We start from the raw sequence: 176,790 nt of genomic DNA, 5'->3' as shown, positions 1-176,790 counted from the left end.
CCGTGGTCGCGCAGGGTTCGTGCCCTCGGCCTGCTGCGGCCGGTGGTCGCTCCATGCGGGGTGGAGGTCCGGCCCTGGGGCGGTGGCCGCTCGGGGCGGGCCGGGAACGGGGCCCTCGGCTTGGGCCGGTGTCCGTACCGGGCCGAGGGCGGGCCCTTCGGTACGGGCCGGTGTCCGTACCGGGCCGAGGGCGGGCCCTTCGGTACGGGCCGGTGTCCGTACCGGGCCGAGGGCGCGGGCCCCTCGGCTCGGGCCGATGCCCCGTACCGGGCTGTTGTGGCCTTTCGCGGCGCGAAGCTGCCGCTCCGGGGGTGTGGGGGCGTCAGCCCCCACCAAATCCTTCCCCCTCCCAGGGGGACCGGGGGCGTCAGCCCCCGTGGGGTCCGGGGCTTGCCCCGGTTTCGGGAAGGGGCGGGGTGGGGGCTAGCCGCCCGCCAGTACCGCTCCCACCCACGCCCCCACCACCAGCAGGCACCCCATGAGCTCCACCAGCACGCTCGTGCCCGCCGCGCGCATCACCGCGCGGGTCGAGGCCATCGCAGGGCCGTGGCCGCCCAGCCGGAGGCGTTCCGAGCCGTAGATGCCGCCCACGAATCCCGGCACCGCGCCGATGACGGGCAGCAGGAAGAAACCGGCCACTGCCCCCAGGCCCGCGGACGCGGCCATCCGGGGGGTGATGCCCAGGCCGCGTAGTCGGCGGCCCGGCAGCAGCCAGACGATGACCTGGATGATGAGCAGGACCGCCGTGGCGCCGACGAGCAGGAACCACGCCAGACCGGTCTGTACGTGCAGGGACCACCAGAGCATGGCGGCCCACACCAGCCACGGCCCCGGGACACCCGGGACGATCACCCCGAGGAGACCCAGCAGCATCACCCCGCCGACCATGAGGAGCTGCCATACGCCCACATGCCAAGCGTGCAGGATCAGAGGCGGTCATGCAGGTCGCGCGCCACCCAGCCCTTCGCGTAGGCGTGCCAGCCCAGCTGGAGGCGGGTGGTCACGCCCGTGAGTTCCATCAGCCCCTTGACCCGGCGCTGGACGGTCCGCAGCCCCAGGTCCAGCTGCTTGGCGACGCTCGCGTCGGTCATGCCGGCCAGGAGGAGCGAGAGGATCTCCAGGTCCGTGGTGTCCGGGCCGAAGACGTCCTCCTCGATCCCGCGCGCCCCCAGCCGCAGGGGGAGCGCCTCACGCCAGACCGCCTCGAAGAGGCCCATCAACGACTCCAGCAGTCCGCTGGCGTGGACGACGAGCGCGGCGGGCTCCGCGCCGCGGCCGGTCAGGGGCACCATCGCGAGGGTGCGGTCGGCGATGACCAGCTTCGTCGGCACCCGGTCCACCACACGGACCTGTTCGTCACGGCTCAGGGCCGCCGACAGCTCGGTGATGCCGTCGGGCTTCGTCAGCACCTCGCGTTCCACGACGACCCGGTACGCCACGCCCCTGGACGTGGCGTTCTCCTCGGCGTCGTTGTCCATGCCGCTGACGGCGATGGGGTTGCCGGTGACCAGCGCGCAGACCTCCTCCGTCGCGCCGAGCTGAAGCTGCCCGAAGCGGTGCACCACGGCACTCGCACCGGTCACCACCTCGACCAGGTCGTGGACGGCCGGCTCGTCGGACTTTGCCCGGTACTCCTCGGCGAGCAGCGCCGCCGCCAGTTCCGCCTGCTCCAGTTCGTGCCGCTGCTGCGTCAGCAGCGCGCCGAGCGCCACACCGGGCGGCGCCGCCACCCAGCGGCCGGTGCGCGCGGACGACTGCGCGGCCAGCCCCTGCTGCTCCAGCCGGCGCAGGGCCCGTTCCGTGTCCGGCTCCGGCATCGCCAGCCGGTGCGCGAGATCGGAGATCTCCGCGGCCCCGAGCGCCACCAGCGCGCGGTACGCCGACTCCTGTCTTTCGTCGAGCCCTATCGCTCCCAGCACGGAAACCCTCCCCGGACATGCGCCTGTCGGCCGCCGTGGCGGAAATCGGCCACGGCGTGAACCCGCCGCGGCCATCATCCCCGCATCGGCCGCCGCTCTGCCAATGTGGCCGCCACCGCAGCACCAACAGCCTCCGGCAACGGGGCCTTTGAGTCCTTTTGTGGCCGGATTCAGATGGGGAGAGCGATGCGCCCGATATCGCGTACGGCACTGGGGGCGGCAACAGCCGCCGTGCTGGCCGTCACGGTGATCGCACCGTCGGCGGCCGCAGGGCCGCAGGGCGAGGCGACCGAGAAGAGACCGCCGGCCGGCAGCGAAGCCGCGGCACGGCAGGGGGAGCGGCCGGTCACGGTCACGCTCGTGACCGGGGACCGCGTCCTCGTCGGCCGGGACGCCTCAGGCGCGCCGTCCGCCACCGTGCTGCCGCGTCCCGACGGCACAACGGCCACGACGCAGACCCGCCGCTCGGGTCAGGACCTCTACGTCTATCCGGAGGACGCCGTCGCCGCGCTGGCGGCCGGCACCGTCGACGAGCAGCTCTTCAACGTCACCGGGCTGGTCCGCCAGGGCTACGACGACGCGCACACCGCGGCAGTGCCGCTGATCGCCACCTACGGCGGTGACGTGGCCCGCTCCGCCCCGGCCGTCCCGCGCGGCGCGAAGCGCGGACCCGTACTGGAAGCCGTCGGCGGAGTCGCCCTCAAGGCGGACAAGAAGCAGGCGGCCGACTTCTGGGCGGACGTCACGAACACCCGGTCCCGCTCGGCCGCCGGGCTGAAGAAGCTGTGGCTGGACCGCAAGGTCGAGGCCACCCTCGACCGCTCCACGCAGCAGGTCGCGGCCGACCTGGCCTGGGCCGCCGGATACGACGGCAAGGGCACCAAGGTCGCCGTGCTCGACACCGGCGTCGACGCCGAACACCCCGACCTCAAGGGCCGGGTGACCGCCGCGGAGAACTTCACCGACTCCGACACGGCCGGCGACAACCACGGGCACGGCACCCACACGCTCTCCACCGTCGGCGGCTCCGGCGCCGCGAGCGACGGCAGGAACAAGGGCGTCGCCCCCGGCGCCGAACTGCTCAGCGGCAAGGTCCTGAACGACTACGGCAACGGCGCCGAGTCCTGGATCATCGCCGGCATGCAGTGGGCCGTCGACCAGAAGGCCGACGTCGTGTCCATGAGCCTCGGCAGTGCGCAGCCGACCGACTGCACCGACCCGATGAGCACCGCGGCCGAGGAACTCGCCCGCACCGAGGGCACGTTGTTCGTCGTCGCCGCCGGCAACGCGGGCCCGTCGCACAACACCGTCTCGTCGCCCGGCTGCGCGCCCGGCGTCCTCACGGTCGGCGCCGTCGACCGTGACGACAGCACGGCCCAGTTCTCCAGCCGGGGGCCCGCGATCGTCTCCCACACGCTGAAGCCCGAGATCGCCGCGCCCGGGGTCGCCATCTCGGCCGCGGCGGCGGGCGGCCGGGGCCCCTACGCGTACCGGTCGATGTCCGGCACCTCCATGGCCACCCCGCACGTCGCCGGCGCCGCGGCCGTCGTCAAGCAGCGCCATCCCGACTGGACCGCGCAGCAGATCAAGGCCGCGCTGGTGTCCTCCGCCGAGTCGTCCGTCCCCGGCGACGTACGCGAGACCGGCGGTGGCCGGCTCGATGTGAAGGCGGCCGTCGACACGACCGTGACCGGCGCGCCCGCCGTCCAGGGCGGCACCTTCAACCGGCCCCAGGACGACAGCGACCGGACCACCGTCCAGATCCCCTACACCAACAGCGGCGACAAGCCTGTGCGCCTCGACCTGGCCGTGCGGAAAGTGACCGGCAACGACGGCTCGCCCGTCCGCTCCGGAATCGCCAGGCTCGGTGCGCGTACGGTGACCGTCCCCGCCGGTGCGACCGTCAAGGTCCCCTTGACCCTGGACCCGTCGGCGCGGATCGAACGCGCCCAGTACGGGGACGTCACCGGCCGCGTCGTCGCCACCGGTGACGGTGTCAGCGTGTCCACGCCGTTCTCGCTGTACGTGCAGCCGGAAACGGTCAGCCTGCGCGTCAAGCTCGTCGACCGCGAGGGTGAGCCCGCAGCCGGATCGTCATCGCTGGACGTCATCGGAACCGATGACGCGACCGGCGAACGCCGCTTCAACGACGGCGCTGCCGACCAGGTCTACCGGCTCCGCCCCGGCTCGTACCTCCTCTCCTCCTTCGTCACGTCCGGCGACGGCTCCGTCAGTTACCTCGGCCGCCCCGAGATCGAACTGACGAAGGACACGACCGTCGTGCTCGACGCGCGCAAGGCGCACCGGCTGAGCATCGAGACCGACCGCAGCTCCGAGGTCCGCGTGGGAACGCTCGGCTTCGCCCGCAGCTGGGACGACACCTGGCTGCACTCCGGCACGATCAGCGGCGGCCGCGCGGTCACCGGCTTCTACGCCGACGTCCAAGGCCGTGCGAAGGACGGCGACTTCGAGTTCGCCAGCTACTGGCGCGCCTACGCCCCGCTGATCGAGGAACTCACCGTCGAGGGCGGCCCGCGACTGCGTGCCGTCGCCGCGAGCGTCGGATCGGTCAATCTCGACGGCACCGGCACCGCGGACATCGTCGACGCGGGCACCGGCACGCCCGCGGAACTCGAAGCGGCCGGCGTGAAGGGCAAGTTCGCCCTCGTGCACGTCCCCGACGGCGGCACGGGCGCCGCGACCGCTGCACGCAACGCCAAGGCGGCCGGCGCACTCGCCGTCGTCGTGCACCGCGACGCGCCCGGCATCTACCTGCCCTCCACCGGCTTCGGCACCGCCCCGCACCCGGTCATCGGCATCGAGGCCGCGGAGGCGCGACTCCTGCTCGAACGGCTGGCCGACGGCCCGGTCTCCCTGCGCTGGAAGGCCACCGCCAAGAGCCCGTACGTCTACAACCTGAGCTTCCCCGAGCGCGGCCCCGTCGCCTCCGACCGCACCTACCGGGTACGCGACACGAAGCTCGCCAGGAACGACACCACGTACCGCGCGATGGGCGTCGCCGCCGACTACCGGGACGTCGTCGCAGCGCACAGTCCCAGCGGCATCCACGCCTCCGTCTCCGGCGTCGACCTGGTGCCGGCGCCCGGCGAGCGCGCCGAGTTCTACACCCCCGGTGACACGCGGTGGGAGCACCACGTCTCCTCCAGCTTCCCCTGGGGCGAGTACATGTCCGACCCGGCCCGCGCGTACGAGCCCGGCGAACGGCGCGAGGAGAGCTGGTACGGCGGCGTCCTCGCCCCGGCCGCGCCCCTCGACGCGACGGGCGAGCAGGCCCTCGCGGCCGAGCGTCAGGGCAACCTCATCGGTGTGGCCCCCGCGTTCTGGCGCGACAGCGAACACGTGGGCGCGGCCGGGTCGTTCGGCGACATCGGCAACACCCGTCTGGTCCGCGACGGCGAGGAGGTCGGCCGGACCCCGTACCCGTTCGGTGTCTACGAGGTCCCCGCCGGCGACGCCGCCTACGAACTGACCCTGATGACGATGAAGGTCGGCTCGCCGGCCGCGGTCTGGAAGCGGTCCACCCGTCTGGAGACGACCTGGAAGTTCCGTTCGAAGCTCGACGAGAACGTGTACTCCCAGGGCATCCCGCTCCTCTTCCCGGACTACGAACTCCCCGAGGACGGCCTCAAGACCGTCGCCGCGAGCGACGGCCTGCGGATCGGCCTGAGCGCCACGGGGCACGCCGGTTACCGGCCGGGCGCGCTCACCGGCGCGAAGCTGTCGTACTCGTACGACGGCGGGCAGACCTGGACCGAGGCGGCCACCGGACGACAGGGCGACGGCGCCTGGAACGCGACCGTGGACCACGCGGGCGCAGCCGGCAAGCCGGTCACCCTGAGAACCGAACTGACGGACGCCCACGGCAATTCCGTCACCCAGCTCGTGGTCGACGCCTACGCGGTGCGCTGACGCGCAGAAGCGCCGATCACGACCGGTCCGCCGGGCGTCCTTCCCGTGGGGGGTTGGGCCGCCCGGCGGACCTTTGCCGGGTGTCTTTTCGTCAATGCCCGTTTTCTGGCCCTGAGTGCGGTCGACAATAAGGGCATGAGTGAGCAGGGGGAGAGGCCCAACAGGCCTACCACCGAGGACGACTGGTGGAGCCGGCTGTACGACGACTCCGCCCCGGACACCGGCCGTCCGACCGCGTCCGCCGATTCTCTGGACGACCGCTTCGACTCGGCATCGGGCACGGTGTCCGCCCGTCCGCACGCGTGGTGGGACCGCCCGCCGCCACCGCCCGCAGGGCGCGTGGGGGAGCGGGGCGTCCGAGGCGACGACCCCGGGACCGGCGACCTGGCGCGGGCCCCTTCGCTCCCCGCCCGCCCGGCGGGCGCTCCGCCGTCTCCCGCGACGCGCGGACCCGGCGTCGGGGACGAGTCGCAGGGTGCGGCTCCGGCGACGCGCTTACCCGCCGATCGTCCGCCTGACTCGGCACCCGCGCCCTGGGCTGAGGCCACGCGGCTGCCCGGTGACGTGCTCCCCGATGACGGTTCTGTGCGTGACGAGCCGCCAGGCGCGGCTCTCGCACCGCCCGCCCCCGCGACGGGCTCGCCCGGGGGCGCAGCCACGGACGGCGGTTCCATGCCGCCTGTCCCCGACGAGCCGCCCCGCGTGGCAACCGCGCCGCCCGCCCCGGCGACGCGACCACCCGGCCCCGGCGCAGCCGCGGCGTACACCGGATCCGGTGCCGCGCCGGCCGGTGAAGACCCGCGCCGGTCGGCCGCCGCACCGCCGGTCCAACCCCCGCCCGTGAACAGCCCGCCGTCCGGCATGGGAGGCGCCGACGCGCCGCCCCGACCGGACGGGGCGGGGCCGGCACAGTCGGCCGTGGGTGGCCGGCCGCGTGACGGTGTGACTGCGGCCGCTGCCGGGGACCGACCCGCGGGGGGCCCGCCGCCCCACGCGGGAGGCATGGGCGTCGGCGCGCTGCCGCAGCCGGACGGGCCAGGGCAGTCGGCCAGTAGTGGCAGTTCGCCGGCGGCGTCAGGTTCCGCTGCAGGGGACCGCCCCGTGGGGGGCCCGCCGCCGCGGCCGGACGGGCCAGGGCGGGCGCAGTCGGCCGCCGGGAGCGATCCGCGTGAAGGTCCGCCGGGACCGGCCGGTCCCGCGTCCGCTACCCCAGCCCCCGGCAGCCCGCCCTTCCGGGAGGGCGGAGCCCGCGACGGGGCGCCGCCACGCAGCCCGGCCCCCGGCGGGCACGACGCACCCGGGTCCCCGGCGCCGGTGCCGCGGGCGGTCGTACCCGCGCAAGCGCCGCGCGGCGGCGTCGTCGGCGACGGGCCGCCCACCTACGACCCGGAGCCGAGCGCGCTGCCCGCCGCCGAGACGGACGCCCTGGATCAGCTCGTCGCCGACACGGTGCTCGACGGCGCCAGCTACGGCACGTACACGCTGCGGGCCGCCTCCGTACGGGGCGACTCCGCGCGCTTCCGTGGTGAGCCGCGCCGCGACGCCCTGCTCACCGCCCGGTTCGGCTCCGGGCCCGCCGCGCTGGTGCTCGTCGCCGTGGCCGGTGGGATCCGTGGTTCGGACACCGCGCATCTCGCCGCCGCCGACGCCTGCCGGTGGATCGGCCGTGCCGTCGGCCGCAGTCACGCCCGGCTGGCCGAGGACATAAGGGCCGGCCGGCGCGGGGACCTCAAGTCGGGACTGCACCGGCTCACCGACCGCAGCCTCGGCAGGCTCCGCGCCCGCGCCGCCGAGCTCGGTGTGGAGCCGGAGACGTACACGGCGGGGCTGCGGTGTCTGCTGCTCTCCGCCGACCCCGCCTGCCGCACCCGCGTCTTCTTCGGCGTCGGCGGCGGGGGACTGTTCCGGCTGCGTGACGGCGTCTGGCAGGATCTCGAGCCGCCCGTCCCCGACCGGGCCGACGTCACCGGCGCACCCGTCGTCGGGTTCGGGTCCGCCGTGCCGGAGGCCACGCCCGGCGGTGACCGGCTCACCATGGACCTCGGGATCCCCACGGGTCCGGCGCCGTACATCGAGGCCCCGCCGCCCCCGGTGGCCGAGCCGTTCCGCTTCCGTGCGTCCGTGGCCCGCCCGGGTGACACGCTGCTGCTCTGCAGCCCGGGCCTCGCGGCCCCGGTGCGCGGCGAGGCGGCGCTCGCGAAGGAGCTCGCCGAGCGCTGGCACGGCACAAAGCCGCCCGGGATGGCGCAGTTCCTCGCCGATACACAGCTCAGGGTGAAGGGCTACGCCGACGACCGGACGGCCGTCGCGGTGTGGGAGGCATGACCGCGCAGGCGTAACCGCACGGGCGCGACCGGCCCGGCCATGGGTTGATGGAGCGACGGGCCTCGACGTACGGGAGAGGCCCGGGCGGACGTCCCGCGGACGTCCAGGACCTCCACCGAGAAAGGGCGCGCACCCCATGGCCAGGAAGAACGTGGCGGAGCAGTTCGTCGACATCCTCGTCCGCGCCGGAGTCCAGCGGCTCTACGGCGTCGTCGGCGACAGCCTCAACCCCGTCGTCGACGCCGTCCGCCGCACCGCGGGCATCGACTGGGTCCAGGTCAGGCACGAGGAGGTCGCGGCGTTCGCGGCCGGCGCGGAGGCCCAGATCACCGGAAAGCTGGCCGCCTGTGCCGGCTCCTGCGGGCCCGGCAACCTGCACCTCATCAACGGCCTGTACGACGCGCACCGCTCCATGGCGCCCGTCCTCGCTCTCGCCTCGCACATCCCCTCCAGCGAGATCGGCCTCGGCTACTTCCAGGAGACCCATCCCGACCAGCTGTTCCGCGAGTGCAGCCACTACAGCGAGCTGATCTCCAGCCCCCAGCAGATGCCCCGGCTGCTCCAGACGGCGATCCAGCACGCCGTCGGCCGCGGCGGGGTGAGCGTGGTGTCGCTGCCGGGCGACATCGCGGACCGTCCGGCGCCCGAGAAGTCGATCGAGCACGCCCTGGTCACGACCCGCCCCACCGCCCGCCCCGGCGACGCGGAGATCGACAAGCTGGCGCGGATGATCGACGACGCCGAGCGCGTCACGCTCTTCTGCGGCAGCGGCACGGCCGGCGCGCATGCCGAGGTCATGCAGTTCGCGGAGCGCATCAAGTCGCCCGTCGGTCATGCGCTCCGCGGCAAGGAGTGGATCCAGTACGACAATCCCTACGACGTGGGCATGAGCGGCCTGCTCGGCTACGGCGCCGCCTACGAGGCCACCCACGAGTGCGATCTGCTCCTCCTGCTCGGCACGGACTTCCCCTACAACGCCTTCCTCCCGGACGACGTCAAGATCGCACAGGTCGACGTCAGACCGGAGCATCTCGGCCGTCGTTCCAAGCTGGACCTCGCCGTGTGGGGCGACGTGCGCGAGACCCTGCGCTGTCTCACCCCGAAGGTGCGGGCCAAGACGAACCGCCGGTTCCTGGACAAAATGCTGAAGAAGCACGCCGACGCCCTGGAGGGGGTGGTCAAGGCCTACACCCGCAAGGTCGACAAGCACGTCCCCGTCCATCCCGAGTACGTCGCCGCCGTCCTCGACGAACTGGCCGACGACGACGCCGTGTTCACCGTGGACACCGGCATGTGCAACGTATGGGCCGCCCGTTACATCTCACCCAACGGCCGCCGCCGCATCATCGGTTCTTTCAGCCACGGCTCGATGGCGAACGCCTTGCCGCAGGCCATCGGCGCCCAGTTCGTCGACCGTGACCGGCAGGTCGTCTCCATGTCGGGCGACGGCGGGTTCACCATGCTGATGGGCGACTTCCTCACCCTGGTCCAGTACGACCTGCCGGTGAAGATCGTGCTGTTCAACAACTCCTCGCTGTCGATGGTGGAGTTGGAGATGCTGGTCGCGGGCCTGCCCTCCTTCGGCACGGCCTACCGCAACCCGGACTTCGCGGCGGTCTCCCGCGCCGCCGGGGCCTACGGGGTACGGGTGGAGAAGCCCAAGCAGCTCGCGGGTGCGCTCAAGGACGCCTTCAAGCACAAGGGCCCGGCGCTGGTCGACATCGTCACCGACCCCAACGCCCTGTCCATTCCGCCGAAGATCAGCGCCGAGATGGTGACCGGTTTCGCGCTTTCGGCCAGCAAGATCGTGCTGGACGGCGGGGTGGGCCGGATGGTGCAGATGGCCCGCTCGAACCTGCGGAACGTGCCGAGACCCTGACCACGCAAGGCCGCCGATGGCGGGCGAGCCAGGGACAAGCGCCCGTCCAGCGCCGCCGGTCGCCGGGACGAGAACCGGTGGAGCGCGCGTATCCGGCCATCGGCATGTGGTCGTCCGCGGAGGGCCCGGCGGGCGCGCGTCCGTGCCGCTCACCGGGCAGGTGAACGCCTCGGGGCGACCCGCCCGTGCCGCGGTACGCGGCCCCACACCTCGGCGTGCGGCCCGGGAACTGACGAAATCGGCATGAGTGGTGTCCCCAGGGCGGGGCATGCATCCGGTGACGCTACGAAGCCATAGTTCGTTCCGATGTGGGTGGGGGAAGATGACTGGACGTCACGGGGGCGCGGTCCGGGGCCGGCTGCATCGCAGACTCGGCAACGGCGATCTCACGGCCGTGCCCGAAGTGCGGCACGCGTTACGCGACCTGCTGGGCAAGTGGCCGGAGCGGGCGGAGGACGGCACGGCGGACGCGGCAGACGTGGCCGAGCTGCTCGCCAGCGAGCTGGTGACCAACGCATTGATACACACCGACCAGGGAGCGGTGGTGACGGCCACCGTCGAGGACTCGCGACTCCATGTGGAGGTCCAGGACTTCATGGCAGGACTGCCCGTACGGGACGTACCGACCGCCGACCTCGGTACGGGCGGCAGGGGGCTGGTCCTGGTGGAGCGCCTGGCCGACGCGTGGGGCGTGCGCACGGCCCAAGGAGTGGGCAAGGTGATCTGGTTCGAGCTGCACGCGGGGGCGGCCTGACCAGCGGCCCCTGGACCAGAGGCCGCTGACCGGCGGCTTCCCGTTGCAGACCCTGACCGTACGCCTGGCCAGGTCCGGCGCGGCCGCTCCGGCGGCCGGCTCCGCGTCAGCCGAACTGCTGCTCCAGATCCTTGAGTTTGCGTTCCAGGGAGTCGAGACGTGGCAGGGCCTGGGTGTCGTCCTCGGCGGTGAGGTCGACCGTGACCGGTTCCGGTTTGAAGGCCTGGAGCGACGGCCGGGCGCGCACGGGCAGTTGTCCGGGCTCCGCTATGACAGGCTCCACGACGGACGAGGACGAGTTCCCCGGCTGCTGGGAGCCGCCCGTGGCCGGTCCGAGGGCGGGCAGTTGCGTCCCTCGGACCGCACGGCCCAGCCCCCAGCTGCGGTGCTGCCGGTTGAGGGCCCGGATCTGGGCACGCTCCAGCTTCTCCCGGTCGCGTCGGCGCATCCGGTTCTGCTGCTTCTGCCGCCGGTCCTCGCGCACCTCGTCGACCGCCTCGTCCAGGGTCCGTACGCCCTCGAGGAGCATCAGCGACCAGGCCGCGAAGGTCTCCCTGGGCGCCCGCAGCCACCGTACGATCCGGATCTGCGGCAGCGGCCGGGGCACCAGCCCCTGCTCGCGCAGTGCCGCGCGGCGGGTCTGCTTCAACGCCCGGTCGAACAGGACCGCGGCGGACAGCGACATGCCCGCGAAGAACTGCGGTGCGCCCGCGTGGTCGAGTCCCCTGGGCGCGTGCACCCAGTTGAACCAGGCCGCCGCGCCCGCGAACGTCCACACCAGGAGCCGGGAGCCGAGGGCGGCGTCACCATGGCTGGCCTCCCGCACGGCGAGGACGGAGCAGAACATGGCCGCCCCGTCGAGGCCGAACGGCACCAGGTACTCCCAGCCGCCGGTCAGGTTCAGGTTCTGCCGGCCGAAGCCCACCAGGCCGTGGAAGGAGAGTGCCGCCGCGACGGCGGCGCAGCAGAACAGGAGTACGTAGGAGGCGGTTCCGTAGACGGCCTCCTTGCGCCTGCGGCGCTCCTCGCTGCGCTCCCACGAGTCATCGGCCGCGGCCTTGTCACCGGCGCGCTTGCCGCGCGCGAGCACCGCCACCGCCGCCAGGACTCCCAGGATCATCACGGCGCCCGGAAGCAGCCAGTCCAGCGATATGTCGGTCAGTCTCATGTGCGGTGTCCCTTGCATCGCGGTAGGGCGTTTCGGCCGCCATATTGCCGAACGCGGGGGACACCCAGGGGCTTTCCGAGCAAGAGAACGCCAACGGGGCCGTCACGTACGCGAATAGGTGCGATCTGCTCGAACTGGCGCGTGAACAACGGGAGTTGCGTTCGAATTCATGCCACTCGAAAAGGTGGCGTGGAATCACGCGGTCTGTTGAAGGCGGGCGACCCGGTCGGCGTCGCAGGTCCGCGGGCAGGTGACACAGGTGTCCTCCGGCCGCAGCGTGTAGAACAGGCAGCAGCTGGCCCTGTCGCGGGTCGGCAGCGCTTCGCCGTTCGGACCCGTCAGCTCACGGAACCCGGCGGTGCCCACGTACGGCTTGGTCGTGCCCGGCAGCAGCTGCTCGAGCTCCGCCACCGCGCGCTGCTCCTCGCCGAGGAGGTGGGCGACGTACCACAGGCCCTCGACGATCTCGTCGGTCGCCATCCCCCACAGGGCCCGCTTGCCGCGGCGCATCCGGGCTCCGAAGCCGTCGAGGACCGGCCCGATGTGCTCGGCGACGGCCGCGCGGACCTCCTCGCGCAGCGCCTCCTCGTCCGGTACGACGCGGGCGCCGGGCAGCTGTGCGGCGGGGTCGTCCGGCAGGCAGGCGAACTCCCGGATCCGTACCGTCATGTGACCCAGCGCACGCTGGAAGGCGACGTCCTCGACCGGGACCCGCGGCACCCGTCGCACCAGGAACCAGGGGACGGTGACCAGGAGGCAGGCGGGCCAGGCGTAGCGGTGCAGACCGAAGCTGGCGACGACGTCGGGACGGGCCTGCTGTCCGTAGTCCCGGAGCACCTGGGCGTTGTCCCAGGCGAGGAAGGCGTCGAGCGGAGCGCCGCCGGCCGCCAGGTCGGCCGCCCGGACCCAGCCGGCGCCGTCGGGCGCTCGTCCCTCGTCCGTCAGCTCCTTCACGCGCAGCCCGGGAAAGACCTCGGCGAGACGCGCGTAAGCGTCCGTCACGGGGGAGGTGAGGCCGGGCATCAGTGCAGGAACGGTCATGCTGGGGACCACCGAATCGCGATCGTTAGCAGGTAAGCCTTACCTTACCCGATGATCTCGATGTTTGAACTGCGGCCCCGGCCGCCTATCGTGCATTCAGGGCCCCGCATCCGCGAGCCGGGCCGGGCGGACTGCCGGAGGAGGACCCGAGTGGAGCAGGCCAGAGCGCGTGACCTCGCCGTTCCGCAGTCGTACGCCTCCGTCCGCGTGCCCGCGCAGGGCGGCCCGGGGGCCGCCCAGGAGCAGGTCCGCGGCGAGCACACCCACAGCGAGCCCCCGGCTCCCCGTCCCGTGCAGCGTCACTCGGTGCGCGGTCAGATCCTCGACGCCCTGCGTACGGCCCTGGTCGACGGCGACCTCGTCCCCGGCGAGGTCTACTCGGCGCCGGTCCTCGGCGAGCGCTACGGCGTGTCGGCGACTCCGGTCCGCGAGGCGATGCAGCAGCTGGTCATGGAGGGCGCCGTCGAGGTGGTGCCGAACCGCGGCTTCCGCGTCGCCCGGCGCACCGCACGCGAACTGGCCGAGCTGGCGGAGGTCCGCGCGCTGATCGAGGTCCCGGTGATGCTGCGGCTGGCCCGCACGGTCCCGGCCGACCGCTGGATCGCGCTGCGCCCGCTGGCGGAGGCGACGGCCGCCGCGGCCGCGACCGGCGACCGGGCGAGCTACGCGGAGACGGACCGCGCCTTCCACCGGGCGGTCCTCGCGCTCGCGGGCAACGAGCAACTGCTGACGGTGGCGGACGATCTCCACCGGCGTTCCCAGTGGCCGCTCAGCGGCGCGCCCACCACCCGCCGCGCGGACCTGGTCGCGGACGCGGCGGAACACACGGCGTTGCTGGACGCGCTGGCGGCCCAGGACCTCACGGTGGTCCAGGCGCTGGTGCGGGAGCACTTCGCGGGCTCGGACATCTGAGCGCGCCCCGGGACCCGAGGGGACGACGACGTGCGCGGCACGGTGTGGGCGGTGGCGAACCAGCTGGGCGTCGTGGCGGGCACCCCCGCCGAACTGCTGTCCGCGCTGCTGGCGGGTCCGCCCCGCACGGTGCGGCTCGGCGGCGCGGGACACGATCCCGCCGAGGTGGCGGAACTGGCCGACGTGCTGCGGGAGTTCGGTCACGTACGGGTGATCGTGGAAGCTCCTGACGATCAGGCCCCCGTCAGGAAGCCCGGCGACGACGGACCCGTGGACACGGCCGACGCGGCAGCGGTCTGCGCGGCCGACCCCGTACAGGTGACCGCCGCCTACGAGTCGGCCGATGACGAGTGCGGCGGCCTGCGCGGTGCCTGGCTGCGGGCCGGTCAGTCACTGATCCGCGACCAGGACCCGGCCCTGCGCGCCCTGGTGCTGCAGACCGCTCTGCCGGCGGACGCGGAGCCGCGGGTACGGCAGGCACTGGCCCGGTCCGCCGCGGCCGCGCCCTGGCAGGTGGAGTGGGTCCGGCCCTGCAAGGTCGCCGCCCTGGCCGTCCTGCCGGGCGGCGCGCTGGTCGTGGCCGATCCGGGCGGTGGGGTGCGCGTCCTTCCCGACGGTGTCCGACAGCAGTCGACGGCCACCCGGGTCAAGGCCGCCGCCGTGCTGGGGGAGGACACGGTCCTGCTCCTGGACGAACGCGGCCGGCTCCACCGGCACGGCGGCGCCGGGACCGCGCTGACGAAGGCAGTCGCCGCAACCCTCGCCCGTCACCCGGGCACGGCCCTCGCGGCGGCGGCGGACATCGTGCTGGTCGGCGACCGGATGGGCTCGGTGCACGCCTTCGGCTCGGACGGCCTCCACCAGGCGGCCCTGCACTCCGGCCGTGTCACCGCTCTTGCCGCCACCGCGGCACCGTCCCTCGCCGTACGGACCGGGGGCGCGGACGGAGCGGTCCGCGCCTGGTCGCCCGCGGGCGGCGGGCACGGCTCGACCGTGTCACAGCGGCCTTCGCCCGTCGTCGCCCTGCACACGGGACCGACGACCGACGGGCAGGCCCTCGCGGTCGCCTGGGCGGACGGCCTGGCGGAACTGCACCGCCCGGGGAGGCGCGACGTGCTCACCTTCCGCCCGGGTCCGGCGATCCGGGCCGTCGCCGTCACACCCGACGGAGCCCTGTGCGTCGGCACGGAAGAGACCCTGGTCCGTCTCCGGCCCCGCTGACGCGGCCGAACGGGCACCCGCCTCCCCAACAGGGCCCCGGCCGGGCTGCATTAGGGTGTCCGTTCGAGTTGTCCGACAGGTGGGGGCCGACATGACCGCGGAATCTCCGGAGGTGCCGGAGTCGTCCATATCCGACGAGGAGTGGGCGAGATTCCAGCTCGAGAGCGAGGGGCCCGCGCGGCTGGCCGCGCCCAAAGAACCGTCCGCCAGGGCGCGGATGGTCACCGAACGGCTGCGGCGCGCCGACGAAGAGGCCGCCCGGCGACAGGGCCGGCTGCGGCGCTGGGCGCGCCGGGGGAAGCCGGTGGAGGCCAGGCCGGACGGGTGGCGGGAGTGGCCCGGCAGGCCGCAGACGGCGAAGCCGCGCCGCAGGGCGCGCGGATTCGTCTGGGCGGGCGTCGTGGTCGTCCTCGTGCTGCTCGCCATGAATCCGCAGCGGGTCCTCGCCTGGATGACGTGATCAACTCGCGGGCGGTGGCTCCAGTCCGGACAGCAGTGAGGCGATGTCCAGCCCGGTGAGCAGGTACTGCTCGAACGCCGCGTTGTGCAGCGCCCACGGCGAACGCCGCAGCCTGACCCGGTCGATGGCGCCCTCCGCGTCATGCCCCAGTTCGATGAGGGTCTGGGCGGCCACCAGGCCGGCGCGGTTGTAGCCGGAGTAGCAGCGCACCAGCACCCGGCGTCCCGCCCGGACGGCGTCGGCGGCCGTCAGCGCCACCCGGCGCACGCGGTCGATCTCGTCGGCGGTCAGCCAGTCGTCGGGGATGGGGACGACATGATGCTCCACGCCCTCGGCGGGACCGTGGCCCTCGCGGGTGTAGAGGCTGATCACCACATCGAACTCGTCGGCGACCACGACGTCCTGGTGCCGGCCGGCGGTGCCCGCCCAGACGTGACCGCCGACCCACAGGCCGGTCGTGATCTCGTCCCACCGGCTGCGCGGCTCGGGGACGTCGCCTTCCCTGCGGCGGGTCCTCACTGGCCCGCAGGCTCGTGCTCGGCCACGGACGGCTGCGGAGGCACCACGGGCGACAACTGCGCGCCCAGCCACACCGGCACGCCGCCCAGCAGCCGGAACAGCCTGCGCGCCTCGGAACGCAGGCGGCTCGCCTCCGGCTCCGGCTCGCAGTCCGCGAGCCCGGCGAGCGCGGGCGCGGTGCCGATCAGATAACCGAGGTCCTCCCGGATGCGCAGGCACTCGGAGAAGCCGTGTCTCGCCTGCACCAACTCGCCCTCCCGGAGGGCGAGTCCGGCCTGCTGCTGCCAGGTGAACGACAGCAGCAGCGGGTCGTTCTGCGCCTTCGCGCCGGCGTGGGCCCGCTGGTAGGCGGCGAGTGCCGCCTGCGGCGCGTCCGCGATGTGCTCGGACACCAGGCCGCGCCGGAAGTCGAGCAGCGGGCGTCTCGGCGAGGCGGGGGAGAGCAGCGCGGTCGCCCTGCCGAGCGCGGAGCGGGCCTCGTCGGCCCGGTCCCGTACGCCGAGGCGGGTCGCCGCGTAGGCCAGCCGGCCGCGCTCGCTCGCGGCACCGCCGCGTTCCTCGTCGTCGCGGGCGACGGCTTCCGCCGTGCGCAGCGCGTCCTCCGCCTCCGCCCAGCCCTCGCATGTGAACAGGCAGCGCTCGACGAGCAGTCCGGCCCGCTCCAACGCCGCCGCGGGGTCCGCGGCACGGGGCGCGAGCAGCGCCGCCGCATCGGTCCAACAGCCGCGCGAACGCAGCCGCCATACCGCGGTCTGGAGGGGATCGTCACCTGCTGTGGTTCCGGAACCAGACATGGCGGTATGCGCCACTTGCCCTCCCCGAGCACGCCATCGAGCTGTTGAGTCAGACGGCATCTCAGCACGGATCCGCACGCCTGGCCAAGGGTTCAGGTGAATCAATTCACAATCTTTCAGCGGCCGACCGGGTCGCCATGGGCGCCGTCGCCGGGGGAGACCAGGGCGAGATGGCCCCCGTCGTTGAGCGGTGTGGGCACCTTCAGGGTCGTCACCAGGGGGGATGCGCCAGGGGCCGCGTCGGCGTCAACCAAGTGGATCTCTCCATGACCCCCACGGGTGACGGCGACGAGCGATGATCCGGGTGACGCGGCGATCGCACGGCGCTGCACACCGTCCCACGGCGTGCCGCCGGGCCGGGGTGCGCCGTCCATCGTGGGCAGCGGCAGCCGGGCGGCGACGGCGGGGGAGTCCGAGTCCGTCGCGACGAGGACGAGTTCGTCGCCGTCGGGGTGCACCCGGGCGAACGCGGCGCGGCGCGCGGAAACGGCGAGACGGAAGACCAGCCCAGGGCCGAGCGGAAGGCGCCCGGTGGTGCCGTGCTCCAGCGAGTGCCACCAGGCGTCGTTGGTCCACTCCGGCCAGCGGCCCGGGTCGGCGGGTCCGCCCCGTACGCATGACCAGAGCGTCCGGCGCGCCGGATCGAGACGCAGGTAGTAGCCCCGCCCTTCGCCGGCCCAAGGCAGCGGCTCCTCCGCCACCAGGGCGCCGCCGTCGCGGCGGGCGCGCCGGACCCCGGAGCCGGTGGCCGCGAACAGCCGCCCTGAGAGGGGGTCGTGGGCGTCGCCGTGCCCGTCGTCGTCGGCGAGCGGCAGTTCGGCCGCGGGCACGGCGGGCGGGCACGCCGGTGCGGCGCTCATCAGGTCGGCGTGCCGATAGGCGGTGAGTGAGCCCGGCTCGCGGTGGCGCAGGACGACGAGCGCGTCCTTCGCGGCGGTGCCGCCGAGGACGGTGACGCCGGGCTCGCCCGCACGGGTGCGGACCCGCACCGAACGCGGTCCCCCCGGTGCACCGAGGTCCACCGCTGTCAGCAGGTCGCTCCACGCCTCCCAGTTGCGGCCGAGTCCGGTGGTGACGGCGAGCAGCCGCCCGGTCGGATCGGCGGCGATGTGCTCGGCGGGGACGGCCACCGGGACGGTCGCCGCCGTCAGCGGCCTGCCCGCCTCCGGGCCGTACGGGTCGAGGACGACGAGCTCGCCCGCGAGGTCGTCCACGAACGCGGTCCGGCCGCCGGGCAGCGCGAGGAAACCGGCGTGCTCGGCGAGGTGGCGCCCTTCGACACGGCCGGTCTCCCGTCCGTCCGGGAGGCTCAACACGTATATCGCGCCCGCGACCTGGTCGGCGACGAGCAGGCGCGGAGAGGTGGGGGCAGGGCTCACGGACACGGCGGTCTCCAGGGGGCGGCGGTCGCGGAGGGCCGCGGTCGGACGGTGTTGTTGGCAATGATTATCATGTAGAAATGATGCCGAGTCACCCACCCGGCCGACCGAGACGAAAGAGATGCGATGCCGCGCAGAGCGATGAGGACCGTCCGCCGATGGGCAGCCGCCGCTGTCCTGGGAACCCTGCTGGCCGGCTGCGGGGCACCCGTCGGAGAGGCCGGGGACAAGCCGGACAGCACCGGGCCGGCGGTCGACGTACGCGCCGAACCCATCACCCCGGCACGGAAGATCACCGACGCCGCGGGTGTCACCGTCACGACACCCGCCCCGCCCGAGCGGGTCGTCTGCCTCGTGGCCCTCTGCGACGACATGCTCGCCGAGCTCGGCATGCAGCCCGTGGCCACCAACTCACAGCTGCTCGCCCGGAAGGAGTTCCTCGGCGAGAAGAAGGCCGCAGGGATCCCCGTCGTACCCGGCGGATTCATCAGCCCCGAGGCGGAGGCGATCCTGTCGCACGAGCCGGACCTCGTCATCGGTCTCGAGGACACCCACGGCAAACTGGCCCCCGCGCTGAAGGGCGCCACCGTCTTCTGGCCCGTGCAGCCCCGCGCCTGGGAGGACAGCGTCGGGTACCTGCGCGACCTGGCCGCTCTGACCGGGCGTACGGAGCAGGGCGAGAAGGCCGAACTCGCCTTCCGGCAGAAGCTCGCGGACGCGCGGACCGCGAAGAGCGAGCGCACCTCGCTGATCATCTTCGGGAGCGACGAGAACTTCGGCGTCGCCACCCCCGGCACCGACGTCGCCGCCGGACTGTTCCCCGGCATCTCCCACTACCCGTGGAAGAGCCGTGGCATCGAAGGCTCCTACAGCATGGAGGAGATCCTGGCGCGCGACGTCGACGTCCTCTTCGTCGAGACGCTCTCCTTCGGCGGACCGTCAGAGGGCAAGCTGTCCGACCGGCTCGCCAAGAACCCGCTCTGGTCGCAGATCCCCGCCGTCAAGAACGGCGAGGTGTACGAGGTCGATCCCGAGGTGTGGGCCAAGGGGCGCGGCACCCGGTCCCTGAGCATCGTCCTCGACGAGGCCACGGCCAAGCTGCGGTGAAGCGCCGGATCGCCGCCGCCGGCGGACTGCTGACGGCGGCGGTGCTGTGCGCGCTGTCCCTCGGCACGCCGTACGTACCGCCGCTCGAACTGCCCGCCGCCCTCGGCGGCGACGGGCTCGCCGGCCTCGTCGTCACCGAACTGCGGGTGCCCCGGCTCGTCCTGGCGCTCGTCGCCGGAGCCTGCCTGGGCGCTGCCGGCCTGGTCCTCCAGGAGGCGCTGCGCAATCCGCTCGCCGTGCCCGAGATGCTCGGCGTCTCCTCCGGCGCGGCGCTGGGCGTCGCCGCGCCCCTCGTCCTCGCCCTCTCGGTGCCGCTGGCCGTACAGCCGCTGCTCGCCGTCGGCGGAGCCGCGGTCGGGGGCGTACTCACCCTGTTCGCCGCCGGATTCGGGCGCAGCCCCTCGGCCGTCCTGCTCACCGGCGCCGCGGTCGCCGCGGCGCTGCAGGCGGCACTGCTGGTCCTGATGGTGCTGGCCGACCAGCTCGACCTCCAGCTCATCTACCGCTATCTGCTGGGCAGTCTGTCCGCGCGCACCTGGCAGGACGTCACCGGGCTCTGGCCGTGGCTCGCCGCCGCCGTGCCCGCTCTGGTGCTGTGCGCGCCGGTGCTGTCCGTGCTGCGGCTCGGCGACGACGACGCCCTGGCGCTCGGCGTCAGGGTGCGGCGGGCCAGGTTCGCCGCCCTCGCCATCGCCGTCGTGCTGATCGCGCCGGTCGTCGCCGTCTGCGGGCCCGTCGCCTGGGTCGGCTTCCTCGCACCCCACCTGGCCCGGCGGCTCGACCCGCGGGGCGACGCGGTGCGCTGGCTGCCCTGGTCGGCGGTGTGCGGCGCCCTGGTCGTCGCCTGCGCGGACCTCCCCGCACGGCTCGCGCTGGCACCCGTCGAGACACCCGTGGGCGCCTGGACGGCGCTCCTCGGCGTGCCGGCCGGGGTCGCCCTCATGAAGAGAAGGGCGGCCCTGACATGAGCGCACTCGCACCCCTCACCGCACGGCGGTGGCCGCTCGTCCTGGCCTCCCTGCTCGTCGTCGCCGTGGGCTGCGCCGACCTGGTGGCCGGGCGGTCGCTGGACGCCAGGGACGTGTGGCAGGTGCTCGGCGGCGACGGTGACCCGGCGGCACGTCACATCGTGCTCCGGCTCCGGCTGCCCAGGACCCTTGTGGCGCTGGTCGCGGGCGCCAGCCTCGGACTCGCGGGCATGGTCCTGCAGTCCGCCCTGCGCAACCCGCTCGCCGGCCCGGAGGTCACCGGCGTCACCCCCGGCGCGGTGCTCGGCGCCGTGACCGCGACGGGCCTCGGGCTCGCGGGGTGGCGCTCACCGGCGGCCGTGGTCGTCGCGGCCTGCATCGGCGGATTCGCGGGCGCCGGGCTGCTGTGGCTGCTGACCGGCCGCGAGAAGTCCGACCCGGCGCGGACGGCCGTCCACGGAGTCCTCGTCTCGGCGGTCCTCAGCGGGCTCACGGCGATGGTCCTGCTCGTCGCTCCCGGGGAACTCGGCAGCGTCGTCCAGTGGCTGGTGGGCTCCACCGAGGGCCGCGTGTGGGAGCACTGGGTCCTGCTGTGGCCGTGGGCGTCGGCGTGGGCGATCGCCGCCTGGATCATGGCCGGGCCGCTGACACTGCTGCGCTGCGGCGACGAACAGGCCGCCGCGGCGGGCCTGGCCACCGGCCGGGCCCGCGCGACGGCACTCGGCTGCGCCGTCGCACTCACCGCGGGCGCGGTCTCCGCCGTCGGCGCGCTCGGCTTCGTCGGACTCCTCGTCCCCCACCTGGCGTTCGCCGTCTTCGGCGCGGACCTGCGCCGCGCCCTGCCCGGCGCGGCGCTGCTGGGCGCGGCGGTCGTGACGGGAGCCGACGCGGGCGCCCAATGGCTGTCGCGCGCGCTGGCCGGGGCGCTGGACATGGACCGGCTGTCCGTACCGACGGGCGCGCTGACGACATGCGTCGGGGCCGCCCTCCTGCTGGCGGTCGCACGGCGCTCGGCGGGCCCCGAGTGACGCCGCACCCGCGGTCGCCCCGCCGCCCCACCCGCCGCACCGCGCAGGCGGTGCGGCAGCAAGAACCCGGCGGCCCGGGCCGCCCCGTCACGGAGGACCCCATGACCACGGTCACCCGCCAGGACGCCGACGCCGGAGCGCGGCAGGCGGAGCAGCAAGGGACGTTGCACATCGAGGGAGTGCGCTTCGGATACGGCCGGCGGGAGGTGCTGAGCGGCGTCGATCTCGACATCGGGACCGGCGAGAGCGTCGCCCTGGTCGGACTCAACGGCTGTGGCAAGAGCACCCTGCTGCGCCTGTGCGCGGGGCTGCTCACACCCGCGGCCGGCCGGGTGCGGCTCGGCGGCGACGACCTCGCCCGGCTGTCGCGCAGGTCCACGGCGCGCCGGGTCGCCCTGCTGCACCAGTCCGCCCCGGCCGTACCCGGCATGACGGTACGTCAACTCGTCCGTCAGGGCCGCTACGCGGACCGGGGCCCGCTGGGCATGCTCAGGGACGGTGACGACGCCGTCTGCGCACGGGCCATGGCCGACGTGGGGGTCGGCGAGTGGGCGGACCGGCCCGTCGATTCCCTGTCGGGCGGCGAGCGGCAGCGCGTACGGCTCGCGATGGCCCTCGCACAGGACACCCGTGTGCTGCTCCTCGACGAGCCCACGACCTACCTGGACCTGCGCCACCAGCTCGAGGTCATGCAGACGGTCGTCCGGCTCCGGGAGGAGCGCGGACTGACCGTCGTGATGGTGCTGCACGACCTCGGGCACGCGGCGCGGTTCGCCGAGCGGATCGTGGCCCTGCGGGCGGGCGCCGTGGCCGCCGACGGCCCGCCCGCCGAGGTCGTCACGCCCGCTCTGCTCGCCGAAGTCCTCGGTGTGGCAGGGCGCGTGGGGCGCGATCCGGAGGGCGGCTGGCCCGTGTGTTACCCGGATCACCCACTTCCTCTCGGTGAACCCCTTGCAAAATGAAAATCATATTCATTAGTGTCCTGGGTGTCGCCGCCGCACAGCCCGGGCGGCGCAGCCAGGAACCGACGAATGGAGAGCAACTCATGGAGCAGCACAAGGTCTTCAGCCCGATCGCCGAGCAGGGCCAGCTCGCCCACCTGTCCGCCACCCACTCCAACGCCCTCGTCGAGAACCCCTTCGAGGACAGCGCCGCCGTCGAGACCGACAGCGACAAGTAACCCCGCCATCGGGCCCGCCCGGAACACCGTTCCGGGCGGGCCCGACCCGCACCCGCCTCGAACCCCAGGAGAACCCGTGGCCACCGCGCGACTCGCCCCCGGCGTCGCCCTCGTCACCGTCCCCGGCCAGGGCCTCGCCGTCCGGACGCCCGACGGTGAGTTCCTCCGCGTCGACACCGGCACGACGGCACCGGACGCGGTCGTCGCACACCTGACCCGCGGTCACGGCCGCCCAGCCGCCACCGGATCCGACCCCTCGGCCCACGGCCCGGCCGCCACCGGATCCGGTTCCTCGGCCGCCGGCTCTTACGACGGTGAACTCGAGGCCTTGGTCGGCGCGTTCGGCGACGCGGGCTTTCTCGCCCCCGAGGAGGACGGCGTCCGCGGGCCGCTCGCCGGACGCACTGTCGTCGTCCTCGGTGACGACGTGCTGACTGAACCGCTGACCCGGTTCGTACAGGCAGAGGGCGGCGAAGTGCGCCATGCGACGCGGCTCACGGACCAGTCCGAGGAGACGCCACCGGACGCTGTCGTCTGGTGTCTCGACTCGCCCGCGCCGCACGGGCTGTGGGACGACGCGGACCGGCTGCCGGCCCGCGGGGTCGGCTGGCTGCGCTGCCACCGCGAAGGTGCGACGGCCTGGCTCGAACCGCTCGCGGCCGCCCCGGGGGACGTCACCTCGGCCGACGTACGGCTCCGACGGCTCGCCGCGACGCCCGCCCACCGCGAACTCGCCGCCTACTGGGCCGGATCGTGCACCGACGACACCGGGCCGGCCCACACCGCGGCCTCCGCCGCCCTTACGGCCTGCCTGCTGACCGCCGACCTGATCGCGTGGGCGGCGGGCCGGGGCGGCTCCCGCCGACTGCGCCGCGTCGACCTGCGCGACCTCACCGTCGACGAGCACACCGTGCTGCCGGTCCCCGCCGTCGCACCGCTGACGCGATGACGGCCGGATCCACGCACGGAGGCCCGGCCGCCGACGGGTCGCGACCCGCGCCTGCGCGGGAGCACACGGCGGCAGCAGGGTCGTGCCCCGCGCCTGTGCCGGCGCGCACGGTCGCCTCCGGGGCGCGGCCCGCTCCCGTGCCGGAAACGGCTGACGTGCCGGAAACGGTGCCCGTCTCGGGCGGCGCCGCAGCCGGCTCGCGCTCCGAGCCCGTGCCGGCGCACACGGTCGCCTCCGGGGCGCGGCCCGCGCCTGTGCCGGAGCACCCGGCCGCACCAGGGCCACGGCCCACGCTCCTGCGGAAGCGCACGGCAGCTTCCGGGGCGCGGCCCGCTCCCGTGCCGGAAACGGCTGACGTGCCGGAAGCGGTGTGGGTCTCGGGCGGCGCCGCAGCCGGCTCGCGCTCCGCGCCTGTGCCGGCGCGCACGGCAGCTTCCGGGGCGCGGCCCGCTCCCGGGCCGGAAATGGCGTCAGAGCCGGAAACGCTGCCCGTCTCGGGCGGCGCCGCCCCAAGTTCGGGCCGCGCCGTCGCCGCCTCGGACCGCACCGGGTCGGTGCCGAAGCACGAGCCCGTTCCCGTGCACGAACACGTCCTCGTCCGCGTGCGCGTCGACGGGGCGAACCTTGCCACCACCGTGCAACTGCCCGGTGGCGAAGGGCCCTTCCCGGCCGTCGTGCTGCGCACCCCGTACGACCGGCGCAGCCATCGCGACGAGGCGCGCGCCTGGGCCGCCAGGGGCTTCGCGGCCGTGGTCCAGGACGTCCGCGGCCGGTACGCGTCCGACGGGGACTGGCAGCCCTACCGGCACGAGGAGGCCGACAGCGCCGCCACGCTCCGCTGGGTCCGCGGCCGGTCCTGGTCCGACGGACGGGTCGTCGCCGCCGGCTCCTCGTACGCCGCCCACTGCGCCCTCGCGGCCGTCGGCGACGGCGACCCCCGGAGCAGGCCGGACGCCGTGATCGCCGCCGTGCCCGCTCTCGGCCTCGCGGAGACGGCCCGCGAAACCGGCGGCGTCGAGCGGCTGTCGGCCCGCGCGGGCTGGTGGGCGGCGCACGGCGACCGGCCCGACTCGGACACGGCGGCCCTCGACAAGGCTCTCGCGTGCGACCCCCGGCTCCTCGAGCACCTGCCCCTCGTACGTCTCCCTGAGCGGCTCGGGCGCATGCTTCCCTCCTGGCCCGGGCTCTGGGCCGCGCCCCACCGGCCCACGCCGGCGCCCCGCGCGCCGATCCCGCTCCTCGCCGTGGGCGGCAGCCGCGACCCGTTCGCCGACGACACGCTGCGGCTCTGGCTCAACTGGGCCGGCCCCGCCCGGCTGCTCGTCGGACCGTGGGGCCACGGCCTGACCTCCGAGCCGGCCCCGGAGGCCCGCCCCGGACACCGGACGCGGCTCGGCGCACTGTACGCACGGTGGGCACGCGCCGCCCTCGACGGCGCTCTGCGCCACGAACGCCGGGGCGCCGTCGCCCTCGGCGGCAGCGAACACTGGTACCCGGCGCCGCCCGGCACGGGCGAGCGGACCGCCTGGCCGTTCGGCGTGCCGGGCGGACTGCGGCTCCTCCAGGGCGAGACCTTCGTCGCCGACCCCGAACAGCCCGTACGCTCCGACGACTTGAGCGTCGAACGCCGTGACGTCCCCGACCGGGCGCTGCTCGTGACCCCGCCGCTGCCCCGCCCCCTCGACCTGTTCGGCGCCGCCGAGGCGGAGCTGTGCGCGACCGCCGCCACCCCCACCGCCGACTGGGCCGTACGCGTGGTCGCCCTCGACCCGGCCGGTCGTGCCCGGCCGCTCGCCACCGGCATCGTCCGCAGGTCGGACCCGGCCGGCGAGGAGAGCCGGCTGCGGGTGCCGCTCGGCCTCGTCGCCCACCGGCTGCCCGCGGGGACGCGGCTGCGCGTGGAGGTGGCCGGACACCACTTCCCCGCCCACGCCCGCAACCCGCACACCGGCGATGACCCGGTCCACGCCACCCGTCTCACCGCCTCGCGCAGGACCCTGCGACCGGCCGGCAGCAGCCTCCTGCTTCCCGTCGCACGCGGCTGCCGGCCCATCGACCCCGTACAGGAGACATGCAGTTGACCAGCCCCCTGACCCTCGATGCGCTCGTGGACCCTGTCTGCGGACTGATACGCGCCGTGGAGCCCGTACCGCACCCCGCGGGCGCACCTCCCCGCTACACCGCCATGACAGCGGACGTCGGTGACGCACGCCGTTTCGGGGCGTGGCCGGCCGACCGGGTGTCGCTCGGCACCACGTTCGGCGATCCAGAAGGCGCGCGGATCGCCGCGGTCGCCGAGGCCGTGGAGCGCTACTGCGGCAACCGGCTGCCCCCCGCCGGACACCCCGACGCGCCCCGCCGGGCCACGGCCGCCGAGCTCCTGTCGGAGGGCCGTACCCTCTACGGGCCGGGGGACCTGCCCGTCTACGCCGACTGGCAGTACGACCGCCCCCGGTTCGAGTACGGCCGCCTCACCCCCGACACTCCCGCGCTGTGGGCCCGCGCGCAGGAGGGGGGCAAGGAATGCTGGGCGCCCGTCGCACTGACCCATCTCAACTGGCGGCAGGGTGGGTTGAGGGAGCTGCCCCGCACCCACCACCTCAACTACGCGGGCATCGCCACCGGTCAGGGCTTCGACGACGCCGTCGAACGGGGACTCCTCGAGGTCGTCGAGCGCGACGCCCTCGAACTGTGGTGGCACCTCGACGGCCCCACCCGCGGCATCGACCCCGGCTCCGTCCCCGACCTCGCACGCGACCTGGACGGCTGCGGCCTCCAGGTGTTCATCGTGGAGATGCCCTCCGAGTTCGCGCCGTGCATGGCCGCCCTCGTCCACGACCCCGCCCGGGGCATCCACGCGGCCGGGTTCGCCTGCCGCTACGACCCGGCGGAAGCCGCCCGCAAGGCCGTCCTGGAGGCCGTACACACCTGGGTGTTCACCCAGGGCACGACAGACGCGGACGGCTGGGTCTTCCGGGCGATCGAGGCCGGGATGCTGGCACGCGGCCTGTACCTGGACCACCGTGCCGACCGCCGCTACCTCGACGACTGCGGCCCCGACTTCCGTGCCGTCCGCGACCTCGGCGCACACGTCCAGGTGTGGCTGGACCCCCGGACGGCGCCGCTGGCCGACCGCTTCACCCGGCCCGCCCTCGGCGTCGTTCCCGTCGGCGAGGTCGCGCACGGCAGCCGGGCCGCTCTGGAGGAGCACCTCGCGGCCGGTGGGCACCGGGTCGTCACCCTGGACCTGACCACGGAGGACGTCGCCGAGACGCCGCTGCGGGTGGCTCGCGTGCTCGTCTCCGGGCTCGTGCCCAACGCTCCGGCAGCGTTCGGCTACTTCGGCTGTCCGCGGTTCGCGGAGGCGGCAGTCGGACGTGGCTGGCGCGAACACGCGCCCACCGGGCCCGGTGACTTCACACTCACGCCGCCCCCGCACATGTGAGGCGGCGACGGTGTCGGATTCGCCCTTGGTGACCGAAGCGCTGGCCCTGGCCCGTTCCACGGCTGACCCCGGCCCCGACCTCCCCGCGGGACCGGCGACCGTGCCGCTGCGCGGCGAGGCGCTGCCCGTCCCCGCCTGCCTGGACCGCACCCTGCGGCTCTCGCTCGCGGGCGACAGGCTGCGGCCCGCGCCCTCGGCCGGCGCGCTGCACCCGGTGGACACGTATGTGCTGCTCGGAACCGGCTGCGGGCTCCCGCCGGGCGTCTACGCCTACGACCCGGCCCGCCACCGCCTGCACCGGCACGGCCCGGCACCGGATCCGGCACCGGAGGGCGCCTTCGCCGTCCTGGGCGTGACCGCGCGCCGCACCGTGTCGCACTACGGCCACCGGGCCTGGCCCCTGGTGCTGCTCGACGCGGGCCACGCGGCGGCCGCGCTCGCCCTGGCGGGCGCGCACGCGGTGTGCCTGGACGCGGACGGCGGGCTGCTGTCCGAGGCGGCCGGAGGCGTCCCGGTCGCCCTGGCCGCCGTGCAGTTGCTTCCTGGGGATCCCGCGGCGCTCGCGCGCTGGGCCGAGGACCCAAGCAGCGCCGTGTCGCCACCGTGGGCGCAGGAACCGCCGGGCTGCCTGCGCACGGCACTGCGGGTCCTCGGAGAGCTCACCGACTCCGGCGAACGGCTGGGCACGTGGCGTACGGTCGCCGGTCAGGGCCCGGACGACTTCGTGCTGCTGACGCGGCGCAGCGCGGCCCCGGGCTTCCACGGAGTGCCGTCGAACGCCGTGCTGGCGCGGATCCTCGCCGCCGCGGAGACCGCGTCACCGGCGGGCCCCCGCTGGTGCCTGGCGGTGGGCGGGCCACGAGCGGGCCTGCTGACGAGCAGCCCGCCGACCGCGTCGGCCGGGGGAGGGGCAGCACCCGGCGGGCCGGCCGCGCACGAAGACCTCGTCCCGCCCCGCGGGCCGGCCGTCACCCTCCACCGACTCGCCTCCGGCGACGTGCTGCCCACACTCGCCCACTGGGCCGCCCGGCAGGGCTGGATCGCCCGAGCAGGGGCCGTGCTCCTCGCGTACGGCTGCCCGGCGGGAGCCCCCGGTGCCCGGGTCCGGCACGACCACCTCGCCGCCGGATACGGGATCGGCCACGCCCAGGCCGCGGCCACCGCCGCCGGCGTGCCGTCACGGCCCGTCGGCTCCTGGCAGGGCGCGGACCTCGGCGCCGCGCTCGGCGGACCTGCAGGACAGGACTGGGTGGTCCACGGCCTGGCACTCGGCCGCAGCCCCGCCGGCGGCGGTAAGCCACAACCGACGGCCGGCCGTTCGGCAGGACCGGCGACAGGCCGTACCACCGGCCGTTCGGCAGGTCCTCCCACCGGCCGTGCGACAGGCCGTACGAACCAAGGAGACGAACCGTCATGATGCTCCACCCGGAGCTGCTGCGCGCCGCGCGTACCGCGCGCCGCCCCCTGCTCACGGCCACCGCGCTCCTCGCGGCCGTCGCGGTCACCCATCTCGCGCAGGCCGTCCTGCTCGCCGTCGCCCTGGCCCGCATCGCCCGCGGGGACACCGGCGGTCTCCCGCCGCTGCTCGGCGCGGTGCTCGCCGCCGTCCTCGCCCGTGCCGTCCTCGGCCGCGCCCAGCGGCGCGTCGCGGTGAACGCCGGAGCGGCCGTACGCACCGGGCTGCGCGACGAACTGCTCGTACGCCTCGGCAGGAAGGGGCCCCCGCAGCAGGCAGACGCGCGGGCCGGAGCCGTACGGGCCACCCTCGTCGACGGCGTGGAAGGGGTCGACGCGTACGTCTCCCGCTACCTGCCCCAACTGCTCATCACCTGCGCCGTGCCGCCGGTTCTCCTGCTCGCCGTGGCGGTCGTGGAACCGTGGGCCGTCCTCGTGCTCGCCCCCGCCCTCGTGCTCGCGATGTTCGCGCCCCGCTGGTGGGACAAGCTGCTGGAGCGCCGCGGCCAACAGCACTGGGGCGCGTACGAGGCCCTGTCCGCCGACTACCTCGAGGCGCTGCAGGGCATGCCCACCCTGCGGGCGGCCGGCGCGGTCGGCCGCACCAGGGCGCGGCTGGAGGAGCGTTCACGGGAACTGCACCGCGCCACGGTCGCCAAACTCCGCGTCTCGCTCGTCGACACGGGACTCACCGACCTCGCCGTGCAGGGCGGCACCGTCGCCGCCGCGCTCGTCGCGTGCGGCGCCGCCGTGTCGGGGCACGCGCCCTCCACGAGCACGTATCTGGTGCTGATGCTCGCGGCCGAGTGCTTCCGTCCCGTACGGGACCTGTCCAGGGAATGGCACTCCGGGTACCTCGGGGTGTCGGCCGCCGACGGGATCGCCGCTCTGCGCACCGCGGAGGGCGGCGTACCCGACACGGGGAAGACCGTCGCCGCATGGCCCGCCGCCCCCGAAGTCCGCTTCGAGGACGTGGACTTCACCCATCCCGGAGGGGGACGCCCCGCCCTCAAGGGTGTGACCTTCACCGCGCCGGCCGGCCGTGTCACGGCGGTCGTCGGGCCCTCCGGCGCCGGCAAGTCGACACTCCTCGGTCTGCTGCTCCGCCGTGCGGACCCGGACCGGGGCCGGGTCCTCGTCGACGGCCTCGACGCCGGCGCGTACACGCTCGACTCGCTGCGCCGCGGCATCGCGGTCGTCTCCCAGGAGACGTACCTCTTCCACGCCACGATCGCGGACAATCTGCGCCTCGGCGCCCCCGGGGCCAGTGACGCCGCCCTGCACGACGCCGCCCGGGCGGCCGGCATCCACGACGAGATCGTCCGGCTGCCCGACGGCTACGGGACACAGGTCGGCGAACGCGGCGCCACCCTGTCCGGCGGCCAGCGTCAACGCCTCGCCCTGGCAAGGGCGTTGCTCGCCGACGCGCCCGTCCTCGTGCTCGACGAGGCGACCAGCGCCGTGGACGAACGCCGCGAGGCCCGCATCGTCGGCGAACTGCTGTCGGCCGCCCGCGGCCGCACCTGCCTCGTCGTCGCCCACCGACTCGACTCCGTACGGGACGCCGACCGCATCGTCGTCCTCGACGGCGGACGTGTCGACGCCGTCGGTGACCACGCCGCCCTGCTCGCGGGGGACGGCGTCTACGCGCGCCTCGTCGCGGCCGGACGCACCACAGAAGGAAGGGCCGCATGAAGACCGGACAAGAGGCCGGGCCGACGGCCGCTCAAATGGCCGAACAGGGAACCGAACGAGGCGCTCTGCGCGCCCTGTTGCCGGTGCTCGACGCCCATCGCGCCATGACCGTCCGCACGTTCGTCGCGGCCCTCGCCGACCAGGCGGCCCTCGTCGCACTGGTCACGCTCACCGCGCACACCGTCGGCACGGCCGTCGTCGAACGCCAGGCTCCCGGCCCCGTGACGATCACCGCCCTCCTGGTGCTCGTCGCCGCGCGCGCCCTCGCCACCTGGCGCGAGATGGACCTCTCGCACGACCTCGCCTACCGCGTCCTGGCGGAACTGCGCGTCCGGGTCTTCGACGGCCTCGCCCGCAGCGCACCCGCGCGCATCCAAGGACGACGCAGCGGCGACCTGGCCTCCGCCGCGCTCGGCGACGTGGAGGCCCTGGAGTTCTTCTACGCCCACGCCGTGGCGCAACTCCTCGCCTCCGGAGTGGTGTTCGGCGGCGGATCGGTGGCGCTCGCGCTGCTCGAACCGTGGCTGCTGCTGCCCGTGCTGCCCGTCGCGGCGCTGCTCGCCCTCGCGCCGCTGCTGGATTCCCGTGGCCGCGCGGTGCGCGGCGCCCGCACCCGGGCCGCGGCGGCCGACCTGTCGGCGGAGGCCGTGGAGACCGTCGACGGACTCCGGGAACTGCTGGCCTTCGGCGCGCTCGACGCCCGGCGCGAACGGCTCCGGGCCCACGGCCGCGCCCTCGGCGAGGCCCAGCGGTCGGAGCAGGCATGGGAGGCGGACGCGGCCGCCGTGCGCGACCTGCTCGTCGTCGTGGCCGTCGTCGGAGTCGTACTGGCGGCCGCCCACACCGTCGCCGGCGCCTGGGCGCCCGCGGCGATGGCGCTGGCGCTCGGCGTGCTCGCGCCGGTCGCCGACTCTGCCGCCGCGCTCGGCCAGGCGGGCGGGCTGCGGGCCGCGGCGGCGCGGGTGGGCGCGGCCGTACGCGCCCCCGCGGGCGCCCCCGCGCCCGCGGCGCCCCGGCCGCTGCCCGCCGGGCCGCTCGGCGTGCGGCTGCGGGGGGTGCGCTTCGACTACGGCGACCGGGCCGTGCTCGACGGCCTCGACTTGACTGTCCGGCCCGGCGAGACGCTCGCCCTCGTCGGAGTCTCCGGCGCCGGCAAGTCGACGTGCGCGCACCTGCTGGCCCGGTTCTGGGACCCGTCGTCGGGGGCCGTGGAACTCGTCCCTGCGTCGGGGCCCCCCGTCGACCTGCGCGACCTGGCCGAACCCGACCTGCGCCGGACCGTGTCCGTCGTCGGCCAGGACGCGCCGCTGTTCCACGGGACGCTGGCGGAGAACCTGCGCCTCGCCGCACCCGACGCGGACGCGGCGGCCTTCGCGGAGGCGGCGCGGGTGGCCGGGGTCGACCGGATCGCCGCGGAACTGCCCGACGGGTACGGGACGCGCGTCGGTGAGCGCGGCACGACCCTGTCCGGCGGTCAGCGCGCCCGTATCGCCCTCGCCCGCGCCCTGCTGACGCGCCCGCGCGTGCTGGTCCTGGACGAGACGACGGCCAACCTCGACACCGAGGGCGACGCGGCGGTGTCGGCGGCGCTGACGGAGGGCGCGCACCTGCGCACGACCGTGGTCGTGGCCCACCGCCCGTCGACGATCCGCCGCGCGGACCGGGTGGCGGTGCTGGAATCGGGACGGGTCGTGCAGACGGGGACGTGGGCGGAACTGGTGGCGGAGGGCGGCGCGTTCGCGAGGGTGCTGGCGCGACGGGGGTAGACGGGGCGGGGGCCGCTGCGCGGGGCCTGTTCCCCACCCCGCCCCTTCCCGTAACCGGGGGCTCCTCCCCCTGCGCCTGGCGGCGTGGGGGACCCCCACCGGACCCCCCTCGCCTCAAACGCCGGCGAGGCTCAAGTTGCCAGGCAACTCAAGCCCGCCCGGCGTTTGAGGGCATCGCGCGGGGCGCGGTACGGGGCCCGGGGCTTGCCCCGGTTCGGGAAGGGGCGGAGTGGGGAGACGGCCCCGCGCAGCGGCCCGACACGCCCTCAGCTCATCCGCAACGCCAGGAAGAAGTCCAGCTTGTCCTCCAGGCGCGACAGGTCACGCCCCGTCAGCTGCTCGATGCGGCCCACCCGGTACCGCAGCGTGTTCACATGCAGATGCAGGCGTGTCGCGCACCGGGTCCAGGAGCCGTCGCAGTCGAGGAACGCCTCCAGCGTGGGGATGAGCTCCGCGCGGTGGCGGCGGTCGTAGTCCCGCAGCGGATCCAGCAGGCGGGCCGTGAAGGCGCGGCGGACGTCGTCGGGGACGAACGGCAGCAGCAGTACGTGTGAGGCGAGCTCATGGTGCCCCGCGGCGCACACCCGGCCGGGTCGTGCCGCGGCCACGCGGCGGGCGTGGCGGGCCTCCTCGAGGGCGCCGCGCAGGGCCTCCGCCGAGTGCACGGCCGCGCTGACGCCCAGCGTGAGGCGCCCGTCGTCGGCCAGTCCGGCACTCAGCGGGGCGCGTACGGACTCGAGGAGCACGTCGGCGTGCAGGCCGGCGTCGACCGGGGGCGGGTCCTCGTCCTCGAGGCCGCCGAGGGCCACGACCGGCAGCGGCACCAGGGCGATCGCCTCGTCGCCGGTGTGGGCGACGGCGATCCGGTCGGCGGAGTCGGCCCCGGCGGCCGACGGGTCGACGAGGATCTCCTCGAGGAGCGACTGGGCAACCGGCCCGGTCTCGACGGTCGAGTCGGCGCCCCAGTCCACGCGCGCGACGATCACCTGCCAGTGCGGCGCCGCGCCGAGGCCCGGCAGCAGCACGGGCGCGGCGACCCGCAGCCGTGCCGCGATCTCCGCGGGGGCCGCGCCGGTCTGCACGAGTTCCAGGACCTCCTGGGCGAGCCGCCGCCGTACCGTGCGGGCCGCCTCGCGCCGGTCCCGTTCCACGGCGATGAGCTGGGTGACGCCCTGGAGCAGGTCGAGGCGTGCCTCCGGCCAGTCGGCGGCGTCCGCCTCCACGGCCAGCAGCCAGTCGGACAGCACGCCCTCCCGTACGTCCCTGACGGCCGGCGAGGTTCCCCTTCCGGTGTTCCGGATCGGGAAGAGGGAGTAGGCCACTGTGCGTACGACGGTCCGGTGCGGGGCGCGCCGGCCGGTGCGTACGGCGGCGAGGTGTTCGCCGGCGAGCGTGGCGGCGACCTCCGCCGGCAGCCCTTCGCCGACGCCGGCGATCTGCCGTCCGGTGGGGGACAGGACCCAGGCGCGGAGGTCCAGGTCCGAGCCCAGCAGATCCAGTACGGCGTCGGGGCCGCCGCCCGCCGGACCGGACGTCATCAGGCGCCTGTGTCTGTCGACGACTGCCGCGAGGTCTCCGGCGCGTTCGCCGGAGACCTGCCGTACGACGTACTCGGTGATCGTCGCGAACGCGACGGATTCGTTCACTGCGAACAGCGGCAGACGGTGGCGCAAACACGCCTGGACCAGATCGTCGGGGATGTCGCCGAGTTCCGCTTCGCCCGCGGCGAGTCCCGCGACCTGCGCGGCGGCGAGGATCCGGACGAACGGCTCCGAGTCCTCCGCGCTGTGCCGCCAGGCGAGCCCGGTGAGCACCAGCTCGCCGCCGGACAGGTACCGGCTGGGGTCGCGCAGGTCCGTGGTCATCACGCCACGTACGCCGCGGTCGAGCTCGTCCTCGCCGCCGAGCAGCCGCAGCCCCAGCGCGTCGTTGTCCAGCAGTGCGCGCAGCCGCATCTCGTCGCCGCCGATCTGTCTCGTTGTTGCCGGTCATGGCCAAAGATCTGTCGCCGGCGTTTCCATGGGGAAACGGTGAGGTTGCCGATCTCCGCCTTTCGTTCGAATCTACAAGACGAGGGAGGCGACCAGCCAACTCCTTCATGGTTTCGGTGACTGCACCGCCCGGATCCGGCCTTGTGTACTGGACCACACCACGTGAACAGCAGATGAACGACGGCATATGACAAGTCGAGGGCCGGCCGTCCCGGGCCCACTGCGACGAACCACCCCGATTGAGAAGAAGAGAGCCACCCATGGACTTCCTTCGCCCTGCCAGCTGGGAGGAGGCGCTCGCCGCCAAGGCCGAGCACCCCACGGCTGTCCCCATCGCGGGTGGCACCGATGTGATGGTCGAGATCAACTTCGACCACCGCCGGCCGGAGTACCTCCTCGACCTGAACCGCATCGGTGAGCTGACCGAGTGGGAGGTCGGCGGCGAGAGTGTCCGGCTGGGTGCCTCCGTCCCGTACACCGCGATCATGGAGAACCTGCGCGCGGAGCTGCCCGGGCTCGCGCTGGCGTCCCACACGGTCGCGTCCCCGCAGATCCGCAACCGCGGCGGTGTCGGAGGCAACCTCGGCACCGCGTCCCCGGCCGGCGACGCCCACCCGGCGCTGCTCGCCGCCGGTGCCGAGGTCGAGGTGGAGTCCGTACGCGGCTCCCGTCTGATCCCGATCGACGAGTTCTACACCGGCGTCAAGCGCAACGCGCTCGCCCCCGACGAGCTCATCCGCGCCGTCCACATCAAGAAGGCCGACGGCCCGCAGCAGTACTCCAAGGTGGGTACCCGCAACGCCATGGTGATCGCTGTCTGCGCCTTCGGTCTCGCCCTGCACCCCGAGACCCGCACCGTGCGTACCGGTATCGGGTCCGCGGCCCCCACCCCGGTCCGAGCCCGGGCCGCGGAGGACTTCCTGAACGCCGCGCTCGAAGAGGGCGGATTCTGGGAGAGCGGGAACATCATCACCCCGTCGATCGCCAAGCAGTTCGCGGAGCTCGCCTCCGGGGCCTGCAACCCGATCGACGACGTGCGCGGCACGGCGAAGTACCGCCGTCACGCGGTCGGCATCATGGCCCGCCGCACGCTCGGCTGGACCTGGGAGCAGTACCGCGGCACCGCCCGCACGCTTGAAGGAGCTGCATAACGATGCGCGTCAATTTCACCGTCAACGGACGCCGGCAGGAAGCGGACGACGTCTGGGAGGGCGAGAGCCTGCTCTACGTCCTGCGTGAGCGCCTCGGCCTCCCCGGCTCGAAGAACGCCTGTGAGCAGGGAGAGTGCGGTTCCTGCACGGTCAGACTCGACGGCGTTCCCGTCTGCTCCTGCCTGGTCGCCGCCGGCCAGGTCGAGGGCCGCGAGGTCGTCACCGTCGAGGGCCTGGCGGACTACACCAAGCAGCGCGAGCAGGGTGCCTGTGGCACGGGTGCCTGTGGCACCAGCCTCCAGGACGCCCAGCAGTGGAGCGCCAAGGGAACCGACTCGCACACCGGCGAGGGCACCGAGCTCGCCCCGATCCAGCAGGCGTTCATCGACGCCGGCGCCGTGCAGTGCGGCTTCTGCACCCCCGGCCTGCTCGTCGCCGCCGACGAGATGCTGGAGCACAACCCGTCGCCGACCGACGAGGACATCCGCGAAGCCCTCTCCGGCAACCTCTGCCGCTGCACCGGTTACGAGAAGATCCTCGACGCTGTGCGCCTCGCGGCCGCCCGTCAGGGAAACCAGGAAGCGACGGTCTGACGATGGCCACCACCGGCACACCCACGAACCTCACCCAGAAGACCAAGGGCGGCATCGGCGAGTCCACGCTCCGGCCCGACGGCACCCTCAAGGTCACCGGCGAGTTCGCGTACTCCTCCGACATGTGGCACGAGGACATGCTCTGGGGCCAGATCCTGCGCTCCACGGTCGCGCACGCCGAGATCGTCTCCATCGACACCTCGGAGGCGCTCGCCCAGGCCGGCGTCTACGCGGTCCTCACCTACGACGACCTGCCGACCGACGTGAAGAACTACGGTCTGGAGATCCAGGACACCCCGGTCCTCGCCAATGGCGTCGTACGCCACCACGGCGAGCCCGTGGCCATCGTGGCCGCCGACCACCCGGAGACCGCGCGCCGCGCCGCCGCCAAGATCAAGGTCGAGTACAAGGAGCTGCCCGTCGTCACCGACGAGGCCTCCGCGACCGCGCCGGACGCGCCGCTGCTGCACCCCGGCCGCGACGACCACCACGCCGGCCATGTGCCGCACCCGAACATCGTGCACCGCCAGCCGATCGTGCGCGGCGACGCCGACGAGGCAGCCGAGCGCGCCGACGTCATCGTCTCCGGCGAGTACACCTTCGGCATGCAGGACCAGGCGTTCCTCGGACCCGAGTCCGGTCTCGCCGTGCCGGCCGAGGACGGCGGCGTGGACCTGTACGTCGCGACCCAGTGGCTCCACTCCGACCTGCGGCAGATCGCCCCGGTCCTCGGCCTGCCCGAGGACAAGGTCCGGATGACGCTCTCCGGCGTCGGAGGCGCGTTCGGCGGCCGCGAGGACCTGTCGATGCAGATCCACGCCTGCCTGCTGGCCCTGCGCACCGGCAAGCCAGTCAAGATCGTCTACAACCGGTTCGAGTCCTTCTTCGGGCACGTCCACCGCCACCCGGCGAAGCTCTGGTACGAGCACGGCGCCACCCGCGACGGCAAGATCACGCACATGAAGTGCCGGATCGTGCTGGACGGCGGCGCCTACGCCTCCGCCTCGCCGGCCGTCGTCGGCAACGCCTCCTCGCTCTCCGTCGGCCCGTACGTCATCGACGACGTCGACATCGAGGCGATCGCCCTCTACACGAACAACCCACCGTGCGGCGCCATGCGCGGCTTCGGCGCGGTCCAGGCGTGCTTCGCCTACGAGGCGCAGATGGACAAGCTGGCGAAGGCCCTCGACATGGACCCTGTCGAGTTCCGGCAGCTCAACGCCATGGAGCAGGGCACGCTGCTGCCGACCGGCCAGCCGGTCGACTCGCCCGCCCCGGTCGCGGAACTGCTGCGCCGCGTCAAGGCCCGCCCGCTGCCGCCCGAGCGCCAGTGGGAGACCACCGAGGGATCGGACGTCCGCGCGCTCCCCGGCGGCCTGTCCAACACCACGCACGGTGAGGGCGTCGTACGGGGCGTCGGCTACGCGGTCGGCATCAAGAACGTCGGCTTCTCCGAGGGCTTCGACGACTACTCCACCGCCAAGGTGCGCATGGAGGTCATCGCCGGCGAGCCCGTCGCCACCGTGCACACCGCGATGGCGGAGGTCGGCCAGGGCGGTGTCACCGTGCACGCCCAGATCGCCCGCACCGAGCTCGGCGTCTCGCAGGTCACGATCAGCCCCGCCGACACGCAGGTCGGCTCCGCGGGCTCCACGTCCGCCTCCCGCCAGACCTACGTCACCGGCGGCGCCGTGAAGAACTCCTGCGAGCTCGTCCGCGAGAAGGTCCTCGAGATCGGCCGCCGCAAGTTCGGCAGCTACCACCCGGCCTGGGCCACCGCCGAGCTGCTGCTCGAGAGCGGCAAGGTCGTCACCGACGGCGGCGAGGTACTGGCCGACCTGGTGGACCTGCTGGAGGACGAGGCCGTCGAGATCGAGGCCGAGTGGCGCCACCGCCCCACCGAGGCGTTCGACCTGCGCACCGGGCAGGGCAACGGCCACGTCCAGTACTCCTTCGCCGCGCACCGCGCGGTGGTCGAGGTGGACACCGAGCTCGGTCTGGTGAAGGTGATCGAGCTGGCCTGCGCCCAGGACGTCGGCAAGGCCCTCAACCCGCTGTCCGTCATCGGCCAGATCCAGGGTGGCACCACCCAGGGCCTGGGCGTCGCGGTCATGGAGGAGATCATCGTCGACCCGAAGACCGCGAAGGTCAGGAACCCGTCCTTCACGGACTATCTGATCCCCACCATCCTCGACACGCCGACCATCCCGGTCGACGTGCTCGAACTCGCCGACGACAACGCCCCGTACGGGCTGCGTGGTATCGGTGAGGCCCCCACCCTGTCGTCCACCCCGGCCGTCCTCGCGGCGATCCGGAACGCGACGGGCCTGGAACTGGACAGGACGCCGGTGCGCCCCGAGCACCTCACCGGCACCTGATCCTCTCCCCACTTCTCCGGGCGGTGCGGGCCATGCCTCCAAGGAACCAGCCGGTTCCCCGCAGGCCCGCGCCGCCCGGGGAGAACAAGTGCCGCACCGCTCGCGGCCGCAGCAGCACCGCAGTACCCCGAAGAGCGAGTTCGTCTCGGGCCGTCCCCCGGGTCGTGCAGCCAAGCACCATCCCAAATCCCGCCATCACCACTCTCCACGGCGGGTGCCCCTGTGAACCTTGGGAGTAGGCACCATGACCCAGCAGTCCACCGAGCCCCGGACCACGGCGGAGGACGCCGGCGCGGGAACGCGCCAGCCCGCCGGACGGTCCTGGCTCGACCGGTATTTCCACATCACCAAGAGAGGCTCGACCGTCGGCAGGGAGGTGCGTGGCGGCATCACCACCTTCATGGCGATGGCGTACATCATCCTGCTCAACCCGGTGATCCTGTCGGTGCCCGACGCGGCCGGCAACAGGCTCGACGGTGATCAGCTGACCACCGCCACCGCCTTCGCCGCCGCGGCGACCACCATCGTGATGGGCCTCATAGGCAATGTGCCGCTCGCCCTGGCCGCGGGACTCAGCGTCTCCGCCGTCATGGCCTTCCAGGTCGCGCCCGAGATGACCTGGGAAAACGCGATGGGCATGTGCGTCATCTACGGCGCCGTGATCATCCTGCTCGTCGTCACCGGTCTCCGTGAACTGATCATGAACGCGATCCCGCTGGCGCTCAAGCACGCCATCACCATGGGGATCGGCCTGTTCGTCTGTCTCATCGGCCTGGTCCAGGCGGGGTTCGTGACCTCCATGCCCGGCGACGGAGGCATCGCCGGCGCCAAGCCGATCCAGCTCGGTACCAGCGACATGCTGACCGGCTGGCCCGTTCTCTGCTTCGCCGTCACCGTGCTGCTGATCTTCATGCTCCAGGTCCGCAAGGTCCCCGGCGCCATCCTCATCGGCATCATCGGCGGCACGCTGTTCGCCGCCGCCGTCCACCAGTTCGCCGGCCTCGACAAGGCCGACTGGGGCGGCCTCAACGCACCCGAGATCACCGGCTCCATCGTCTCCAGCCCCGACTTCGGGCTGTTCGGCGCCGTCTCCTTCGACGGCATGGGCAGCGTCGGCGGCATCACCGTCGGCGTCATCGTCTTCACCCTGGTGCTGGCCGGCTTCTTCGACGCCATGGGAACCATCATCGGCATCGGCCAGCAGGCCGGCCTCGCCGACGACAAGGGCAAGATGCCGGGCCTCAACCGGGCCCTGGCCATCGACGGCGCGGGCGGCGCGATCGGCGGAGTCGCGGGCGCCTCCGGCCAGACCGTCTTCGTCGAGTCGACCGCCGGCGTCGGCGACGGCGCGCGCACCGGCCTCGCCAGCGTCGTCACCGGTCTCGCGTTCACGCTGTGCCTGTTCTTCACGCCGCTCGCCCAGGTCATCCCCACCCAGGTCGCGGCCGCCGCGCTCGTCGTCATCGGCTCGATGATGATGACCAACGCCAAGCACATCGACTGGAACGACTCCGCGACCTCGATCCCGGTCTTCCTCACCACGGTGCTGATGCCGTTCACGTACTCCATCACCGCGGGCATCGCGGCCGGAGTCATCGCCCATGTGCTGATCAAGGCCGTCCAGGGCCGGGCACGCGAGGTGGGCTGGCTGATGTGGGTCCTGGCCGTCGTCTTCCTCGCCTATTTCGCGCTGCACCCCATCGAGGGCTGGCTCGGAGTCAAGTAACCGCCCGCCACCGCAGAACACCCGAAGGAGACCGACATGCTGGACATCGCCGAAGAGCTGCACCGGTGGGTCGAGCAGGGCCGCAGTTTCGCCGTCGCCACCGTCGTGGCCGTCGGCGGCAGCGCGCCCAGGCAGCCGGGCGCCGCCCTCGCCGTCGACAGCGAGGGCACGGCGATCGGCTCGGTCTCCGGAGGGTGCGTGGAGGGCGCCGTGTACGAGCTGTGCCGGCAGGCCCTCGAGGACGGCGAAAGCGTCCTCGAGCAGTTCGGCTACAGCGACGAGGACGCCTTCGCGGTCGGCCTGACCTGCGGCGGCGTCATCGACATCCTCGTCACTCCGGTCCACGCGGACGCGCCCACCAGGGAGGTGTTCGCGGCCGCGCTGGCCACCGCGGCCCGAGGGGAGGCGGCGGCGGTCGCGCGGATCACGGACGGGCCCGCCGACCTCGCGGGCCGTGCCCTGCTCGTACGGCCCGACGGCACCTACGACGGCACCCTGGGCGGCCATCGTGAACTGGACCGCACGGCGGCCCGCGAGGCCGGGGCGATGCTGGACGCCGGCCGCACCGGCACCGTCGTGATCGGCGAGGACGGCTCCCGCTGCGGCAGGCCGCTGACGCTCCTCGTCGAGTCGAGCGTCCCCGCGCCGAGGATGATCGTCTTCGGTGCCGTCGACTTCGCCGCCGCCCTGGTGCGCGTCGGCAAGTTCCTCGGCTACCACGTCACCGTCTGCGACGCGCGCCCGGTCTTCGCGACCGCGAGCCGCTTCAAGGAGGCGGACGAGGTCGTCGTCGAGTGGCCGCACCGCTACCTGGAGTCGACCGAGGTCGACGGCCGTACGGTGCTGTGCGTACTGACCCACGACGCCAAGTTCGACGTACCGCTGCTCGAGCTCGCCCTGAGGCTGCCGGTCGCCTACGTGGGCGCGATGGGCTCCCGCCGCACCCACGAGGACCGCAACAGGCGGCTGCGCGAGGTCGGCGTCTCGGACCTCGATATCGCCCGGCTGCGCTCACCGATCGGCCTCGACCTCGGAGCCTGTACGCCGGAGGAGACCGCGCTGTCCATCGGCGCGGAGATCGTGGCGAACCGCCGCGGCGGCACCGGTGTCTCCCTGACCGGCGCGCACACCCCCATCCACCACGACGGCCCCGACGCGCCCACCGGGCGGATCGGGTCGGTGGCGTAGGCGCCCGGCGGGCCGCTCACCGAGTCGCGCTTCTCCGTGGCATCGCCCAAGTGGGACGCATCTGCGATGGAGATTCGGCCGAACGGGCTGTACCTGCCAGCTCAGGACGCCTATCGTGGCGCATATGCAGTCCTACACCATCGGGCAGGCGGCGCGGCTGCTCGGCGTCAGCGCCGACACGGCGCGGCGCTGGGCCGACGCCGGACGGGTCGCGACCCATCGCGACGAGAGCGGGCGGCGTCTCATCGACGGCCGGGACCTGGCCGCGTTCTCCGTCGAGGTCGCCCAGGGCGGCGTCGGCGACGAGGAGACCTCCTACACGTCGGCGCGTAACGCGTTCCCCGGCATCGTCACCGCCGTCAAGCTCGGTGACGTCGCCGCGCAGGTGGAGATCCAGGCCGGGCCGCACCGGCTCGTGTCCCTGCTGACCCGCGAAGCCGTCGAGGAACTCGGACTGGAGGTCGGCATGCAGGCCACCGCCCGGGTGAAGTCCACGAACGTGCACATCGACCGCGCCTGAACCGGGCGCCCGTCCGCCGTCGGAGCGACCGCGCGACGCGGCGCACCGCAGCACAGAGGAGTCCCGTCCCGTGTTCCCCACCCCCGGCGGACGCCGCCGCTCTCCCGTTCCTGGCCGACGCCGCGCCGCGGCCGCGATCCTGACGGCCGCGCTGCTCGCCCCGCTCGCCGCCTGCGGCACCGGCGACGCCGGGAGCGGGAAGAGCGCCTCCGGCGAACCGTCCGCCGCCCGCCTGACCGTGCTCGCCGCGTCCTCGCTCACCGACGTCTTCAAGACGGCGGGCGACGCCTACGAGAAGTCGCACCCCGGCACGGAGATCGCCTTCTCCTTCGCCGGCTCGCAGGAACTCGCCGCGCAGGTCAGGCAGGGGGCTCCCGCCGACGCCCTGGTCACCGCCGACAGCAGGACCATGGAAGGCCTCGCCGCCGACACCGGCTCCCCGGTCGTCATCGCCAAGAACCGGCTGGTCATCGCCACCGGCAAGGGCAATCCGCACAAGATCGGTGCGCTCGAGGACCTCGCCGGGACCAAGCTCAAGGTCGTGCTCGCCGCGCCCGAGGTCCCCGTCGGCCGCTACAGCAGGCAGATCCTCCAGGGCCGCGACGTCGACGTGCGTCCGGTGTCCGAGGAGCCGAACGTCCGGGCCGTGCTCAGCAAGGTCGAGATGGGCGAGGCCGACGCGGGCATCGTCTACCGCACGGACGCCGCCGTCGCCGCCGACCGGGTCGACGCCGTCGACATCCCCGACGGCCACAACGCCGTCGCCTCCTACCCGGCCGCGACGCTGAAGTCGTCGCAGAACGCCGACGCGGCAGAGGCGTTCGTGACCTGGCTGACCGGCCCCGAGGCTCAGAAGATCCTCCGGGACGCGGGCTTCCAGCAGCCGTAGCCGCTCTCCCCGTCCCGTCTCCGCTCGATCACCAGGACGCACCATGAAGCGCCTACGCGACACGACCCGGTCCCGCCTCCCCGGCAGGCGGGACCGGCCCGGCGGGGGTCTCGGAGCGCGTACACCCGTGGTCCTGGCGGTGCCCGCGCTGCTCGCCGTCGTGTTCCTGCTGCTGCCCCTGGCCGGCATCCTCGGCCGGACCGCCTGGAGCGACATCGGCGGCCATCTGACCACCCCCGGCGTCACCGAGGCGCTGCGGCTGTCGCTCGTCGTCTCCTTCTGGGCGCTCGGACTGTCCCTGCTGCTCGGTGTACCGCTCGCCTGGGTGCTGGCACGGACCGACTTCCCGGGCAAGACGCTCGTCCGCTCGCTCGTCCTCCTGCCCATGGTGCTGCCGCCCACCGTCGGGGGAGTGGCGCTGCTGCTCGCCTTCGGCCGGCGTGGACTGCTGGGGCCGTGGTTGGAGGACACCTTCGGCATCACACTGCCGTTCCACACCTCCGGCGCAGTCGTCGCCGCGACCTTCGTGGCCATGCCGTTCCTCGTCATCAGCCTCGAGGGCGCCCTGGGCGGTCTGCGTCCGGGCTACGAGGAGACGGCCGCCTCGCTCGGCGCCTCGCCGCTCCGCGTCTTCCTCACCGTCACCCTGCCGATGGTCGCCCCCGGGCTGATCGCCGGAGCGGCACTGACCTGGGCCCGCGCGCTCGGCGAGTTCGGCGCGACGATCACCTTCGCCGGCAATCTGCCGGGCACCACGCAGACGCTTCCCTTGCAGGTGTATCTGCTGCTCCAGGAAGAACCGGACGCGGCGACGTCGCTCTCGCTCCTGCTGCTCGTCATCGCCATGGCCGTGCTGATCGCCCTGCGCGGCCGATGGACGGGCGGGGCTCCGCCTGCCGCGGCCCGCCGAGCACCCGCCGCCGTCGCCGAGCCGGACGAACCAGGCCCTTTCTCCCCGGGAGCCCCGGCGACCCCGCGGGCCGGGTCACCGGCGGCGGACGGACGCTGGCCGCTGCACGCGGAGGTCACCGGCTTCGACGAGCTCACCCTCGACGCCGCACCCGGCACCACCATCGCCGTCGTCGGCCCCAACGGCGCGGGGAAGACGACCCTGTTGCGCGCCCTCCTCGGACTGACCCCGCGCGCCCACGCCGCCCTGCGGCTCGGCGACACCGACGTGTCCGCCCTGCCGCCCCACCGCCGCGGTGTGGCCTGGGTGCCCCAGGACGGCGCGCTGTTCCCGCATTTGAGCGCCCTCGGCAACACCGCGTACGGGCTGCGCTCGCGGGGCATCTCCCGTGCGGAGGCCCGCCGCAGCGCACAGGAGTGGCTCGAGCGGCTCGGCGTCGGCCATCTCGCCGCCCGCAGACCCGCGCAGCTCTCCGGCGGCCAGGCCCAGCGCGTCGCCCTCGCCCGCGCCCTCGCCGCCCGGCCCCGGCTGCTGCTGCTGGACGAACCGCTCGCCGCCCTCGACCAGACGACCCGGGCCCAGGTGCGCCACACCCTGCGCGGCCATCTCGACAGCTTCGGCGGCGTCTGCCTGATCGTCACCCACGACCCGGTGGAGGCCGTGTCGCTGGCCGACCGGGTACTCGTCCTCGACGACGGCCGCGCCGTCCAGGACGCGCCGCCCGCTGAAGTCACCCGCCATCCGCGTTCGCCGTGGGTCGCGCGGATGCTCGGCCGTAACGCCTGGCCCGGCACGGCCGTGGCCGGCGGCATCGAACTCGGCGGCGGCGGACGGCTCGTGGTGGCCGACCCGCTGACCCCGGGCGCGGACGTCCTCGCGATCATCGCCCCGGAGGCGGTGTCCGTGCACCGCGAACGCCCCGGCGGCAGCCCTCGCAACGTCTGGCCCGGCACCGTACGCGAGATCACCACCGTGGGCAGCCGGCTCCGCGTCCTCGTCACCTCGCCGCACGCGCCGGACCTCGTCGCGGAGATCACCCCGCAGGCGGCGGCCGAACTGGGCCTCGCGGAGGGGGAGTCGGTCTGGACGGGCGTCAAGGCCACCGAGGTCACCGTTGTCGGCCTGTAGCTCCCCGCGGCCCCGGCCGAGCGGCCGGTGAGCTGTGACGTTTCCGTGGGCGGCGACGCTGACACTACGGGGGACATGGGCACGGGTGCGCCGTGCCGGCGGGAACGAAGAGGACCGAGTGGGCAAGGGGCGGGGCAGCCGGCGTGCGGAGACGCACGACAAGGAGCTCGGCGATGCGGTGGTACGGGCACAACGGGGTGACGAGGCCGCCTTCTCCGCGGCCTATCGACTCGTCCACCCCCCGCTGCTCGGATATCTGCGCGGCCTCGTGGGCGACGACGCCGAGGACGTCGCGTCCGACGCCTGGCTTGAAATAGCCCGTGACCTCGGGCGCTTCCGCGGCGACGGCGCCGGCTTCAGAGCCTGGACGGCGACCATCGCCCGCCACCGCGCCATGGACCACCTGCGCCGGATCAGGAGCCGCCCGCGCGGGACGGTCCTCGAGAGCGAGCTCACCGGACTCCCTGCCCCGCAGGACACGGCGGCAGAGGCGTTCGAGACCGTCTCGACCCAGGAGGCCCTTGCCCTCATCGCTCAACTGCCCCGGCAGCAGGCGGAGGCGGTGCTCCTCCAGACGGTCATCGGACTCGACGGGCCGGCCGCCGCACGGGTCCTGGGCAAACGCCCGGGAGCCGTGCGCTCCGCCACCCACCGGGGACTGAGACGGCTGGAGAGATACCTGGCGTCGCCGCCGCGCGGCGGTGTGACAGATTCGGACTCCCCTTCGCTGGGAGATGCGAGATGACCGAAAACCGATCCGGAGATGCCGTGGGCCACGCCGCGCCGCCGCAGCGCTCACCGCAGCCGCAGCCGCAGTTGCCCGCACAATCGCGGCAGCCGACGCTCGACGAGTTGCTCGCCGCCGCCGCGCGCCCCGCACCCGTCGCTCCCGATGCCGAGGAGAACGCCTTGGCGGCGTTCCGCGCCGCCCGCGACGAAGGGGCGCTCGCGCTGCCCACCCGCCCCGAGGACGACTGGCGGCCGGCGGAGACGCGGACCCGTGTCCCGTGGATCCGGGCCGGTGTCGGCGCAATCGTCGCCGGCGTCATGCTCGGTGGCGTCGCGATGGCGGCCGGCGCGATCCCGACCCCGTTCGCGGACCCGCCCGCCGAGAAGCCGCGCCCGGTACCCCGCGTCTCCCCCTCCGGCGCGGGGGAGCGGAGCACCGGCGTGACTCCGCCCGCCACGGTGCCCGCCGTCCCGCCCGCCACCGTCCCGGGAGTTCACGAACACCCGTCCACCGCCGAGGACCTGACCGCCCATTGCCGCGCCTATGAGGCGGCAGAGGCGGCAGAGGCGGCAGGCCGGAACCACGGAAAGCCGGGCGGCGGCAACGCGAACGGCAAGGTCGACGGGCGACGGGCCGACGGCGGCGCCAAGGAGAGCGCCGTGCGGGAGCGGCTGGCAGCCGTCGCCGGCGGCCCCGACAAGGTCGAGGCGTACTGCGCACGGCTGCCGGCGGACCGGCCGGCCGGCCCGGCGGGCGAAGGGCACGGCCCGAAGGCCGACGAGAACGCCGGCGCCGACGCACCGTCCCCCTTCGATCCCCAGGCCAAGCCGGACAAGTGGCGTGCCCCGATGCAGAAGCCGTCACGGCACTAGGACCCGCAGGACGTGCAGGACCCCCAGGCCCGCAGGACCCGCAGGACGCCGTAAGAGGGATGCGGCCTTGACGACGCGGTGCGCCCGGCGCCGCCCGCCGCCGCCCGTGCCTAGGGTGCCCCTTGTGGACCTGGACGATGATCTGAACCGGCTGAGCCGCGACGAACTCGTGGCCGAGGTGAGAGAGCTGCGCCGGGGGATCCGAGCGCACCGGGACAGCTCGGGCCACGATCTGTGCTGGCACCATCCGCAGTTGTGGGGACTGCTGCCGGAGCGCCTGGAGCCCGAGGTGGCGGTACCGCCGTGGCCACGGTTCATGCGCGGCTGTGTCCGTTACCGGGAGTCCCTCCAGGCGCAGTTGCCCGACGCGCCCGTCGACGACCGCGAGTACGGCGGCTAGACCGGTCGGCCGGCGACACCCCCTGACACAGCCTGCTCGGAACACGACGTGCCCGAACTCGGCCTGCACGGACACCGCCTGCACGGACACCGCCTGCACGGACACCGCTTACGCGGTCGTCCGCTGACCATGACCGCCGTGCGACGCTCCGGCCCGGCCGAGGGTTGTACGCCGCCCGCTGATTTTCTTGTGAGAACAGCCACCTGCGCCGTCCGTGATGCTCCCGCCCGTGTTTCCGCTGGGTCCGGTGAGGCCATCGTTGTGGAAAGGCGGATGCCGTGGAGGATCACGGGGCAGGACTGCCGGACGCCAGGGGCATGAGGAGCTACACCGCCCGGTTCGTCACGGAGATGAGTGAGCGCAGCAGACTGCCGCTCGACTACAGCGTGACGAGCCTGAGACTGGTCGATGTCGTCGTCGACGGACTCAGACGCAACAGACCCGTCCGTACCGGGGTGGACCGCTTCCTTCACGGGCTCGGCGCCTATACCGGCGAGGTGATGGTCAGACGTGCCGGGGCGTGCTGGGTCGACCTCGACGCGGGACAGCGCGAGATGTTCGGCCAGCCGGTGGGGGTGCGGATGCCGGACGGGCGGGTGTGGAACCCGCTCGGAAAGGTCGTCAAGCGGTTCGAGCACGGTCCTGGCGAGTCGGTCGAGCATTTCTATCTGCTGCTGCACGGCCGGCGTACGCCGCGGACACGCCGGGGTGCGGCACAACAGGCGGCCTGCGGCCGATGACCTGAGCCAGGCGTCACCGGCGACGGCCGCCCCGACCTGATCGCGTGCGGCTCGAACGCCACGTACGTCCAACGGGCCGGGGTCCCGCCGCCGAGGCGGCGGGACCGTTGAACGGCGCCTGACCTCCACCCGTACCTTCTGGCGGCCCGTGTGGATCCGCACGGGCCGCCAAAAGGCAGGGAGGCACGTCTTGGCCGGCAGCAACGGCAGCAATGTCACCGCGCTCTTCCGCGCGTCCACCGCGCACAGTCCGTCGTATTTCACGCTGGACAGGGCGGGCGGCGGCGCGGCCGGCGAGATCGTGGACTTCTGCATCCCCTGCAACCCGTACTTCCCGACCCCCGCCATGTTCGACGAGCTCGGCAGCAGGCTCAGGGAGATCCTGACCTACTACCCGAGCAGCTCCGAGACGATCACCGCCGAGCTCTGCCAGCTGCTCGGCCTCAATCCCCAGACCGTCGCCATGGGCAACGGCTCCACCGAACTGATCACCTGGATCGACCATCTGCTCGTCCGCGAGTCGCTGGCGGTGCCGGTGCCCACCTTCGGCCGCTGGACGGACCAGCCGATGGAGACCGGTAAGCGGGTGGACATGCTGCTGCTGCCCGAGGCGCGCGGATTCGTTCTCGACCCGGCGTCCTTCGTGCAGTTCGTGCGGAGCAGAGGCTCCCGCGTCGCCGTCGTCTGCAACCCCAACAACCCCGACGGCGGCCTCCTCCCCAAGCAGCAGGTGCTGTCCCTGCTCGACCAGCTCCAGGACCTGGACCTGGTCGTCGTCGACGAGTCGTTCCTCGAATTCGCCGACGCCGGGCAGGAGACCAGCGTCGCGGCCGAGGCCGTGCTGCGGACGAACGTGATCGTGCTGCGCAGCCTCGGGAAGAACTTCGGCCTGCACGGCGTGCGTTTCGGCTATCTCGTCGCCAACCCGGGTCTGGCAGGGAAAGTGCGCGCCGCGCTGCCGAAGTGGAACATCAACTCCTTCGCGGAGACCGTGGTGTTCATGCTGGGGCAGCATCGCCAGGAGTACGCGGAGAGCCTCGCGCAGGTGGGCCGCGACCGACAGGACATGATCTGGCGGCTCTCCCAGCTGCCCGGTCTCACCGTCTATCCCTCCCAGGGCAACTTCGTGTACGTGAGACTTCCGGAAGGAGCCGACGGTGCGATCCTGCGCGACCGGCTGCTCGCGGAGCACGGCGTCCTGGTGCGGGAGTGCGGCAACAAGATCGGCAGCTCCAGCCGGTTCGTCCGGCTGGTGGTGCGTCCCGAGCCGGACGTGGCGCGGCTGGTCTCCGCGATGGAACTCGTGCTGTACGGCGAGCACATCCGGTCCGCGCCCGCCCCGCCGCCCGCGCCGGAGCCGCCGCAGCCGATGCTCGCGCAGATACCGGCACGGTCCCAGCCGATGCCCCGGGCCGACGCTCAGGCACAGGCGGTACAGGCGCAGGCCCAGCAGTCGGCCGTGGCGCCCGTGCCGGCCCAGGCGCAAGCGCGGCAGCCGGTCGCCGCCCCGATGCTGGCGCAGGTGCCCGCCCAGGCCCAGCCGCTGCCGCAGCACGCCCCTTCGCTCGCCCTCACCCGGACGCCGGACGCCCAACAGCCGCTCGTCGCCCGGGGCCTGGCACCCGCTCAGGCCGCCGGGCCCGGCGCGGCGGCAGCCGCCGGCTACACGTCGGGCACGGCGGCGGTGGACCGCCTCATCTCCCAGGCGTGAGCGCGTCGCCCTCGCGCGAGCGAGGGCGACCTGGCCCCCTCGGGACACTCCGTATCCGGCATTCGGCACAAACCGGTGGATAGGCGATAGATTCCGCTATCGGTGATGGTCGGCCGTACGGAGCGGGGAGACATGACGACCCAGGGTGAAACCACCGCGGATACCCGGCCGGCCGTCAAGCTGACCTTGATGACGCTCACCGCCATGGTGGTCGGATCCATGGTGGGCGCCGGGGTGTTCTCCCTGCCGCGGCGCTTCGCCGACGAGACCGGTGTCGCCGGCGCGCTCATCGCGTGGACCATCGCCGGCACCGGCATGCTGATGCTCGCGTTCGTCTTCCAGTCGCTGGCCGTGCGCAGGCCCGACCTCGACGCGGGTGTCTACGCCTACGCCAAGGCCGGGTTCGGCGAATACCTCGGCTTCTTCGCAGCCTTCGGCTACTGGGCCAGCGCCTGCGTCGGCAACGTGACGTACTGGGTGCTCATCATGTCGACGATCGGAGCCGTCTGGCCCGCGCTCGGCGACGGCGACACCGTGCTCGCGGCCGTGCTGTCCTCGATCGGGCTGTGGGGGTTCTTCCTCCTCATCCGGCGCGGCGTGAAGGAGGCCGCCGCGATCAACCGGATCGTCACCGTCGCCAAGGTCGTCCCGATCCTGGTCTTCGTCCTGATCGCGCTGTTCTACTTCAAGGCGGACGTCTTCGCCGACAACTTCGGCGGCGCCGACTACGCGGGCTCCCTCTTCGACCAGGTCCGCGGGACCATGCTCGCCACGGTGTTCGTCTTCCTCGGCGTCGAGGGCGCGAGCGTGTACTCCCGGCACGCCAAGCGCCGGGCCGACGTGGGGCGCGCCACCGTGCTCGGCTTCCTCAGCGTCTTCGCGGTCTTCGCCTCCGTCACCATCGTGTCGTACGGGATCATGCCGATGGCCGAGATCGCCGAGCTCCGCCAGCCGTCGATGGCAGGCGTCCTGGAGGAGGCGGTCGGCGCCTGGGGCAAGGTGTTCATCAGCGTCGGCCTGATCGTCTCCGTCCTCGGCGCCTATCTGGCCTGGACGTTGATGGCCGCGGAAGTGCTGTTCGTCGCCGCGAAGGACGACGACATGCCGCGCTTCCTGAAGCGGTCCACCGCCGCCGACGTGCCGGAACCGGCACTGGTGATGACGACGCTTCTCAGCCAGATCGTCCTGATCGTCACGCTCTTCTCCGACGACGCGTTCAACTTCGCGCTCGACCTGACGAGCGCCCTCACCCTCATCCCGTTCCTGCTCGCGGCGGCGTTCGCGCTCAAGATCGGGCTCAGGCCCGACGACAGGACCGCCGGCGGCCGCGGTTCCCGCCGGGAGCTGACGGTCGCCGCCGTCGCCACCCTCTACATGGCGTTCCTGCTCTTCGCGGCCGGGCCGAAATTCGTCCTCGTCTCCTTCATCATCTACGCGCCCGCCACGTTCCTCTTCGTGAAGGCCCGCAGGGAACAGGGCAAAAAGTTGTTCTCGCCCGCCGAGACCGTCATCTGCGCCGTCTCGGTGGCCGGTGCCGTGCTGGGCGTCGTCGCCCTGGCCGCCGGCTGGATCACCCTTTGACCCGGAGACCAGGAAGGCTCTCATGACGACCGACACCACCAGCAGCGCCCGCCCGTCGCACGGCGTCCACTCGGAGGTCGGCAGACTCCGCAAGGTCCTGGTCTGCGCCCCCGGCCTCGCGCACCGCCGGCTCACCCCGACCAACTCGGACGACCTGCTCTTCGACGACGTGATGTGGGTCGACAACGCCCAGCGCGACCACGCCGACTTCGTCGACAAGCTCCGAGAACGGGACGTCGAGGTCGTCGAGTTGCACGACCTGCTCACGCAGACCATGGCCATCGGCGAGGCCCGGTCGTGGCTCCTGGACCGGAAGATCACGGCCAACGAGGTCGGCATCGGTCTCATCGACTCCACCCGCGCCTTCCTCGAGACGCTCGAGCCCCGCAAGCTCGCCGAATACCTGATCGGCGGCCTGGCGACCGCCGACCTGCCCGAGGAGTTCCGCCCCGGGTACGTGGCCCTCGCCCGCGAGTCGACCGGCGTACGCGAGTACCTCATGCCACCGCTGCCCAACACCCTCTACACCCGCGACACGACCTGCTGGCTCTACGGCGGTCTGACCCTCAACCCCCTGTACTGGCCCGCCCGCCACGGCGAGACGCTGCTGATGAAGGCGATCTACGAGTTCCACCCCGACTTCGCCGGCTCGACGGTGTGGTGGGGCGACCCGGAACTCGACTGGGGCCAGGCCACGTTCGAGGGCGGCGACATCATGCCCGTCGGAAGCGGCGTCGTCCTCATGGGCATGAGCGAACGCACCTCCCGCCATGCCATCACCCAGGTCGCCGCCGCGCTCTTCGCGAACGGCGCCGCCCGCCACGTCATCGTCGCCGGAATGCCCAAACTGCGCTCCGCGATGCATCTCGACACCGTCTTCACCTTCGCCGACCGCGACATCGTCACGCTCTACCCGAAGATCATGGACGCGGTGCACACCTTCTCGCTCCGCCCGTCCGACAAGGCACCCGGCGTCGAGATCACCGACGAGGGGTCGGCGGCCTTCACCGACGTGGTCGCCAAGGCCCTCGGCCTGTCCGAGCTGCGGATCATCGAGACCGCGGGCGACGTCTACGCCTCCGAACGCCAGCAGTGGGACAGCGGGAACAACGCCGTCGCCCTCGAGCCGGGCGTGGTGTTCACCTACGACCGCAACACCCAGACCAACGCCCTGCTGCGCAAGGCGGGCGTGGAGGTCATCACCATCGTCGGCGCGGAGCTGGGCCGCGGCCGGGGCGGCGGCCACTGCATGACGTGTCCGATCGTCCGCGATCCGGTCGACTTCTGACCCGCCGGCCCGCGGCGGCCGGGCCGCTCAGGCGCTGGGCCCACCGCCCGGGTGCGCGCCCGGCCCCTCGGCATGCCCGGTGAGCGGGGTCGGGGACAGGGAGGTGTTCTCCTCACCCGGCTCCAGGAGAGTGTCGGCCGCCCCGACGATCAGCGGGTCCGGCCGTCCGATGGCCTCCGGGTCCTTGCTGTCGTAGTCCACGCGCCACAGCAGACTGCGCATGGCCTCCAGGCGACCACGGCGCTTGTCGTTGCTCTTGACCACCGTCCACGGGGCGTGCTCGGTGTCGGTGGCCCGGAACATGTCCACCTTGGCGGCCGTGTACTCGTCCCACAGGTCCAGCGACGCGACGTCCGTGGGGGACAGCTTCCACTGGCGCACCGGATCCACCTGCCGGATCGCGAAGCGGGTGCGCTGTTCCGCACGCGAGACCGAGAACCAGAACTTGACCAGAATGATCCCGTCCTCGACCAGCATCCGCTCGAACTGCGGGCACTGGTGCAGGAACAGGTCGTACTGCGGCTTGGTGCAGAACCCCATCACCCGTTCCACACCGGCCCGGTTGTACCAGGAGCGGTCGAAGAACACGATCTCGCCCGCGGAGGGCAGATGGGCCGCGTAACGCTGGAAATACCACTGCGTCGCCTCGCGTTCCGTCGGCTTCTCCAGCGCCACCACGCGTGCGCCGCGAGGATTCAGCCGCTCGGTGAACCGCTGGATCGTGCCGCCCTTCCCCGCCGCGTCGCGGCCCTCACAGATCACGATGAGCCGCTGACCGGATTCCTTGACCCAGCGCTGCAGCTTCAGCAACTCGATCTGCAGCACACGCTTCTGCTGTTCGTACTCGGCTCTGCGGATCTTGCGTTCGTACGGGTAGTTCTGCCGCCAGGTCTTGATCGGGCGGCCGTCCTCGTCCAGGAGAACCGGGCGCTCCGGCTGGCTCGTGTCCACGGTCATACCGTCGAGCAGCGCCTGCCCGTCCGGGTCCCGCTCCGTCGGGTTGCTCATCGCTGCCACCTGCCCCGTCGGCTGCCGATCACGTCTCCATCATGATCCCATCCGACAGCTCCCGCCATTGCGGACGGACACTGTCCGCAAGCCTCGGTAGCGTGCGGGCATGGCTTCGAAAACCGCGATCCACCCCGTTCTCGGCACCCGCGAGCTCAACCGCGCCACCCTCGCCCGGCAGCTCCTGCTGCGGCGCGCGCCCCGGACCGAGATGCCCGTCGCGGCGGCCGTCGCGCACCTCGTCGGGCTCCAGGCGCAGAACGTGAAGCCGCCCTACTACGCGCTCGACGCCCGACTGGAGGCGTTCGATCCGCAGGAGCTGTCCACGCTGATGGAGGCCCGCGAGGTGGGGCGGCTCGTGACCATGCGGTCCACCATCCACACGCACACCGCCGACGACTGCCTGCGGCTGCGGCCCCTCGTCCAGCCGGCCAGGGACCGCGAGCTGGCGCAGTTCCGCGCCGGGCTCGTCGGCGTCGACCTCGAGCGGCTCGCCGCCCTCGCCCGCGAACTCGTCGAGGCGGAGCCGCGGACCATGAAGGAGCTGCGGGAAGCGCTGCTCGCCCACTGGCCGGACGCCGATCCGTTCGCGCTGTCCGTCGCCGCCCGCTGCTCACTGCCGCTGGTGCAGGTCACCCCGCGGGGACTGTGGGGCAGGAGCGGCCAGGTCCGGCTCACCACCGCGGAGCGGTGGTTCGGCAGGCCGTCGGAGCCCGAGCCGGACGCCGAGGACGCCGTACGGCGCTACCTCGCCGCCTTCGGGCCCGCTTCCGTCAAGGACTTCCAGACCTGGTCCGGGCTGACGCGTACACGAGAGGTCTTCGAACGGCTGCGGCCGGGGCTCGCCGTGTTCCAGGACGAGCACGGCGTGGAGCTCTTCGACCTCCCGGACGCGCCCCGGCCCGACGCCGACACCCCGGCACCGGTCCGTCTGCTGCCCGAGTTCGACAACCTCCTGCTCTCGCACGCGGACCGGCGCCGGGTGGTGTCCGCGGAGCACAAGGCGCTCACCTGGCGGGGCAACCAGGCGTACTGCACCTTCCTCCTCGACGGCTTCCTCGCCGGGATCTGGCGGCTTCAGGAGACCGGCGACACGGCGACGGTGACGCTGCAGCCGTTCGACGCGCCGACGAGGGCGCAGCGGGAGGAACTGGCGGGCGAGGCGGAGCGGATGCTGCGGGGGATGCGGGCGGGGGCGGCGCACGAGGTGCGGTTCGGGCAGGTGGGGGCGGCGTAACGCCTGCGGCGGGCGGCTCCCCTCCCCGCCTGTTCCCGCTGTACCGATGTGCGGCTCCGCCGCGTGGCGGGCAAGCCCCCGGCCCGGGCCCGTACCGCGCTCCGCGCGGTGCCCTCGATCTCCCCCTCCGCCCTGGCGGCCGTGGGAGACGCCCCCAGGCGGGCTCACGTTGCCCGGCAACTCGAGCCCCGCCGGCGATTGAGGCGAGGGGGGTCCGGTGGGGGTCCTCCCCACGCCGCCAGGCGTAGGGGGAGGAGCCCCCGGTTCGAACGGCTCCGCGCAGCGGGCTCGTCACGGAAGGACGCCCGCGCGGCGCGCCGCCACGACCGCCTCCAGCCGCGTCCGCGCCCCCAGCTTCCGCATCGCCGACCGCAGATACGCCTTCACCGTCTCCGGCCGCAGCCCCAACCGCCCCGCAGCCGCCGCGTTCGTCGCGCCGGAGGCGACGCAGCCGAGCACGTCCAGTTCGCGCGGCGTCAGCGACACCTCGCCGGTCGCGGAGGCCGGCGCACGCGGGCCCGGCGCCAGTCGCGCGCAGACCGCGAGCAGTTCCTCGCGCAGGGCCCGGTCCGTGATCCGGGGTGCCAGGGCGCGCAGTTCGCCGTGGACCTCGCGTACCGTCTCCCAGTCACGCGGACCCACGGCGTCGTCCGTGGCCGGCGGGCGGGCCCTCGCGAGCAGCTGTTGCATCTCGTCACGGACGGCCAGCGCCTGCTCGACGTCCCGTGCCGCAGCCACCGCCGCGTCGAGGACCCGGTCGCCGAGCACGAGCGGCCGGCGCAGCGCCCCGTACAGAAGGCCCCGCACCCGGCGGTGCACCACGACGGGGACGGCGACCACCGACCGCAGCCCCTCGGAAGCCACCGCCGCGTCGTACTCGTGGCTGATGTGCCGCGCCGCCGGGTAGTCGGTCACCGCGCACGGCCTGGAGAGGGCCATCGACTTGCCGCCCAGGCCGTTGCCCGCGCAGATGGCGAGCCCCCGCAGCGCGCCGGTCGCGGCGCCGTTCAGCTCGCCGATGCGCAGTTGCTGCTGCCGCCCGTCGGTGAGGAGCCCGCCGAAGGCGACGGGGAGCCCTGTCGTTCGCCGCAGCCGGAGCAGCGCCGCCCGCATCTCGGCCGCTTCGCCGGTTCCTGTCACGCGCGCTTCCTCCCTCCGGTGCCCCCGGGGCGGGGACGACACCCCCGTACGGGGGTAGTGAGACCTGGGTCACCGATTACACGATGTGGACGGCCGGTCCCGCAACGAGGAGGACACATGACGTCTGGCAGCGCGACGGAGAGGTTCCGGGCCGCACGGGACTTCCTGCTGGAGCACCGGGAGGACTACGTACGCGCGTACGAGGGCTTCGAGTGGCCCCGCCTCGAGCACTTCAACTGGGCGCTGGACTGGTTCGACGTCATCGCGGAGGGCAACGACGCTCCCGCCCTGCGGATCGTCGAGGAGGACGGGACGAGCAGCCGGTTCTCGTTCGCCGAGATGTCCGCCCGGTCCGACCGGGCGGCGAACTGGATGCGCGCCCAGGGGGTCGGGGCCGGTGACCGGATCCTCGTCATGCTCGGCAACCAGGTCGAGCTGTGGGAGACCGCGCTCGCCGCGATGAAGCTGCGCGCCGTGATGATCCCGGCGACGCCGCTGCTCGGCCCGGCGGACCTGCGCGACCGGATCGAGCGCGGCCGGGTGCGGCATGTCGTGGTGCGCCCGGAGGACACCGGCAAGTTCGACGACGTCCCCGGCGACTACAGCCGGATCGTGGTCGGCGGCGAGCGCCCCGGCTGGCTGCCCTACAGCGGTGTGTACGACAGCCCGCGGGCCTTCGAGCCCGACGGCCCCACCCGCGCGGACGAGACGCTGATGCTGTACTTCACCTCCGGCACCACCGCGCGGCCGAAGCTCGTCGAGCACACCCATGTGTCCTACCCGGTCGGTCATCTCGCGACCATGTACTGGATCGGTCTGAAGCCCGGCGACGTGCACCTGAACATCTCCTCGCCCGGCTGGGCCAAGCACGCCTGGTCCAATCTGTTCGCGCCGTGGAACGCGGAGGCGACGGTCTTCATCCACAACTACACGCGCTTCGACCCGGGCCGGCTGATGGCCGAGATGGACCGGGAGGGGATCACCAGTTTCTGCGCCCCGCCGACGGTCTGGCGGATGCTCATCCAGGCCGACCTGAGCCGGCTGCGGAAGCCGCCGCGGGAGGTCGTCGCGGCCGGTGAGCCGCTCAACCCCGAGGTCATCGAGACCGTGCGGCGCGAGTGGGGCGTGACCATCCGCGACGGGTTCGGCCAGACCGAGACGGCCGTGCAGGTCTCCAACAGCCCCGGCCAGCTCCTCAAGGCAGGGTCGATGGGCCGGCCCAGCCCCGGCTACAAGGTCGACCTCCTCGACCCGGTCACCGGTGAACCGGGCGCGGCGGAGGGCGAGATCGCCCTGGACCTGTCCGGCCGGCCGGTGGGCCTGATGACCGGGTACCACGGCGACGAGGAACGCACCGCGGAGGCGATGGCCGGCGGACACTACCGCACGGGCGACATCGGCTCCCGCGACGCCGACGGCTACATCACCTATGTGGGCCGGTCGGACGACGTCTTCAAGGCATCCGACTACAAGATCAGCCCCTTCGAGCTGGAGAGCGCGCTGCTGGAGCACGAGGCGGTGGCGGAGGCTGCGGTGGTGCCCGCCCCCGACCCGGTGCGCCTCGCCGTCCCGAAGGCGTACGTCGTCCTCGCGGAGGGCTGGGAGCCCGGGCCCGACACGGCCAAGCTGCTCTTCGAGCACTCGCGCGCGGTGCTCGCCCCGTACAAGCGCATCCGCCGGCTGGAGTTCGCCGAGCTGCCGAAGACCGTGTCCGGGAAGATCCGCCGGATCGAGCTGAGGGAGCGCACGGCCCAGGGCTCCGCCGCCGAGTACACGGAAGGCGACCTGCGATGACACTGTCGTACGCACACGGCGTCAGCAGTACCCCGCTGCTCGGCGAGACGATCGGCGGCAACCTGGCGCGTACCGCCGCCGCGCACCCCGACCGGGAGGCACTGGTCGACGTGGCGGCCGGCGCCCGCTGGACGTACGCCGAACTCGACGCCGCCGTCGACCTGCTGGCGCGCGGACTCCTCGGCTCGGGCATCGGCAAGGGCGACCGGGTCGGGATCTGGGCGGTCAACTGCGCGGAGTGGGTGCTGATCCAGTACGCCACCGCCCGGATCGGCGCCATCATGGTGAACATCAACCCGGCGTACCGGGCGCATGAGCTCGAGTTCGTACTGAACCAGGCCGGGGTCTCGCTGCTGGTCGCCTCGCAGACGCACAAGAGCAGCGACTACCGCGCCATGGTCGACGCGGTGCGTCCCAAGTGTCCCAGGCTGCGCGCCGTCCACTACATCGCCGACAGCTCCTGGCACGTGCTGCTGGAGGCGGCCGCCGACGTCACCGAAGAGCAACTGCGGGCCAGGGAAGCGCAGTTGTCGTGCGACGACCCGGTCAACATCCAGTACACGTCGGGCACGACCGGCTTCCCGAAGGGCGCCACCCTCTCCCACCACAACATCCTCAACAACGGCTACTTCGTCGGCGAGATGATCGCCTACACCGAGCAGGACCGGGTGTGCATCCCTGTTCCTTTCTACCACTGCTTCGGCATGGTCATGGGGAATCTCGCCGCCACCTCCCACGGCGCGTGCATGGTGATCCCGGCGCCCTCCTTCGACCCGGCGGCCACCCTGCGCGCCGTGCAGGAGGAGCGCTGCACCTCGCTGTACGGGGTGCCGACGATGTTCATCGCCGAGCTGAACCTGCCCGGCTTCGCCTCCTACGACCTCTCCACCCTGCGTACCGGCATCATGGCGGGCTCGCCGTGTCCGGTGGAGGTGATGAAGCGGGTCGTCGCCGAGATGAACATGGCCGAGGTGTCGATCTGTTACGGCATGACGGAGACGTCCCCGGTCTCCACGCAGACCCGGCGCGACGACGACCTGGAGCGCCGCACGGGAACCGTCGGCCGCGTCATGCCGCACATCGAGGTCAAGGTCGTCGACCCGGTCAGCGGCGTGACCCTGCCGCGCGGCGAGGCGGGCGAGCTGTGCACCCGCGGCTACAGCGTGATGCTCGGCTACTGGGACGAGCCGGAGAAGACAGCGGAGTCGGTCGACGCAGGCCGCTGGATGCACACCGGCGACCTCGCCGTCATGCGCGAGGACAGCTACGTCCAGATCGTCGGCCGCATAAAGGACATGATCATCAGGGGCGGCGAGAACGTCTACCCCCGGGAGATCGAGGAGTTCCTCTACGCGCACCCGAAGATCGCCGACGTGCAGGTGGTCGGCGTGCCGGACGAGCGCTACGGCGAGGAGATCCTCGCCTGCGTGATCCCGCGCGACCCGGCGGACGCCCCGACGCTGGAGGAGATCGCCGAGTTCTGCCGCGAGCGGCTGGCCCACTACAAGATCCCGCGCCGCCTGGAGGTCCTCACGGACTTCCCCATGACGGTGAGCGGCAAGGTCCGCAAGGTGGAACTGCGTCGCCGCTTCGGGGACGGCTGAGACGGCGCGTGCGCACCGGACCGGGCCGGGTCCGGTGCGCGCACGACCCGGCCGGGGTATGGCGGGGGACCTACGCCATGAGGCCCACCACGTCCGGGCCTTGAGCCCGATCCGGCCGGGCCGGCGGCGCCGTTAGCGTCGCAGCATGCGTATAGGAATCCTTGGCACAGGCAACGTGGCCCGAGCACTGGCGGTCGGCTGGTCCGGGGCGGGACACGAGGTGGTTCTCGGGTCGCGCCGGCCGCAGGACAGGAACGAACCCGGCTTCACCGTCGTGGGTCTCGACGAGGCGGTCGCCGACGCGGAGGTCGTGGTCAACGCCACGCCGGGGACCGTGTCCCTAGAACTGCTCACCGCGATCGGGGCGCCGGCGCTGACCGGTAAGACGCTGATCGACATCGGCGTCGGACTGTCCGACGACTACACGGAACTCTCCCACCCCAACAGCAGCCTCGGCGAGCAGATCCAGGCAGCCTTCCCGGGGACGGCGGTGGTCAAGACGCTGTGCACCATGGACTCCACCGTGATGGTGCACCCCGGCGGCCTGGACGGTCCGAGCACGGTCTTCCTGTCCGGTGAGAGCACCGCCGCCAAGCAGCTCACCGGCCGGCTCCTCGGCGACCTCGGATGGCCGCCCTCCTCCCTGATGGACATCGGCGGCATCACCACCGCACGGGGACAGGAGCACTTCGCGCTGCTCTTCATGGGGATCGCCGCCGGCGTGGGCGGTCACACGTTCAACATCAACGTCGTCACGCCGTCGGCCCGGCAGTGAGGCGCTCCGGTCGCCGACCGGACCGGTAGGAGCAAGCGAGCGGGGGGAGGAGTGGCGCCGGCCGCGACGGCGCGGGGCGTCACACTCCCGTGGAGATCAGCTCGTCGGCAGGGGCGTTGACCGGCTGCGGGCAGCCGGTGAGGTCCATGACGAACAGGGGGACGCCGAGCTGGTCGGCGCGGGCGCGGGCGTCGTGCGCGTAACCCGCGAGGGAGAAGAAGACGCTCGCGGAGGACGAGCTGAGGCCGTTCAGCCACAGGCATTCGACGGCGCGCAGGGTCGCCGGTCTGGTCGTGGGGTCGACCTGGGCGACGATGCCGGGGCCTTTGAGGTCGATGCCGGACACGGGGCGGACCTCCGGCTGGATCACGTCGCGGAAACCCAGCCACTTGAGATAGAGAGCCGCGGCGGTGACCGCGTCGCGCGCGGTGCGGATCGTCACCGGCCGGAAGGAGGGCCGGGAGGCGACGGCCGTGCGCGGCAGCGGTATGTGCCAGGGGCGCCGGAGACGGCTCGGCCCCTCGGCGGGGGCCGGCACCGGCCGTGTGCCGACGGGCCGGACGGGGACCCGCAGGACCGTGCCGCACGGGCAGCCCAGCTCGGGTTGGGGCCACTGGTCCTGGCGGTCGCACTCGGGGCAGCGGACCGTCACCCAGTCGTCCGTCCAGGTGCGGTGCGTTATCGGCTCCGGCCGGGCGGCACGCAGCAGGGGCGCCGCGAGCGGGGCGCCGCACGGGCACGGGTAGACGGGTGCCGCGAAGAGGTGGTCGCGGCGGCAGACCGGGCAGCGCACCGGCACGCTCTCGGTCATCGTGGCCTCTCTCCCTCTCCTCGGTCGCCCCCATCGTCCATCAACCGCGCCCCGTTGGCGAGGCACTTCGCCGACTCGGCGGGCCATCGGCCGTCGTGGTGGGCGTCCCTTGACGTGGCCCGGAGCGCGCCCTACATTGCTTCCGTATAGCAAAACTGAACTTCCACAATACGGAATAGCTGCTCTCAGGTGGCGCGACAGAGCCTGTTCCGACCGTTCCGACCAGATCCGACAGGCCGAAGCAGGAGCACCCCATGCCTCGAATGACCGCCGCCCGTGCGGCAGTTGAGATCCTCAAGCGTGAAGGCGTCACCCACGCGTTCGGTGTGCCGGGCGCAGCGATCAACCCCTTCTACAAGGCCCTCCAGGCCGGCGGCGGCGTCGAGCACACGCTCGCCCGCCACGTCGAGGGCGCGTCCCACATGGCCGAGGGCTACACCCGTACCCGGCCGGGCAACATCGGCGTCTGCATCGGCACTTCCGGCCCCGCCGGCACGGACATGATCACCGGGCTGTACTCGGCGATCGGCGACTCGATCCCGATCCTCTGCATCACCGGCCAGGCCCCTACCTCCGTGATCCACAAGGAGGACTTCCAGGCCGTCGACATCGCCTCGATCGCCAAGCCGGTCACCAAGGCCGCCACGACCGTGCTGGAGGCCGCTCAGGTCCCCGGCGTGTTCCAGCAGGCCTTTCACCTGATGCGCTCCGGCCGCCCCGGCCCGGTCCTGATCGACCTGCCGATCGACGTCCAGCTCACGGAGATCGACTTCGACCCGGAGACGTACGAGCCGCTGCCGGTCTACAAGCCGGCCGCGACCCGGGCCCAGATCGAGAAGGCCATCGGCTTCCTGCTGGAGTCCGAGCGTCCGCTGATCGTCGCCGGCGGCGGCATCATCAACGCCGACGCCTGCGACCTGCTCGTCGAGTTCGCCGAGATCACCGGCACGCCCGTCATCCCCACCCTGATGGGCTGGGGCACCATCCCGGACGACCACGAGCTGAACGCCGGCATGGTCGGCCTCCAGACGTCGCACCGCTACGGCAACGCGAACTTCCTCGAGTCCGACTTCGTCCTCGGCATCGGCAACCGCTGGGCCAACCGTCACACCGGCTACAAGCTCGACGTCTACACCAAGGGCCGCAAGTTCGTCCACGTCGACATCGAGCCCACCCAGATCGGCAAGATCTTCGCACCCGACTACGGCATCGCCTCCGACGCGAAGGCCGCCCTGGAGCTCTTCGTCGAGGTCGCGAAGGAACTGAAGGCCGCCGGCCGGCTGCCCGACCGCAGGGAGTGGGTCGACGCCACCAACGAGCGCAAGGCGACGCTCCAGCGTCGTACGCACTTCGACAACGTGCCGCTCAAGCCGCAGCGCGTGTACGAGGAGATGAACCGCGCGTTCGGGCCGGAGACGCGGTACGTCACCACCATCGGTCTCTCGCAGATCGCGGGCGCCCAGATGCTGCACGTCTACCGGCCGCGCCACTGGATCAACTGCGGGCAGGCCGGCCCGCTCGGCTGGACGATCCCCGCCGCGCTCGGTGTGGCCAAGGCCGACCCCGAGGCCTCCGTCGTCGCCCTGTCCGGCGACTACGACTTCCAGTTCATGCTGGAGGAACTGGCGGTCGGCGCACAGCACCGCATCCCGTACGTCCACGTCCTGGTGAACAACTCCTACCTGGGCCTGATCCGTCAGGCGCAGGCCGGCCTGGACATCAACTTCCAGGTCAACCTGGAGTTCGAGAACATCAACTCCCCGGAGATCGGCGTCTACGGCGTCGACCACGTCAAGGTCGTCGAGGGCCTCGGCTGCAAGGCGATCCGTGTCACCGAGCCGGACCAGATGCTGCCGGCCTTCGAGGAGGCGAAGAAGCTCGCCGCCGAGTACCGGGTCCCGGTCGTGGTCGAGGCGATCCTGGAGCGCGTCACCAACATCGCGATGAGCAAGACCGCGGACATCAGTGACGTCACCGAGTTCGAGGAGATCGCCACCGAGCCGGGCCACGCCCCGACCGCGATCAGGCCGCTGAAGGTCTGACCGCGCCGCAAGCCCCCGAAGGGCCCGGTCCGCAGAACGCGGACCGGGCCCTTCCGCCATGTCCCCCGCGCTAGCGTGAGCGCATGGAAACGCTGGACGGACTGCCGCTGGTCGCCTTCGCCGGCCTGCCGGAGCTCGAGGCATGGCTCGAGGAGCACCACAGGACCGCGCCGGGGCTGTGGGTCGAACTGGCGAAGAAGGGGTCCGGGGTGCCCTCGCCGAGCGCGGCCGACGTCAACGACGCGGCGCTCTGCTACGGCTGGATCACGGGCCTGCGGCGCTCCCGTGACGACGTCCGCTACCTGCAGAAGATCACCCCCCGTCGGCCTCGCAGCACGTGGTCGCAGGTGAACGTCAAACGCGTAGCGGAGCTGACGGCCGCGGGCCGGATGCGCGAGGCGGGGCTCGCGGAGGTCGCCGCCGCCGAGGCGGACGGCCGCTGGGAGGCCGCGTACGCCTCGCAGCGCGACGCCGAGGTGCCACCGGACCTGACCGCCGCCCTGCGGGAGAACCCGCGGGCGCTGGCGGCTTTCGAGAGCCTCGGCAGGACGGAGCGGTACCAGATCGTCCTCGGCCTGCTGAAGGCCCGGACGGAGCACACCCGCAAGGCCCGTCTGGAGCGGACGCTCTCCGCGCTGGCCTCCGGCGGCCAGGTGCGCTGAACGGGAAAACGGACCAGGGCCCGGCCGCTGTGCGATGGCCGGACCCTGATCTCGGGCGCGCGGCACGGGACCGTACCGGACCGTGCACCCTGTCTGTGAAGTTGATGCCGCCCGACGGTGCGAGGCTGGCGCGACAGGACGTTCGCGCCGCCGGGCGGGGTCTTGGTGGGATCGCCGGACGGAGTCCGGCGCAGCCGCCCGAAGCCGCGAAGTCGCGAGGGAGGCGCGAAGAACCGGTCGTTCGCGCCGCGGGGCGGAGCCCAGGAGAGGTGGAAGAGGGGACCGCGGCGGGGCGATCGGCCGACCGGAGCGCGTTCTTCAGGTCAGAACGGGTTCGGGGGCCTTCACCACCGCACTGGCATCGCACGCCGCCGCGGTCCTCGCTTCAGCCCGCTGCACGCACCACCCCTCATCCGGGTTCGTGCCGCGGGCTCACGCCCAGGGGTCGACCTCCCGTCGGTCCCCGGGCGCGGTCTCGCTGTCAGTCCTCGCGCAGGGCGCGGACCGCCTCCTCCACGCGCTTGCCGTACTCGGGGTCGGCGGCGTGGAAGTGGGCCAGGTTCTTCTCGATCACGTCGTCGCGGGTGACCTGCGAAAGACCGCCGGCGATGTTCGCGACGAGACGGCCCTTCTCCTCCTCCGACATGAGCCGGTACAGCTCGCCCGCCTGGAAGAAGTCGTCGTCCTTGACGTGAGCCGGCGCCGCGTGGGTGCCGGTCCAGCCGTGGACCGCGAGCGGGGCGGAGAGCGCGGCGTCCGACTGGGCGGGGCCCGCGTACGAGTTGGGCTCGTAGTTCTTGTCGTGGCGCGAGCCGTTGCGGGTCGCCATCAGGCCGTCGCGGCCGTAGTTGTCCGCGACCGTCGCCTTCGGCGCGTTCACCGGCAGCTGGGTGTGGTTGACGCCGAGGCGGTAGCGGTGGGCGTCGGCGTAGGCGAACAGCCGGCCCTGGAGCATCTTGTCCGGCGAAGGACCGATGCCGGGGACGAAGTTGTTCGGGGAGAACGCGGCCTGCTCGACCTCCGCGAAGACGTTGTCCGGGTTGCGGTCGAGGACCAGGCGGCCGACCCGCTGCAGCGGGTAGTCGGCGTGCGGCCACACCTTGGTGAGGTCGAACGGGTTGAAGCGGTAGTCGGCCGCCTCTGCCGCCGGCATGACCTGCACGTACAGCGTCCAGGACGGGTTCACTCCGCGCTCGATGGCCTGGAGCAGGTCCGTCTGGTGCGAGTTGGCGTCCTTGCCTACCAGTTCCGCGGCCTGCTCGGAGGAGAGCGAGCGCACGCCCTGGTTGGTCTTGAAGTGGTACTTCACGAAGAAGGCCTCGCCCGCCTCGTTGGTCCACTGGTAGGTGTGCGAGCCGTAGCCGTTCATGTGGCGGTACGAGGCGGGGATGCCGCGGTCGCCCATCAGCCAGGTCACCTGGTGCGTCGCCTCGGGGGCGTGTGCCCAGAAGTCCCAGACGTTGTCCGGCTCCTGACGGCCCGTGAACGGGTCACGCTTCTGGGAGTGGATGAAGTCGGGGAACTTGATCGGGTCCTTGATGAAGAACACCGGGGTGTTGTTGCCGACGAGGTCGTAGTTGCCCTCTTCGGTGTAGAACTTCACGGCGAAACCGCGGGGGTCGCGGACCGCGTCCGCGCCGCCGAGGGAGTCGGCGACGGTCGAGAAGCGCAGGAACGTCTCCGTGCGCTTGCCGACCTGGGAGAGGAAGTCCGCCTTCGTGTAGCCGGTGACGTCGTCGGTCACCTCGAAGTACCCGTACGCGCCGGAGCCGCGGGCGTGCACCACGCGCTCCGGGATGCGCTCACGGTTGAAGCGCGCGAGCTTCTCCAGCAGGTGCTGGTCCTGGAGGAGGATGGGGCCACCGACGCCGGCGGTGGCGGAGTTCTGGTTGTCGGCGACGGGGGCGCCGGACTCGGTCGTAAGCACGCGCTTCGACATCGTGACCTTCCGTACGGGAGCTGCACTGGGGACGGTTCGAGGAGCGTAAATACGAGCCGAACGAAACGTCAACAGTTTGTTGAAAACGAAGGGAGGGGTTCCGGTCGGTGCCGACGCCTGGGCGCGACAGGACAGGTGTCAGCGCCGACACCGACCGGGGTATATGGGGCCGTGGTCAGCCTGGGCAGGGGCGGTGGAGGGTTGCTGCCCGGTGGGGGCCGACCATGGGGTGGGCCTCCTGCGGCCCGGGTCGTGGTCGGCCTGGGCAGGGGCCCTGGATGGTTGCTGCCCGGTGGGGGTTGATCACGGGGTGGGCCTCCTGCGGCCCGGGTCGTGGTCGGCCCGGGCAGGGGCTCGGTGGGTGCTGCCCGGCCGAGTACGGGGCGGGCCGCATCCGTGGCCCCGCCCGGGGTCGGCCGGTCAGGGAGCCGGCCACCACCCCGGGCCCGGGGTCAGGCCTGCGAGCCCGAGAGGCGCTCGACCGCGCGCAGCAGGGCCGAGTGGTCCAGGCCGCCGTCGCCCTGGGCGCGCAGGGAGGCCACCAGTTGGGCCACGACCGCGCCCACGGGCAGCGCCGCGCCGACGTTGCGGGCGGCGTCGGTGACGATGCCCATGTCCTTGTGGTGCAGGTCGATCCGGAAGCCCGGCTTGAAGTCCCGGTTCAGGAAGTTGTCCTTCTTGCGGGTCAGGACCGTCGAGCCGGCCAGGCCGCCGCCCAGCACGTCGAGCGCCGCCGAGAGGTTCACGCCGGACTTCTCGAGGAAGACCACGGCCTCCGCGCACGCCTGGATGTTGACGGCGACGATCAGCTGGTTGGCGGCCTTCACCGTCTGGCCGGAGCCGTGCGGACCGCAGAGCACGATGGTCTTGCCGAGCGCTTCCAGGATCGGCCTGGCGGTGTCGAAGTCGGCCTGCTCGCCGCCGACCATGATCGAGAGCACGGCCTCGATCGCGCCGGCCTCGCCGCCGGAGACGGGAGCGTCGAGCACGCGGATGCCCTTGTCGGCCGCGTTCTTCGCCAGGTCCACAGAGGTCTGCGGGGTGATCGAGGACATGTCGATCAGCAGCGCGCCCTGGCGCGCGTTCTCGAGGATGCCGTCGGGGCCGTAGGCGATGGCTTCGACCTGCGGGGAGGCCGGGACCATGGTGATGACGACGTCGGCGTCCTTGACGGCCTCGGCGATCGACCCGGCGGCCGTGCCGCCCGCCGCCGCGAGGCGGTCCAGCTTGTCCTGCTCGAGGGTGTAGCCGGTGACGGAGTAGCCCGCCTTCAGCAGGTTCTCGGACATGGGGGAGCCCATGATGCCGAGGCCGATCCACGCAATCGCCGGGCGGGTGGGTCGGGAGGAATCTGTGCGGGTGCTCATCGGGGGTACCTCTCTGAAAAGCGTGTAAGGGAAGTCAGCGGGCGGCGCGCGCCCCGGCCGGCAGCCAGTCGAAGGACTCGGCGCTCGCTCGGTCGCCGGCCTTGTACTCCAGGCCGACCCAGCCCTCGTAACCGGCCTTCTTGAGGTCGTCGAGGAGCTGCTCGAGCGGGAGCGAGCCGGTGCCGGGGGCGCCGCGGCCCGGGTTGTCGGCGATCTGGACGTGGCCGGTCTTCTCGGCGTACTGCTCGATGACCCGGGCGACGTCCTCGCCGTTCATGGACAGGTGGTAGATGTCCAGGAGGAACTTGGCGTTGCCGAGACCGGTCGCGGCGTTGACCTTGTCGATCACCTCGATCGCCGCAGGTGCGCTGACCAGCGGGTACAGCGGCGACTCGGGCTTGTTGAGCGTCTCGACCAGCAGGATCGCCCCGACGCGGTCGGCGGCGCGGGCGGCGAGCACCAGGTTCTCCAGGGCGAGGGCGTCCTGGACCTGAGCGTCGGCGCCGTCGACGCGGTTGCCGTAGAGGGCGTTGAGGGCCTTGCAGCCCACGGACGCCGCGAAGTCGGCCGCCACCTCGATGTTGGCGCGGAAGCGGTCGGACTCGTCGCCGGGCACGGAGAGCGCGCCGCGGTCGGGGCCGGGCAGTTGCCCGGCGTAGAAGTTCAGTCCCACCAGCTGGGTGCCGGCGTCGTCGAGTGCCTTCTTCAGGGCGTCGAGCTCGGCCTGCGGCGGGGTGGGGGTCTCGATCCACGGCCACCACAGCTCGACCGCGGTGAAGCCGGCCGCGGCGGCGGCCGCCGGGCGCTCCAGCAGCGGGAGTTCCGTGAAGAGGATCGAGAGGTTCACGTCGTAGCGGTGGTCGCTGTATCCCATGGGGTTGTGCGTCCCTTCCGTATTGCGGAAGTCTCTTTCTGTCTGTCGGAATAATCTCCGGGCGGCGTGACGGCTGTCAAGAGCGACCACAAAAAAACGCCTCCCGAGCGGGCCGTCGGAAGGCGGGTCAGGCCTTCTTCCGTCCCTGCTCGGGAGGCGTGCGGGGGGTCGGGGCGTCCCCCCGCGTTCGGGGGTGGTCCTCAGAGCGCGTCGACGGCACTCACCTTCCAGCCGCCGGACGTACGCGTCATCGTCATCCGGACCCGGTTCAGATCGACGCGTGAACCGGTGACCTGCGTACTGGTGGTGACCTGGTTGACGAACAGCAGCACCACGGCCCGGTCGGGGGACACGGACACCACCGAAGCGGCGGGCGCGCCGCCGTCCGGGGGCGCGACCACGCTCGCCTTGACGACCCCGCGGTACTTCTTCGCGGTGGGTCCCACCACCTTGCTCGTGGTTCTGCCGTACTCCTCCTCGAAGGCGCCGGTCAGATGGCCGCGCGCCGCGGCGAAGTCCGCCTCCAGCCTGCGGTGGTCGTACGACAGCACCACCGGCGCCGCCTTCCGCGCCGCCGCGACCGCCTCGGTCCGGGCCGCGTCGGTACGCCGCCCCTCGGCGTACTCCCACCCCAGCACGCCCACCGCGGTCAGGCCCAGGGCCACCAGGACGGACAGCAGGGCGCAGAGCCGCGCGCGCCGCCGCCGGCGGCGCTCCGGCCGCAGCGCCGCGGCCTCCTCCGCCAGGACGACGGGCCCCACATGCTGGTTCTCGTCCCGGCGGGCCTGCGACGCGTCGTCCGGGGCCTCGAGCCGCCGGGGAGCCGGGGCGCGCGGCGTGTCGAGCACGGTGGAACCGCCTGGGCCCGGCCGGACGCGGTCCGACCGCTTGGCGGCCGCACGCGCGGCCGCAGACATGGCGCGACGGCCGGGAGAGGTGGAGCCACGGCCCCGGGTGGTCGGGTTCGCCACGGTCTTGCTCCTCACTGCTGCTGGTACGGGTGTGCGCTCGGGTGTGCCGCCCGCCGGGTCAGCCGACGAACTCGACATCGGACGTCAGCCAGCGGCCCTTCTCGAGCACGAGGTCGAGTTGCAGCCGGTAGGTACGGGACTGCCCTTCCGGCGCGGCCTTGTTCGTCACCTTGCTGTCGGCGACGACCAGCACCCGTGCCGAGCGCTCGTCTGCCCGCGCTATCCCCGCCTCGAGCACCTGCCCCTCCGAGACGGACTCGTTGGCGGCGACCAGCTTCGTCAACTCACCGGTCTGCGCGGCGAACTGCTCCTTGAAGTCGCCGGTCGCGCCCTTCAGCACGTTCGCGCTGTCACGGGCGTAGTGCCGGTAGTCCAGCGACGTGAAGTTCAGCGCGGACTGGCGGGCGGCGGCCAGGATGTCCTGGTGCCGGCGGACCTCCGCCCGCTGCTCGTACACCTGGAGACACAGCCAGCCGCCGAGCGCCGTCACGGCGACGGTCGCCACGGCCAGCGTCACCGCCGTCGCCCTGCCGCGCCCCGCCGCGGTGGCGAGCCTGGCGCCGAGCCGCCGCAGCGGAATCACCGTGCGCGTCAGGACACCGCCCGCGCTCATGCCATCGGTCCCACGAGCAGCCATTGCCACGAGTCCTTTCCGAACGTGCTCTGTTCTCCGCCCGTCGAGCCGATCTCGAGGAGCGTCCCGCCCGGCCCGGCGAGGGTGCCGGTCTCCGGGTCGTACGGGGTGACGTGTGCCGCCTGCCGTGCGCCGCCGGACCTCGAGGGGCCCGGCGCGTTCTGGGCGCCGCGCACGGACGTGCCGCTGCCACGCGGCTCGGTGCAGCGCGCCTCACGGTTGGCGGGCCGCTGCGAGGTGTCCGCCGGGTCACGCCGCTGGGTGCCGTAACCCTGGCGGCACGGCGGCGGGTCGTCGGCGTTCACGACCATGCCGAAGTGGGTGGTGCCGTCGCCGGGGATCACGGTGTAGCTGCCTGCGACGATCACCGGGAACGTCACCAGCGCCTGCTCCACACCGGGCAGGCGCGCCACGGTGACCTGGCCGCCGCTGATCAGGTTGGAGAGCAGCACCGGCAGATGGGTCTCGTTGGACTTCAGCAGCGAGTCGACCTCCTGCGCGGCCGGGGCGGTGTTGCCGACCAACCGCCTCAGATCGCCGTCGCGTGCCTTCAGTTCGGCGGTCAGCGCGGCCAGGTCGCGGGAGAAGGACTTGATCGCCGACCCCTTGTCGCTCTGGGTCTTCAGCACCACCCGCGAGTCCTCGATGAGCGAGGTCGTCTCCGGCAGGTTCTTCGAGGCCGACTCGACCAGCAGGTTCCCGGAGTCCACCAGCCTGCTCAGATGCGGCCCGGTGCCGGCGAACGCCTTGCCGAGCTCGTCGACCGTGACCCGCAGATCATCCTTGCCGACCGAGTTGACCAGCCGGTCCAGGCTGAGGACGAGCGCCGTCGTGGGCAGCGGGACGCGGGTGTCGGCGCGCGGGATCTCGCTGCCCTCGTCCAGGTACGGGCCGCCGGAGCGGCGCGGCTGGAGGTCGACGTACTGCTCGCCGACCGCTGAACGGTTCGCCACCACGGCCAGCGTGTCCGCCGGTATCCGGGTCCCGTCCTCGATGTCCAGCGCCACGGAGACACCGTCCGTGCCGGCGAGCCGCAGCTCCGCGACCCGGCCCACCGGAACGCCCCGGTAGGTGACCTCGGCGCCCTGGAAGATGCCGCCGGAGTCGGCGAAGTCGGCCCGCACGGTGTATCCGCGGTCCAGCAGACTGTCCACCAGGCCGGTGTAGCGGGCGCCGACGTACGAGCATCCCACCGCGGTGACCGCGGCGAAGGCGATCAACTGGGCCTTGACCGTACGTGTGATCACGGCTGCATCCCCTTCAGCATCAGTTCGGCCAGTGCCAGGTCGATTCCCGCGGGCAGCCGGCGTCCGTCGCCGTCCCCGTGGGCGACCTGGCTGCCGGTGCACACCGGCGGACACAGCGGTCCGTCGCCGCCGGGGGGAGGGGGAGCGCCCGGCGTCGGTGCGCCGGGAACCTCCGGGGGCGCGGTCGGCAGAGGCGCTTTCGGCAGGCCGGGCACCCCGGGCAGGTCGGGCGTGCCGGGGACCTCCGGCAGCTCGGGTTCCTCCGGGCCCGGCCCGGGCGGTTCCTCCGCGAGGTTGCCGTAGACACTCGCGAGGTCCAGATCCGCGGTGATCTTGAGGTTGACGTAGTCACCCTTGATGGCGCCCGTCACGTTCCTGGGGAACGGATAGGTCGTCAGGAGCTCCAGCGAGTTGGGGAGATCGCTGCCGGCCTTGTTCAGCTGTTGCAGAATCGGTTGCAGGCTCTTGAGGTTGGCCACCGTGTCCGCACGGGAGGTGTTGATCACCTTGGTGCCCGTCTTACCGAGCTCCGAGAGCGAGGTCAGCATCGCCGTCAGATCGCGGCGCTGGTCGGCCAGGACCTTCAGCGCGCCGGGCACCGTGTCCACGGCCTGCGCGATCGTCGCCTTCTCCGCGGCCAGCCGCTTCGCCAGCCGGTCGATGCCCTTGAGTGCCCGGACGATCTCCTTGCGCTGCTTGTCGAGCCCGCCGATGAACGTGTCCAGCTCGCCGAGCAGGTCCTTGACCCGGTTCTCCCGGCCCTCCAGCGCCTTGTTCAGCTCCACGGTGATCGTCTTGAGCTGCGCCACACCGCCGCCGTTCAGCAGCGCGGAAAGAGCGGAGAGCACCTCCTCGATCTCCGGGTTGCGTCCGGTGCGCGACAGCGGGATGCGCGCGCCGTCGGTGAGCCGCCCACTGGCCTCGATGCCGACCGGCGGGGAAAGGGCCACGTACTTCTCACCGAGCATGCTGGTCTGCCGCAGCTCGGCGACGGCGTTGCCGGGCAACTTCACATCGTCCGCGATGCGCAGGCGTACCCGGGCGTGCCAGCCGACCAGTTCCACCTTCTCGACCGCGCCCACGGTGACGTTGTTGACCTTCACCGCCGACTGCGGGACCAGGTCGAGAACGTCCCTGAAGTCGGCCGTCACGTGGTAGGCGTTGCCGTCGGCGGCCGCGCCGCCGGGCAGGTCCACGTCGTACAGGCCGTTGAAGTCGCAGCCGGTGAGCAGCACGGAGCCCATGGCGGTGGCCAGGGCCACGGCCCGATGCCTGCGGGGTGCGCTCATGCGCGTGCCTCCAGTATTCCGCCGAGCGTCCGGTCGACCTGGCCGGTGCCCGGCACCGCGCCTGCGTGCGGCACCTCGGGCAGCGAGTCGAACAACTTCTCCAGCTCCGCGCAGTCGGGGTTCTTGCCCCCCGCGTCACCGGTGGTCCTCAGCAGCGAACACAGCAGTGCCGCCGGGTCCTGCGGATGGTCGGGGTTGTTGCGGGTGTCGAGGGTGCCGGAGGACGGGTTGTAGGCGTTCTGGAGGTTGGAGAGGCCGGTGGGCGCGACCTCCAGCAGCTCCGCCAGCGCCGCCCGCTGGGTGACCAGCACCTTGGTGACCTTGCTGAGTCCCTCCACGTCCTCGGTCAGCGCCTTCTTGTTGTTCTTCACGAACCTCGAGACGTCGCCGAGCGCCACCCCCAGATGCTTGAGGGCCGCCGCGAGGTCCTTGCGCTCCCCGGCGAGTTGGTCGGCGACCGCGGCGAGACTGTCGTTGAACGACCGCACGCTCTTGTCGTCGGCGGCGAGCGCCGCGGTGAACACCTGAAGATTGCGTACGGTGCCGAACAGGTCGTCCCGGCCGTCGGACAACGTGGTGACCGCGAGGGACAGGTCTTCCACCGTCCGGTGCATCTGTTCGCCCTGGCCGTCGAGATTGGCGGCGCTCACCCCCAGCAGCCGCGCGAGCGATCCGTCCTTGTTGGCGCCCTTCGGACCGAGCGCCTCGGCCGTCGTGTGCAGGCTGTCGAAGACCCGGTCCAGCTCCACCGGCACGGCCGTGCGGCTCTGAGGGATCACCGCGCCGTCGCGCATCACGGGCCCGCCCCGGTACACCGGCAGCATCTGTACGTAACGGTCGCTGACCACGGAGGAGTTGATGATGGCTGCCTGGGCGTCGGCGGGGATCTTGCGCCCGGGCTCGTACTCGAGCTCCACGCGCACCCGGCCGCCCTCCGGGACGATCTCGGTGACCTCGCCGACGCGTACGCCGAGCACCCGCACGTCGGAGCCCGGGTAGATGCCCACGGTGCGCGGGAAGTACGCGGTGACGCGGACCGGTTCCTCGCGCGGCCACAGCACGACCGCGGCGCAGACCAGCAGCGCCGCGACGGCGGCGACGGCCGTCAGCCGGGCCGTACGGCCCTTCGGATCGAAGCGGATGCGGCCCTTCATCGTGAGCCTCCTGTCCGGGGGACCACCGGAGCGGCGACCATGTTCTGGATGTAGCTGTCGAACCAGCGGCCGTTGCCGAGGGTGTTGGTGAAGACCCGCACATAGGGGGCGAGCAGCGCGACGCTGCGGTCGAGGCTCGCCTGGTTGCGCTCCAGCATCCGCACCACCTGGTTCAGCCCTCTCAGTGCCGGGCCGATCTCCTTCTCGTTGTCCTCGACCAGGCCGGAGAGCTGGATGCCGAGTGCGGCCGAGCTCTTGAGCAGCGCGTGGATCGCCGCCCGGCGCCGCGTGATCTCCTTGAACAGCGCGTCGCCGTCCTTGACGAGGGTGGTGAATTCACCGGAGCGCTCGGAGAGGATCTTGGTGACCGAGTTGGCGTGCTTCAGCAGCTCGCGGAGGTCCTCGTCACGCGAGGCCACCGTTTTCGAGATCTTCGACAGGCCCTTGATGGAGGCGCGTACCTCCTCCGGCGAGTCCTCGAAGGTCGTCGAGATGGTGTCCAAGGCCTTGGCCAACTGCTCCGTGTCGACCTTTTCGCTGGTGGTCGTCAGATCGCTGAAGGCCTGGACGACGTCGTACGCCGGGGTGGTGCGCTCCAGCGGGATCTCGCTGCCGGGCCGCAGCTGTCCGGACCCCTTCGGTTGGAGGGCCAGGTACTTCGCGCCCAGGATCGTCTTGATCCGGATGGCCGCGCCGGTCCTCGTGCCGAACTTCGGCTCACCCTTGATCTTGAAGGTGACCTTCACATGGTCGCCGTCGAGGTCGACCTCGTCGACCTTGCCGACCTTGACCCCGGCGATGCGTACCTCGTCGCCCGGCTTGAGCCCGCCGGCCTCCGAGAACGCCGCGCTGTACGTCTCGCCGTTGCCGATCACCGGCAGGCTGTCCGCGTTGAACGCGGCGGTCGTCAGCAGGGCGAGCGTGGTGATGCCGACCGCGCCGATCACGACCGGGTTGCGGTCACGGAAGGGTGTGCGGGGAATCAGACGTATCTTCATCCGCCGCACCTCGCCCGTGCCACGTGCAGCTCAGGAGTGATCACCTCTCGGGTCTTCGGCAGCACGATCCGGCCGTCGAAGTCACAGAGGTAGAAGTTGAACCAGGAACCGTACGAGGCGGTCCCCGTCAGCTTGTCGAGCTTGTTCGGCAGCCGCTTCAGCACGCCCTCCACGGTCTTCTCGTTGTCGTTCAGCGTCTTGGTCAGGTCCCTCAGCTCCGCGATGTCGCCCTTCAGCGGCGGCCGGGCGTCCTCGAGCAGACCGGACGTCGCCTCGGTCAGCGCGCCGATGTTCTCCAGCGAGGAGCCGATCGGCTTACGGTCGGCGGACAGCCCGGAGATCAGCCGCTGGAGCTGTTTGAGCAGTCCGGAGAAGCGGGCGCCGCGCTTGTCGAGGGTCTGCAGCGTGGTGTTGAGGTTGTCGATCACCGACCCGATCAGCTCGTCGCGGTCGGCGAGGGTCGTGGTCAGGGACGCGGTGTGCGCGAGCAGGCTGTTGACCGTGCCGCCCTCGCCCTGCAGCGTCTTGATGATCTCGGTGGCGAGCTGGTTGACGTCCTTCGGGCTGAGGGCGGCGAACAGCGGCTTGAAGCCGCCGAGCAGCGCGTTCAGGTCGAGCGCCGGCTGGGTTCGGGCCAGCGGGATCGTGGCGCCGGGCTTCAGCCTCGTCCCGTCGCCCGCGCCCTCCGTCAGGGCGACGTAACGCTGACCGACGAGGCTCCGGTAGCGGATGACCGCTCCGGTGCTGGTCAGCAGCGGCCGGTCGCGGGTGACGGTGAACGTCACCTCGGCCAGCGTGCGGTCCTTGATACGGATGGCTTCGACCTCGCCGACGCGCACTCCCGCGACGCGGATGTCGTCGCCCTCCTCCAGGCTGGTGACATCGCTGAACACCGCACGGTAGGTGTGCTCCGGGGCGAAGGAGATGTTGACGATCGTCGCCGCGAGCAGTGTCGTCGCCAGGATCGTCACCGCGGCGAAGAGAAGGAACTTCACCAGGGGTGCCGCGGTCGCGGTGGCTCGTGACGCCTTCATGCCACACTCACCGCCGTCCCGCGTGCCATGGGTCCGAACAGCAGCGTCGCCACCGCGGGAACCCGGTCGGCGGGCACCCCGAGGACCGGTGCGACCAGCGAGCCCACGGCCCGCTGCTCGGCCGCCGTCGCGGAGACCGGGCCGGCTCCGGGCGGGCCGCCGGCAACGACATCCTTCGTACCGTCGTCGAGCTTGGTGTGTTCCGCCGGCACGGAAGGGCCGGGGATGCCTCTGCAGTCGGGGCCGGAGCGCTCGGCATAGCGCGGTTCCTCACCGGGTCGGTACGCGGGTCGCGGGTGGACGAATTCGAGGGTGATGCGCATCTCGCCGCCCGCGAACGCCTTCTCGGACTCCCTGCTCTGGCGCTCGAGGCCTTCCAGCAGACACGGGTACTCGGGCGAGTAACGGGCGAACAGGTCGAGGGTCGGGCGGGAGACACGGCCCAGGGTGATCAGCCGCTCGCCGTTGTCGTCGAAGAACTTCTCCGCCGTGCCGGCGACCTTCGCCGTTCCCGTCAGGGCGGCGGCCAGCTGCTCGCGCTTCTCCACGATGGTGCGGCTCGTGGTGACCGAGTTGCGCAGGATGTTCATCAGGTCCGGTGCCGCGTCGCCGTAGACCTCGGCGACATCGGCGAAGCGGGAGATGTCCTCCTGAAGGGAGGGCATATGGGGGTTGAGCTCACGCAGATAGCGCTCCAGCCGTACGAGGTTGTCGCCGATGCGGTCGCCACGTCCCTCCAACGCGGTGGAGAACGCGTGCAGCGTGGCGTTGAGATCGGCGGGCCGCACCGTGCGCAGCAGCGGCAGCAGGTCGTTCATCAGGTGCTGCACCTCGATGCCGGCCCGGGTGCGGTCCTGGGTGATGACGTCCCCGGCCCGGATGTGCCGGCCCGAGGAGCCGCCGGGCACCACCAGGTCGACGAACTTCTCGCCGAACAGCGTCTTCGGCAGCAGCCGGGCGTGCACATCGGCCGGGATGCGCGCCACATGCTCCGGCTTCAGGGCGATGTCGAGTGTCGCCTTCTCCCCGTCGGCCCGCACCTCGCGCACCTCGCCGACGAGCAGTCCGCGCAGCTTGACGTCGGCCCTCGGGTCGAGCTGGTTGCCCAGCGTGTCCGCCTCCAGCGTGACGCGCACGACCGAGGTGAACACCTGCTGGTACGCGGCCACCGACAGCGACAGCAGCAGCGCGATGACGGCGAGGAACACCAGCCCGTACAGCCGCAGCCGGCCGGCGTGTGCCGCGGCGCTTCCCTCTCTGCTCATCGGCCCCTACCCCGCTATCCGTACGGTCGTGTTGGCGCCCCAGATCGCCAGGCTGAGGAAGAAGTCGAGAATGTTGATCGCCACGATCGAGGTGCGCACCGCGCGGCCCACGGCGACCCCGACGCCGGCCGGGCCGCCGCTCGCGTAGTAGCCGTAGTAGCAGTGCACCAGGATGATCACGACGGCGAAGACGATCACCTTGCCGAAGGACCACAGGACGTCGACCGGCGGCAGGTACTGCTGGAAGTAGTGGTCGTAGGTGCCGGCCGACTGCCCGTAGTAGCCGGTGGTGATCGTGCGGGCCGCGAAGTACGAGGACAGCAGCCCCACCACGTACAGCGGGATCACCGCGACGAAACCGGCGATCATCCGCGTCGTCACCAGGAACGGCAGCGACGGGACGCCCATCACCTCCAGCGCGTCGGTCTCCTCGCTGATCCGCATGGCGCCCAGCTGCGCGGTGAACCCGGCGCCGACCGTCGCGGACAGCGCCAGGCCCGCCACCAGGGGAGCGATCTCCCGGGTGTTGAAGTACGCGGAGAGGAACGCCACGAAGTTCGACGTGCCGAGCTGGTTGAGCGCCGCGTAGCCCTGGAGGCCGACCTCGGTACCGGTGAAGAACGACAGGAACGCGATCACCCCGACGGTCCCGCCGACGACGGCGAGCGCGCCGCGCCCGAAGCTCACCTCCGCGAGCAGCCGCAGGATCTCCTTCTTGTAGCGGCGCAGCGTCCGGCCGGTCCAGGCCAGCGAACGGCCGTAGAAGACCAGCTGCCTGCCCAGCTCCTCGAGCTGCGGCGGCAGCAGACGATTCATCAGCGGCATCGCTCAGCCCCTCTGCGGAACGATTTGGAAGTACACGGCGGTCATCACGAAGTTCGTCACGAACAGCAACATGAAGGTGATGACCACCGACTGGTTCACCGCGTCGCCGACCCCCTTCGGGCCGCCCTTCGCGGTCAGCCCCTTGTACGAGGCGACGATCGCCGCGATCGCCCCGAACACCAGGGCTTTCAGCTCGGCCGCCCACAGGTCGGAGAGCTGGGCGAGCGTGGTGAACGAGGCCAGATAGGCGCCCGGGGTGCCGTTCTGCAGCACCACGTTGAAGAAGTAGCCGCCGGCCACCCCGACCACCGAGACGAGGCCGTTGAGCAGCACCGCCACCAGCATCGTGGCCAGCACCCGCGGCACGACCAGCCGGTGGATGGGGTCGATGCCCAGCACCTGCATCGCGTCGATCTCCTCGCGGATCTTCCGCGCTCCGAGATCCGCGCAGATCGCCGTGCCACCCGCGCCCGCGATCAGCAGCGCGGTGACGATCGGCGACGCCTCCCGCAGTACGGCGAGGACGGACGCCGCGCCCGAGAACGACTGCGCGCCCAGCTGCCTCGTCAGAGAGCCGATCTGCAACGCGATCACCGCTCCGAACGGGATCGACACCAGCGCCGTCGGCAGGATCGTCACACTCGCGACGAACCACGCCTGCTGGATGAACTCCCTCATCTGGAAAGGCCGCTTGGGGATCGTGCGCAGCACGTCCAGCCCCATGGCGAACAGGCTGCCCGACTGCCGCAGCGCCCCGACGGGTGACAGGCTCATGCGTCGCCCGCCCTTCCGTGCACCGACGCCCGCAGCCGTCGCAGCGCCTCTCGGTCCGCGATCTCGGCCCAGCGGGGCGGCCGTTCGATGCCCTCGGTCGGCAGCAGCCGCGGCGTCAGCTCGAGGACGCCCGGCACGGCGGCGTCCGCGGCCTCGTCGAGCTGCGCGAGCTCCTGCTCGACCTGGGCGGCGTCCTTCTCCTCCGCCATGCCGATCGGCCCTTGCATCCGCCCGTTGAGGAACTGCCGCACCACGGGTTCTTCGCTGGTCAGCAACTGCTCCCGCGGGCCGAACATCACCAGCTCGCGGCGGAACAGCAGCCCGATGTTGTCCGGGACCTGACGGGCGGAGGCGATGTCGTGGGTGACGATGAGGAACGTGGCGTCGATCTGCGCGTTGAGATCGACGATCAGCTGGTTGAGATACGCCACACGCACCGGATCGAGACCCGAGTCCGGCTCGTCGAACAGGATGATCTCCGGGTCGAGCACCAGGGCCCGCGCCAGTCCGGCCCGCTTGCGCATACCGCCGGATATCTCGCCGGGCAGTTTGTCCTCGGCGCCGATCAGACCGACCATGTCCATCTTCTCGAGCACGATCCGGCGGATCTCGCCCTCCGGTTTGCGGGTGTGCTCACGCAGCGGGAAGGCGATGTTGTCGTAGAGGTTCATCGAACCGAACAGCGCGCCGTCCTGGAACAGCACGCCGAACAGCTTGCGGACCTCGTAGAGCTCGTGCTCGCGCAGCGTGGTGATGTCCTGCCCGGCGATCCGGATCGACCCGCGCTCCGGCCGCAGCAGTCCCACGAGCGTCTTCAGGAACACGGACTTGCCGGTCCCGGAGGGCCCCAGCATGACGGAGACCTCCCCGGCGGGCAGCGTCAGGGAGACGTCCTGCCAGATGACCTGGCGCCCGAAGGACTTGGTGAGCCCTTCTACGCAGATCTCGACACCCATCCCGTACACCCTTCAGCCGTGGAGCGGTCCGACACCTGCTCTACGGGGAGGGGAGGGGCGTCCGTCGCGACGAGGCGAAGTTTTTTTTCGACGGGGTTTCGTGGGGGTGTCGGCGGGAGCGGGTGCGTCTCGCCTGCGGCGGGCTTGTTCCCCTACCCTCCCCCCACGGCCTGGCGGCCGTGGGGGGACCCCCACTTACCGAAACCGGGGAGCGCCCTGGACCACACCGGGCTCCGCCCGGACCCGGCACCGCGCTTCGCGCGGTGTTCCGGGGGCTCCGCCCCTCTACGCCTGGCGGCGTGGTGGGGGCCCACCGGACCCCGCGCCTCGATCTCCCCCTGCGGCCTGGCGGCCGTGGGAGGTGGTTCCAGCCGCGCTGATTTCGCGGAGCGAAATCCATCCCGCCCGGCGCTTGAGGACACCGCGCGGAGCGCGGTACGGGCCCGGGCGGAGCCCGGTTCGGGATGTGGGGGGTCCCTCCACGGCCGCAGGCCGTAGCGGGAGGGGTAGGGGACAAGCCCCGCGCAGGGGGTTACGGATGTGTCGGGAGAGGCGGCACGGTCTGCGGGACCGGCACGGTCGGGACCGACGCCGACGGGACCGGCACGGTCGGGACCGACGCCGACGGGACCGGCACAGTCGGAACCGACGGCGCCACGGTCGGTATCGACGCCGACGGAACCGGTGGCAGCGAAGACACCAGATCCTCCGCCGCCTTTGGCACCGGCAGCCCCGACACCGGCGGCGTCGACAGGGGCAGCGTCGGCAGCGGCACGCCGGGCAGTTCCGGCAGCGGCAGGCCCCGCTCGCCGGACGGGCGGGCCCCGCCCGGCGCGCCCTGGGTGGGGGCGGTCGACGGTGCGGCGTTCCCCGGCGCACCCGTACGGCCGGGTTCCGGTGCCCCGGACCCGGCCGCCTCCGTCACCGCCGGGGGCGCGGGGGTCGGCCGGGGGGTGTCGCCGTCATGGACGTACGGCAGGACCAGGCCCGCGACCGCGAGCGTCACCGCCGTCGAGGCGAGCGCCACCGCCTGGGCGTTGCCCCCGCTGCCCGGCCTGCCCCGGCCGCACAGCCACAGCACCAGCCCGAGCGTCGCCGCCAGCGAGTTGCGCAGGGTGCGGCGAGCGCGTGCCAGCAGGGACTCGACGGTGCGGTAGCTCAGGCCCATCTTCGTGGCGACCTGCCCGACGTCCAGGTCCTCCGCCTTCAGCCAGAGGGCCTCCGCCTGCCGGGCGGGCAGTTCCGAGCTGCGTACCGCGAGCCAGTTCGCCTCCGCCCGGTCGCAGACCGCTTCCTCGACGGGGACCGGGCCCGGGGGGTGCAGTCTCGGGCTGCTGCGTACCTGCGCCTCCCGGTGGACCTGGCGGTGGCGGTCCACGCACAGCCGCATGGTCACCGTCGTCAGCCAGGCGCCCAGCCGCTCGTCGTCGAGGTCCGGGTGCTCCGCGGCACGCAGCATCGCCTCGTGCACGGCGTCCTCGGCGTCCTCGGCGCTCACCGACCGGCGGCGGGCCACCTTGAGCAGGTCCTCGCGGTGGCTCCAGGCACGCTGCCAGCGTTCCTTGGACTCCCGGCCCGGCCCGTCGGGCTGGGCAGGCTGCATGTCTGTAGCCATGAGGGCCCCTTCGCTCACACCGCCGGTCGCGTCCCTGCCCGGCGGGTGGCGACATTACCGCCCGGTATCCGGGATTGTGGAGGGGCCTGCGCCCATCGAGTCCGTTCCGTTGCTGGTCAGTCCGCCGGAGCCGCCCGGCAGCAGGCCGTCGCCGGGCGCCGGCACGTCCGGGAGCGGCAGCAACGGCTCCGCCGGTTCACGGCCGTCGGCCGGCGCGGTGGCGCTCGGGCGCGGGGAGGGCGAGTCGGAGGGCCGGGCGGTCGGCCGGGTCGGGGCCGGTGCCGTTGTGGGCGACGGGGCCGCCGCGGGGCGCGGCCCGCCGGTACGCCGCGGCTCCGGAGCGGCCGGGACGGACCGGGCGGGCCCGGCGGACGGGCCGCCGTTGTCCGGCACCACCCGGTGGCCGCCGAGGTAGTACGCGTACCAGGCCAGCACCGTCCGCAGGTACGCCGCGGAGTGGTTGTAGCCGAGGACGGCGCGCTCCAGGTCCGCCCGCTCCGACAGGTCCCGCCCTCCGGCACACAGGTACCGCCCGGCCGCGAGCGCCGCGTCGAAGATGTTCCCCGGGTCCGTACGGCCGTCGCCGTTGCCGTCGGCGCCCCAGTGCGCCCAGGTGGAGGGGATGAACTGCATGGGCCCCACGGCACGGTCGTACACCGTGTCCCCGTCGTACGCCCCGCCGTCGCTGTCCCTGATCAGCGCGAAGCCGTTGCCGTCCAGCCGCGGGCCGAGGATCGGAGAGAGCGAGGTGCCGTCGGGCAGGACCCGTCCGCCGCGCGCCTGCCCGGACTCGACCTGGCCGATCGCTGCGAGCAGTTGCAGCCGCAGGCCGCAGCCCGGAGCGCTGCGCGCGAGCGAGGCCTCGGCGGCCCGGTAGGCGGCGAACACCGTCGCCGGGAGCGCCCCGGCCGCCGGAGCGGTGAAGACCCCCGGCGCCCGGACGTCCGCCGGCCCGGGCGTCCGCAGCGGCGGCAGCTCGGTGCGGTACACACTGTCGCCCGAGACGGTCCCTCCCGTCGGCAGCGGCTGCCGCTGCCCGGCCGGGACGGCGGTCCCGGGCCCTTGCGAGGCGGTGAGCGCCGCGACCGCCATGGCGGCGGCCGCCGTCGCCTTGACACCTCTGGCTACGCGTCCTGTCATGATGCAGACCCCTCCCTGTGCCACCGGTCCGGACGGAACCGGGACCGGCGTGGCTCTTGTCGTCTGCTCTACGCGGGACCGCCGCCGGTCCGTCGCGCCGCGACGCGCGTTTCGTCCGGCGCCGGTGGAGGGGGAGCGGGTCAAGGCCTACGGGACAGGCCCTAACGTGGAGGCATGGTGCGACTGAGAGTGGAGTTCACGACGGAGCCGTTCGACCTGGACGAGCCACCGCCGCACGCCGTGGCGGTGCGCGAGGTCGTGCAGGGCGCGGATCTGGACGCGGTGGACGTCGGACCGTTCGGCAACACCGCGGAGGGCGGCGCGGAGCAGGTGCTCGGCGCCGTCGACGCGTTGCTGCGCAAGGCGCTGGAGAACGGCGCGACCCGGGTCTCCCTCCAGGTCAACGTGGTGGAGGGCCAGGAATGACGGCGCTCGACCACGCGCTCGCCCAAGCGGTGAAGCCCCTCGTCGACGCCATGGGCGGGGTGTTGATCGAGCCCGGCGAGGCAGCGGAGGACGACGTCGTACTCAGCTGGGAGGGCGAGGAGGTCCTCGCGGTGCGCCTTCCGCAGCTCGCGGACTCGCTGGACCACATCCTCGCGGCACTGGAGCGGCAGCACGGCCGGCCGCTCGCCGAACTGGACCGCAGGACCAAGCAGTCGATCGTCAGGACGCTGGAGGCGCGCGGCGCGTTCTCCGTCCGCCACGGCGTGGAGACGGTGGCCGGCGCGCTCGGCGTCAGCCGCTTCACCGTCTACAACTACCTGAACCGCGAGAAGAGCCCTTCGGACGGCTGACGCCGGTCCGCCGGCCTCGGGGACAGGCCCGCCCGGCACACCACGGCGCCGCCCTCGACCGACCGGCGAGGGCGGCGCCGTGGTGTGCCGGGGTCACTCCGTCAGGAGTCGCCGGCCGTGCCCGCGGCATCGGCGGCCACGGGGAGTTCGTCGGTGGCCGGCGGCTGCGCGGCCGGCAGGTCGGTCGCGGGCAGGTCCGCCGCCGGGACGTCACCGGTCGCGGGCAGTTCCCCGAGCGCGGGCAGGTCCGCGAGCCCCGGGAGGTCGGCCAGGCCGGGGAGAGCGCCGACGGCCGGGAGCTCCCCCGCCGCCGGAGCCTGGACCGCGGGCAGCTCCCCGGCGGCGGGAGCCTCGCCGGCCGCCGGAAGCTCACCGGTGGCGGGCTGGTCTGCCGCCGGGAGGTCGCCGAGCCCCGGCAGGCCGCCGAGGAGGTCGTTCAGGAGTCCGGTCACCGTGTCGAGGGTGCCGCTGACCGTGCCGAGCAGACTCCCGAGGAGGTCGTCGACGGCCGACGTGATCTCGCCGGCGGGGTCGGCCGCCACGGTTCGTGCCGGTACGGTGCCCGCCTGCGCGGGGGTGGCGAGGGCGATCGCGCCCAGGCCGAGGAGGGCGCTTGCTGCCGTACCGGCGGCGAAGCGACGAACGCTTTTCATGTGCATGCTCCTGGCGATTCCGACATCGTTGTCGACGTTACGTGCGACCGGAGGTGGTACTCCGATCGACTGAGGACATTTCCGACATTAGGGTGTGTCGGGCGCGCCTGCCCCGGTGTGCTGCTGCAACGGTGTAAGGCTCGAATGAGGCCCCCGGGCCGGCCGGTGCGGACCGGGCGGGCGTCGGAGCGGGCCCGCCGCCAGGGCGCCGTATTTGTAACCCCAAGTTTTCAACAAAGTGTTGACGTCGCGTTGCCGAAGGGCGTTAGCTATCCGCAGCCCGTCCGACGCACCGCGATGAACAAGCCACGGAGGCTCCCGTGACTTCACTTCCGAACCCGGGCCTTGCCCGGTTCAACGCCTCCGAGGACAGTGCGGCCCTGGCCGCACTGCACGAGGTGTGCGCCAGTTCGGCCTGGGGAAGCAAACTGCTCGCCCAGCGACCGTACGCCACCACCCAGGCTCTCTTCGAGGCCAGCGACGCCGCCATGGCGGAACTGACCGCGGAGGATCTGGCCGAGGCGATGGCCGGCCACCCACCGATCGGCCGGCCCAAGCCAGGGGACCCCACGTCCTCCCGTGAACAGAGCGGGATGGCAGGTGCGTCCGAAGCGCTCAAGGCGGAGATGCTCGAGCTGAACCTGGCCTACCAGGACAAGTTCGGTCATGTCTTCCTGATCTGCGCCACCGGCCGCACCGGTGAGCAGATGCGGGACGCCGTACGGACACGGATCGAGAACTCGCCCGAGCAGGAGCGGGAGATCGTCCGTGCCGAGCTGGGCAAGATCAACCGCATCCGTCTGACCCGTCTCGTAGAGCAGGAAGAAGCATGAGCACGGAAACCACCGCATCGGTGTCCACGCACATCCTGGACACCAGCGTGGGACGCCCCGCAGAGGGCGTCGCCATCTCGCTGTCGTCCCGTAGCGGCGCGGGGGCGCGGTGGGTGGCGCTCGGCGCATCGAAGACCGACGCGGACGGGCGCTGCAAGGACCTGCCGGCGCTGCCGGAAGGAACGACACACGTACGTCTCGACTTCGAGACCGAGGCGTACTTCGAGAACAAGCAAGCCGATGCGCAGCAGGACGCCCCCGCGAATCGGGACAGCGGTGCGGCCGGTGTGTTCTTCCCGGAGGTGGCGATCACGTTCGCCGTCGTGCCGGGCGAGCATTACCACGTACCGCTGCTGCTCAACCCGTTCGGCTACTCCGTTTACCGAGGGAGCTAGCAGACATGCCCACGATTCTCGGCCAGAACCAGTACGGCAAAGCAGAGAACCGAGTCGTCAAGATCACGCGGGACGGCGACACCCACCACATCAAGGACCTGAACGTCTCCGTCGCCCTCTCCGGCGACATGGACGACGTCCACTACTCCGGCTCGAACGCCAACGTGCTGCCGACCGACACCACCAAGAACACGGTGTACGCGTTCGCCAAGGAGTACGGCATCGAGTCGGCGGAGCAGTTCGGCATCCACCTCGCCCGGCACTTCGTGTCGAGCCAGGAGCCGATCCACCGGGCGCGCATCCGCATCGAGGAGTACGCCTGGGAGCGCATCGCGACCTCCGACGGCAACTCGAAGTTCATCGGCGCCGACGAGGTCAAGCACTCCTTCGTCCGCAAGGGCCAGGAGACCCGGACCACCCAGATCACCTACGACGGTGAGCAGTGGGAGGTCGTCTCGGGTCTGAAGGACCTGACCGTGATGAACTCGACCAACTCCGAGTTCTGGGGTTACGTCAAGGACCGGTACACGACCCTCAAAGAGGCGTACGACCGCATCCTGGCCACCCAGGTCGCCGCCCAGTGGCGCTACAACTGGACCTCGGACGAGGACCGGATGCCGGGCTGGGACAAGTCCTACGACCAGGCCAAGAAGCACATGCTCGAGGCCTTCGCGGAGACGTACTCGCTGTCGCTCCAGCAGACCCTGTACCAGATGGGTTCGCGCATCATCAACAGCCGCAGCGAGATAGACGAGATCCGCTTCTCGCTCCCGAACAAGCACCACTTCCTGGTGGACCTCGAGCCGTTCGGCCTCAAGAACGACAACGAGGTCTACTTCGCGGCCGACCGCCCGTACGGCCTGATCGAAGCCACCATCCTGCGGGACGGCGTCGAGCCGAAGATCCCGGTCGACATGACCAACCTCTGACGCGGGACCGACCCGCCCCCGCCCGCCCGCAGCCGGGCGGGGGCCGGCCGGACCGGAGGGAAGAACCATGGCACAGCCTGCAACGGAGCCGGCGCGAGCGGCACAAGGCCCCGGCACCGCACCGCCCGTCCATCCCGTGGACGAGAAGCTCCCCCTCGCGCGGCTCGTTCCCGCCGCGCTCCAGCACATCGCCGCCATGTACGCGGGCGTGGTCACCCCTCCGCTGATCATCGGCCAGGCGGTCGGCCTCGACGCCGCCGGCATGACCCGGCTGATCGCGGCGAGCCTGCTGATCGCGGGTCTCGCCACCCTCCTGCAGACCCTCGGTGTCACGAACTTCGCCGGGAACCGGCTCCCGTTCGTCAACGCCGCGTCCTCCGCCGGCATCGCGCCCATGCTCGCCATCGCGGAGACCAGCGCCCCCGGCCGCCAACTCCCCGCCATCTACGGCGCGGTGATGGTCGCCGGTGTCTTCTGCCTCGCCGTCGGGCCCTTCTTCGGACGGCTGCTGCGCTTCTTCCCGCCGCTCGTCACCGGTGTGGTCATCACCCTCATCGGCGTCACCCTGATGCCCGTGCCCGTCACCTGGGCGCAGGGAGGCGACGCCGGCGCCGCCGACTTCGGCGCCATGAAGCACCTCGCGCTGGCCGGTTCCACCCTCGCCGTCATCCTGATCTTCCAGCGCTTCGGCCGCGGCTTCCTCAAGCAAGTGGCGCTGCTGCTCGGCCTGTTCATCGGCACGCTCGCCGCGATCCCCTTCGGCATGGCCGACCTCTCGGTCCTGCGGGAGGCGCCGGTCGCCGCGCTGCCGAGCCCCTTCGCCTTCGGCGCCCCCGAGTTCCAGCCCGCCGCGATCCTGTCCCTGTGCATCGTGATGCTGGTCCTGATGACCGAGTCCAGCGCCGGAATGCTCGCCCTCGGTGAGATCTGCGACCGCCGCAGCGACGGCAGGACGATCACCCGCGGACTGCGCACCGACGGCATCGCGACGCTCCTCGGGCCCGTCTTCGGCGGCTTCCCCACCTCCGCCTTCGCCCAGAACGTGGGCGTCGTGACCCTCACCCGGGTCCGCAGCCGCTACGTCGTCGCCGTCGCCGGCGGCACCCTGCTGATCCTGGGCGCCTTCCCCGTCCTCGGCGCCGTCGTCTCACTCGTCCCGATGCCCGTCCTCGGCGGTGCGGGAATCGTCCTGTTCGGCTCGATCGCCGTCAGCGGCATCCGCACCCTCTCCGAGGCCGGACTCGACGACAGCTCCAACATCATCCTGGTGGCCGTCGCGCTCGGCGCGGGCATCATCCCGCTCGCCGCGCCCACCTTCTACGCCAACTTCCCGGCCTGGGCACAGACCGTGCTCGGCTCCGGCATCAGCGCCGGAGCGCTCGTCGCGGTCCTGCTCAACCTGTTCTTCCACCATCTCGGCACCCGCAGCCGCCCGGCTGTGGCACTCAAATCCTCCTAGGGTCCTGCCGTGCCCACATCGCCGCCCACAGAAGAAGGAAGCACCATGGCACCTTCGGCAGCCCGGACCGAAACGGTCGAACGCATCGTCATCGAGAACTGTGCGATCGCCACCGTCGACGCCGACGACACCGAGTACGCCTTCGGCCATGTCGTCGTCGCGGGCAACAGGATCGAGTCCGTCGGAGCAGGCAAGGCACCCGAGGGCCTCGCGAACGTGGTACGCCGCATCGACGGCACCGGCCACCTCGTCACCCCGGGCCTGGTCAACACCCATCACCACTTCTACCAGTGGATCACGCGCGGTCTCGCCACCGACCACAACCTCTTCAACTGGCTGGTGGCGCTCTACCCGACCTGGGCGCGCATCGACGAGCCGATGGTCCGCGCCGCGGCGCAGGGCTCGCTCGCGATGATGGCCCGCGGCGGCGTCACCACCGCCATGGACCACCACTACGTCTACCCGCAGGGCTCCGGCGACCTGTCCGGCGCGATCATCGGCTCCGCCCGTGAGATGGGCGTACGGTTCACCCTCGCCCGAGGCTCCATGGACCGCGGAAAGTCGGACGGCGGCCTGCCGCCGGACTTCGCGGTCGAGTCCCTCGAAGGCGCGCTGGCCGGCACCGAGGAGACCATCGACAAGCACCACGACGCCTCGTTCGACGCGATGACGCAGGTCGCCGTCGCACCGTGCTCGCCGTTCTCCGTCACCACCGAACTGCTCAGGCAGGGCGCGGAGCTGGCGCGGCGCAAGGGAGTGCGGCTGCACACCCACGGGTCCGAGACGGTCGAGGAGGAGGAGTTCTGCAAGGAGCTCTTCGGGATGGGCCCCACCGACTACTTCGAGTCGACGGGCTGGCTGGGCTCCGACGTGTGGATGGCGCACTGCGTCCACATGAACGACTCCGACATCGCCGCCTTCGCCCGCACGGGCACCGGCGTCGCGCACTGCCCCTCCTCCAACGCGCGTCTGGCGGCCGGCATCGCCCGCGTCCCCGACATGCTGCGGGCCGGTGTGCCGGTGGGACTCGGTGTGGACGGCACCGCCTCCAACGAGTCCGGTGAACTGCACACCGAGCTGCGCAACGCGCTGCTGATCAACCGGCTCGGCGCCCACCGCGAGGCCGCCCTGAACGCGCGTCAGGCACTGCGGCTCGGCACCTACGGCGGCGCTCAGGTCCTCGGGCGGGCGGACGCGATCGGATCCCTCGAACCGGGCAAGCTCGCCGACCTGGTGATGTGGAAGCTGGACACCTTCGCCCACTCCTCCATCGCCGACCCGGTCGTCGCGCTCGTCTTCGGCGCGGCCGCGCCGGTCACCCTCTCCCTGGTCGACGGCAAGACCGTCGTCGAGGGCAACCACCTCACCACGGTGGACGAAGACGCCATCGCCCGCTCCACGCGGGACGAGGCACAGCGCCTGGCGCGGATCGCCGCACAGGGCTGAACCCGGTAGTCCGGTCGAGGGGGACGGCCCTCGACCGGCGGCCGTGGACCCGAGCGGGGTCCACGGCGGCCGTCGCCGGGAGGCGCGTACGACAAAGGTGCGTGCCTCCCGGTGGTGGCGCCCCCTGCCCTCCGGCACGGGGACGCCGCCCGCACACCGGCTCGGGCGACCCGGTACGTGCACAACCGCACCACCTGCACCACCTCCTTGACACCACACGTCCACCGACGACGTGTAACCCGACCGGAGGCACCGCCGTGGCCGTGCACAACTCGACCGCCGAAGCAGAGGACCGGAAGCATCCGGTCGACGAAACCCTGCCCCCCTTCAAGATGTTCACCAGCGGCCTGCAGCATGTGGCCGCCATGTACGCGGGCGTCGTCGCCCCGCCGATGATCGTGGGGCCCGCCGTGGGTCTCAGCGCCAAGGACACCGCGTTCCTGATGGGCGCGAGCCTGTTCACCGCCGGTATAGCCACCCTGCTCCAGACCCTCGGCTTCTGGCGCATCGGCGCCCGGCTGCCGTTCGTCAACGGCGTCTCCTTCGCCGGTGTGACGCCGATGGTCGCCATCGGCAGGGACCGGGGCTACGACGGCATCGCCGTCATCTTCGGCGCGATCATCGTCGCCAGCGTGCTGGGCTTCGTGCTCACCCCGTACTTCTCCAAACTGGTCCGCTTCTTCCCGCCCGTCGTCACCGGCACGGTCATCACCCTGATCGGTGTGTCGCTGCTGCCCGTCGCCTTCAACTGGTCCCAGGGCGGCAACTCCACGGCGGACGACTACGGCTCCATGAAGAACATCGGCATGGCCGCGCTCACCTTCGTGATCGTCCTGGCGCTGCGCAAACTGCTGCGCGGCTTCATGCAGCAGATCGCCATCCTGCTGGGCCTCGTCGCCGGCACGGTCGTCGCCGTACCGCTGAACATGACCGACCTCGACGCCATCAAGGACGCCGGGATCGTCGGCTTCCCCACCCCGTTCCACTTCGGCGCACCGCAGTTCGAGATCGCCGCGATCGTGTCCATGTGCATCGTGATGCTGGTCTGCATGACCGAGTCCACCGCCGACATGCTCGCGCTGGGCCGGATCGTCGACCGCCCGGCGGACGAGCGGACCATCGAGGGCGGCCTGCGCGCCGACACCCTCGGCTCCGCCATCAGCCCGCTGTTCAACGGCTTCATGTGCAGCGCTTTCGCCCAGAACATCGGCCTGGTCGCCATGACGAAGGTCCGCAGCCGGTTCGTCGTCGCCGCGGGCGGCGGCATCCTGATCCTGCTCGGACTCTGTCCCGTCGCCGCGTCCGTCATCGCGCTCGTCCCGCTGCCCGTCCTCGGCGGCGCCGGCATCGTGCTCTTCGGCTCCGTCGCGGCGAGCGGCATCCAGACGCTGGCCACGGCGGCACTGGAGAAGGGCGAGAACGCGCTGATCGTCGCGGCGGCCGTCGGCATCGGGCTGATCCCGATCGCCGCGCCGGAGTTCTACCACGCCTTCCCCGAGGACGCGCTCGTGGTGCTCGACTCGGGCATCTCCACGGGCTGCATCGTGGCGATCGTGCTGAACCTGGCGTTCAACCACCTCGGCAAGCGGGGGAGCGCGACGGAGGAGGACCCCTCGTCGGTGGAGAAGGGGACCGCGGTCGCGGAGCCGGCCGCCGTGCACTGAGCCACCCACATCGCCGCCGGGTGGAGCCGTACCGTCACGGCTCCACCCGGCGGCGTTCCGCTGTGCCGGGGACGCCTCGGGTCAGGCGGTGTTGTTCGCGAGCGCGATCAGCCGCGTCATCGAGCCGTTGAACTTGTTGCGGTCCACGTCCCCCGCGACACCGCTGACCCGACCGGTCGCGGTGTACTGCCAGAAGGTCCACGTGGGGAAGCCGTTGGGGATGCTCGGGCTGCTGACGCCCCAGTGGGCGACCCACAGGGGCGCCTTGGTGGACATACCGGTCCAGTTGCCGGTGCAGGTGTTCCACCAGCTCGCGGTCGTGTAGATGACGACGTCCCGGGTCGTGCGCGCCTTGTACGTGTTGTAGAAGTCGTTGATCCAGGTGCGCATCTGGGTCGTCGACAGGCCGTAGCACATGGCGCCCGACGGGTTGTGCTCGATGTCGAGGACACCGGGCAGCGTCCTGTTGTCCCGGGACCAGGCGCCGCCGTTGGAGGCGAAGAAGTTCGCCTGGGTCGCCCCGTTCGAGTAGTTCGGCCGGGCGAAGTGGTACGCCCCGCGGACCAGGCCGGCGTTGTAGGAGCCGGTGTAGTTCGCGCCGAAGCGCGAGTCCTTGAAGCTGGTTCCCTCGGTGGCCTTCATGTAGGCGAAGTCGATCCCGGCGCTCTTGACCGAGCCCCAGTTGATCGCGCCCTGCCAGTGGGAGACGTCGATCCCCTGGACACCGCTCGTGTCCATCGGCGTGATCGGGCTGCCCGCCTCGGCGGCGCGCGGCTGCTCGATACGGGTTCCCGAACCCATCCAGGCCTGACCGGGCTTGACGGGCTCGTCCGGCGGCGGCGGGGCGGCGGCGGCCGTACCGGTGGTGGTCATGAGCAAGGCACCGGCCGAGACGAGGGTGCCGATGACGGTGGCGGTCTTCGATCTTCCGCGACGCGCGAATCCAACTCGTGACACAGGCATGACTGCCTCCTGGCAGGGTGGGGGATCGGCGGACGAGCGTCAGGCGCACGACTTCCCGGGGCCCGCGGGAAGTCATGGACACGTCACACGAGTAAGTCACTGTGACGCCCGGGCGTAAAGGGGCGGCGGGAAGTCCCTATGGCCCAGACCTGTGGCGCTTCGGCGGACCTGGGGGAACGCCCGTTCCGGCGCGGCAAGTTTCAGAGGCGGGGCGGTGTCTCCACGGGGACGGTGGCCGGGCGGCTTTCGCTTCACGTTCGGCGGTGGCCTCGCCCGTCCAACCGGCGCCAGTTCCTCGTGATACCCCACACATCGAACCGCCGCAGGTTGGACGACAAGATCAGACCACCTCGTAGAACCCTTCGCCGTCCATGTACCGCGCCGACAGGATGTTGTGCATGACGACGCTCTCGGTCTCGTGCACGAGGTACACGCGCATGGGGTAGGTCCAGTCGTCGATCGAGCGATGGATCTCGTCGCCCGGGTGCACGTTCAGGGTGATGTCGTGGAAGCTCTCCAGCCCGCGGAGTTCTGCCATCTTCGGGTAGCTGACGAGCTTGCCCGCCGCCGGCGAGACCATGTTGACGATCCCGGCGTGCCGGGTCAGTTCATAGCCGGTCTCCCAGCGCTCAAGGAAGCGCTCAGGGTCGACGTACGCGTCCACGGTCCAGTCCAGCTGACTCTCACCGATCGCGCCCTTGGTCGGCACATGCACGTCCGCACCGCAGATCCGGGCGGCACTCTCGACCAGCCGCGGGCCCTGCGGCGTCAGCTTGAGCTCGGTGTGCGCGGGACCGTGGCGCACCCCCAGGGCATCCAGGACCTGGCAATTGTAGTCGACCAGCGCGTCCTGGTCCGCGCCATGACGGGGCATCAGTTGCGCCCCGGCTGCCATGTCGTGCACCCCGTTGGCGGCGAGGTGGTGCATCTTCCAGATGTCCGTGACGTGGTGCTTGCCGTCCAGGCTCACGGTGTTCACGATGTACTCACTGCCGACCAGGTATTCCTGTGCCAGCACCGCGTGGTTGTGCAGCTCCAGCGCGCTCTCGGTGCCGATCAGCGCCTCGAACGCAGCGCGCACCTGGTCCGCGTCGTCACAGAAGTGGACGCCGTCGCTTCCCGCGCTCTTCAACGGCTTCAGCACCACCCGGCCTTCCGCCTCCTGGTACCAGGCGAGCAGCGTGTCGAGGTCGGTGGCCAGGATCTGGCCGACGCCGGGTACCCCGGCCTCCTTGACCGTCTCCATCATGCGGAACTTGTCCCGGCGGGACGGGCTGAGCGCCGTGCCGTTCGTCCGCAGGCCGAGCGCCTCGCTCAACAAGTCCGCGACCTCGACCCCGCTCTCGATGCCTGCCAGCAGACTCGTCGGCGTGTGCGCGGCGAGGGCCGCGACCGTTGCGGCGACATCCCCCGTGTGCACGATGTTGGCGGTGAAGTCCGATGCCCTGAAGCTCTTCTCGTACCCCGCCGGAATCACCGGGGTGCTCTGGACGTGGACGCATTCATAGCCGCGTTCCCGGAAGAGCGGGGCAAGGGATCGTGCGCTCGAATACGCGTCGACGATGACGACCACGCGGGGAGCGGCAGGCTTGACGGTCATTCTTACCTCACTGTTGATTGTGGACTGGTGCGTTCGGCGGCGACGACCGCGACCGCGGCGAACCCCCGCTTGCCCACGTGGCGCCCGCGGGTCCCGATGGTGGGGGTCTCGATCACGTTCGTCTCTCGTACTGGGCGGGGTATCTGTTCACCGGTGTCGAATTCCGCGACGACCGGAGTTCCAAGGACGACCCGGACGACATCCGAGGTGACCGTCCTTGCAGAGCCGGCAGCGGGGCGGGGTGTTCTCCGCGCACCCGCCCGCCGCCGGCTCATGGGTGTCCACGAACAGGTGCCGCGTCCCCAGCTCCTGCGTGATGTGCCGCCCCTGCGGCCTGCTCCAGGCCCGACAGGCTCGCGGAGTCCCCGGTGACTTCCAGGACCCGGCCGGGCCGACCCTGGTGAGGGAGGACCCGGACGGGATACCGGTCACTCGATTCCCAGGGCGGACATCATCGGGCGCAGCTTCGCGCAGGACTCCGCGTACTCCGCCTCGGGATCGGAGTCGGCCACGATGCCGCAGCCGGCGTACAGCGAGGCGGATGGGCCGTCGACCAGGGCGGATCGTATGGTGACCGCGAACTGACCCTGCCCGGAGTGGTCGGCCCAGCCGACCACTCCCGCGTACCAGCTCCGGTCGAGCCCCTCGTTGTCGGAGAGCCAACTCAGCGACTCCTTGCGGGGGTGCCCGCCGAGGGCCGGGGTGGGGTGGAGACGGTCGACGAAGTCCAGGATTCCCGCGGTGGAGTCCGCCGCCAGCTCGCCGCGGACCTTCGTCGACAGATGCTGGACGTTGGCGAGCTTGACCACGCTCGGTTCCGCATCGGAGGCGACATTGACGCACGAGTCCCGCAGGGCGTCGCGGAGCATCTGCACCACGACGTCGTGCTCGTGCTGGATCTTGGCGCTCCCGGCCAGTTCGAGGGCGAGCGCCGCGTCCTGTTCCGGGGTGAGCCCTCGGGGCGCCGTGCCGGCCAGCCCTAGCGCGTGCACCGCCCGCCGGTCGACCCGTACCAGGTACTCGGGGGTCGCGCCGAGGAAGGTGTACTCCTCGTGGTCCACCGCGAAAACGGTGGTGTCGGGATAGGCGCTGCGCAGCCTGTTCACCGCGGTCGGCACGTCGAACGGGCTGGAGGCGGTGACCCGCAGCTCGCGCGCCAGCACCACCTTCTCGAAGGCGCCGTCCCGGATCCGGCCGGTCGCGCGGTGGACCAGCCCCTTCCAGTGGTCGGCGTCCGGCAACTCGGTCCTGGTGTACGTCCGTCCGCTTGCGTACGCGGACTTCGGCGCTTCGGCGGCGGCCTCCGGCGGAAGGCAGAGGTCGGCCAGATGGATCAGGCCGTTGGCCACCAGCTCGGGGTCGCTGTCGTGCAACAGCACCGCGTTGAGGCGTAGTTCGGCCGGGCCGGGACGGTCGGTGGCGGCCTGGTCGGGCACCGTGCCACGGATCTGCAATGCGGGCACCCACATCAGGGCATCGGGAAGGCGTCCCCTCTCCGAGGCGTCCTCGGGGCTGAACGCGAAACCGCCGATGACCAGGGGGCCTTCGCCCGCGGGCAGTTCGGTGTCCGCTGTTCCTCCCGCGACGAGGTCCCGGGTCAGGGCCTGCCAACCGTCGCGGACGGATGCGACACGGTTCTCGCCCCGTCCCCGCAGATCACGCGCCGATCCGATTGCGACGACGGATCCGCGGTCCCATGCCGACTGCCACAGGAAGGAACGCGGCGTACCGCGACGGGCCCGACTCCAGATCGCGACGGGGTCAGCGAGGGAGAGCGGCTTGGCCCAGCTGACGAGAACAGGACGCTGGCTGCGGCGGGCCTGGTCGAGGGCGCGCCGGCAGGTGGCAAGCAGGCTGTCCCGGTCGGTACGTTCGAGCACCGCGACGGGCCGCTCAGGGGTGAGCACGGGTGTGGCAGTGGAGCTCATGCCTAGTACACCCCTTCGACAGCGGTCTGGCCGTCGGCCACGGCGAGGGGCCTGATGTCGGCCAGCCCGTCCTGGGGGTACTTCGCGGTGGGCGCGATGCGCAGCACGGAGTCGCGCTCCAGCGTCCAGGGGAGCAACAGGTCCCGGGAGACGAGGCTGATCTTCGCCTGCCCCCGCTCGCCGTGGGCGACGGAGGTGCTGGTGTTCTCGGGGTCCACCACCTTGACCCGGCTGAACGGGTGGAAGGGGATGAAGACACAGCGTTCGTCGTCCTGTCCGCCCTCACGGGGACGCTGTGGGGCGATGCCCATCATGGTGTTGCCGTACAGGCCGACCACGGCGGCATCGGGGAAGAGCTCGTCCTCGAAGGCCCGGAGTGTCTCGGGGCTCACGCTGGTGCCGGCCCAGATGATGCCGCGCACCTTCCGCTGCACCAGATCCAGCAGCTTGTCGTCGGCGGCCAGTGCTTCGAGCACCGGCGGGGTGGCGAAGAGGACGGAGACGGGCTGGGTGGACAGGATGTCGCGAGCCTGCGCCAGGATGTGCTTCACATAGCGGGCGGCCTCATCGGTCCGCCCCTGCTTCACGCTGTTCTTGACCCAGCGCGGGTCGAAGTCGATGTAGTGGCAGAACGTGCCGCGCATCTGCGCCAGCAGCCCGATGGAACGGCCCACGATGTGTGGCCCCGTGGGCCCGAGATGCAGCCAGTGGCCCTCGCCCTCGCCGGGAACCTTGTGATCGGCGAGAACCTCGCTCACCCAGTGGACACCGTTGCGGCGCGACCGCGATTCCACGATGCGTTTGGGCCGCCCTGTGGTGCCCCCGCTGTCGAAGACCTGGAAGTCCCAGCCCTCCCTGCCGATTCCCGCGGGGACCAGCGCGTCGACCGGCACGTCCTTCCATTCGTCACTGACGTCCGGGAAGAGGTCGAGGTCGTCCCAGGTGTGGACGTCGGTGAGCGGGTTGAAGTCCAGTTCCGCCGCGCGCTTCACCCAGTACGGCGAGCCGGTGGTGGGGGAGAAGTGCCACTGCATCGCGGCGTGGATGAAGTCCTCCGGCGCGAGGTCGGCGGCTAACGGGTCGATGATGTGCTCGGACATGTGGTGACTCCAAGGAATGTGGGATCAGGCGAGGGAGTGGGTGAGGGCCGGCGACAGGGTGCGCCCCACGGCCTCCACGACCGGCTTGAGCCGGTCCATGAGGGTGCTGAACTGCTCACCGTCGAGAGCCTGGGCGCCGTCGCACATCGCGTTCGAGGCGTCCGTGTGGACATCGACGATCAGCCCGTCGGCACCGCACGCGGCCGCCGCCAGGGACATCGGCGCGACGAGGTGGGGCTTGCCGGTGCTGTGGCTCGGGTCGACGATCACCGGCAGATGGGTGAGCCGCTTGGCCTCGGCCACCGCGCTGAGGTCCAGGGTGAACCGGGTGCCGCGCTCGAAGCTGCGGATACCGCGCTCGCACAGGACGACGTCGCTGTTCCCCATGTGCAGCACGTACTCGGCCGCGAGCAGCCACTCCTCGATGGTGGCGGACATTCCGCGCTTGAGGAGGACGGGCCGTCCGGAAGCTCCCGCCTCGCGGAGCAACTCGAAGTTCTGCATGTTCCGCGCACCGATCTGGAGCATGTCGCTCTCCTCGGCGACGCATTCCACGTCTTCCGGGGTCACGACCTCGGTGACGACCGGCAGGCCGGTCCGCTTCCGCTGCTCGGCGAGGAGGGTCAGCCCCGCGAGTCCCAGCCCCTGAAAGCTGTACGGGGAGGTCCGGGGCTTGAACGCGCCGCCGCGCAGCATGACGGCGCCGCTTGCGACGACCGAGTCCACCACGGCGTTCATCTGCGCCGGGCTCTCGACCGCGCAGGGACCGGCGATGACGGCGAATCCGGTGCCGCCGAACACCGCTCCGCCGGCGGAGCGAAGCGTCACTTGGGTGTCCTCGGGACGGAACACACGGCTGGTCAACCGCTGCGATCCGGACACTGTCACCACTCGGTCGACGCCGGGCGCACTTTCCAGAACCGTTGCCAATTCAGGCCCGTCGGTTCCTTCGGTGATTAATGCTGTGACACCCGCCACAGTGCTGGATATCGGAATCAGGCCACGGCTCCGAAGTAATTCACTTGCGGATTCAACCTGTTCGCGGACAGCCTGCGGACTCATTACCACGATCATGGAAAGCCTTCCAAGGGACTGTCGGGATGCTCCGATAGAGCTCAGGGGGGGTGCCGCCCAGTCGTGGTTGTGGCATCGCCATCGCTGAGTCTTGTCCCCCCGGAAAGATCTGCAATCGGACAGTAGTTCAGAAGTGAGGGGATTGCCAAGCGCATTGTTCCTGTGCTGTCATCGCCGTGCCGTCCTCAGGCAGGGCGTCTGCCGTTGGCTGAAAACTGAACGAAATGAACAGCGGGGGTACATCATGAAGATGGTCGATATCAGTCAGGGTTGGTACGAGGGGATGCCTTCCTATAACGCCTCGTGGTATCCGAAGTTTGGTATACGTAAGGCGATGTCCCCGGAAACCGACCCGGCCGGCGTGGGTCGGACCTTCTCCGACCTCCAGATCTTCCCGCATAACGGGACTCATGTGGAATCTGGATTCCACTTCTACGAGAACGGCGCGAAAATCGACGAGGTCCCGCTGGAGACCTTCGTCGGACGGGTGGTCATCGCGGACCTCTCCGACCACCGCGATCTCGACCCCGTCACCGGCGACGAACTGGAGAAGGCGGTCCGCGACGTATGGCAGGCCGGCGACCGCCTGCTGATCCGTACCGACCACCCGAACCGGTACCTGGGCCGGGAGGACTACTGGGACAAACCGCCCTATCTCACCCTGTCCTCGGCGGACTGGATGGTCGAGAACGACGTCGCCCTCGTTGGCATGGACTGCATCACCGAGCGGCCGGACGACCGCAGTGGGCAGGTGCACCGCCGGCTGCTGGCCGCCAACATCCCGATCCTGGAAAACATCCAGAACCTTGACCGGATCACCAGTCGGGTCGCTCATCTGATGGCGCTTCCGGTCAAGATTTCCGGAGTGGAAGCCGCTCCGGCGCGCGCTGTGGTGTTCGATGGATGGCCGGTCTGACCCCCCCCGGCGGAACACTCACGCAAGGGGTCCACGTGGCTGGAAATCTGACAGTCGTTTGTCTTGAAGAGGTCGGGAACCAGACGGCCGCCGTCGTCGGCGAAGAAATGGAAGCGGCACTGCATCGGCTCGGGAATCCATTACGGGACATGGGCAAGGGCGACCGGGTCGTCGTCAGGGCTGATATGTTCCGGCGAGCACCGGGTCTCCGGACGCGCCCGGAACTGCCGGTAGTGCGCGCGTCCGCGCGCGGCTCCGAGGTGTTGATTGCCGGGCGCACTCAGGTGTTAGGGGAAAGACTCGACGCCCTCTACGAGCACCGCGAAGCCGGCGTATATCCGGAGGGTTTCCCTCTGCAGGCGATCCGGACGAGCGGAATCCGCTATTTGATGGGTCATGACGGCCAGGAGCACACCCGGTTCCGGTTCACGATCCGGCTCTCGGATGATTTCCGAACCCTTTCCTGGTCGGCACCAGAGGAGTTGGTCTGACGTGTTGTCCATACCCGTGCTCCGTGACGGGGAGGAGCGGAGTTCCCGCGACACGCGTGTCCTGCATGGCGTGACCGGCGTCCCCCTCGCCACCGTCCACGAAGCGCCCGCCCTGGTGACCAGGCTCACGGTCAAGCGCATGCGCGAAGCACCGCAGATGGCACCGGACGAGCGCCTCGCGGTGCTGGCCGACGCGGGCCGCCGGTTCGCCGAGGCCACCCTGGGCGGACAGACCCCGGAGGAGTACTGCCGCCTCCAGGCACTCGTCTCCGGCGTGCCGATCCGGGTGGCTCGCCAGACCCTCGGTCGCATGCGGGACGACTGCGGGCTGCTCGGCGACGTCGTCGCGAAACAGTGCCCCGTCGGCGCCGGCCGCACGGCCCGCTGGGTGCGCCGCGGTTCGGTCTTCGGTGTCGTGGCCCCCAGCAACCACCCGGCCACCCACGGAGCCTGGCTCCAGGCCGTGGCGCTGGGGTACCGGGTCGTGGTGCGTCCGGGCACCCGTGACCCCGTCACCCCGCTGCGCCTGATACGGGCGCTGCTGGAGGCCGGGCTCGATCCCGGGTGGATCAGTCTGCTGCCCGGGTCCCACGCCGCCGCCGACGCTCTCATGGACGCGGCCGACCTGTCCCTGGTCTACGGCAGCGAGGCCACGGTGGCCCGGCTGCGCGGCAACGACCGGGTACTGGTCCGCGGTCCCGGCCGGAGCAAGATCCTCGTGGACGGACCGGTCGACGAGGCGGGACTGGACCACCTCGTCGCCGAGGTCTCCGCCGACGGTGGAGTGCGGTGCACCAACACCACCGCCGTCTTCACCTCGGGCGACCACCGCGCCCTGGCCGAAGCGCTGGCCGAGAGACTGGCCGCGTTGCCGGGCCTTCCGGTCACCGATGACCGGGCGGTCCTCCCCGTCCGCCCGCGCAAGGAGGCCGAAGGTCTGCGGGCGGCTCTCCACCGGGCCGCCCAGGGTGCCGTCGATCTGACGGAGCGGTACTACGAGGCGGACGGCGGTCCGGTGACCGTCGTCGACGAGGATGCCGCGGCGCTGCGGCCCGCGGTGATGTGCGTGGACCGGTCCGACCACCCGGGGCTGGGCGCGGAACTGCCGTTCCCCTGCGTATGGGTGGCGCCCTGGGAGCCGTCGGAAGGCATCGGCCCGCTGGACGACTCCTTGGCCCTGACCCTGCTCACCGACAACGCCGCGCTCGTCGATGAGTGCCTGGACACCCCCGGCATTCGCACGGTCCTGCACGGCAGGGTCCCGCGCTGGTGGCGGGATCCGTATCTGCCGCACGACGGGTACCTCGGGCAGTTCCTCATGGAGGCGCGTGGTTTCGCCGGATCGTGAAACCAGCGTCGCCCTGACCGACCGCTCCCAGGTCATTCCGAAGACAGTGAGGTGATTGACATGTCTGCTGCCTGTCCCGACATCCCGATCGTCGTCCTTCCCGAGAACAACATGGTGCGCTGCCGCACCCGCCCCGCCGCACCGATCGCTGCCGCTCTCACCGCGGCGACCGACGCGCTGATGCGTCTGCACGGTGAGCTGTTGAACCCGGCGGGAGCCGGCGACGCGGCCCGCAAAGCGATGGACGCGGCGGTGGAGGAGAACGACCGGCTCGCCGTCGAGGCCATGGTCGTCCCGATGGATGCCGTGGCGCTGAAGCCGATCGTTCCCAACCACGAGTACTTCGGGGTCCGCACGGCGCCGGTCGACGACGCCCGCCTGGTCTCTGAAGTGACGACGATCATCGCGCGGTCGCTGCGCGATCTGCGCAACGCGCGGCTGGATCTGAACGACCAGGCCTACGAGGTCCACGCCATGGCCAAGATTCTGGAAGGCCTGGTTCCGAGCGACTGCGCCGCGGCGCAGCCGGACGAGGCCCCCGTGGCAAGGCAGGCCCCCTATGCTCCGGGCGACGACGAGCTGACGCGGTGGGTCATCACCCACCACTTCTACTTCGTGCTCAACCTCGCGGCGGCCGACGCCGTCTCCCGGGCGGCCGCCGCGCTGGCGGACGGGGACCGCGACGCGGCGTTCGACGCCCTCCAGGAGGCCATCGCCTATGTCCGTGGCTTCACCGCGGCCATGATCCATTCCGGGGACATGTCGGCTCCGTGCTACGACGCGAAGGTCCGGCCGACCATGCAGCCGCCGGCCGTGCCGGTGGCACTCACCGGCCGGACGCAGCCTGAGCACAAGGCGTTCAGGAAGGCCATGCGAAATCTCGTCAAGGCCTCCGCGCAGTCCTTCGCGGAAATGGCGGCGACCGACCCCGAGCTGGCGCTCGCCCGCGACGCGCTGCTCGAGGCCGATCTGCAGGACATCGAGCGGCACATCAGTGTGACGGCCGCTCTGGTCGGTGACGACCGCTCGATCGTCCAGGGCGAGGCCTCGGCCGAGAGTGCGATCGGTGTGCTGCGCACCATGCGGCACTCCCGGGCGGAGCTGTACCGCGACTTGATGAGGTTCGGTGACCCGGTCACCCTCATCGGAACCTGAACAACACCGAGCTGACCGGAGGGTCCGGCCGGGGCGTCCTCGCCGTCGGCATCGGCCGGACCCGCCGGCTCCCGTCCCCCTGAAGGGAACAGCGTGACGAAGACCGCACAAGACCGTGGCGAGGCACCTCCGTTCACTCTTGTGGCGACCCTGGCCGCGCTGTCCGCGCTCGGCCCACTGTCGATCGACATGTACCTCCCGGCGCTGCCCGAGCTGGGCAGGGACCTCGGCGGCGGCGCCTCACTGATCCAGCTCACCCTCACCGCCTGCCTGGTCGGGCTCGCGCTCGGCCAGGCGGTGGCGGGCCCCGCCAGCGATCTGCTGGGACGGCGCCGACTGCTGCTCGGCGGCATCATCGGCTACACCACGGCGTCGCTGCTGTGCCTCATCGCGCCGAACGTCTGGCTCCTGATCGTGTTCCGGCTGTTCCAGGGCGCCGCGGGCGGCACCGCGATCGTGATCGCCCGCGCCGTGGTCCGGGACCGGAACGAAGGGGCCGCGGCTGCCCGCTTCTTCGCCAGCCTCGTCCAGGTCAGTGCGCTCGCGCCGATCGTGGCGCCCCTGGCCGGCGGGGCGCTGCTCCAGGTCATGCCGTGGCGCGGGCTGTTCGCTGTCATCACCGGGCTCGGCGCGGTACTGGTCGTCGTCGTGTACCGCGCGATGCCCGAGACGCTGGCCCCCGAGGACCGTCGCGGCGACGGGCCGAAGGCCGTACTCGTGACGTTCGGCAAGCTGGCCGCCGACCGGGCCTTCGCGGGATACATGCTCACCGGCGGGCTGGCCTTCGCCGCGATGTTCACCTACATCTCCGGTTCGCCGTTCGTGATCCAGGAGGTCTACGGCCTTCCCCAGCTGGCGTTCGCCGGCATCTTCGCGGCGAACGGCGTGGGCATCGTCATAGCCGGCCGCGTCGGCGCCCGGCTGCTGGACCGGCACGGCTCCCGCAGGCTTCTCGGCATCGGTCTGTCCATCGCCGCCGTGGGCAGTCTGACCGTGGCGAGTTCGCTGGCAGCCGGGCTCTGGACGCTGCTGCCCGGCCTGTTCCTGGTGGTTGCGCCGATCGGGCTCATCCTGCCGAACTCGATGGCTCTCGCGCTGTCCGGCCGCCCGCCGCGGATGGCGGGCACCGCCTCGGCCCTCATGGGGCTGGCCCAGTTCGCCCTCGGCGGACTCGCCGCCCCGATGGCCGGCCTCGGCGGTTCCGACACTTCGGTCCCGATGGTCCTGGTCATCGTCGGCCTGAGCCTGTCCGCCCTCGCTGCCTTCGGGCTGACCCCGCGCCCGCCGGTGACCGATGAGCCGGACCGGGCGGCACAGTCACGGCGAAACCGCGGCCGGCCGGGCCGGCGGGGAGAGGAACGGGCAGTTCGCCGTAGCCATACGCGCCGCGCTCGGCCTTGACCGAGCAGCAGCGCCGCGGGGCCCCTTCACGAGACCGCCCCGGGGTCCGTCCCCCTTTCCCCCCTTCCCCCGACTCGCACGGAGAACTGGCACCTTGACCCTGGACAACGTCCTCGTCGTCGGCGGCGGACTCGCCGGCTCGCACGTCGCCGCGGCACTCCGCGCCCGCGGCTACCGGAAGGCGCTCACCCTCGTCGGTGCGGAACCCCACCCGCCGTACGACCGCCCGCCGCTCACCAAGTCGGTGCTGGCCGGCGATGAAGGGGACACTTCCTTCCCCACCGACTGGGCGAACCTGGGAATCGACCTGCGCCTCGGTGAACGCGCCGAGGCCCTCGACCTGCATGACCACCTGCCGGGCGGCGTTCTGAAGACGACGGCGGGCGCACTCGCCTTCGGGGGGCTGGTCCTCGCGACCGGCGCGGAGCCTGTCCGGCTGCCCGGCGAGGGGCAGCAGCACGTGGTCCGCACCGTGGACGACGTGCGGGCGCTGCGCCCGCTGCTGCGGCCGGGCACGCACCTCGCGCTCGTCGGCGCAGGTTGGATCGGCGCCGAGGTTGCCACGATCGCGGCCGCGAAGGGATGCCGGGTCACGGTCCTGGAGGCGGACCGGGCTCCGCTCGCCGCCGCGGTCGGCGCCCGGATCGGCGCGTGGACGGCCTCCTGGTACCCGGAGGCCGGGGTCGCCCTGCGCTGTGGAACGGCCGTCACCTCCGTGGACCCCGGCGGACTGTGCCTGGCTGATGGGGAGTTCCTCGCCGCGGACGTGGTGGTGGTGGGTGTCGGCGCCCGCCCCGCGGTCGACTGGCTCAGGGCCTCCGGTCTGGAGATCGCGCGCGGCGTGGTCGTCGACGAGTCCCTGCGTACCGCGCGGCCCGAGGTGGTAGCACTCGGCGACTGCGCCGCCTGGTGGTCACCGCGGTACGGGCGGCACATGGTGGTCGAGCACTGGGACACCGCGCTGAAGGCGAGCGAACTGGCCGCCGCCGCGCTGCTCGGTGAGGACGTGTGCCATGACCCGGTTCCGTACTTCTGGTCGGAGCAGTTCGGCCGGATGGTGCAATACGCGGGCGACCACCAGGGCGCCGACCAGGTGGTGCTGCGCGGCTCGCCGGAGGACCCGGAGTGGGCGGTCCTGTGGCTGGAAGGGGATCGCCTCCTCGCGATCCTCACCGTGAACCGCCCCCGCGACCTGGTGCAGGCACGCCGCGCCCTCACCACCGGCTGTGTGGTCGACCTCCGGGCCGCCACCGACCCCGGCACCGCGCTGCGCGACGCCCTGCGCGCAGCATGAACGACCCGGAAGGGACCTTTCTCATGACCACCCAGGAAGAACTGCCCCGGTTCCGCGCGGCCGTGCGCGGCCTGGTGAGCTACCGGCCTGAGAAGCCGGCGCTCTCCCCGGAGGGCCGCTCCTACGCCCTCGCCGCCAACGAGACGCCGTTCGGCCCACTGCCGAAGGTGGCACGGGCGATCCAGGAGCAGATCGAGGGCATCAACCGCTACCCCGACAACAGCGGCCAGGCCCTCACCGCAGAGCTCGCGGAGCGGTTCGGGGTGGAACCGGACGGCATCGCACTGGGCTGCGGTTCGGTGGGCGTCGCCCAGCAGCTGATCACCGCCGTCGCCGAACCGGGTGACGAAGTCCTCTACGCCTGGCCCTCGTTCGAGGCGTACCCGCTCCTCACCCGGCTCGCCGGAGCGGTCCCCGTCGCGGTGCCGCTGCGTGAGCACGTCCATGACCTCGCGACGATGGCGGAGCACCTCACCGACCGCACCCGGCTGGTTTTCGTCTGCAACCCGAACAACCCGACCGGGACGGTCGTCGGCCGCGCGGAGCTGGAGGAGTTCCTGGGACGCGTGCCTCCCGGCTGCCTCGTCGTCCTGGATGAGGCGTACCACGAGTACGTGCGCGCCGAGGAGGTCCCCGACGGGCTGTCCCTCTTGCCCGGCCGCCCTCACCTCGTCGTCCTGCGCACGTTCTCGAAGGCGTACGGACTGGCAGGGCTGCGCATCGGCTACGCGGCCGGCCACCCCGAAGTGATCGGCACCCTACGCAAGGCCTACCTGCCGTACAGCGCGGGCAGTGTCGCGCAGGCGGCCGCGATCGCGGCGCTGCGCTCGGGGGACGAGGTGGCGAGGAGGACGGACATCATCACGGCAGAACGCACGCGCCTCGCCGCCGCGCTCGAGGCACGGGGATGGCGCGTACCTGCGAGCGAGGCCAATTTCCTGTGGTTGCCGCTCGGCGAGCGCGCCACCGCCTTCGGCGTGCACTGCGCGACCGCTGGGGTTTCCGTACGGGCCGTGGGGGGCGCCGGTGTCCGTGTGACCCTGGGCCTGCCTGCCGACAACGACGCTTTCCTGGCGGCGGCCGCGTCCTTCCCCCCTGCCTGACTCGCACCTACTGGGAGCCGGCGGTGTACGGCTCGAAATGGGGGGACGCATGTCCTTTCTCCGCCCTCGCTTCCCGGGCGAGCGCGCCCTGGTCTCTGGCATCGCCGTGGACGCGGTCGGCTCCGGGATGTACATCCCCTTCAGCCTGGTGTTCTTCCGTCATGTGACCGGATTGCCGCTACCGGTGATCGGTCTGGTGCTCACCGTCACCGGGCTCGTGGGCATCGCCGCCGTCCCCGTGGTGGGCATTGCGGTGGACCGCTTCGGCGCCCGCACCATGCAGATCTCCGTGTACGTGGTGCGGGGCCTGAGCTTCGCCTGCTTCCCGCTCGCCGACGCACTGCCGGTCTTCGCCGTCGTCGCGCTCCTCACCGCGGTGGGAACACGCGCCTTCCCGCCCGCCCAGGAAGCGCGGATCGCCGAACTCGCCGAAGGCACCGAACGGGACCGCTTGCAAGCTCTCAGCCGCAGCCTGGGCAACGCCGGTCTCGGCGCGGGGACTCTGATGGCCTCCGTCGTCATCGCCACCGCGGGTGGTTTCGGTTACACGGTCACGGCGTGGCTCAACGGAGCGAGCTTCCTCGTCGCGGGATTCCTCGCCGCGCGCACCCCGGCCGCGCCGCCCCGCCCCCCGGCGGGCCCGCGCGTACGCGGCGGTGGCTACCGAGTCGTCGCCAAGGACCGGCCCTTCCTCGGCCTGGTCTGCGCCAACCTGCTCGTCGTCCTCGGCTTCTCGGCGCTCACCACGCTCCTCCCGCTGTACGCGACGGGCTGGCTGGACGTGCCCGAAGGACTCGTCGGCAGCGCCTTCCTCCTCAACACTGTGTTGTGCGCGGCCCTGGGTGTCCCCGTCGCCGCCCTCGCTCGGCGCTGCTTCACCACCCGCCCCCGGGCCGCCGCCGTCGGTGCCGCGCTCTTCTCCCTCTCCTTCCTCGCGCAGGCGGCGCTCGGCACCGTCCGGCCGCACGGCGTTCCGCTCCTGCTCGCCGGACTACTGGGTGCGGTTTTCGTCATGACGGTAGGCGAGATGGTGTACACCCCCTCCGCCGGAGCGCTGTCGCAGTTCGCCGCGCCCCAGCGGCTGCGTGGCCGCTACCTCGCCACCTACCAGTTGTCGTGGTCGCTGGCGTACGCCCTGGGCCCGACGGTCTTCACCTCGCTGCTCACCGTCGACGGCCGGCTGCCGTGGCTGCTCGTGGCAACCACGGCGGCGCTCGGCTCGCTCCTGCTGGTGCGCGTCGAGCGCCACCTTCCGGCCGACGCCGTCACCTTCGTCCCCGCCCCCGCTCCCGGGAGCACGACCACGACCGCCGCCAAGTGACCCCGGGCCTCGTACCCCGCACACACAGGGTCGTCACTCGCCGCCCGACCTACCGCACCGCCCCTCGTACCGAAGCGCTTCCGGCACCGTCCCAAGGAGATCACTGTCATGAGAGCCGCTGTATTCCACGGCAGGCGCGACGTCCGGGTCCAGGAGTGGCCCGCCCCTCCGGCTCCCGGGCCCGGGGAGATCCAGCTCGCCGTGGTGCGCGCGGGCATCTGCGGCACCGACGTCGAGGAGTACGCCTCCGGCCCGCACCTCATCCCGCTCGCCAAGCCGCACTTCGCGAGCGGTCACCAGGGCCCGCTGGCCATCGGCCACGAGATGGTCGGCGAGGTCGTCGCGACCGGCCCCGGCGTCGACGCCTTCACTGAAGGTGATCTGGTCGTTCCGGGCTCCGGGGTCTCGTGCGGGAACTGCCGCTGGTGTGCGCAGGGGCGGACCAACATCTGCGGGCGGTACTACACGCTCGGGCTGCATGTGGACGGCGGACTAGCCGAGCGGGTCAACGTCCCGGCGGGGATCAGCCGTTCGGTGGGCGGACTCGCCCCTGACGTCGCCATCATGGCGCAGCCCCTCGCCGTGGCGCTGCGGTCGGTACGCGGCATCACTCCCGAGCCGGGCAGGACCGTCGTGGTGATCGGCCTGGGCAGCATCGGATCGCTCGCGGTGGCCGCCTGCGCGGCCCGAGGAGTCGAGACCATCGGCGTCGACGTCTCGGCCGCCCGGCGGGAGACAGGGCGCCGTGCAGGCGCGGGGCTGCTGATCGACGCCTCGCGTGAGGACGCGGCCACCGCGATCAGAGCGGCGACGGCTGGGGTCGGCGCGGACGTGGTGATCGAGGCCTCGGGAGCGACCGCCGGTCTCGTGACCGCGATGAACGCGGTCTGCCGGGGCGGGCATGTCCGCCTGGTCGGCCTCCACCGCGACCCTTCGCCGCTCGACCTGACCCGGCTGGTCCTGGAGGAGATCACGCTCGACACCTCGAAGGTCCACGTCTGCGATCAGGACCTCCCCGAGGCCCTGGCCCTGCTCACCGCGCACCCGGAGATCGCCACGACCGCGCTCGACCAGGTCATCTCCCTGGACAGGCTCGTCCCCGACGGCCTCGAACGCATCGAGCGAGGGGACGCCACGGGCAAGATCGTCGTCCGCGTCCCGTAGGACTTCACAGGTCACCGCCTCCTCATCGCCCGCGCCTCGACCGCCGAGTGCGGGGGCCGGGCCCCGCTCCGGTTCCGGGGCCGGAGTGAGGCCGACGCCGGGGCGCCCAGGGTGTCACCCCAGGCGCCCCGGCCCCGCGGAGGGAACGTTTCAGCCCCAGATCGCGGTGACCCACTCGGGGTGATCGACGAACGGGTTCCGGTTGTGCTGGAAGTCGTCGTAGATCACCTGGTTGCGCCTCTTCTCGAAGGCATCCGGCGGGTCCTGCTCGTTCCACTGCTTCAGTACGGACAGCCGGCCGTGGTACGGCATGGACCCGTTGTTCACCTGGTCGTTGACCTCCAGGTCGGCGAAGGCGTCGTCGCCCTCGTAGCGCACCGCCATGTAGAAGATCATGCGGGCCACGTCGCCCTTGACCGCGTCGCGGGGCTCGAACGAGTCGCTGTCGGTGTAGTTGCCGGGCGCCTCCCCGACCTGGGAGCCTCCCTCGTCGAAGTCCTTGTTGCCGCGGGTGCTGTTCACCGACACGTCGGTCGGCCGCAGGTGGTGGATGTCCGTACCCGGGCCGGTGGCGGTGCCGAAGTCGCCGTGCGACTTCGCCCAGGTGTGCTCGCGGTTCCACTGGTCGGGGTCGCCGCCGTTGGAGGGCTTGCTCTGGGAGCGGCCGGTGTAGAGCAGGATCACGTTGGCGGAGTTGGCCGGATCCTCGTCGGTGGCCTTGAGTGCGTCCCAGACCTGGGAGTAGGACAGCTTTGTCTGGTTGCTGATGATGGTGTGGAGGGAGTCCTTGAGGTCCTGTCCGGTCCTGCCGATCGCGTCCTGGTAGTAGGTGTCGTCGTACGCCGACGTGGACGCGGCCGCGCCGGCGGTCCCGTCGGCCGCGGGCGCGGTGATCGCCGTCGCCGAGCCGGTCGCGGCGATCGCCAGCGACAAGCCGCCTATGGCCAGGGCGAGATGCTTCCAGCGGGTGACTGGTGTGGGGGGCATGTACGTCCTCTTCTCGGGCCTGCGCCGCCCACGGCAACGCGCGTAGAACACGGGCGGCACGACCGAACCTTCATTCGGTTGCGAAGAGTTTGCCCGTGGCCGGGCAACGAGACATGAAGAAGGCGCAGTGGTTGCGCGAAGAGAGCGTGAAGCTGACTCGCTGTCAGCAAGGCAGTGTGTGACGGTTCTTCAGCCCTTGAGGGCGCCCCTCGGGCGGCCTCTCGGACATCCCCTGCCGCGGCTCAGCCCAGCAGCTCAGCCCAGCAGCTCGGCGCTGCTCCGCGGCTCCACCCGCGGCTGCCCGTTGATGCGGTGACGCTCGACGGAGGAACGGCGGTAGACCTCCTCGCGCACCCGCTGGATCTCGCCGATCGGCCGGTGGTCCTCGCGCACACGCCAGGGGGTGATCGAGGTGCCGTCCGCGGCGGTGAGATTGTCCGCGCCGCCGATGTCCTGGCGTGGAATGTCGATCCTGGCGACGCCGACCCAGGGGGAGAGTTGCTCGGGCCACTCCACCGAGGTGTTGTCGACCGGCATCCGGGTCAGGTCCGTGTTCAGCTGCACCTGGAGCTCGAAGGCGTGGTCACGCTCGGCCGCCTCTGCGACCAGCGTGTTGCGGAAGGCTTCGCCGTCCGCCCGGACATCGACCTGGAGGTGGCCGACCGGCGTGACGGGCACCGTGCGCAGCTTCGCGATGTGGTCGCCGTAACGGAAGGCGCCCATGCTGTTGTAGGTGTACGAGAGCAGGTTCTGCCGCTGCACCCTGGTGAAGGACAACATCGCGAACAGCTCGTCCCACAGCCACTCGTCCGCCGTCCCCAGCGTCCCGCGCCGGGTGAGGAACTCGCCCATCCAGGACTTGCGCCGCGCCGGGTTCACCAGGGCGTCCGGCAGTTCGGAGAACAGCTCCTCGATCACCATGTAGTCGTACGCGGTGTTCGCGAAGAAGACGTTGTTGTTGATCAGGTTGAGGTCGAACGTGGTCGCCTCGGACTCGTCGGTCAGCAGCGACGTGCCGGGCACGCCGAACATCTTGATCCCCATGCCGCACGCCGCGCCCAGCAGTGAGTCGGCCCGCAGGTGCCCGAGCCCGTTGGAGTAGCGGACCACGGCGTCGTACGTCACCGGCTCGGCGAAGATTCCTTGAGCGTACGGACCCTCCAGGTCACTCACCGTGACGGTGGCCTTCACCAGTCCATAGGTCTTGCCGTGCGCCGTCCTGACGGCGCGGCCGACCCGCTGCCGCTCGACGGACCCGCGGGTGCGGTCCGCGACCTGCTGGACGACTTCGTCCAGCTCCTGCTGGTAGGTGGGTCGTTCGACGGGTCGGTACGTCTCGAACCTGACGAATTCCATGGAGATTCTCCTCCTCGCACGAAGCAGTGCGCCGCGCCGCTCGCTGCGTCACTGCCTCGATGCGTTCAATGTAGTGCTCAATTTAGTTGTGCACAACGTAACTGCTTGTGATGGACCCCACGTCCTCTGTCAAAAGGAGCCGGCCCGCCCGGTGACGGGCGGACGCTGTTCAGCCCGCGGGCGGGGCCGCCATCGCGCCGATGTGGTAACTGTCGCCGTAGACCCGCCAGTTCAGCGGCGGCTCGAGGTCGAAGTTCCCCTCCCGCACGAAAACCCGCTGCGCCGTCTCCACCCGGCTCGTGTCGGTGTGCGACGGCTCCTTGCGGATCGCCTCGGCGCGGGCGTCCAGGAAGGCGTTCAGGTACTCCTCCTCGTCGCCGCCCTCTGCGGGCGACTTGGCGCCGGCCAGGGCCTTCTCCCGCAGTGCGCGAAAGCCCGTGGAGCTCTCGGAGGCGTCGGCGCCGTGCATGACGTACGCATCGAAGTAGATCAACTGCCCCAACGCGCCGAGACCGTCGTCCTCGGCCCGACGCACTGCGGGCAGCAGGTACGTCTCGTCCCGCTCGGCGTCCTGGGCCGCCCGGAACGCCGCGTCGGACGTCGCGGCCCGCTCCCATGCCCTGGTGAACGGCTTGCCCAGACCCTTGTGCGAATCGCTGCCCTCGACCGCCCGCAGCGCGGGCAGGAAACGCTCCAGCGCGTTGCCCGGCCTGGCCTTCGCGTAGCGCTCGACCACCGCGAGCATGTCGCCGGTGCCCGAGCAGAAGCCGATGACGCCGGCGGTGTAGCCGCGGCCGTCGCCGATGTCCTCGATGTACTTGTACTGCGCCTTCCAGTCCAGCGTGGAGTTCTCCGCACTGGAGACGATCCGCATCGCGATGTCCTTCTTCGCGGGGTCCTCCAACCCGCCTCCGCCCCCGGAGTCGTCACCGGTGCAGGCGGTGCACGCCCCCGCCGTGATCAGGAACGCGAGCAGCATGCGCAGTACGGACTTCACGGCGGACCCCCTCCCGGGGTCACACCCCCGGCCATACCATCAGATTACTGAACAGCTCCGCCTGCTCGATCGCGTCGTCCAGCGCATGGTGGGTGTGCCGCCGCGCCGACAGCAGCTCACGCGGCATCGCCGACTTCGTCACCGCCCGCAGCGGCAGCCGCGCCTTCACCGCGTACAGCGTCTTCATGTCGAGGCACCCGGAGTGCCCGAACGGGCTCGCCCCGGTGAACCGCAGCAGGTACCAGTACAGGAACGTCCAGTCGTAGGAGGCCGGATAGCCGCACATCACCGGCTGCGCCCCTCCGTACGCCTCGCACACCTCGCCCACCCAGACGCCGAACGCGGCCATGGCCGCCGCCGGCTCGCTGCCCTCGGCCGTCAGCCGCTCCCGGTCCAGGCCGCTCACGGCCAGTGCCTGCGGCACGAAGCCCTCGCTGATGGGCCGCAGTTCACGGTAGAAGGTGTCCTTCTCGGGATCGGCCGGCTCGTACCCGTCGACGTCCTGGCGGCCGGCCACGGCGGCGCCGAGGCTGAGCATCGAGTACGGGCCCGGAATCGGCCCGTCGGCCTCGACGTCGACGGAGAAGTAGAGGCTGGGCTTCACTCGGCGTGTCATGCCAGGAGCATCGCATCAGTGTCCCTCCCGGCTCATCACCTTTCCGGCGGGGGCGGGCGACGCCCCGCCGTGCGCGGCCGGCCCGCCCCGCCTTCGCCGTCAGTCGCCCGGCCGCCAGTCGGGCCGCCGCCCGCTCATGCCGACGGCCCGGTCCAGCAGCGGCGCGTCGTCCGGCACCGCGACCGGCGGGCCGAAGATCGAGTCGCGCAGGGAGTCGTCGTCCGACGGCTGCACCATCTCGTAGGAGACTGCCGCACTCGCCTCACCGGGGTCGTACTCCTGCCCCGTCGCCCGCGCGAGGTCCCAGCCGTGGATCACCAGCTCGTTCAGCGCGACGCGCCCCGCGACCTGCCCCGGCAGGTCCACCCCGCCGGCCTGGGTCATGCCGTCCCACGCCGACGGCTGCCGCCAGGCCTCCGCCAGCTCGTCCAGCCGCTGGGGCAGCACGGTGCGCCACTTCTCGTCGAGCACCGGGAGCGAGCTGCCGGGGTCGGTGCCCGTCGTCGGACCGAAATCCTTGCGTGCCGCGTCGCGGAACGCGAGGGACAGGCCGTCGATGTGGGCCAGCAGCTCGCGCACGGAGTAGTCGGGGCAGGGCGTCGGAGCGCCCAGCTGTTCGTCACCGATCGCGTCGAGCAGTCGGGCCACGGCGCGGGCGGCGGGTGCGAGGTCGGGCACGGGTGTCGTGTCGGAGGTGTTCATGCAGTGGTGACCGGCCGCGCAGCCGGAACTCATCGCCCGGACGCCGCCCCGCGCCCTGCGGAGGTGATCGCTCGCCCGATCGGGCTAACACCCGGCCCGGAAGGATCTCCGGCGCCGCCTGCCCTCATACGCTCCACAAGTGACTCGTACGAACGCCTTGAACACCGGCCGCGACGACTTCCTCACCTGGGTGTCCCGGGAAAGAGGCGCGGCGCTGCCCGTGCGCACCACCGACGCGGTGCTGACGATGCTCGCGCTGCGCGGCGCGGAACGCAGGGCGGGCGTGCCCGAGCCCACGCCGCAGCTGGTCCGGCAGGTCCTGCACGAGGATCTGCCCCAGCTGCTGTACGCGGGCGACGAGGAGCTGGACGCCGTGCCGGTCCTCCTCACCGCCCTGGCCGACCGCGTACGGGCCGCAGGCCGTCTCAACGCCAAACGCCACGCGAAGCTGGTCGCAGCCGTCGAGGAGGCCGTCCCCGAGTTCCGCCGCGCCATGGCAGACCCGCTGAACCTGACCTGGCCCCGTTGGTACGCGTCGCTGATGAGTGCCGACGGCGTGGACCGCGACGACGCCGACGCCGTACGGGCCTGGCTCGCCACGCACGAGAGCACGCCGCACGCGGACCGGCCCGCCCTCCCCGAGCCGCTGCACCGCTCCGACCTCGCCGACCGGACCTTCTCCGTACGCGCCCGGCTCGCCGAAGCGCTGCTCGAGGCCTTCGCCCGCGACACCAGCGCGGCGTCACCGCCCGGCCCGCTGCTGCCGGCGCCACCACTGGACGCCGACCGTCCTGACGACGCGCTCACCGGCGAACTCGACCACATCGCCGCCGAGTTGACCGACCGGTGGACCGCGGCGGGTCTCGAGGGGGCACTGACCGGACGCCACGCCTCCCTCGCCCCCGGCCCGGAGGCCGTGCCCCACGCGTCCCTCGCCGACCACATGCTCGACGAACACCTCGACTACTACGGCGACTCCGCCGTCCCGCTGCCGCCCCCGGCCGCCGTCCCCGCACCGGACGAGATCCAGGGCCTGCTGCACGCCGCGCCCCTGCCCGCCGCCCTGGCGTCCGGAACCTTCGACGACGAGCTGCGGGAGGTCTCGGAGCGTTGCGGACTTCCCGGTCCCGCCTCCGACGTGTGGACGGAGGGCACCCCGCAGGAACTCCTCGAACTGGCCGCCGACCTCCTGGCCGCGCAGGCCGAGCGGCTGCCGCCGGTCACCGGCCCCGACGACGCGTACTCGTTCGACGCCGCGCACATCCTCTACTCGCTCTACGAACGCGGGAGCACCCCGGACTCGGTGGCACGCAAGATCTGCGACGCCAAGGACGACGGCGTGGCCCCCGAACTGGAGGACGCGCCCGCTCCCGTACCGGGCAGCGCCCCGGCCGCGTACGAGACGCCGTCGCCCGAGGAGCTCTCCGCGCTGCTCGGGATGCCCGGCCGCACCGAGGAGGACCGGGCCGAGATCGACGCCCCCGCCAAAGGGTTGGCGGCCGTGGTCGATCAACTGGCCCGAACCGGCTGCGTCTTCAGGACGGGCGACACCTATGGGCTGACCCCCCTCGGCGCGGCCGTCATGCGACACGTGATCACGGTCGGCCATGTGGCCGCCCCCGACCAGGAGACCGTCGCCGGCTGGGACGCGGCACAGACCGTCGCGGCGGTCCGGCACTGGCCCACCCAGCTCGCCGCCTCGGCCCTCGCCGCCTTCGCTGACCGGCACGGGGGCACGGACCAGGCCTGGGGCGAACTTCTCTCCGCGGTCGCCGCGGCCAGGTCCGAGGACGCCAACGCCGCCCGCACGGCCGAGTACTTCGCGCAGCTCGACCGCGCGGGAGTCCCCACCACCGCCCTGCGCGCCGCGCTCGGCGACCCGGTGACCGGCGCCGCCGCCCGGCGACTGCTGCTGTCCCGCGGCGAGAGCGTCCCCGAGGACGCGGTCCCGCTCGGCGCACGCGCCACCGTGCTCGTCGAGGAGCTGGACCAGCGCTGGATCGACGACATGCTCGTCCATGTGAAGCGCCGCGACGACTCCGGCGACAACGGCATCCCGGGACCGGCCGACATCCCGCCCACGACCCTCCTCCCCGCCTTCGACACGGCGGCCGCCGCCTGGCCGGGCGGCGCCACCGCCCTGCTGTCGGCCCTGGCCACCGCCGACCCCGCCACCTCGCTGCGCGTCCTCGACAGCCTGCACACCCACCACCCGGACCGCACGGTGGCGGCCGCGGCGGGCCGTACGAGGAAGTCCGCGCAGCGCACGCTGTCCGGCCGGCGCTGACTCCCGGCCGGGTCCGGACGCTTCGGGCCGGACGGATAGGTTGGCCGCCGGCCCACCGTCCGAGGAGATGCCCGTGCCTGCCCGCCCCCGCCTGCTGTTCGTGACCGACCTCGCCTATCCGGCCAGGGGACGGCGCTACGGCGACGAGGACATCCTTCTCACCTCACGCCTGCGCGAGGAGTTCCGTCTCGCGCTGTGCCATCCGCTGGACGCCGCAGAGCTGATGGACGCCTTCGACGCGGTCGTCGTCCGCAACAGCGGCCCCGTGCTCCACTACCAGAAGGAGTACGACGCGTTCCGTGAGCGGGCCACGGCGACGGGTGTCCGGGTGTACAACCCGCTCGACGGGCGGGGCGACATGGCGGGCAAGCAATATCTGCTGGACCTGACGGTGGCCGGTCACCCGGTCATCCCCACCGTCGACCGGCCGCAGCACCTGGCGCGGCTTCCGGAGACCGCCGAGTACGCGGTGAAGCCGAAGGCGGGCGCCGACTCCATAGGCCTGGACTTCGTCCCGCGCCAGGACCTCGCCAAGCTCGCCGCACGCGGTGACCTGCTCGTCCAGCCCCGGGTGGACTTCCGGTACGAGGTGTCCTTCTACTTCGTCGACGACGCCTTCCAGTACGCGCTGTACGCCCCCGACCCCGGGCAGCGGTGGGTCCTCGAGCCGTACGCGCCCACCGAGGCGGATCTGCGCTTCGCGAAGAGGTTCGTCGACTGGAACACCCTCGACCACGGCATCCAGCGCGTCGACGCCTGCCGCACGAGGACGGGCGAACTGCTCCTGGTCGAGCTGGAGGACCTCAACCCGTACCTGTCCCTCGATCTCCTCCCCGAGGCCACGCGGGACGCCTTCGTCACCGCGATGAAGGCGTCCCTGCACCGCTTCCTGGACCGGCCCGCGCCGCCTGCCCGCGGCTGACGCCGACGCGAGGCCGCCCGGCCGTCGACGACCCGGCCGCCCGGCGGCACGGGCGTGGCCGAACGGTCAGCCGGACGCCAGCGCCGCGGCCTCGCTCCTCGCCCGCCGGAGCCATTCCGCGCGCTCCTGCTCCGTCGAGTCGGTGACCGTACGGAAGACCACCCGCCGTACGTCGTCGACACCGACGTACGGCAGCACGCACGCTGCCCAGACCCGCTGCAACGGGTCCCCGAACTCGCCGTCCTCCCGGTCGGCCGGGGTGTCCGAGGTGTTCAGCACGAGCGCCCGGCCCGCCGTCAGCAGCCCGACGGGCTCGCCGTCGGCGCTGCCGAGCTTGTACGCGACGCCGGGCACCAGCACCCGCTGCACCCAGCCGGTGAGGACGGCCGGCGGCATGCCCCACCAGTTGGGGTGGACGAACACCATGGCGTCGAGCGTGGCCACCTCCGCGCGGTGCAGGGCCACTTGGGGATCGGGCGCCTCGTCCGACGCCCGGACCGTCTCCGTCTCGCCGGCGGTCAGCACAGGCGGGAAGCCCTCGGCGCACAGGTCGTGCGCGAGCACTTCGGCCCCGTGGGCCCGCAGTTCGGCGACGACCGCGTCGAACAGGGCGTGGTTGAAGCTGCCAGGGCGCGGATGTGCGAGGTAGACCCCGATGCGCATGTGCTGCTGATCCCCCCGGGAACGATGTGGGCCGGTGCCTCCCACTCGGCCGCCTGCCATCGGATCGTAGGCCCCCGCCCGGCGTTCGTCGCTGGGTGGACGAGGCAGCCGACGCCGCCACGGGGAAGGGGGCAACGGGACGCGAGACCGACGGTCAGGGCAACACGAGCCCGGGGGTAGGCGGCGAATCGTTCACCCCTTCGCGTGCGACTCCAGAACATCGTGCGTTGCCAGCTTCTCCGCTCCAGCTCCTGCGAGCGTGACCTTGCCGGAGTGAATGGTGTCCAACTGCTCGACCTGCCTGCCGTACCACTCGATGCCGGTCAACGCGAACGACGGCGCGGCTGCTCCGGCGACCTCCGCGGGACCAGAGCGCTCGAACACCATGCCCAGCCGTGCCGTCCCCCCGATGCAGCGGACGACACACACAGCTACATCGTCTGCTTCGCGGGAACCGCCGGGCGTCACGGTCTCTACAGAGACAATTCGCAGGGCTGCGTTCTCCAGCTCGCTGTCCAGCACGTCGGTGAGCCTCCTGGGCGAAGTGATCGATCTGCTCGGCCTGAACAACCGCTGGACGGCCTGCCGTACCACTGGATGCCGGAGGGTGCCTGAACGCACAGGGCGGCGGCAACGTCTCGGCCGTAACTGTGGACGGTGCCCGCGAAAGGCCGTGTGGCTGAGCATGCGCCTTACCTGCCCCGCAGTAGTGGCTGATCCACTCGGGAAGTTGGAGGCGTAGTTCCTGTGGCCAGGGTCACGGCTCCAGCGGCCGGTAGTCGAACTCCCGCCACAGCGACCGGGTGTCGGGCAGCGGGGTGCGGGCCCCGTCGTCGTCCGGGGCCCAGATGCGGGCCGGGCCGGACCCTGTCGCGTCGAGCGGCCGCCACCCGGGACGACCGGTCGACGCGAACTGCGCCCAGGCGGAGAGCATGCGCCGCGACAGGTGGTCGTCCGCCGCGGAGGGCGGGCCGCCGAGGAGGAACTCCACCGCGGCGAGGCGGTGGTTGCCGAACGCCAAGGGCACGTCGGCGCAGTGCCAGGCGCGCACGCCGTCTCCCGCTCCGGGCGACCGCCGGTCGAAGCGGGACATGAACGCCCGCCCGCCTGCCCGTGCGTGGGCCTCGCCGAGCCGGCTGCTGTACTCGGCGAACAGCAGGTCACCGTAGACGGCGAGATGGAGGTCGAGCACCGGTGCCCCGGGCATCAGGTCGCGATAGCCGGAGAGCAGCCCGTCGGGCAGCGCGAAGTCGGCCGCGAAACGCGCCAGTTGTTCGTCCGTCGTGATGTCGGCGCTGCTGCCGACCGCGTCCATCAGCCAGTACTCCTGCGTGGTGTGGCAGACGAGCAGGTCCACCTCCCTCCCGGCCCCCGCCGCCACGGCGGCGAGCGGGTCCGCCGGGAGGACGTCACCGTCGGCGACGGGAGCGTAGATCACCGGGTCGTAGTGGAGGTGTCCCGACGCGGGATCGCGGCGGTAGTCGTCCACGACCGCGTCGGAGGCGGCGACCAGGGCCTCCGGCGATGCCGCGGCCAGGGCCGCGGCCGTCGCCGGAACGCCCGCCGCAGCCGCGACCCGCGCTGTGATCTCCCGCGCCAGCCCGGCCGACCAGCACGGGCCCACGGCACTGTGCGCGATCGCGCGGCGGAACAGTCCCCGGGCCCGGTCCATCACCATCAGAGCGGCCACCGAGGTCGCGCCCGCGGACTGCCCTGCTGCCGTGACGTTGTCCGGGTCGCCACCGAACGCGCCTATGTTCTCCCGCACCCACCGCAGCGCCGCGACCTGGTCGAGCAGCCCCCGGTTGTCCGGGTGACGCGGGCCGTCCTCGTCCGCCGGCACGTGTCCGAAGCCCTCGAAGCCGACCCGGTAGTTGACGGTCACCACGACCAGCCCGCCGTCCCGGGCCAGGGCCGTTCCGTCGAAGTCGGGCTGCGCGGACGACCCGAAGGTGTACGCCCCACCGTGGATCCACACCAGCACGGGCAGCGAGGTGGCGCCCGCCGGGGCCCACACGTTGAGTGTCAGGACGTCCTCGTCACCGGGCGACCACGACGGCGCCCCCGGAAGCTCGGCCGACTGCGGGGCGACGGGCCCGAAACGCGTGCAGTCCCGCACCTCCGTCCAGGGCTCGGCGGGCAGCGGCTCCCTGAACCGTGCCGCCCCGAAGGGAGGAGCGGCGTACGGGATCCCGAGCACGGCCACCACATCGTCCGCGACCCGGCGCCCGCGTACAGGCCCGTCGTTCGTCCGGAACACCACCACGGAAACACAACCCCCATCTCGCCGTATCGAGCCGGCCGTGGTCCCGTCCGGCTCCCGCGGCCAGCATCCCAGCGCACCGGCCGCGGACACCAACACCAAGATCGCCGCGATTGACGCAACTGCGATGTCGATCCGGGAAAGCCGCCGGCGCCGGTCGGGAACAAGCCGGCCCCGCCCGGTAGTTCGGACGATCATGACGACGAAGAACGAAGTCCTGCGCTACACCGCCTTCTCCGGCGACCCTGAGGGCGGTAATCCCGCCGGGGTCGTCCTCGACGCCGCGGGACTGGACGACGCCGGAATGCTCGCCATCGCCACGGAGGTCGGGTACAGCGAGTCCGCGTTCGTGTCCGCGCCGCCCGAAGGGCTCGAGGGGGAGCCGGGGAGGGTGTTCACCATCCGCTACTTCAGCCCCAAGGCGGAGGTGCCGTTCTGCGGGCACGCCACCGTCGCCACCGCCGTCGCCCTCGGCGAGCGGATCGGGACCGGAGACCTCGTCTTCGCGACCCGCGCCGGGACGGTCCCGGTGACCGTGACCGAGGAGGACGGCGCACTGCGGGCGACGCTGACCACGGTCGAGCCGCACAGCGAGGAGATCGCGGACGCGGACGTCGCGGAGGCGCTGGCCGCGCTCGACTGGCCGGCCGCCGACCTCGATCGTGCGCTGCCGCCGCGTATCGCCTTCGCCGGCGCCCGGCACCTGGTGCTCGGAGCGGCGACCCGGGCACGGCTGGCGGACCTGGCGTACGACTTCGACCGCCTCGAGGCCCTGATGCGCCGTCTCGACCTGACCACGGTCCAGCTGGTGTGGCGGGAGTCGGAGACCGTCTTCCACGTACGTGACCCGTTCCCGGTCGGCGGCGTCGTCGAGGACCCGGCGACGGGCGCGGCGGCGGGCGCGTTCGGCGCGTATGCCCGCGAGCTGGGCCTGGTCCCCGAGGCGTCGGTGCTCACTCTCCACCAGGGCGCGGACATGGGCCGCCCCGGTGTGCTGACCGTGGAACTGCGCGCGGGCGACAAGCGGGTACGGGTGTCGGGGGCCGGTACGCGGATCGCCTGACGCGGACGCGGAAGCGGCCCGGCCTGTGGGACGGCCGCCCGGCCCGTCACGTCTCGTGACCCTTGCCCGGCTGGTCCCGCCCTCGCGGGGGGCGCTTCCGGGCGGTCACGCCTCGCGATGACGCTGGCCGCACCCCACCCGGGGTAGAGGTGGGCGTGGGCCACGTTGTCGGTGGACGGGTTGCGCTGCTCGGTCTCGTGGAACCAGTTGTGGTGGATCGTGAGGTCGGCGGTGACGTTCTCCGTCCAGCCGATGCCGAACGTCTTGTTGTTGTCGCTCAGCTTGTTCCAGGACACCGTCACATAGGTGGTGTCCTTGCGGCTGTCGATCAGGCCGTCGGCCATGTGCCGCAGGTCGTTGTGATCGATCCAGACGTGGTGCGCGCCGTCCATCTGGACGGCGTCCCGGTCGTGCTCCTTGTCGTTCCACGTGCCGTGGTACGAGTCCCGGATCGTCAGGTTCCGGATGATCACGTTGTGGACGCCCTGCCCGAGGAAGAAGCCGCCTCCGACGATGTGGCCCGAGGTGCCGGCGCCGACGATCGTCTTGTCGGAGGCGACCTTGATCTCCTTGCCCTTGGGGTTCATGGCGATCGTGCCGGCGACCACGATGACGTAGGGCTCCGCGGCGGTCGCGTACTTCTCCAGGTCCGCCTGCGTCCGTACGGTGACGGTCCTGCCGTCCCGACCGCCGTACGTGCCCTTCTGTCCCAGGGCGTCGACCGACGCGAAACCGTCGGCGACGTCATCGGTCCACGCGGCGGTGCCGGCCGCCGCTGCTTCCTGCCGGGCGTCCTGCCCGAAGACCCCGAAGTCCGTGCCGTACGCCAGACCTACCGCGGCGGTCAGGGCCGGCGGGACACCGACCCGCAGCGCCCTTCTCCCGCGGCGGTCAGGGCCGGCGGGACACCGACCCGCAGCGCCCTTCTCCCGCGGCGGTGCCGCGCCTTGCCGCCTGTCTCACCCATGCGTCGTTCCCGTTCTGCGTGGGGGCTGCCCCTTCTGTTGGTAGGGGCATGCCAAGCAGTTGCCGCCGAGGCCGGAAAGGTTTCCGGCCCGAGGCGGTCAGAACGACGTCTCGCGCACGCTCGCCCGGTCGGAGGGCTCGGTCGTGGCGGTGATCTCCGAGCGGTGGCGGGCGGCCGAGAAGGTCGCCGTCAGCGTCTCCGGCGCGGTCTGCGACGTGCTGACCGTGAAGCCCTCGTTCGGCACGGCCGAGATGAGGCACACACCGCCGCTGCCGTAACGCACGGTCGCCTTGCCGCCCTGGGAGGAGATCGTGTGCACACCGGAGCCGCCCTCCTCGCAGCCCTGGCCGCTGTCCGGCGAGGTGGCGGGCCGCTCCTCGGGCGGGGGCGGCGTCGTGCGGGCCGCCGGAGTCGGCGTCGCCGTACGCGGCTTCTCGGTCGTCGGGGACGGCGACGGTGACCGCGTGCGCACGCTCGGCGTCGGCTCCGGGCTGGGCGAGGGGGAGGGGCGGGCCGCGGGGGAGGACGACCGGGGCGACGCCGCGAAGTCCCTGGGCGCGGACTGCGCGACCGGTGCCGTCGGTCTGGTCGAACCCACCACGAAATGGACCGTGATCATCACGGCCGTGACACTGGCCGCGGTGCACGACAGCCAGATGAGCAGATAACGCGGAAGGCGGGACACGACACCATACTGACGGACCGGCTAACGTGCCTGCTCATGGCCTCCGTACTTGTCGTCGAGGACGACCCTGTCATCCGGGCCGCGCTCATCGAGGTCCTCACCGGACACGGGTACGCGGTGAAGACCGCCCACCAGGGCTTCGAGGCGCTGCGCGAAGTGACCCAGTGCCCGCCCGACATCGTGGTGCTCGACCTCGGGCTGCCCGATCTGGACGGGCTCGACGTCCTGCGGATGATCCGGGGCATATCCCGGGTGCCCGTCCTGGTCGCCACCGCCCGCGACGACGACACGGAGACCATCAGGCTGCTCAACGCGGGGGCCGACGACTACATGGTCAAGCCGTTCTCCGGCGGCCAGTTGGCCGCCCGGCTGGCCGCCGTGCTGCGCCGGTCGGCGCCGGCCGTGGACGCCGTCGACCGGCAGCCCGTCGTGCAGGTCGGGGAGCTGCGGATCGACCCTCGGGCGCGCACCGCCCATCTCGCCGGGCGTGAGCTCGCTCTCACGCGCCGGGAGTTCGATCTTCTCGCGTATCTGGCGGCACACGCGGACCAGGTGATGTCCCGCAAGCGGATCCTCGCCGAGGTGTGGCAGCAGCCGTACCTGGAGGACCAGACCGTGGACGTCCATCTCTCCGCCCTCCGCAGGAAATTGGGCGAAAAGGCATCTGACCCTCGATATCTCCACACAGTGCGAGGAATCGGCATCAAACTGGTCACTTCGCCCTCATGAGGCGCGCACTCGCCGGGATCGCGCTGGCCGTGACGTCGATGGTCGCGCTGTCCTTCCTCATCCCCCTCGCCCTGCTGGTCCGCGAGCAGGCCCGCGACCGTGTGACCACCGCCGCGGAACAGCGGGCGTCCGCCCTTTCCCCGGTCCTCGCCCTCACCACCCGCCGGAGCGACGTCCAGCAGGCCGTCGCGGAGCTGGACTCCCACGACCGGCTGGCCGTACGGCTCCCGGACGGCGGTTTCGTCGGCACCCCGCACGCCCCGCGGGAAGCGCTCGACCGGGCTGTGCGCAGCCGGGGCACGCTGGCCATGGACACCGCGGAGGGATGGGTCTACCTCCAGCCCGTCGTACTGCCGGGGGACCGGGTCGCCGTCGTCGAGGCGTACGTGCCGGCCGCTGACCTGACCCGCGGGGTGTGGGCCTCCTGGGGCGTGATGTCGCTGCTGGCCCTGGGGCTGGTGGGCGGCTCCGTGCTCGTCGCCGACCGGCTGGGCGCCCGGGTCGTCCGGTCCTCGCAGAGCCTGAAGCGCGCCTCACTGGCGCTCGGCTCCGGCGACCTGGACGTGCGGGTGGAACCGGACGGTCCGCCGGAACTCCAGGAAGCCGGCGCGGCGTTCAACACCATGGCCGACCGTGTCGTGGAGCTGCTCGCGATCGAACGGGAGATGGTCGCCGACCTCTCGCACCGTCTTCGCACCCCGCTGACGGCGCTGTACCTCGAGGCGGACCTCATGGGCCCCTCGCCCGGAGCCAGGCGGATCACCGCGGCCGTCTCCCAGCTGGAGAGCGAACTCGACTCGATCATCACCGCCGCGCGTACCCCGCTGGCCGCGGGCCAGGGCAGCGGCCAGGCGCCGGTGCGGCCCTGCGAGGTGACGGAGGTCGTCGCGATGCGACTCGACTTCTGGTCGGTGCTCGCCAAGCAGCAGAACCGGATCTGCGAACGCTCCTTCACGCCACGGCGGACGCCCGTGCGGTTCCTGGAGGACGATCTCGCCGCGGTGGTGGACGCCTTGATCGGCAACGTCTTCCGGCACACCCCTCAGGGCACCGCCTTCGCCGTACGGGTGGAACGCGACGACAGGCACGTGGTGCTGACCGTGGACGACGCCGGCCCCGGCGTCGCCGATCCGCAGGCGGCCCTCACCCGCGGCGTCAGCGTGGGCGGCGCGGGCAGTACCGGGCTCGGCCTGGACATCGTCGCGCGAGCGGCGCAAGCCGCGGACGGACACCTGGAGATCACCCGCGCCCCGATGGGCGGCGCGCGGGTGCGGGTGTCCTTCGGGCTGGTGTGACGGGTCTACGGGCGCGGGCCGGGCCGGCCCGGGTGCGAGGGGGCGTCGCTGTGTCGGGCTAGCGGCCGGCGCCGAAGTTCTGTGTCCACCACGGGCCGCCGTCGCCGAAGTGGACGCCGACGCCGAGCTCCTTGAACGAGCAGTTCAGTATGTTCGCGCGATGGCCGGGGCTGTTCATCCATGAATTCATCACGGAGGCGGCGTCCGCCTGCCCCCTGGCTATGTTCTCGCCCAGCGTCGACCAGACGTATCCGGCGGCCTCGACGCGGCTCGTCATCGTGGAGCCGTCCGGCCCGGTGTGCGACATCACGCCGCTGCGCGCCATGACGTCGCTGTAGTCGTCGGCGGCCTGCGTCAGCTTCGCGTTGGCGGTGAGCGGCGAGCATCCCGCGGAAGCGCGCTCCTTGTTGACGAGCGACAGCACCTGGGCCTCGGGGCCGCTCGGGTCCGAGCCGCCGGAACCGCCCGATGTGCCCGATCCGGACCCGCCGGAGGAAGAGGCCGGCCGGTCGCCGCCCGTGGGGGCGCCGGTCGTCGTCTGCGTCGTCGTCCGTGGCCGGGGCTTCGTCGTGGACGCCGTCGGGCTCGGCGCCCGCTTCGGCGCGGCGGAGGCGGTGACGCTCGGGCTCGGCGAGGCGCTCGCGCTCGCCGAGGGGGAGGGAGAGGCGAGGAGCGACGGGCTCGCCGCGGTCTCCTCACCGCCCGCCTCGGCGGCGTCCCCGGCGGCGTTGGTCTCCACCCGGCTCGCTCCGCCCTCGTCCCCGCCGCCCGTGGCCAGAGTGACCCCGACCCCGGCGGTCACGGTGATCACACCGAGTGCCAGCACGGCGCTGCGTGCCCGCAGGCCGGTCCTGGACCGGGCGTGCGAGCGGGCGTTGGGGCGGGCGGCTCGTCGAGAACCCATGCTTACGACACCTCGGAAGGAAGACGGCTGAGCAATCGTGATCCCGGGGGGCGCCGCTGCGCCCACCGGGATCACGGTGGGGGGTTGCCGAGATCGTAAGCCGGTTCGAACGGTGTCGTACCTTCCCTGAGTGCTTCTTCAAGAAGCCATAAGAAAGGCATCAGGCTCACGCAAGGTACGAAGGCGGCGAGGCAGCCGCGGGCGGCCCCGCGCCCCGGGTGCCTTGTGGGGAACACCGGACTGTGGCATACAGGTCTGGACCAATGCCCGTCGTCCGTCACGCGGAGGCCCGACCGTGCACCGTCCCCCCACCTTCGTCACGCCGCCCCGCTCCGCCGTCCTCCTTCTCACTGCCCTCACCACCCTCGCCGCCCTCGCGACCCTCACGGCCTGCGCCGGCGACGCCGAGGACGACAAGCCGCCGTCGACGCCCTCCGGAGTGACCGCCCAGGCAGCCAGCGCCACGTCCGTGCACGTCATGTGGGACAGGTCCTTTGACAACAAGGCGGTCACCGGGTACGAGGTCTATCGCAAGGGCACCAAGGTCAAGTCCCTGCCTGGCAGCAAGCACATGGTGGATGTCGACGGACTGGCGCCGCGGACCGCGTACAGCTTCACGGTGCGGGCGAGGGACGCGGCCGGGAACCTGTCGGCGCCCAGCGCCCCTATATCCGTGACCACCCCGGCCCCCGCCCCGGACGACCGCCGGGCCCCGAGCCGGCCGGCAAAGGTCAAGGGACGTACGGACGGCAGCACCGCGGTGACACTGACCTGGGAGCGGGCCGCCGACGACACCGGCGTCACCTCGTACGACATCTACCAGGAGGATTCACGCATCCACAGTGTGAGCGGCACGGAGACCGGCGCACGCGTCACCGGCCTGCGGCCCGGCACCGTCTACACCTTCACCGTCCGGGCCCGCGACGCCGCGGACAACTCGTCGCCCGACAGCAACCCCGTCGATCTCACCACCCCTGCCGCGCCGGGCGACAGCGGCGGCAGCACGGCGCCCACCGATCTCGAGGCGAGTGCCCGCAAGGGCGCCGTCGAGCTGCGATGGACCCCGCCGCGGACAGGCGCCCCGGTCAAGGAGCACCAGCTGTATCTGAACGGCAGGTTGGCGACCACCATCGTCTGGGGCGCGGAGCCGCCCGCCGGGACGGCCGTGTACACCATGACCGTCACCGACGAGCCCGGCACCCGCTACAGCATCAAGCTCCGGGCGAAGCTGCCCGACGGCAAGTGGGGCGATTTCTCGGCCCAGCGGACGGTGGTGGTCCGCTGAGGCGGCGCATTGCGTGCGCCACCTGCTGCGGGGACGGTCACCGCTACGCGCCCGTGACGCCGTCGATGCTCTCCCGCAGCAGATCCGCATGGCCGTTGTGGCGCGCGTACTCCTCGATCATGTGGACCAGGATCCAGCGCAGCGACACCCCTTCGCCGCCGAGCACCGCCGCGTTCTCCTTCGAGAGCGTGCCGGAGTCGTCGAGCGAGGCGTCCGCGATCAGCTCCCGGCTCCGGTCGACCTCGGCCTGCCACGAGGCCAGGGCCTCGTCGATCCCGCGGTCCGCGGCGAGGGCGTAGCCGAATCCGCCCTCCTTGCCGTAGAGCAGCGGGACGTCGCGGCCCGCGAACACGCGCTGGAACCAGTTCCGTTCGACCTCGGCCAGGTGCTGGACCAGGCCCAGGATCGTCATCGACGACGGCGACACGGAGGCGCGGCGCACCTGGTCGTCGTCGAGGCCGGCACACTTCAGCGCCAGCGTCGCACGGTGGAAGTCCAACCAGCTTTCCAGCATGGCCCGTTCACCGGCGTGCGGGGGCGGGATCGGGCGTCCGTCGGGTGTCGTGTCCATACGCAGCACCCTCGCACACGCCACCGACAGCCGCCGTGATGTCGCCGCCCCTTGCCGGGCCGGTGGGCAGCAGCGTGAACCTGTTCGGATCGCGTCGGCCACATCACAACAGGCGGGCCCGGTTGCGCCGACCCGGCCCGCGAGGGTCGGGAGCGGGAGTGATGAGGTGCGTCACACCGCCTTCACGGCACGTCCGCCGCTCTGGTAGACGTGGCTGGATCCGGCTCGTAGCACCATCATCCGAAAGCACCCCATGGACCACGGCTCCGCACCCGACCACCTGAATTTCACCATCGACCTCACTCTCGAGGAGGCCCGCCGACGGGCCGAGGTCATGGCGGCGCTGGGTCCCGGCTGGGACCCCGTGGCCGCACTCCGCTCGGAGGAGGCGGCCCATGCGCTCCTCTACTCCGGCCTGGACGCGGAGCAGGAGCAGGTGTATCGCAGGCTCGTGGCTGCGGGCGTGCTGCCAGGACGGGAGCCGGGCGATGCGGCTGCCCATTGATCCGCAGGCGGACCGCGCCCGGCGGGCATGGGTGCCCTGCCCGGAATGCGACGACGCCCGCGGCTGTGTGACCTGCTCAAAGGGGCGCAACTGCTCGGAGCACTGGCGCTATCTCATCTCGAACGAGGGCGCCCGGGTCCATCTGCAATGCCCGGCCTGTGCGCACACATGGACGCTGGACACGCATCGCGCCAGGGGCCGACGGACTGCCTGAGCGTGATCCGCCGGCCGTGACGGCACCAGTGCCCCGCGCCCGCGCGGCCGGTGCGACTTCAGCAGATCCGCGGCAGCTGTTCGCCGACGGGCAGATCGACGACCCGTGTGCCGCCGAGGCCGGTGCGGGCGACCACCATCCCGCGGTGCTCGTCGACCACCTCGCCGATCACGGCGGCCTCCGCGCCCTGGGGATGGGCGCGCATGGCCGCCAAGACGTCCTCGGCGTGCTGACGCGGGACGAAGGCGACCAGCTTGCCCTCGTTCGCCACGTACATCGGATCCAGTCCCAGTACGGCACACGCGTTGGCCACCGGCTGCGGCACCGGCACCGCCCGTTCCCGGACGACGATCCCGGTCCCGGACGCGGCCGCGATCTCGTTGAGCGAGGCGGCCAGTCCCCCGCGTGTCGGATCACGCAGGACGTGAAGGTCGGGGGTGACGGCGAGCATCGCCTCGACGAGGCCTCCGAGCGCCGCGCAGTCGCTCTCGATCTCCACCCCGAACTCCAGGCCTTCCCGCACGCTCATGATCGCCACACCGTGGACACCGATGGCTCCGCTGACGATCACGACGTCGCCGGGCACGACCCGCTGGGGACGCAGATCGATCCCGGGCGGGATCAGACCGATGCCGGAGGTGTTGATGTAGATACCGTCGCCGTGACCGGCCTCTACCACCTTGGTGTCACCCGTCACCACCTCGACCCCGGCGGTGCGTGCAGCCGCTCCGAGGGCTTCGGCGACGCGGCTGACGACGTCGATCCCGACGCCCTCCTCGAGAATGAAGCCGCAGGACAGGTAGGCGGCGCGGGCCCCGCTCATGGCGAGGTCGTTCACCGTCCCGTTGACGGCCAGGTCGCCGATGCTGCCGCCAGGGAAGAACAGGGGACGCACCACGAAGGAGTCGGTGGAGAACGCCAGCCGTGCCCCGCCGAGTTCCAGGGCGGCCGAGTCCGTCAGGGCGGACAGCACCGGGCCGCCGAAGGCCGGTGCGAAGACCTGCTCGACGAGTTCGGCGGACATGGCCCCACCCCCGCCGTGGCCCATCACGATCCGGGGCTGCTCCCTCAGCGGTACCGGACATGTCCAGGAGAGCATGTCCGGCCCAACGTGTTCGCCGCACTCCTCCGCGGCGTTCGGTTCCGCGGGGCGGGGAGCGCTGGTGGTGTCAGACAACGGCGCTGCCCTCCAGGGACGGGGCTCCCGAGGCGGGGGCCTTCAGTTCGAGCCGCCGGTACAGGTAGTACGCGGCGCAGGCACCTTCGCTGGAGACCATCGTTGCCCCCAGCGGTGTACGGGGTGTGCAGGTCGTGCCGAAGGCCTCGCACTCGTGAGGCTTCAGCAGCCCCTGCAGGACCTCCCCGCTGCGGCACTCGGCCGGCTCCCTGGTGTTGATGCCGTCGACCGAGAAGCGGTACTCGGCGTCGTAGTCCCGATAGCGATCGGACAACCGCCAACCGCTGTCGGGGATGACGCCGATACCGCGCCATGGCCGGTCCGTGACCTCGAAGACGTCGGCCAGCATGGCCCGGGCGGCCGGATTGCCCTCGGCCCTGACGGCGCGCGGGTAGGCGTTGTCCACCGCGTGTTCGCCGCGCTCCAGTTGCAGGACGGTGCGCCGCACCCCCTCCAGGATGTCCAACGGCTCGAACCCGGTGACGACGATGGGCACCCGGAAGCGTTGGGCGAGTTCCGGATACTCCTCCGTCCCCATCACGCTGCACACATGTCCGGCAGCGAGGAACGCCTGCACGCGGCACTGCGGCGACTGCATGATCGCCTCGATCGCCGGAGGTACGCGCACATGGGAGACCAGCAGGCTGAAGTTGCGGATTCCGAGCTTGCGCGCCTGATGGACCGTCATAGCGTTGGGCGGCGCGGTGGTCTCGAAGCCGATACCGAAGAAGACGACCTCACGGTCCGGGTTCTGCTCTGCGATCCGCAGTGCGTCGAGCGGCGAGTAGACCACCCTGACGTCACCGCCCGCGCCACGCACCTGGAAGAGGTCACGTCCGGTGCCGGGCACACGCAGCATGTCTCCGAAGGAGCAGAAGATCACCCCGGGGCGTGAGGCGATCTCAAGGGCCTTGTCGATCACTTCGAGCGGTGTCACGCACACCGGACACCCAGGGCCGTGAATCAACTCCACTTCGTCCGGCAGTAGTTGATCGATGCCGTGCCGGATGATGGTGTGGGTCTGGCCGCCGCAGACCTCCATCAGCGCCCAGGGCCGGGTCACCGCTGCGCGGATCTCGTCGAGCAGCCGGGCCGCCAGGTCCGGGTCGTGGAATTCGTCGATGTACTTCACCGCTGTACCTCCCCGGCGACGCCGTCCTGCGTAGGCCGTTCCGCTTCTTCCAGGTGGGCGACCGCTTCCCACGGGTCGCCGAACTCCTCCTGGAGCATGCCGAGGTTCTCGAACAACTCCAGTGTTCTTCGGGCCGATTCCTCGTCCAGTCGCTGGAGGGCGAAGCCGACATGGACGATGGCGTACTCACCGACCCGCAGGTCCGGCAGGTATTCCAGGCACACCTCCTTGACCACTCCGCCGAAGTCGACGGTGGCCATGCGGGTACCGTCCCTTTCCTCGACGCCCAGCACTCTGCCGGGTACCGCAAGGCACATGCGTGTCTCCTTAACGTTGGGCTGGTGGGCCTGTGCCCGTCATCCGGCCTCGGCCGCGGTGTGGGCGGCCACGACGAGCTGACCTACGGCCAGCCCCCCGTCGTTCGGTGGGATCCGCTGATGGCGCAGGACGGTGAAGTCGTCCTCGCGCAGACCGCGGGCACAGAGGGAGGAGAGCAGGACGTTGGCGAACACCCCGCCGGTCAGTGCGACGGTCTCCATCCCGGTCTCCTCGCGCGCCGCGGCACACACCGTGCGGACGAGCCGCGCCACCGCCTGATGGAAGCGCCCCGCGACGGCCGGCGCCGGGGTGCCGTGCCGCAGGTCCTCGACGACTGCGCCGAGCAGTGGCGCGGGGTCGCACGCGATCGGCGACCCGGTCGACCGGACCAGCCGGAACGCGTACCGGGCGTCCTCCTCGGTCTCCCCGCCCACGGCGGCGGCCTCGAGTTCGATCGCGGCCTGCGCCTCGTAACCGGCGCGATGGCAGACTCCGGCCAGCGACGAGACCGCATCGAACAGACGGCCCATGCTCGACGTGGGCACACAGTTCAGGTTTCGTTCCAACTGCTGCTTCAGCAGGCAGAGTTCATCGGCCGGGCAGGTCTTCGCGCACGGCAGGTCACCGCTCCAGGGGATGCCCGCGGCACGCAGGTGCGCCAAGGCCATGCGGTACGGACGCCGTACGGCCCCGTCCCCGCCGGGCATGGGGACGTATGCGAGATGCGCGAACCGGGAGTACCCCGCGTAGTCCGCGATCAGGAACTCGCCGCCCCACACCGCGCCGTCGTCTCCGTGTCCGGTGCCGTCGAAGGCGACTCCGATCACCGGGCGGCTGCCGTCGTGGCCGTGCTCCGCCATGGCGGCCGCGACATGGGCGTGATGGTGCTGGACCCGCACGACCGGGCGCCCTTCGGCGTGCCGGTGCGCCCACTGGGCGGATCGGTATGCCGGGTGCCGGTCGGCGACCACCATGCCGGGCCGTACTCCTGTGATGGACTCCAGTTGCTCCTCGGCGCGTTCGAAGGCCTGCTGCGTCGCGAGGTCGTCCATGTCCCCGATGTGGGCGGAAAGCCAGGCTTTGCGGCCCTCACCGAGACAGAAGGTGTTCTTCAGATCTCCGCCGACGGCAAGGGCGGGGACCACCGGCACGGGCAGGGTGAGGGGTAGGGGGGTGTGCCCACGGGACCGGCGCAGCATCAGCGGTTCGCCGTCGCAGACGCGCACCACCGAGTCGTCGCACGGCACATGGATAGGCCGGTCGTGCAGCAGCCAGGCGTCGGCCAGCGCGGCCAGCCGCGTCCGCGCTTCCGTGTCGTCGGTGACGATGGGTTCGCCGGCGATGTTGCCGCTGGTCATGACCAACAGCCTGGGCGGGTCCTGCTCCGGCGTGCCCGGTCCGAGGAGCAGATGGTGCACCGGCGTGTAGGGGAGCATGACGCCGAGGTCCGGGCTGCCCGGTGCGACGTCTTCGCAGGGGAAGGCGGTGCCGGGCAGCGGCCGTGCGCCGGGGCGGCGTCGCATCAGGACGATGGGCCGTACGCTGCCCGTGAGCAGGTCCCGTTCCAGGGGGCCCAATTGAACAAGGTGCTCGAAATCGGAGACGGCTGCGGCCATCAGGGCGAACGGCTTGTCGCCACGAGCCTTGCGCCGCCGCAGCTCGGCCACCGCCGAAGCGTTCGTCGCGTCGCAGGCCAGATGGTAGCCCCCGAGCCCCTTCACGGCGACGATCGCGCCACCGGCCAGCAGCCTGCGTGCTCCGGCGATCGGATCCCCGCCCGGCGGCACGGCCGAGCGCGTTCCTGCGCCGTCGCTCCCCGCGACGATCAACCGCAGCCGGGGGCCGCAGGCGGGGCAGGCGACCGGCTGCGCGTGGAATCGGCGGTCGGTCGGATCGCCGTACTCCCGTGCACAGTCGGAGCACATCGGAAACCCGGCCATGGTCGTGTGGTCGCGGTCGTAGGGCAGGCCGGTGACGATGGTGAATCGCGGCCCGCAGTGCGTGCACGTGATGAACGGATGGCGGTGCCGCCGGTCCGCCGGATCGGAGAGCTCCGCGAGACAGTCGGCACAGGTGGCAGCGTCCGGCGACACCAAGGTGCGAGCGGGGCCGCCGCCGCGGGACGGGACGATGGTGAATCCGCTCCCCCCGGTGGCGGGCACCTCGGTGGCGTCCACCGAGTCGACGAGCGCGAGGGGCGGGGCTTCGGGGGCGATGCGTGCACAGAACCGCGCGACGGCGGCCGGTTCGCCTTCGATCTCGACGACCACGCCGTCGACAGTGTTGGTCACATGGCCCGAGAGCCTCAGTCCCGTGGCCAGCGTGTACAGGTAGGGCCGAAACCCCACACCCTGCACGACGCCCCGCACGACGACCCTGCTGCGCTGCACGGCCGGCGCCAGGGCCGCACCGGACTGCGGCGTGATCACGCGCGTGCCTGAGCCATCACCGGAGCGTGGACGGCGCTTCCTCCGGCCGCCGACAGTGCCCGGTCGAGGAGGCAGCCCGCACCCTCTCCGCTGCGCACGGACGTCAGGACCACCTCCACCCCCGGATTGACCTGCTGCACGTTGCTGCGGAAGACCGCCTCGTCGAAAGCGGCGGGCTCCGCCATGTCGGTCTTGGTGACGACCACCAGGTGCGCGAGCCCGAATGCGGTCGGATACTTGAGCGGCTTGTCCTCCCCCTCGGTCACAGAGGCGAGGACGACCCGCAGCGACTCGCCGAGGTCGTAGGAGGCGGGGCAGACCAGGTTGCCGACGTTCTCGACGAACAGCAGCCGGGTGTCCTCGGGCAGCCAGTTGTGCAGATGCCCGGCGAGCATGTCCGCTTCCAGGTGACACAGCCCGTCGGTGAGGATCTGCTTGACGGGGACACCGGAGCGGGCCAGGCGTTCCGCGTCGTTCTCGGTGGCAAGGTCCGCGGTCAGTGCGGCGACGAGGACGCCGCGCTCCCGTGCCAGCAGCAGCTCGCGTTCGAGCAGAGCGGTCTTTCCGCTGCCGGGGCTGGAGAGCAGGTTGACGACCGTGGTCCCCCGGGCGGTCAGCTCGGTGCGCAGAATCCGTGCCGCCGCCTCGTTCTTCGCCAGGACGGCCTGCTGGAGGTCGACTACTCGGCACATGCTCGGCTCTCCTCGGGAATCGGTTCGCGGATGCGTGCCTGCGTCGCGTCGGGATCGGCTTCCGCCTCGACGTCGGTCCACCGCACCTCGGCGATCCGCAGTTCACGGCCCGAGATGAGATCGGCGGCGGCATCGCCGCACGCGGGGCAGATCAACTGCGGTGGCATTCCGACGTCCCACACGTCCGCGCACGCGCCGCAGCGTGCGGTACCCGGAACAGACCGGGTGATGAGTTCGGCGCCTTCGAGGACCGTGCCGGCGCAGGCGAGTTCGAAGCAGAAGGCCAGCGCGTCGGGAACGACCCCGGCAAGTTCACCCACCTCGAGGCGGACGCTCTCGACGCGGACGGCCCCACCGGAGCGTGCCGCCCGCTCGACCTGGTCGACGACGGCGAGCGCGACGGACATCTCGTGCATCGGTCTCCGTCCTGTGCCGGGGGTGTCTCCGGCGCCCATTACAGGGCGGAGCCGTGGCGCCCGGGCGTCCGGCGCGCCGGGGTCACACCGTTGCGTACGCCGTTCGGTTCACCCGGGCCGCCCCGCAGGCCCAGGTGAACACTCCGGGCGTCACATCTTGCGGATGCGCAGGTAACGCCTGAGGTCGGGCAGGACGCCCCTGACGATGGCAGCGACCGCCGTGGCGGCCGTGGCGGCGGCAGCGCCGCCGATGATGGTCTTCTTCATGGGATTCTCCGTACTTCTGCTACGACGGCTTGTCATTCGGCGGCCTTTCATACGACGGCTTCCTTCCGGACCAGGTCGGTCACCATCCGCACCGCTCCCGGCACCGCGGCGTCCACCTGCGGGCTGAGCCCGATGACTTCGTCGATGACGGCGGGTTCGCAGCCGACCACGAGCGTGCGGCGCGGAGGTGTGGCGCCGGTCCCTGCGCACAGCGTGTCCAGCAGCGCCAGGACGGCGTCGGGTGACATCCGGTGCCCGTCGAGCGGGACGTCTTCCGCGGGAGACCGGTCGCCGGGCGCTCCCGCCTCGATCAGATACAGCGTTCCCGCTTCGTTCCCGCGCGCGGTCGCGTCGATGATCACCAGTGTGTCGTAGCCGTCGAGGAGCTGATAGGCGAGGTGGACGCCGCGGATCCCGATGTCGGCCACTTCGACATCGGGCGGCAGTTCCTCCTCGGCCAGCCTTCTGGCGACCTCGACGCCGAAGCCGTCGTCGCCGAGGAAGATGTTGCCCACCCCGGCGACCAGGGTGCGGGGACCGGGCGGTACGGGAGTGGTCACACGTCCTCCAGGACTTCGACTTCGTCGGGCTGGAAGTAGAGAAAACGCCCCTGCTCGCGGCGGATGTCCGCGCCCGGATCGTCATCGACGGTGACAGCGATGTGCACCCCGCCGTCGACGTCGTGCAGCACCGCTTCGACGAGTGCGCTGCGGCCGTGCAGAAACAGATCCTGGGCATCGGTGTGGCGCAGGCCCGGCCGCAGTACGACCCTGCTGCCCGCGCGTACCGTCCGGCCGTCGACCATGACATGGTCGCGGTCCGGATCGACGCTCGCGTCGCCGCCCGGGTCCCACCAGGGGGTTTCGGGCCGGAACACGGCCTGCTCGTCGAGTTCCTGCTGCCCGGTCACCTCCCGCAGGCTCCGCACCGCTCCGTGCAGGCGCTCCAGGACCTCCGGCGGCATGGTGTCGGCGAGGTCGATCACGGCCGCCGCGCGGGCGTCCGTTCCCCTGGCTTCGCGCTTCTCCTCGTCGGTGAGTGCCGCGGTGCGCAGGGCCAGGATCTCGTCGATCTCGGTGGCGTCGTACAGGGCCCCTGGGCTCTCCGGCGCGATGGCGGGATGGTCCTCGAGGATGATCGGTGAGGAGAGCACCAGGTCGCCGCTGCCCGGTTCACCGGCGAGCACGGGCCAGGTGTGCAGATTGCGGCAGGCCGCGACAGCGCCTCGCGCCCATTCGGGCGGGTCGGTCATGGAGAGGAACGCGCCGGCGTCCAGACGCAGCAGCACATGGCTGGCGACCAGTGAGTACGGCAGGGCCGCGTCGCGGTCTCCGCCGCCGGCGGGCACCCAGGAACTCGTGTTCTCCACGACCACGCTCAGCCGTTCGACGCGGTACGGGCCGTCCAGCTCGCTCGTCGAGAGTCGTACGGCGCCGCTGATCTCCTCTCGGCGGCGCACGAGCTGTCCGACGACCCGGCCTTGGGCGTCGGTGACCGGTTCGGTGTCCTGTGCCGCCGGACGGGTGAAGGGGAAGACGACGCCGTCGCCTGTCAGCTCCGCGACGGAGACGGTCAGTTCGACCCTCTCCTCCAGGCCTTCGTCCCAGGGCACCAGGATCCGGTCGTCCAGGCGCAGTTCGCGTACCGTCTCGAATGTCCCGTCGGGCCGGGTCTCCTGGACGACGCGCCGCTGGGTGTGCAGGAAGCGGACCTCGAGCGCGAGCGTCGCACCCCGCTTCGGTTCCATGAGGCATTCGGTGCGCTGGAAGTCGTGTTCCTCGCCGGCGGCGCTCCAGGCCGGGGGGACGAGGACGCCGAACTGCCAGCGCAGCTTGTTCTTGGCGGCCGAGGCCCGGTACGGATAGAGCACATAGCCCTCGAAGAGCACCGCGTCGGCGACCTGCCGGGCGATGGCGAGCCGGGTCCGTGTGTCGGGGGTGAACGTGGTGGCGGTGGTCATGCCGTCCTCTCCCGCGCCTCTTCGAGGAGCGTCTCGACGGTCGCCTGCCAGGAGGGCAGCGCGCGCCGCGACCGGTAGGCGAGCAGTGCATCCATGGCGTCACGGGGGAGCCGGATCCAACCGCAGCCGGGGAAGTGCTGCTCGACCATCTCTTGCCAGACCTTCACGGGCATCCGGTGGGCGATCTCCTTGTCCCAGGGCACGGGCTCGACATGGAAGCCGCCGGCACCGGTGAAGGCGGTACCGGAGAACAGCATGAGCAGCGGCACCTCCCCGTCGGTCAGGGCCCGGAAGTAGCGGGATGCCGCGATGTCCGTGTCGTAGGTGCAGGGCACGACCAGGTCCGTCTCGATCTCCCCGGTGAAGCCGGGGACCATCAAGGAGACCTGTGCGAACTGCACCGGGTTGAGGCTGCTGCCCCATCGGGAGCGCTCGCCGAACAGGTCGGTCAGCGCCTCTGCCTCCGCGTTGTCGTATCCACGCCGGGCGGGTTCGATCCGGATCTGGCAGCGCAGCGCGAGCGCGTGGACCCGTACGCCCTCGGAGGCGGTGATCCGCAGCCGGAACACGAGGGTCGGGCCCGCGGCGTACGCGTCGGCGCGCACGCCGCTACAGCTGAAGGAGAACTCGGTCATGACCGGCTCCCCTGCACGTCGCGGGCCGTGCCGCGGACATGGGCGAAGAACGTGTCGAGGTCGGCCCGGGCCTCCGCGCCGCCGTCGAAACCCTGCCAGCGCAGTCGCATACGGCCCACCAGTTCGTAGCAGATGTCGATCGGCACCAGGTAGCACTCGGTGCGACCGCCGTGGCGGCGCAGCAGCAGGGCCTCGACGTCCGGTTCGAGCAGCGAGCCGAGGTCCGTCCCTTCGAGGACGGTCTGCCAGGACGACGGCTCGAGTTCGCTCTCGGTGGCTCCGGCCGGGCTCGGGTAGAGCGCGACGAGACGGTCGAGGGTGGAGTTGCGAAAGAAGAAGGCGACACCGACGGGGATCCTCAGCAGCTCCCAGGCGTTGTCGTCGAGCCGGTGCCCCGGGTCGCTCAGGTAACGGCCGGGGACCGCCCGGAAGCGGCCGTTCGGCCCGCCCGAGCGGTCCAGCAGTTGGGAGCAGGGGCCGCAGGCGCAGGCCAGTGCCCGCTTCTCGGTGTCGACCAGGTGCCGGTGGCGTTCACCACCGACGGGCGCCCCGCACAGTTCGCACTGCTCTTCGCGGGGCCGCCGGGCCGTGGTGAAGCGGCGCAGTCCCTGCGGGCCCGGAGGACGCCACGGCACCCCCGGGCCCGCCTGGGGCGCGCTCACGGCGCCGTGGCCGATGAGCGGCCCCCCGATACGGCGTGCGGCGGGCCGCTGCCGATCTGAAGCAGCGCCGGCTCGCGCGAGGCGGCCGCCGCCTCCATGTCCACGTCCGTCACTTCGGGCGCGAAGCACGCGAGCGCGTCGACAGCCGCCTGCCGGACCGACTCCTGGGTGCTCGGGCAGCCGCAGCCCGTCGAGGCCGTGACGCGCAGGCGCAGCACACCGGTCGACGGATCGAGGCCCGCGTGCTCGACGGGGTGCGGAATGCTGTCCAGGGCACGCGCGATGCGGGTGGGCAGGTCGTCCGGGTGCAACCCGTGCAGATTCAGCAGGCTTGCGACAAGTTCGTCGCCGAGCAGCCTCTCCAGCGGGGGCGCGGGCGGCTGGGCGGTGGGTCGTTGGAGCAGTTCGACTGCCCGGCCGAGCGCCGAGGCGTAGAACTCCATGAGCACCCGCACCAGTTCCTCTGCCGCCGCGCAGACTTCGGCGTCCTGGGTGGCGGCGAGCCGGTCGAGGACCTCCTCGACCTGCCGGCCTGCCTGCTCCGCGGTCAGCGCGCTCATCCGGCGAGGCCGCTCAGCCCGGTGGGCACGTGCATCGACTTCACCGTCTTGCCGGCGCCCACGTACATGTGGACGCCGCAGGGCAGACAGGGGTCGAAGCTGCGCACGGCACGCATGATGTCGATGCCCTTGAAGTTCTCCGGCGGGTTCTCCTCGAAGATCGGTGTGTTCTGCACGGCGTCCTCGTAGGGACCGGGAGTGCCGTACGTGTCACGCGTGGAGGCGTTCCACGGCGTCGGCGGGTACGGGTGGTAGTTGGCGATCTTGCCGTCCCTGATGACCATGTGGTGCGAGAGGACACCGCGCACGGCCTCGGTGAAGCCGACGCCGATGGACTCGTCCGGCACCTCGAACTTCTCCCAGGTCTGGGTGCGTCCGGCGCGGACCTCCTCGAGTCCCTTCTCCGCACAGTGCAGTGCGACGGCCGCGGCGTAGGCCTGGAAGTACGTGCGGGCTCGATTGCGCTCCAGCGCGTTGCTCCACCGGGGGATCTTCCACTCGAAGGTGGTCTCCGGCTTGGTCATGGTGCGGGGCAGGTTGATGACGACACTGTGGCCGGTGGCCTTGACGTACCCGATGTCGACGAGTCCGGACAGGGCGGTGGACCACAGGCGCGCGATCGGGCCTCCGCCGGTGTCCAGCGGCAGGTGCTCCTTGCCGTCGAACCAGCGCGGCGACATGACCCAGCTGTACTTGTCGCTGAAGTCCCGCTTCTGCGGAGCGGGAATGGTGTGCTGATTCCAGGGGTGGCGCGGGTCGACCGGGTTGCCGAGCGGGTCGTGGGTGACGAACTGCTCCTGGCCCTGCCAGTCCTCGTAGTACGAACTGCCCAGGAGGATACGGATGCCGAGGTTGATCTCGGTCAGGTCGTTGGTGACGAGCTTGCCGTCCACGATGACGCCGGGTGTGACGAACATGCGCCGGCCCCAGTCGCTCATGTTGGCGTAGGTGAAGTCGCAGTACTCGGGGTCGTTGAGCGCTCCCCAGCAGCCGAGCAGCACACGCCGGCGGCCCACTTCCTCGTACCCCGGAAGCGCCTCGTAGAAGAAGTCGAAGAGGTCGTCGTGCAGGGGGACGACACGCTTCATGAACTCCACATAGCGCATGAGGCGGGATAGGTAGTCGGTGAAGAGCTGTACGGACCCGATCGTGCCGACGCCGCCCGGGTACAGCGTGGAGGGGTGGACATGACGCCCCTCCATCAGGCAGAACATTTCTCGCGTGTAGCGACTGACCTGGAGGGCCTCGCGGTAGAACTCGCCCTCGAGGGGGTTGAGGGACCGCATGATGTCGGCGATGGTGCGGTAGCCGTGGTCGGCGGCATGCGGCGCCTCCGTGCGTTCGGCGAGTTCGAGGACGCCCGGATTGGTCTCGCGGACCATTTTCTCGCAGTAGTCGACCCCGACCAGGTTCTCCTGGAAGATGTTGTGGTCGAACATGTACTCGGCGGACTCGCCGAGGTTGATGATCCACTCGGCGAGATGAGGCGGCTTCACGCCGTACGCCATGTTCTGGGCGTACACGGAGCAGGTGGCGTGGTTGTCGCCGCAGATGCCGCAGATCCGGCTGGTGATGAAGTGCGCGTCGCGCGGGTCCTTGCCGCGCATGAAGACGCTGTAGCCGCGGAAGACCGACGAGGTGCTGTAGCACTCCGCGACGCGCTTCTGCTTGAAGTCGATCTTTGCGTGGATGCCGAGACTTCCCACGATCCGGGTGATCGGATCCCAGGCCATCTCCACCAGGCCGGTGCCGTCACCGGTCGTCGTCGAGGATGCCATTGTGTGTGCGGTGCCCTTCGTCAGTTCTTCGAGCAGGACAGGGGATCGGCGGCCTGATGGGGGGCGGTCACCACGGCGGCCGGTAGCCCGTGGTGATCTTCTGTCCCGTGTGCCGCCACTTCGGCTCCCGGTCCACCGTCTTGGCCGTGATGGTCCGCAGCCTGCGGATCACGGAGCCGTACACGCCGCTGGCGGTGCTGGAGACCTTGCCGCCGGGCGGTTCGTCCATGAACGGCATGAACTTGTCCGGGAAACCGGGCATGGTGCAGGCGATGCAGATGCCTCCGACGTTCGGACAGCCGCCGATGCCGTTCATCCAGCCCCGCTTGGGGACGTTGCACTTGACGACGGGGCCCCAGCAGCCGAGCTTGACGAGGCACTTGGGGGAGTCGTAGGTCATGGCGAACTGGCCCTGCTCGTAGTAGCCGGCCCGGTCGCATCCCTCGTGGACGGTGGCGCCGAACAGCCACGTCGGCCGGAGCTTGTCGTCCAGGGGGATCATCGGCGCGGACCCTGCGGCCTGGTAGAGCAGGTAGGTCAGGGTCTCGGCGAAGTTGTCGGGCTGGATGGGGCAGCCGGGCACACAGACGATGGGGATGCCCGCCTTGGACTTCCAGTCCCAGCCCAGGTAGTCGGGCACGCCCATCGCGCCGGTCGGATTGCCGGCCATGGCGTGGATGCCGCCGTAGGTGGCACAGGTGCCGATCGCGACCACCGCGAGGGCCTTGGGAGCGAGCCGGTCGATCCATTCGCTGGTGGTGATGGGCTGGCCCGTCTCCGGGTTGTCACCGAAGCCGCACCAGTACCCCTCCTGCTTGATCGCCTCGTTGGGCACGGACCCCTCGATCACCAGCACGAACGGGTCGATCTCGCCGCGCTCCCCCTTGAAGAACCACTCGATGAAGGTGTCCGAGCCGCCGACGGGACCGCACTCGAAGTCGATCAGCGGCCAGTGGACGGCGATCTTGGGCAGGCCCGGCAGACCGGCGAGGGCGATCTCCTCGATGCTGGGCTGCATGGCTGCCGTCAGCGCGACCGAGTCTCCGTCGCAGCTCAGCCCGGCGTTGATCCAGAGGATGTGGATCGGCGACTCGTCACTGCCGGGCGTACCGGACGCGCCGGGCTCTTCGACCGTGGTCGGCGTTCCTGCGTTCATGAGTACGCCTCCTGGGAGGTTCGCGGCAAAGGCCTCATACAGGCCCCCGATCTTGCTAACAGTCAGCCGGGCGCGCCGCCACCGCACCCGGGCTGCCGAAGTCGGTGGGGGCCTCCTGCTTTCGCACGAACGCACGGCGCAGGGCGTGGTACGGCGCCTCCGGGTCCGAGAAGGTACGCCGCATGTGCGCGAGTTCCTCCGCGCGATAGGCGGCCAGCGGCTTCGTGGATGTACGGCGCTCGCTTTCCGCCTTCTTGGTGGCGACGCGCAGCTGAGCAGAGGGGAGGGCCGCCAGTCGTGCCGCCAGTCGGGTGACCTCGGCGGTGAAGTCCTGCGGGGCGCAGTCGACGACCCGGTCGACGAGCCCCATGCTCTGCGCGGTGGCCGCGGATACCGGCCGGGCCTCCTCGGTGAGCCGCTCCGCCATGGGGCCGCCCACTCTGCGGGGCAGGGTGTAGGTCCAGTACTCCGACCCGTAGAGGCCCATGCGCCGGTAGTGCGGGTTGAGCACGGAGCCCGACCGGCACCAGACCTCGTCCGCGGCCAGTGCGAACATGACGCCGCCGGCGGCGGCATTGCCGCCGATCGCGCTGACCACGAGCCGGTCGGTGGTGGTCAGAACGGCCTCCACCAGGTCGTTCATGGCGTTGATGTTGGCCCAGGACTCCGCAGCGGGGTCGGCGGCCGCGTCGATGACGTTCAGGTGGATGCCGTTGGAGAAGAAGTCCCGGCTGCCGCCCAGCACCAGCACGGCGGTGGGGCGGGAGCACGCCGTCCGGTAGGCGTCCAGCAGCCGGCGGCAGTGACCGGTGCTCATGGCCCCGCCGGGGAACGAGAAGGAAAGGAACCCGACCGCCCCCTCCTCCCGGTAGCGGATGTCGCTCCAGGTGCGATGGCCCTCGGTCGGGTACAGAGGTGCGGGAATCTCGGGCAGAGACGGCAGCCGGTCGGCCAGAGCGAGGGTGGCGGGCAGTTTGCAGGCGCGTGGCAGCCCGGGACCGCGGCGGGCCCGCAGCTCGGGGATCCATACCGCGCCGTCGGACGTCGCGCGACAGACGGCACCCGCACGGGTGGCCAGCAGTTCGCCGGGCCGGCCGCGCAGCGCGTCCTCCGCGTGGCCGCCGTGGAGGAACCAGTCGCCGCCGAGCAACTCGTCCAGCACGCCGGGCTGCGAGTCCGCCCCGCGCAGTTTGCGAAGGACCGTCTCTGTGGAGTCGTCGTGCCACGAGATCCGGCGCATCGCCTGACGGAAGTACGGCCGGGTCCGCGCCGCGGCCGTCCGCGGGAGGCCGATCTGCGGCCGGGGAACGTAGGTGCCCGACGCGAAACGGTCGACGGCCAGCAGGACGGCTTCGATTGCGGCGTCGGAAACCTCGTTCCGGTAGAGGTCGCTCTTGGCGACCCGGGGGACGGAAAGGCCGACAGTCGCCCAGACGTCGCCGGCGTCCATCTCCTCGTCGGCCTGGAGCACGGTGACGCCCCACGCGTCGACGTCCTCGTCGATCGCCCAGTCCAGCGAGGACGGTCCGCGGTCACCCACCGGCCCCGGATGCACGATGAGGCAGGTGCAGGCCGTCCACACGTCCCGTGGAACCACGGCCTTCAGCAGTGGCGCCACCACGAGGTCGGGCCGGTGCCGCTGTACCGCGGCCCGCACCGCCGCGCCGTGCGGCGTCACCTCCACGGCCACGGCATGCCTGCGGTCACGCAGTTCGGCGTGGACCCGCTGGGTCAGGCTGTTGTACGCGCTGGCGACGAGCAAGATATGCATGGCGGCCCTCCCGCGACTGATGCGACCCTCTCGGCCGCTCGACACAGCCGACTGCCTGCGATGGTCGAACACATCCGCAGCCAGGTGTGGGCATGAAGCCCCCACATCACTCGTAAGCATCGCGATTCCGGCCACATGGCCGGGAGCGGCATGCCTGTACGCCGGTCTTCGTCCGCATTGACCTATATGCCGGACTCGTTCGCAGGTGGGAGAATCGCAATGCACCTGGCACCACAGGAGTGCCCCCACGACTTCGGACAGGCAGGTCGGCGCATGGCCAAGGAACCCAAGTCATCACAGCCCTCCCACGGCAAAGGCTCGAGCCGTCACCGGGGGACCGAGCACCACGGCTGGTCCCCGGACGTGGACGAGACCAGCCAGCAGGACAACCCCAGCGCCCGGCGTTCCTTCCACGCCGAGGAAGCGGGCAGCCCCGGCAAGGGCCGGAGAGTTTCCAAGGAAGAGAAGGGATCCGTTCCCGGCGACACCGTGAAAAGCGGGACCGCGAGCGGCGAGGAGTACGGCGGCGACTCGGAGAAGGGCATGCGGGACACGGGCCGCAAGGGCCGCTCGCAACGCCCCAGTGGGACGAAGGACGACTCCGCGTTCACCGGCGTCGACCCTGACAAGCCCGGCCAGGGCAAGCGCCGACCGGGCTAGATGCTGATAGGAAGCAAGCGGAGCCCCGGCCGGAAAGGCAGGGCTCCGCTTCGGCGGGGCGGGGCTCCGCCTCACCAGTGCGGGTGCCGTGTCCTTCGATCACCATGAGCGCGGCCCGCGAACCGTGGCGGCTGACGCCGAACCGCCCGACGAGACGACTCGCACTCCTCCTGGAGCGATCAGTAAGCCCCCGGCCCGAGGGCACTTCACCGGGCCGGTCACCGGTCGTAGGCCGCCGTGACACGCTCGCCGCAGCAGCCGTCCTCGTCCACATGACCCCGCCGACTGCGCGGCGCCACCACGGCGCGTGTTTCCGCGTGCCCCGGCCTGCTCGGTCGTCGGAGCGATACGTTGCCCTCCATGTACTCGACGCAGGTGTCCCGGCATGTGAGAGCCCCGCGCGCGGCGGTCTACCGGGCGCTGCTGGACGCCGACGCGGTCGCGAAATGGCGGGTGCCAACGGGCATGAGCAGCCGTGTCCACGAATTCGACGCCCGTGAAGGCGGCAGGTTCCGCGTCTCGCTCATGTACGACGCGCCGGCCGGCACGGGTAAATCGGCCCCGCACACCGACACCTACCACGGCCGTTTCGCCAGGCTGGTCCCGGACGAGGCGGTGGTCGAAGTGCTCGAGTTCGAGACGGCGGACCCGGCGCTCCGCTGGGAGATGACGATGACGACCACGCTCACCGACGCGGCCGGCGGCACCGATGTCGTCATCGTCCATGAAGGCATTCCCGACATCGTCCCGGCCGCCGACAACGAGACCGGCACCCGCATGGCACTCGACAACCTCGCCAGGCTCGTCGAGACGGACGAGCAGCCCGGGTGACCGACGACGGCACACCCGGTGACCGCCGATCCTGACCGGGGGCGCACGACCCGGCGACGCCGGGCGGCACACTCCCGGCCTTCCCGCCTCACCGGCAACGCTTGTGCATCCGGCGGGGCAGGCAGATTCTGAAGAGGATGAACGGGTCTGTACAGGCTGCGGGCACGTGGGACGCGGCAAGCGCCTGGCGGACATGGAGACCGGTGGAGGGCGAGGATCTCCGTGGCCCGCTCGACATCGCTGTCGCCGCCACGGTGGTCCTCGATGCCCGCAACAGGGTCATCGGGTGGAGCCCGGCGGCCGAGGCACTGCTCGGGTACGGGCCCGAGGACATCCTCGGCCGGCCTGTCGACGTGTTCCTGTGCGGAACCGCGCTCGCAGCGGGGTCCCCGGCCGACCTGTCAGAGCCTGCACCGGCCTCCGCCGCTTCCCCGGGTGCCCCTCCCCTCCCGCCCCGGCTCCCGGCCCCTGCGCCGGCCGGGGCACAGGGACTGCCCTTCCACGGCCACGAGCCCCGGCTCGCGCGGCACCGCGACGGTCACGGCGTCCCGGTCGAAGCGGCGGTGTCCGAGTTGGCCGACGGCGGGACGGCCGCGCGGGTCCTGGTCCTCGCGGAGTCCGAGCGGCTGCGGGTGTGGGAGTCGCGCCTGGCGATGCTCGACGGGCTGGCCACCCAGTCACCGATCGGACTGGCGATCTACGACACGGATCTCCGGCTGGCCTGGGCGAACGCCGCTTCCAGCGCGGAGATCGGCCGACCGTTCGCCCAGTACCGGGGCACGCACGCGGACGAGCTCTACCCGGGCGGCACGCTCGTCACCGAGGGTTACCCGCGCACTCTCGACGGCGTCATGCGCCAGGTCCTCGACACCGGCGAGCCCGTGCTCGACGTGCACTTCCTCGGGCAGCTGCCCAGCGATCCCGGCAAGGAACATCTGTGGTCGTGCTCGTACTACCGGCTGGAGGACGCGGAGGGCCGAGTACTGGGCGTGTGCGAGGACGCCTTCGACATCACCGACCGCTACGACGCCCAGAACCGGCTGGCCCTGCTGGTCGAGGCGGGGCGCCGCATCGGCACGACCCTCGACGCGGCGGTCACCGCTCAGGAACTCGCGGATGTGGCGGTGCCCGCCTTCGCCTCCGCGGTCGAGGTCGACATCGCGCCGGGCGTCCTCGAAGGCGGCGATCCCGGAACGGGCGGGCCACCGAGAAGCGGCTTCGTCAGGGTCGCCAGGGCACCGGCGCGGGCGGCCCGCACGGTCCTCGACTACCCGCCCGGTACTCCGCAGCTCCGCAGCCTGTCCTCCGGCGGCAAGGTGCTCGACGAGAACGCGCTCGTCGTACCGTTGCGCGCCGGCTCCGAGACCCTGGGCCTCGTCACCTTCACCCGTGAGGGCCGGCCGGCGGTCTTCGACAACGGAGAGGTCGCCCTGGCCGACGAACTGGTGGCCAGAGCCGCCGTCTGCATCGACAACGCCCGCCGTTTCACCCGCGAACACGCCGCGGCCCTCACCCTCCAGCGCGAGCTTCTCCCGCAGCGCCTTCCCTGGCACTCCGCCGTGGAGGTCGCCCACCGCTACCTGCCGACCGACGGGGCCACCGGGGTCGGCGGCGACTGGTTCGACCTCATCCCGCTCTCCGGCGCACGCGTCGGGCTCGTCGTCGGTGACGTCGTCGGCCACGGACTGCCGGCCGCGGTCACGATGGGACGGCTGCGTACCACCGTGGAGGCCCTCGCCGAGCTGGACATGGCGCCCGACGAACTCCTCGCACGGCTGGACGACCTGGTGGTCCCCGCCACCGACGCGTTCCAGGGGCCGGGGGAGGGGGGCCCGGGAGAGGCGGCGGGAGCGTACGTCGCGGCCGGCCCGCATCCCGACGTGACGACGGGCGCCACCTGTATCTACGCGGTCTACGACCCGGTCTCGGGCCGTTGCACGATGGCACGTGCCGGGCATCTGCCGCCGGTGGTCGTGACCATGGACGGCTCGTACCACTACCCGGAGCTGCCCGCGGGACCGCCGCTGGGACTGGGCGGGCTGCCGTTCGAGTCGATGGAGATCGGCCTGCCCGCAGGCAGCCTTCTGGCACTGTTCACCGACGGCCTGGTCGAGGCCCGTGACCGCGACATCGACGAGCGGCTCGACATGCTGGGCCACGTGCTGGCCGCCCACCGGGACATGCCCTTGGAAGAACTGTGCGACCGGGTGGTCACCGAGCTGTTGCCGGGCGGCACGACCGCCGACGACACCGCCCTCCTCCTGGTCCGTACCCGGGAGTTCGACGCCGGCCAGGTCGCGATGTGGGAGCTGCCGGCGGAGGCGGTGGCGGCCGGCCGCGCGCGGGAACTCATCACGGGGCAGCTGAACACCTGGGGTCTCGAGGAACTGGCGTTCTCGACCGAGCTGGTCGTCAGCGAACTGGTCACCAACGCGGTCCGCTACGCGGAGGGGCCGCTTCAACTCCGCCTGATCCGCGACCGCACACTCCTGTGCGAGGTGGCGGACACCGGACACACCTCACCCCACCTGCGGCACAGCACGGCCGAGGACGAGGGCGGTCGCGGCCTGTTCATCGTCGCCCAGCTCGTCCAGCGCTGGGGCACCCGCTACACCCGCTCCGGCAAGACCATCTGGACGGAACAGGCGTTCCCGGACGGCGTGCCCACGGCATGAGCGGCTGCGAGACTGGGCGTATGACCACGTCACGACGCCCCCGCGCTTCCCTCGACCGCGTGGAAGTGCTCTGTGCGACGCTCAACCGCACGGACCTCGTCGGCCGCGATACCGGGCGGGAGGCGGTGCGTCGCGATGCGGCGGCCGACGAACTCGGCGACCTCTTGGAGGCCGGCAGCCTTGAACAGGCGGACGCCGAGCGGGTGGTGGCCGCTCTCGTCGACGCCGTCACCTCGCAACGTGACCGCGTCGTACAGGAGGCCGGCCTCAACGCCCTGTCGCACGCGGTCGTCCGCTACCGGATCCCGTACGCGCTCCTCGGGCCGATCGCCGACGAGACGGCGGTGCTGCACCCGCTGGAACTGGCCTACGTGCCCTTCATCCTCTCGGCCACCCATGAGTCCGCCGCCAGGGCAGTTGTCGAGCGGCTGCTCCGTCACCCCGACGCGGAGGTACGCGCGGAAGCAGCTCAGGCGATCGACGAGCTCGATGCCGTGGCGGCCGCCGGGTCGGACAACACGGCCAACTCGGCGGCACGCGCGGGCAATTCACGCTGAATCGCGCCCGTAAGCGGCATACTTCGCGACATGTTCCCGAAAAGCTTCGCGCCCACGACGACTCCCCGCAGCCTGCGGGATCCCGTCTTCCTCACCGCGCGGCTCAAGGCAGTACGTACCGGTCCGTCGGTGCGTCCGCTCAACGACTGGGTGGCCGACCTGCGTGAACGGCTGGGTCAGGGCGAGTCCGTTCCGTGGTTCGACCCGGCCTCCGGCGGAGTCGAGGCGCGCAGTCTCTTCCTGCTGGAAGCGCCCGGCCGGACGGCCGTGGGAAGCGAGGCGGGCCTGCGGCGTACGGGCAGCGGAATCATCTCCGTCGACAACAACGACCCGACCGCCCAGAACTGCTGGCTTCTCCGCCGTGAGGCAGGACTGCCCTACGAGCACTCCCTGCACTGGAACATCGTGCCGTGGTACCTGGGCACGGCCGACCGGATCGCCGCGGCGGGACGTACCGAAGTACAGCGCGCCGTGCCCTTCCTCCACGAAGTGATCTCGCTGCTCCCGAAGTTGGAGGTCGTCGTGCCCATGGGCCGGAGCGCCCAGGCAGGCTGGGCCGCGTACGTCGCCCGCTACGCCCCTGCGGTCCGCACCCTGGCGACCTGGCACCCCAGCCCCCGGGGCCTCGCCTCGCGCCCGGCGGCGCGGCCGGAGATCCTGCGCACCATGCGGGAGGTGGCCCGGCTCACGGCGCAGGAGGGCGGCAACCCGCCCTGACACCCTGGGTGGTCACTCGCGCAGGCGCGGGGCTTCGTCGTCCGGCGTGTGCGGGCTCGCGAAGTGGAACGGAACCGACAGATGTGCCGCCGGGGCGCTGCCCGCCCGCTCGGCCGCCACCGCTGACGGATGGCGCCTGCCCAGGTCCTCGTCACCGAGATACCGCGCGGCCGCGTCCCGGTGGATCACGGCCAGCGCGTGGTCCCCCGCGGGGTCGGCGGTGACGGCCAGCAGCTCCACGAACCAGTCGTGGACCGTGTCGCCGTCCCAGACGGCCTCGATCGCCACGACACGTCCCGGCGCGCCGGACGCCAGGGCGGCCAGGGAGTCCAGGTCGAGCGGGCTGTCGGGGGTGCGGGCGATCCGGTCGCCGTGGTGGAGGTAGCGGTCGTGTACGACGAGCTGGGCGTCGGCCAGGCCCAGGCCGCGTGCGCGGCCCGCTTCGAAGACGGTCCGGACGGCTCGCATGCGCGCGTCCTGGAGGACGTACCCGTCGGCCAGTTCGCGGATGCCGGCGGGAAGCAGTTCCCACCACTCGGTCGGGGTGATGCCGGCCATCGAGTTCCTGCCCCCTCGTCGTGCAGCCGTCCCGGCCTCACCGCCGTCCGGCCGTCCGCGCGGTCGTGGCAGGGCCGTGAAGGCACGCTGTTCTCGCACCGGAACCTACCTCGCGGTGCTCACCCGTGCTCCTGTCAGTGGTGTCTTCTACGCTCCTGATCATGAGCACATGGCTGAGCAACCCCGACATCCTGCTGGAGCAGGGTGCGGTCCACCGCGGGTTCGCGGAGCGCGGAGACCTCGCCGGGCTCGCCCGCTCGGTCATGGAGGCCGCGTGCCACAACGGATCCATGACCGGGCCCGGCGCCGAGGCCATGGCGTGGCTGCGGCAGCTGCCACGCCGTGACCGGCTGGAGCTGGCGGGCATCTGGGCCGACTGGCATGCGCGCACGGTGGCGGCGGCGCCGTCCGCCGAGGCGTTCCGCAGGAACACCTCTTACCTCAGGGCCGAGTTGCTGGTGGTGGCGACCGGTGTGGCACGCGGCCTCGATCCGGACCTGATGGCCGCGGAGCGCCAGGCCGTCCTCACGGGTCTGGCCGGCGAGTACGTGGCGTTCGGGCACCGGGAGTGGGAGCTCGCGGAGGCCGAGATCGAAGCCGGACGCATACCCGGCCCGGCGGTTCTGGCGACCTTCCGGCGCACCGTGATCGACTATCACGCCGAGCCGGCCCTGCGTGAGTTGCTGACCCGCTTCCCCGGTCCCGTGCTCAACCCGGGCGAGGCATGGGCGGATCAGGCTCTCGAGGACGCGGCGGCGGGCGGTGAGCCCTGGCAGCGACTGCTCGACCACAGGGCCCCGATCAGCGCGGGTGCGCCGTCGGCCAAGTGGCTGGACGCCGGCCGGGACCTGCTCGACGCGGCAGGGCCGGAGTCGGTCCGTCGCCACGTGCACCAGTGGTTCGAACTCGTCGGCCGGGAGCGCACCGTGCCGCTGCGGGGTTCGCAGGGCCCCGCCGCCTACGACCCGTACAACGTCCAGGCGCTGCGCGCCCTTGCCTGGCTGCTTTCGCTGCTGCCGCCCCGTGACGACACCTGCGACGCGCTCGCCCGCCTGGTCGAGACCTCGCTGAGAGGGCTGCCGCGTTCCGGTGCGTATCCCGTGAGGGTCGCGGAAGCCGGCGTGGTGTCCCTCGCGCGCATCGGCACCGCGGACGCGCGGCTGGAACTGGACGGGCTGCGCGGGCAGGTCACCCACAAGACGGTCCTGCGGCGCATCGACCGCGCTTTGGCCGCCTGACCGGCGTACGGCGCCGCGGACGGAAAATGCCCGGGCCTGCTCCGTCGCGCTCTGCTAGCCTCCCCGCATGACCACGCACTCGTTCCCGATGATGCCCCGCAGACGGGGCTGCTGAGTCGGACGTGTGACGTACCGAGGCCCCGGAAACGGGGCCTCTTTCGCGTATGTGCAGGTGGAAGCCCCGCCCGGGACAGGAGGAGGCTTCCATGACCGCTACGCGTACCTACATCACCACGACCATTCCGTACGTCAACGCCCGGCCGCATCTGGGCTTCGCCCTGGAACTGGTCCAGGCCGACGTGCTCGCCCGGCACAGCCGCCGGTCCGGCGGCCAGGTCCGTTTCCTGACCGGCACGGACGACAACTCCCTCAAGAACGTCCTCGCGGCGGAGGCGGAGGGCATCGGGGTCCAGGAGCTGGTCGACCGCAACGCCGCCGCTTTCGCCGCCCTGCGGGGACCGCTCGCCCTGTCGTCGGACGACTTCATCCGCACCAGCAGCGACCCGCGGCACCGCGCCGGTGTGGAGCGGCTGTGGCAGCGGTGCGCCGACGCGGGCGACCTGTACCGCAGGCATTACGAAGGGCTGTACTGCGTCGGCTGCGAGCAGTTCTGGACCCCCGCCGACCTCGACGAGGGCCGATGTCCCGACCACGGGACGGAGCCCCAGCTCGTGTCCGAGGAGAACTGGTTCTTCCGGCTCTCCCGCTACGCCGACACCCTGCGGGACCTGATCACGGACGGACAGCTGCGGATCGAGCCCGCCTCACGCCGCAACGAGGTCCTCGGCCTGATCGAGGGCGGTCTGCACGACTTCTCCGTCTCCCGCTCCCAGCGCCGCGCCCGTGGCTGGGGCATCCCCGTCCCGGGGGACTCCGACCAGGTCGTCTACGTGTGGTGGGACGCGCTCGGCAACTATGTCACCAGCCTCGGGTACGGCACGGGGGAGGACACGTTCGACGAGTGGTGGCGCGGGAGCGGCAGGCGCGTCCACCTGGCGGGCAAGGGCGTGCTGAGGTTCCACGCCGTGTACTGGCCGGCGATGCTGCTGTCGGCGGGGCTGCCGCTGCCGACCGACATCCTGGTCCACGACTATCTGACCGTCGACGGCCGCAAGATCAGCAAGTCGAGCGGTACGACGGTCGATCCGGCGGAACTGGCCGCCGATGTCGGCACGGACGCGGTCCGCTGGTGGCTGCTGCGAGACGTACCGAGGGTCGGCGACGCGGACTTCACGCGGGACCGTCTCGTGGACCGCGCCAACAGCGACCTCGCCGGCGGGCTGGGCAACCTGGTGAACCGCGTCGTCACCATGGTCCACCGCTACCGTGACGGCCGTCCTCCGGCGTCGCGCCCCCTCGCGCTCACCTCGAAGCCACTGGCAGAGGCGTGTGACGACAGCCCTCGGCTGATCGCGGATGCCCTCGCCGGCTTCGACTTCCGCCGGGCGGCGGCCGCGGTGTGGTCGATCGTGGAGGAGGCCAACCGCTGCATCGACGCCACCCGGCCCTGGGAGTCGGCCAAGGCGGAAAAGGCGGGAGACCCCGAAGCCGCGCGGAGCTTGGACCGGGCTCTCGACGCCCTCCTGCAGGCGTGCCTGGTCCTCGGCGACCGGCTGGACCCGTTCCTGCCGGGTGCCGCGGCCCGTATCAGGGAGCAGTGCACGGCGGTCGGCGGAGTTCTTCCCGCACCCGCTCCGCTGTTCCCGCGGATCGAGGTGTGACGGGCCCGTCATGCCACGGGGCCGTCGGGGAGGCGTTGACCTGCCCCGACGGCCCGTCCCGCCTGTGCCGAGTCCGGTTCAGGACCGGACCGGACCTCGACCGGGCCTGTTCGTGAAGGGACCACGGCCTCGGCGTGGGCGTGTTTCCTTCGAACAGGGTCCGCCTACGCCAGGGCGGCCACGACCACCTCGGCGGCTCGCGCGACGAGCCTGTCGTCGTACTCCGCGTCCTCGGCGGCGCGGCTGGAGAGGACGGCGATGACGACGGGGGCGGCGCCGGGCGGCCAGGCGACGGCGATGTCGTTGCGGGTGCCGTAGCTGCCTCCGCCGCTCCTGTCGCCGACCTCCCACGTGTCCGGGACACCGGCGCGGACGAGGGCGTCGCCGGTGGTGTTGCGCTTGAGCCAGTCGATCAGCAGCGCCTTCCTGCCGGCGTCGAGAGTGTCACCGAGGACGTACTCGCGCAGGTCGCCGGCGAGGGCGCGCGGGGTGCTGGTGTCGCGGATGTCGCCCGGCGTGGCTTCGTTGAGGGCGGTCTCGAGACGGTCGGCGTGCGTGACCGTGTCACCCAGGGCGGCGAGCGTGGCCTGGAACGCCTTGGGGCCGCCGAGCTCGTCGAAGAGGAGGTTCGCGGCGGTGTTGTCGCTGTAGCGGACGGCGGCGTCGCACACGGCGCGCAGCGTCATGCCGCTGTCGACGTGCTTCTCGGTGACCGGTGAGTGGTCGACCAGGTCGTCACGCCTGTAGCGCACGATCTTGTCGAGGCCGGCCAGGGAGGTCTGCTTGAGCACCGCGGCAGCGGTCAGTGCCTTGTGGGTGGAGCAGTAGGCGAATCGCTCGTCGGCCCGGTGGGTGACGGTCCGCCCGCTGCCGGTGTCGACGGCGTACACACCGAGCCGGGCATCGAACTCCCGCTCCAACCGGGCGAAGGCACGGCCCGACGGTGCCGCGGACGCCTTCGGTGCCGGGGACGTCCTAGGTGACGCGGACGCATTCGGCGGCGCGGCGTCGGCACGGGGGGCGGCGCATCCGGTGAGCGGGGCGGCGGCGAGGGCGGCCAGCGCGGTGAGCGAGGCACGACGGGAGATTGCCACGGAGATCCTCTTCGTATGCCTTCAGGCGGACTCGGACCGTGCCCGAGGCTGTCCGCCCAGCGGCATGGAGCCCCGGTCACAGTGTCCGTCGTACCAAAGCGAGTTGAACGGGCGCGGCAGGGGCGGCGGCGTGTCGCGCTGATCCCGCCGGCGTCCTGGCTACGGCCTGGATCCCAAACCCTTGCCCCCCGATCCCGCAGCATGGTTCAGTGGCTCATCCACTCAGCCACTGAGGAGAGTTGTGGAGATACTGCCCCGTGAGACGATCGTCGACGCACTGGAGATGCGCCTGAGGGAGGACATCCTCACCGGCCGCCGTCCCATGGGCAGTTATCTGCCCCCCGAGCGTGAACTCGCCGACGGCTACGGCGTCACCCGCACCACCCTCAAGCACGCATTCGGCCGGCTGGTGCAGGCCGGACTGCTGGAGACCCGGCACGGTGTCGGTACCCGGGTGCGGGACTACGCGCGCCTCGGCGGCGCGGATCTGCTGCCGATGCTGGTGCGGCACAGCCCCGGCTGGCTCGGCGAGATCTTCGAAGTACGGCGCAGCATCGGCGCGTTGATCGCAGGCCGCGCAGCCGAGAAGGCCACGGCGGCGCAACGCGCCGAGCTGCGGGAGCTGCTGACCGACGTGGCGGCCGCCGAGGGCGGGGACCCGGTCCAGCTCGCCGACGTCGAGGTGCACCGTGCGCTGGCGCGCGCCACCGGCAACCGCGTCTACACCCTGCTGACCAACACCCTGTTCAACGCCTACGTGCCGATGCGGGCCCATCTGGTCGGTCCGTTCCTCGACCCCGAGGCCGCCCATGCGCGGTTGGCCCCGGTCGTCGAAGCGGTCTGCGCCGGCGACGGCGCGGCGGCCCGCGCCGCTGCCGACGCGTACATGAGCGCCACCGAGCGGATCATGCTCGACGGGCTGGGGCTCGAGTGACGGCCGCGCGCGGAACGGAGTTCACCGAGACCATGGTCGGTTCGGTGCGGCTGGCCGGCGAGAGCGGGACGCGAGCGATGCGGCTCGATCTGGCCGTCCGGGCCGAGCAGCTGATGCTTATTCACCGGACGACCGTCGGCACCTTGACCGGGCGGGTACGGATCGCGGGACTGGCCGACGACCGTGATGTCCGCGGCGAGCTGGAGATCTCGCCGATCGCCCGGCGCCGGATCCGCTACAGGCTGGACTTCACCGCCGACGGTCGCCGCCATTCGCTCGACGGGTGGAAGTCCGTCTCGGCGCTGCGGCCGGTGAAGTCGATGACGGTTCTGCCGTTCACGCTGCTGACCGACGGCGAGGAGGCCGGGCAGGGCACCCTGCGCTTCCCCTTGGCGACTGCGCTTGTGCCGTTCCTGGGCAGCTTCCGCTTCCCGCGAGCGCAGGACGCCGAGGACCCGGCACGGCATCTGGCACCACGCTGGAACGGCAGCCCCGGCCGCACCGAGGTCTGGTACACCACGCTCACCGACCCCAGGACCCGTACCGGAGTGTGGCTGCACCACGAGCTGACCGCGCCGGCCGACGGCTCCCGCGCCCACGGGCACGGCTGGATCGCCCTCTTTCCGCCCGACGGTCCCGTCGAGCATGCCCGGTTCGGCCCCGAACCGTGGGAGCCGGATCCCGTCGGCTTCAGCGTGGACGGCATCGAAACCGGGCCCGGTCGGCTGCGGGGATCCGCGGGCGCCTTCCGCTGGGAGCTCACCGAACGCCCGCAGGGCGAGCCCCTGTTCACCTTTCCGCGCTGGTCCTGGCGGCGTCCGTTGCTGCCGGCCGCGCAGATCCTTCCCTCCGCGCACGCCACCTACACGGGCACGATCGCGCACCCCGGCGGCGAACTGCACCTCGACGCCGCCCCGGGCGCTTCCGCCCGGATCTACGGACACGGCAACGCCCGCCGCTGGGCCTGGCTCCACGCCGACCTCGGCGATGGGGACGTCCTCGAGATCGTGGCCGCCGTGTCCATGCGTCCCGGACTGAACAAGCTGCCACCACTCACCTTCCTGCGGCTGCGCAGGAACGGCCGCACCTGGCCGCGCCGCTCGGAGCGCAGCGCCGTCGGCTGGGCGGGGCTCGGCCGCTTCCGGACGCGCATCGGCCTGCCCGTATGGACGGTGAGCGGCACGGCGGGGCTCCGCCGCATCAGGGTCGAGGTCACCCAGCCCCTGGAACGCACTCTGGCGCTCGACTACACCGACCCCGACGGCGGGGCCGCCGTGTGCCGCAACAGCGAGAGCGCGGACGCCCGGGTCCTGCTGGAGCGGTGGTGGGGCCGGTGGCGTACGGAAGCCGAGTGGTTCCTCGACGGCACGGCGCATGCGGAGGTGGGAGACCGATGAGCAGCAGGCTCGACGGCCTCGTCGCCGCTCTTCTCGCCGACGACGGCAGAGCACCCTGGCCCGGCGCGGTGCCCGCCCGGCTCGGCAGGATGCTCGAAGCGATGCCCTCGGCCGCCCGCGCCGGGGTGCACGGAGCGGCCGCGGCCATCGACGCCTACGCCGCGGTGCGCATGGGCCGGCAGCTGCGCCATCTCACGCCGGGCGAGCGGGAGAGCGTGCTGGCGTCCCTGGCCGCCCGCCCCGCGTTGGCGCCTGTGCTGGACGCCGTGAAAGTCCTGGTGATGCTGGCCGCGGGCACGGAACGGATGCTCCATGAGGAGCCGGGCCGCGCGCCCTTGGCGCCACCGTTGGAGGATCCGCCGCTGGACTGCGTGCCGTCGGCCGAGTGGCCGGACCGTTCGACGGCCGACGCCGTCGTGATCGGCTCCGGTGCAGGCGGCGCGATCGCCGCGCGCACGCTCGCCCGCACCGGGATGCGCGTCGTGGTCCTGGAGGAGGGACGCCGGCACACCACCGCCGACTTCGGGCGACGGGCCCCCTTGGACCGCTTCACGGAGCTGTACCGCGACGGAGGCGCGACCGTAGCACTCGGCAACCCGCCTGTGGTGCTTCCCGTCGGCCGCGCGGTGGGAGGCACCACCGTCGTCAACTCTGGTACGTGCTACCGCACTCCGGGCCATGTGCTCGCGCGCTGGCGCGAGACGTTCGGAGTGGACCTCGCCGACGCGACCGCCTTCGCGGCACACCTCGACGAGGTCGAGCGCACCCTGCGGGTGGCGACCCAGCCGCTCGACGTCCTGGGCCGCAACGGGCGCACGGCCCTGGTCGGCGCCGAGATACTCGGCTGGAAGGCCGGACCGCTGCGGCGCAACGCGCCGGGCTGCAAGGGCTCGTGCCAGTGCGTCGTCGGCTGTCCTACCGGTGCCAAGCAGAGTGTTCAGCTGTCCGTGCTGCCCGACGCATGCGCGGCCGGGGCGCGGATCGCCACCAGTGCTTACGTGCGCAGGATCCTGACCGACCCGGACCGGCCCGGCGGCCCGCGCGCCTGCGGCGTCAGCGTACGGCGGCCGGACGGAACGGACTTCGAGATCCTCGCACCGCTCGTCGTCGTCGCGGCCGGGGCGCTGCACTCTCCGCCGCTGCTGCGCCGCTCCGGCCTCGGCCGGCACCCCCGCCTCGGGCGCAATCTGGCCGTCCACCCGGCGACGAGCGTCGCCGGGCGCTTCACGGAGCGGATCACCGCGTGGCGCGGAGTGCTGCAGAGCGTCGGCGTCGAGCGGCACCACGACGACGGGATCCTCATCGAGGCCACGGCCGGGCCTCCCGGCATGGGATCGTTCGTACTCCCTGGGGTGGGCCGCGCGCTGCGTACGGAGCTGGAGCAAGCGGGCAACCTCGCCACCCTGGGCGCGATGATCGCCGACCGGCCCTCTGGACGGGTCCTGGGCGCTCGGCGCAGTGTGCTGCGCTACGACCTCGATCCGCGTGACGGCCGACGGCTGCTGCGTGCGGTCGAGGCCATGGGAGAGCTGCTGTTCGCCGCGGGCGCCGAGGAGGTACTGACCGGGATCGCGGCCGCGCCACGGGCCGGCTCCGTGGAGGAACTACGTCAACTGCTGGGCAAGGTGACGGCACGGCAGCTGCATCTGTCGGCGTTCCACCCGACCGGTACGGTCGCCATCGGCGCCGACGCACAGACCGCGCCCGCCGATCCCCATGGCCGGCTGCGCGGCGTGCACGGCGTCCTGGTCGCGGACGGATCGGCGCTGCCGAGTTGTCCGGAGGTGAACCCGCAACTGACCATCATGGCAACGGCCCTGGCGGTGAGCGAGGCCGCTGCCGCCGGCGGCCCGGCCTGATCCGGGAGGCAGACCGTCGACGGCGGGGCACCGGCCCGTGGCCGGGGCGCCGCCGTGTCGGCCCGTTGCGAGCTCCTTGAGCCCGTGCTCCGGACGGCGCACGGCGGAGCAGTCGTCGCCTGGGACCGGTCGGTGCAGCCCGCTACCCCGCCGACGCGGTCCGGCATCGGTCGGCGCGGCCGGTCATCGGCCGGCGGGGGCCGGGACGAGGCCGTCGGCGACCAGTCCGGCGAGGACCGCCTCGCCCAGTGCGTGGACGGCCGACTGCGGCCGGACCATGACGGTGAACTCCTTGATCCGGCCGTCGTCGTCGAAGTGCAGCAGATCGATGCCGTGGATCTCCTTGCCGTTCACGGTCGCCCGGAAGGGCAGGATCGCCGACGGGGCCTCGACGCCGTCCGCACCGGTCTCGGCCGCGCCGTCGTAGTGCCCGATGTAGCGGAAGTCCTCGAAGACGCGCATCAGGACGCCGAAGAGGCCGAGGAGCATCGGCTTCCCCTCGAACGGCGTGTACTTCACAGGGCTGTAGAAGCGGATGTCGTCGGTGAACAGCTCGTCGAGAACCGTCAGGTCACCGGTGTCGACGGCGGTACGGAAGCGCTCTGCTGCGGTAGCCATGGTGTCTCTTTCCTGCCTGGTCGCCGAGATCTTCTTTACTCATGAAAGTGACTAGTCAGATTCATGAGTATCATGGGCGGTGTCCGTGCACGAGCGCAAGAGGAGGCGGGCCCGATGGCCTTGCGGCACGCTGTTCTGGCGGCGCTGCTCGACGAGGAGTTGAGCGGATACCAGCTGGTGAAGGCGTTCGACCTGGGTGTGGCGAACTTCTGGCACGCCCAGCCGCAGCAGCTCTACGCCGAGCTCACCCGCCTGGAGAAGGACGGGCTGATCACCGGCCGTGAGGTCGTCCAGGAGAACCGGCCCAACAAGCGCCTGTTCAAGGTCACCGACGCCGGCCTGGCCGAACTGGACCAGTTCACCGGCACGGCCGCCAAGCCGTCGTTCATGCGCGACGACCTCGTCGTCAAGGTCCAGGCCGCCGACCACGTCGACACGGACACACTGATCGGCCGGCTCGCCGAGCGTGCGGACATGGCCAAGGCCAAGGTCGAGCTGTTCGGCAAACTGCTGCACACCATGCGGGGCGACCGTACGGAGGAGGAGTTCCTCCGCCACGGGGAACGCGTCGGCCCCTACCTGACGTGCCTGCGGGGCCTCGCCTTCGAGCAGGGCAACCACGACTGGTGCGTACGCACCATCGCCGTCCTGCGGGAAAGGGCGGCCGCCGATGTCCGCAAGTGAGGGTGAGGGCCTGCGCTACGTCGCCCTGGGGGACAGCCAGACCGAAGGACTGGGCGACGGCGACGACACACTGGGCCTGCGCGGCTGGGCCGACCGGCTCGCCGAACACCTCGCACGCCACCACCCGGGCACGCGGTACGCCAACCTGGCCGTACGAGGACGCCTGGCCCGCCACGTCCGCACCGAGCAACTCGCCCCTGCCCTCGCGCTGCGGCCCGACCTCGCCACCGTGGTCGCCGGGGTCAACGACCTGCTGCGGCCACGGTTCGACGCCGACGAGGTCGGCGGCCACCTGGAGACGGTGTTCGCCGCGCTCACCGCTCAAGGAGCCCGTGTCGCCACCGTCACCTTCCCCGACGTCACCCGCATCACCCCGCTCGCCAAGCCGCTCGGACCGCGCGTCGCCGCGCTCAACGACCGGATACGCGACGCGGCCCGGCGTCACGGCGTCGTCGTCGCCGAGACCGGCCGCCATGCGGTGGTCACGGACCTCCGGCTGTGGAGCCCTGACCGCCTCCACGCGAGCCCGCTCGGGCACGCCCGGATCGCCGCCGCCGTCGCGCACGCCCTCGCACTGCCCGGCAGCGACGACACCTGGACGCTCCCCCTGCCGCCGGTCGCGACGGCTTCCCCCGCCCCCGGGAGGGCCGCCGCCGAACTGCGCTGGGCCGCGGCCTTCCTCGGCCCGTGGCTCGGCCGCCGACTGCGCGGCCGCTCGTCCGGCGACGGCCGCACGGCCAAACGCCCGGTGCTCCTCCCCGTCCTGACACCGGGTCCGCAGGCCTCGGCGCGTCGTGGCGGAGAGGGACAGCCGCACGGGGAAACTGACCTTCATGAGCGACGCGATGAAGGCCGTCCTGGAGGGCGGCCCGGATGACCTCCCCGAGCGAATCGTTCCCGTGGACGACCCGGGGCAGGAGCTCAAGATCTTGTTCCGCGGAGGATACGAGCACTTCAAGTCCACGACGCGCACGCAGAACACCGACCAGGGTCAACTGCCGGTCTACGAATGGTGGGAGCGCACGGAGCTCCCGGGCTGAGGCGGCAGGGTCCGCTCGTAGTTCGTAGCTCATAGCTCGAGGACCGCAGCTCGGGGCCCGCCGCTCGGGGCCAGAAGCCCTCCGTGCGTCGTCGAACGGACAGCCACCTATGCTGCGCTCATGAATTCAGCGGGCCCGAATGTCACAGCCGCAGGAGTCGGACCGGCCGCACCGCCGCCCCGGCGGGGGCGGGTGGGCGCATCGCTCCTGGCAACCCTCGGGGTGCTGCTCCTCGCCTGGGCGATCGCCGCCGGCAACACCGGCATCGCGTACGTGACCCTCGGCAACGACGTCGTACCGATCGTGACGGGCTGCCTGGCCGTGCTCGTCTTCGTGGTGGTGCTGCGCGTGCTCCACCACGCATGGTGGCTCGCGCTCCTCTCCCTCGTACCGGGCGTGTTCCTCCTCGTCGGCACGGTGCAGTACGCGCCGGAGGCGGCACTCGAGCGCCGCGGTGTCCGGGAGAGCGTCGTCGTCACGGCGGACAGCGCCGAGGGGACGTCGAGCAAGGACCACCGCTTCACACTGGTCGGCCCGGACGGCGAGCTCGAAGAGACGCTGCGCTACCGGGGCAGCAACCCGGGCATCCGCGTCGGCGACAGGCTCGAGGTGATCCGCGACCCCGAGGGCGTCGTGCCGCCGGCGGAGGCCGACGAGGTCGACCCTGAGGGCCGCCTCAGCGGCCTGATCACCGGTGTCACCGGCTGGACGGTCATCACCCTGGCCGCGGGCTGGCGGGGCCACTACCTGCGGCGCAGCAACCGGGAGCCCCTACTGGAACGGTTCGCCTGACAACGAGCGCCGCGACGAAGCCGGTTGCCGGAGGCAGGGCACAGCAGCGGGCGGCCCGGCACCGAAGGAGGCCGCCCGGTGCCGGTGCCTCAGGACGCGGGCGCCCCGTACACGCCCATCTCGTGGATCGAGTAGCCCCAGGTCGTCCTCCGCTCGACGCCCTGCATCCGCACGTAACGCACGGCTTCGTCGTCAGCCGGAAGCCGGACGACGTCGTTGCCGCACTCCTCGGGGCGCTGTGTCGCCACCGTCTTCCAGTCCGTGCCGTTCACGGACGTCCGGATCGTGTACGCGGTGGCGCAGGCGCTCTCCCAGGAGAGCGTCACCGCGGCCACCTTCGAGGGGGCGGCGAATTCGACCTGCACCCACTCGTCGTCGGTGTAGCCGGACGCCCAACGTGTCCCCATCAGACCGTCGTTGACATGACGGGCGGCCAGCCGGTCGAGGTTCTGCTCGACGCTGGACGCCGTCGCCGTGCCCTTCGGCGCGAGGTTCTCCCCGCCGCCGGCGACGTCCCACAGCTGGAGCCGGACCTCGGCCTGCACGAGGAACACGTCGAGCACACCGTCGCCCACCCTGGGCTGCGCGGAGCCCCAGGAGTTGCGCGGTGGGTCCACCCGAACGGCCGTGGCCTGCCGCTGGATCTCGACCGACTCGCCCCGCAACTCGTCGGCCCTGTCCCGGTCCCCGGCCTGCCGTGCCTCGAGCGCGTCGAGCATCCGCACCATCGCCCTGCCCCACAGCTCGGTGGCGTCGAGCCACGGCGCCGCGTCCACGGTGAAACCGCGCTCGACCGAGCCGCTCCGGATGACGGCCGGCGCCTGTTCGACCCTCTTCGCGTAGCCGCGCAGGGACGCGACCGCCTCCGCACGGTCACCGGCGTCCCACGAGGTCCAGAACGCGGCCACCCGGCGCGCGAGTTCCGGCGCCTGCTCCTGCCAGGGAGTGGCACCGAACGTCGGCGCCATGTGCTCGAGATCGCCGAGGACCAGCAGGGCCTCGGTCGCCTCGCGGTCTCCGCCCGCGAGGTACGCCATGGCACGCCGCCAGCTCGCCCGCGCGTCGTACGCCGCGTCGTTCCAGGTGAAGTCGGCCGCGCCGAAGACCGCGACCTTGCTGGCGTACGGCTGGTTCATCGGGTTGGCGACGATGCCGGTGAGATGCGCGGACAGGCCCGCTTCACGCTTGTCGTACGGGGCGAGCAGCAGCCTGCCCCGGGTGTTGCCGAAGTCGTTGACGGGATAGTTGTCCCAGACGAAGACCTTGCGTCCGAACAGTTTCGCCGCGCCTTCCGCCTGCTGATTGGTGATGCTCGGCGGCACGACGTCCGTGCCCGTCCACATCACCTCGACCGCGGGGTCGAGGGTGGCCCGCATCGTCCGCTTGTACGCGGTGTCCGTCAGGTCGCCGTATTCGGTGGGCACCATCTGCAGGGGCTGTACGCCGGGACGGGTGGCGACGAAGGTGCGCTGCACGTCGTTGAGCAGGTCGACCTGTGCCTTGGCGGCGGCCTGCCGGCCGGGTTCCCCGTAGGCCGCCCTGTCGCCTTCGCAGTTCCAGCGGGTGTAGCTGATGTCGTCCAGCGGGACGGAGAACGCCCGGGTGCCCAGGTCGTACATGGCCTGGAGTTTGGCCTTGAGGTCCTTGCGATGCGCCGCGTCGGAGTAGCAGATGGACTCGCCGGGGGAGACGGCGAACGTGAAGCGGACGTGGTTGGCGGTCGCCCGCCGCACCAGCTCACCGAGCTCGGCGAGCTTGTCGGCGGGGTAGGGCTCGCGCCATTTGCCGCGGTGATAAGGGTCGTCCTTGGGCGCGTAGATGTACGTGTTGGCCTTCACATCGCCGTAGAAGTCCATCTGGTCGAGGCGTTCGGCGTGCGTCCAGGGCGTGCCGTAGAAGCCCTCGATGGTGCCGCGCAACGGCATGGACGGGAAGTCACCGACCTCGGCGCCCGCCACCTTCCAGCCGTCGTCACCGCGTACGAACAGCTGACGCAGCGTCTGCACGGCGTAGAACTGGCCCGCGGCGTCCTTGCCCGCGAGGGCGATCCGGTGACCCGTGCCGCCGGATCCCGTGACGCGCACGGCGTAGCCCTCCGCACGGCCGGGAACAGCGGTGTCGCCGAGAGCGGCGGCGATGTCGGGGCGGTCGCCCGGGCCGAGCCGTACGGTCAGCAGCCCGCGCGCGGCCGCCGGTTCGCGCCCCGGGGCGACGACATCGACCCGGCCGGCGCCGTGGCCCTTCAGCTCGGCCACGAGACGGTCGCGGGCAGCGGCGTCGGTGCGGGCGTCGGCGACGACGAGCACCCGGTCGGTGACCACCGCGTCGGCGCCGGCGCGGTCGATCGACCGGGGGGTGGGGGAGACGGGGGGAAGCGGGGCGGGGGACGCCGCCTCGGCCTGCGGGACGGGGGAGAGGACGCCCACCGTCATGGCGGCGGCCGAGGCTGCTGCGGCGAGGGACAGGCGGACCGTTCTTCCGTGCCTTCTCACGAGACCTCCAGAGTGGTCTAGACCGCGAATTGCGGCACACCGTACCGGCGGGGTGCCCGGGGCTGTCCATGGATGCGTCCGCAACGGGCTTGGACTTTTGCGCGACGTCGGGCCGCCCCCGTTCCGGGGCCCAGGCCGGATGCCCGCAGGGACCCAGGTCACCCGCCATCCGTCGCGTACAGGGCGCGGATCGCGCACCGGTCGGCGGTTCTCCTCCCGCTCCGAAGGCTCCTATCCTCCTTCCATGGAGGCATTGGCCGAGCGGCTGTCGCACCTTGATCCGCAAGCCGGGGGCGTGGTCCGGGTGGTGATGTTCTACGACACACTCATGCGCCGACGGGTGGATCTTTCCGCATTGGCCCGCGCCTCGGCGGGCCTGGCCGAGTGCGTGGCCGGGATCCGGCTCCATGGCACGGGGCGGACGATCCGCGTCGCGCCCGACGGCAGGGAGACGTCCGCCCCGCCGTCACCCGCGTCCACCACGGTGCCGATCACACTCGACGAGGAGGAGATCGGCACGGTGTGGCTCGAGCGCCCCGCTCCGCCCGTCCCGCTGGACGAAGTGCTGCTGGAGCGGCTCGCCATCGCCGCCGCGGCGGTCGTCGAAAGGTACGGCCCGGCCCGCACCACCATGGCCGACCCGGCCCTCGTCGAACTGGTGATCAGCTCCGGCAGCGACGACGGGTCCAGAGCAAGGGCGTTACGACTCCTCGGCTTCGCCCCGGACCTGCCCGTCCATGTCGTCGCCGTACGGTCACACCTTCCGCTTGACCGGATCGGCGGCCTCATCTGCCCGGCCCGCCCGGTGAAGGCGGCACCACTCGCGGAAGTGGGCGTCATCCTGGCCACCACCGTCGACCCGGCCCCGTTGCCCGCCGATGTGCGCGCAGGCATCGGCGCCGCAGAAAGCCCCGAGCGGTCGTGGCAGCAAGCCCGCACCGCCCTCCGCTTCACGACGCCACGCCGCCCGGTCGTCCACCACGACAGTCTGGGCGCGCTGGCGCTCCTGGCAGAGACACCCCGTGACGCCCTTCGCGAGAACACCGACGTGGCCGCGATCGCCCGTATCGCCGGCAACCTTGAGCAGTTGGAGACTCTGGACGCCTACTGCGCCACCGGCTCCCAGCGTCGGGCCGCCGACCTGCTGCACCTCCATCACAGCAGCGTCGCCCGCCGGCTCGAACAGATCGGCAAGGATCTGGGCATCGACGTCGTCCAACCGGCCGGGCTGATGCGGGCCACGCTCGCTCTCACCGCATGGCGGCTGCTCGACGACTGAGGGGTCTCGTGCCGATCAACCCTGGGCCGGCGTGACCTGCCATTCCCCCGAGTGGCCGGGCGGGAGCGCCAGGTCACGCCGGACGGCCGTGTAGTACCTTTCGCGCGCGGTGCGCTGGCGCTCGAGCATCGCTGACCATGTGTCCGGGCTGACGGTCCGGTCGCGCAGGAACGCTTCCATCTCCATCACCGCGACGACCCATTCCCGCGCCTTCTCCACCACGTCCGGACTGCCCAGCATCAACAGGGCCTCCCCGGCCGGATCCCGGGCGACAGCGGCCTCGGCCAGGTGAGGCGCCGCCTCCTCGGGCGACAGGGGGTGCGGATGAGGGTCGTTGCCGAGATGCGCGGCGATCCGGTACGCCAGCGTGACAGTCTTCTTCAGTGCCCTGGCGTAGTCGGCGTAGACGGTCAGCCGCCGTTCCTCCCAACGGGCCGCCTGTTCGCGGCGGAAGCGGGCCGCGTCGCCCCGAGTGATCGCCAAGTATGAGCCGAGGGCGCCGACCACCACACCGATCAGGGCAGGTAGCTGCTGTATGAACGCGGACATGGTCACACGGTATAGCTGGGAGGCCGACACCGTGACTGACGGCCGTCGGTCGAACCGCTTCGCACGGAACGTCTGTTGCCCGCGGCCTCACAGGCCCGGGTGACCCCTCACCCCCTGCGATCCGGGAGCCGCTGATCAGAAATGACCGTGTGGACTTCGCTGCCGCCTGCTAGCGTCTCCGACATGAAGCGTGCCGCTATGACGACGACGCCGGAGAGTGTCCCGGCGCGCTGACAGATGTCTTTGTCCGAAGCCCCGGGGCGAGTGCCCCGGGGCTTCGCCGTTCGGTCACTCGCCCGATGTCCGCGAGGAGACCGCCATGCATGACCACCGTAAGCTCGGCCGTGAACTGGGCCTGTTCGACACCGACCCGCTGATCGGTGCGGGCCTGCCGTACTGGCTGCCCGACGGCGCAGCCGTACGGCACACCCTGGAGGAGTACATCCGCACCGCCGAACGGCGAGCAGGGTACCGTCATGTGTACTCACCGGTCCTCGGCAAGCGCGAGCTGTACGAGATCTCCGGGCACTGGGCGCACTACAGCGACGACATGTTCCCCCCGATGGAACTCGGCGGTGAGCAGGTCGTCCTGCGGCCGAGCCTGTGCCCCCATCACGCGGTGATCTACCGCTCCCGGTCCCACAGCTACCGCGAGCTGCCCTTGCGCATGGCCGAGCTGGGAGGCATGTACCGATCCGAACTCTCCGGCGTGCTGGGCGGGTTGACCCGCGTGCGGTCGATCCAGCTCAACGACGCCCACATCTTCTGCACTCTGGACCAGGTCGCCGAGGAGGCGCAGGCCGCGCTGGAGATGATCCGTCGGGCGTACGCGGCGCTCGGCATCACCCCGACCCGCTACCGGCTCTCCCTCCCGGGCCCGGGTGGCAAGTACGTCGCCGCCCCCGAGAAGTGGCAACGCTCCACCGCCTTGCTGACCGACGTCCTCGACCGCTCCGGCCTGCCTTACGAGGCGGCCGAGGGCGAGGCCGCGTTCTACGGCCCCAAGATCGACGTCCAGGTCACCGACGGCGCCGGCCGGGAGTCCACCCTGTCGACCGTCCAGGTCGACTTCCACCAGCCCGAGCAGTTCGACCTGCACTACATCGGTGCGGACGGCGCCAGACATCGCCCGGTCATGGTCCACCGCAGCATCATCGGCAGTGTGGAGCGAGCCGTTGCCCATCTCATCGAACAGCACGGCGGTGCCTTCCCCGCCTGGCTCGCCCCCACTCAACTGGTGATCCTCCCGATCTCCGACACCGAACTGGCGAACGCGGCAGCCCTCGCCCAGCGATGCACCGCCCTCGGACTGCGTGCTGAGATCGCAGGACCGGAACGCGGCACTCTGGGCGCCCGTATCCGAGAGGCCCGCCTGGTTCCCTACCAAGCCGTCATCGGCGCCAAGGAGGCCGCTGACGATCACGTCGCACTGCGTCTGCGTGACGGACGCCGACTCGACCCGCAGCCGGTCAGTGACGTACTCACCCGCATCAGTGCTCTCATCGGCGCCCACAGCACCGACCTGTGGGTCGACTCTGCCGAGTAGCACGCGGTGCAGCGCCTGCTGTCGGGATGGTCAGGGGGACCGGCAGGTCAGCGGGGTCGGTCCGATTCGGTCCGCCCCCGCCGGCGTGCCCGGTGCTGGTTCCCGCTGCCGGGAGGTACTGGGAGCACGCACGCCGACCAGCGGTTTCCAGCTGCCTGCAAGGTTGCTGCACGGTCACTCGCGCACGCTCGTGTCGACGCCGGGTCATGCGACCGCACCACGGCGTCGACACGAGACCAAGGAGCGATCCACCATGCGCAAGATCCTCGCCGCAGCCGCCGTGCTGTCCGGGCTGGCGACCGCCCTCGCGGTCACCCCCGCGCACGCGGCGGTTTCGAAGAACTCGGGTGCCTACTCCAGCTCATTCGTGGACGGCGCCGGCGCCCTCACCGACGACTTCGGTGAGCAGGCCGGTGAACTCGGCAATTCGCTCTGCTACGGCTGTGGAAACTCCTCGAACACCGACATCGTCGTCCTCTGGCAGAGCATCCTCGCCGCCGAGGACTTCCTCACCCTGAGCGAGATCGACGGGCAGTTCGGTCCGGGGACCAGGGACGCCACGAAAGCCTGGCAGCGGCGCTACGGCCTCACCGCCGACGGCATGGTCGGCGACGCCACCTGGAGCAAGGCCGACGACCGGCTGAGATGGCTGTCCAGCTCACGCGTCAGCTATGCCGCCGGCTACCAATCGGGTGCGGTGACCTTCCACCGCGGCGATCCCAACATCGCTCAGGACAGCGGGGCCTACAAGGTCGCCGAGGTCTACCGGTACGACCACGTGAAGTCGATGGGCGGCCAGCGCATCGAGTTCAACTCGCTGACCATTCTCTGACCGACCGACCGGAGGGAAACCACCATGGACAAGAACCGCTGGAAGCTCGGCCTCGGCCTGCTCGCCGCAGGACTGTCGGCGCTGCTGACGGTAACCCCGGCCCACGCCGCCTACCCCGGCAACTCGGGCGCGTACGGAACCACCTTCGTGGACGGGGACGGTGCCCTCACCGACGACTTCGGTGAGCAGTACGGCGAACTCGGCAACTCGCTCTGCTACGGCTGCGGAAACTCGACGAACACGGACATCGTGAAGCTCTGGCAGAGCATTCTGGCGTCGGAACAGCTGCTGAGCATCGATGCGATCGACGGGCAGTTCGGCCCGGCGACGAGGGACGCCACCAAGGCCTGGCAGCAGCGTTACGGTCTCGGCGCGGACGGCATGGTAGGCGACGCCACCTGGGGCAAGGCCGACGACCGGCTGTACTGGGGCTCCGACAACGCGGTGTACTACGACAGTTCCAGGGTCGGCGAGGTGCGGCTGTTCCGCGGGGACAGCTCGAAGTACCGCGACGGTGGGGCCTACCACCTCGGGCGAGTCCGGCAGGGCGACGCCGTCCATGCGTTCGACGTGGGCACCCGCATCTACTTCTCGTCGCTGACCGTCCGATAGGAGCTCCCGCCCATGACCGATCCCATGGTGCTGGAAGCCCAGCGCTGGGTGAACGAGACATACGGCGGCGTCGACGGCTACGTCTCCTGCGACACGGACGGCTCGACCGGGTGGGCCACCGTCCTCAGCCTCACCCAGGCCCTCCAGCACGAACTCGGGCTCTCACCAGTCGTACAGAACTTCGGGGAGAACACCCTCAACGCCGTCTGGGCACACCGCCGGCTCCCCGACTCCGAGACCAACACGAACATCATCCGCATCTACAACTACGCCCTGTGGTGCAAGGGATACACCGGCTCGCCCCGCGCCGACATGTGGGACACCACCTCCCAGAGCTCGCTGGACGACCTGTACGAGGCCATGGGCGTCGCCGGCCACCACAACTGGTGGCTGTGGGCCCGCGTCACCCGGGCGCTGCTGCGGATGGACCAGTTCCGGCTGGTGCCCCGGGGCAGCTCGACGACCCGGGAGATCCAGCAGTATCTGAACAGAACCTACGTCGCCGGATACACCGTTCCCGCGATGGGGCTCGTCCCGTGCGACGGCTATTACGCCCGGGAGACCCAGAAGGGTCTGCTGATGGCCATCCAGTACGAAATAGGGCTGCCCACCTCCACGATCACCGGCTACTTCGGGCGCGGCACCACCACCGCGCTGAAGCAGCAGCAGTACACCATGGAGCGGGGGGACACCGGCCGGCTCGCCTACCTCTTCAAGGCGGCGTGCTGGTTCAACTCGCCCACGTACGACGGGCTGAGCCCGATCGCCTTTCCCTGGGAGGACGGGAAGGCGGAGTTCACCGCCGCGACCGAGGACTGGGTGCGCGCCTTCCAGGACTTCACCCAGAACGCGGTCCACGGCATGGGCACCTTCCAGACCTGGGCGGAGCTGCTCATCTCCAAGGGGGACGAGAGCCGGCCCGGCACCGGAAGCGACACCGCCGAGGTGATCACGGCGGAGAAGGCCGCCGCCATGCGCTCCAAGGGCTTCGCCGCCGTCGGCCGATATCTCGACGAGCACCTGCCGCCGGGGGATCCGTACTACATCGGCAAGAAGCTCAGGGCGGGTGAGGCGCAGACCATCATCGACTCCGGGCTGAAGCTGATCCCGCTGTTCCAGTACAACGGGACCGTGCTGACCAACTTCACCGAGCAGAAGGGCTACGACCAGGGACTCATCGCCCATTCGAAGGCCAAGGAGCACGGCATCCCGCCGGGGGCGTGCATCTACTTCGCGGTGGACTACGACGCCCAGGACCACGAGATCGGCCAGATCATCTCGTACTTCAAGGGGGTCCGCAGAGGTCTGGGCGAGCGTGGTGCGCACTACCAGTTCGGGGTGTACGGCACGCGGAACGTCTGTACGCGCGTCTCCGACGCCACCGGCGCCCGCTGGTCGTTCGTCGCCGGGATGTCCTTCGAGTACTCGGGGAACATGGGATTCCCGCTGCCGGTGAACTGGTCGCTCAACCAGATCTACGAGTACAACCCGGAGGCGGATCCGCCCACCGGTTTCACGGACGGGACCATCGCGCCGATGGGGCTGGACAAGAACGTGTGGCGCCACGGGGCGGACCCGGGGGTCTCCCGGCTCAACCTGGACGAGCGGTATCAGGACATGATCCGGCAGGTGCAGTTCGTCCGGAGAATCGAGGCCGCGTTCGACGAGTACAGGGAGACCCACCTGGGCGTCACGGAGAGCGCCCAGCGTGACCACGTCATGACGTTCTTCCGGCACCTGAAGTACTACGAGGGTCAATGGCCTCATGTGCTGGAGCCGGTCCCCGACCCCTGGATCGACTTCCTCAGCTCCAAGAACCTGTGGCTCGACGTCGATTTCCGCTGGCCGAACGATCCTGTGGCGCACACCTCGGTGGACTTCCAGCATCTGATGGCGTCATGCCAGGGGATGCTGAAGTACTACTCGACCAGCGTCAACACCACACTGGGAGACGGCACCGGATGGCTCGGTGACCTCCTCGCCTTCTTCGCGGAGTGGCGCAACGACTACGAGCATCTGGGCGGGTCCGAATTCTGCGAGCTGTATCTCGCCAACCCCAACAAGCCGAGCGCGCTCGGGGAACAGGACCTGCGGGCCGACGCCGACGCGTTCAATCTCGCGAAGCTGCTGCAAGGGTCGTCCGGCATGAAGGTGTCCGAGGCCCTCGAGTCCTACTACCTGACCGAAAACCTGGACACCAGCGACCTGCGCAAGGCCCATCGCCGGTTCCGGTCCTTCACCGGGGACCGGTTCGGCGGCACCAGGGAAGCCGTCGCATCGGTGATCAACGGCGCTCTCGGCAACGGGGACGAGAACCACTCCAGCATGATGATGACCATCGGCCGGTTCGTCCTGCTGCGCGACCTGGAGCCGTGGGAGAAGCCGTGGAACCTGGGCGACGAGCTCGACGGTTTCGTCGACGGGATCGCCGGAAAGCTGATCGAGCTCGCGAACGCGGAACCGGAGGCATCGTGATCACCCGCAGAGACCTGCTGAGCACTGCCACCGGCCTCGTGGGCGCCGCCGCGCTGACCACCGTGGGCGTCGGCGGCCCCGCCCACGCCGCGCCCCGTCCCGGGTGGCGCGGTGCGGTCTCCGCGAACGGATGGCCCATCGACCCCGGGGCGGTCGCCGTGTTCCCGGTCTCCGGCGCCGCCCGCACCGTGGCGCTGCACCGCGACGCGGCGGCGGTGCTGCTGCACGTCGCCCGGCGCTGGCATTACGAGGTGCAGCCGCTGACCGAGGGCCGGCACACGGTGACCGGCCATACGACGGATCGCCGGGTGGCGGCGGACTGGGAGTCGAACCACCTGTCCGGTACGGCGATCTGTCTGCATCCGCACGCCTGGCCGATCGGCGGCGCGGAAAGCATGGGCCGCCGGGAGAAGCTGATCGTCCGGGACATCCTCGCGGACTGCGCGGGGCTGGTCCGCTGGGGTGCGGACCTCACGCCGGCCAAGCTCTCCCACTTCCAGATCGACGCGGCGCCGGACAGCCGCGCCTTCCAGCGGGTCGCGGCCCAGGTGGGCGGCTGGGAACGGCACCCCGGCCAGGGGCCCGGCAACGGCGCGGATCCGCTGGCTCCCGACCGCCGCGCCAAGGCCCGCCGTCTCGAGCGCGCCCAGGCGTGACCGGGTGCCGCCGGTGAGCATCATCTGTGCTCACCGGCGGCACGTGCGATCACGTCGTCAATCGTGCGCCGCCGGCCCGGCCCGCCGCGTCGCGGCCCGTAGCATCGCGGCCCCGACCGGCGTCAGCGTGTGCAGAACGGCCGGTCCATGACGGACGCTCGTGACGAGTCCCGCGTCGCGCAGCGCGGTCGCGTGCCTGCTGGCGGACGACGCCGAAACCCCCGCCGCGCGAGCGATCTCACCGGTCGTGGCGCCGGCGGCCGTGGCGTACAGGGCAATCGCCCGGGCCCGGCCGAGGAGGGCGGTCAAGGGCTTCCCGGGGTCGTCGCCGCCCGGGGGCGGCTCGTGGAGCATCGAGTACCAGAGTACGGGCGGCAGTTCCGGATCGGCGAAGGCGACCGGTTCGGCCCAGTTGAAGTACGAGGGGACGAGCGTGAGCCCCCGCCCGTGCAGATACAGGTCACGGTCCGCCGCCTGTGTGGGGTAGGTGACCTCCAGGACCGGAGGCCGCCACCGCATCATGGGCCCGAGCCCCGCGAGCATGCCCTCGACTCCCCCGTCGAGGAGGCCACGACAGCGCGCCGCCCGCTCGGCCTCGAGCTTCGTCCGGACCTCTTCCTCGTACGGGACGACGACGGCCTCGTGGTACGCCCGCAGCAATCCGACGAGTTCCCCGCGCGTCGCCGGCTCGACCAGTCGCCCGACCCACGCCGGCGCACCGACGGTCCGGTCGAGGATAGTCACTTCTTCCAGGATCCGCCGCGGCGGGGTGGCCAGGATCGACTCCCCGCCCGCCTCGAAACCGTCCAGGGCACCGGCCGGCGTCAGAAAGTCCGGAAAGTACTCGGCCCGCGGATACAAGCGCAGGAGCACGTCCCGCACGAGTCGCTCCAGCCCTTTCTCCCGTAACTGCTGTCGGGCCATGCGGGTCCACCCCGCGTAGGCCCACGCTCCCTTCCGCGACTGCAGCCGGTGCAGACTCGCGGCGATCTCCCAGAGCGGATCAGGCGCGGTGGCGAGCCTGGTCCGTCCCAGGTCGGCGTCACTGAAATGAATGCGGAGCATCGCGTTCTCCCCCGTTGCGCTCAGCTTTTGCACTCAGCCGCAACAGCATGGCTCAGCTCCGCCGGTGTCGGCAAAGCTTGGCCGGGGCGTGTCGGACGCCGCCATGGGAATGCGAGCACCGGCAGGATGCCGGTCCACGGGGGCGAGGACTTGTGAGCGGGTTCCGGCTGTTCGGCGGCATCGAGGCGGACATCGGCGGAGGGCTCGTACAGCTGGGGCCGCTTCGTCAGCGGACCGTGCTGGCCGCCTTGTTGATGGACGCGGGCCGCACGGTGCCGATCGATGAGCTCGCGGACCGGGTGTGGGGCGACCGGCAACCGCAGCGGGCGAGGGAGACGCTCTACAGCTATGTGTCGCGGCTGCGGCGGGCGTTTCGTGGTGCGGGCCCGGAACGCAGGGGTGGTGGGTACGCCGTCGCCGTCGGCGAACTGGCCGTGGACGTGCGTCTCTTCCGTGATCTGCTGCGGCGGGCCCGGGCCGCGGACGACGAGACGGCGGTGGTGCTGTTCCGGGAGGCGTTCGCGCTGTGGCAGGGGGAGCCGTTCGCAGGGGTGGACACTCCGTGGTTCAACGCGGCTCGGGAGGGACTGGTTCTTGAGCGGGAGGTCGCGGAGTCGGATTGCGTGGAACGGCGGTTGCGGCTGGGTGAGCATGCCGCACTGCTGCCCTTGCTGTCCGAGCGGAGCGCGGCCCGGCCGCTGGACGAACGGATCGCAGGCCAGTACATGCTCGTGCTCCATCGCACCGGCCGGCAGGCCGATGCGCTTGCGCACTACCTTCGGGTCCGGGCCACGCTCGCCGAGGAGCTGGGCATCGATCCGGGGCACGAACTGCGAGGGCTGCACGCGGCGATGCTGACGGGGGAGCCCTTGCTCGCGGCGCCTGTCGGGTCGGACTGGACGGTCCAGCGTCAGCTGCCGATGGGCGTACCCGGCTTTGTCGGCCGTACGGGACTTGTCCGGCGTCTGGCCTCGGAGCTGGCCGTCGGGGCGGACGCGCCGGTTGTGCTGTGGGGGTCGCCGGGTGTCGGGAAGTCGGCGCTCGCGGTGCAGTTGGGGCATCGGGTGCGGGAGGCCTTTCCCGACGGACAATGGTACGTGCGGCTGTCGGGCAACAGCGCCCGGCCGCGTGATCCGGGTGAGGTACTGGCCGCGCTGCTGAGAGCCTCCGGGCAGCGGCCGGGGGACATTCCCGAGCTGTTGGACGACCGGGCGGCGGCCTTCCGGAGTCGTCTCGCCGGTCGCAGGGTGCTTCTCGTACTGGACGAGGCGGCGGACGCGGAGCAGGTGCGGCCACTGCTGCCCGGGACGCAGGGGGTGGCCGTGCTGGTCACCAGCCGGTCGGACCTGCGGGGTCTGGTGGCGAGCCATGCCGCCCGTACGACCTTCCTGGAGGTGTTCGCCCCGGCGGAGGCCCGCCAGCTGCTGGCCGACGCCGTCGGTGCGCGGCAGGTGGAGGACGAGCCGGCGGCGGCCGACCGTGTGGCCGAGCTGTGCGCGTACCTGCCGCTGGCGTTGCGCATCGCCGGCGTCAATCTCGCCGCGCGCCCCGGGCGGTCACTCGGTGACTGTGCCAGGGAACTCGCCGGTGACGGGCGGCTCGCGAAGCTGTCCGTCCCGGGTGATCCGCACGCCGCTGTCCGTACCGCCTTCGACCGCTCCCACGCCACGCTGGCGCCGGACGCGGCCCGGCTGTTCGCCCTGCTCGCGCTGCACCCCGGGCCGGACTTCACCGTCGAGGCGACGGCCGCGCTGCTCGACGCGCCGGTCGGCGTCGCTTCGCGGCTGCTCGACGCGCTGGTGACCGCGGCGCTCGTACAGCGGACCGCCGGGAACCAGTTCCGGTTCCACGACCTGCTGCGGCTGTACGCGGCCGAGCACTGCGATGCCGTCCCGGACCTGGACGCGGCCCGTCGGCGGCTGTGCGGTGCGACTGGTGTCTCGCAGCCGTCGATGCCGCGGCGGCCTTCGACCGCGGCGGGAACGTGCGGCTGCGCCGTGCGCGTCCGGCGCCCTCACGCTTCGACGGCCGGTATCAGCAGCTGAGAGAGGCGGGGGCCCGGCTGTTCGGCCGGGCGACGGTGTCGCGCAGGAAAGAGGTCATGTCCTGCCGACGAATCTCCGACTCAGGACACCAGGGCCTGTCCGGCGGATCACGCCGGACAGGCCCTGGTGCCGATGAGGTTCAGCGCTTGAGCGTGAAGGTGAAGTCGCCGGAGAGCTTGCCGCTCAGCCGGACTGCCGAAAAGAGATTCCCCTCCGTGATCAGTCTCTCGACCTCGGCCCGGGAAAGACCGCAACCTTCAGCGATCAGCCGCACCGGCCGGACAGGGATCCGCGCCGCAAAGCGGACCGAGACGTCGATCACCTCGCGGTCCAGGTGATCCGATCCGCCGGTGTCGAGGCGCCAGGCGTCGTCCCAGTCGAGGGCGATGCGATTACGGCGCCGCACGACCGGATCCTGGAGCAACTCGGCTGTCAGGCCACGGTCGTTGTCATGCAGCAGGTCCAGCAGCTGAGGTCGTACGGAGCGCACATTCACCCGCTCCAGGACCGTGAGCTTCGCAGTTTCCCCGCAAGCGGTACAGAGCACGAGGAGCCAGGCGTCGATGAGCTTGTGGTTCGCGTTGACGCGAAATTTGCCGCTCGGCCGGAAGCGCTCGGACGCGCAGGCGTGGCAACGGCGGCGAACGAGGGGCAGGCAGGTGGGCACGACCACCCAGTTGTTGAGCACAGAGGTACACCGGTTTCAGTGAGAAGTCCGCAGCAAAAAGCAGCGCGGCGCACAGGTGCGACGCGCGACAGATCAGCGCTCGGGAGGTCTCACACGGTGTACAACGGCACGTCCTTGCCCAGACGACTCGGTTCGGCAGCACGGTAGTGGCGCACAGCGGCGCTGCTCCACTGGTTTTCGAACGCCTTACCGCCAGGTTCGCCGGCGGACGGTCAGGCCTCGTACAGGCCGGGGCCCTCACCGGCCGCCGCGCGCACCAGGACGTCGGCCAGTTCCATCGGGGTGGAGAGCATCGGGTAGTGGCCGGTGGCCAGTTCGAAGAAGGTGACTCCGGGCTCGGCGAGCTTGGCGAACCGCGGCAGGCCGGTGCCGTGCAGGGTGCGGGCGAACTCCAGGCTGAGGCCGTTCGCGAGGCAGAACACCCCGGTGGTCGGGAGCCCCCGCCAGGCACCGGTCAGCTCGATGGGCTCGGTGACGGTCCGGACCGGGTGCGGTGTGGCCAGGCGGTGGTAGCGCTCCAGCTCCGCCGGCGGGACGGCGTGCACCGCCGGGATCTCCTCGGGCACGGGGATGACGCCGTCGAGGGCGCGGTCCAGCAGGCCGAGTTGCGGCATCTGCGCCACCACCGATTCACCCGGCTCCGGGAAGCCGGTGTCCACGCACACCACCCGGGCGACCTGTCCGGGGCGCCGGTCGGCCGCCGCGAGTGCGGGGAAGATGCCGTAGCTGTGCGCCACCAGCACGATCCCCGGGCCCTCCGCGTCGAGCAGCGCCGCCACGGCGTCGGTGTGCTCGCCCAGCCCGACGCCGGCGGGGTCCTGCCCCGCCCGCTCGGCCAGGCCGGGCAAGGTGACCGGAAGCGCCCGGTGCCCTTGCGCGGTCAGCTCGGCGGCCACCGCCTCCCAGGCCCAGCCACCCATGAAAAGTCCCGGGACCAGCAGAAACGTCGTCATGACAGACCTCTTTCGAAGGATCGCCTGTGCGGTCGGTCAGGACGGTAGGACTTCCCCCTGGGGGAGATTCCAGCCGCTTCCGGCGCGCGGGCCGGGTCAGATCCGCCGGACAGACCTAGTGGTGCGAGGTCTCGGCCACGTCGACCACGTCGAAGGCTTCGCGGCGGATGCGCTCGGTCCCCCACGCGCCCAGCGGCCCGAGCGCTTGATTGAGCGTGCGCCCGTGTTCGGTCAGGGAGTACTCCACCCGCGGCGGCACCTCGGCGTAGACCTCCCGGTGCACGAGACCGTCTTGTTCCATCTCCCGCAGATGCTGCGTCAGCATCTTCTCGCTCACGCCCGGAAGACCGCGACGGAGCTCGGCGAAGCGGCGTACGCGATGGGTGTCGAGTTCCCAGAGGATCAGCCCCTTCCACTTGCCGCTCACCACGTCGAGCGCGGCGTCGACGCCGCAGATGTAAGGCCCGCACCTCGGTGCCTTCGCCATCACTGATCGCCCCTTACAAAAAGGTAAGTACCGCAGTAAATAGTGGGTACTACCGAGAATAGTGGCACTCTCCGAGCATGGAGGAGTGAACGAACGACAGAACCCCAACACCAAGCAAGGCAGCGCTGTCACCGTCATCGGGCTGGGCCCGATGGGACAGGCAATGACCCGGACCCTCCTCGCCGGTGGCCACCCGGTCACCGTCTGGAACCGCACCGCCGCCCGGGCCGACGGCGTCGTCGCCGACGGGGCGACGCTCGCGGCGACGCCCCGCGAGGCGGTCGAGGCGAGCGACCTGGTCGTCCTCAGCCTCACCGACTACCAGGCGATGTACGACATCCTCGACAGCGCCACCGGATCGCTCGCCGGCCGGACGCTCGTCAACCTGAGTTCGGACACTCCCGACCGCAGCCGCGAGGCAGCGACCTGGGCGGCGGGCCACGACGCCACCTTCCTCACCGGCGGCGTCATGGCGCCGGCGCCCATGGTCGGCACGGAGGCGTCCTACATCTACTACAGCGGCCCCGAGGAGGTCATGAACCGTCACCTGGCGGCGTTGACACCGCTCGGTACGCCCAAGCACCTCGGGGAAGACCCGGGCCTCGCCCAGATGATGTACCAGGCCCACCTCGCGGTGTTCCTCACCACCCTGTCCGGACTGATGCACGCCACCGCGATGCTCGGCAACGCGGGGATGAAGGCCCAGGAAGCGCTACCGGAGTTGCTCGCCCTCACGGACTCGATCGGCGACATGCTGAGGGCCGGCGAAGGAACCCCGGGCGCCGCACTGGATGCCGGAGAGCACCCCGGCGACCTCAGCACGGTCACCATGATGGGCGCAACGTCCGACCACATCGTCGAAACCAGCGCGTCCCTCGGCCTCGACCTCGCCCTCCCACTGGCCGTCCAGGCCCACTACCGGCGTGCGATCGAGGACGGAAACGGCGGTGACAACTGGACCCGCATCATCGACGGCATTCGAGCACCACGCTGAACACTGTGGTCAGGGAACCGCGGCCGGCCGATCCGGCGTGATCACGAGAATGGCAGGAACGAATGAAGCGGGGCGCCGAGCCGCCCATCTGGCAGCCGTCTGGTGCGTCGGAGGCGTTCTGACCGCTGTGCAGCTCCAGGTGGTGCTCATCGCCCTCTTCGTCGGCGTGGCGCCTGCTCGCGGCGGCCTCCTCGCCCTGGGGGCCGTTCTGGGGATGGGGGCGCTCGCGGGTGTCGCGAGCGCCGCCCACACGATCGTGCCGCGCGTCCGTCGGCCACGCGGGCGGTGGACATGGACGGTGAGCGTCTATGTGTCCGGCACGGCCGGCGCGTCCGCCGCCGCCGTGGTCAACTTCGAGATCAACCACCTCGAGAACGCCCTTCCGCTCTACGCCGCCGGAGGCTCCTGCTACGCGCTCGCGGCCGCGCTGTTCCTCCCCGGCACCCGGTTCAAGCTGGGCTCCCTCGGGGCCGCGGCCGTTCCTACCGAGCACAGCGTGACGCTGTCGGACAGCGGCGGCACATGGCAGGTAGAGGTGTACAGCGTCGGCCGCGCCGAGGCCGAGCGGCTGTCCGCGGAAACCGGCACCGCCGAGAAGGTGGAGCGCTACCTGGTGCGGTTCTGGCGCGCCGCGTAGCGCGGACGACGCGTCGAGGGCGGGGACCCCGGCGGTCCCCGCCCCGTCGATCACGAGGTGATCTTTACCAGGAACCCGTCCTGGAGGCCGTCGATGAGCCGGTTCTTCGCGTAGAACCCGAGCAGGAGACTGCCTCCGGCACCGTTCTCCGTCCCTGTCGATCGGCAGGACGGAGAAGTTGAACTTCTTGGCCTCGGAATCGTGGTCGGCCTGCGCCGCGCCCTCGTATGTCGTGGCGAACGGGTACTCGTCGCCTTCCCGTGTGCATGTCGGAGGACGAACTCGTCAAGCAGGCGTGCGACTTCTTCGGCTGGCGCCGTATCGGAAAGGACATTCGCGACTGCCCGGCCACCGATATCGCCCAGCTGTACCGGCAGCGCCGACTGGAGGGAGGCCCGGGCCGGATCGGCGTGCCGGCAACGGGATGAGTCCACGGCCCCCTGTACCCCGCTGTCGCCGCGCCTGCAGCACCGGGAACAACAGCTCGTATTGCCCAGTACTCGCCGAAGTCCGAAGCCCGCACCGAACGCCGCGGGCGTCGTCCATCTCCCGTCGAGCCCAGGCCATGAGCGGAGCGGCACTATGGGGTCGGCAAGGTCCCCTGCGCGAGCAGGCCGCCGCAGGGTCCGCCTGCGGACACATGGGATCGCACGTCAACGACGATCCGTTTCTCGCAAGCGCTGATGATGAACCCATGCATGCAGCGCCGCCCCCCGACAAGGGCGTCGCCGCACGACATGCAGACGAGATCCGTCGAGGCCGGCCGGGCAGCCACGGGCCGGGTCTAGGCGGCTGACTCAGCGGTGGCCGGCGCCTCGCCGCGCCTGGCCTCCAGCAGTTGCCGGCGCTTGTCACCTCCTGAGACGCGGTGCAAGCCGTACGAACCGGGCTTGTGCGCCTCGTCGGCCAGGTGCTTGACGATGCCCTTGCACACGAACTCCTTGAGCTTCGCGCCGGGGCGACCGTCGATGTGGAACCACAGCGCGACGTCGTTCCTGTGGGCGAACTGGAAGATGCCGGCGCGTCGGCCCAGGCTGATGCACTGGCCGGCGAATACGTGGTTCAGGGTCGAGGGCTGCTCTCCCGCGATTCTGCTGAGCACCGTGTCGGCGGCCCGCGCGCCCAGCGGCATCGCGGCCTGGCAGCTCATCCGCAGCGGCAGGTCCGAGGGTGCCGCCGAGTCGCCGGCCGCGACGATGCGTACGTCGTCCACGCTGGTCAACGTCTCGTCCGTGAGCAGGCGGCCCAATGAGTCGGTGCTCAGTCCGCTGCGGGCGGCCAGGTCCGGCACGCCGAATCCGACCGTCCAGATGGTCACGGCGCTCGGCAGCTCGCGGCCGTCGCTGAGCCGCACCGCATCCGGGGTCACCCCCGTCACCAACGTGCCGGGCCCGTCGACCACGGTCACACCGAGTCCGGCCAGCCGCTTGGCCACCGAGCGCCGCCCCCGACGATGCAGGTACGGGCCGAGCACCCCGCCGCACACCAGAGTCACGCTGCGGCCCTCCTCCGCAAGCTCGGCCGCCGTCTCGATGCCGCTCGGACCGGCCCCGACCACCGTCACCGCAGCCGACGCAGGCGCCTTGTCGACGACCGACCGCAGCCGCTGCGCCTCCTCCAGGCCCGCGAGCGGGTAGGCGAACTCGGCCGCTCCGGGCACACTCGGGTCGGCGCTGCCACTGCCCACCGCGTAGATCAGGTAGTCGTAGCCGAGTGCGCCGCCGCCCGCCAACGTCAGGCTCCGGCCGGCCGCGTCGATCCGTGCCACCGAGTCGACGACCAGCCGGACACCCTCGGCCAGAACTTCTCGGTAGTCGACGACCGCCTCGTGGGATCCGCCCACCAGCTGGTGCAGGCGTACCCGCTCGACGAAGGTCGGACGCGGGTTGATCAGCGTCACTGTCACGTCGTCGCGCCGCGTCAGGCGATTGGCGGCCATGACGCCGGAGTATCCGCCGCCGATCACGACCACATCGGTGTTCCCGGTCATGGTGTCTCCTTCGCTTCCATCAGTCCCAAGGGGTTCGGCCTCAAGACACCGGGCGGTCGACCGCTGTGACAGCGTGTGCGACAGATCACTCCACGGGCGGGGGGCTCGGCACAGGAAGTGCGAGCACGTCGTCGCTTTCTTGACGGGCTGGTCGCGTTCTCCCGCCTACGGAGCGCCGGCTCATCGGCACCGATCGGCCGTCCCGCGCTGCTGACAACCAACGAGGGCGTTGACCGGGCCCGGCGCCTTCGATGCGCCCGACGACGGCCGGA

The 176,790-nt window shown here is 71.7% G+C and carries 156 protein-coding genes and 2 pseudogenes; 88 read left to right on the top strand and 70 right to left on the bottom strand.

Annotation, left to right across the window (positions count from 1 at the left end; genetic code table 11):
* Positions 1-423: 423 nt before the first annotated feature.
* Both ACIPJI_RS20045 and ACIPJI_RS20040 read right to left on the bottom strand, forming a co-directional pair.
* Positions 424-909, bottom strand: coding sequence for a DUF456 domain-containing protein (locus ACIPJI_RS20045; RefSeq protein ID WP_307709008.1), 486 nt, complete (start codon positions 907-909; stop codon positions 424-426).
* Positions 910-926: 17 nt separating this feature from the next.
* On the bottom strand, positions 927-1,919 hold the full coding sequence (locus ACIPJI_RS20040; RefSeq protein ID WP_402247697.1) for a helix-turn-helix domain-containing protein: 993 nt from the start codon (positions 1,917-1,919) through the stop codon (positions 927-929).
* 186 nt (positions 1,920-2,105) lie between these two features.
* On the opposite strand from ACIPJI_RS20040, the gene ACIPJI_RS20035 reads away from it, so the two are divergent.
* From ACIPJI_RS20035 to ACIPJI_RS20020, 4 genes are all read left to right on the top strand, one after another.
* Complete coding sequence (locus ACIPJI_RS20035) at positions 2,106-5,849, top strand: S8 family peptidase (protein ID WP_402247695.1); 3,744 nt, start codon at positions 2,106-2,108, stop codon at positions 5,847-5,849.
* A gap of 672 nt (positions 5,850-6,521) precedes the next feature.
* Positions 6,522-8,174: a protein phosphatase 2C domain-containing protein gene (locus tag ACIPJI_RS20030; RefSeq protein WP_402247694.1), complete on the top strand. Its 1,653-nt coding sequence runs from the start codon at positions 6,522-6,524 to the stop codon at positions 8,172-8,174.
* A 136-nt stretch (positions 8,175-8,310) separates the two neighbouring features.
* Complete coding sequence (locus ACIPJI_RS20025; protein WP_402247692.1) at positions 8,311-10,053, top strand: pyruvate dehydrogenase; 1,743 nt, start codon at positions 8,311-8,313, stop codon at positions 10,051-10,053.
* A 322-nt stretch (positions 10,054-10,375) separates the two neighbouring features.
* Complete coding sequence (locus ACIPJI_RS20020) at positions 10,376-10,807, top strand: ATP-binding protein (protein ID WP_307709013.1); 432 nt, start codon at positions 10,376-10,378, stop codon at positions 10,805-10,807.
* A gap of 106 nt (positions 10,808-10,913) precedes the next feature.
* Here the strand turns inward: ACIPJI_RS20020 and ACIPJI_RS20015 are convergent, their stop codons facing one another.
* Together ACIPJI_RS20015 and ACIPJI_RS20010 are read right to left on the bottom strand one after the other, a co-directional pair.
* Complete coding sequence (locus ACIPJI_RS20015; RefSeq protein ID WP_356624869.1) at positions 10,914-11,975, bottom strand: DUF2637 domain-containing protein; 1,062 nt, start codon at positions 11,973-11,975, stop codon at positions 10,914-10,916.
* A gap of 195 nt (positions 11,976-12,170) precedes the next feature.
* The gene (locus ACIPJI_RS20010; RefSeq protein WP_402247690.1) at positions 12,171-13,016 is read right to left on the bottom strand and encodes a (2Fe-2S)-binding protein; all 846 of its coding nucleotides are present in this window, start codon (positions 13,014-13,016) and stop codon (positions 12,171-12,173) included.
* 150 nt (positions 13,017-13,166) lie between these two features.
* On the opposite strand from ACIPJI_RS20010, the gene ACIPJI_RS20005 reads away from it, so the two are divergent.
* The 3 genes from ACIPJI_RS20005 (at position 13,167) to ACIPJI_RS19995 (ending at position 15,609) form a co-directional block, all read left to right on the top strand.
* Positions 13,167-13,928, top strand: coding sequence for a GntR family transcriptional regulator (locus tag ACIPJI_RS20005; RefSeq protein WP_356624872.1), 762 nt, complete (start codon positions 13,167-13,169; stop codon positions 13,926-13,928).
* A gap of 51 nt (positions 13,929-13,979) precedes the next feature.
* Positions 13,980-15,149 carry a hypothetical protein gene (locus ACIPJI_RS20000; RefSeq protein WP_402247689.1) on the top strand — a complete coding sequence of 390 codons (1,170 nt, stop codon included), beginning with the start codon at positions 13,980-13,982 and terminating at the stop codon, positions 15,147-15,149.
* Positions 15,150-15,240: 91 nt separating this feature from the next.
* Entirely contained in the window at positions 15,241-15,609 is a 369-nt protein-coding gene (locus ACIPJI_RS19995) for a hypothetical protein (protein WP_307709018.1), read from the top strand.
* On the opposite strand, the gene ACIPJI_RS19990 is transcribed toward ACIPJI_RS19995, so the two are convergent.
* From ACIPJI_RS19990 to ACIPJI_RS19980, 3 genes are all read right to left on the bottom strand, one after another.
* Positions 15,610-16,128: a protein phosphatase gene (locus tag ACIPJI_RS19990; protein WP_307709019.1), complete on the bottom strand. Its 519-nt coding sequence runs from the start codon at positions 16,126-16,128 to the stop codon at positions 15,610-15,612. It abuts the gene before it with no gap.
* Entirely contained in the window at positions 16,125-16,922 is a 798-nt protein-coding gene (locus ACIPJI_RS19985) for a hypothetical protein (protein ID WP_402247687.1), read from the bottom strand. The genes ACIPJI_RS19990 and ACIPJI_RS19985 overlap by 4 nt, the downstream gene beginning before the upstream one ends.
* Positions 16,923-17,038: 116 nt before the next feature.
* The gene (locus ACIPJI_RS19980; protein ID WP_402247685.1) at positions 17,039-18,307 is read right to left on the bottom strand and encodes a hypothetical protein; all 1,269 of its coding nucleotides are present in this window, start codon (positions 18,305-18,307) and stop codon (positions 17,039-17,041) included.
* A 120-nt stretch (positions 18,308-18,427) separates the two neighbouring features.
* Here ACIPJI_RS19980 and ACIPJI_RS19975 point away from each other — a divergent pair, with 120 nt between their 5' ends.
* The 11 genes and pseudogenes from ACIPJI_RS19975 to ACIPJI_RS19925 all read left to right on the top strand — a co-directional run bounded on the left by ACIPJI_RS19975 (position 18,428) and on the right by ACIPJI_RS19925 (position 31,894).
* On the top strand, positions 18,428-19,408 hold the full coding sequence (locus ACIPJI_RS19975) for an ABC transporter substrate-binding protein (protein WP_356624877.1): 981 nt from the start codon (positions 18,428-18,430) through the stop codon (positions 19,406-19,408).
* The gene (locus ACIPJI_RS19970; protein ID WP_402247683.1) at positions 19,405-20,376 is read left to right on the top strand and encodes a FecCD family ABC transporter permease; all 972 of its coding nucleotides are present in this window, start codon (positions 19,405-19,407) and stop codon (positions 20,374-20,376) included. Before ACIPJI_RS19975 ends, ACIPJI_RS19970 begins: the two co-directional genes overlap by 4 nt.
* Positions 20,373-21,404 (top strand): iron ABC transporter permease, encoded by a 1,032-nt coding sequence (locus tag ACIPJI_RS19965; RefSeq protein ID WP_307709024.1) that lies wholly within the window; start codon positions 20,373-20,375, stop codon positions 21,402-21,404. Before ACIPJI_RS19970 ends, ACIPJI_RS19965 begins: the two co-directional genes overlap by 4 nt.
* A gap of 173 nt (positions 21,405-21,577) precedes the next feature.
* Positions 21,578-22,382: pseudogene (locus ACIPJI_RS19960) on the top strand (ABC transporter ATP-binding protein); the annotation flags it as partial.
* A gap of 67 nt (positions 22,383-22,449) precedes the next feature.
* Positions 22,450-22,584 (top strand): streptamidine family RiPP, encoded by a 135-nt coding sequence (amiA, locus tag ACIPJI_RS19955; RefSeq protein WP_356624881.1) that lies wholly within the window; start codon positions 22,450-22,452, stop codon positions 22,582-22,584.
* Positions 22,585-22,660: 76 nt separating this feature from the next.
* Positions 22,661-23,533: a hypothetical protein gene (locus ACIPJI_RS19950; RefSeq protein WP_402247681.1), complete on the top strand. Its 873-nt coding sequence runs from the start codon at positions 22,661-22,663 to the stop codon at positions 23,531-23,533.
* A 464-nt stretch (positions 23,534-23,997) separates the two neighbouring features.
* Positions 23,998-25,614 carry a CocE/NonD family hydrolase gene (locus ACIPJI_RS19945; protein ID WP_402247679.1) on the top strand — a complete coding sequence of 539 codons (1,617 nt, stop codon included), beginning with the start codon at positions 23,998-24,000 and terminating at the stop codon, positions 25,612-25,614.
* Complete coding sequence (locus ACIPJI_RS19940; RefSeq protein ID WP_402247677.1) at positions 25,611-26,978, top strand: YcaO-like family protein; 1,368 nt, start codon at positions 25,611-25,613, stop codon at positions 26,976-26,978. Before ACIPJI_RS19945 ends, ACIPJI_RS19940 begins: the two co-directional genes overlap by 4 nt.
* A gap of 10 nt (positions 26,979-26,988) precedes the next feature.
* Positions 26,989-28,395, top strand: a complete 1,407-nt coding sequence (locus ACIPJI_RS19935; protein ID WP_402247675.1) for a nitroreductase — start codon at positions 26,989-26,991, stop codon at positions 28,393-28,395.
* Positions 28,392-30,128, top strand: coding sequence for an ABC transporter ATP-binding protein/permease (locus ACIPJI_RS19930; protein WP_402247673.1), 1,737 nt, complete (start codon positions 28,392-28,394; stop codon positions 30,126-30,128). The genes ACIPJI_RS19935 and ACIPJI_RS19930 overlap by 4 nt, the downstream gene beginning before the upstream one ends.
* Entirely contained in the window at positions 30,125-31,894 is a 1,770-nt protein-coding gene (locus ACIPJI_RS19925; RefSeq protein ID WP_402247671.1) for an ABC transporter ATP-binding protein, read from the top strand. Before ACIPJI_RS19930 ends, ACIPJI_RS19925 begins: the two co-directional genes overlap by 4 nt.
* A gap of 266 nt (positions 31,895-32,160) precedes the next feature.
* On the opposite strand, the gene ACIPJI_RS19920 is transcribed toward ACIPJI_RS19925, so the two are convergent.
* Positions 32,161-33,849 (bottom strand): PucR family transcriptional regulator, encoded by a 1,689-nt coding sequence (locus ACIPJI_RS19920; protein WP_307709031.1) that lies wholly within the window; start codon positions 33,847-33,849, stop codon positions 32,161-32,163.
* A 296-nt stretch (positions 33,850-34,145) separates the two neighbouring features.
* On the opposite strand from ACIPJI_RS19920, the gene ACIPJI_RS19915 reads away from it, so the two are divergent.
* The 15 genes from ACIPJI_RS19915 to ACIPJI_RS19845 all read left to right on the top strand — a co-directional run bounded on the left by ACIPJI_RS19915 (position 34,146) and on the right by ACIPJI_RS19845 (position 51,690).
* Positions 34,146-35,036: a xanthine dehydrogenase family protein subunit M gene (locus ACIPJI_RS19915; RefSeq protein ID WP_356624892.1), complete on the top strand. Its 891-nt coding sequence runs from the start codon at positions 34,146-34,148 to the stop codon at positions 35,034-35,036.
* Between the two features lie 2 nt (positions 35,037-35,038).
* Positions 35,039-35,629, top strand: a complete 591-nt coding sequence (locus ACIPJI_RS19910; RefSeq protein ID WP_402247669.1) for a (2Fe-2S)-binding protein — start codon at positions 35,039-35,041, stop codon at positions 35,627-35,629.
* A 2-nt stretch (positions 35,630-35,631) separates the two neighbouring features.
* On the top strand, positions 35,632-38,007 hold the full coding sequence (pucD, locus tag ACIPJI_RS19905) for a xanthine dehydrogenase subunit D (RefSeq protein ID WP_402247667.1): 2,376 nt from the start codon (positions 35,632-35,634) through the stop codon (positions 38,005-38,007).
* A gap of 244 nt (positions 38,008-38,251) precedes the next feature.
* On the top strand, positions 38,252-39,733 hold the full coding sequence (locus tag ACIPJI_RS19900; protein ID WP_307709035.1) for an NCS2 family permease: 1,482 nt from the start codon (positions 38,252-38,254) through the stop codon (positions 39,731-39,733).
* A gap of 36 nt (positions 39,734-39,769) precedes the next feature.
* Positions 39,770-40,921 (top strand): XdhC family protein, encoded by a 1,152-nt coding sequence (locus tag ACIPJI_RS19895; protein WP_402247665.1) that lies wholly within the window; start codon positions 39,770-39,772, stop codon positions 40,919-40,921.
* 124 nt (positions 40,922-41,045) lie between these two features.
* The gene (locus tag ACIPJI_RS19890; RefSeq protein WP_307709037.1) at positions 41,046-41,441 is read left to right on the top strand and encodes a molybdopterin-binding protein; all 396 of its coding nucleotides are present in this window, start codon (positions 41,046-41,048) and stop codon (positions 41,439-41,441) included.
* A gap of 70 nt (positions 41,442-41,511) precedes the next feature.
* On the top strand, positions 41,512-42,330 hold the full coding sequence (modA, locus tag ACIPJI_RS19885) for a molybdate ABC transporter substrate-binding protein (protein ID WP_402247663.1): 819 nt from the start codon (positions 41,512-41,514) through the stop codon (positions 42,328-42,330).
* A 43-nt stretch (positions 42,331-42,373) separates the two neighbouring features.
* Entirely contained in the window at positions 42,374-44,368 is a 1,995-nt protein-coding gene (locus tag ACIPJI_RS19880) for an ABC transporter permease (protein ID WP_402247661.1), read from the top strand.
* A gap of 118 nt (positions 44,369-44,486) precedes the next feature.
* Complete coding sequence (locus ACIPJI_RS19875; RefSeq protein ID WP_189474887.1) at positions 44,487-45,113, top strand: RNA polymerase sigma factor; 627 nt, start codon at positions 44,487-44,489, stop codon at positions 45,111-45,113.
* Positions 45,110-45,970, top strand: a complete 861-nt coding sequence (locus ACIPJI_RS19870) for a hypothetical protein (RefSeq protein WP_402247659.1) — start codon at positions 45,110-45,112, stop codon at positions 45,968-45,970. The genes ACIPJI_RS19875 and ACIPJI_RS19870 overlap by 4 nt, the downstream gene beginning before the upstream one ends.
* A gap of 124 nt (positions 45,971-46,094) precedes the next feature.
* A complete protein-coding gene (locus ACIPJI_RS19865) occupies positions 46,095-46,370 on the top strand; it encodes a hypothetical protein (protein ID WP_402247657.1) in 276 nt (91 codons plus the stop codon).
* Between the two features lie 317 nt (positions 46,371-46,687).
* Positions 46,688-47,110 carry a hypothetical protein gene (locus ACIPJI_RS19860; protein ID WP_356621600.1) on the top strand — a complete coding sequence of 141 codons (423 nt, stop codon included), beginning with the start codon at positions 46,688-46,690 and terminating at the stop codon, positions 47,108-47,110.
* Between the two features lie 190 nt (positions 47,111-47,300).
* Positions 47,301-48,821: a pyridoxal phosphate-dependent aminotransferase gene (locus tag ACIPJI_RS19855; protein WP_402247655.1), complete on the top strand. Its 1,521-nt coding sequence runs from the start codon at positions 47,301-47,303 to the stop codon at positions 48,819-48,821.
* A 132-nt stretch (positions 48,822-48,953) separates the two neighbouring features.
* On the top strand, positions 48,954-50,402 hold the full coding sequence (locus ACIPJI_RS19850) for a basic amino acid/polyamine antiporter (protein ID WP_402247654.1): 1,449 nt from the start codon (positions 48,954-48,956) through the stop codon (positions 50,400-50,402).
* Positions 50,403-50,424: 22 nt separating this feature from the next.
* The gene (locus ACIPJI_RS19845; RefSeq protein WP_402247652.1) at positions 50,425-51,690 is read left to right on the top strand and encodes an arginine deiminase; all 1,266 of its coding nucleotides are present in this window, start codon (positions 50,425-50,427) and stop codon (positions 51,688-51,690) included.
* Between the two features lie 27 nt (positions 51,691-51,717).
* Here the strand turns inward: ACIPJI_RS19845 and ppk2 are convergent, their stop codons facing one another.
* Complete coding sequence (ppk2, locus tag ACIPJI_RS19840) at positions 51,718-52,698, bottom strand: polyphosphate kinase 2 (protein ID WP_356621595.1); 981 nt, start codon at positions 52,696-52,698, stop codon at positions 51,718-51,720.
* Positions 52,699-52,807: 109 nt separating this feature from the next.
* On the opposite strand from ppk2, the gene ACIPJI_RS19835 reads away from it, so the two are divergent.
* Entirely contained in the window at positions 52,808-53,935 is a 1,128-nt protein-coding gene (locus ACIPJI_RS19835) for a winged helix DNA-binding domain-containing protein (RefSeq protein WP_402247648.1), read from the top strand.
* Positions 53,936-54,226: 291 nt separating this feature from the next.
* Here ACIPJI_RS19835 and ACIPJI_RS19830 read toward each other — a convergent pair whose 3' ends face one another.
* A complete protein-coding gene (locus ACIPJI_RS19830) occupies positions 54,227-55,048 on the bottom strand; it encodes a response regulator transcription factor (protein WP_402247719.1) in 822 nt (273 codons plus the stop codon).
* 144 nt (positions 55,049-55,192) lie between these two features.
* On the opposite strand from ACIPJI_RS19830, the gene ACIPJI_RS19825 reads away from it, so the two are divergent.
* The 3 genes from ACIPJI_RS19825 (at position 55,193) to ACIPJI_RS19815 (ending at position 59,248) form a co-directional block, all read left to right on the top strand.
* Positions 55,193-56,869, top strand: coding sequence for an AMP-binding protein (locus ACIPJI_RS19825; protein ID WP_402247647.1), 1,677 nt, complete (start codon positions 55,193-55,195; stop codon positions 56,867-56,869).
* A complete protein-coding gene (locus ACIPJI_RS19820; RefSeq protein WP_402247645.1) occupies positions 56,866-58,473 on the top strand; it encodes an AMP-binding protein in 1,608 nt (535 codons plus the stop codon). Before ACIPJI_RS19825 ends, ACIPJI_RS19820 begins: the two co-directional genes overlap by 4 nt.
* A 145-nt stretch (positions 58,474-58,618) precedes the next feature.
* On the top strand, positions 58,619-59,248 hold the full coding sequence (locus ACIPJI_RS19815; protein ID WP_402247643.1) for an NADPH-dependent F420 reductase: 630 nt from the start codon (positions 58,619-58,621) through the stop codon (positions 59,246-59,248).
* 79 nt (positions 59,249-59,327) lie between these two features.
* On the opposite strand, the gene ACIPJI_RS19810 is transcribed toward ACIPJI_RS19815, so the two are convergent.
* Positions 59,328-60,059 (bottom strand): hypothetical protein, encoded by a 732-nt coding sequence (locus ACIPJI_RS19810; RefSeq protein WP_307709050.1) that lies wholly within the window; start codon positions 60,057-60,059, stop codon positions 59,328-59,330.
* Between the two features lie 254 nt (positions 60,060-60,313).
* Between ACIPJI_RS19810 and gcl the strand changes: the two genes are divergently transcribed.
* Both gcl and ACIPJI_RS19800 read left to right on the top strand, forming a co-directional pair.
* A complete protein-coding gene (gene gcl, locus ACIPJI_RS19805) occupies positions 60,314-62,101 on the top strand; it encodes a glyoxylate carboligase (protein ID WP_402247641.1) in 1,788 nt (595 codons plus the stop codon).
* Positions 62,102-62,184: 83 nt separating this feature from the next.
* The gene (locus tag ACIPJI_RS19800) at positions 62,185-62,763 is read left to right on the top strand and encodes a YdeI family protein (protein WP_402247639.1); all 579 of its coding nucleotides are present in this window, start codon (positions 62,185-62,187) and stop codon (positions 62,761-62,763) included.
* Positions 62,764-63,244: 481 nt separating this feature from the next.
* On the opposite strand, the gene ACIPJI_RS19795 is transcribed toward ACIPJI_RS19800, so the two are convergent.
* The 16 genes from ACIPJI_RS19795 to ACIPJI_RS19720 form a co-directional block, all read right to left on the bottom strand.
* Positions 63,245-64,702 carry a catalase gene (locus ACIPJI_RS19795; RefSeq protein WP_402247637.1) on the bottom strand — a complete coding sequence of 486 codons (1,458 nt, stop codon included), beginning with the start codon at positions 64,700-64,702 and terminating at the stop codon, positions 63,245-63,247.
* A 452-nt stretch (positions 64,703-65,154) separates the two neighbouring features.
* Positions 65,155-66,069 (bottom strand): 2-hydroxy-3-oxopropionate reductase, encoded by a 915-nt coding sequence (locus ACIPJI_RS19790; protein ID WP_307709053.1) that lies wholly within the window; start codon positions 66,067-66,069, stop codon positions 65,155-65,157.
* A 34-nt stretch (positions 66,070-66,103) separates the two neighbouring features.
* Positions 66,104-66,943 (bottom strand): TIM barrel protein, encoded by an 840-nt coding sequence (locus tag ACIPJI_RS19785; protein WP_356621587.1) that lies wholly within the window; start codon positions 66,941-66,943, stop codon positions 66,104-66,106.
* A 200-nt stretch (positions 66,944-67,143) separates the two neighbouring features.
* Positions 67,144-67,914, bottom strand: a complete 771-nt coding sequence (locus ACIPJI_RS19780; protein WP_356621585.1) for a hypothetical protein — start codon at positions 67,912-67,914, stop codon at positions 67,144-67,146.
* A gap of 58 nt (positions 67,915-67,972) precedes the next feature.
* On the bottom strand, positions 67,973-68,551 hold the full coding sequence (locus tag ACIPJI_RS19775) for a hypothetical protein (RefSeq protein ID WP_356621583.1): 579 nt from the start codon (positions 68,549-68,551) through the stop codon (positions 67,973-67,975).
* Entirely contained in the window at positions 68,524-69,795 is a 1,272-nt protein-coding gene (locus tag ACIPJI_RS19770) for an MCE family protein (RefSeq protein WP_307709057.1), read from the bottom strand. The genes ACIPJI_RS19775 and ACIPJI_RS19770 overlap by 28 nt, the downstream gene beginning before the upstream one ends.
* Positions 69,792-71,084: an MCE family protein gene (locus tag ACIPJI_RS19765; RefSeq protein ID WP_307709058.1), complete on the bottom strand. Its 1,293-nt coding sequence runs from the start codon at positions 71,082-71,084 to the stop codon at positions 69,792-69,794. Before ACIPJI_RS19765 ends, ACIPJI_RS19770 begins: the two co-directional genes overlap by 4 nt.
* The gene (locus ACIPJI_RS19760) at positions 71,081-72,238 is read right to left on the bottom strand and encodes an MCE family protein (protein WP_307709059.1); all 1,158 of its coding nucleotides are present in this window, start codon (positions 72,236-72,238) and stop codon (positions 71,081-71,083) included. The genes ACIPJI_RS19765 and ACIPJI_RS19760 overlap by 4 nt, the downstream gene beginning before the upstream one ends.
* The gene (locus tag ACIPJI_RS19755) at positions 72,235-73,236 is read right to left on the bottom strand and encodes an MCE family protein (RefSeq protein WP_356621582.1); all 1,002 of its coding nucleotides are present in this window, start codon (positions 73,234-73,236) and stop codon (positions 72,235-72,237) included. The genes ACIPJI_RS19760 and ACIPJI_RS19755 overlap by 4 nt, the downstream gene beginning before the upstream one ends.
* Positions 73,233-74,270 (bottom strand): MCE family protein, encoded by a 1,038-nt coding sequence (locus ACIPJI_RS19750; RefSeq protein ID WP_307709061.1) that lies wholly within the window; start codon positions 74,268-74,270, stop codon positions 73,233-73,235. The genes ACIPJI_RS19755 and ACIPJI_RS19750 overlap by 4 nt, the downstream gene beginning before the upstream one ends.
* Positions 74,267-75,535, bottom strand: a complete 1,269-nt coding sequence (locus tag ACIPJI_RS19745) for an MCE family protein (protein ID WP_402247633.1) — start codon at positions 75,533-75,535, stop codon at positions 74,267-74,269. The genes ACIPJI_RS19750 and ACIPJI_RS19745 overlap by 4 nt, the downstream gene beginning before the upstream one ends.
* A 6-nt stretch (positions 75,536-75,541) precedes the next feature.
* Complete coding sequence (locus ACIPJI_RS19740; protein WP_307709063.1) at positions 75,542-76,360, bottom strand: ABC transporter permease; 819 nt, start codon at positions 76,358-76,360, stop codon at positions 75,542-75,544.
* A 3-nt stretch (positions 76,361-76,363) separates the two neighbouring features.
* A complete protein-coding gene (locus ACIPJI_RS19735; RefSeq protein ID WP_307709064.1) occupies positions 76,364-77,134 on the bottom strand; it encodes an ABC transporter permease in 771 nt (256 codons plus the stop codon).
* Positions 77,131-78,090 (bottom strand): ABC transporter ATP-binding protein, encoded by a 960-nt coding sequence (locus ACIPJI_RS19730; protein WP_307709065.1) that lies wholly within the window; start codon positions 78,088-78,090, stop codon positions 77,131-77,133. Before ACIPJI_RS19730 ends, ACIPJI_RS19735 begins: the two co-directional genes overlap by 4 nt.
* 532 nt (positions 78,091-78,622) lie before the next feature.
* Positions 78,623-79,705 carry a sigma-70 family RNA polymerase sigma factor gene (locus tag ACIPJI_RS19725; protein ID WP_402247631.1) on the bottom strand — a complete coding sequence of 361 codons (1,083 nt, stop codon included), beginning with the start codon at positions 79,703-79,705 and terminating at the stop codon, positions 78,623-78,625.
* Positions 79,706-79,759: 54 nt separating this feature from the next.
* Complete coding sequence (locus ACIPJI_RS19720; RefSeq protein ID WP_402247629.1) at positions 79,760-80,845, bottom strand: lytic murein transglycosylase; 1,086 nt, start codon at positions 80,843-80,845, stop codon at positions 79,760-79,762.
* A gap of 177 nt (positions 80,846-81,022) precedes the next feature.
* On the opposite strand from ACIPJI_RS19720, the gene ACIPJI_RS19715 reads away from it, so the two are divergent.
* Positions 81,023-81,271, top strand: coding sequence for a hypothetical protein (locus tag ACIPJI_RS19715; protein WP_189475030.1), 249 nt, complete (start codon positions 81,023-81,025; stop codon positions 81,269-81,271).
* Entirely contained in the window at positions 81,268-81,642 is a 375-nt protein-coding gene (locus ACIPJI_RS19710) for a helix-turn-helix domain-containing protein (protein WP_159685091.1), read from the top strand. The genes ACIPJI_RS19715 and ACIPJI_RS19710 overlap by 4 nt, the downstream gene beginning before the upstream one ends.
* A gap of 101 nt (positions 81,643-81,743) precedes the next feature.
* On the opposite strand, the gene ACIPJI_RS19705 is transcribed toward ACIPJI_RS19710, so the two are convergent.
* Positions 81,744-82,295, bottom strand: a complete 552-nt coding sequence (locus ACIPJI_RS19705; RefSeq protein WP_402247626.1) for a hypothetical protein — start codon at positions 82,293-82,295, stop codon at positions 81,744-81,746.
* Between the two features lie 320 nt (positions 82,296-82,615).
* On the opposite strand from ACIPJI_RS19705, the gene uraD reads away from it, so the two are divergent.
* From uraD to ACIPJI_RS19675, 6 genes are all read left to right on the top strand, one after another.
* Positions 82,616-83,128 carry a 2-oxo-4-hydroxy-4-carboxy-5-ureidoimidazoline decarboxylase gene (gene uraD, locus ACIPJI_RS19700; RefSeq protein ID WP_307709069.1) on the top strand — a complete coding sequence of 171 codons (513 nt, stop codon included), beginning with the start codon at positions 82,616-82,618 and terminating at the stop codon, positions 83,126-83,128.
* Positions 83,125-83,523, top strand: coding sequence for a hydroxyisourate hydrolase (gene uraH / locus ACIPJI_RS19695; protein ID WP_005310076.1), 399 nt, complete (start codon positions 83,125-83,127; stop codon positions 83,521-83,523). The genes uraD and uraH overlap by 4 nt, the downstream gene beginning before the upstream one ends.
* A 5-nt stretch (positions 83,524-83,528) precedes the next feature.
* Positions 83,529-84,452: a factor-independent urate hydroxylase gene (gene pucL / locus ACIPJI_RS19690; RefSeq protein ID WP_402247623.1), complete on the top strand. Its 924-nt coding sequence runs from the start codon at positions 83,529-83,531 to the stop codon at positions 84,450-84,452.
* A 67-nt stretch (positions 84,453-84,519) separates the two neighbouring features.
* A complete protein-coding gene (locus ACIPJI_RS19685; RefSeq protein WP_402247621.1) occupies positions 84,520-85,911 on the top strand; it encodes a nucleobase:cation symporter-2 family protein in 1,392 nt (463 codons plus the stop codon).
* 45 nt (positions 85,912-85,956) lie between these two features.
* Positions 85,957-87,357 carry an 8-oxoguanine deaminase gene (locus tag ACIPJI_RS19680; RefSeq protein ID WP_356621566.1) on the top strand — a complete coding sequence of 467 codons (1,401 nt, stop codon included), beginning with the start codon at positions 85,957-85,959 and terminating at the stop codon, positions 87,355-87,357.
* A gap of 257 nt (positions 87,358-87,614) precedes the next feature.
* Positions 87,615-89,021, top strand: a complete 1,407-nt coding sequence (locus ACIPJI_RS19675; protein WP_402247619.1) for a nucleobase:cation symporter-2 family protein — start codon at positions 87,615-87,617, stop codon at positions 89,019-89,021.
* Positions 89,022-89,102: 81 nt separating this feature from the next.
* Here the strand turns inward: ACIPJI_RS19675 and ACIPJI_RS19670 are convergent, their stop codons facing one another.
* From ACIPJI_RS19670 to aroF, 5 genes are all read right to left on the bottom strand, one after another.
* The gene (locus tag ACIPJI_RS19670) at positions 89,103-89,984 is read right to left on the bottom strand and encodes a lysozyme (protein ID WP_402247618.1); all 882 of its coding nucleotides are present in this window, start codon (positions 89,982-89,984) and stop codon (positions 89,103-89,105) included.
* Between the two features lie 340 nt (positions 89,985-90,324).
* On the bottom strand, positions 90,325-91,584 hold the full coding sequence (locus tag ACIPJI_RS19665) for an ATP-grasp domain-containing protein (protein ID WP_402247616.1): 1,260 nt from the start codon (positions 91,582-91,584) through the stop codon (positions 90,325-90,327).
* 428 nt (positions 91,585-92,012) lie between these two features.
* Entirely contained in the window at positions 92,013-93,512 is a 1,500-nt protein-coding gene (locus ACIPJI_RS19660) for an isochorismate synthase MenF (protein ID WP_402247614.1), read from the bottom strand.
* A 2-nt stretch (positions 93,513-93,514) separates the two neighbouring features.
* On the bottom strand, positions 93,515-94,612 hold the full coding sequence (locus ACIPJI_RS19655; RefSeq protein ID WP_402247613.1) for an AMP-binding protein: 1,098 nt from the start codon (positions 94,610-94,612) through the stop codon (positions 93,515-93,517).
* 24 nt (positions 94,613-94,636) lie between these two features.
* Positions 94,637-95,674, bottom strand: a complete 1,038-nt coding sequence (aroF, locus tag ACIPJI_RS19650; protein WP_402247611.1) for a 3-deoxy-7-phosphoheptulonate synthase — start codon at positions 95,672-95,674, stop codon at positions 94,637-94,639.
* 256 nt (positions 95,675-95,930) lie between these two features.
* On the opposite strand from aroF, the gene ACIPJI_RS19645 reads away from it, so the two are divergent.
* From ACIPJI_RS19645 to ACIPJI_RS19605, 9 genes are all read left to right on the top strand, one after another.
* A complete protein-coding gene (locus ACIPJI_RS19645) occupies positions 95,931-96,602 on the top strand; it encodes a cyclase family protein (protein ID WP_402247609.1) in 672 nt (223 codons plus the stop codon).
* Positions 96,603-96,637: 35 nt separating this feature from the next.
* Positions 96,638-97,093 carry a hypothetical protein gene (locus tag ACIPJI_RS19640; protein WP_402247607.1) on the top strand — a complete coding sequence of 152 codons (456 nt, stop codon included), beginning with the start codon at positions 96,638-96,640 and terminating at the stop codon, positions 97,091-97,093.
* The gene (locus tag ACIPJI_RS19635; protein ID WP_402247605.1) at positions 97,047-98,441 is read left to right on the top strand and encodes an aldehyde dehydrogenase family protein; all 1,395 of its coding nucleotides are present in this window, start codon (positions 97,047-97,049) and stop codon (positions 98,439-98,441) included. Before ACIPJI_RS19640 ends, ACIPJI_RS19635 begins: the two co-directional genes overlap by 47 nt.
* 60 nt (positions 98,442-98,501) lie before the next feature.
* Positions 98,502-99,596 carry a hypothetical protein gene (locus ACIPJI_RS19630; protein WP_402247603.1) on the top strand — a complete coding sequence of 365 codons (1,095 nt, stop codon included), beginning with the start codon at positions 98,502-98,504 and terminating at the stop codon, positions 99,594-99,596.
* A gap of 93 nt (positions 99,597-99,689) precedes the next feature.
* Positions 99,690-100,997, top strand: coding sequence for a multidrug effflux MFS transporter (locus ACIPJI_RS19625; RefSeq protein ID WP_402247601.1), 1,308 nt, complete (start codon positions 99,690-99,692; stop codon positions 100,995-100,997).
* Positions 100,998-101,091: 94 nt separating this feature from the next.
* On the top strand, positions 101,092-102,291 hold the full coding sequence (locus ACIPJI_RS19620) for an NAD(P)/FAD-dependent oxidoreductase (protein WP_402247599.1): 1,200 nt from the start codon (positions 101,092-101,094) through the stop codon (positions 102,289-102,291).
* 23 nt (positions 102,292-102,314) lie between these two features.
* Positions 102,315-103,394 carry a histidinol-phosphate transaminase gene (gene hisC, locus ACIPJI_RS19615; protein ID WP_402247597.1) on the top strand — a complete coding sequence of 360 codons (1,080 nt, stop codon included), beginning with the start codon at positions 102,315-102,317 and terminating at the stop codon, positions 103,392-103,394.
* A gap of 49 nt (positions 103,395-103,443) precedes the next feature.
* Positions 103,444-104,715, top strand: coding sequence for an MFS transporter (locus ACIPJI_RS19610; protein WP_402247594.1), 1,272 nt, complete (start codon positions 103,444-103,446; stop codon positions 104,713-104,715).
* 108 nt (positions 104,716-104,823) lie between these two features.
* The gene (locus ACIPJI_RS19605) at positions 104,824-105,879 is read left to right on the top strand and encodes a zinc-binding dehydrogenase (RefSeq protein WP_402247592.1); all 1,056 of its coding nucleotides are present in this window, start codon (positions 104,824-104,826) and stop codon (positions 105,877-105,879) included.
* A gap of 150 nt (positions 105,880-106,029) precedes the next feature.
* Here ACIPJI_RS19605 and ACIPJI_RS19600 read toward each other — a convergent pair whose 3' ends face one another.
* From ACIPJI_RS19600 to ACIPJI_RS19580, 5 genes are all read right to left on the bottom strand, one after another.
* The gene (locus ACIPJI_RS19600; RefSeq protein WP_402247590.1) at positions 106,030-106,866 is read right to left on the bottom strand and encodes an endonuclease I family protein; all 837 of its coding nucleotides are present in this window, start codon (positions 106,864-106,866) and stop codon (positions 106,030-106,032) included.
* Positions 106,867-107,121: 255 nt separating this feature from the next.
* On the bottom strand, positions 107,122-108,222 hold the full coding sequence (locus ACIPJI_RS19595) for a catalase family protein (RefSeq protein ID WP_402247588.1): 1,101 nt from the start codon (positions 108,220-108,222) through the stop codon (positions 107,122-107,124).
* A gap of 169 nt (positions 108,223-108,391) precedes the next feature.
* Positions 108,392-109,201 carry a chitosanase gene (locus ACIPJI_RS19590; RefSeq protein ID WP_356621610.1) on the bottom strand — a complete coding sequence of 270 codons (810 nt, stop codon included), beginning with the start codon at positions 109,199-109,201 and terminating at the stop codon, positions 108,392-108,394.
* Positions 109,202-109,238: 37 nt separating this feature from the next.
* A complete protein-coding gene (locus tag ACIPJI_RS19585; protein WP_356621560.1) occupies positions 109,239-109,835 on the bottom strand; it encodes an exonuclease in 597 nt (198 codons plus the stop codon).
* Between the two features lie 99 nt (positions 109,836-109,934).
* Positions 109,935-110,537, bottom strand: a complete 603-nt coding sequence (locus ACIPJI_RS19580) for a TIGR03086 family metal-binding protein (protein ID WP_402247586.1) — start codon at positions 110,535-110,537, stop codon at positions 109,935-109,937.
* 139 nt (positions 110,538-110,676) lie between these two features.
* On the opposite strand from ACIPJI_RS19580, the gene ACIPJI_RS19575 reads away from it, so the two are divergent.
* Both ACIPJI_RS19575 and ACIPJI_RS19570 read left to right on the top strand, forming a co-directional pair.
* Positions 110,677-112,824 carry a hypothetical protein gene (locus ACIPJI_RS19575; protein WP_402247584.1) on the top strand — a complete coding sequence of 716 codons (2,148 nt, stop codon included), beginning with the start codon at positions 110,677-110,679 and terminating at the stop codon, positions 112,822-112,824.
* 67 nt (positions 112,825-112,891) lie between these two features.
* Positions 112,892-113,746 (top strand): hypothetical protein, encoded by an 855-nt coding sequence (locus ACIPJI_RS19570; protein ID WP_356621557.1) that lies wholly within the window; start codon positions 112,892-112,894, stop codon positions 113,744-113,746.
* A 66-nt stretch (positions 113,747-113,812) separates the two neighbouring features.
* Here ACIPJI_RS19570 and ACIPJI_RS19565 read toward each other — a convergent pair whose 3' ends face one another.
* The 3 genes from ACIPJI_RS19565 to ACIPJI_RS19555 form a co-directional block, all read right to left on the bottom strand.
* Positions 113,813-114,409 (bottom strand): NAD(P)H-dependent oxidoreductase, encoded by a 597-nt coding sequence (locus ACIPJI_RS19565; RefSeq protein ID WP_307709084.1) that lies wholly within the window; start codon positions 114,407-114,409, stop codon positions 113,813-113,815.
* Between the two features lie 192 nt (positions 114,410-114,601).
* Entirely contained in the window at positions 114,602-114,931 is a 330-nt protein-coding gene (locus ACIPJI_RS19560; protein ID WP_402247582.1) for a hypothetical protein, read from the bottom strand.
* Positions 114,932-115,166: 235 nt separating this feature from the next.
* On the bottom strand, positions 115,167-116,675 hold the full coding sequence (locus tag ACIPJI_RS19555; RefSeq protein WP_402247580.1) for a carboxylesterase/lipase family protein: 1,509 nt from the start codon (positions 116,673-116,675) through the stop codon (positions 115,167-115,169).
* A 193-nt stretch (positions 116,676-116,868) separates the two neighbouring features.
* On the opposite strand from ACIPJI_RS19555, the gene ACIPJI_RS19550 reads away from it, so the two are divergent.
* Positions 116,869-117,735 (top strand): PhzF family phenazine biosynthesis protein, encoded by an 867-nt coding sequence (locus ACIPJI_RS19550; protein WP_402247578.1) that lies wholly within the window; start codon positions 116,869-116,871, stop codon positions 117,733-117,735.
* Between the two features lie 143 nt (positions 117,736-117,878).
* On the opposite strand, the pseudogene ACIPJI_RS19545 reads toward ACIPJI_RS19550, so the two are convergent.
* Positions 117,879-118,583 (bottom strand): annotated as a pseudogene (locus ACIPJI_RS19545) (polysaccharide lyase family 1 protein); the annotation flags it as partial.
* 216 nt (positions 118,584-118,799) lie between these two features.
* The gene (locus tag ACIPJI_RS19540) at positions 118,800-119,021 is read right to left on the bottom strand and encodes a hypothetical protein (protein WP_189477130.1); all 222 of its coding nucleotides are present in this window, start codon (positions 119,019-119,021) and stop codon (positions 118,800-118,802) included.
* Here ACIPJI_RS19540 and ACIPJI_RS19535 point away from each other — a divergent pair.
* From ACIPJI_RS19535 to ACIPJI_RS19525, 3 genes are read left to right on the top strand one after another with little or no spacing between them, the layout of a single operon-like run.
* Positions 119,014-119,370, top strand: coding sequence for a hypothetical protein (locus tag ACIPJI_RS19535; protein ID WP_402247576.1), 357 nt, complete (start codon positions 119,014-119,016; stop codon positions 119,368-119,370). The genes ACIPJI_RS19540 and ACIPJI_RS19535 overlap by 8 nt on opposite strands.
* A 53-nt stretch (positions 119,371-119,423) precedes the next feature.
* Entirely contained in the window at positions 119,424-120,116 is a 693-nt protein-coding gene (locus tag ACIPJI_RS19530; protein WP_307709110.1) for a response regulator transcription factor, read from the top strand.
* Positions 120,113-121,411, top strand: a complete 1,299-nt coding sequence (locus ACIPJI_RS19525) for a HAMP domain-containing sensor histidine kinase (RefSeq protein WP_356621549.1) — start codon at positions 120,113-120,115, stop codon at positions 121,409-121,411. Before ACIPJI_RS19530 ends, ACIPJI_RS19525 begins: the two co-directional genes overlap by 4 nt.
* 58 nt (positions 121,412-121,469) lie before the next feature.
* Here the strand turns inward: ACIPJI_RS19525 and ACIPJI_RS19520 are convergent, their stop codons facing one another.
* The gene (locus tag ACIPJI_RS19520; RefSeq protein WP_402247573.1) at positions 121,470-122,315 is read right to left on the bottom strand and encodes a CAP domain-containing protein; all 846 of its coding nucleotides are present in this window, start codon (positions 122,313-122,315) and stop codon (positions 121,470-121,472) included.
* A gap of 295 nt (positions 122,316-122,610) precedes the next feature.
* Here ACIPJI_RS19520 and ACIPJI_RS19515 point away from each other — a divergent pair, with 295 nt between their 5' ends.
* Positions 122,611-123,600: a fibronectin type III domain-containing protein gene (locus tag ACIPJI_RS19515; RefSeq protein ID WP_402247571.1), complete on the top strand. Its 990-nt coding sequence runs from the start codon at positions 122,611-122,613 to the stop codon at positions 123,598-123,600.
* 43 nt (positions 123,601-123,643) lie between these two features.
* Here ACIPJI_RS19515 and ACIPJI_RS19510 read toward each other — a convergent pair whose 3' ends face one another.
* Positions 123,644-124,171 carry a DinB family protein gene (locus ACIPJI_RS19510; protein WP_402247569.1) on the bottom strand — a complete coding sequence of 176 codons (528 nt, stop codon included), beginning with the start codon at positions 124,169-124,171 and terminating at the stop codon, positions 123,644-123,646.
* Positions 124,172-124,424: 253 nt separating this feature from the next.
* Here ACIPJI_RS19510 and ACIPJI_RS19505 point away from each other — a divergent pair, with 253 nt between their 5' ends.
* The gene (locus ACIPJI_RS19505; RefSeq protein ID WP_356621545.1) at positions 124,425-124,676 is read left to right on the top strand and encodes a DUF6400 family protein; all 252 of its coding nucleotides are present in this window, start codon (positions 124,425-124,427) and stop codon (positions 124,674-124,676) included.
* A gap of 272 nt (positions 124,677-124,948) precedes the next feature.
* Here ACIPJI_RS19505 and hypE read toward each other — a convergent pair whose 3' ends face one another.
* The 15 genes from hypE to ACIPJI_RS19430 all read right to left on the bottom strand — a co-directional run bounded on the left by hypE (position 124,949) and on the right by ACIPJI_RS19430 (position 139,843).
* On the bottom strand, positions 124,949-126,067 hold the full coding sequence (hypE, locus tag ACIPJI_RS19500; RefSeq protein WP_402247567.1) for a hydrogenase expression/formation protein HypE: 1,119 nt from the start codon (positions 126,065-126,067) through the stop codon (positions 124,949-124,951).
* Positions 126,060-127,199, bottom strand: coding sequence for a hydrogenase formation protein HypD (gene hypD / locus ACIPJI_RS19495; protein WP_356621543.1), 1,140 nt, complete (start codon positions 127,197-127,199; stop codon positions 126,060-126,062). Before hypD ends, hypE begins: the two co-directional genes overlap by 8 nt.
* Positions 127,196-127,516: a HypC/HybG/HupF family hydrogenase formation chaperone gene (locus ACIPJI_RS19490; protein ID WP_402247565.1), complete on the bottom strand. Its 321-nt coding sequence runs from the start codon at positions 127,514-127,516 to the stop codon at positions 127,196-127,198. Before ACIPJI_RS19490 ends, hypD begins: the two co-directional genes overlap by 4 nt.
* Before the next feature lie 39 nt (positions 127,517-127,555).
* Positions 127,556-129,946 (bottom strand): carbamoyltransferase HypF, encoded by a 2,391-nt coding sequence (hypF, locus tag ACIPJI_RS19485; RefSeq protein WP_402247563.1) that lies wholly within the window; start codon positions 129,944-129,946, stop codon positions 127,556-127,558.
* Positions 129,943-130,638, bottom strand: coding sequence for a hydrogenase nickel incorporation protein HypB (gene hypB, locus ACIPJI_RS19480; RefSeq protein ID WP_356621540.1), 696 nt, complete (start codon positions 130,636-130,638; stop codon positions 129,943-129,945). The genes hypF and hypB overlap by 4 nt, the downstream gene beginning before the upstream one ends.
* The gene (hypA, locus tag ACIPJI_RS19475) at positions 130,626-131,054 is read right to left on the bottom strand and encodes a hydrogenase maturation nickel metallochaperone HypA (RefSeq protein WP_402247561.1); all 429 of its coding nucleotides are present in this window, start codon (positions 131,052-131,054) and stop codon (positions 130,626-130,628) included. Before hypA ends, hypB begins: the two co-directional genes overlap by 13 nt.
* 150 nt (positions 131,055-131,204) lie before the next feature.
* Positions 131,205-131,321 (bottom strand): DUF6893 family small protein, encoded by a 117-nt coding sequence (locus tag ACIPJI_RS19470; protein ID WP_402247560.1) that lies wholly within the window; start codon positions 131,319-131,321, stop codon positions 131,205-131,207.
* Positions 131,322-131,368: 47 nt separating this feature from the next.
* Complete coding sequence (locus ACIPJI_RS19465) at positions 131,369-131,881, bottom strand: hydrogenase maturation protease (RefSeq protein WP_402247558.1); 513 nt, start codon at positions 131,879-131,881, stop codon at positions 131,369-131,371.
* Positions 131,878-133,281 carry a hypothetical protein gene (locus ACIPJI_RS19460; protein ID WP_402247556.1) on the bottom strand — a complete coding sequence of 468 codons (1,404 nt, stop codon included), beginning with the start codon at positions 133,279-133,281 and terminating at the stop codon, positions 131,878-131,880. The genes ACIPJI_RS19465 and ACIPJI_RS19460 overlap by 4 nt, the downstream gene beginning before the upstream one ends.
* The gene (locus ACIPJI_RS19455) at positions 133,278-133,916 is read right to left on the bottom strand and encodes a DUF6084 family protein (protein WP_356621536.1); all 639 of its coding nucleotides are present in this window, start codon (positions 133,914-133,916) and stop codon (positions 133,278-133,280) included. Before ACIPJI_RS19455 ends, ACIPJI_RS19460 begins: the two co-directional genes overlap by 4 nt.
* On the bottom strand, positions 133,913-134,578 hold the full coding sequence (locus ACIPJI_RS19450) for a DUF5947 family protein (RefSeq protein ID WP_356621535.1): 666 nt from the start codon (positions 134,576-134,578) through the stop codon (positions 133,913-133,915). Before ACIPJI_RS19450 ends, ACIPJI_RS19455 begins: the two co-directional genes overlap by 4 nt.
* The gene (locus ACIPJI_RS19445) at positions 134,575-135,138 is read right to left on the bottom strand and encodes a hypothetical protein (protein ID WP_356621534.1); all 564 of its coding nucleotides are present in this window, start codon (positions 135,136-135,138) and stop codon (positions 134,575-134,577) included. The genes ACIPJI_RS19450 and ACIPJI_RS19445 overlap by 4 nt, the downstream gene beginning before the upstream one ends.
* Positions 135,135-136,916: a nickel-dependent hydrogenase large subunit gene (locus ACIPJI_RS19440; protein WP_402247553.1), complete on the bottom strand. Its 1,782-nt coding sequence runs from the start codon at positions 136,914-136,916 to the stop codon at positions 135,135-135,137. Before ACIPJI_RS19440 ends, ACIPJI_RS19445 begins: the two co-directional genes overlap by 4 nt.
* A 67-nt stretch (positions 136,917-136,983) precedes the next feature.
* Positions 136,984-138,072 (bottom strand): hydrogenase expression protein HypE, encoded by a 1,089-nt coding sequence (locus ACIPJI_RS19435; RefSeq protein ID WP_356621532.1) that lies wholly within the window; start codon positions 138,070-138,072, stop codon positions 136,984-136,986.
* Positions 138,073-138,127: 55 nt separating this feature from the next.
* Positions 138,128-139,843, bottom strand: coding sequence for an enoyl-CoA hydratase-related protein (locus tag ACIPJI_RS19430; RefSeq protein WP_402247552.1), 1,716 nt, complete (start codon positions 139,841-139,843; stop codon positions 138,128-138,130).
* A gap of 273 nt (positions 139,844-140,116) precedes the next feature.
* On the opposite strand from ACIPJI_RS19430, the gene ACIPJI_RS19425 reads away from it, so the two are divergent.
* The 5 genes from ACIPJI_RS19425 (at position 140,117) to ACIPJI_RS19405 (ending at position 145,283) form a co-directional block, all read left to right on the top strand.
* Positions 140,117-140,503 carry a hypothetical protein gene (locus ACIPJI_RS19425; protein ID WP_356621530.1) on the top strand — a complete coding sequence of 129 codons (387 nt, stop codon included), beginning with the start codon at positions 140,117-140,119 and terminating at the stop codon, positions 140,501-140,503.
* Between the two features lie 360 nt (positions 140,504-140,863).
* Positions 140,864-141,334, top strand: a complete 471-nt coding sequence (locus ACIPJI_RS19420; RefSeq protein WP_402247550.1) for an SRPBCC family protein — start codon at positions 140,864-140,866, stop codon at positions 141,332-141,334.
* 137 nt (positions 141,335-141,471) lie between these two features.
* The gene (locus tag ACIPJI_RS19415) at positions 141,472-144,009 is read left to right on the top strand and encodes a SpoIIE family protein phosphatase (protein ID WP_402247549.1); all 2,538 of its coding nucleotides are present in this window, start codon (positions 141,472-141,474) and stop codon (positions 144,007-144,009) included.
* Positions 144,010-144,029: 20 nt separating this feature from the next.
* Positions 144,030-144,566 (top strand): hypothetical protein, encoded by a 537-nt coding sequence (locus ACIPJI_RS19410; protein ID WP_356621527.1) that lies wholly within the window; start codon positions 144,030-144,032, stop codon positions 144,564-144,566.
* 30 nt (positions 144,567-144,596) lie between these two features.
* Positions 144,597-145,283, top strand: a complete 687-nt coding sequence (locus ACIPJI_RS19405) for a uracil-DNA glycosylase (protein WP_356621526.1) — start codon at positions 144,597-144,599, stop codon at positions 145,281-145,283.
* 12 nt (positions 145,284-145,295) lie between these two features.
* Here ACIPJI_RS19405 and ACIPJI_RS19400 read toward each other — a convergent pair whose 3' ends face one another.
* Entirely contained in the window at positions 145,296-145,841 is a 546-nt protein-coding gene (locus ACIPJI_RS19400; RefSeq protein ID WP_402247547.1) for a hypothetical protein, read from the bottom strand.
* Positions 145,842-146,002: 161 nt separating this feature from the next.
* Here ACIPJI_RS19400 and ACIPJI_RS19395 point away from each other — a divergent pair, with 161 nt between their 5' ends.
* Together ACIPJI_RS19395 and metG are read left to right on the top strand one after the other, a co-directional pair.
* Positions 146,003-147,079, top strand: a complete 1,077-nt coding sequence (locus ACIPJI_RS19395) for a hypothetical protein (protein WP_356621524.1) — start codon at positions 146,003-146,005, stop codon at positions 147,077-147,079.
* Between the two features lie 206 nt (positions 147,080-147,285).
* Positions 147,286-148,800: a methionine--tRNA ligase gene (gene metG / locus ACIPJI_RS19390; RefSeq protein ID WP_402247545.1), complete on the top strand. Its 1,515-nt coding sequence runs from the start codon at positions 147,286-147,288 to the stop codon at positions 148,798-148,800.
* 164 nt (positions 148,801-148,964) lie between these two features.
* Here the strand turns inward: metG and bla are convergent, their stop codons facing one another.
* Positions 148,965-149,900: a class A beta-lactamase gene (gene bla / locus ACIPJI_RS19385; RefSeq protein ID WP_402247717.1), complete on the bottom strand. Its 936-nt coding sequence runs from the start codon at positions 149,898-149,900 to the stop codon at positions 148,965-148,967.
* Between the two features lie 235 nt (positions 149,901-150,135).
* On the opposite strand from bla, the gene ACIPJI_RS19380 reads away from it, so the two are divergent.
* The 3 genes from ACIPJI_RS19380 to ACIPJI_RS19370 are packed head-to-tail and all read left to right on the top strand — an operon-like array spanning position 150,136 to position 154,084.
* Positions 150,136-150,828, top strand: a complete 693-nt coding sequence (locus tag ACIPJI_RS19380; protein WP_402247543.1) for a FadR/GntR family transcriptional regulator — start codon at positions 150,136-150,138, stop codon at positions 150,826-150,828.
* Positions 150,825-152,225 (top strand): hypothetical protein, encoded by a 1,401-nt coding sequence (locus ACIPJI_RS19375; RefSeq protein ID WP_402247541.1) that lies wholly within the window; start codon positions 150,825-150,827, stop codon positions 152,223-152,225. Before ACIPJI_RS19380 ends, ACIPJI_RS19375 begins: the two co-directional genes overlap by 4 nt.
* On the top strand, positions 152,222-154,084 hold the full coding sequence (locus tag ACIPJI_RS19370) for a GMC family oxidoreductase N-terminal domain-containing protein (protein ID WP_402247539.1): 1,863 nt from the start codon (positions 152,222-152,224) through the stop codon (positions 154,082-154,084). Before ACIPJI_RS19375 ends, ACIPJI_RS19370 begins: the two co-directional genes overlap by 4 nt.
* 183 nt (positions 154,085-154,267) lie before the next feature.
* Here ACIPJI_RS19370 and ACIPJI_RS19365 read toward each other — a convergent pair whose 3' ends face one another.
* On the bottom strand, positions 154,268-154,702 hold the full coding sequence (locus ACIPJI_RS19365) for a nuclear transport factor 2 family protein (RefSeq protein WP_307709128.1): 435 nt from the start codon (positions 154,700-154,702) through the stop codon (positions 154,268-154,270).
* 114 nt (positions 154,703-154,816) lie between these two features.
* On the opposite strand from ACIPJI_RS19365, the gene ACIPJI_RS19360 reads away from it, so the two are divergent.
* The 4 genes from ACIPJI_RS19360 (at position 154,817) to ACIPJI_RS19345 (ending at position 157,218) form a co-directional block, all read left to right on the top strand.
* Positions 154,817-155,386: a PadR family transcriptional regulator gene (locus ACIPJI_RS19360; RefSeq protein WP_307709129.1), complete on the top strand. Its 570-nt coding sequence runs from the start codon at positions 154,817-154,819 to the stop codon at positions 155,384-155,386.
* Positions 155,373-156,263: an SGNH/GDSL hydrolase family protein gene (locus tag ACIPJI_RS19355; protein ID WP_356621518.1), complete on the top strand. Its 891-nt coding sequence runs from the start codon at positions 155,373-155,375 to the stop codon at positions 156,261-156,263. Before ACIPJI_RS19360 ends, ACIPJI_RS19355 begins: the two co-directional genes overlap by 14 nt.
* Positions 156,220-156,426, top strand: a complete 207-nt coding sequence (locus tag ACIPJI_RS19350) for a DUF5988 family protein (RefSeq protein ID WP_189477253.1) — start codon at positions 156,220-156,222, stop codon at positions 156,424-156,426. The genes ACIPJI_RS19355 and ACIPJI_RS19350 overlap by 44 nt, the downstream gene beginning before the upstream one ends.
* Before the next feature lie 192 nt (positions 156,427-156,618).
* Entirely contained in the window at positions 156,619-157,218 is a 600-nt protein-coding gene (locus tag ACIPJI_RS19345) for a hypothetical protein (protein ID WP_356621516.1), read from the top strand.
* Between the two features lie 89 nt (positions 157,219-157,307).
* Here ACIPJI_RS19345 and ACIPJI_RS19340 read toward each other — a convergent pair whose 3' ends face one another.
* Positions 157,308-159,650 (bottom strand): beta-N-acetylglucosaminidase domain-containing protein, encoded by a 2,343-nt coding sequence (locus ACIPJI_RS19340; RefSeq protein ID WP_402247715.1) that lies wholly within the window; start codon positions 159,648-159,650, stop codon positions 157,308-157,310.
* A gap of 304 nt (positions 159,651-159,954) precedes the next feature.
* Here ACIPJI_RS19340 and ACIPJI_RS19335 point away from each other — a divergent pair, with 304 nt between their 5' ends.
* Positions 159,955-160,989, top strand: a complete 1,035-nt coding sequence (locus ACIPJI_RS19335) for a PucR family transcriptional regulator (RefSeq protein WP_402247535.1) — start codon at positions 159,955-159,957, stop codon at positions 160,987-160,989.
* 15 nt (positions 160,990-161,004) lie between these two features.
* Here ACIPJI_RS19335 and ACIPJI_RS19330 read toward each other — a convergent pair whose 3' ends face one another.
* Positions 161,005-161,538 (bottom strand): hypothetical protein, encoded by a 534-nt coding sequence (locus tag ACIPJI_RS19330; RefSeq protein WP_307709132.1) that lies wholly within the window; start codon positions 161,536-161,538, stop codon positions 161,005-161,007.
* Positions 161,539-161,755: 217 nt separating this feature from the next.
* On the opposite strand from ACIPJI_RS19330, the gene thrS reads away from it, so the two are divergent.
* The 5 genes from thrS to ACIPJI_RS19305 all read left to right on the top strand — a co-directional run bounded on the left by thrS (position 161,756) and on the right by ACIPJI_RS19305 (position 167,659).
* On the top strand, positions 161,756-163,084 hold the full coding sequence (gene thrS, locus ACIPJI_RS19325) for a threonine--tRNA ligase (RefSeq protein ID WP_402247533.1): 1,329 nt from the start codon (positions 161,756-161,758) through the stop codon (positions 163,082-163,084).
* Positions 163,085-163,337: 253 nt separating this feature from the next.
* Positions 163,338-163,916 (top strand): peptidoglycan-binding protein, encoded by a 579-nt coding sequence (locus ACIPJI_RS19320; protein WP_402247531.1) that lies wholly within the window; start codon positions 163,338-163,340, stop codon positions 163,914-163,916.
* 24 nt (positions 163,917-163,940) lie between these two features.
* Positions 163,941-164,528, top strand: a complete 588-nt coding sequence (locus tag ACIPJI_RS19315) for a peptidoglycan-binding domain-containing protein (protein ID WP_356621512.1) — start codon at positions 163,941-163,943, stop codon at positions 164,526-164,528.
* A gap of 12 nt (positions 164,529-164,540) precedes the next feature.
* A complete protein-coding gene (locus ACIPJI_RS19310; protein WP_402247529.1) occupies positions 164,541-167,003 on the top strand; it encodes a glycoside hydrolase domain-containing protein in 2,463 nt (820 codons plus the stop codon).
* A complete protein-coding gene (locus ACIPJI_RS19305) occupies positions 167,000-167,659 on the top strand; it encodes a twin-arginine translocation signal domain-containing protein (RefSeq protein WP_402247527.1) in 660 nt (219 codons plus the stop codon). The genes ACIPJI_RS19310 and ACIPJI_RS19305 overlap by 4 nt, the downstream gene beginning before the upstream one ends.
* A 57-nt stretch (positions 167,660-167,716) precedes the next feature.
* Here ACIPJI_RS19305 and ACIPJI_RS19300 read toward each other — a convergent pair whose 3' ends face one another.
* Positions 167,717-168,724 (bottom strand): helix-turn-helix domain-containing protein, encoded by a 1,008-nt coding sequence (locus tag ACIPJI_RS19300; protein WP_402247525.1) that lies wholly within the window; start codon positions 168,722-168,724, stop codon positions 167,717-167,719.
* Positions 168,725-168,876: 152 nt separating this feature from the next.
* Between ACIPJI_RS19300 and ACIPJI_RS19295 the strand changes: the two genes are divergently transcribed.
* A complete protein-coding gene (locus ACIPJI_RS19295; protein WP_402247523.1) occupies positions 168,877-170,769 on the top strand; it encodes a BTAD domain-containing putative transcriptional regulator in 1,893 nt (630 codons plus the stop codon).
* 139 nt (positions 170,770-170,908) lie between these two features.
* On the opposite strand, the gene ACIPJI_RS19290 is transcribed toward ACIPJI_RS19295, so the two are convergent.
* The 3 genes from ACIPJI_RS19290 to ACIPJI_RS19280 all read right to left on the bottom strand — a co-directional run bounded on the left by ACIPJI_RS19290 (position 170,909) and on the right by ACIPJI_RS19280 (position 172,897).
* Positions 170,909-171,457 (bottom strand): DUF1062 domain-containing protein, encoded by a 549-nt coding sequence (locus ACIPJI_RS19290; protein ID WP_402247522.1) that lies wholly within the window; start codon positions 171,455-171,457, stop codon positions 170,909-170,911.
* A gap of 212 nt (positions 171,458-171,669) precedes the next feature.
* Entirely contained in the window at positions 171,670-172,410 is a 741-nt protein-coding gene (locus ACIPJI_RS19285; RefSeq protein WP_402247520.1) for an alpha/beta fold hydrolase, read from the bottom strand.
* Between the two features lie 115 nt (positions 172,411-172,525).
* A complete protein-coding gene (locus ACIPJI_RS19280; protein ID WP_307709142.1) occupies positions 172,526-172,897 on the bottom strand; it encodes a helix-turn-helix domain-containing protein in 372 nt (123 codons plus the stop codon).
* A gap of 85 nt (positions 172,898-172,982) precedes the next feature.
* Here ACIPJI_RS19280 and ACIPJI_RS19275 point away from each other — a divergent pair, with 85 nt between their 5' ends.
* From ACIPJI_RS19275 to ACIPJI_RS19265, 3 genes are all read left to right on the top strand, one after another.
* Entirely contained in the window at positions 172,983-173,891 is a 909-nt protein-coding gene (locus tag ACIPJI_RS19275; protein WP_356621506.1) for an NAD(P)-binding domain-containing protein, read from the top strand.
* Positions 173,892-173,940: 49 nt separating this feature from the next.
* Positions 173,941-174,528, top strand: coding sequence for a hypothetical protein (locus ACIPJI_RS19270; protein ID WP_402247517.1), 588 nt, complete (start codon positions 173,941-173,943; stop codon positions 174,526-174,528).
* Between the two features lie 266 nt (positions 174,529-174,794).
* The gene (locus ACIPJI_RS19265) at positions 174,795-174,956 is read left to right on the top strand and encodes a hypothetical protein (protein WP_402247516.1); all 162 of its coding nucleotides are present in this window, start codon (positions 174,795-174,797) and stop codon (positions 174,954-174,956) included.
* A 356-nt stretch (positions 174,957-175,312) separates the two neighbouring features.
* Here ACIPJI_RS19265 and ACIPJI_RS19260 read toward each other — a convergent pair whose 3' ends face one another.
* Positions 175,313-176,518, bottom strand: coding sequence for an NAD(P)/FAD-dependent oxidoreductase (locus ACIPJI_RS19260; protein WP_402247514.1), 1,206 nt, complete (start codon positions 176,516-176,518; stop codon positions 175,313-175,315).
* Positions 176,519-176,790: the final 272 nt, after the last annotated feature.

It is taken from the genome of Streptomyces sp. NPDC086835 (assembly GCF_044745705.1).
GTDB lineage: Bacteria > Actinomycetota > Actinomycetes > Streptomycetales > Streptomycetaceae > Streptomyces.
This window is presented reverse-complemented; position numbering and strand designations above follow the sequence as displayed.

Coding starts and splice junctions, on each gene's coding strand:
- ACIPJI_RS20035 (WP_402247695.1), top strand. CDS start 2,106: ATGCGCCCGATATCGCGTACGGCACTGGGGGCGGCAACAGCCGCCGTG.
- ACIPJI_RS20030 (WP_402247694.1), top strand. CDS start 6,522: ATGCCGCCTGTCCCCGACGAGCCGCCCCGCGTGGCAACCGCGCCGCCC.
- ACIPJI_RS20025 (WP_402247692.1), top strand. CDS start 8,311: ATGGCCAGGAAGAACGTGGCGGAGCAGTTCGTCGACATCCTCGTCCGC.
- ACIPJI_RS20020 (WP_307709013.1), top strand. CDS start 10,376: ATGACTGGACGTCACGGGGGCGCGGTCCGGGGCCGGCTGCATCGCAGA.
- ACIPJI_RS20015 (WP_356624869.1), bottom strand. CDS start 11,975: ATGAGACTGACCGACATATCGCTGGACTGGCTGCTTCCGGGCGCCGTG.
- ACIPJI_RS20010 (WP_402247690.1), bottom strand. CDS start 13,016: ATGACCGTTCCTGCACTGATGCCCGGCCTCACCTCCCCCGTGACGGAC.
- ACIPJI_RS19995 (WP_307709018.1), top strand. CDS start 15,241: ATGACCGCGGAATCTCCGGAGGTGCCGGAGTCGTCCATATCCGACGAG.
- ACIPJI_RS19985 (WP_402247687.1), bottom strand. CDS start 16,922: ATGTCTGGTTCCGGAACCACAGCAGGTGACGATCCCCTCCAGACCGCG.
- ACIPJI_RS19975 (WP_356624877.1), top strand. CDS start 18,428: ATGCCGCGCAGAGCGATGAGGACCGTCCGCCGATGGGCAGCCGCCGCT.
- ACIPJI_RS19965 (WP_307709024.1), top strand. CDS start 20,373: ATGAGCGCACTCGCACCCCTCACCGCACGGCGGTGGCCGCTCGTCCTG.
- amiA (WP_356624881.1), top strand. CDS start 22,450: ATGGAGCAGCACAAGGTCTTCAGCCCGATCGCCGAGCAGGGCCAGCTC.
- ACIPJI_RS19945 (WP_402247679.1), top strand. CDS start 23,998: ATGGCGTCAGAGCCGGAAACGCTGCCCGTCTCGGGCGGCGCCGCCCCA.
- ACIPJI_RS19930 (WP_402247673.1), top strand. CDS start 28,392: ATGATGCTCCACCCGGAGCTGCTGCGCGCCGCGCGTACCGCGCGCCGC.
- ACIPJI_RS19925 (WP_402247671.1), top strand. CDS start 30,125: ATGAAGACCGGACAAGAGGCCGGGCCGACGGCCGCTCAAATGGCCGAA.
- ACIPJI_RS19920 (WP_307709031.1), bottom strand. CDS start 33,849: ATGCGGCTGCGCGCACTGCTGGACAACGACGCGCTGGGGCTGCGGCTG.
- ACIPJI_RS19915 (WP_356624892.1), top strand. CDS start 34,146: ATGGACTTCCTTCGCCCTGCCAGCTGGGAGGAGGCGCTCGCCGCCAAG.
- ACIPJI_RS19910 (WP_402247669.1), top strand. CDS start 35,039: ATGCGCGTCAATTTCACCGTCAACGGACGCCGGCAGGAAGCGGACGAC.
- pucD (WP_402247667.1), top strand. CDS start 35,632: ATGGCCACCACCGGCACACCCACGAACCTCACCCAGAAGACCAAGGGC.
- ACIPJI_RS19900 (WP_307709035.1), top strand. CDS start 38,252: ATGACCCAGCAGTCCACCGAGCCCCGGACCACGGCGGAGGACGCCGGC.
- ACIPJI_RS19895 (WP_402247665.1), top strand. CDS start 39,770: ATGCTGGACATCGCCGAAGAGCTGCACCGGTGGGTCGAGCAGGGCCGC.
- ACIPJI_RS19890 (WP_307709037.1), top strand. CDS start 41,046: ATGCAGTCCTACACCATCGGGCAGGCGGCGCGGCTGCTCGGCGTCAGC.
- ACIPJI_RS19880 (WP_402247661.1), top strand. CDS start 42,374: ATGAAGCGCCTACGCGACACGACCCGGTCCCGCCTCCCCGGCAGGCGG.
- ACIPJI_RS19870 (WP_402247659.1), top strand. CDS start 45,110: ATGACCGAAAACCGATCCGGAGATGCCGTGGGCCACGCCGCGCCGCCG.
- ACIPJI_RS19860 (WP_356621600.1), top strand. CDS start 46,688: ATGAGGAGCTACACCGCCCGGTTCGTCACGGAGATGAGTGAGCGCAGC.
- ACIPJI_RS19850 (WP_402247654.1), top strand. CDS start 48,954: ATGACGACCCAGGGTGAAACCACCGCGGATACCCGGCCGGCCGTCAAG.
- ACIPJI_RS19845 (WP_402247652.1), top strand. CDS start 50,425: ATGACGACCGACACCACCAGCAGCGCCCGCCCGTCGCACGGCGTCCAC.
- ppk2 (WP_356621595.1), bottom strand. CDS start 52,698: ATGAGCAACCCGACGGAGCGGGACCCGGACGGGCAGGCGCTGCTCGAC.
- ACIPJI_RS19835 (WP_402247648.1), top strand. CDS start 52,808: ATGGCTTCGAAAACCGCGATCCACCCCGTTCTCGGCACCCGCGAGCTC.
- ACIPJI_RS19830 (WP_402247719.1), bottom strand. CDS start 55,048: ATGCGGGCGGCGCTGCTCCGGCTGCGGCGAACGACAGGGCTCCCCGTC.
- ACIPJI_RS19825 (WP_402247647.1), top strand. CDS start 55,193: ATGACGTCTGGCAGCGCGACGGAGAGGTTCCGGGCCGCACGGGACTTC.
- ACIPJI_RS19820 (WP_402247645.1), top strand. CDS start 56,866: ATGACACTGTCGTACGCACACGGCGTCAGCAGTACCCCGCTGCTCGGC.
- ACIPJI_RS19815 (WP_402247643.1), top strand. CDS start 58,619: ATGCGTATAGGAATCCTTGGCACAGGCAACGTGGCCCGAGCACTGGCG.
- ACIPJI_RS19810 (WP_307709050.1), bottom strand. CDS start 60,059: ATGACCGAGAGCGTGCCGGTGCGCTGCCCGGTCTGCCGCCGCGACCAC.
- gcl (WP_402247641.1), top strand. CDS start 60,314: ATGCCTCGAATGACCGCCGCCCGTGCGGCAGTTGAGATCCTCAAGCGT.
- ACIPJI_RS19800 (WP_402247639.1), top strand. CDS start 62,185: ATGGAAACGCTGGACGGACTGCCGCTGGTCGCCTTCGCCGGCCTGCCG.
- ACIPJI_RS19795 (WP_402247637.1), bottom strand. CDS start 64,702: ATGTCGAAGCGCGTGCTTACGACCGAGTCCGGCGCCCCCGTCGCCGAC.
- ACIPJI_RS19790 (WP_307709053.1), bottom strand. CDS start 66,069: ATGAGCACCCGCACAGATTCCTCCCGACCCACCCGCCCGGCGATTGCG.
- ACIPJI_RS19785 (WP_356621587.1), bottom strand. CDS start 66,943: ATGGGATACAGCGACCACCGCTACGACGTGAACCTCTCGATCCTCTTC.
- ACIPJI_RS19775 (WP_356621583.1), bottom strand. CDS start 68,551: ATGGCTGCTCGTGGGACCGATGGCATGAGCGCGGGCGGTGTCCTGACG.
- ACIPJI_RS19765 (WP_307709058.1), bottom strand. CDS start 71,084: ATGAGCGCACCCCGCAGGCATCGGGCCGTGGCCCTGGCCACCGCCATG.
- ACIPJI_RS19760 (WP_307709059.1), bottom strand. CDS start 72,238: ATGAAGGGCCGCATCCGCTTCGATCCGAAGGGCCGTACGGCCCGGCTG.
- ACIPJI_RS19755 (WP_356621582.1), bottom strand. CDS start 73,236: ATGAAGATACGTCTGATTCCCCGCACACCCTTCCGTGACCGCAACCCG.
- ACIPJI_RS19750 (WP_307709061.1), bottom strand. CDS start 74,270: ATGAAGGCGTCACGAGCCACCGCGACCGCGGCACCCCTGGTGAAGTTC.
- ACIPJI_RS19745 (WP_402247633.1), bottom strand. CDS start 75,535: ATGAGCAGAGAGGGAAGCGCCGCGGCACACGCCGGCCGGCTGCGGCTG.
- ACIPJI_RS19740 (WP_307709063.1), bottom strand. CDS start 76,360: ATGCCGCTGATGAATCGTCTGCTGCCGCCGCAGCTCGAGGAGCTGGGC.
- ACIPJI_RS19735 (WP_307709064.1), bottom strand. CDS start 77,134: ATGAGCCTGTCACCCGTCGGGGCGCTGCGGCAGTCGGGCAGCCTGTTC.
- ACIPJI_RS19730 (WP_307709065.1), bottom strand. CDS start 78,090: ATGGGTGTCGAGATCTGCGTAGAAGGGCTCACCAAGTCCTTCGGGCGC.
- ACIPJI_RS19725 (WP_402247631.1), bottom strand. CDS start 79,705: ATGGCTACAGACATGCAGCCTGCCCAGCCCGACGGGCCGGGCCGGGAG.
- ACIPJI_RS19720 (WP_402247629.1), bottom strand. CDS start 80,845: ATGACAGGACGCGTAGCCAGAGGTGTCAAGGCGACGGCGGCCGCCGCC.
- ACIPJI_RS19710 (WP_159685091.1), top strand. CDS start 81,268: ATGACGGCGCTCGACCACGCGCTCGCCCAAGCGGTGAAGCCCCTCGTC.
- ACIPJI_RS19705 (WP_402247626.1), bottom strand. CDS start 82,295: ATGAAAAGCGTTCGTCGCTTCGCCGCCGGTACGGCAGCAAGCGCCCTC.
- uraH (WP_005310076.1), top strand. CDS start 83,125: ATGAGCACGGAAACCACCGCATCGGTGTCCACGCACATCCTGGACACC.
- pucL (WP_402247623.1), top strand. CDS start 83,529: ATGCCCACGATTCTCGGCCAGAACCAGTACGGCAAAGCAGAGAACCGA.
- ACIPJI_RS19685 (WP_402247621.1), top strand. CDS start 84,520: ATGGCACAGCCTGCAACGGAGCCGGCGCGAGCGGCACAAGGCCCCGGC.
- ACIPJI_RS19680 (WP_356621566.1), top strand. CDS start 85,957: ATGGCACCTTCGGCAGCCCGGACCGAAACGGTCGAACGCATCGTCATC.
- ACIPJI_RS19670 (WP_402247618.1), bottom strand. CDS start 89,984: ATGCCTGTGTCACGAGTTGGATTCGCGCGTCGCGGAAGATCGAAGACC.
- ACIPJI_RS19665 (WP_402247616.1), bottom strand. CDS start 91,584: ATGACCGTCAAGCCTGCCGCTCCCCGCGTGGTCGTCATCGTCGACGCG.
- ACIPJI_RS19660 (WP_402247614.1), bottom strand. CDS start 93,512: ATGAGCTCCACTGCCACACCCGTGCTCACCCCTGAGCGGCCCGTCGCG.
- ACIPJI_RS19655 (WP_402247613.1), bottom strand. CDS start 94,612: ATGTCCGAGCACATCATCGACCCGTTAGCCGCCGACCTCGCGCCGGAG.
- aroF (WP_402247611.1), bottom strand. CDS start 95,674: ATGAGTCCGCAGGCTGTCCGCGAACAGGTTGAATCCGCAAGTGAATTA.
- ACIPJI_RS19645 (WP_402247609.1), top strand. CDS start 95,931: ATGAAGATGGTCGATATCAGTCAGGGTTGGTACGAGGGGATGCCTTCC.
- ACIPJI_RS19635 (WP_402247605.1), top strand. CDS start 97,047: ATGATTTCCGAACCCTTTCCTGGTCGGCACCAGAGGAGTTGGTCTGAC.
- ACIPJI_RS19630 (WP_402247603.1), top strand. CDS start 98,502: ATGTCTGCTGCCTGTCCCGACATCCCGATCGTCGTCCTTCCCGAGAAC.
- hisC (WP_402247597.1), top strand. CDS start 102,315: ATGACCACCCAGGAAGAACTGCCCCGGTTCCGCGCGGCCGTGCGCGGC.
- ACIPJI_RS19610 (WP_402247594.1), top strand. CDS start 103,444: ATGTCCTTTCTCCGCCCTCGCTTCCCGGGCGAGCGCGCCCTGGTCTCT.
- ACIPJI_RS19605 (WP_402247592.1), top strand. CDS start 104,824: ATGAGAGCCGCTGTATTCCACGGCAGGCGCGACGTCCGGGTCCAGGAG.
- ACIPJI_RS19600 (WP_402247590.1), bottom strand. CDS start 106,866: ATGCCCCCCACACCAGTCACCCGCTGGAAGCATCTCGCCCTGGCCATA.
- ACIPJI_RS19595 (WP_402247588.1), bottom strand. CDS start 108,222: ATGGAATTCGTCAGGTTCGAGACGTACCGACCCGTCGAACGACCCACC.
- ACIPJI_RS19590 (WP_356621610.1), bottom strand. CDS start 109,201: ATGCTGCTCGCGTTCCTGATCACGGCGGGGGCGTGCACCGCCTGCACC.
- ACIPJI_RS19585 (WP_356621560.1), bottom strand. CDS start 109,835: ATGACACGCCGAGTGAAGCCCAGCCTCTACTTCTCCGTCGACGTCGAG.
- ACIPJI_RS19580 (WP_402247586.1), bottom strand. CDS start 110,537: ATGAACACCTCCGACACGACACCCGTGCCCGACCTCGCACCCGCCGCC.
- ACIPJI_RS19570 (WP_356621557.1), top strand. CDS start 112,892: ATGCCCGTGCCTGCCCGCCCCCGCCTGCTGTTCGTGACCGACCTCGCC.
- ACIPJI_RS19565 (WP_307709084.1), bottom strand. CDS start 114,409: ATGCGCATCGGGGTCTACCTCGCACATCCGCGCCCTGGCAGCTTCAAC.
- ACIPJI_RS19550 (WP_402247578.1), top strand. CDS start 116,869: ATGACGACGAAGAACGAAGTCCTGCGCTACACCGCCTTCTCCGGCGAC.
- ACIPJI_RS19530 (WP_307709110.1), top strand. CDS start 119,424: ATGGCCTCCGTACTTGTCGTCGAGGACGACCCTGTCATCCGGGCCGCG.
- ACIPJI_RS19525 (WP_356621549.1), top strand. CDS start 120,113: ATGAGGCGCGCACTCGCCGGGATCGCGCTGGCCGTGACGTCGATGGTC.
- ACIPJI_RS19520 (WP_402247573.1), bottom strand. CDS start 122,315: ATGGGTTCTCGACGAGCCGCCCGCCCCAACGCCCGCTCGCACGCCCGG.
- ACIPJI_RS19510 (WP_402247569.1), bottom strand. CDS start 124,171: ATGGACACGACACCCGACGGACGCCCGATCCCGCCCCCGCACGCCGGT.
- ACIPJI_RS19505 (WP_356621545.1), top strand. CDS start 124,425: ATGGACCACGGCTCCGCACCCGACCACCTGAATTTCACCATCGACCTC.
- ACIPJI_RS19490 (WP_402247565.1), bottom strand. CDS start 127,516: ATGTGCCTTGCGGTACCCGGCAGAGTGCTGGGCGTCGAGGAAAGGGAC.
- hypB (WP_356621540.1), bottom strand. CDS start 130,638: ATGTGCCGAGTAGTCGACCTCCAGCAGGCCGTCCTGGCGAAGAACGAG.
- hypA (WP_402247561.1), bottom strand. CDS start 131,054: ATGCACGAGATGTCCGTCGCGCTCGCCGTCGTCGACCAGGTCGAGCGG.
- ACIPJI_RS19470 (WP_402247560.1), bottom strand. CDS start 131,321: ATGAAGAAGACCATCATCGGCGGCGCTGCCGCCGCCACGGCCGCCACG.
- ACIPJI_RS19460 (WP_402247556.1), bottom strand. CDS start 133,281: ATGACCACCGCCACCACGTTCACCCCCGACACACGGACCCGGCTCGCC.
- ACIPJI_RS19455 (WP_356621536.1), bottom strand. CDS start 133,916: ATGACCGAGTTCTCCTTCAGCTGTAGCGGCGTGCGCGCCGACGCGTAC.
- ACIPJI_RS19445 (WP_356621534.1), bottom strand. CDS start 135,138: ATGAGCGCGCTGACCGCGGAGCAGGCAGGCCGGCAGGTCGAGGAGGTC.
- ACIPJI_RS19440 (WP_402247553.1), bottom strand. CDS start 136,916: ATGGCATCCTCGACGACGACCGGTGACGGCACCGGCCTGGTGGAGATG.
- ACIPJI_RS19435 (WP_356621532.1), bottom strand. CDS start 138,072: ATGAACGCAGGAACGCCGACCACGGTCGAAGAGCCCGGCGCGTCCGGT.
- ACIPJI_RS19430 (WP_402247552.1), bottom strand. CDS start 139,843: ATGCATATCTTGCTCGTCGCCAGCGCGTACAACAGCCTGACCCAGCGG.
- ACIPJI_RS19425 (WP_356621530.1), top strand. CDS start 140,117: ATGGCCAAGGAACCCAAGTCATCACAGCCCTCCCACGGCAAAGGCTCG.
- ACIPJI_RS19420 (WP_402247550.1), top strand. CDS start 140,864: ATGTACTCGACGCAGGTGTCCCGGCATGTGAGAGCCCCGCGCGCGGCG.
- ACIPJI_RS19415 (WP_402247549.1), top strand. CDS start 141,472: ATGAACGGGTCTGTACAGGCTGCGGGCACGTGGGACGCGGCAAGCGCC.
- ACIPJI_RS19410 (WP_356621527.1), top strand. CDS start 144,030: ATGACCACGTCACGACGCCCCCGCGCTTCCCTCGACCGCGTGGAAGTG.
- ACIPJI_RS19405 (WP_356621526.1), top strand. CDS start 144,597: ATGTTCCCGAAAAGCTTCGCGCCCACGACGACTCCCCGCAGCCTGCGG.
- ACIPJI_RS19400 (WP_402247547.1), bottom strand. CDS start 145,841: ATGGCCGGCATCACCCCGACCGAGTGGTGGGAACTGCTTCCCGCCGGC.
- ACIPJI_RS19395 (WP_356621524.1), top strand. CDS start 146,003: ATGAGCACATGGCTGAGCAACCCCGACATCCTGCTGGAGCAGGGTGCG.
- metG (WP_402247545.1), top strand. CDS start 147,286: ATGACCGCTACGCGTACCTACATCACCACGACCATTCCGTACGTCAAC.
- ACIPJI_RS19370 (WP_402247539.1), top strand. CDS start 152,222: ATGAGCAGCAGGCTCGACGGCCTCGTCGCCGCTCTTCTCGCCGACGAC.
- ACIPJI_RS19365 (WP_307709128.1), bottom strand. CDS start 154,702: ATGGCTACCGCAGCAGAGCGCTTCCGTACCGCCGTCGACACCGGTGAC.
- ACIPJI_RS19360 (WP_307709129.1), top strand. CDS start 154,817: ATGGCCTTGCGGCACGCTGTTCTGGCGGCGCTGCTCGACGAGGAGTTG.
- ACIPJI_RS19355 (WP_356621518.1), top strand. CDS start 155,373: ATGTCCGCAAGTGAGGGTGAGGGCCTGCGCTACGTCGCCCTGGGGGAC.
- ACIPJI_RS19350 (WP_189477253.1), top strand. CDS start 156,220: ATGAGCGACGCGATGAAGGCCGTCCTGGAGGGCGGCCCGGATGACCTC.
- ACIPJI_RS19340 (WP_402247715.1), bottom strand. CDS start 159,650: ATGACGGTGGGCGTCCTCTCCCCCGTCCCGCAGGCCGAGGCGGCGTCC.
- ACIPJI_RS19335 (WP_402247535.1), top strand. CDS start 159,955: ATGGAGGCATTGGCCGAGCGGCTGTCGCACCTTGATCCGCAAGCCGGG.
- ACIPJI_RS19330 (WP_307709132.1), bottom strand. CDS start 161,538: ATGTCCGCGTTCATACAGCAGCTACCTGCCCTGATCGGTGTGGTGGTC.
- ACIPJI_RS19320 (WP_402247531.1), top strand. CDS start 163,338: ATGCGCAAGATCCTCGCCGCAGCCGCCGTGCTGTCCGGGCTGGCGACC.
- ACIPJI_RS19315 (WP_356621512.1), top strand. CDS start 163,941: ATGGACAAGAACCGCTGGAAGCTCGGCCTCGGCCTGCTCGCCGCAGGA.
- ACIPJI_RS19310 (WP_402247529.1), top strand. CDS start 164,541: ATGACCGATCCCATGGTGCTGGAAGCCCAGCGCTGGGTGAACGAGACA.
- ACIPJI_RS19300 (WP_402247525.1), bottom strand. CDS start 168,724: ATGCTCCGCATTCATTTCAGTGACGCCGACCTGGGACGGACCAGGCTC.
- ACIPJI_RS19285 (WP_402247520.1), bottom strand. CDS start 172,410: ATGACGACGTTTCTGCTGGTCCCGGGACTTTTCATGGGTGGCTGGGCC.
- ACIPJI_RS19280 (WP_307709142.1), bottom strand. CDS start 172,897: ATGGCGAAGGCACCGAGGTGCGGGCCTTACATCTGCGGCGTCGACGCC.
- ACIPJI_RS19270 (WP_402247517.1), top strand. CDS start 173,941: ATGGCAGGAACGAATGAAGCGGGGCGCCGAGCCGCCCATCTGGCAGCC.
- ACIPJI_RS19265 (WP_402247516.1), top strand. CDS start 174,795: ATGTCGGAGGACGAACTCGTCAAGCAGGCGTGCGACTTCTTCGGCTGG.
- ACIPJI_RS19260 (WP_402247514.1), bottom strand. CDS start 176,518: ATGACCGGGAACACCGATGTGGTCGTGATCGGCGGCGGATACTCCGGC.